This is a genomic window from Bradyrhizobium sp. 521_C7_N1_3, from assembly GCF_052075975.1.
GTDB lineage: Bacteria > Pseudomonadota > Alphaproteobacteria > Rhizobiales > Xanthobacteraceae > Bradyrhizobium > Bradyrhizobium japonicum.
This window is the reverse complement of the sequence record NZ_CP197232.1, coordinates 4460001-4685682: the sequence shown is the minus strand read 5'-3', so window position 1 is coordinate 4685682 and position 225682 is coordinate 4460001. Positions and strand designations below refer to the sequence as shown.

222 protein-coding genes and 11 pseudogenes (2 of these 233 only partly in view) are annotated in these 225682 nt (G+C 61.0%); 105 read left to right on the top strand and 128 right to left on the bottom strand.

Annotated elements, in window-relative coordinates; all coding sequences use genetic code 11:
• On the bottom strand, window positions 1-368 hold the start of the coding sequence (locus tag AB7008_RS21495) for a GMC family oxidoreductase (RefSeq protein ID WP_304493782.1). The gene continues 1255 nt to the left of window position 1, outside the view; only the first 368 of its 1623 coding nucleotides appear in the window; it begins with the start codon at window positions 366-368; its stop codon lies beyond the left edge, outside the window.
• Between the two features lie 392 nt (window positions 369-760).
• On the opposite strand from AB7008_RS21495, the gene AB7008_RS21490 reads away from it, so the two are divergent.
• A complete protein-coding gene (locus AB7008_RS21490) occupies window positions 761-1921 on the top strand; it encodes an acyl-CoA dehydrogenase family protein (RefSeq protein ID WP_441259495.1) in 1161 nt (386 codons plus the stop codon).
• Between the two features lie 63 nt (window positions 1922-1984).
• On the opposite strand, the gene AB7008_RS21485 is transcribed toward AB7008_RS21490, so the two are convergent.
• Together AB7008_RS21485 and AB7008_RS21480 are read right to left on the bottom strand one after the other, a co-directional pair.
• Window positions 1985-2371 carry a hypothetical protein gene (locus tag AB7008_RS21485; RefSeq protein ID WP_441259494.1) on the bottom strand — a complete coding sequence of 129 codons (387 nt, stop codon included), beginning with the start codon at window positions 2369-2371 and terminating at the stop codon, window positions 1985-1987.
• Between the two features lie 174 nt (window positions 2372-2545).
• The gene (locus tag AB7008_RS21480; protein WP_304493781.1) at window positions 2546-2896 is read right to left on the bottom strand and encodes a YunG family protein; all 351 of its coding nucleotides are present in this window, start codon (window positions 2894-2896) and stop codon (window positions 2546-2548) included.
• Window positions 2897-3117: 221 nt separating this feature from the next.
• On the opposite strand from AB7008_RS21480, the gene AB7008_RS21475 reads away from it, so the two are divergent.
• On the top strand, window positions 3118-3327 hold the full coding sequence (locus AB7008_RS21475; protein WP_152621261.1) for a hypothetical protein: 210 nt from the start codon (window positions 3118-3120) through the stop codon (window positions 3325-3327).
• Window positions 3328-3564: 237 nt separating this feature from the next.
• Here AB7008_RS21475 and AB7008_RS21470 read toward each other — a convergent pair whose 3' ends face one another.
• The 3 genes from AB7008_RS21470 to AB7008_RS21460 all read right to left on the bottom strand — a co-directional run bounded on the left by AB7008_RS21470 (window position 3565) and on the right by AB7008_RS21460 (window position 6532).
• Window positions 3565-4656: a TRAP transporter substrate-binding protein gene (locus AB7008_RS21470; RefSeq protein WP_014496209.1), complete on the bottom strand. Its 1092-nt coding sequence runs from the start codon at window positions 4654-4656 to the stop codon at window positions 3565-3567.
• A 193-nt stretch (window positions 4657-4849) separates the two neighbouring features.
• Window positions 4850-5986, bottom strand: a complete 1137-nt coding sequence (locus AB7008_RS21465; protein ID WP_441259493.1) for an Mrp/NBP35 family ATP-binding protein — start codon at window positions 5984-5986, stop codon at window positions 4850-4852.
• A gap of 108 nt (window positions 5987-6094) precedes the next feature.
• A complete protein-coding gene (locus tag AB7008_RS21460; RefSeq protein ID WP_028159844.1) occupies window positions 6095-6532 on the bottom strand; it encodes a VOC family protein in 438 nt (145 codons plus the stop codon).
• 189 nt (window positions 6533-6721) lie between these two features.
• On the opposite strand from AB7008_RS21460, the gene AB7008_RS21455 reads away from it, so the two are divergent.
• The 5 genes from AB7008_RS21455 (at window position 6722) to AB7008_RS21435 (ending at window position 11456) form a co-directional block, all read left to right on the top strand.
• Window positions 6722-7594, top strand: coding sequence for an NAD(P)-dependent oxidoreductase (locus AB7008_RS21455; RefSeq protein ID WP_028159845.1), 873 nt, complete (start codon window positions 6722-6724; stop codon window positions 7592-7594).
• Between the two features lie 22 nt (window positions 7595-7616).
• On the top strand, window positions 7617-8894 hold the full coding sequence (nhaD, locus tag AB7008_RS21450) for a sodium:proton antiporter NhaD (protein WP_248882615.1): 1278 nt from the start codon (window positions 7617-7619) through the stop codon (window positions 8892-8894).
• A gap of 150 nt (window positions 8895-9044) precedes the next feature.
• The gene (locus AB7008_RS21445) at window positions 9045-10640 is read left to right on the top strand and encodes a sensor histidine kinase (RefSeq protein WP_028159846.1); all 1596 of its coding nucleotides are present in this window, start codon (window positions 9045-9047) and stop codon (window positions 10638-10640) included.
• Window positions 10641-10684: 44 nt separating this feature from the next.
• Window positions 10685-10888 carry a DUF1289 domain-containing protein gene (locus AB7008_RS21440; protein ID WP_304493779.1) on the top strand — a complete coding sequence of 68 codons (204 nt, stop codon included), beginning with the start codon at window positions 10685-10687 and terminating at the stop codon, window positions 10886-10888.
• A 28-nt stretch (window positions 10889-10916) separates the two neighbouring features.
• Entirely contained in the window at window positions 10917-11456 is a 540-nt protein-coding gene (locus AB7008_RS21435; protein ID WP_014496216.1) for a TIGR02281 family clan AA aspartic protease, read from the top strand.
• A gap of 113 nt (window positions 11457-11569) precedes the next feature.
• Here the strand turns inward: AB7008_RS21435 and AB7008_RS21430 are convergent, their stop codons facing one another.
• Window positions 11570-11932 carry a hypothetical protein gene (locus AB7008_RS21430; RefSeq protein ID WP_014496217.1) on the bottom strand — a complete coding sequence of 121 codons (363 nt, stop codon included), beginning with the start codon at window positions 11930-11932 and terminating at the stop codon, window positions 11570-11572.
• A 44-nt stretch (window positions 11933-11976) separates the two neighbouring features.
• Window positions 11977-13440 (bottom strand): hypothetical protein, encoded by a 1464-nt coding sequence (locus AB7008_RS21425; RefSeq protein ID WP_304494634.1) that lies wholly within the window; start codon window positions 13438-13440, stop codon window positions 11977-11979.
• A 470-nt stretch (window positions 13441-13910) separates the two neighbouring features.
• Here AB7008_RS21425 and AB7008_RS21420 point away from each other — a divergent pair, with 470 nt between their 5' ends.
• Entirely contained in the window at window positions 13911-14579 is a 669-nt protein-coding gene (locus tag AB7008_RS21420) for an outer membrane protein (protein ID WP_441259492.1), read from the top strand.
• 52 nt (window positions 14580-14631) lie between these two features.
• Here AB7008_RS21420 and dusA read toward each other — a convergent pair whose 3' ends face one another.
• On the bottom strand, window positions 14632-15627 hold the full coding sequence (gene dusA, locus AB7008_RS21415) for a tRNA dihydrouridine(20/20a) synthase DusA (RefSeq protein ID WP_441259491.1): 996 nt from the start codon (window positions 15625-15627) through the stop codon (window positions 14632-14634).
• A gap of 133 nt (window positions 15628-15760) precedes the next feature.
• Here dusA and AB7008_RS21410 point away from each other — a divergent pair, with 133 nt between their 5' ends.
• Together AB7008_RS21410 and AB7008_RS21405 are read left to right on the top strand one after the other, a co-directional pair.
• Complete coding sequence (locus AB7008_RS21410; protein WP_441259490.1) at window positions 15761-16849, top strand: site-specific integrase; 1089 nt, start codon at window positions 15761-15763, stop codon at window positions 16847-16849.
• A 288-nt stretch (window positions 16850-17137) separates the two neighbouring features.
• On the top strand, window positions 17138-17341 hold the full coding sequence (locus tag AB7008_RS21405) for a hypothetical protein (RefSeq protein WP_441259489.1): 204 nt from the start codon (window positions 17138-17140) through the stop codon (window positions 17339-17341).
• Window positions 17342-17534: 193 nt separating this feature from the next.
• Here the strand turns inward: AB7008_RS21405 and AB7008_RS21400 are convergent, their stop codons facing one another.
• The gene (locus AB7008_RS21400) at window positions 17535-17870 is read right to left on the bottom strand and encodes a hypothetical protein (RefSeq protein ID WP_441259488.1); all 336 of its coding nucleotides are present in this window, start codon (window positions 17868-17870) and stop codon (window positions 17535-17537) included.
• A 44-nt stretch (window positions 17871-17914) separates the two neighbouring features.
• Here AB7008_RS21400 and AB7008_RS21395 point away from each other — a divergent pair, with 44 nt between their 5' ends.
• On the top strand, window positions 17915-18340 hold the full coding sequence (locus AB7008_RS21395) for an SMODS domain-containing nucleotidyltransferase (protein WP_441259487.1): 426 nt from the start codon (window positions 17915-17917) through the stop codon (window positions 18338-18340).
• Window positions 18341-18530: 190 nt separating this feature from the next.
• Window positions 18531-19025, top strand: coding sequence for a hypothetical protein (locus AB7008_RS21390; protein ID WP_441259486.1), 495 nt, complete (start codon window positions 18531-18533; stop codon window positions 19023-19025).
• A 22-nt stretch (window positions 19026-19047) separates the two neighbouring features.
• Here AB7008_RS21390 and AB7008_RS21385 read toward each other — a convergent pair whose 3' ends face one another.
• The 12 genes from AB7008_RS21385 to AB7008_RS21330 are packed head-to-tail and all read right to left on the bottom strand — an operon-like array spanning window position 19048 to window position 31016.
• Window positions 19048-19281 carry a DUF2274 domain-containing protein gene (locus AB7008_RS21385; protein WP_441259485.1) on the bottom strand — a complete coding sequence of 78 codons (234 nt, stop codon included), beginning with the start codon at window positions 19279-19281 and terminating at the stop codon, window positions 19048-19050.
• A gap of 3 nt (window positions 19282-19284) precedes the next feature.
• Window positions 19285-20562: a TrbI/VirB10 family protein gene (locus AB7008_RS21380; RefSeq protein ID WP_441259484.1), complete on the bottom strand. Its 1278-nt coding sequence runs from the start codon at window positions 20560-20562 to the stop codon at window positions 19285-19287.
• Complete coding sequence (trbG, locus tag AB7008_RS21375; protein ID WP_441259483.1) at window positions 20559-21584, bottom strand: P-type conjugative transfer protein TrbG; 1026 nt, start codon at window positions 21582-21584, stop codon at window positions 20559-20561. The genes AB7008_RS21380 and trbG overlap by 4 nt, the downstream gene beginning before the upstream one ends.
• Window positions 21581-22285, bottom strand: a complete 705-nt coding sequence (gene trbF, locus AB7008_RS21370; protein WP_441259482.1) for a conjugal transfer protein TrbF — start codon at window positions 22283-22285, stop codon at window positions 21581-21583. The genes trbG and trbF overlap by 4 nt, the downstream gene beginning before the upstream one ends.
• 3 nt (window positions 22286-22288) lie before the next feature.
• Entirely contained in the window at window positions 22289-23449 is a 1161-nt protein-coding gene (trbL, locus tag AB7008_RS21365) for a P-type conjugative transfer protein TrbL (protein WP_441259481.1), read from the bottom strand.
• 11 nt (window positions 23450-23460) lie between these two features.
• Complete coding sequence (gene trbJ, locus AB7008_RS21360; RefSeq protein WP_441259480.1) at window positions 23461-24213, bottom strand: P-type conjugative transfer protein TrbJ; 753 nt, start codon at window positions 24211-24213, stop codon at window positions 23461-23463.
• Between the two features lie 27 nt (window positions 24214-24240).
• Window positions 24241-26811, bottom strand: coding sequence for a conjugal transfer protein TrbE (gene trbE, locus AB7008_RS21355; protein ID WP_441259479.1), 2571 nt, complete (start codon window positions 26809-26811; stop codon window positions 24241-24243).
• A complete protein-coding gene (locus AB7008_RS21350) occupies window positions 26805-27062 on the bottom strand; it encodes a VirB3 family type IV secretion system protein (protein WP_171711385.1) in 258 nt (85 codons plus the stop codon). The genes trbE and AB7008_RS21350 overlap by 7 nt, the downstream gene beginning before the upstream one ends.
• The gene (locus AB7008_RS21345; RefSeq protein WP_441259478.1) at window positions 27062-27430 is read right to left on the bottom strand and encodes a TrbC/VirB2 family protein; all 369 of its coding nucleotides are present in this window, start codon (window positions 27428-27430) and stop codon (window positions 27062-27064) included. Before AB7008_RS21345 ends, AB7008_RS21350 begins: the two co-directional genes overlap by 1 nt.
• 18 nt (window positions 27431-27448) lie before the next feature.
• Window positions 27449-28432, bottom strand: a complete 984-nt coding sequence (gene trbB / locus AB7008_RS21340; RefSeq protein ID WP_441259477.1) for a P-type conjugative transfer ATPase TrbB — start codon at window positions 28430-28432, stop codon at window positions 27449-27451.
• Complete coding sequence (locus tag AB7008_RS21335; RefSeq protein WP_441259476.1) at window positions 28425-28976, bottom strand: CopG family transcriptional regulator; 552 nt, start codon at window positions 28974-28976, stop codon at window positions 28425-28427. The genes trbB and AB7008_RS21335 overlap by 8 nt, the downstream gene beginning before the upstream one ends.
• Window positions 28977-28988: 12 nt before the next feature.
• Window positions 28989-31016, bottom strand: a complete 2028-nt coding sequence (locus tag AB7008_RS21330) for a conjugal transfer protein TraG (protein WP_441259475.1) — start codon at window positions 31014-31016, stop codon at window positions 28989-28991.
• Window positions 31017-31640: 624 nt separating this feature from the next.
• Between AB7008_RS21330 and AB7008_RS21325 the strand changes: the two genes are divergently transcribed.
• Window positions 31641-32744, top strand: coding sequence for a Fic family protein (locus AB7008_RS21325; protein ID WP_441259474.1), 1104 nt, complete (start codon window positions 31641-31643; stop codon window positions 32742-32744).
• Between the two features lie 234 nt (window positions 32745-32978).
• Here the strand turns inward: AB7008_RS21325 and rlxS are convergent, their stop codons facing one another.
• From rlxS to AB7008_RS21290, 7 genes are all read right to left on the bottom strand, one after another.
• A complete protein-coding gene (rlxS, locus tag AB7008_RS21320; RefSeq protein ID WP_441259473.1) occupies window positions 32979-34949 on the bottom strand; it encodes a relaxase/mobilization nuclease RlxS in 1971 nt (656 codons plus the stop codon).
• 584 nt (window positions 34950-35533) lie between these two features.
• The gene (locus tag AB7008_RS21315; protein ID WP_441259472.1) at window positions 35534-36622 is read right to left on the bottom strand and encodes an IS110 family transposase; all 1089 of its coding nucleotides are present in this window, start codon (window positions 36620-36622) and stop codon (window positions 35534-35536) included.
• Between the two features lie 642 nt (window positions 36623-37264).
• Entirely contained in the window at window positions 37265-38212 is a 948-nt protein-coding gene (locus tag AB7008_RS21310) for a methyltransferase (RefSeq protein ID WP_441259471.1), read from the bottom strand.
• A 488-nt stretch (window positions 38213-38700) separates the two neighbouring features.
• Complete coding sequence (locus AB7008_RS21305) at window positions 38701-39240, bottom strand: S26 family signal peptidase (protein ID WP_441259470.1); 540 nt, start codon at window positions 39238-39240, stop codon at window positions 38701-38703.
• Window positions 39230-39451, bottom strand: coding sequence for a helix-turn-helix domain-containing protein (locus tag AB7008_RS21300; RefSeq protein ID WP_441259469.1), 222 nt, complete (start codon window positions 39449-39451; stop codon window positions 39230-39232). Before AB7008_RS21300 ends, AB7008_RS21305 begins: the two co-directional genes overlap by 11 nt.
• A gap of 150 nt (window positions 39452-39601) precedes the next feature.
• A complete protein-coding gene (locus AB7008_RS21295; protein WP_441259468.1) occupies window positions 39602-40417 on the bottom strand; it encodes a DUF2285 domain-containing protein in 816 nt (271 codons plus the stop codon).
• Between the two features lie 101 nt (window positions 40418-40518).
• On the bottom strand, window positions 40519-40842 hold the full coding sequence (locus AB7008_RS21290; protein ID WP_212495907.1) for a DUF736 domain-containing protein: 324 nt from the start codon (window positions 40840-40842) through the stop codon (window positions 40519-40521).
• An 820-nt stretch (window positions 40843-41662) separates the two neighbouring features.
• Between AB7008_RS21290 and AB7008_RS21285 the strand changes: the two genes are divergently transcribed.
• The 10 genes from AB7008_RS21285 (at window position 41663) to AB7008_RS21240 (ending at window position 51340) form a co-directional block, all read left to right on the top strand.
• A complete protein-coding gene (locus tag AB7008_RS21285) occupies window positions 41663-42304 on the top strand; it encodes a TetR/AcrR family transcriptional regulator (RefSeq protein ID WP_441259467.1) in 642 nt (213 codons plus the stop codon).
• Window positions 42305-42431: 127 nt separating this feature from the next.
• Window positions 42432-44150, top strand: coding sequence for an FAD-dependent monooxygenase (locus AB7008_RS21280; RefSeq protein WP_441259466.1), 1719 nt, complete (start codon window positions 42432-42434; stop codon window positions 44148-44150).
• Between the two features lie 48 nt (window positions 44151-44198).
• The gene (locus AB7008_RS21275) at window positions 44199-45224 is read left to right on the top strand and encodes an ABC transporter substrate-binding protein (protein WP_253570470.1); all 1026 of its coding nucleotides are present in this window, start codon (window positions 44199-44201) and stop codon (window positions 45222-45224) included.
• Window positions 45225-45243: 19 nt separating this feature from the next.
• On the top strand, window positions 45244-46026 hold the full coding sequence (locus AB7008_RS21270; protein ID WP_441259465.1) for an ABC transporter permease: 783 nt from the start codon (window positions 45244-45246) through the stop codon (window positions 46024-46026).
• On the top strand, window positions 46017-46817 hold the full coding sequence (locus tag AB7008_RS21265) for an ABC transporter ATP-binding protein (protein ID WP_441259464.1): 801 nt from the start codon (window positions 46017-46019) through the stop codon (window positions 46815-46817). The genes AB7008_RS21270 and AB7008_RS21265 overlap by 10 nt, the downstream gene beginning before the upstream one ends.
• The gene (locus AB7008_RS21260) at window positions 46817-47629 is read left to right on the top strand and encodes an ABC transporter permease (protein WP_441259463.1); all 813 of its coding nucleotides are present in this window, start codon (window positions 46817-46819) and stop codon (window positions 47627-47629) included. The genes AB7008_RS21265 and AB7008_RS21260 overlap by 1 nt, the downstream gene beginning before the upstream one ends.
• A 14-nt stretch (window positions 47630-47643) precedes the next feature.
• On the top strand, window positions 47644-48252 hold the full coding sequence (locus AB7008_RS21255; protein ID WP_212495914.1) for a glutathione S-transferase family protein: 609 nt from the start codon (window positions 47644-47646) through the stop codon (window positions 48250-48252).
• Between the two features lie 66 nt (window positions 48253-48318).
• The gene (locus AB7008_RS21250; protein ID WP_212495915.1) at window positions 48319-49287 is read left to right on the top strand and encodes a VOC family protein; all 969 of its coding nucleotides are present in this window, start codon (window positions 48319-48321) and stop codon (window positions 49285-49287) included.
• 99 nt (window positions 49288-49386) lie between these two features.
• Entirely contained in the window at window positions 49387-50247 is an 861-nt protein-coding gene (locus AB7008_RS21245; protein ID WP_212495916.1) for a fumarylacetoacetate hydrolase family protein, read from the top strand.
• A gap of 82 nt (window positions 50248-50329) precedes the next feature.
• Window positions 50330-51340: an NAD(P)H-quinone oxidoreductase gene (locus tag AB7008_RS21240; RefSeq protein ID WP_441259462.1), complete on the top strand. Its 1011-nt coding sequence runs from the start codon at window positions 50330-50332 to the stop codon at window positions 51338-51340.
• Between the two features lie 306 nt (window positions 51341-51646).
• On the opposite strand, the gene AB7008_RS21235 is transcribed toward AB7008_RS21240, so the two are convergent.
• From AB7008_RS21235 to AB7008_RS21205, 7 genes are all read right to left on the bottom strand, one after another.
• Window positions 51647-51799, bottom strand: coding sequence for a hypothetical protein (locus tag AB7008_RS21235; protein ID WP_212495918.1), 153 nt, complete (start codon window positions 51797-51799; stop codon window positions 51647-51649).
• Between the two features lie 173 nt (window positions 51800-51972).
• A complete protein-coding gene (locus tag AB7008_RS21230; RefSeq protein WP_212495919.1) occupies window positions 51973-53703 on the bottom strand; it encodes a ParB/RepB/Spo0J family partition protein in 1731 nt (576 codons plus the stop codon).
• Window positions 53704-53820: 117 nt separating this feature from the next.
• Entirely contained in the window at window positions 53821-54783 is a 963-nt protein-coding gene (locus AB7008_RS21225; protein WP_441259461.1) for an ArdC family protein, read from the bottom strand.
• Window positions 54784-55400: 617 nt separating this feature from the next.
• On the bottom strand, window positions 55401-55928 hold the full coding sequence (locus AB7008_RS21220; RefSeq protein WP_038954985.1) for a hypothetical protein: 528 nt from the start codon (window positions 55926-55928) through the stop codon (window positions 55401-55403).
• A 43-nt stretch (window positions 55929-55971) separates the two neighbouring features.
• Entirely contained in the window at window positions 55972-56610 is a 639-nt protein-coding gene (locus AB7008_RS21215; RefSeq protein WP_248882548.1) for an acyl-homoserine-lactone synthase, read from the bottom strand.
• Between the two features lie 400 nt (window positions 56611-57010).
• A complete protein-coding gene (locus AB7008_RS21210; RefSeq protein WP_248882547.1) occupies window positions 57011-57736 on the bottom strand; it encodes an autoinducer binding domain-containing protein in 726 nt (241 codons plus the stop codon).
• A gap of 210 nt (window positions 57737-57946) precedes the next feature.
• Entirely contained in the window at window positions 57947-58360 is a 414-nt protein-coding gene (locus tag AB7008_RS21205; RefSeq protein ID WP_212495922.1) for a hypothetical protein, read from the bottom strand.
• A 50-nt stretch (window positions 58361-58410) separates the two neighbouring features.
• Here AB7008_RS21205 and AB7008_RS21200 point away from each other — a divergent pair, with 50 nt between their 5' ends.
• The 8 genes and pseudogenes from AB7008_RS21200 to AB7008_RS21165 form a co-directional block, all read left to right on the top strand.
• Window positions 58411-58707 carry a hypothetical protein gene (locus AB7008_RS21200; RefSeq protein ID WP_212495923.1) on the top strand — a complete coding sequence of 99 codons (297 nt, stop codon included), beginning with the start codon at window positions 58411-58413 and terminating at the stop codon, window positions 58705-58707.
• Between the two features lie 79 nt (window positions 58708-58786).
• Entirely contained in the window at window positions 58787-59761 is a 975-nt protein-coding gene (locus AB7008_RS21195) for a tetratricopeptide repeat protein (protein ID WP_441259460.1), read from the top strand.
• Window positions 59758-62151, top strand: a complete 2394-nt coding sequence (locus tag AB7008_RS21190) for a TonB-dependent receptor (protein WP_441259459.1) — start codon at window positions 59758-59760, stop codon at window positions 62149-62151. The genes AB7008_RS21195 and AB7008_RS21190 overlap by 4 nt, the downstream gene beginning before the upstream one ends.
• A gap of 5 nt (window positions 62152-62156) precedes the next feature.
• Window positions 62157-62840: a Fe2+-dependent dioxygenase gene (locus AB7008_RS21185; RefSeq protein ID WP_441259458.1), complete on the top strand. Its 684-nt coding sequence runs from the start codon at window positions 62157-62159 to the stop codon at window positions 62838-62840.
• 65 nt (window positions 62841-62905) lie between these two features.
• Window positions 62906-63364, top strand: a complete 459-nt coding sequence (locus AB7008_RS21180; protein WP_212495926.1) for a hypothetical protein — start codon at window positions 62906-62908, stop codon at window positions 63362-63364.
• A gap of 60 nt (window positions 63365-63424) precedes the next feature.
• Window positions 63425-63844 (top strand): annotated as a pseudogene (locus AB7008_RS21175) (AraC family ligand binding domain-containing protein); the annotation flags it as partial.
• Between the two features lie 66 nt (window positions 63845-63910).
• Entirely contained in the window at window positions 63911-64306 is a 396-nt protein-coding gene (locus AB7008_RS21170; RefSeq protein ID WP_248883394.1) for a helix-turn-helix domain-containing protein, read from the top strand.
• 366 nt (window positions 64307-64672) lie between these two features.
• Window positions 64673-64844, top strand: a pseudogene (locus AB7008_RS21165) (SOS response-associated peptidase); the annotation flags it as partial.
• A 34-nt stretch (window positions 64845-64878) separates the two neighbouring features.
• Here AB7008_RS21165 and AB7008_RS21160 read toward each other — a convergent pair.
• The 3 genes from AB7008_RS21160 to AB7008_RS21150 form a co-directional block, all read right to left on the bottom strand.
• Window positions 64879-65292 (bottom strand): nuclear transport factor 2 family protein, encoded by a 414-nt coding sequence (locus tag AB7008_RS21160; protein ID WP_212094321.1) that lies wholly within the window; start codon window positions 65290-65292, stop codon window positions 64879-64881.
• A 179-nt stretch (window positions 65293-65471) separates the two neighbouring features.
• Complete coding sequence (locus AB7008_RS21155; protein WP_441259457.1) at window positions 65472-66110, bottom strand: class I SAM-dependent methyltransferase; 639 nt, start codon at window positions 66108-66110, stop codon at window positions 65472-65474.
• 285 nt (window positions 66111-66395) lie between these two features.
• Window positions 66396-67130, bottom strand: a complete 735-nt coding sequence (locus tag AB7008_RS21150; protein ID WP_441261226.1) for an SDR family NAD(P)-dependent oxidoreductase — start codon at window positions 67128-67130, stop codon at window positions 66396-66398.
• A gap of 280 nt (window positions 67131-67410) precedes the next feature.
• Here AB7008_RS21150 and AB7008_RS21145 point away from each other — a divergent pair, with 280 nt between their 5' ends.
• Together AB7008_RS21145 and AB7008_RS21140 are read left to right on the top strand one after the other, a co-directional pair.
• Complete coding sequence (locus AB7008_RS21145) at window positions 67411-68373, top strand: LysR family transcriptional regulator (protein ID WP_248882545.1); 963 nt, start codon at window positions 67411-67413, stop codon at window positions 68371-68373.
• A gap of 203 nt (window positions 68374-68576) precedes the next feature.
• The gene (locus AB7008_RS21140; RefSeq protein ID WP_441259456.1) at window positions 68577-68816 is read left to right on the top strand and encodes a DUF6894 family protein; all 240 of its coding nucleotides are present in this window, start codon (window positions 68577-68579) and stop codon (window positions 68814-68816) included.
• Between the two features lie 1522 nt (window positions 68817-70338).
• Here AB7008_RS21140 and AB7008_RS21135 read toward each other — a convergent pair.
• On the bottom strand, window positions 70339-70557 hold the full coding sequence (locus AB7008_RS21135; protein ID WP_212094318.1) for a hypothetical protein: 219 nt from the start codon (window positions 70555-70557) through the stop codon (window positions 70339-70341).
• 176 nt (window positions 70558-70733) lie between these two features.
• On the opposite strand from AB7008_RS21135, the gene AB7008_RS21130 reads away from it, so the two are divergent.
• The 5 genes from AB7008_RS21130 to AB7008_RS21110 all read left to right on the top strand — a co-directional run bounded on the left by AB7008_RS21130 (window position 70734) and on the right by AB7008_RS21110 (window position 73788).
• Complete coding sequence (locus tag AB7008_RS21130; protein WP_259224654.1) at window positions 70734-70934, top strand: hypothetical protein; 201 nt, start codon at window positions 70734-70736, stop codon at window positions 70932-70934.
• Window positions 70935-70949: 15 nt separating this feature from the next.
• Entirely contained in the window at window positions 70950-71354 is a 405-nt protein-coding gene (locus AB7008_RS21125; RefSeq protein WP_212094316.1) for a hypothetical protein, read from the top strand.
• Between the two features lie 594 nt (window positions 71355-71948).
• Window positions 71949-73088, top strand: coding sequence for a YihY/virulence factor BrkB family protein (locus AB7008_RS21120; RefSeq protein ID WP_259224653.1), 1140 nt, complete (start codon window positions 71949-71951; stop codon window positions 73086-73088).
• 56 nt (window positions 73089-73144) lie between these two features.
• Entirely contained in the window at window positions 73145-73447 is a 303-nt protein-coding gene (locus tag AB7008_RS21115; protein ID WP_441259455.1) for a SemiSWEET family sugar transporter, read from the top strand.
• A gap of 143 nt (window positions 73448-73590) precedes the next feature.
• Window positions 73591-73788: a hypothetical protein gene (locus AB7008_RS21110; protein ID WP_212094314.1), complete on the top strand. Its 198-nt coding sequence runs from the start codon at window positions 73591-73593 to the stop codon at window positions 73786-73788.
• 124 nt (window positions 73789-73912) lie between these two features.
• Here AB7008_RS21110 and AB7008_RS21105 read toward each other — a convergent pair whose 3' ends face one another.
• The gene (locus tag AB7008_RS21105; protein ID WP_212094313.1) at window positions 73913-74089 is read right to left on the bottom strand and encodes a DUF2934 domain-containing protein; all 177 of its coding nucleotides are present in this window, start codon (window positions 74087-74089) and stop codon (window positions 73913-73915) included.
• A 356-nt stretch (window positions 74090-74445) separates the two neighbouring features.
• On the opposite strand from AB7008_RS21105, the gene AB7008_RS21100 reads away from it, so the two are divergent.
• From AB7008_RS21100 to AB7008_RS21070, 7 genes and pseudogenes are all read left to right on the top strand, one after another.
• A complete protein-coding gene (locus AB7008_RS21100; protein WP_371740556.1) occupies window positions 74446-74670 on the top strand; it encodes a hypothetical protein in 225 nt (74 codons plus the stop codon).
• Between the two features lie 608 nt (window positions 74671-75278).
• Window positions 75279-75515, top strand: coding sequence for a hypothetical protein (locus tag AB7008_RS21095; protein WP_212094312.1), 237 nt, complete (start codon window positions 75279-75281; stop codon window positions 75513-75515).
• Between the two features lie 7 nt (window positions 75516-75522).
• Entirely contained in the window at window positions 75523-75909 is a 387-nt protein-coding gene (locus AB7008_RS21090) for a VOC family protein (protein ID WP_441259454.1), read from the top strand.
• Window positions 75910-76151: 242 nt separating this feature from the next.
• Window positions 76152-76391: a DUF2171 domain-containing protein gene (locus tag AB7008_RS21085; protein WP_148770249.1), complete on the top strand. Its 240-nt coding sequence runs from the start codon at window positions 76152-76154 to the stop codon at window positions 76389-76391.
• A gap of 94 nt (window positions 76392-76485) precedes the next feature.
• Window positions 76486-77112 carry a (2Fe-2S)-binding protein gene (locus AB7008_RS21080; RefSeq protein WP_212094310.1) on the top strand — a complete coding sequence of 209 codons (627 nt, stop codon included), beginning with the start codon at window positions 76486-76488 and terminating at the stop codon, window positions 77110-77112.
• 4 nt (window positions 77113-77116) lie between these two features.
• On the top strand, window positions 77117-78133 hold the full coding sequence (locus tag AB7008_RS21075; RefSeq protein WP_212094309.1) for an FAD binding domain-containing protein: 1017 nt from the start codon (window positions 77117-77119) through the stop codon (window positions 78131-78133).
• Between the two features lies 1 nt (window position 78134).
• Window positions 78135-80427: pseudogene (locus tag AB7008_RS21070) on the top strand (xanthine dehydrogenase family protein molybdopterin-binding subunit).
• A 1048-nt stretch (window positions 80428-81475) separates the two neighbouring features.
• Here AB7008_RS21070 and nhaA read toward each other — a convergent pair.
• Window positions 81476-82708: a Na+/H+ antiporter NhaA gene (nhaA, locus tag AB7008_RS21065; protein ID WP_441259453.1), complete on the bottom strand. Its 1233-nt coding sequence runs from the start codon at window positions 82706-82708 to the stop codon at window positions 81476-81478.
• 362 nt (window positions 82709-83070) lie between these two features.
• Between nhaA and AB7008_RS21060 the strand changes: the two genes are divergently transcribed.
• The gene (locus AB7008_RS21060) at window positions 83071-83421 is read left to right on the top strand and encodes a nuclear transport factor 2 family protein (protein WP_212094306.1); all 351 of its coding nucleotides are present in this window, start codon (window positions 83071-83073) and stop codon (window positions 83419-83421) included.
• A gap of 98 nt (window positions 83422-83519) precedes the next feature.
• On the opposite strand, the gene AB7008_RS21055 is transcribed toward AB7008_RS21060, so the two are convergent.
• The 16 genes and pseudogenes from AB7008_RS21055 to AB7008_RS20980 all read right to left on the bottom strand — a co-directional run bounded on the left by AB7008_RS21055 (window position 83520) and on the right by AB7008_RS20980 (window position 98690).
• On the bottom strand, window positions 83520-83882 hold the full coding sequence (locus tag AB7008_RS21055) for a response regulator (protein WP_038959855.1): 363 nt from the start codon (window positions 83880-83882) through the stop codon (window positions 83520-83522).
• Window positions 83879-84280 (bottom strand): response regulator, encoded by a 402-nt coding sequence (locus tag AB7008_RS21050; RefSeq protein WP_441261225.1) that lies wholly within the window; start codon window positions 84278-84280, stop codon window positions 83879-83881. Before AB7008_RS21050 ends, AB7008_RS21055 begins: the two co-directional genes overlap by 4 nt.
• A 109-nt stretch (window positions 84281-84389) precedes the next feature.
• Window positions 84390-84695, bottom strand: coding sequence for a hypothetical protein (locus tag AB7008_RS21045; RefSeq protein ID WP_212094305.1), 306 nt, complete (start codon window positions 84693-84695; stop codon window positions 84390-84392).
• A 37-nt stretch (window positions 84696-84732) separates the two neighbouring features.
• A complete protein-coding gene (locus tag AB7008_RS21040; protein WP_259224643.1) occupies window positions 84733-85101 on the bottom strand; it encodes a hypothetical protein in 369 nt (122 codons plus the stop codon).
• 84 nt (window positions 85102-85185) lie between these two features.
• Window positions 85186-86184: an SDR family oxidoreductase gene (locus AB7008_RS21035; RefSeq protein WP_283843905.1), complete on the bottom strand. Its 999-nt coding sequence runs from the start codon at window positions 86182-86184 to the stop codon at window positions 85186-85188.
• Between the two features lie 91 nt (window positions 86185-86275).
• Window positions 86276-86827: a DUF4142 domain-containing protein gene (locus AB7008_RS21030; RefSeq protein ID WP_038959852.1), complete on the bottom strand. Its 552-nt coding sequence runs from the start codon at window positions 86825-86827 to the stop codon at window positions 86276-86278.
• An 81-nt stretch (window positions 86828-86908) separates the two neighbouring features.
• Window positions 86909-87136 carry a hypothetical protein gene (locus AB7008_RS21025; protein ID WP_038959851.1) on the bottom strand — a complete coding sequence of 76 codons (228 nt, stop codon included), beginning with the start codon at window positions 87134-87136 and terminating at the stop codon, window positions 86909-86911.
• An 8-nt stretch (window positions 87137-87144) separates the two neighbouring features.
• Entirely contained in the window at window positions 87145-88932 is a 1788-nt protein-coding gene (locus tag AB7008_RS21020; protein ID WP_038959850.1) for a thiamine pyrophosphate-requiring protein, read from the bottom strand.
• A 912-nt stretch (window positions 88933-89844) separates the two neighbouring features.
• On the bottom strand, window positions 89845-90729 hold the full coding sequence (locus tag AB7008_RS21015) for a hypothetical protein (protein ID WP_038959849.1): 885 nt from the start codon (window positions 90727-90729) through the stop codon (window positions 89845-89847).
• 412 nt (window positions 90730-91141) lie between these two features.
• Window positions 91142-92101: a cation diffusion facilitator family transporter gene (locus AB7008_RS21010; protein ID WP_212094302.1), complete on the bottom strand. Its 960-nt coding sequence runs from the start codon at window positions 92099-92101 to the stop codon at window positions 91142-91144.
• Between the two features lie 68 nt (window positions 92102-92169).
• Complete coding sequence (locus AB7008_RS21005) at window positions 92170-93246, bottom strand: flavodoxin family protein (RefSeq protein ID WP_259224642.1); 1077 nt, start codon at window positions 93244-93246, stop codon at window positions 92170-92172.
• A 230-nt stretch (window positions 93247-93476) separates the two neighbouring features.
• Window positions 93477-94103: pseudogene (locus tag AB7008_RS21000) on the bottom strand (cysteine hydrolase family protein).
• A complete protein-coding gene (uvrA, locus tag AB7008_RS20995; RefSeq protein ID WP_441259452.1) occupies window positions 94100-96652 on the bottom strand; it encodes an excinuclease ABC subunit UvrA in 2553 nt (850 codons plus the stop codon). The pseudogene AB7008_RS21000 and the gene uvrA overlap by 4 nt, the downstream one beginning before the upstream one ends.
• Before the next feature lie 492 nt (window positions 96653-97144).
• Window positions 97145-97348 carry a hypothetical protein gene (locus AB7008_RS20990; protein WP_080584260.1) on the bottom strand — a complete coding sequence of 68 codons (204 nt, stop codon included), beginning with the start codon at window positions 97346-97348 and terminating at the stop codon, window positions 97145-97147.
• Window positions 97349-97362: 14 nt separating this feature from the next.
• Window positions 97363-97797 carry a PPC domain-containing DNA-binding protein gene (locus tag AB7008_RS20985; RefSeq protein ID WP_038959844.1) on the bottom strand — a complete coding sequence of 145 codons (435 nt, stop codon included), beginning with the start codon at window positions 97795-97797 and terminating at the stop codon, window positions 97363-97365.
• Between the two features lie 125 nt (window positions 97798-97922).
• On the bottom strand, window positions 97923-98690 hold the full coding sequence (locus tag AB7008_RS20980) for an SDR family NAD(P)-dependent oxidoreductase (RefSeq protein ID WP_038959843.1): 768 nt from the start codon (window positions 98688-98690) through the stop codon (window positions 97923-97925).
• A gap of 142 nt (window positions 98691-98832) precedes the next feature.
• On the opposite strand from AB7008_RS20980, the gene AB7008_RS20975 reads away from it, so the two are divergent.
• Both AB7008_RS20975 and AB7008_RS20970 read left to right on the top strand, forming a co-directional pair.
• Window positions 98833-99393 carry a type 1 glutamine amidotransferase domain-containing protein gene (locus AB7008_RS20975; RefSeq protein WP_038959842.1) on the top strand — a complete coding sequence of 187 codons (561 nt, stop codon included), beginning with the start codon at window positions 98833-98835 and terminating at the stop codon, window positions 99391-99393.
• A 5-nt stretch (window positions 99394-99398) separates the two neighbouring features.
• Complete coding sequence (locus AB7008_RS20970; protein ID WP_038959841.1) at window positions 99399-99851, top strand: PPC domain-containing DNA-binding protein; 453 nt, start codon at window positions 99399-99401, stop codon at window positions 99849-99851.
• A gap of 41 nt (window positions 99852-99892) precedes the next feature.
• On the opposite strand, the gene AB7008_RS20965 is transcribed toward AB7008_RS20970, so the two are convergent.
• The 4 genes from AB7008_RS20965 to AB7008_RS20950 all read right to left on the bottom strand — a co-directional run bounded on the left by AB7008_RS20965 (window position 99893) and on the right by AB7008_RS20950 (window position 100957).
• Window positions 99893-100042, bottom strand: coding sequence for a hypothetical protein (locus AB7008_RS20965; RefSeq protein WP_157789259.1), 150 nt, complete (start codon window positions 100040-100042; stop codon window positions 99893-99895).
• A gap of 20 nt (window positions 100043-100062) precedes the next feature.
• Window positions 100063-100365 (bottom strand): hypothetical protein, encoded by a 303-nt coding sequence (locus AB7008_RS20960; protein WP_038959840.1) that lies wholly within the window; start codon window positions 100363-100365, stop codon window positions 100063-100065.
• A 167-nt stretch (window positions 100366-100532) separates the two neighbouring features.
• A complete protein-coding gene (locus AB7008_RS20955; protein WP_244437059.1) occupies window positions 100533-100718 on the bottom strand; it encodes a hypothetical protein in 186 nt (61 codons plus the stop codon).
• Between the two features lie 20 nt (window positions 100719-100738).
• Window positions 100739-100957 carry a hypothetical protein gene (locus tag AB7008_RS20950; RefSeq protein ID WP_038959839.1) on the bottom strand — a complete coding sequence of 73 codons (219 nt, stop codon included), beginning with the start codon at window positions 100955-100957 and terminating at the stop codon, window positions 100739-100741.
• Between the two features lie 384 nt (window positions 100958-101341).
• Between AB7008_RS20950 and AB7008_RS20945 the strand changes: the two genes are divergently transcribed.
• From AB7008_RS20945 to AB7008_RS20925, 5 genes are all read left to right on the top strand, one after another.
• Window positions 101342-101806, top strand: a complete 465-nt coding sequence (locus tag AB7008_RS20945) for an Hsp20 family protein (protein ID WP_212094297.1) — start codon at window positions 101342-101344, stop codon at window positions 101804-101806.
• A gap of 82 nt (window positions 101807-101888) precedes the next feature.
• On the top strand, window positions 101889-102380 hold the full coding sequence (locus AB7008_RS20940; protein ID WP_248889506.1) for an Hsp20/alpha crystallin family protein: 492 nt from the start codon (window positions 101889-101891) through the stop codon (window positions 102378-102380).
• A 71-nt stretch (window positions 102381-102451) separates the two neighbouring features.
• Entirely contained in the window at window positions 102452-102835 is a 384-nt protein-coding gene (locus AB7008_RS20935) for a hypothetical protein (protein WP_049813025.1), read from the top strand.
• A 283-nt stretch (window positions 102836-103118) separates the two neighbouring features.
• On the top strand, window positions 103119-103475 hold the full coding sequence (locus AB7008_RS20930; protein ID WP_038958306.1) for a PRC-barrel domain-containing protein: 357 nt from the start codon (window positions 103119-103121) through the stop codon (window positions 103473-103475).
• Window positions 103476-103567: 92 nt separating this feature from the next.
• Window positions 103568-103930, top strand: a complete 363-nt coding sequence (locus AB7008_RS20925; RefSeq protein ID WP_080584090.1) for a response regulator — start codon at window positions 103568-103570, stop codon at window positions 103928-103930.
• 102 nt (window positions 103931-104032) lie between these two features.
• Here AB7008_RS20925 and AB7008_RS20920 read toward each other — a convergent pair whose 3' ends face one another.
• From AB7008_RS20920 to AB7008_RS20900, 5 genes are all read right to left on the bottom strand, one after another.
• Window positions 104033-105211, bottom strand: coding sequence for an extracellular catalytic domain type 1 short-chain-length polyhydroxyalkanoate depolymerase (locus AB7008_RS20920; protein ID WP_441259451.1), 1179 nt, complete (start codon window positions 105209-105211; stop codon window positions 104033-104035).
• 5 nt (window positions 105212-105216) lie between these two features.
• Entirely contained in the window at window positions 105217-105636 is a 420-nt protein-coding gene (locus AB7008_RS20915; RefSeq protein WP_441259450.1) for a CopG family transcriptional regulator, read from the bottom strand.
• A gap of 89 nt (window positions 105637-105725) precedes the next feature.
• Window positions 105726-106841: a glycosyltransferase family 4 protein gene (locus AB7008_RS20910; RefSeq protein WP_248889505.1), complete on the bottom strand. Its 1116-nt coding sequence runs from the start codon at window positions 106839-106841 to the stop codon at window positions 105726-105728.
• Between the two features lie 13 nt (window positions 106842-106854).
• Window positions 106855-106989, bottom strand: coding sequence for a hypothetical protein (locus AB7008_RS20905; RefSeq protein ID WP_277996310.1), 135 nt, complete (start codon window positions 106987-106989; stop codon window positions 106855-106857).
• Entirely contained in the window at window positions 106983-107192 is a 210-nt protein-coding gene (locus tag AB7008_RS20900) for a hypothetical protein (RefSeq protein WP_038958311.1), read from the bottom strand. Before AB7008_RS20900 ends, AB7008_RS20905 begins: the two co-directional genes overlap by 7 nt.
• A 101-nt stretch (window positions 107193-107293) precedes the next feature.
• Between AB7008_RS20900 and AB7008_RS20895 the strand changes: the two are divergent.
• Window positions 107294-107728 (top strand): annotated as a pseudogene (locus AB7008_RS20895) (DNA ligase); the annotation flags it as partial.
• Between the two features lie 646 nt (window positions 107729-108374).
• Here AB7008_RS20895 and AB7008_RS20890 read toward each other — a convergent pair.
• Together AB7008_RS20890 and AB7008_RS20885 are read right to left on the bottom strand one after the other, a co-directional pair.
• Entirely contained in the window at window positions 108375-108692 is a 318-nt protein-coding gene (locus AB7008_RS20890) for a hypothetical protein (RefSeq protein WP_038958313.1), read from the bottom strand.
• 24 nt (window positions 108693-108716) lie between these two features.
• The gene (locus tag AB7008_RS20885) at window positions 108717-109823 is read right to left on the bottom strand and encodes a DUF1236 domain-containing protein (RefSeq protein WP_038958314.1); all 1107 of its coding nucleotides are present in this window, start codon (window positions 109821-109823) and stop codon (window positions 108717-108719) included.
• Window positions 109824-110044: 221 nt separating this feature from the next.
• On the opposite strand from AB7008_RS20885, the gene AB7008_RS20880 reads away from it, so the two are divergent.
• A complete protein-coding gene (locus AB7008_RS20880; RefSeq protein ID WP_038958315.1) occupies window positions 110045-110272 on the top strand; it encodes a hypothetical protein in 228 nt (75 codons plus the stop codon).
• A 456-nt stretch (window positions 110273-110728) separates the two neighbouring features.
• Entirely contained in the window at window positions 110729-110929 is a 201-nt protein-coding gene (locus AB7008_RS20875; RefSeq protein ID WP_038958316.1) for a hypothetical protein, read from the top strand.
• Here the strand turns inward: AB7008_RS20875 and AB7008_RS20870 are convergent.
• Together AB7008_RS20870 and AB7008_RS20865 are read right to left on the bottom strand one after the other, a co-directional pair.
• Window positions 110926-112293 carry an NAD(P)/FAD-dependent oxidoreductase gene (locus AB7008_RS20870; protein ID WP_441259449.1) on the bottom strand — a complete coding sequence of 456 codons (1368 nt, stop codon included), beginning with the start codon at window positions 112291-112293 and terminating at the stop codon, window positions 110926-110928. The genes AB7008_RS20875 and AB7008_RS20870 overlap by 4 nt on opposite strands.
• Entirely contained in the window at window positions 112200-113705 is a 1506-nt protein-coding gene (locus tag AB7008_RS20865; RefSeq protein ID WP_212102052.1) for an FAD-dependent oxidoreductase, read from the bottom strand. The genes AB7008_RS20870 and AB7008_RS20865 overlap by 94 nt, the downstream gene beginning before the upstream one ends.
• 206 nt (window positions 113706-113911) lie before the next feature.
• Here AB7008_RS20865 and AB7008_RS20860 point away from each other — a divergent pair, with 206 nt between their 5' ends.
• Complete coding sequence (locus tag AB7008_RS20860) at window positions 113912-114427, top strand: YciE/YciF ferroxidase family protein (RefSeq protein WP_038958320.1); 516 nt, start codon at window positions 113912-113914, stop codon at window positions 114425-114427.
• A gap of 69 nt (window positions 114428-114496) precedes the next feature.
• Window positions 114497-115012 (top strand): inorganic diphosphatase, encoded by a 516-nt coding sequence (locus tag AB7008_RS20855; RefSeq protein ID WP_038958321.1) that lies wholly within the window; start codon window positions 114497-114499, stop codon window positions 115010-115012.
• 424 nt (window positions 115013-115436) lie between these two features.
• On the opposite strand, the pseudogene AB7008_RS20850 reads toward AB7008_RS20855, so the two are convergent.
• Window positions 115437-115968 (bottom strand): annotated as a pseudogene (locus AB7008_RS20850) (cysteine hydrolase).
• Between the two features lie 75 nt (window positions 115969-116043).
• The gene (locus tag AB7008_RS20845) at window positions 116044-116604 is read right to left on the bottom strand and encodes a phosphatase PAP2 family protein (protein ID WP_038958322.1); all 561 of its coding nucleotides are present in this window, start codon (window positions 116602-116604) and stop codon (window positions 116044-116046) included.
• A 463-nt stretch (window positions 116605-117067) separates the two neighbouring features.
• On the opposite strand from AB7008_RS20845, the gene AB7008_RS20840 reads away from it, so the two are divergent.
• Genes AB7008_RS20840 through AB7008_RS20830 form a run of 3 tightly spaced genes read left to right on the top strand, consistent with a single transcriptional unit; the run spans window position 117068 to window position 119167 of the window.
• Window positions 117068-118363 carry an NRAMP family divalent metal transporter gene (locus tag AB7008_RS20840; RefSeq protein ID WP_248882534.1) on the top strand — a complete coding sequence of 432 codons (1296 nt, stop codon included), beginning with the start codon at window positions 117068-117070 and terminating at the stop codon, window positions 118361-118363.
• A gap of 19 nt (window positions 118364-118382) precedes the next feature.
• On the top strand, window positions 118383-118724 hold the full coding sequence (locus tag AB7008_RS20835; RefSeq protein WP_038958324.1) for a DUF3147 family protein: 342 nt from the start codon (window positions 118383-118385) through the stop codon (window positions 118722-118724).
• Window positions 118725-118729: 5 nt separating this feature from the next.
• Complete coding sequence (locus AB7008_RS20830) at window positions 118730-119167, top strand: DUF3147 family protein (RefSeq protein WP_038958325.1); 438 nt, start codon at window positions 118730-118732, stop codon at window positions 119165-119167.
• Here the strand turns inward: AB7008_RS20830 and AB7008_RS20825 are convergent.
• On the bottom strand, window positions 119164-120615 hold the full coding sequence (locus AB7008_RS20825; RefSeq protein ID WP_441259448.1) for a carbohydrate porin: 1452 nt from the start codon (window positions 120613-120615) through the stop codon (window positions 119164-119166). The genes AB7008_RS20830 and AB7008_RS20825 overlap by 4 nt on opposite strands.
• A gap of 153 nt (window positions 120616-120768) precedes the next feature.
• Here AB7008_RS20825 and AB7008_RS20820 point away from each other — a divergent pair.
• From AB7008_RS20820 to AB7008_RS20805, 4 genes and pseudogenes are all read left to right on the top strand, one after another.
• Window positions 120769-121683: pseudogene (locus AB7008_RS20820) on the top strand (PAS domain S-box protein); the annotation flags it as partial.
• A gap of 48 nt (window positions 121684-121731) precedes the next feature.
• Window positions 121732-122542 (top strand): annotated as a pseudogene (locus AB7008_RS20815) (PAS domain-containing protein); the annotation flags it as partial.
• Between the two features lie 2 nt (window positions 122543-122544).
• On the top strand, window positions 122545-123087 hold the full coding sequence (locus AB7008_RS20810; RefSeq protein ID WP_370151719.1) for a sensor histidine kinase: 543 nt from the start codon (window positions 122545-122547) through the stop codon (window positions 123085-123087).
• Window positions 123084-123566: a response regulator gene (locus tag AB7008_RS20805; protein ID WP_441259447.1), complete on the top strand. Its 483-nt coding sequence runs from the start codon at window positions 123084-123086 to the stop codon at window positions 123564-123566. Before AB7008_RS20810 ends, AB7008_RS20805 begins: the two co-directional genes overlap by 4 nt.
• A gap of 377 nt (window positions 123567-123943) precedes the next feature.
• Here the strand turns inward: AB7008_RS20805 and AB7008_RS20800 are convergent, their stop codons facing one another.
• Together AB7008_RS20800 and AB7008_RS20795 are read right to left on the bottom strand one after the other, a co-directional pair.
• Window positions 123944-124177, bottom strand: a complete 234-nt coding sequence (locus AB7008_RS20800; RefSeq protein ID WP_157789171.1) for a hypothetical protein — start codon at window positions 124175-124177, stop codon at window positions 123944-123946.
• A gap of 145 nt (window positions 124178-124322) precedes the next feature.
• Window positions 124323-126059 (bottom strand): methyl-accepting chemotaxis protein, encoded by a 1737-nt coding sequence (locus AB7008_RS20795; protein ID WP_212495956.1) that lies wholly within the window; start codon window positions 126057-126059, stop codon window positions 124323-124325.
• A 565-nt stretch (window positions 126060-126624) separates the two neighbouring features.
• Between AB7008_RS20795 and AB7008_RS20790 the strand changes: the two genes are divergently transcribed.
• On the top strand, window positions 126625-128064 hold the full coding sequence (locus tag AB7008_RS20790) for an FAD-binding oxidoreductase (protein ID WP_038958330.1): 1440 nt from the start codon (window positions 126625-126627) through the stop codon (window positions 128062-128064).
• 169 nt (window positions 128065-128233) lie between these two features.
• On the opposite strand, the gene ald is transcribed toward AB7008_RS20790, so the two are convergent.
• From ald to AB7008_RS20765, 5 genes are all read right to left on the bottom strand, one after another.
• Entirely contained in the window at window positions 128234-129346 is a 1113-nt protein-coding gene (gene ald / locus AB7008_RS20785; protein WP_038958331.1) for an alanine dehydrogenase, read from the bottom strand.
• A gap of 583 nt (window positions 129347-129929) precedes the next feature.
• A complete protein-coding gene (locus AB7008_RS20780) occupies window positions 129930-131252 on the bottom strand; it encodes an NAD(P)/FAD-dependent oxidoreductase (protein ID WP_038958332.1) in 1323 nt (440 codons plus the stop codon).
• 199 nt (window positions 131253-131451) lie between these two features.
• Window positions 131452-132480, bottom strand: a complete 1029-nt coding sequence (locus AB7008_RS20775; protein ID WP_038958333.1) for a cupin domain-containing protein — start codon at window positions 132478-132480, stop codon at window positions 131452-131454.
• Entirely contained in the window at window positions 132480-133484 is a 1005-nt protein-coding gene (gene pdxA, locus AB7008_RS20770; RefSeq protein WP_038958334.1) for a 4-hydroxythreonine-4-phosphate dehydrogenase PdxA, read from the bottom strand. Before pdxA ends, AB7008_RS20775 begins: the two co-directional genes overlap by 1 nt.
• The gene (locus AB7008_RS20765) at window positions 133484-134548 is read right to left on the bottom strand and encodes a four-carbon acid sugar kinase family protein (RefSeq protein WP_038958336.1); all 1065 of its coding nucleotides are present in this window, start codon (window positions 134546-134548) and stop codon (window positions 133484-133486) included. The genes pdxA and AB7008_RS20765 overlap by 1 nt, the downstream gene beginning before the upstream one ends.
• A gap of 98 nt (window positions 134549-134646) precedes the next feature.
• Here AB7008_RS20765 and AB7008_RS20760 point away from each other — a divergent pair, with 98 nt between their 5' ends.
• Window positions 134647-135504: a LysR family transcriptional regulator gene (locus AB7008_RS20760; protein ID WP_248882529.1), complete on the top strand. Its 858-nt coding sequence runs from the start codon at window positions 134647-134649 to the stop codon at window positions 135502-135504.
• A gap of 42 nt (window positions 135505-135546) precedes the next feature.
• On the opposite strand, the gene AB7008_RS20755 is transcribed toward AB7008_RS20760, so the two are convergent.
• From AB7008_RS20755 to AB7008_RS20690, 14 genes are all read right to left on the bottom strand, one after another.
• The gene (locus tag AB7008_RS20755) at window positions 135547-136875 is read right to left on the bottom strand and encodes an aspartate aminotransferase family protein (RefSeq protein WP_038958338.1); all 1329 of its coding nucleotides are present in this window, start codon (window positions 136873-136875) and stop codon (window positions 135547-135549) included.
• A 79-nt stretch (window positions 136876-136954) separates the two neighbouring features.
• On the bottom strand, window positions 136955-138007 hold the full coding sequence (locus tag AB7008_RS20750) for a phosphotransferase enzyme family protein (RefSeq protein WP_244436886.1): 1053 nt from the start codon (window positions 138005-138007) through the stop codon (window positions 136955-136957).
• Window positions 138004-139467, bottom strand: a complete 1464-nt coding sequence (locus AB7008_RS20745; RefSeq protein WP_038958340.1) for an aldehyde dehydrogenase family protein — start codon at window positions 139465-139467, stop codon at window positions 138004-138006. Before AB7008_RS20745 ends, AB7008_RS20750 begins: the two co-directional genes overlap by 4 nt.
• 39 nt (window positions 139468-139506) lie before the next feature.
• Complete coding sequence (locus AB7008_RS20740; RefSeq protein WP_212102046.1) at window positions 139507-140700, bottom strand: alanine racemase; 1194 nt, start codon at window positions 140698-140700, stop codon at window positions 139507-139509.
• 12 nt (window positions 140701-140712) lie between these two features.
• Entirely contained in the window at window positions 140713-141585 is an 873-nt protein-coding gene (locus tag AB7008_RS20735; protein ID WP_038958342.1) for a GNAT family N-acetyltransferase, read from the bottom strand.
• Between the two features lie 215 nt (window positions 141586-141800).
• Window positions 141801-142829, bottom strand: coding sequence for an L-threonine 3-dehydrogenase (tdh, locus tag AB7008_RS20730; RefSeq protein WP_441259446.1), 1029 nt, complete (start codon window positions 142827-142829; stop codon window positions 141801-141803).
• A gap of 19 nt (window positions 142830-142848) precedes the next feature.
• On the bottom strand, window positions 142849-144051 hold the full coding sequence (locus AB7008_RS20725) for a glycine C-acetyltransferase (protein WP_038958344.1): 1203 nt from the start codon (window positions 144049-144051) through the stop codon (window positions 142849-142851).
• A 34-nt stretch (window positions 144052-144085) separates the two neighbouring features.
• Entirely contained in the window at window positions 144086-145036 is a 951-nt protein-coding gene (locus AB7008_RS20720; protein ID WP_441259445.1) for a homoserine kinase, read from the bottom strand.
• A 32-nt stretch (window positions 145037-145068) separates the two neighbouring features.
• Complete coding sequence (thrC, locus tag AB7008_RS20715; protein WP_038958347.1) at window positions 145069-146490, bottom strand: threonine synthase; 1422 nt, start codon at window positions 146488-146490, stop codon at window positions 145069-145071.
• A gap of 59 nt (window positions 146491-146549) precedes the next feature.
• On the bottom strand, window positions 146550-147860 hold the full coding sequence (locus AB7008_RS20710) for an NAD(P)/FAD-dependent oxidoreductase (RefSeq protein WP_038958348.1): 1311 nt from the start codon (window positions 147858-147860) through the stop codon (window positions 146550-146552).
• A gap of 54 nt (window positions 147861-147914) precedes the next feature.
• Complete coding sequence (locus AB7008_RS20705; protein ID WP_027544589.1) at window positions 147915-148793, bottom strand: ABC transporter permease; 879 nt, start codon at window positions 148791-148793, stop codon at window positions 147915-147917.
• A 38-nt stretch (window positions 148794-148831) separates the two neighbouring features.
• Complete coding sequence (locus AB7008_RS20700) at window positions 148832-149782, bottom strand: ABC transporter permease (RefSeq protein WP_027544590.1); 951 nt, start codon at window positions 149780-149782, stop codon at window positions 148832-148834.
• 74 nt (window positions 149783-149856) lie between these two features.
• Window positions 149857-151521, bottom strand: coding sequence for a peptide ABC transporter substrate-binding protein (locus tag AB7008_RS20695; RefSeq protein WP_038958349.1), 1665 nt, complete (start codon window positions 151519-151521; stop codon window positions 149857-149859).
• Between the two features lie 9 nt (window positions 151522-151530).
• Window positions 151531-153219, bottom strand: coding sequence for an ABC transporter ATP-binding protein (locus AB7008_RS20690; RefSeq protein WP_049813033.1), 1689 nt, complete (start codon window positions 153217-153219; stop codon window positions 151531-151533).
• Between the two features lie 682 nt (window positions 153220-153901).
• On the opposite strand from AB7008_RS20690, the gene AB7008_RS20685 reads away from it, so the two are divergent.
• Together AB7008_RS20685 and AB7008_RS20680 are read left to right on the top strand one after the other, a co-directional pair.
• A complete protein-coding gene (locus AB7008_RS20685) occupies window positions 153902-155227 on the top strand; it encodes an NAD(P)/FAD-dependent oxidoreductase (protein ID WP_027544592.1) in 1326 nt (441 codons plus the stop codon).
• Window positions 155228-155341: 114 nt separating this feature from the next.
• A complete protein-coding gene (locus AB7008_RS20680; protein ID WP_027544593.1) occupies window positions 155342-155818 on the top strand; it encodes an Lrp/AsnC family transcriptional regulator in 477 nt (158 codons plus the stop codon).
• A 16-nt stretch (window positions 155819-155834) separates the two neighbouring features.
• Here the strand turns inward: AB7008_RS20680 and AB7008_RS20675 are convergent, their stop codons facing one another.
• Window positions 155835-157211, bottom strand: coding sequence for an aspartate aminotransferase family protein (locus AB7008_RS20675; RefSeq protein WP_441259444.1), 1377 nt, complete (start codon window positions 157209-157211; stop codon window positions 155835-155837).
• A gap of 344 nt (window positions 157212-157555) precedes the next feature.
• Here AB7008_RS20675 and AB7008_RS20670 point away from each other — a divergent pair, with 344 nt between their 5' ends.
• Window positions 157556-158245, top strand: coding sequence for a haloacid dehalogenase type II (locus tag AB7008_RS20670; protein ID WP_027544595.1), 690 nt, complete (start codon window positions 157556-157558; stop codon window positions 158243-158245).
• A gap of 134 nt (window positions 158246-158379) precedes the next feature.
• Here AB7008_RS20670 and AB7008_RS20665 read toward each other — a convergent pair whose 3' ends face one another.
• The 3 genes from AB7008_RS20665 to AB7008_RS20655 all read right to left on the bottom strand — a co-directional run bounded on the left by AB7008_RS20665 (window position 158380) and on the right by AB7008_RS20655 (window position 161335).
• Entirely contained in the window at window positions 158380-159837 is a 1458-nt protein-coding gene (locus AB7008_RS20665) for an NAD-dependent succinate-semialdehyde dehydrogenase (RefSeq protein WP_038958351.1), read from the bottom strand.
• Between the two features lie 204 nt (window positions 159838-160041).
• A complete protein-coding gene (locus AB7008_RS20660; RefSeq protein WP_027544597.1) occupies window positions 160042-160398 on the bottom strand; it encodes a cupin domain-containing protein in 357 nt (118 codons plus the stop codon).
• A 13-nt stretch (window positions 160399-160411) separates the two neighbouring features.
• Window positions 160412-161335, bottom strand: a complete 924-nt coding sequence (locus AB7008_RS20655) for a 2-hydroxyacid dehydrogenase (protein ID WP_441259443.1) — start codon at window positions 161333-161335, stop codon at window positions 160412-160414.
• A 324-nt stretch (window positions 161336-161659) separates the two neighbouring features.
• On the opposite strand from AB7008_RS20655, the gene AB7008_RS20650 reads away from it, so the two are divergent.
• The 3 genes and pseudogenes from AB7008_RS20650 to AB7008_RS20640 all read left to right on the top strand — a co-directional run.
• The gene (locus AB7008_RS20650) at window positions 161660-162538 is read left to right on the top strand and encodes a GNAT family N-acetyltransferase (RefSeq protein WP_038958352.1); all 879 of its coding nucleotides are present in this window, start codon (window positions 161660-161662) and stop codon (window positions 162536-162538) included.
• A 1053-nt stretch (window positions 162539-163591) separates the two neighbouring features.
• Window positions 163592-163792: a hypothetical protein gene (locus AB7008_RS20645; protein ID WP_080584096.1), complete on the top strand. Its 201-nt coding sequence runs from the start codon at window positions 163592-163594 to the stop codon at window positions 163790-163792.
• Window positions 163793-163825: 33 nt separating this feature from the next.
• Window positions 163826-164179, top strand: a pseudogene (locus AB7008_RS20640) (DNA ligase); the annotation flags it as partial.
• 8 nt (window positions 164180-164187) lie between these two features.
• Here AB7008_RS20640 and AB7008_RS20635 read toward each other — a convergent pair.
• On the bottom strand, window positions 164188-164394 hold the full coding sequence (locus AB7008_RS20635) for a hypothetical protein (RefSeq protein ID WP_038958354.1): 207 nt from the start codon (window positions 164392-164394) through the stop codon (window positions 164188-164190).
• Window positions 164391-164615: a hypothetical protein gene (locus AB7008_RS20630; protein WP_038958355.1), complete on the bottom strand. Its 225-nt coding sequence runs from the start codon at window positions 164613-164615 to the stop codon at window positions 164391-164393. Before AB7008_RS20630 ends, AB7008_RS20635 begins: the two co-directional genes overlap by 4 nt.
• 356 nt (window positions 164616-164971) lie before the next feature.
• Here AB7008_RS20630 and AB7008_RS20625 point away from each other — a divergent pair, with 356 nt between their 5' ends.
• The 3 genes from AB7008_RS20625 (at window position 164972) to AB7008_RS20615 (ending at window position 166412) form a co-directional block, all read left to right on the top strand.
• Window positions 164972-165430: an Hsp20 family protein gene (locus tag AB7008_RS20625; RefSeq protein ID WP_038958356.1), complete on the top strand. Its 459-nt coding sequence runs from the start codon at window positions 164972-164974 to the stop codon at window positions 165428-165430.
• A gap of 83 nt (window positions 165431-165513) precedes the next feature.
• Window positions 165514-166005, top strand: a complete 492-nt coding sequence (locus AB7008_RS20620; RefSeq protein WP_038958357.1) for an Hsp20/alpha crystallin family protein — start codon at window positions 165514-165516, stop codon at window positions 166003-166005.
• An 80-nt stretch (window positions 166006-166085) separates the two neighbouring features.
• Window positions 166086-166412 carry a hypothetical protein gene (locus tag AB7008_RS20615; protein ID WP_027544601.1) on the top strand — a complete coding sequence of 109 codons (327 nt, stop codon included), beginning with the start codon at window positions 166086-166088 and terminating at the stop codon, window positions 166410-166412.
• A 375-nt stretch (window positions 166413-166787) separates the two neighbouring features.
• Here AB7008_RS20615 and AB7008_RS20610 read toward each other — a convergent pair whose 3' ends face one another.
• From AB7008_RS20610 to AB7008_RS20550, 13 genes are all read right to left on the bottom strand, one after another.
• Entirely contained in the window at window positions 166788-166994 is a 207-nt protein-coding gene (locus tag AB7008_RS20610; RefSeq protein WP_027544602.1) for a LysR family transcriptional regulator, read from the bottom strand.
• A 70-nt stretch (window positions 166995-167064) separates the two neighbouring features.
• Window positions 167065-168099, bottom strand: a complete 1035-nt coding sequence (locus tag AB7008_RS20605) for a Gfo/Idh/MocA family protein (RefSeq protein ID WP_038958358.1) — start codon at window positions 168097-168099, stop codon at window positions 167065-167067.
• Between the two features lie 6 nt (window positions 168100-168105).
• On the bottom strand, window positions 168106-168555 hold the full coding sequence (aroQ, locus tag AB7008_RS20600) for a type II 3-dehydroquinate dehydratase (RefSeq protein WP_038958359.1): 450 nt from the start codon (window positions 168553-168555) through the stop codon (window positions 168106-168108).
• Between the two features lie 13 nt (window positions 168556-168568).
• Window positions 168569-169315, bottom strand: coding sequence for an amino acid ABC transporter ATP-binding protein (locus AB7008_RS20595; protein WP_038958360.1), 747 nt, complete (start codon window positions 169313-169315; stop codon window positions 168569-168571).
• A 61-nt stretch (window positions 169316-169376) separates the two neighbouring features.
• Entirely contained in the window at window positions 169377-170204 is an 828-nt protein-coding gene (locus AB7008_RS20590; RefSeq protein ID WP_441259442.1) for a transporter substrate-binding domain-containing protein, read from the bottom strand.
• Between the two features lie 51 nt (window positions 170205-170255).
• Window positions 170256-170912 carry an amino acid ABC transporter permease gene (locus AB7008_RS20585; protein ID WP_011089129.1) on the bottom strand — a complete coding sequence of 219 codons (657 nt, stop codon included), beginning with the start codon at window positions 170910-170912 and terminating at the stop codon, window positions 170256-170258.
• Window positions 170913-170922: 10 nt separating this feature from the next.
• Window positions 170923-171591, bottom strand: a complete 669-nt coding sequence (locus tag AB7008_RS20580; protein WP_038958362.1) for an amino acid ABC transporter permease — start codon at window positions 171589-171591, stop codon at window positions 170923-170925.
• Between the two features lie 51 nt (window positions 171592-171642).
• Window positions 171643-172497 carry a shikimate dehydrogenase gene (locus AB7008_RS20575; RefSeq protein ID WP_441259441.1) on the bottom strand — a complete coding sequence of 285 codons (855 nt, stop codon included), beginning with the start codon at window positions 172495-172497 and terminating at the stop codon, window positions 171643-171645.
• Between the two features lie 15 nt (window positions 172498-172512).
• On the bottom strand, window positions 172513-173340 hold the full coding sequence (gene aroE, locus AB7008_RS20570) for a shikimate dehydrogenase (protein ID WP_038958364.1): 828 nt from the start codon (window positions 173338-173340) through the stop codon (window positions 172513-172515).
• 3 nt (window positions 173341-173343) lie between these two features.
• Window positions 173344-174585: a CaiB/BaiF CoA transferase family protein gene (locus tag AB7008_RS20565; RefSeq protein ID WP_038958365.1), complete on the bottom strand. Its 1242-nt coding sequence runs from the start codon at window positions 174583-174585 to the stop codon at window positions 173344-173346.
• Window positions 174582-175052, bottom strand: coding sequence for a MaoC family dehydratase (locus AB7008_RS20560; protein WP_038958366.1), 471 nt, complete (start codon window positions 175050-175052; stop codon window positions 174582-174584). Before AB7008_RS20560 ends, AB7008_RS20565 begins: the two co-directional genes overlap by 4 nt.
• A gap of 12 nt (window positions 175053-175064) precedes the next feature.
• Window positions 175065-175451 (bottom strand): VOC family protein, encoded by a 387-nt coding sequence (locus AB7008_RS20555; RefSeq protein ID WP_038958367.1) that lies wholly within the window; start codon window positions 175449-175451, stop codon window positions 175065-175067.
• 4 nt (window positions 175452-175455) lie between these two features.
• Window positions 175456-176400 (bottom strand): ketopantoate reductase family protein, encoded by a 945-nt coding sequence (locus tag AB7008_RS20550; RefSeq protein WP_038958368.1) that lies wholly within the window; start codon window positions 176398-176400, stop codon window positions 175456-175458.
• A gap of 102 nt (window positions 176401-176502) precedes the next feature.
• On the opposite strand from AB7008_RS20550, the gene AB7008_RS20545 reads away from it, so the two are divergent.
• On the top strand, window positions 176503-177483 hold the full coding sequence (locus AB7008_RS20545) for a LysR family transcriptional regulator (RefSeq protein WP_038958369.1): 981 nt from the start codon (window positions 176503-176505) through the stop codon (window positions 177481-177483).
• A gap of 93 nt (window positions 177484-177576) precedes the next feature.
• Here AB7008_RS20545 and AB7008_RS20540 read toward each other — a convergent pair.
• Window positions 177577-178889, bottom strand: a pseudogene (locus AB7008_RS20540) (cation:dicarboxylate symporter family transporter).
• Window positions 178890-178957: 68 nt separating this feature from the next.
• Complete coding sequence (locus AB7008_RS20535) at window positions 178958-180031, bottom strand: 4-oxalomesaconate tautomerase (RefSeq protein WP_038958371.1); 1074 nt, start codon at window positions 180029-180031, stop codon at window positions 178958-178960.
• 118 nt (window positions 180032-180149) lie between these two features.
• On the opposite strand from AB7008_RS20535, the gene AB7008_RS20530 reads away from it, so the two are divergent.
• On the top strand, window positions 180150-181082 hold the full coding sequence (locus AB7008_RS20530; RefSeq protein ID WP_049813027.1) for a LysR family transcriptional regulator: 933 nt from the start codon (window positions 180150-180152) through the stop codon (window positions 181080-181082).
• Here the strand turns inward: AB7008_RS20530 and AB7008_RS20525 are convergent.
• From AB7008_RS20525 to AB7008_RS20515, 3 genes are all read right to left on the bottom strand, one after another.
• Entirely contained in the window at window positions 181079-181297 is a 219-nt protein-coding gene (locus AB7008_RS20525) for a hypothetical protein (RefSeq protein WP_027544618.1), read from the bottom strand. The genes AB7008_RS20530 and AB7008_RS20525 overlap by 4 nt on opposite strands.
• 709 nt (window positions 181298-182006) lie before the next feature.
• Window positions 182007-182231 (bottom strand): hypothetical protein, encoded by a 225-nt coding sequence (locus tag AB7008_RS20520; protein WP_441259440.1) that lies wholly within the window; start codon window positions 182229-182231, stop codon window positions 182007-182009.
• Between the two features lie 102 nt (window positions 182232-182333).
• On the bottom strand, window positions 182334-182576 hold the full coding sequence (locus AB7008_RS20515) for a hypothetical protein (RefSeq protein WP_441259439.1): 243 nt from the start codon (window positions 182574-182576) through the stop codon (window positions 182334-182336).
• A gap of 533 nt (window positions 182577-183109) precedes the next feature.
• Between AB7008_RS20515 and AB7008_RS20510 the strand changes: the two genes are divergently transcribed.
• From AB7008_RS20510 to AB7008_RS20500, 3 genes are all read left to right on the top strand, one after another.
• Window positions 183110-183382, top strand: coding sequence for a hypothetical protein (locus tag AB7008_RS20510; RefSeq protein WP_441259438.1), 273 nt, complete (start codon window positions 183110-183112; stop codon window positions 183380-183382).
• A gap of 139 nt (window positions 183383-183521) precedes the next feature.
• Window positions 183522-183713 (top strand): hypothetical protein, encoded by a 192-nt coding sequence (locus AB7008_RS20505; RefSeq protein ID WP_441259437.1) that lies wholly within the window; start codon window positions 183522-183524, stop codon window positions 183711-183713.
• 137 nt (window positions 183714-183850) lie between these two features.
• Complete coding sequence (locus tag AB7008_RS20500; RefSeq protein ID WP_441259436.1) at window positions 183851-183979, top strand: hypothetical protein; 129 nt, start codon at window positions 183851-183853, stop codon at window positions 183977-183979.
• A gap of 1126 nt (window positions 183980-185105) precedes the next feature.
• On the opposite strand, the gene AB7008_RS20495 is transcribed toward AB7008_RS20500, so the two are convergent.
• Window positions 185106-185768 carry a hypothetical protein gene (locus AB7008_RS20495; protein WP_441259435.1) on the bottom strand — a complete coding sequence of 221 codons (663 nt, stop codon included), beginning with the start codon at window positions 185766-185768 and terminating at the stop codon, window positions 185106-185108.
• A 279-nt stretch (window positions 185769-186047) separates the two neighbouring features.
• On the opposite strand from AB7008_RS20495, the gene AB7008_RS20490 reads away from it, so the two are divergent.
• Window positions 186048-188243, top strand: a complete 2196-nt coding sequence (locus tag AB7008_RS20490; RefSeq protein ID WP_441259434.1) for a TonB-dependent receptor — start codon at window positions 186048-186050, stop codon at window positions 188241-188243.
• 160 nt (window positions 188244-188403) lie between these two features.
• Complete coding sequence (locus tag AB7008_RS20485; RefSeq protein WP_441259433.1) at window positions 188404-191037, top strand: spermidine synthase; 2634 nt, start codon at window positions 188404-188406, stop codon at window positions 191035-191037.
• Window positions 191038-191052: 15 nt separating this feature from the next.
• Here AB7008_RS20485 and AB7008_RS20480 read toward each other — a convergent pair.
• The 3 genes and pseudogenes from AB7008_RS20480 to AB7008_RS20470 all read right to left on the bottom strand — a co-directional run.
• Window positions 191053-191670, bottom strand: a pseudogene (locus AB7008_RS20480) (putative 2OG-Fe(II) oxygenase); the annotation flags it as partial.
• A 102-nt stretch (window positions 191671-191772) separates the two neighbouring features.
• Window positions 191773-192165, bottom strand: a complete 393-nt coding sequence (locus AB7008_RS20475; RefSeq protein WP_441259432.1) for a hypothetical protein — start codon at window positions 192163-192165, stop codon at window positions 191773-191775.
• A 36-nt stretch (window positions 192166-192201) separates the two neighbouring features.
• Window positions 192202-194211, bottom strand: a complete 2010-nt coding sequence (locus tag AB7008_RS20470; RefSeq protein WP_441259431.1) for a hypothetical protein — start codon at window positions 194209-194211, stop codon at window positions 192202-192204.
• 292 nt (window positions 194212-194503) lie between these two features.
• Between AB7008_RS20470 and AB7008_RS20465 the strand changes: the two genes are divergently transcribed.
• From AB7008_RS20465 to AB7008_RS20435, 7 genes are all read left to right on the top strand, one after another.
• A complete protein-coding gene (locus AB7008_RS20465; protein WP_441259430.1) occupies window positions 194504-195406 on the top strand; it encodes a peptidyl-prolyl cis-trans isomerase in 903 nt (300 codons plus the stop codon).
• Window positions 195403-196395 carry a HupE/UreJ family protein gene (locus tag AB7008_RS20460; protein WP_441259429.1) on the top strand — a complete coding sequence of 331 codons (993 nt, stop codon included), beginning with the start codon at window positions 195403-195405 and terminating at the stop codon, window positions 196393-196395. The genes AB7008_RS20465 and AB7008_RS20460 overlap by 4 nt, the downstream gene beginning before the upstream one ends.
• Window positions 196396-196411: 16 nt before the next feature.
• Window positions 196412-197017, top strand: coding sequence for a HupE/UreJ family protein (locus AB7008_RS20455; RefSeq protein ID WP_441259428.1), 606 nt, complete (start codon window positions 196412-196414; stop codon window positions 197015-197017).
• Entirely contained in the window at window positions 197014-197625 is a 612-nt protein-coding gene (locus AB7008_RS20450) for a HupE/UreJ family protein (protein ID WP_441259427.1), read from the top strand. Before AB7008_RS20455 ends, AB7008_RS20450 begins: the two co-directional genes overlap by 4 nt.
• A 21-nt stretch (window positions 197626-197646) precedes the next feature.
• Window positions 197647-198225 (top strand): hypothetical protein, encoded by a 579-nt coding sequence (locus tag AB7008_RS20445; RefSeq protein ID WP_441259426.1) that lies wholly within the window; start codon window positions 197647-197649, stop codon window positions 198223-198225.
• 94 nt (window positions 198226-198319) lie between these two features.
• Complete coding sequence (locus AB7008_RS20440) at window positions 198320-199663, top strand: O-antigen ligase family protein (protein ID WP_441259425.1); 1344 nt, start codon at window positions 198320-198322, stop codon at window positions 199661-199663.
• 178 nt (window positions 199664-199841) lie between these two features.
• Window positions 199842-201182, top strand: a complete 1341-nt coding sequence (locus AB7008_RS20435) for a cellulase family glycosylhydrolase (protein WP_441259424.1) — start codon at window positions 199842-199844, stop codon at window positions 201180-201182.
• An 80-nt stretch (window positions 201183-201262) separates the two neighbouring features.
• Here AB7008_RS20435 and AB7008_RS20430 read toward each other — a convergent pair whose 3' ends face one another.
• The 4 genes from AB7008_RS20430 to AB7008_RS20415 all read right to left on the bottom strand — a co-directional run bounded on the left by AB7008_RS20430 (window position 201263) and on the right by AB7008_RS20415 (window position 206977).
• On the bottom strand, window positions 201263-202816 hold the full coding sequence (locus tag AB7008_RS20430; RefSeq protein ID WP_441259423.1) for a hypothetical protein: 1554 nt from the start codon (window positions 202814-202816) through the stop codon (window positions 201263-201265).
• 523 nt (window positions 202817-203339) lie between these two features.
• Window positions 203340-204341, bottom strand: a complete 1002-nt coding sequence (locus AB7008_RS20425; RefSeq protein ID WP_441259422.1) for a glycosyltransferase family 2 protein — start codon at window positions 204339-204341, stop codon at window positions 203340-203342.
• Window positions 204342-204493: 152 nt separating this feature from the next.
• A complete protein-coding gene (locus AB7008_RS20420) occupies window positions 204494-205978 on the bottom strand; it encodes an undecaprenyl-phosphate glucose phosphotransferase (RefSeq protein ID WP_441259421.1) in 1485 nt (494 codons plus the stop codon).
• 333 nt (window positions 205979-206311) lie between these two features.
• Window positions 206312-206977 carry a transglutaminase-like cysteine peptidase gene (locus AB7008_RS20415; protein WP_441259420.1) on the bottom strand — a complete coding sequence of 222 codons (666 nt, stop codon included), beginning with the start codon at window positions 206975-206977 and terminating at the stop codon, window positions 206312-206314.
• A 440-nt stretch (window positions 206978-207417) separates the two neighbouring features.
• On the opposite strand from AB7008_RS20415, the gene gmd reads away from it, so the two are divergent.
• The 8 genes from gmd to AB7008_RS20375 all read left to right on the top strand — a co-directional run bounded on the left by gmd (window position 207418) and on the right by AB7008_RS20375 (window position 217102).
• The gene (gmd, locus tag AB7008_RS20410; protein ID WP_441259419.1) at window positions 207418-208515 is read left to right on the top strand and encodes a GDP-mannose 4,6-dehydratase; all 1098 of its coding nucleotides are present in this window, start codon (window positions 207418-207420) and stop codon (window positions 208513-208515) included.
• Entirely contained in the window at window positions 208496-209434 is a 939-nt protein-coding gene (locus tag AB7008_RS20405; protein ID WP_441259418.1) for a GDP-L-fucose synthase family protein, read from the top strand. The genes gmd and AB7008_RS20405 overlap by 20 nt, the downstream gene beginning before the upstream one ends.
• 93 nt (window positions 209435-209527) lie before the next feature.
• A complete protein-coding gene (locus AB7008_RS20400) occupies window positions 209528-210937 on the top strand; it encodes an O-antigen ligase family protein (protein ID WP_441259417.1) in 1410 nt (469 codons plus the stop codon).
• 159 nt (window positions 210938-211096) lie between these two features.
• Window positions 211097-211726 carry a hypothetical protein gene (locus AB7008_RS20395; RefSeq protein ID WP_441259416.1) on the top strand — a complete coding sequence of 210 codons (630 nt, stop codon included), beginning with the start codon at window positions 211097-211099 and terminating at the stop codon, window positions 211724-211726.
• A gap of 129 nt (window positions 211727-211855) precedes the next feature.
• A complete protein-coding gene (locus AB7008_RS20390) occupies window positions 211856-214147 on the top strand; it encodes an AAA family ATPase (protein ID WP_441259415.1) in 2292 nt (763 codons plus the stop codon).
• Window positions 214148-214155: 8 nt separating this feature from the next.
• The gene (locus AB7008_RS20385; protein ID WP_441259414.1) at window positions 214156-214917 is read left to right on the top strand and encodes a hypothetical protein; all 762 of its coding nucleotides are present in this window, start codon (window positions 214156-214158) and stop codon (window positions 214915-214917) included.
• 66 nt (window positions 214918-214983) lie between these two features.
• On the top strand, window positions 214984-216120 hold the full coding sequence (locus tag AB7008_RS20380; protein WP_441259413.1) for a glycosyltransferase family 4 protein: 1137 nt from the start codon (window positions 214984-214986) through the stop codon (window positions 216118-216120).
• 163 nt (window positions 216121-216283) lie between these two features.
• Window positions 216284-217102: a WecB/TagA/CpsF family glycosyltransferase gene (locus AB7008_RS20375; protein ID WP_441259412.1), complete on the top strand. Its 819-nt coding sequence runs from the start codon at window positions 216284-216286 to the stop codon at window positions 217100-217102.
• A 206-nt stretch (window positions 217103-217308) separates the two neighbouring features.
• On the opposite strand, the gene AB7008_RS20370 is transcribed toward AB7008_RS20375, so the two are convergent.
• Complete coding sequence (locus tag AB7008_RS20370) at window positions 217309-217686, bottom strand: H-NS histone family protein (RefSeq protein ID WP_441259411.1); 378 nt, start codon at window positions 217684-217686, stop codon at window positions 217309-217311.
• 1677 nt (window positions 217687-219363) lie between these two features.
• Here AB7008_RS20370 and AB7008_RS20365 point away from each other — a divergent pair.
• The 7 genes from AB7008_RS20365 to AB7008_RS20335 form a co-directional block, all read left to right on the top strand.
• A complete protein-coding gene (locus AB7008_RS20365) occupies window positions 219364-220002 on the top strand; it encodes a LysR family transcriptional regulator (RefSeq protein ID WP_441259410.1) in 639 nt (212 codons plus the stop codon).
• Window positions 219923-220282, top strand: a complete 360-nt coding sequence (locus tag AB7008_RS20360; protein WP_441261224.1) for a LysR substrate-binding domain-containing protein — start codon at window positions 219923-219925, stop codon at window positions 220280-220282. Before AB7008_RS20365 ends, AB7008_RS20360 begins: the two co-directional genes overlap by 80 nt.
• A gap of 111 nt (window positions 220283-220393) precedes the next feature.
• On the top strand, window positions 220394-221752 hold the full coding sequence (locus tag AB7008_RS20355; protein ID WP_441259409.1) for an extracellular solute-binding protein: 1359 nt from the start codon (window positions 220394-220396) through the stop codon (window positions 221750-221752).
• An 8-nt stretch (window positions 221753-221760) separates the two neighbouring features.
• Window positions 221761-222732, top strand: a complete 972-nt coding sequence (locus AB7008_RS20350) for a carbohydrate ABC transporter permease (RefSeq protein ID WP_441259408.1) — start codon at window positions 221761-221763, stop codon at window positions 222730-222732.
• Window positions 222729-223559: a carbohydrate ABC transporter permease gene (locus AB7008_RS20345; RefSeq protein WP_441259407.1), complete on the top strand. Its 831-nt coding sequence runs from the start codon at window positions 222729-222731 to the stop codon at window positions 223557-223559. The genes AB7008_RS20350 and AB7008_RS20345 overlap by 4 nt, the downstream gene beginning before the upstream one ends.
• Before the next feature lie 24 nt (window positions 223560-223583).
• The gene (locus AB7008_RS20340) at window positions 223584-225122 is read left to right on the top strand and encodes a sulfatase (RefSeq protein WP_441259406.1); all 1539 of its coding nucleotides are present in this window, start codon (window positions 223584-223586) and stop codon (window positions 225120-225122) included.
• A gap of 89 nt (window positions 225123-225211) precedes the next feature.
• Window positions 225212-225682, top strand: partial view of a DUF4432 family protein gene (locus AB7008_RS20335; RefSeq protein ID WP_441259405.1) — the 5' portion only. Its footprint extends 393 nt past the window's final position; 471 of the gene's 864 nt are visible here — the first part of the coding sequence; the start codon lies at window positions 225212-225214; the stop codon falls past the right edge of the window.

The following is a 225682-nucleotide window of genomic DNA, read 5'->3' as shown; positions in this document are numbered from 1 at the left end:
CAAGCCATTGCATTGATACTCGAACTGCCGCCGAGCACCTTGCCCATCGCCCAGGGCATGGATCGCCCGTTGAGATGCGGATTGGGCCGCGTGTGGAAATCCCAATCCTGCTCGCAATGGCGCAGTTCAAGCCATCGGGAGGCCTCCTGAATTTGCGGGATCGCATCGGAGCCGCCCGCTTCCAGGAGAAGCACCGATATTGCAGGGTCTTCGGCGAGACGTCTCGCGACGACTGACCCCGAGGACCCCGATCCGCAGACGATGAAGTCGTAGGACCGTTTGAGGTTCGCGGTCAGATTCTTCTGATTGGTCGCTACCTTGGCATCGAATTCCTGCGCCGACGCCGGATCATTGTCGTGTCTCTGCATAGTCTCGTCTCGCTCTGGATACGTTCAGCGAACCATCGCAAGGTTAGGGGCGGTCAACCAACGACTTTCGTGTGATGGCTGCGTGAGAAGACGTCCAGCGCATGGGCGTCGAAGCGTTCGTTACAGCCGTAACGCGGCTGGTTGACATTGCCTTGATAGCGAGAGCCGCTCGGCGCATGTCTGCCTTCGGGTCGGGAGCGGCCGCCGAGTCGACAGATCGCGCCTGTCATCATCAAACGGGGTTCCCGCAGCGTCAGCGCAGGTGTTGCTCAGATCCGGCCTGCCCGTCTATACAATCAGCGAAAGTCACCGTGATTGATCGCCGCAATCTCCCGCGAGCGCCGGTGATGAAAAGCCCGCGTTCCGCGAGGCGGGAATCGACCGGAGTGATTATGTTTCATCAAATTGAAAGCCTTGCCGCGAAGATCGAAGCGTTCATCCGCACCGAGGTCATTCCCTACGAGAAAGACCCGCGGACAGGCCCGCACGGCCCGAGCGACGACCTCGTGCAGGAGCTGCGCGCCAAGGCGCGCGCGGCCGGCGTCCTGACGCCGCATATTCTGCCTGACGGATCTCATCTCACCCAACGCGACACCGCAAAGGCCCTGATCAAGACCGGCCTGTCGCCGCTCGGGCCGCTGGCCTGCAACACCATGGCGCCGGACGAAGGCAACATGTATCTGCTCGGCAAGGTCGGCAGCCACGAACAGAAGACGCGCTTCCTCGAGCCGCTGGTGTCGGGCAAGGCACGCTCGGCCTTCTTCATGACCGAGCCTGCGGACACGGGCGGCGCCGGGTCCGACCCCTCGATGATGCAGACGACGTGCCGCCTGGACGGCAATCACTGGGTCATCAATGGGCGCAAGAAGTTCATCACCGGGGCCGAAGGCGCCAAGGTCGGCATCGTCATGGCGAAGTCGAACGACGGCGCCTGCATGTTCCTGGTCGATCTGCCGAACCCCGCCATCCGCACGCTGCGCGTGCTGGATACGATCGACAGCTCGATGCCCGGCGGCCATGCCGAGATCGACATCGTGGACCTGCGCGTACCCGCCGACCAGATGCTCGGCGCCTCCGGCGAAGGTTTCAAATACGCTCAAATCCGCCTCAGCCCCGCCCGCCTGTCGCACTGCATGCGCTGGCTCGGCCTCGCCATCCGCGCCAACGAAATCGCCACCGACTATGCCTGCCGCCGCCAGGCGTTCGGAAAGCCGCTGGTCGATCACGAAGGCGTCGGCTTCATGCTGGCGGAGAACCTGATCGATCTCCAGCAATCGGAGCTGATGATCGACTGGTGCGCGGGCGCGCTCGACTCCGGCTCGCTCGGCACCACCGAGAGCTCGATGGCGAAGGTCGCCGTGTCGGAAGCACTGATGCGCGTCGCCGACCGCTGCGTCCAGGTGATGGGCGGCACCGGCGTCTCGACGGAGACGATCGTCGAGCAGGCGTTTCGCGAGATCCGCGCATTCCGGATCTATGACGGCCCGACCGAAGTTCACAAATGGTCGCTGGCCAAGAAGATCAAGCGCGACTGGAAGGCGGGGCAACACTGACCGGCGGGCGGAGCACGCAGGATAGGTTTAGCTTCGCTCTCCCCAACCGGCAACGTTGCCCGGCTAGTCGGCCTCCAGCGCCGTGTTGTAGCAATCGACGCGCGCGGGATCCACTTTGACCAGCTTGCCTGAGGTGCGGTCCACCCGATAAGCCCAATCGACGGCCGGCAACCGGGTGCGCCTGGATTCTCTGACAACGGCAATCACCGCCTCGTCTTCGACGTTGTCGTATCGGCAACTCCCCCAATCCAGATGATGTGCCTTGCGCAACTTCGGATACGGAATCATGTCCGTGACAATGCTGAACGGTTTGCCCTTCTCGTCACGCCCGTCCAGGATGGATGCATAGACTGCGACCTCCTTGCCGGTAGCATCCATGAGGGTGCCGACGACTCGTGGGCACGGGTCACGGGTGCCGGCCGAGATGCACGTGCCTCCGCCCTGCTTCATGCCATCCGGAAAGGGCGGCACACGCTTTCCGACCAGGTCTTCGGCGTGCGCCGAGCACGTCATCGCAAGGAAGAGTGCAAATCTCCACACCTGGTCGGCTCCAGCTTCAGTGCGCCCTGGCTCCGCATTTGCGATGACGCAATGCCGAAATCAAGCGACGCGACGCCGTTGCCCCTAGCCTGACTGCGGCCGATGCCGCTGAAACGCGGCCCTGAGCTCTGCCAGTTGATCGCCCGTCGCGCCCTGCTCCGCATCGGCCCGGTCCGTCAGTATGTCCATGTAAGCGATCGGCTGATCGAACTGGCTCGCCGTGAAATCATACCTCGTGCCGCCGATCCGATTGTAGAAATGGTCGGCGGCCGGCAGCGGTGTCTTCAACAGATCGCCGCCGAAGAGCTCGTGGATCAGCAGCGAAGTGACATTGCATTGGCCTGCCGCCGGGTTGTCGGCAGTCCACTTGCTCGCCGTCGACAGCGACCAGGCCTTGCGCAGTGCGCGTTGAACGTTATCGGGATCGAAGCTCATCGCCATGCTTGCCAAATTGGCCCCGCACCTCAATTTCTGATTATCCGATAATGCCACTGTTTTGCCCGACGCGTCAATATCGCAATTCCGGTTGAGCGAAGATAATTCTACACGCTATACTGCCGGCGTCCACGCAACGATCTGGAGCTGCTCCCGTGAATATATTTTCCGCGACGTTCAGGACACTCAAGAACGTCATGGGTGGGTTTTCGATCAGGGAGATGAACACGCTCGCCAATTACGGCTACACGAAAATGTCGTTGCGCCTGAAGCAAAACGACGCCGGCGAGTACTTCGTGGTTCTCGCCGAGCTCAGTGCCGGAAACTCGCAATTTGTATCGCTCACCACCGAGGAGTTTGGTCAATTCGCGGACGCAGTATTCGCGATGCGGGACGCTCTGCGGGAGCGGACCGGAACAGCCACCGCTTGAGCCGTTCGCGCGCAAATCGCCGCGCCCGGCCGGTCCGCGTGACGATCGCCGCGTCCGACCGATTTTCCTCGACGCGTCAAACTGTTGGCGGCATTTCGAGCGGTATCGGCCCCTCACCCGTTTCTACTGTGCATGGGGTTGTTTTCGATATTTTTGTTTTGAACGCCGCATCCGCCAAAGAAAAAGCCCGGCCTCCTCAAGAGGCCGGGCTCTGTCGTCTTGCGACGTTTCGAAAGATCAGCCGCGGGTGCGCGAGCGGATCATGAAGCTGTCATAGGTGTATTCGGCGACCTGCCACCACAGATACTCGTCGGAGCGGTAGGCCTGCATGGCGTCGATCGACTTCTTGAAGTCGGGGTTCTTGGCCGAGATCTCGCCCCACAGCTCGTTGGTCGACTTGAGGCAGGCCTCGAGCACTTCGTTGGTGAAGGGACGAAGCTGGGTGCCGCCGGCGACCAGACGCTTCAGCGCCGCCGGGTTCTGCATGTCGTAGCGCGCGGCCATCCAGCTGTTGGCGTTCGCCATCGCGTTGGTGAGGATCGCCTGGTAGTTCTTCGGCAGCGAATTCCACTTGTCCAAATTGGTGAAGGCGTGGACGGTCGGACCGCCTTCCCAGAAGCCGGGATAGTAATAGTACTTGGCGACCTTGGCGAAGCCGAGCTTCTCGTCATCGTAGGGGCCGACCCACTCGGCGGCGTCGATGGTGCCCTTCTCCAGTGCCGGATAGATGTCGCCGCCGGCGAGCTGCTGCGGCACGACGCCGACCTTCTGGAGCACCTGCCCGGCGATGCCGCCGATGCGCATCTTGAGGCCGGAGAGGTCCGCAACGGTCTTGATCTCCTTGCGGAACCAGCCGCCCATCTGGGTGCCGGTGTTGCCGCAGGGCTGACCGATCACGTTCGACTTCTTGAAGAACTCGTTGCCGAGTTGCTCGCCGCCGCCCTGGTACCACCAGGAGTTCTGCTGGCGCGCGTTGAGGCCGAACGGCACCGAGGCGTAGATCGCCCAGGTCGGGTCCTTGCCGACATAGTAGTAGGAGACGGTGTGGCACATCTCGACCGTGCCGTTCGAGGTCGCGTCGAGCGCCTGGAGGCCGGGGACGATTTCGCCTGCGGCGAACACCTGGATCTGGAATTTGTTGTCGGTCATCTCGGCGACGTATTTCGCCAGCTGCTCGCCGCCGCCATAGATGGTATCGAGCGACTTCGGGAAGCTCGACGTCAGGCGCCACTTAATCTCGGGCATGGACTGCGCGATCGCCGGCGAGGCTACCGCGGCGGTCGCCGCCGCGCCTGCTGCCGACACTTTCAGGAAATCACGACGCTTCATCTTCAGGTCTCTCCTTGTTGGGGTGTTTCCCCTAAACTTCCTCGTTGTCGCCGCTCGTTCCGGCGACGCGTTCTAAGTCGCGTCGAACCGAAGGGGCTTGACTGCCGTGGCCTTTAACACGGAAGCCCCGCTTTCGGAACGCGACAATGGCATGACGGGGCTCTACGAAAGTCGCATGCCCCCAAAAGCCGGCTCAGGCCGCGGCGATAACGCCTTTGAGCTGGTCCCGGACCTGCCCCGCAATGGCGCGATAGATCGCCGCATGAGGACCGTCCGGCTCGCTGTCGACCACCGGATTGCCGGCATCCGAGGTAGCGCGAATCGCCATGTGCAGGGGGATCTCGCCCAGGAACGGTACCCCGAGCTTCTCGGCCTCGTGGCGCGCGCCGCCATGGCCGAAAATATCCGATTTCGTGCCGCAATGCGGGCACTGGAAGTAGCTCATGTTCTCGACGATGCCGAGCACGGGGACGTTGACCTTCCTGAACATCGCAAGCCCCCGCCGTGCATCGATCAGGGACAGGTCCTGCGGGGTCGAGACGATCACGGCGCCCTTGAGCGGTACATTCTGCGCCAGCGTCAGCTGGGCATCGCCGGTGCCCGGCGGCATGTCGACCACGAGCACGTCGAGGCTCCCCCATGCGACGTCGCGCAGCATCTGCGTCACCGCCGACATCACCATCGGACCTCGCCAGATCATCGCGGTCTCTTCCTCCACCAGGAAGCCGATCGACATGATGGCGAGGCCAAAACGCCTGAGCGGAATCATCTTGCGCTCGCCGTCCAGCTCCGGCTTCTCGTGCAGGCCCGTCAACCGCGGCACCGAGGGGCCGTAGATGTCGGCATCGAGCAGCCCGACCTTGAGGCCGAGGTCGCGCAGGCCCAGTGACAGGTTGAGCGCGGTGGTCGACTTGCCGACGCCGCCCTTGCCCGAGGCGACCGCGATCACGGCGGCGACGCCCGGAATCTCGGACTGCCGCGCCATCGGCGATTGGCCGCCCTGCGGCGGCTTGTGGGCATGGACCGGCTGCACGCCCGGCGTGCCGCGGCTCGGCGTTGGCGGCGGAGGTGGTGCGGCACCCGGCTTGCGCTCGGCGGTCAGCGCCAGCATCACGGTGGTGACGCCGGGAATGGCGCGCACCGCGGCCTCGGCCTCGGCCCGGACGGATTCCCAGGCCCGCGCCTCGGCGGCATCGACGTTGATCGAGAAGAACACCTTGCCGTCGGCCGCGCTGATCGCGCTCAGCACATTGGCATTGGTGAGCGCGACCCCGCGGGGCGACTTGATCCTGGCGAGGCTGTCGAGAACCTGTTGCTGCGTCACGCTCAAAGCGCATCTCCTGAACAGAGCATGATCCGGAAAAGTGTGGAGCGGCTTTCCGATCAGATCATGCTCAAGGCTTGAGGATGCCCCATTAGAGCGGAAACGGCCAAAAGGCTACTGCCTGCCGATATCGTCAGCCATCTCCGCCGGGGCAGCCCCCTGCTCCGCAGCGGCCTCGTAATTGAGCTCGATCATGACCCCGTTGGGGTCGTGGACGAAGATCTGCCAGAGGTCGCCGCCGGGCACCTGGCGGGAGTCGAATTTCATGCCCTTGGACGTCAACCGCTGCTTCATGCCGTCGAAACCGCGGCTGACGAAGGCGACGTGATGGACAACGCCGGAATCCGGCTTTTGTGGCTCCGAGGTCGGGGAAATATCGACGAGGTGCACCACCGCCTTGCCCTCGCTGTACATCCAGGCCCCCGGGAAGGCGAAATCGGGCCGGGCGCCCTTTTCCAGGCCCAGCACGTCCTCATAGAAGCGGACCGTCTCGGCCAGATTCCGGGTCCGGATGTTAAAATGATCGAGGACACCAACGCTCACGCCGCCCATGCTTTCGCTCCCTTTTTTTATGTAGGACCTTAAGTCCCGCCATCCTAGCACAGGCGGCTGCCAAACGAAGCCGTTGCCCTCTGGCCTCAAGGGTTTATGGTGCGCCCCTAATCCGCCCTCATAGCGGAACCAGGCGCCCCCTCGCCCGGCAAAAACCGTAAAACCCAAACTACGGACAAGGTACCACACATGGCTAAAGTCGCTTTCCTCGGTCTCGGCGTGATGGGCTTCCCCATGGCCGGACACCTCGTGAAAAAAGGGGGCCATGAGGTCACCGTCTACAACCGCACCGCGGCCAAGGCGAAGGAATGGGCGGACAAGTTCGGCGGCAAAACCGCGGCGACCCCGAAGGCCGCGGCCGAGGGCCAGGATTTCGTGATGTGCTGCGTCGGCAACGACAATGATCTGCGCGCGGTCACGATCGGCCCCGACGGCGCATTCGCCGGCATGAAGAAGGGCGCGACCTTCGTCGACCACACCACCGCCTCCGCCGAGGTCGCACGCGAGCTCGACGCGGCCGCCACCAAGGCCGGGTTCAAGTTCATCGATGCGCCCGTCTCGGGCGGCCAGGCCGGCGCCGAGAACGGCGTGCTGACGGTGATGTGCGGCGGCGCGCAGGACGCCTATTCCGGCGCCGAGCCGGTCATCACGGGCGCCTATGCGCGGATGTGCAAGCTGCTCGGGCCCGCCGGCTCCGGCCAGTTGACCAAGATGGTCAACCAGATCTGCATCGCGGGCCTGGTCCAGGGCCTCTCCGAGGGTATCCACTTCGCCAAGAAGAGTGGCCTCGACGTCGCCGCCGTGATCGAGACCATCTCCAAGGGCGCCGCGCAGTCCTGGCAGATGGAGAACCGCTACAAGACCATGAACGAGGACAAGTACGATTTCGGCTTCGCGGTCGAATGGATGCGCAAGGATCTCTCGATCTCGCTGGCCGAAGCCCGCCGCAACGGTGCCAACCTGCCGGTCACCGCGCTGGTCGACCAGTTCTACGCCGAGGTCGAGAAGATGGGCGGCAAACGCTGGGATACGTCGAGCCTGCTCGCGCGCCTTAACCGCTGACACCTGTCGAACTGATCCCGCCTTGCTGATCGCGATCGCCGTCATCTTCGTTCTCGCCTATGCGGCGATCGCGCTCGAACACCCGCTCCGGATCAACAAGAGTGCCACGGCGCTGATCGGCGCCGGGCTGCTCTGGGCGATCTACGCGGCCACGATCGGCGACCACGCCATGGTCGGCCGGCAGATCGACGAATCCGTCGCTTCCACCGCCCAGATCGTGTTCTTCCTGATCGGCGCGATGACCATCGTCGAGGTGATCGACGCTCACGACGGTTTCGAAGTCATCACCTCCCGCATCAGCACGACGAGCCAGGTCCGCCTGATGTGGCTGATCGGCTTCGTGACCTTCTTCCTCAGCGCGATCCTGGATAATCTGACCACCACCATCGTGATGGTCTCGCTGATCCAGCGGCTGATCGCCCGGCGCGACGACCGCCTGCTGTTCGCCTCCCTGATCGTCATCGCCGCCAATGCCGGCGGCGCCTGGACCGTGATCGGCGACGTCACCACGACCATGCTGTGGATCGGCGGGCAGATCACGCCGCTGAAGATCATGGGCTCGGTGTTCCTGCCCTCGCTGGTCAATCTGCTCGTGCCGCTCGCCTTCATCAGCCTTCTGGTGAAAGGCAAGTCCATCGCGCCGCCGTCCAAGGACGACGGAGTTCAGCTTGTCGGGTCGTACGAGCGCAATCTGATGTTCTATCTCGGGCTCGGCGTATTGATCGCCGTGCCCGCCTTCAAGGCGGTCACGCATCTGCCGCCCTTCATGGGCGTGCTGCTGGGGCTCGGCATCGTCTGGCTGGTCGGCGAGGTCGTTCACCGCGACAAGGACGAGCATGTTCGCCGTCCGCTGACGCTCGCGCATGCGCTGACGCGGATCGACATGGGCTCGATCGTGTTCTTCCTCGGCATTCTGCTGGCGGTCGCCTGCCTCGAACATGCGGGTCTCCTGTCGATGCTGGCGCGCTGGCTGGAGGCGACGATTGGCCGCCAGGACGTCATCGTCGTCGTGCTCGGCCTGCTCAGCGCCGTCATCGACAACGTGCCGCTGGTGGCGGCGACCATGGGCATGTACGACCTCGGCCACTACCCGCCCGACAGCTTCCTCTGGGAATTCATCGCCTATTGCGCCGGCACCGGCGGCTCGATCCTGATCATCGGCTCGGCCGCGGGCGTCGCCGCCATGGGGCTCGAGCGGATCGAGTTCCTCTGGTACGCCCGCCGCATCGCCATCCCCGCGCTCGCGGGCTATCTGGCGGGCGCCGTGGTCTACGTCGCCCAGCATGCGGCGCTGCACTGACCGGCACTACGCGCGTTCAACGCGCGCATTCAAAATTAACGCCGGGTTAACGTAATTCTTTAGCTCCTTAAGTCACCTCTTAAGGATTTCTTGCCAGAGATAGACAATGCAGAAGGCCCGCCTTTGCGTGGGCAGGAATGTTGTTGTTCGATGAGTAAACCCGCTGAAAAGCCAGAGGTCGTGCAGCTTCCGGCCGAGCCGGTGAGCGCGCCATCGGCGAGCAGCCGCCGGGCTGCGTCGCAGCGGGTACGCGAGGCGCGCGACAAGTTAACGTCGACCAGCGGAACCCGGCCGGCTTTCGACGCCGAGATGCTGCGCCAATATGCCCAGACGCGGCTGTCGGCCTCCTATGTCGTGATGCTGCTGGTGGTCGCCACCGGCGTGCTGTTCGGGCTGTGGATGCAGCCGATTCCGGCCGCGGCCTGGACCGCCGGCATGCTCTGCATCCATGCCGCGATGATCCGCAGCTGCCACCGTTTCCTGGCTGAGGCCTCCTCGCCCGCGGCGACGCGTGCCTGGCGGACGCACTTCGTCGTGCTCGACCTGCTCTATGGCCTGTGCTGGATGGCGATCCTGATCCATCCCGTGCTCGACATGGTCACGGAAACGCTGATGATGTTCCTGATGCTGCTGGTGATCGCAGTGTCGAGCATGCTGGCCGCCAATCTGCCGATCGCCGCCCTTGCCGCCACGGCGCCGGTCGCGGTCGCGATGGCGCTGAGCTTTGCAATCACCGGCGCGCTCGACAATTACATCCTGGCGGCGCTCGCGCTCGCGGCCGAAGGCTATTTCGTGCTGCTGGCGCATCGCCTGCACTCCTCGACCTTCGCCACGCTCGAGGCACGCGCCGAGAAGGACGCGCTGATCGGCGAGCTCGAACAGGCCAAGGCGATCTCGGACGAAGCGCGCCACCGCGCCGAATCCGCCAACGTCGCAAAATCGCGCTTCCTCGCGCAGATGAGTCACGAGCTGCGCACGCCGCTGAACGCGATCCTCGGCTTCTCCGAGGTGATGAAGAGCGAGATTTTTGGCGCACACGCGGTGCCGGTCTACAAAGAATATTCCGCCGACATCCATAATTCCGGCGTGCACCTGCTCAACCTCATCAACGAGATCCTCGATCTGTCGCGGATCGAGGCTGGCCGCTACGAGCTCAACGAGGAAGCGGTGTCGCTGGTCGGCATCGTCGCCGACTGCCATCATTTGATGAAGCTGCGCGCCTCGAGCCGCGGCATCACCATCCATGAGGTGTTCGAGCAGGCCATGCCGCGGCTCTGGGCCGACGAGCGGGCGATCCGCCAGGTCGTGCTCAACCTGCTCTCCAACTCGATCAAGTTCACCCCGCAAGGCGGCGAGATCTGGCTCAAGGCCGGCTGGACCGCTTCGGGCGGGCAATATCTCTCGGTGAAGGATTCCGGCTCCGGCATCCCCGAGGACGAGATCCCGATCGTGCTCGCCTCGTTCGGCCAGGGCTCCAACTCGATCAAGTCGGCCGAACAGGGCGCAGGGCTCGGCCTGCCCATCGCCAAGAACCTGATCGACCTGCATGGCGGCACATTCACGCTGAAATCGAAGCTGCGCATCGGTACCGAGGTGATCGTCACCTTCCCGCCGGAGCGCGTGATGAGTGCGCTGGCGCCGATGTCGGACGATTCTCCGCCGCTCCAGCCGGACAGTTCCGCGGTGCCCGACGAGAAGCGGCGGCCGCGCCACAAGCCGATCATGAGCGCAGGTACGGGCTCTTAACGAGATGCTTGCAGACATGCCCGACGATCCCCCACTATGGCCGCATGAGCAAAGAAACGCCGTGCGTCGCCGTCTGCATGATCGATCCCGAGACCAGGCTGTGCTTCGGCTGCGGCCGGACCTTGCCGGAGATCGCGCGCTGGCACGCCATGGAAAGCGCGGAACGGCTCGCGGTGATGGCGCTGTTGCCGGCACGCATGGCGGACGCGGGTCTGCAGCCGATCGCGGGATCGCCGAAACGCGCCTGACCGTCCTGCGTCGCCTCGGAGGCGCGCAATGATCCGCTTCCTGCTCGTTCTCGTCATGCTCGCCGGCACGGCCGGTGCCGTCGTCGCCTATGGCGATCCCGACCGGATCGCGCGCGCGAGCAACAAGGTCTCGCACATGTTTCGCGCGCAGATCGCCTCCCCGGCCCCCGCCGTGCAGATCCAGCGCGGCCAGGGCGGCGAATTCGCACTGCGTGCGAAGATCAACGGCGTCGCCGCACCGATGGTGATCGATACCGGCGCGACCTCCGTGGTGCTGACCTGGGAAACTGCGAAAGCGATCGGACTGCCGCTCGAGATGCTCGAATACGACGTCGATCTCGAAACCGCGGGCGGCCACACCAAGGCAGCCCGCCTTACGCTCGACCGTCTCTCCGTCGGCCACCTTGTCGAAAAATCGGTGCCGGCCCTCGTCGTGCAGCGCGGGCAGATGAAGACCAATCTGCTCGGCATGAGCTTTCTCGACCGCCTGGAGAGCTGGGGCGTGCGCGCCGACAAGCTGATGCTCACAGGCTACCCGGAATTGCCGGACCGCCGCGCGCTCCGATAATGCGCTTCGCTGCGCGCCCTATGCGCACGTTCAGGGCCCAATCGGCCGGGACTGCCTGAGCCGCACAACGCGATCGGCGCTTGTCAGATTGCCCTTGGCCGCTCTGGCGCCAGTCAAACTGACGGAGCCGCTCCATCCAGGCAGCCCCGCTTGATCCAGTCCGCGATCTCATCGATATCGGCATCGGCAAAGAAAGAATTCGCGTTGAGCGGCATCCGGCCGAACCGCGCATTCGGGTCGTTTGCATCGAAATCCGGCGTGTCGCCCCGTAGGGCGTGAATCATGATCGAGTTGTCGGGATCGCCAACGACGACGACACGCTGCCCCTTGACCTTGCCGTCGGTGACGAACGTGGTGTGGGTCATCTCGCGCCACCAGCGGCCGTGGCCGGACAGGTCCGGGTCTGCGCCCACCTTGGTGCAACAGGCGTCCATGAAGTTCTGGAAATCTGCATAGGTCGTGATTTTGCCTGCCATGTCCGATCTCCAACTGCTTCGTCACTTCAATTCGGAACCAAACATCACTGACGTTGAAGCACGCGGGCCAACGCCTGCACCATCGGGTCATTGTCGAGGGCGGTCCTCGCCGGCGACGCAGCCTGATTGGTTTTTCGTGATGCCGTCTTGGCGCTGGCCCCTGTCGATAAGGGCGCTGCAATCCGCCGGAAGGCCGCGGATGCCAGCATTTGCTGCGCTGGGTCGTGTGCATCGAGTGCCATGAACGCGACGAAGTCCCGGCCGAGCTGATTTGACACGGCCTGATGGCATTCCATGCAGCTGGAGCCGTTCCGCTGCTGGTAGGTTTCCATCGTCGTGTTCGCCAGGGTCGAACCAACTCCCAGCGGGAACGGTCCTCCTGCGTTGGTCGGACTTGGTGTCCCCGGCGCGCTTGGCCATTGCGTCATGATCAGCATGTAGTTGGCCCAGACCGTTCCCTTGATCTCGGGGAGATTCCAATACGCCCGGTTCATCTGCATCGTATCGGGCTGGATCGGTTGCAGTCGAACGACCTGCATCGGATCCGGGTTATCGCTTGGAGGATTGTCGTCGGAAATCATCTTGGGGGCCGGCGTCGGCGCGAGCCCCGGAGGCGGAGATCCGGAGTTGAACGAGTAAGGAACCTGCGCCGCCTTGGCGTCCGGCTCATCATTTTTGGGGGGAACGTTATCGATATGCTCGAACGAGCTCCAGATCCATTGCGGCCGGAGCTTCGTCTTGATCACGATATGGAGGCCGACGAGCGCGATGTCCCGCTCGTTGCAGACGATGCTTCCGCCGCGCGTCGTCGCGACCGGATCAAACACCATGGCTTTGGCGATGTAATAGCGGCTGCGGTCGATCCCATCGTTTGGCTTGAGCACCCGCCAAGCAGCTTTCAGTTCAATTGAACCATCCCGGAACGCCCCGGGTTTCGCTGAAGTGGGCAGGTTCTGCTTGATGTACCATTTGTTGTTGTCGTCGACGATTGAATCGAACTGCTCGCGGTTAAAGCGAACCTCGTAGCGGGTGTACATCCGGCTCTGGTCAATCAGCGGATTGGCAAGGCGGGCCAGCGTGAAGGCGGCCTGATTGAAATCCGCGAAATGACTGAATGCGCTGAGCGTCTTGGTCTGGTTGGTGACCGCGCCACCGCAGGGGTTCGTGCCGTCGTAGCTGGTCCATGATGCCGGTTTCGGCGCGCCCGGCGCAAAGACCTCGTAGCGCGCCTTGTAGGTCTCCCAGACGCGGGGGCCCGCGTCGCCCAGCTTCTTGGTCCGATCGGGCTGCCCGCGGTTTGAGGCGCCATCCAGAGCCGGCCAGTTCAACGCGACGAAGGCGCGCCAGCTGAAATTGTCAAACCGCGGAAACGGATTGCCAGGCGCGTCCGGGACATCATCAATGCGGTCTGGCAGCACCTGCGGCGTGACATCCTGCGCCGACGCATTGCGCGGACCAAAAAATATCGAGACGCTCACCAGGATCACTACGGCCATGAAGATTGGCATCGCTGGTCCCTCATCAAATCGACCCGCACGACGGGTCCGAGTCCAACGTCTCCGACGCGAAAACAACCGCGAACGTCACCGCATGAAATGCTGCGAGAGCCGAAGGATCGTCGAACGAGTAAATAACAGAGCAATAAACAATCTTAGATTGTGGCACGCATCTTGTCTAACACTTTATTGTCGCAACCCTCGCGATCCACCCATCATTGCGGCGTCGGGTATTGTCGCCTCGTCATCATGACGGACAGCGGCCGATCTGACGCCTCGTAAGGCCACCTTTGCGACAGCGCGCTACGCAACATCGGCGCGGCTGCCAGCCAACCGCCTAACCCCGGACCCCGCGAACAATCCATCGATGTGGCATTTCCTCTATTTACAAACCATCTAGTCGGTTTATAAAAATCCCATTCCCGGATCGGGGTTGGACAAGGCTGCTCCGTGAGGTGCGGCCAAGTGGGAGATTGAGAGCCATGACTGCCAGAGCCGCCTTACGCCGCACGATGCGCGCCCTGCCCTTTGCCGCGGTGTTCGCCGCGAGCGGCGCCTGCGCTGCCGACCTGTCGCCGCGCTATGCCGCGCCCTCCTCGGCCTACACGGCGCCGCAGCCGGTGTATTCGTGGACAGGTCTCTATGCGGGCTTCAACGCCGGCTACGCAGAGAGCGGCGACGACGCATTCAATAATCTCGTCGGCATCTCCGGCGGCAAGGTCAAGGGCGCCGTCGGCGGCGTGCAGATTGGCTACAGCTACCAGCTCTCGCCGATGTTCGTGGTCGGCATCGAGAATGACTTCGAAGGCGGCGACATCAAGAATCGCGACGCGCTCAACAGCGCCGCGGTGAGCATCCCCTGGTACATGACCGGCCGCGCCCGCGCCGGCATCGCGACGATGGATTCACGGCTGCTGTTCTTCGGGACCGCGGGTCTTGCCACCGGCGAGTTGAAGGACGGGCCGATCAACAAGATGAAGATGGGCTGGACCGCGGGCGGCGGCGTCGAATGGGCGTTCCTGCCGAAATGGTCGGCCAAGGCCGAATATCTCTACACCGAGTTCAAGCACGACGATCTGCCGGACTGGAACGCCGCCAAATTTCACACCTTTCGCGTCGGCGTGAACTATCATTTCGATCTGCTCCGCTGAGGCGGATCGACGAGGAGCCGGATTTTGCGATCCGGCTCTTCACCCGTTTGGGCTAGGCCGCGGCTTCCGCCGGAGCGCGCGCACCGACACGCGCGATCGCATCGCGCAGCACGTCGACGCCGGCGCCCGGCTTCACCCCCTGCTCGGCAAGATGGCGGCGGAAGGCGCGCGCGCCGGGCACGGCGTGGAACGCCCCGACGAAATGCCGCGTGATCGCATGCAGCCGCGTGCCCCGCGCAAGCTGCTGCTCGATATAGGGCATCATCGCTTCGAGCGCGTCCTGCATCGTCGCATGCGGCGCCGCTTCGCCGAAGATGTCTTGATCGACGGAGAGCAGCCGCCATGGCTCCTGATAGGCGGCGCGGCCGAGCATCACGCCGTCGACGTGCGCGAGATGCACTTTCGCCTCGTCGACACCGGGGATGCCGCCGTTGATGATGATGGGCACATCAGGCATCGCGCGCTTGAGGCGGTAGACGCGGTCATAGTCGAGCGGCGGGATGTCGCGGTTCTCCTTCGGCGACAGCCCGTTGAGCCAGGCCTTGCGGGCATGCACGATCAGCGCATCGCATCCTGAGGCGACCACTCCGCGCGCAAGCGTATCGAGCGCGATCTCCGGATCCTGATCGTCGATGCCGATGCGGCATTTGACGGTGACGGGAATGGAAACCGCGACCTTCATCGCGTCGACACATCGCGCCACAAGCTCCGGCTCCGCCATGAGGCAGGCGCCAAAGCGGCCATCCTTCACACGATCCGACGGGCAGCCGACATTGAGGTTGATCTCGTCATAGCCGAACTCCTCGCCGATCCGCGCGGCCTGTGCGAGTTCGCGCGGATCCGACCCGCCAAGCTGAAGCGCCACCTTGTGCTCGACCGCGTCGAACCCAAGCAGCCGCTCCCGGTCGCCATGAATGATGGCGCCGGTCGTCAGCATCTCCGTATAGAGCAGCGCCCGCCGCGTCAGATGGCGATGGAACACCCGGCAATGCCGATCGGTCCAATCCATCATGGGTGCCACGGAAAAGCGATAGTCTTGTGATTCCAACGATTTACCCTACACTCTCAATGGGATGAAAGAAGAACGTGTGCACTCCAAACTAGCCGAAATTGCACACGTTTGTACCCGTTTTGACCTCTCGGTGCACACATAGTGCACACGAAAGCCGGAGTGCACACGCGTGGCGACCTTCACTCAATTGGCATCTGGAAACTGGCGCGTCCAAGTCCGCCGCAAGACCCGTTATGTGGCCGAGACGTTCCGGCGACGCAAGGACGGAGAAGAATGGGCGCTCGAGATGGAGCGCAATATCGACCGCAACGGATCGTCCAAGCCACGCGTGGTCCGGAACATTCGCACTTTTGGCGACCTGATCGACCTGCACGACGAAGACATGCGCGAAGTTGGAAAGCCCCCTCGCCGATCAAAAGCTGCCGTGATGGCGGCGCTCAAGACTGAGCTCGGCAGTGTGAAGCTACCCGGCCTCAATCGAGAGCGGCTAATCGAGTTCGGAAGAAAGCGTGCCAAGCAGGGTGCTGGCCCCGCAACGTTGGCGATCGATTTGTCTTTCATCCGCACAATCATAACGCATGCCGCCGCCGTGCACGGCATCGAGGTTTCAGCCGAGGAAGCCCGCCTTGCGCGCGTCGCGTTAAGCCACCTCAATTTGATCGGAAAGAGCAAGGAGCGTGACCGACGGCCCACGCAAGACGAGCTCGACGAGCTAATTGAATACTTTGAGACGAACCCTCGGCAGTTCATCCCGATGGGGCGGATCGTCAGATTTGCCGTTGCAACGACGTTGCGCCAGGAAGAGATCTGCAAACCCGAGTGGCCGCTGGTTGATATGAAAAAGCGGCTGGTGATCATTCAGGACAGAAAGGACCCCAGGAATAAGGATGGGAATGACCAGAAAGTGCCTTTGCTCAACCTAACGGGCTACGATGCATGGGAGGTCGTGCTCCAGCAGCGAATTGTGACTCGAGGCTATGGGCGAGTCTTTCCTCATAACCATAGATCTGTAAGTGCGGCATTCACGCGGGCGTGCGATGAACTCAAGATCGAAGATCTGCATTTCCACGATCTACGTCACGAAGGAACGAGCCGTCTGTTCGAAGCGGGACTTTCAATCGAAAAGGTGGCACTGGTCACTGGCCACAAAGACTGGCGGCAGCTCCAGCGCTATACCAATCTTAAAGTTGAAGATCTTCTCAAGCTGCAGTACGCCCAGCAGCCATCAATGGAAGATTTTATCAAGATGTTGGCGTAGGCATCTCTCTAATCGATCTGATGGCATCCAAAGATACTCAGATTGGAAGTCTCCGAATTTCTGTCGCGCATTCAACAGGCATTCCGACAATTTACAGCCTTTTTGCTTGTTGAGATCGCTACAGAATTTGCGCTTGTCGGAATGAGGTTCGAGTTGGCTGTCGACTGGCAGTAAGATACTCGGACTGCCCCCTGGCTCGACAGCCATCTCAGCTTCGAGTTCAGAAGTGAGCACTCGACCTGGTCGACGCTCGATCGATTTGACGCCTCGCAGTGGAGCCCATCAAGGATGGGCATCGCGCTCAACGTGGGCGTTGCGAACATGAGCTTCCTGCAGGGCAAGGGTGACACCAAATCGCTGGACCAGGTTGTCAGCTTGGCCGACGACCGAGTTGAAGTGGCCAACGATTCCGCCTGCCGCTTGCGCGTTAGGCTGGTGCGGAATATGGGGAAGCTGCTGGGTCGGCGGGGTAGTCGTAGCAGGCGGATGTGACATCGAACGGCCCTTTGTCGTTTGTGGGACCGTCTCTGTTTCTTTGAGTACCCCGAGACAAGGCGACTTAAAGTAACGAGAGAACGGGCGCATCCAGCTCGGATGCTGTTCACAGACCCAGCTCGGGTCCGGTTTTTCCGTTCGTCGTTGCTTCAAGTCGCGTCCGGCGCTGGAAACCGCCGGAGGTTATCCATTACATCCGTCGATGGGCCGAAGTGCCGTCGATGCGCTTGCCGGAGGGGTATGTCGGCCCCTTCAGCTTCTCCTCGCCAATGAGCCGATCTCGCTGCTGGCAGAGGTCGTCCACCTTGGCCTGCATCCGGGATAGGAGCGCTTCGGCCGAAGCTGTCGATATCCCGGCCAGCTGGAGGGTCAGGATTTCCTTCTGCTGCCGGCTGATTTTCCGGCGCATATAGCTGATTTCGTTACGGATTCCGTCAAGTCCCATGGCCGTACCCTCTAACGTGCCATAGAACAAAAGTGAAACAAAGGAGTCAGGCCGGGTATAACTGCGGTGACTGTCTTCCATCGCCGGTTGTGCGGTGTATCCTTTGGCAATCTCCCGGATTTGCGATGCCCTACACAATTGCCGATGCATTCGCGCGTCTGCGCTCGAACCTCGAAATAACGGACCTACAAACGTCCGTGGTCTCCACGCGCCATCAGAACGTCCGACAGACAGTCGCCAACAGCCTTAAGGTTGTTGATGACTTCCTGACCGGCTCCTACGCCAGGTCCACGATGATCTCGCCGCTGAGCGAAGCTGACATTGACGTGTTCGTCTGCCTCGACCCTTCGTACTTTCACCGCTTCAACAACGCGAACGGAGGGCCGGCGGGGCTACTCAATCTCGCTCGGCAGACGATCAGGCAAATACCTCCGTGGGCCTGGAAAGAAGCGCAGATTCGAATTGCGAAGGGCGAAGCCACCTATGCGGTGGACAAAGCAAAACCCGCGGCTCCGGCACCGGCCCCAATTGGACCCCAGCCGCAGGCTTAGTCGAAAAGCTTTCGAGCAGCCGTTTGCGCTCCAGCGCGTTCCCTCCCGCCGCGAGCTTCACGTCAGCGGTGAAGTGGCGAAGCTCGTCACCATCCCTAGCCCCGCGCGACCACCACTTGGCTGCTTTCTGGACAGCCCACAGTGGATAGTCTCTGACCGCATCGGCCCAGACCTTGAGCGTTAGAGCCAAATGCTCCTCACTGCTCCGCATACGAAACGGAAGTTCAAGCATAGCAATCCTGACGGCCTCACCGGTCCGAAGATAATCTCCACCTTCGGGTTCTTCACCGTCGCCATCTCCGCCAGCAAGAGAATGCTGGAGAGCTGGGCTTCCCTAACCGACGGGCGGCTCCTCGGCATTGGTTATCGGGCTGACGGAGTGGATTCCATCTTGGCAAGCGTTGAACTTCCCGTTGAAGTACTCGAACAGGAAATCGCAGGCGGCCTGGAGCTGGTCACGACGATTCGTCCTTCCGGCGAAATAGTGTCTCAAATCTTCGGGTCATCAGGATTGGCTTTGGAGGGGCTTCGTTCGATTGTTTCAATCGAATGTCTGGTTTCACAGACGGTCGACAGTGAGAGCCTTCGTCTAGAGGAACTACCGACAAGCGAACTGAGTGGGCTTTTGAGATCGCTGGAGGCGTCCATCGAACAAGTAAGGACTGCACTCGCTCAGAGGATATAGCTCCCCATCAGTAGCAGCCCGGTCAATCACTATATGACGACTTTGTACCATTGACCTTCTTCCTTTCTTTCTTGAAGGCGACATCGCCATCGAGAAATGCCTCGAGCATAAACGGTATTAGCTCAGCTACTTCTTCCTTGTTGCCGTAGGTCTCTGCATAGAAAACAGCATACTCGCGCAACCGTTGCGCCAGGCCGGGCGTAAGCACGACATTCATCTTCACCGGTGTCCGATCAGGCAGCTTCGCAAGCTTCATCCTTTACGTACCCTTCGCCGTGGTCTGAACGTCCAGGTACGGCTTCAGCACCAGATCCTTCGAAACAATAACCCGCAATGGCCATCCCGGCCGCACCGTGATCGTCGGCTGCACGTCGAGCTCGCGTTCCACAAGGCGCTGCCCCGCACGATTGGTCGTTTGCTGCGTGCTTTCCCGCAGGGCCTTCACGAGATCACTCTCGTCGTTTCCGATCGATAGCTGTGTCCCCACCCCGATTAGGGTCGCTAGAGCGACGCCTTTGAGCAATTGCCAGGTGTGGAAGTCCACCTCGTCCTCGAGGCCGGCGTAACCCGCGACATCTGTGGCAGGAAGGTTCTCGATCACAATCGAGTTGCCGTTCGGCAAGATAAGTCTCGTCCAGACGACCAGCGCCCGCTTCTGGCCAAAAGCGACGACGCTGTCGTATTTTCCCATGATCCGCGTCCCTTGCGGGATCAAGAGATGCTCGCCCGTCACGGTGTCGTAGACGTTCTCGGTGACCTGGCCGATGGTGGTCCCTGGCAAGTCGGAATTCAGCCCCGTGACGAGGCTCGCCGGAATAATCGACCCCGCCATGACGGCGTAGGTGGATGGCGCAGGCTTGAGCGGATGGGGATTGGTGGTCTCCGTGTCAGCCTTCGCGCCCACGAAGGCCAGCTTTCGCGCCTGCGACGAGGGAATGATTTCGCTGGAGCGATCGACCATCGCCTGTGCCGTCTTTGCGAGTTCCGCAGCGGATGGTCCTGTATCAGGGGCTGATGGACGGAACGCGGACGGAGAGCTAGCGGGCACTTCGGTCGCGCTTGCCTGCTTGCGCTTGTCCCGCTTCTCCGACAGCCGGAAGAACAACCCCGACTCCTTTGCCTGCTGAGCGATCCGCGTCTGTCGGATCCGCTCGGCCCGCTCGGCGTCTTCCTCCGGGTTGGTCCGGAAGCCCGTGTCCGATGCCACGCCGGCCTTCTTCTCGTTTTCGGCAAAGGCGCGGCCAATGTCTCCAGGCGACGGCGGTCCAAGCCGCGGCGTTGATGGCGGCAGCTCCTCATAGGACTTTGGCAGCTTGCTCAGGCCCTCGGCGGTCTGCTTGCGATCGGTGTTGTAAAGTTCTGACCGCTCCGACTGCTTGAAGGAGTGCGGTCGGAGCGCAATGAGTATCGCCCCGCCAACAAACAGCGCCGCGGCGGCGCAGCCGATCATAAGGGCGCGCCTGTTGAGGCGCCGAACGGGCCGCGGCCGCGCCCGCAGTTCCAGCGGCTCCGGATCCTGATCCAATCCCGTCGTCATGAGGCACTCCCGGTGGTGAAGACCTGCGACACCGGTCGCGCGTCGATACGGATGATCCGGACAATGCGCTGAGGGCTTTCACCCAAGCGAAGCTCGGCGGCACCGAACATCCGATCGACAATGTAGTAGGAGCCACGGACCCGGTAGTTGACGAGGTTCGGCCGCCCATCGGCGCCGGCAACGAACAAAGGCGGCGCCTCTCCTTGCGATAGGCCAGACGGCATCTGGATGTAGACCTTGCGACCATCGTCGAAGGCCCGCAGCGGCCGCCACGGCGGATCGTCTCCTTCAATGCGATAACGGAAATTCAGACTGTCGAGCCGCACCCCGCGATCGGCGATCCGTTCCTCGCCCTCCTGGGCAGCGACGTTCTGCTTGTGGAGGGCAACGAGGGTGTCGGTCGGATAGGTCCATGAGATAGACGCCATATAGGTCTGCTTGGTCGAGACGAGCTCGAGGTGATAGGCCCGCCGGTCAGTAAGCACCACGAGGTTGGTCTGAATATCGGGCAACGTCGGCTTGACCAGGATGTGCACCCGCCGGGAGTTGCCCTGCCCGCTCGAGGTATCACCGACCACCCAGCGAACCGTATCGCCGGTGGAGACGTCGATCAGTTCCTCGCCCGGTTGGAGCGCGATGGTCGAGACCTTCTCCGGGCTTGCATAAAGTCGGTAAAGAGCGCCTTCCGTCCAGGGGTAGACCTGAATGGCGTTGATATATCCGGCGCGCGTCGGCTCCATCCGTGCCGCCTTGTTCGCCTTGGCGATCGCTTGTTCCGGCGGCAGCTTTTCTTCCTTGGCGGCCTTCGTTGGGAAGGGCTTTAGCTGGCCCGGCAAAGGCAGGACCTTGGGTGTTTCGACGATCTGCACTGGCGCTGGCGGATCGGCGTCTGGAAGCGCCTTCTCAAAGGTCGTCTCATCATAGGGCGCTTCGAGGTTGAGCTTGGTGGCGCATCCGGCAAGCGCAAAGGACAAGGCAAGGACGCTGGCCGACGCGAGCTTGGTGAGGACAGTAGAGTTCATTTGGCGTCTCCAATGAGGTCGCGCGACCAGTTGAGGGAATGGACGTAGAGGCCGAGAGGGTTCTTCCGCAGCGTTTCGGCATCTGCGGGCGGCTTGAGAACGGTGGTGACGAGACCAGTGAAGCGCTCGGTTTTTGCGATTGCGCCGTTCTCGTAGGTGTTCTCTTTCCAGCGGATCTCGAAGCTGTCGCCGGACGCGCGGACCACAGATGTGACTTCGGCGGTCACGGTCTTGGAGCCGATCTTTGTGAACGGATCGGCTTCGCGCGCGTAGTCGTTCAAGGCTTGCGCGCCGCGGTCGGTGACGAAGTCGTAGGCACGCAGCCAGTTCGCCCGGACGATGACCGGATCGATCGACAGCGAGCGGACATTCTCGATGAACCGCGCGAGAAAATGCGCGATCTGCGCGTCTGACGGCTGGTAGGCTTCGAGCGCCGGCCCAACTGCTCGGACTTCGCCGAGCCGATCGACCTCGACCACAAAGGGAACGACCCCCGAGCGAGCGATCTGGGTACAGATCGTCAATCCAAGGACGCTGGACAGGCCGATGGCCGCCAGCGCTGCCAGCCGCCAGTTGCTGGCCTGTACACGGGCGGACCCTAGCCGCTCGTCCCAGACCTGGGCTGCCTTCTGATAGGGTGTAACCGGCTCTGGCGTCTCGCCATAGCGAACGGACACGCGCTGAAAGGGGTGACCTGCCATATCTTACTCCTCCCCCAGCTTCGGGCCCGACGAATGCCCACCTTTGTCACCCTCTTTCAGGGTGTGAGCAGCGACCTGCGCCGCTTCCCTTGCGTGTCCCCGTCCTGACGCCGCCGAACGCCCCGCACCTGGAGCAGACGCTCCACTCGTTGCGCCGCCAGTGCTCGCGCTCGAGAGCTGATCCACGGTTGCGGCCCGAGCTGAAGTGCCCGCAGCCGAAGACGCCCCGGTGAGCGATGCTGCCGAGCGAACCGCAGCCATTGAACCGCCCGCCGCAACGCGTAAGCCCCCCGCGGCCGCCGCTCCGCCGCCGATCGCGATAGCCGCCGCGCCCGCTACCGTTCCCGCGGCCGCTCCGGCTCCTAGCTGGGGCGCACCCGAGACCAATCCTGCTGCAATCCCTGGTCCGAAGATGCCAAGGCCAAACAGCGAAAGAGCCGCCAGCAACAAGCTCATTGCCGACACGATATCGACCGGACTCGTCAACGTGCTCGCGAGCTGACCGAAGATGGTCGAACCGATGCCGATGATGATCGCGAGAACCATCACCTTCACTCCCGAGGCGACCACGTTGCCGAGCGTCTTTTCCGCAAGGAATGCAGTCTTTCCCCATAGGGCAAACGGCACGAGAATGAAGCTTGCAAGCGTCGTCAGCTTGAACTCGATCAGCGTGACGAAGAGCTGGATCGAGAGCACAAAGAACGCGAGCACGATCAGGATCCAGCAAAACAACAGGATCAGGATCGTCGGCAGGTTGGTCAGGACATCAAAGCCCGAGAATTGGCCGGTCTCCTCCAGAAGAGGATGAGCCGCCGTAAACCCGGCCGACGCTACAAAGCCTGGCCGCGCCAGGTCAGCGGCGCTTAAGCTCCCGCCAGACGCCTTCAGACCGATGCTGGAGAACGACGCGAAGACGATATCGGCGAGGCTTTTGAAGTTACCGATAATGAACGCGAAAGCGCCGACATAAAGCACCTTCTTGGCAAGCGTGACCATGATGTGGTCGTCCGCGCGGATGCTCCAGGCAAGTCCGGCGAGCGTCAGGTCGATGCCGATTAACGTCGAACTCAAGAATGAGACGTCGCCGGACAGAAGACCAAATCCAGAGTCGATGTAGCGCGAGAACGTCTCGGTAAAGCGGTCAATGACGGAGAGATCAGCCATGGCGCCCTCACCTACTTGCCTGCGGTGTAGGCATGGCCATCGCCGATGAAGCGGGTAAACCGCTCCTTCGCCGCGGCCGATGAGGCCTGCTGTTCGGCAGCACGCAACGTGTCCGCACGCGCTTGGGTCGCCAGAAGTACCTGGGTCTGCAGCGACTGCTTGATCTGGAGGCCGAGCAGTTCGTTGCCGGACTGTTGAGCCTGCAGCGAGCCGACCGCAGCCGACGAATTGGCCATCAGGGTTCGAAGCGTCTGGCCGTCCTGATCCAGGCTACTGACAATGGCAGATTGAATTGTGAGCGACTGCTTCAGCCCATCGTAGCTATTGTCCCAACGTGATGTCGCGTCCAGAACCATCCTGTCGGACGAAACGGCTGCTGCATATTGGCGGGGATACAGGCGTTCAAAATCCTGCTGGGTTTTCTGAACATCGAATGAGATGTTCTTCGCTTGACCAATCAGGCTGTTCATCTGAGTGATCGTCGATGTGAGCTGGCCAACCACGCTTGTGGGCAGGCTCGTTAGATGCTTGGCCTGATTGAGCAGTGATTGAGCCTGGTTTTCGAGGCTCCTGACCTGATTGTTGATCTGCTCAAGCGCACGCGCAGCGGTCAGAAGGTTCTGGCTGTAGTTCGTAGGATCGAAGACGATATCGAACGCCCCGAGCCGTCGGGACCCGTTCACGGCGATGACAAACGATAGTATTGTTGTTATGACAACTCTTGAGGTTGTACCCAAGAACGTGCGGCCGATACTTTCGATCATGGAGGACTCCAGCGATTGAGTTGGGGGTCAGGCTTTCTGGGCCTGTTCGAAGGTGCTGATCAGGTTCGCTGCCCAGTGCAGGTTTCGTTCGGCGAGATAACGCTTGGCAAAGTGATGGGGGCCGGAGCGAGACAGGACTGCATCGATGGTCCGTTGATCGTCAGGCGAGGACGCCGCGACGAGCGCGAGCGCAACTGGTCCGAGGCCAAGCTCAAACAGACGGTTTCCGGCGCGGGACTGCAGATAATAGTCGCGCTTGGGGAATGCTTCCGCGATCAGGCGAACTTGAGTGTCGTTCAAGCCGAACCGGCGATAGGTCTCGGTCTGGGTCGGCTCCAGCGCTCGGGGGTTCGGGAGGAAGATCCGGCTTGGACAGGATTCGATGATCGCAGGAGCAATCTGGCTGTCGGCGATATCTGCGAGTGACTGGGTCGCGAAAATGACAGCCACGTTCTTCTTGCGCAATGTCTTCAGCCATTCACGAATGCGGCTCGCGAACAGCGGATCGTCCAGAAACACCCAGGCCTCGTCCAGCACCAGCAAGGTGGGCCGGCCGTCGAAGCGCTCTTCGAGGGTGTGGAAGAGATAGGTCAGAACCGGCGCCACCAAGCCTGGCAACGCCATCAGTTCTTCCATCTCGAAGGTGAGCACGTCCGCACCGGAAAGACGGTCGGCGTCTGCGTCCAGGAAACGTCCGTATGGTCCTTCCAGTGTGTAGGGTTGCAACGCCTGCCGCAGCGCATCACGGGCAAGCAGCGCAACGAGCCCGGTCATCGTCCGCTGCGAGACCGGTGCAGAGCCGAGGCTTCTGAGCGCCGACCAGAGCGTCTCCTTGACCTCAGGCGTTACGGTCACGCGCTCATGGGCGAGCACGCCGCAGAGCCAGTCGAGCGCCCAGAGTCTCGCACCCTCCTCCGCGACATCCTTGAGCGGCTGAAAGGCGATGCCGCCCTTGGCGCCCAGCTCATACCAGGCCCCCGACAACGCTAGAGTGGTGGCCCTCGCCGATCGGCCCTTGTCAAACGTGATCAGCTGCGCGTTCGGATAGCGCCGGAATTGAAGAGCGAGCATCGAGAGCAGGACCGATTTGCCCGCTCCTGTCGGACCGACAATGATGGTGTGCCCGACGTCGCCGGCGTGGAGCGACAACCGGAACGGGGTCGCGCCCTTGGTCTTGGCGATCAGAAGCGGCGGGCCATCAAGGTGCTCGCACCGCTCCGGTCCAGCCCATACTGCCGACAATGGACACATGTGGGCGAGGTTCAGCGTATGAACGATTGGTTGGCGGACGTTGGCATAGGCTTGACCCGGCAGGCCGCCGAGCCAGGCTTCCACGGCATTGACGCTCTCGCGGATGGCCGTAAAGCCCCGGCTGTTGATCACCCGCTCGACCGCGCGGATCTTCTCGTCTGCTTGATGCGAGTCCTCGTCGCTTACGGTGACGGTCGTCGTGATGTAGCCGAAGGCAACGAGATCGTCGCCAAGCTCGGAGAGTGCCGCGTCGGCGTCGAGCGCCTTGTTGCTGGCGTCGGTGTCGAGCAGGGCCGCCTGCTCGTTGAACATGACCTCTTTGAGGATCGCCGCAAGCGACTTCCGCTTGGCAAACCACTGCCGCCGGTATCGCGACAGCGTCGCGTTTGCCTGGGCACGATCCAGCGGAATGAACCGGGTCGCCCAGCGGTAGGCGACGCCAAGCCGGTTCAGCTCGTCAAGCAGACCAGGAAAGGTAACGTGCGGAAACCCAAGCACGGTCAACGCACGCAGATGGCTTCGCCCGATTGCCGGCGACAGTCCACCGGTCAGCGGCTCATCGCTCAGGAAGCAATCGAGATAGGCCGGAATCTTGGGAACGCTGACCGGATGGCGCTTGGTCGAGACGCAGCTATGAAGATAGGTGAGCGTCTCCTCATCGTTGAGGGGCCAGATTTCGGGCAAGACCGACGAGAGCAGATCGATTGCGCGATCGGTTTCCTGGACGAATCTTTGAAGATGATCGCGATAGCCTTTCTCGTTGCTGTCAAATCTCTGCTGGTCGTCAATCTCGCCGTCATGGATGCCGCCTTGCGCAGGACTTTCGATCGATTGGTCGCGACGAAAGCGCTTCCCCTTTCCCCCAACGCTATGCCTCTCCTTGGGGCGCTCGAGAAATAGACCTTCGAGGCGCGAGACCCTTTCGGCAGGCGGCAGGTACATCAAGGTTAGATGCAGCACGCTCTCGAAATGCTGCCCACCGGGGCGAGACGGATCCTCCCATGCCACCCCAGCGGCGCCTGAGAACGCGGCCCGCCGCTCTTCATCCACCAGCCAGGACACTGGATCTGGAAATTCCGACCTCGGATACTCGGAGGCCGGGATACGCGTGGCATCGAAGAAGAGAGCCCAGCCTGAGCCAAAACGCTTCAGAACGTTATTGACGCGGGATACGACGCTCATCAGCTCAGCCTCGGTCGCACTGTCGAGGTCCGGTCCGCGGTAACGTATCGTCCGTTGGAAGCTGCCATCCTTGTTCAGGATGACGCCTGGAGCGACCAGGCATGCCCATGGCAACCAATCCGCCAGCCGATGGGCATCGCTGCGGAATTCTCTCAAGTTCAGCATGCGAGCCGGCCTTTGTGCTTGGTGTGACGGATGGCGACTTCGACGAAGGCCGGGTCGCGTTTGGCGAGCCAAACGGCCGCACTGTGGCCGATGACCCAGAGCACGAGGCCTGCGAGCCAAAGGCGCAGGCCGAGTGCCAGCACGGCCGAGAGGGTCCCGATCAGGATGGCAGCGGCACGCGGGGCGCCGCCGATCAGGATGGGTTCGGTCAACGAGCGGTGGAGCACGAGTTCAAAACCATCGGGGCGCATCAGATCAGTGCTCCGCCACCGAACGAGAAGAACGAAAGGAAGAAGGAGCTCGCGGCGAAGGCGATCGAGAGACCAAATACGACCTGGACCATCTTGCGGAATCCGCCGGAGGTGTCGCCGAAGGCCAGCGATATGCCAGTCACCGTGATGATGATGACGGCGACGATCTTGGCGACGGGCCCCTGCACGGATTCTAGGACTCGCTCGAGCGGTGCTTCCCATGGCATGCCTGAACCGGCGGCGTGTGCCGCCGTGACGCTGAGGAGGACGCAGGCCGAGGCCACCCCTAATTCGACCAGAGGCAATCCGCTGACCGAACAGAAGCCGCGAAGGCGCGAACGCACGTTGAGAGGCAGTCGAATGGACATATTGCAGTCTCCTTCAGGTCAGGGGCGATGGGAGGTGTTTGGAAGTCCGGGCGGGGTCTCAAGCAGGTAGTCACCTGACGGATCGAGGCCTTTGAGCTCGGCGACGGCCTCGATGCGCCGTGCGGGCCCCCGCCCCTTGATGAAGACGATCAGGTCGATCGCCTCGGCAATGAGCCGGCGCGGCACGGTTGCGACCGCTTCCTGAATGAGTTGTTCGATCCGGTAGAGCGCAGCTCGGGCCGAGTTGGCATGGACCGTGGCAATTCCGCCGAGGTGACCGGTATTCCAGGCCTTCAGCATGTCCAGGGCTTCGGCGCCTCGGACCTCACCGACGATGATGCGATCGGGCCGTAACCTCAGTGTGGAGCGGACGAGATCGGCAAGGCTCGCCACGCCCGGCTTGGTCCGCAGCGTCACGGCATCCTTTGCATCGCAGCGCAGCTCGCGGGTGTCCTCGATGATGACCACCCTCTCTTCGAGCCCGGCGATCTCCGCAAGAAGCGCATTGGCAAGCGTCGTCTTGCCCGAGCCGGTGCCGCCGGCGATCAGGATGCTGCGTGCGTCGGTGACTGCGGTGGTCAGCACTTTCGCCATCAATGGCGAGGCAATCTGCGCCTTGACGTAATCGGACAGGCGAAACGTGGTCGTTGCGGGTTTGCGGATCGCAAAGCAAGGCGCGAGCGAGACCGGCGGCAAGACGCCTTCAAAGCGTTCACCAGTTTCGGGGAGTTCTGCCGAGACGATTGGAGACGAACCGCTCGCTTCCGCCCGCACATGGCTGGCAACAAGCCGGATGATCCGCTCCGACTCCTGCGGCGTCAGAACAACACCGGTGTCGGCGCGACCCGTCCCGTGCCGATCGAGCCAAAGCCTGCCATCGGGATTGACCATGACCTCGACGACATCGGGCTCTTCCAGAGCCAGCGCGATTGCCGGTCCCATCGCGGTCCGCAGCATGCCCCGGCGTCGTTCGCGGGTTTCTGGCGAGAGGAGATCAGACATTGCCAATCTCCTCTCGCCCTGCCGGAGAATGCTCCGGCGGCTCACCCGTCGCGCTCTGCGCGCGGGATCCGGTATCGCTGGCCGGGACAGCGCCCAGCGGGGCGCCCTCCTCGATATTCCGCATGAAGAGATCCGGCTTCGAGGCGCTGACGCGATCCATGACGTCGGCGACAAGCCGGCCACCGGAGGCGACGCGTTTGCCGACTTGGGCAACAAACATTTCGAACCGCTCGCGGCCCAGCGCACGCGCTGCATCCTGATCTTGCGAAGGCAGTGGCGGGGTGATGGTCAGGTAATAGCGGATGAAAAGTGCGATGGTCTCCGCCAGGACGCTCACGTCGCGGTCGGCTCGTTCCAGTTGCCGGCTCATCCGGTCCAGCCTTCGGATCAGCGCCGCATCGCCGCTCGTGTCCCGCTCAGGATTGAGAAAGCGATCAAGCGCAGCGTCCACGATCGCTGACTTATTGGTTCCCGGCCGCTTGGCCGCGAGTTCGAGCCGTTGCGCCACGCTATCGCTGACGTAGGCCGACAGTTTTGGTTTCATCGGGGATGCTCTTCAGAATGAGGGAAGAAGATCGTCGTCGTCGCGGGTGACGGCATGGGCGCGGCGCACGCTGCTCGACGCGCTCGCCGCTTGCTGCATTTGACTGCGGTCGGCGGCGACGTCGGACTCATCGTCGAGCAATCGCTCCTCGAGGGCGCGAGGTTCGTTCACGGCCGGTGCGGCCTCGTCGAACAAAGCCAATTGCTGCTTGAGGCCGCCTTCCTCGTCGCCCGTCTGCATGAGCGCGCGATACGGCAAAGTCGCGAGGCGAAGGTCGGTGCTGCGCACCTCACCGCGCCAATCGTCAGCACGGGCCGCCGGCCGGTCAGCATACTCGTCGCCCGCTAAGGATGGCGGCTTGCGCAGACGACCGACGAAGTTTGCGTCCTCATAGTGCCGCAGCTTGATCGCTCGGACCGGCGCTAGGCCCGACACCAGCACGATGGCCTGGTCGGGCGGCAGTTGCATGACTTCGCCCGGCGTTAGCAAGGGGCGCGCGGTTTCCTGACGGCTGACCATGACATGGCCAAGCCAGGGAGCCAGCCGATGACCGGCATAGTTGCGCTGTGCACGTAGTTCCGTTGCGGTGCCGAGGGCGTCCGAGATCCGCTTGGCGGTGCGCTCGTCATTAGCGGCGAACGCGATGCGGACGTGGCAATTGTCCAGGATCGCGTTGTTCTCGCCATACGCCTTTGCGATCTGGTTGAGTGACTGCGCGATCAGATAGGCGCGGATTCCATAGCCGGCCATGAAGGCGAGCGCGCTTTCGAAGAAGTCGAGCCGTCCAAGCGCGGGAAACTCATCCAGCATCATCAGGAGCTGGCGGTGCTTGAGGTCGCCTGCCTTGATGTTCAATGTCTCGGTCAACCGGCGGCCGATCTGGTTGAGGATCAGTCTGATCAGCGGCTTGGTACGGCTGATGTCTGATGGCGGAACGACGAGATAGAGCGTGACCGGCTTGTCGGCGCTCACGAGGTCGGCGATGCGCCAATCACAGTGTTCGGTGTTTCGGCTGACGACGGGATCGCGGTAAAGCCCGAGAAAGCTCACGGCTGTCGAGAGAACGCCGGAGCGTTCGTTTTCGGACTTGTTGAGCAGTTCTCGCGCAGTCGCAGCGACGACGGGGTGCACCTTCGGTTCGGTCTGGGTGCCGAGATGATTGGTTGCCAGCATGATCCTGAGCGTCTTCTCAAAGGACTGGGCAGGATCGGCCAGGATCTCGGTGACCCGGGTGAGCGTCTTCCTCTCTTCCGCGTAAAGGACGTGGAGAATGACACCGACCAGAAGCGAATGACTGGTCTTTTCCCAATGGGTTCGGCGCTCGAGCGCCCCTTCGGGGTCGACCAGGATGTCGGCGATGTTCTGGACGTCGCGGACTTCGGCCGCCCCTTTGCGCACCTCGAGCAGCGGATTGTAGCGGGCGCTCTTCGAATCCGTGGGATTGAACAACAGGCAATGCGAGAACGTCGAACGCCAACCGGAGGTCAATTCCCAGTTTTCGCCCTTGATGTCATGCACCACCGCCGACGACGTCCACGAGAGCAACGTCGGCAACACCAGTCCCACGCCCTTCCCCGACCGGGTTGGCGCAAAGCACATGACGTGCTCCGGTCCATCGTGGCGCAGATAGTTATGCTCGAGACGGCCGAGAAACACGCCCTTGGCTGCGAAGAGGCCGGCCTGCTTGATCTCTTTGGGCGTCGCCCAGCGGGCTGAGCCATAAGTCGTCACGAGTTGGTTTTGCCGCGCCCGCCACACCGAGTTGAGGATTGCAAACAGCGCGCCGGCGACGCCGCCAGCGGCAGCAATGGCGCCGCCCTCTTCAAAGATTTCGGGGGCGTACGCCTCGTAGGCAAACCACCATTCGAATAATCGCCAGGGCAGATAGACCGGATGACCTGCAACCAGAAACCAGGGCGCGCCAAGCCGCTCCTGAAAACCAAGAGCAGCCGCGGTCCATTGCGTGGCTCCCCACATCGATGCGATGACGATGCCAAAGACCACAGTGATCTGGCCGATGTAGATTTTTGCTGGAAACATCTTCTGCCCCACTCACTCGCGTTAGCGAGCGCGGCGAGATGAAAAGCGGGAGAAGCTCAAGCATTCAACCGGAATAAAAATCGTGGTCAGCAACGAGATCCGTGTCGATCAAACTCATCAGTGAGAGATCGATGATGCGCCAGCTTCAGCGTGGTTGAGGAAGCGCCTCAATAGAAGGTGAACGGCCTGGCCAAATTGGATCAATCGTCTGGCTCAGCTGATTGCTCAGCTCACCGACGTTGTAAGCAAGGAAGCGAGCGAATCGAACGACCTCGTTTGGGCGTTCGAGCTTGAATCTTCGGCATCAGCTGAGAATCCGAAGACGGGCCCGGTTATACTCATTCCGCGAAACGAGTATAATTTGCGCGAGAGAGCGGCCCCTCGGGGTCGCCCCGCGACACCGTCCCATTCGGCTAGGGCCAAGTGATCGTCGCAACGACATTCGCGCGTCGGCGGATTTTCGGCCCGGGAAGCGTTGGGAGCGAGGTCGTTAGGGAAACCGCAACCATGCCCAGGGTCCCGCGCGATGCGGAGAATAGCCCCCCTATTCTCCGCATAAATTGCGGTGAATTCCCTTGCGGATGCGGAGAGTAGCCGCCATATTCTCCGCAAGGAGTGCGGAGAATGCCGGGATATATCCACCAACTACCTGATTGGCCTCACTTTTCCTGGGATGTCGATGCCTTGGCAAAGCTGCTCGCGGCTGTCCGGCTAAGGCAGGGCCAGCTCATAGGCCGGATGCAGACCCTCGGTTTCGCACAGCAGGAAGAAGCTGTCCTGACCACCCTGACGGAGGAAGTCCTCAAGTCCAGCGAAATCGAGGGAGAGAAACTCGACAAGGATGCGGTGCGCTCTTCACTTGCGCGTCGCCTCGGCATGGACGCGGGCGCCTTGCCGTCGGCAGACCGCAATGTCGAAGGCGTTGTCGAGATGATGCTCGACGCCACGCAGAAGTTCAAAGCCGAGCTTACCGCGGAGAGGCTGTTCGGCTGGCATGCGTCGCTCTTTCCGACGGGCCGCAGCAACCTGAAGAAGATCGCGGTGGGAGCCTGGCGGGATGCGGCGGCGGGACCGATGCAGGTTGTCTCAGGCGATTATGGTCGTGAGCGCGTCCATTACGAGGCACCCACCGCCGAAAAGCTTGATGCTGAGATGACCGCGTTTCTGGAATGGTACAACACCGAAGAGAAGATTGACCCGATCATCAAGGCTGCGATCGCGCATCTTTGGTTCGTGACCATCCACCCTTTCGAGGATGGCAATGGACGTATCGCCCGCGCCATCGCCGACATGTCCCTTGCCCGCTCTGAAGGAATTCCGCAGCGCTTCTACAGCATGTCCGCCCAGATACGCAGCGAGCGGAAGACCTACTACGACATGCTGGAGAGCACCCAGAAGGGCGACCTCAACATCACGCCCTGGCTTGAGTGGTTCCTGGGCTGCCTCGATCGCGCCTTCACTGGAGCTGAAACCATTCTCGCAGCGGTGCTTGCAAAAGCCGACTTCTGGAAACGGCATGCCACAGCCCGGATCAATGAGCGGCAGCGCGATATGTTGAACCGTCTGCTGGACGGATTCGAGGGCAAGCTGACATCGAGCAAATGGGCCAGAATCGAGAAGTGCTCGCCCGACACTGCCTTGCGCGACATTCAGGACCTCGTTGATCAGGGCATTCTCGCCAAGGACGAGGGCGGGGGCCGAAGTACAAGTTATTCCCTCGTCGCTTGAATGCCGTTGGTTGCGGCGAGCGCATTCCTCGGACCGCCCAGCTTTCCCGGAGATCATTGCCCACCCAGGCAGCCACCGGTCCGCGGGTGCAGAGGCCTCCACGGCGAGTTATACTATTTTCGCGAAGATAGTATAACCATCAAGCGTCTCAGCACGTTGCGCGCGATTGTGAGAGCTTTGCGCGAACCGCCTCGCCGAAGAAATGAGCTGGCTCCCGCCGGCAGCCCAGCGCCCTTAGCGCCCGATTCCGCGCATGATGCCGATCGACCAGGATATGCCCTCTCCGCCCACGCTGCCGGTGACCAACTGCCCGCGGGCCCTCTCCAGCACCGGCCGCCAGGGCACCAATGCGAAGTCATGGGACCGCTCAATCAGCGCATAGCGGCCACTATTCAGCGTCAGCATGCGCCGGTAGACGCCTGTGAGACTGTCACCGGCCTTGACGTCGAGATGCTCCAGTCCTGTTCGCGCCGCAATATCTGCGGCTGCCCGCCTGAGTTCACGCGCCTCTAGGGTCCGCAGCAAATCCCGCGCATAGCGCACCTGACCATCCTGCTCGCGCGCAAGCCCCTGCTCAATCAGCCATTGCCGTCTCGCCCGCATGGCCGCCTCGACCTCGGCACCCATTCCGCTCGGCCCCAGCGCCTCGCGCGTCCTGGCGACAAGCTGACGATCGAGCCAGGTCGCGCCCACCGCTTGCGGGAGATCCTCAAGCCTCTGCCATGACAGCACGGCAACCCGCACGGGATGGCGGGCGCGTTGGCGGCTCTCATACTGAAGCGCTCGATCAAGGTGATCTTCACCCACCGCCCAGCTCTCGTCACTGAGCCGGCTGACCATGCCCTCCTGCCGCATCGCTTCCAGACGCCGCACATGGGATACGACATACTCGCTTGAGGCCTGCGGGTCGAACTGGCGATGAAGGTGGTCGCTGTAACGGCCGTCATTGGCGGCGGCGATCTCCGCGATGGTTCGATCGATCTGGCGCGGCTCCGCGGCGCGAGAGCTGAGCTCGACAATCGTGTTCCGGACAGGCGGCTCATCCTGGCCACCGAGGCTGCCGATCTCCGCATAGTGCGTCCGCCCGTCGATGCCATCCACGACGACATAGCGGCGCTCCCTCAGTTCGTCCGCAAACCCCTCACCGACGACACGCCCGACCAGCCGTTGGCTGCTCTGTCCTGGCTCGAAGATCGTGTAGCCGCCAGGGGCCCGCGACAGTCCAGCCGCGGCAAGCTCGTTGTGCATGGTCTTGATGATATCGCCCCGCTCGCCCATGCGCCTGAGCTTTGCCTCAAGGGCAGCATCGATCCGCCACTTGCCCGGGCCGGTTTCTTCCGCAAGTCCCATCCGCTCGAGCGCTCGTAGCCGCCCCATCCGGGCGGCCTGCCAGGCTGGATCCCTCGCCGGCATTGCGCTGAGTTCAAGGGCGCCATTCGGCGCATTGCGCACGATGGCCCGGTCAAGGCGCGTGAACCGCTCGGCCGTCACCTCCTGCTGGAGCTTGCGTGCGACCTCGATTTCCGTCTCTGGACCGAGCTCCCGCGTGATGAGATCGGCGGCCCGCGCCCGCAGGCCGTGAGAGATATAATCGCGGGCGATCACGAGGTCCTGCCCTTCGTCATCCCTTCCGCGCAGCACGATATGACTATGGGGATGACCCGTGTTGAAATGATCAGCTGCGACCCAGTCGAGCCTGGTGCCGAGGTCACTCTCCATCTGTCGCATCAGGTCGCGGACGAACGGCTTCAGATCGGGGAGTTCCGCACTATCCTCCGGCGCCACGATGAACCGGAACTGGTGGCGATCTCCCTCGCTCCGTTCCGTGAAGGCCTTGCCGTCGGCGCGATCGCTTGCGGCATCGTAGAGCTCGCCCGGCTCACCGTCCCGCGTGACGCCGTCGCGTTGCACATAGCGCAGATGGGCCCGAACGGCGCCGGCATTGCCGGCCCTGATGCGCACGATGCGCGCCTTGATCACGACCCGGCGCTGGCCCTTGGCTCTCGCCGACCCGGCCAGCACCGTGCCTTGCGCGTGCCCCCGACCGATCCGGCCACCTGAGAAGTTCGACGCACGGCGCGAACTGACGCCGGCCTTGTCCGCCGCCTGACGTACGCGCCGCAGATAGCTGGTAGCTTTCCTGGCTCCGCGATTGCCGATCCGGCCGAGCCTGGCTTCGAATTCGTCGTCATCGACGCCGTGCATGATCCAGCCTCCCCGCTGCGAAGACCGCCGATATGTGAAGCCAATGAGCGACCGCCAAGTCGCAGACGCAATCAATGAACGATAGCATCGCTTTGGGACCCAATTGGCGACATCGCAGCCAGCGGTGTCGCCAACTCTTGGATGTGCAGACAACAACTTAGCCGGCGCATGGCGCCGGTGCTTTTATCTTGCCGGTTTAATCGGTCGTCTTGGTTGCTTGCTCTCACCCATTTTCGCTTCCTCTCTCTGCTGTGACAAGGTCTTTGCATCGACGCCACGCAGCGTCGCCGGCCGCGAGAGTCCCGGTGCGCCGTGCAGGTTTCCGCGCTTGTCGACGGGGATAAATTCGCTGCGACAAGGCAGCCGGTAACCGTCGCAGCGCATCTTTCCATCGGTCTGACGGAGCCACATCACAGGCACTACGGCGTGGTCCAGTCGCTCCTTCCGGAGCGTGGCCACACGCAAGATAACGTGCGTTCCGTCGTCGTGGATCTGCACCAGGTCTCATCCGCCAGCGGCGGATCTCCGTGTTCAAAACGTCGCGTTCATCAGCTCAACGATCTCCCAAATCGGGCCCTGCGACCTCACGCGAGGGGCGCGAGCAGCCTGCGTTCCTTGACGGCGGCGCGTGCGCTGACGTCCGCCCTGGCGGCGTCCGGATCACCACAGTAGAACGTGCCATCGACCCACATCGCGTGCATGATCACGGCGAGTTTGCGTGCCACCGCGACGGTTGCCTTGCGGTGCGAGCTGCGTTTGGCGAGCGCCAGACCCCAGCTTTTGACCTTGTCTTTCTTCTTGTAGCGGGTCAAAAGCGCACTCGCAGCCTCGTAGAGTGCGCGGCGCACATCGCCGTCACCGGCCTTGCTGATCCGGCCCTGGATGTCGATCGAGGAGCCGGACTGCCAGCGCCGCGAGGTCAGGCCAAAATAGGCGGCGACGTCGCGCGATCGCCTAAACCGGGAAGGGTCGTCAATCGCGGTCATGAAGCTCAACGCCGCGATCGGGCCGACACCCGGAATCTGCATGAACCGCCGACACAGCGCGTGGCCGGCGACCAGCTTCACCACCAGATTGTGCAGCCGGCAGTACTCTTTCCAGAGCGCCGCGCGCGCGTTCAGCATGGCGTCGATCAGCTCGCTGACCAGCGCATCCTGTGCTACCGCCTCGCGCACCGCTTGCGCAAAACCGCCCCGCCCGACCCGGTTCAGGCGGATGCCAAACGCCTTCAGCGAGTGCCGGACCGCGTTCTCGAGGTCCAAAAACTTGCGCTTCAGATTGCGCCGATGGGTCAGCAACAGCCGTAGCCGGTAGCACGCTTCGCTCTTGATATGCGCCTTGCGGAACCAGCCGGTCCGCATGATGTGGGCGATGCCGAGCGCGTCCGTCTTGTCGGTCTTGTTGCGCTGCGCGTTGAGCGCCGCGCGGACGTGCAGGGTCTCCAGACACACCGCCGGCAAGCCCAGTTTTAATAGCTCCGGATGCAGCCAGGGCGACAGCGCCCCGGCCTCATGACCGAGCCGCCGCAGCCGGGCGAGATACGGTTTGAGCGCCGCCTTGATCGCCTCCGGATCGGTCAAGACCGTGGTTTGCAGGGCCACCTCCCCCTTGTCGTCGACCACGCAAATCGCGCTCTCGTCCATGCCGACATCCAGTCCACAGAACCATTCCATCGCACGCCTCCCGCGTTGCTGAGGCGGCGCAGTGTGCGGCTTATTCGGCCGCTGAGCCACGTGAGCAGCGGCAATTCCCGGCGCAGACCGATTACGGGCGGCACTCCCACTTTTTGCTTTCCTCGCGAAAGAGCCGCCGCGACCTGGCAGTTGACTTGCGAAGCCCCACTGTTTGCGCGCGCTCGCGATAGCGATCGTTACCCGAAGGGCCGAGACACCCGTAGGGTGGCTCGGTGAGGAGCGAAGCGACGAGTAGAGCGCGGGCCGAAGGCATCGCCCGTATTGCCATCAGCACCGCGAATTCTTGCCCGCGTGAGCAAAATTCCGTTAGTAGCAAACTCGAAAGTCTCAGCGTCGTGATCGGGTTGCAGCGTTTCGAATGCACACCGAATGTCCATCACGGGGTGCCAGCGAACCTGGAAACTGAAGGCTGATATCACGAGCTACCCGATGTGCAGCCGCCGGACGCTTAAAGGCGAAAGGTGGTCCGCGTCTAAACGAAAATGGCGCTCGACAACGGGCCTTTGGGCTGTACCGACGAGCGCTGAACTTCATCAGCCGCTCGGAGGCCGACCGAGCGAACCAGGCTTGCAGCCTGGCTCGCTCAGGCAATTTGCGAGACGAAATTCGCCGCAAAGACCGTCAGCGCTTGGGCGCGTAGGGTCCAAGATCGTTGAACAAGTCCGCCTGGAGGCGGCGTTCGTCAAACCGAATTCCGCCACTGGCTTTGGCCTCGACCTCGCGAATTATCGCGTCCTGCCGCTCGACTGGAACGCCGTTCTTGCTCCAGAGAGCGCGCAGCTCGGCCTCAGGCTCGGCTGAAGATCGAACCTTGTTGCGAGGGATTTCCTCGAAGTTGGCGCAGACGATTTCGACATTGGGCGCGATGCCTTTCCACCCGTCACGATAGTACGAACAGTCTACGCCGCAGCCCGCTTCAAGATGAATTCCGGTCTGTTCAGTGAACTTGAGATAATCCGCGCTCTTGCGTTCTCGGTAGCACTGCACGCCGCTATATTGGAACGGCGCAGACGCCTGCGGGATGATGAACGCTCCATAGTCCGCAATATCGGAAGCGATGTCGATCACGTGAAACTCGAAAGACCGCCCCGTGTAGCGCGGTCCGCTTCCGATCCTGGGAGTGGCTCCGAACGGAGGATTTGCGATCGCGCAGCCGAAATGACCGAGGCTTGACAAGTCCAGATCGAACACGTCGGCGCAAATCCATTTGGCTTCCGGCAGCACCTTGCGCCCAACCTCGACATAGGCAGGATTACGCTCGATACAGACGATCTCTTTCTGTGGCTCGTCGTGGCCCCGCGCGTAGTGGGCCCTCCAATAGACGTGGAATGCGAGTGCGCCAATTCCGGCGCAAAGGTCGACGGTTCGGCCGCCGTAAGCATCGATCGCGAAGTCTCCGGCAAGGCCGCTAGGGGTAAAGAATGCCCCCGCCGATCCGTTGATGTGGCTTGCGCCCTCGTGCCAATTGTCGAGCACAAACACACGCTCGTCGTAAGTCAGGACGTCCTTCTTGAGCAGTTCGACGGCCTCGGCATGTGCCTTGGCCTCCGCCTTCGTCAATTTTGCCATCGTGATGTCTCGCTTGTCGGCCCTTGCTGGGCGTTTGATCGGCGCGGCGCGCATGGCCTTCGCCATGCCGCCTGCCCGTCGGCGAGACCGGGGTTTCGGGGGGCAAGAGCTTGTTTCGGCGCCGGCTTTGCCGGCGCGCATCCGATGGTGCGCAACGCGGTTGCACCGAGCAGCGTGAGCTGCGACGTGCGACCGACTTGCTGCACCGGAGGACGAAAGAAGGTCTTGCGGGGGTGACGGGGCAGCGCCCCTCAAGTCCCCCATTCAAGAGAAAAGCGGCTTACGCGTGCCAACCCGCGCGCGAGCTAGCGAAATCGAGGACGTGACTATCAGCGTCTCGATCCGGTCGCTCGTCGTGGAGGTTTGATAGGCCCTGTGCTGGGAGACCTTACCCAACAGGCCCGACGCGGGTGCTGCCGAATGGGCTCGAGCCGAGCAAGAAATGGCGCGCGCCATTGTTTCAGACGCGCGCCCGTAAAACCAACCGCTCACATATCCGGATTCCATGTCCAGAGCGGACGTGCGACGCCCAGGAGATCGCAGCGGAGCACTGGCCCGAAGTACCGCGAGTCAAAGGAATTCGGATGGGGCTGCAGCAGGAAAAATTCCCCCTCCACGAGCCGCATGCAGCCCTCCCAAACCGGCAGAGGTCGCCCCTGTCGGTCTTTTTTGAGCACCTCGGCAACGACTTGTCCGTTGATGGAGATCGTACCGACCGGATCCTTGGCACGGCAGATTTCGTCTCCGCCTGTCGCCTCGACCCGCTTCAGGAGCGGCACGGGCATGGGCAGGATCTCGTGCGCGATGATCAGGATCTCGATCCCGGGAGGTGGCTTGAAGACGGCGAGCTCGCCGCGCGCCGGCAGCCGCGGCTCCACATAGTAGAAGCCGAGCGGCGCGCTGCCGGTAGCGTTGTAGATCAGCACCGGCACCGCGGGGGCGGACGACATCAGAAGCGTGATGATGCCGGCGCACATGGCCGAGAGCGTGGAGGCCTGGCGCCAAAATTTCGTGCGATCAATCGGCATCGGAGGTCGACCTCCTCTTGTTCGCATGCGACCATTCGACGAGGTCTTCGATGTGATAGCGGACATAGCGTCCGTGCTTGCGGTAGGCCGGTCCCCTGCCCTGGACCCGCATCTTTTCCAGGGTGTTCTTGGTGAGCCTGAGCCAGGCGGCCGCCTCCACGGTGTTGAGGAACGGCTTGTCCGGCTCCTTGTCGTGAGCTTTCGTCGTCATCCAGCTTTCCTTCCCACACCCCGTACAACCGAGAGGTGCAAGAAGAAGCGTCGTCCGATCAGGGGCACTTTGTGGAGTGGCGAAAATGGCGGGCGAGCTTTCGCCATCCCGCGCGAGCAAACTTCGTCAAAAGAGAGCGATAAAATCAGATCAGCTCAAAAGGCCCCGGTAACCGCCCTTCATCAATTCGATGCCCTTGGCCACGAGCCGTCGCGTGCGATCGCGCAAAAATTGACTATGACTGTGCCATTCCTCAGTGACTTTCTTCTCTCCGAAGATCGCAATTGCGATCTGTCGGTAGGTCTTGCCTTTCAGGCTCTCGTCGAGCGCGATCAGAGCCTGGTGCAGGCGCTCGTCGGCAGCAAAGGGCGGTTTTTGAACCGCTCTAAAGTCCGCGTCGGTGAAGCGCTGCAGGCGCCTTAAAAGCTCGGCCTGGGCTGTGAGTTCGTCCAGATCGTGCAGCTCGTAGACGGGCGTGAACGCCGCTGTCAGTACCGAAAGGCCGTGGATTTCGAGGGGAACACGGACGCCATTGCGCTTGATGACGACCAGCGGGACCCCGTCCAAGCCGATCACCGCATGCCGCTCAGCGTTGAAATCAGCCAGCCGCCGGACGTTTGCTTCGCCCTCGTTCGGCTTCCTCGCATTGAGGCGCACCACCCGTTTCAAAGCATTGGAATGCCAGAATGCAGTTGCCTTGTGAGCGCAGAGTCTTGGGTCGGCGAAGGCATAAAGCCCCCATTTCTCTGCTTCCGGAAACCGCCGCCTGAGCCGCAACAGCTTCGTGCCATCGTTCAGCGTGATGCACGGCAAATGCTGAGGTACGCTGCTGCGCCAGTCGGCGACATAGTCGACGTTCCGCCGCAAGAACTCCCACGCCCAGTCGCCGCCATCATAGGACGTGCGCAAGCAGGAAGCCGCGTGATCTTTGTCTTCGCCTTGCTTGGAATCCACCGAACGGTTCAATAAGCGCCCCTCCAGAAGCACTCTTACAACTTTGAATAGTTCCGTCCAAATAGGGCAAGAGCACGGCCCCCGCGAGCAGCTCTCGCGGGGGCCGTGGGGGGTTAGTCGGCCGGATTCCAGATCAGCGCGAACACGCTGTCGTCGTCCTGGCCGGCGGCGCGGCCGAGATTGGCGTAGAGCTTGCGCGGGCCGAACTCGGGCGCTGCCAGCGACAGGCTCACATAGTCCTTGCGGCTGTTCTCTCCGCGACGGATCCAGCCTGCTCCGATCTCGACGCCTTGGGTGAAGACGCGGAAGTCGGGATGGGTTTCGGCGCTCTTGTCGCGGTTCGGGATGATATCGATGTCGGCCCGGATGGAGACGGTCTTGAGCTGGCCCCTGTAGCTGCCATTGTCGTTCTTGGTGACGTATCCGATCGCGGTCATGGTCTTGTCCTCTTCTGTTGTTCGCGCGAGGAGCCGATCCCCTCGCGATGGCGAGACCGTGATGGGAAGCGAAGCGCCTTCGAACCCGTCTTCGGGGCGAAGCGCATGCGGAGCACCTGAGCCGACAGCTTTTTTGGAGCGCAGCGGCCGCGAGGAGCCGGACTCTTTCGTCCGGCGGGGAAAAAAGCTGGCGGCGAGGGTTTTGGCAGGCGGAGCGCTTCCCATAGGTCTCTTCGCCACGCATGAGGGGTTGGACCCGCTGACAACAGCAGAGGACAAGCCACCCCGGACGGGCGGGACAAGACGATCTCGCAGTTGCAATGTGAAGGCCGGACAGGTGTTGCTACTAGCCGCATCTGCACCATCCGGCTTGCGGCAAGACCGCCGAGACCCATTCCGACTTCCTGATCATTCCCGCTGGACACCGACATCAGGCGGGCGCGATCTGCCCCAGAGAGAACGGCGACAAAGACCATGTGGGTCCGTCGCTGGCGGGGGCTTAGTTGGCGCTAAGCAGGCTCTCTTCCAGCCTTGGCGGTGCGTCAGTGCATCAGGCCAGGGCAAGGACGGCGTGGTTGCGCTGATCTTTCTAACGCGCATCGACGTACCAGAGCTGCTCGCGACCGCCGTGCGTTTATTGCTGCGGTCTAGGACGTTTACTCATTGAGCCGCTGGCTGCCCTGTCACATTCGAGCCTTCGGGCTAGCGGTAGCCATCTGCTGCGGCTCCGTGGCCCCGCGCGGCTGCCCTTGCGCTCCCCGCCCGCCGGCGCGCCTCGACGCGTATCGGTTGACTCGCCGTCAATCTGAATGGTTAGGTCATGCCGTCACAGTTCAATGGCAGAGTCGAACCGGTGGTCACTGCACGAAAGAAAAAACGCGCCGATACTCCGGCTCGCGACCGAATCCTTGAAGTCGCAACCAGACTGTTTACCCAACGCCCGTTCGACGAGATCTCAGCGGAAGATATTGCCCGCGAAGCGGGCGTGGCCCATGGACTGACGTTCCACTATTTCGGCTCGAAGGCCAAACTCTACGAGGAAATTTCGCAAGCTGCGGCCGACCGCCTGGATCGGATCCATCTGCAGGCGACACTCGCGGGGTCGGCTCCCGAAAAGCTCCGCAGCTTCTTGGTCGCGCATATGGAGGAGGTCTATCGACGCCGCGTCGATTACGTTTTCCATTCGCGCGGCGGTGGGACTGCGGCAATCCAAGACATTTGGGAACGTTCGCGTAGCCACGGCATTCGGCTGGTCCTGGGCTTTTATGGCGTGACTGCGCCCTCGCTTGAACTTGCTGTCGCGACGCGGGCCTGGCTTGGCTATTTCGATGAGCTGGTTCTGGCCTGGGTGCAGGGAAAGATAAAGAACAAGGCCGCTATCGTAGAGATGGCTTTCCGGCTTTTCCCACCTGCGATGTCCAACGCTGAGTTGCTTGGCGAAAAGAATATTCCCTCGATCTGACAGAGGGTTGATGGCGCGTTCCGCGCAACGTCATTGACTGTCAGTCAAAATCTTATTGACTGTCAGTCAAACTTGCGGTTGGTTCTCAATCGCGAAAAATAATTCACTGGCGATCGGGAGGGGTCTCATGGAGACCGAGGTGGCAATTATCGGCGGCGGCCCGGTGGGTCTGACGGCTGCCGCCTTGCTCGGCTCGTTGGGGGTGAACACGATCCTCGTCGAGCGGAATGCGTCAACATCCGTTCACCCGCGAGGGCATGTGGTCAACGCGCGCACGATGGAAATATTCCGATCGATTGGTTGCGAAGAGCGAGTAGCAAAAGCCGGATTGCCTCCAGAGCGCAACGCTGGAGTCTCTTTCCTGTCCCGGCTAACAGGGCCGGATATCGCGGTATTGGCGACACGGGGCATTCCCGACCGTGACCGGGCACATCAAGCCGCCAGTCCGAGCCGCAAGACGTCATGCCCTCAGGACGTGCTTGAGCCGATCTTGGCTGATGTTGCGGGAAGCTTTGCTCCCGTCAAAGTGCTGTTCTCGACCGAGCTCAAAGAACTCGTGTCCCGACCTGATGGTGTGCGGCTCGAATGTCAGCAGGGGGCCGGCGACCTTGCAATCGAAGCGCGCTACGTGATTGCTGCGGACGGTGCGCGCAGCTTCGTGAGGGAGCGCCTCGGCATCGGGATGACGGGACGAGGACGCATCGGCCGACAGATCGGCATCTACTTCGAGGCCGACTTATGGGCGTTCGTCGAAAAGCGGCCTTATCTGCTGTGGTGGATCTACAACGCCACGACATGCGGAGTGCTCATTGCTCTCGATGGCCGGCGACGTTGGACGTACAATTTCGCCTTCGATCCGGACCAGGAAAGCGTCGAGTCGTTCACGACCGAGCGCTGCGAAGCGATCGTGCGGGCAGCCATCGGCTCGGACGAGGTTCCGCTCGAGATCCATAGCATCCTGCCGTGGAGAATGCAGGCCCGCCTTGCGGACCAGTTCAGCAAAGGTCGGGTATTCATCGCGGGGGACGCCGCCCATCCGCTGCCGCCAACGGGCGGGCAAGGGATGAACACCGGCATTGGTGACGTGCACAATCTGGCGTGGAAATTGGCCTTCGTGCTGCGCGGCAACGCTCCGGCCTCGCTTCTCGAAAGCTACAACGAGGAGCGGCGTCCTGTCGCTCAGACCAATATCGAGCAGAGCGTTCACAACGCAATGAAGATGGCGGAGAGTGGTCTTTCCGGGATGGCAACGCACGACAGTCCGATCGCCAAGATGCTCGAGGGCCCGGATTCCGCGGCAGCGGAGCGTCACATCCGGGAAGTGATCCCGAGTCTTCGCGAGCACTTTGACTACATAGGCCAGACATTCGGTCATGCCTATTTCTCCCGATGGATATCGCCTGACGGGACGTCGGCTCCGCCGTTCCGCATTGAGCAGTACGAACCGGTTGCCTGTCCTGGGCACCGAGCACCCCATCTCTGGCTGCAAGGGCCAAACGGCAAATTGTCGACCATCGATCTTGCCGGTGCCGGGTCCTTCCTGATGCTGACGCCCCCGGATGGAGCCGATTGGCGACGTGCCTTTGCCAAGGTTTCCGCAGAGCTACATGTTCCAGGGCGCTCCTGCAGCATTGGCACGGGCGGCGACTACATCGATCAGGACGGATCATTCGTTCAATCATACGGCATCGGTCCGCGCGGGATGGTCCTGATCAGACCCGACGGCTACGTAGCCGCGCGCAGCTTTCACGCCGCGCCCGATCCAGGAAAATTCTTCGAACGCGCTCTCAGAACTGCATTGGCGGGACCGGACCTCAGAAACAACGAGGAGCCGTCCGCCGCTTGAGAGCAACGCGAACTTACGAACAAAACAAAATTGCCAGGGAGGGACTCTATGAACAAAGGAATGCAATACGCAGGGCGAGCATTGAGTCTTGCGATGATCGCTTTGGGCGTCCTGCACGGCTCTTCGCGAGCGCTCGCACAATCGCCGGTCCCGACGACGATAGCCTTGCCGGCTCAGTCCCTCCTGTTCGCGCCGCTCTACATCGCGCAGGAGCGTGGTTTCTTTCGCAAGCATGGGATCGAGCCGAAGGTCATCTATGTCGCCGGTCCCGGCGTCATCAACGCGATGCTCGGCAAGAGCGCAGACTTCTCGTTGATCTCGGGAGGCATCCAAATTGCGGCCGCGGCCCGAAATCAGAAGCTAGTCGCGATAGCCAATACACAGGATCGCTTCACGACGGATATCGTGATCCGCGACGCTGTAGCCAAAAAGCTGGAAATGGCGCCCAACGCCGACGCGATGGCAAAAATCCGCGCCTTGAAAGGGCTCACCATCGGGGTCGACGCAATCAACGGTCTTCCCCACAGTTTCCTGCGGTTCGTCGCGATCAAGGCGGGCATGAACCCGGAGACCGATTTCACGATCACCGCGCTACAGCCGCCCGCGATGGTCGCGGCGCTCAAGGCAGGTACGATCGACGCTATGGTTTTCTCGCCGCCGTTCTCTCTTCTGGCCGTCAAAGAAGGTGGTGTTCGATGGCTGTCGGGGCCCGAGGTATCTCTCCCCGAGTTGAAGCCTTTTCCATACAACGTCGTTTTGGTTCGGCCGGGCTACTGCGATGCCGAAACGGTGCGCTGTCAGGGCTTCGTGGCGGCTCTGAAGGATGCAATCGCGTTGATGAAGACGGACCGCTCCGCGAGTCTGGAGGCGCTCGGCAAATCGTTCGACAAGATGGAGCCCGACATCCTGAAGGCATCCTACGAAGTGTTTGCCCCGTTCGCTCAGCCGGACATGAAGCTGACGAGCGCGATGCTGGACAACGTCATCGCCTTCGATCGGGTCAGCGGAATCATTCCTCCGGACGCCAAACTGCCCCTCGAGGCAGAACTTTATCTAACGGCGTTCACCCCGTAGAGGGCGGCGGAATAGAACCATGAGTAGAGCAACCTTCGACAGAATCGCATTCGGAGCCATGCTGCTACTTGTTTGGCAAGCAGCAAGCGTCTGGACTGGGCCCGAGTTGATAAGTTCGCCGCTTCTGGTTGCGCAGCAGCTGTATCGCTGGTCGCTCAACGGCGTCTTGGGTTCGAATGCCGGCTATACGCTGCTGGCTGCCGTCCTGGGGTTTGTCATCGGCGGATTACCAGGGTTGGCACTTCCGTTCGTGCTGCGGAAACGGCCGTTCGTGACGGCGGTGCTCGATCCATTCATTTTGATCGGATACGGGCTGCCGAAGGTCGCATTCATCCCCCTCTTCATTATTTGGTTTGGAATCGGCATCTGGAGTAAGGTTGCGCTCGTCGCGAGCGTCAGCTTCTTCCTCGTGTTCTTCAGCACCATGGAGGGCGTTCGGGGGGTCGATCCTCGCCTGCTCCGAATGGCAAAGGTTGCGGGCGCGAGTGAAGCGCAGCTGTTGCGCACCATCGTCTGGCCTTCTGCCTTGCCCTTCATTTTCCAGGCGGTGCAGGTAACGTTGCCTCTTTCAATTGGCGGAGCGGCGATTGCCGAACTGATCTCCTCGAACCGAGGATTGGGTTATCTGGTCCAGTTTTCCGCGGGGAATTTCGCGGTGACGGGCGCACTCGCCGCGGTAACAGCTCTCGCGCTGGTCGTGGCCGTGACCAACGTCGGCATCGATCGCTTGCACGACCGCCTGTTGGCTTGGAAGCGTCCTTATTCCAAAGATACTAGTGCGGGAAGCCTCACATGCGAATGAACAGTAGTAAGCCGCTCCTGGATGTTTGCGGTCTAGGCAAACGCTTCCAAGGGCAGAGCAAAGACGGCAACCGCTGGGTCGTAGAGGGCATGTCGTTTGCGCTCTACGAAGGTGAATTCGTCACGCTGATCGGACCATCAGGCTCCGGCAAGTCAACTTTGCTCAATATGATCGCGCAGATCGATATTCCTTCGAAAGGGGAGATAAGGTTTCGCGGCGAGGTCATCAATGACTCAAGCCGCAGCAAGCCGTCTCCGGGATGCGGCGGTCGCATCGGATATGTGATGCAGGACGATAATCTTTTGCCCTGGCGGACTTTGCGGGAGAATGTCGAGTATCCGCTCGTCGTCCAGGGTCGACTCAACAGCGAGACCAGGACGCGCGTAGACGAATTGATCGAGACGGTGGGGCTCGGTGGCTTCGAAGGCTACTACCCTCACCAACTTTCAGGCGGCATGCGCAAGCGCGCGTCCATCATAAGGACCCTGGCCTACGATCCGCCGGTCATCCTGATGGACGAGCCATTCGGGGCGCTCGACGCCGAATCTCGGCTTCATATTCAGTCGGATCTCGTCAAATTGTGGCAACGAGGAGAGAAGACGATCCTGTTCGTCACCCACGACATCAATGAGGCGATCGCCCTTGGAGACCGGACGATAACGTTGACGAAGTCGCCCGCTTGCGTCAGAGGCGAACACGTCATCGATATCCCACGGCCCAGAGCCCTTGATAGCATCGTGACCGCGCCGCAATTCCCGGGCCTGTTTAGCCGGATCAGGGCGCAAGTTTGATGCCGAATTCGTCAATCATCTCGGCGGGAAAGCCACAGCCGGCGATCGTTCCGTCGCCGCTATTCATTGTGCGAACAGCAGTCGCCGTCGTGCTGGTTGGCATGTGGCTGGCGGCCGCGCGGGCATATCCGACGCTTGTCGCGACGCCGCAAGCCACGCTGCAAAGGGTCATGGAGCTAATATCGAACCGGGATCTCTTCCCGATGATGGCGACAACTGCAGGAGAGGCTGGCATAGGGCTCCTATTGGGTGCGGGTCTCGGTGTTCTGCTGCCGTTTCTCGTCCAACTGTCGGCGCGGCTTCAGGCGGTCATCGAGCCGTTCGCCCGAGCCGCCGTCGGAATTCCTAAGCTGGCGCTGAGTCCCATTCTAATACTCTGGTTCGGTATCGGCCTTGGATCGAAGATTGTGCTTGTTGCTTTGATGACCTTCTTCCTGGTCTTCGTCGCGACATCAGCCGGAATACGATCCATCGGCCCGAACCTCGTCCAGACAGTATCGATCTTCGGTGCAAGCAAGCTCGAAGTGGCGCGCGAGGTGATCTGGAATAGCGTCCAGCCGTTCGTGTGGACGGCGCTGCGGGCCGCGCTTCCATGGGCCATCAATGCCGCGCTTGTTGGCGAGTTTCTCGCGGCCGAGAACGGCGTAGGTCATTACATCGAGCAATCCTACAACTCCGTGGACATTGCGGGCGTCTATGCCGGCATAACCTTGATCGTGCTCATCGTCTTCGCGTCCGACGCAGTGCTTATGGCCTTGCAGCGGCGTTGTCTTGCGTGGCGTCCGGTCGATCGGGATGTTGTTTTGCATTAATCGGGAGACGAATGATGAAGCTCTACTTTGCGCCCGGCGCCTGCTCGATCGGCATTCACTATCTGCTGCAAGAAATTGGGTGCCGTTTCGAATTGCGGAAGGTCGATATTCGCAACGGAGAGAATTTTCAGGCCTGGTACACAGCGGTCAATCCGAAACGCAAAGTGCCCGCGCTCGAACGTGCAGACGGGTCGGTGCTCACCGAATTCCCCGTGATCGCGCGATATCTCGCCGAACAGACGCCATCGGCAGGCCTGATGCCGGCTGGCCCGGAGACGCTCCTGAGCGCAAGTGAGCTGACCGAGTTCATCGTTTCGACCATCCACATGCAGGGCTTCTCGCGCGCGTTTCGTCCGGGCAAATTTGCGATGGCCGAGGCGGATCATGAGGCGACCCAGGCGCGTGGCCGGGCGATCATCCAGGAAGGATTTCTCGTCGTCGATCGTCACCTGCGACAGAACACGGGGCCATCATTCGCCGATGGCGCGCTCTTCTACACTCTTTTCTGGGCTTGCGAGCGTCTCAAGCTCGACGTCCCGCCGGCGTGCGCCGCTCGGTGGAGCGAATTCAAATCTCGCCCTTCCGCGCGACGTGTGTTCGCAGCGGAAGGCATAGACTTTTAGGCCAGCGACGCTGGCGCGGACAAGCAAGGCGACGCATCGATCTGGAAAACGGCGGAGGAAACGGTCATGGCAATCAAATCATTGGGCTACGTGGGCGTCGAATCGTCCAAGCTTGAGGACTGGGAGGGCTTCGCGACGCGGCTGCTCGGGATGCAGAAGGTCGACGCAGCCGCCAAGGTTCGGGCGTTTCGCATGGACGATCGACAGCAGAGGCTTGTCGTGACCGGCGCTGAGAATGATGGTCTCGGCTTCCTCGGCTGGGAGGCCGAAAGCAAGGCTGATCTCGAGGAGTTGGCAGCTCGCCTGGATAACGCCGGCGTGGCTGTTTCCAAGGGGACGCGCGCTCTTGCGGACGAGCGCCGGGTCGCGGACCTCATCGCATTTCGCGATCCGGGCGGCCACCGGGTGGAAGTGTTTCATGGGCAGGAGATTTCGCCCGACCCGTTCAAGCCAGGCCGGCCAATCTCGGGCTTTAAGACCGGCCCTCTCGGAATGGGGCACGTCGTGATGAACGTCGCCACGGTGGACGATCTGTTGCCGTTCTACCGCGATTTATTGGGGTTCCGCATTACGGACTATGGTCTGTCGCCATACCCGCTCTACTTCCTGCATATCAACGGCCGTCACCATAGCTTTGCTATGGTCGGCTCCGGCAAACGCAGTTTCCACCACTTCATGGTCGAGATGCAGAGCTTCGACGATGTGGGGCAAGGCTATGATCTCGCCCAGCTCGAAGAGGGGCGGATAGCCTATACGCTCGGGCGGCACACGAACGATCACATGACATCATTCTATGCCCACTCGCCGTCTGACTTCTTCGTGGAGTACGGTTGGGGCGCGCAAGTGATCGACCCCGGGACATGGCAGCCTTTCGAGACCTTTGACGGGCCGAGTCTATGGGGGCATGAGCGACTGCACCTTCCGGAGGAGCAGCGGGTTCGCATGCGCAACATGCGACTAGATGCTGCAGCCCGAGGCGTGCGGGTCCCGGATCCGAACTGCGCCTGGCTCGCCTCCGTAGTGGGCCAAGAGTAAGCCTCGAGAGGGGCCCTACGACCAAATGAAGCGCTACGGTCATAGGTAGAACCGTCGCGCCGGCCCGATCCCGCAAACCTGATCTAGAGAGGAATTCTCGTGAAATTCATGTCTTTCTCGACTCGTGATGGTCGAGCCAGCTACGGCGTGATGCGTCATGATGGCGTGGTGGATCTCGGCGGACGACTTGCCGCCCAGGGAGCGCCGACGCTGCGGACGCTGCTCGCAAGGGGTATGCTCGATGCAGCGCGGAGGATTGCCGAGGAGACCAGGAGCGACCTGAAGGCCGAAGACGTCGTGTTCGCTCCGGTCATCCCAGATCCGGAAAAGATCATCTGCGTCGGGTTGAACTATCACGATCACGTCGCGGAGACCGGACGAACCGCGACGGAATTCCCCGTGCTGTTCGCCCGATATCCGGCAAGCCAGACGGGGCATCTTCAGCCCTTGGTCAGGCCTAAGGTCAGCAATTCGTTCGATTTCGAAGGTGAACTCGCCGTGATCATCGGTTTGGCTGGACGCCATATCACCGCGCAGCGGGCGCTGGAGCATGTCGCGGGATACTCCTGCTACAACGAAGGCAGCATCCGCGACTGGCAGCGTCACACGAGTCAGTTCTTTGCGGGGAAGACGTTCGACCAAAGCGGCAGCTTTGGTCCGTGGATGGTAACCACTGATGAAATTCCCGATCCCTCGCGGCTTACCCTCGAAACGAGGTTGAACGGCCAGGTGGTGCAACATACGACGACCGATCTGATGATCACGGGCATACCACGCTTGATCGAGTACATTTCGACGATCTTGCCACTGGTGCCGGGAGACGTCATCGTCACTGGAACCCCCGGGGGCGTAGGCGCCAAGCGGACACCCCCGCTGTGGATGAAGCCGGGCGACGTCGTCGAGGTGGAAGTCAGTGGTATAGGCGTGCTCAGAAACGGGGTAGTCGTCGAAGCAGCGTAGAGGCTGGAAGACGGGACCCATTTCGCTCGATCGCAACCGTGCGAGACTTCATTGCGACCCAGGCTGACGTGAATCTTGATCCATGGTTGAAGAAGGCTTTATCCCCAAACATCAAAGAGCGGTTGTCATTACAGCCGCCGGCGGGCCGGACGTATTGCATCTGGTCCCGGGTTGGCCAATTCCGACGCTTGGCGCCGACGACGTGCTGATCAAGGTCGTTGCGGCCGGTATCAATCGGCATGATGTCCATCAGCGGGCCGCGGGCCCGACGCGCGAACCAAATCCAGTCCCCGGTCTGGAGGCATCCGGCCGCATCGTCGCCTGCGGCAAGAACGTTCCGCAGAACCGCATCGGCGAATCCGTCATGGCCCTCACCGATGGTGGGGCATACGCCGAATTCGTATCGACCGATCAGGACCTGGCGCTCCCTTTGCCGGTCGGTTACGACCATATCGCCGGTGCCGCTTTGCCGGAGGCGCTATTCACGACCTGGTTCAATTTTTTCGAGCTAATGCGGATCAAGCGCGGTGAAACCGCGCTCATCCATGGTGGCGCCAGCGGCGTCGGAACCCTCGCTATTCAGGTTCTGCGAGCACTCGGCCACGACGTCTTCGCGACGGCCGGGACGGCGGAAAAGCGAGAGGTCGCACGCTCATTGGGATGTCGCGCCGTATTCGACTATGCAGCGCCTGACCTGTCCACCCAGATATTGGCCGCAACGGACGGGCGCGGCGTGGATACTGTGCTCGACACTTCGGCGGGCGCTCACCTCGCCGACGATCTCGAAGCTCTCGCACCAGGAGGACGAATTTCGCACTTGTCGGCCGGCGGCGGGAAGAGCTTGGCATTGCCGCTGCGTGCACTCATGTTGCGGCGGGCCTCCATTACGGGCGGCTTTCTTCGATCTACCCCACTGGAGCTCAAGCGTCGCTTAGCCAGTGCTCTGCGGGCAGAGCTCTGGCCACGGCTTAGTAGTGACATCCGCCCTGTGATCGATAGTACCTACGATTTGGACAGGGCGTCCGCGGCGCATGCTCATATGGAGACGTCCCGTCACATTGGGAAGATCGTTCTCAAAGTCTCCTCTTCTTGATTGACGGCGATGACGCCTCACGGCGTACAATGGACATGCACAGAACGCGACCAACGCAAGAGGGGCCGTGCGCCGGCGACTTCGAAGTCGCCGAGGGTCAACACACGCACTGCTCGATGGCGAGTTTGCCAAGGTTTCTAGGCGGGTTTGCCAGGCGCGATATGCGTGAACGGTCCGGCTTCATTTCTAAGGGCCTGCTCTGGTGGGCTTTGGCCTTCATGCCGCATACAGGCCTCCCGGCGGGGGGCAAGACCGACCGGGCCAGGCATTGGCCGGTCGGGCGCGATCACGGCCAAAGGCGCGCCGTCAGTTGAACCCGCTGATCATGGTCGACAGGACCTTCGACAACAGCGCGACGTTGGAGGCAAGCGCCGAGAGACAAACGACCGTTTGCGCGAGGCAGATGCGGCTAAGCCTCACCGTTTGCGGCTCAGGAAACAGCTTGTATGGGTTCGCCATCGTCGGCTCCATGAATGCAGTGCACTTAGCTCAACCGGACCGAGCTATAGGATGAGTCGCCGCGTTCTCGATTCCCGGAATTTGCAGTTGGCCGGATTGACTCCGATGCGACTCGGACGCGGCAAAATCCGGGCGCGGCAAGCCTGTCCGCGCCCGAATCGTCACGTCTAAACTCAGGTAAACAAAGCGTTAATAGCCTCTGCCGCACGGGCGATTTCGAGGGTCTTGCTCGGATCGTAATGGCCGATCGGGAACGTCATGTAGCGTGGCACGAAGCCCTCCGCGCGCTCCCTTCCCTCGCCGTTCAGGCAGTCGTGGATGATCTTTTTCTGCACCTTGCCGGGCTCCGACACGTTGGCGTCCGCGACAGCCTTGCCTGCGATCTCAGACAGCAATGCATTGATCGCAGTTCGATCCTTGAGGAGGTCGAGGAAGACGTCGTCCAGCTTCCACCACCGCGTCACGTCCGGCTTGATCGCGAGCCCTGCGGCCTCGTTAAGGATCGAGCCGGCCGCCAAGGTCTCGGCCATGACGAGGGCAAGGATCCGCAGCACGGTCTCCTCGGGCAGCGCCAGCAATCTGGCAAACAGGCTGACTGCCGTAAACCCATCGCCGTTGCCCCGCGTGACGGTCCCGTAATAACTCTTCTCGACCTGCAAGAGCTCAAGGACGGCATCCCGCTCGGAATTGAGGGCCGATTGGGCGGGGCTTGCTGCTACGCTTTGGCTGGTCGTCTCCTTGTCCGCTCGCTGCGGGTCAGGCTTAACGCTCCAGAGCGGTGAACTCCCGATCATGTGGGCGACCGCCAGGCGCAGGGCAATGTCGGGGTGAGCCAGCAGCTCCGCACGGACGACGGCATGCCGGTGCAGGGCAAGATAGTTCTCGGCGGCCTTGGTGAGTTCGGGTCGTGCAGCTTGCGGCGCGCCGTCGGTCTCCCCTGCCTTGGCCGCGCTGCAAGTCTCCCCGTACGGTCGATAGCCTTCGTGAACCTCCACCTCGCCGTTGTTGCGGACCTCGATGAAGGCTTCGCCGCCGTCCTCCAACGGGACCTCGTCATATTGCCATGACGGAAAGCGCGCGCCCTTGTCGAGCACATTAGCCTTCCAGCCTTTGGCCGCGAGGCCGTCTCTCAAGCTGGCAATGGCGACGTTCTGCAAGGCCCAGAAACCTGCGCAATCTGCAAAATAGCTGGCGTCGCCGAAAAGATCGGTGACGATCTCGCCCTTGTAGGCTTCGAGCGGAAACAGCGCAGCGCTGGTTGCGATCTGCTCGCTCCCGAACAGCCATTGCTTCAACTGGTGGCCCCTTGGCGCGCCGTCGGCATCGCCATCGCCACCATTCTCCACCTCAAACGCCGCGACCCAGTCCTTTTGCTGGCTGCGTGTGGCGCTGGCGAGCAGTTGCAGTTCCTCCGGCTCGATATCACCGCTCCGGTAGGCCTCCTTGATGGTGCTGTTCAGGCCTGCGAGGGCAAGGCGCTGTTTGATGTAGCGCTCGGTCTGGCCGAAGGTTTGGGCAATGTCCGCGACGGTTTTTCCCTGCTTCAACAGCTTGGCGAACGCTTCATATTCCTGCAGTTCGTCCATGGAGGCGCGTGCCACGTTCTCGATCAGGGAGGCTTCCAGAGCGTCCGCATCACTGCCGGCTTCCGTAACCGCGCATGGCAGCAGGACGTTGTCGGTCGGCACGCCCTGCTCTTCAGCGACCTTGCTTGCCGCAAAGTAGCGGCGCCGTCCCGCGACGATCTCGAAGGCGTCTCCTTGGGGTCGGACCAGCAGAGGCTGAAGCACGCCCCGCGCGCGGACCGACGGCAGGATGTCGGAGATATCGGGGGCTTTCCGGCCGTGCCTGACGTTGACGTTTGCGATCGTGAGATTGCTGAGGGCGATGTTGCGCAGTTCCATGTCTATAGTCCTTCTTACATGAGGGCTCATTGATTGCGGGCGGCCTCGTCGAAGAGCCCTGTGTCGAGAGGCCGTTACGCGGGCGAGCGATGGCAGGTGCCGTCGTTCGCCCTGTCGTCACGGGCCGATCGCGGGCTGTGTTGCGGAGGTCTCGCCGGTTTCGGCGAAGGCAAGCAGGAAGTCTGCGGCTTTCGAGGCCTTGCTGGCTGCGCGGAAGATCGCGCGGCTATCCTCCCGAAGGACCTTGAGCCATGAGCCGAGACAGTCGGCATGGCGAACGGTGGGCTTGATCGACAGCGCGGCGCAGACGAAGGCAGCGGTCAGTTCGGCGATCAGCTCTTCGTTGGCGTAGAGTTTTGAGCCAAATGCGCCTGACAGCTCGCGGTTCAGGCGCGACAGGTGGCCAGTCCAGTGCCCAAGCTCGTGGAACAGCGTTCGGTAGTAGTTGATCTGCTCGAAAAAGGCGGGTTGCGGCGGGACGTGGACGGTATCGTCTGATGGGGAGTAGAAAGCTTTCGGACCACCGATGCGTATATCGGCACGCGTTGCGACGGTGAGCGCTTCCGCCTGCGGCACGATCTCGCGCTCGGGCAGGAGCGGCGCTTCGACGAGGCAATGGTCCGGCAGGCCGTCGCATTGTTCGACGTTGAAGACGGTGTAGCGCCGCACGAATGGAACTGCCGCTCCTTCCGCTTCCTGCTGGTCTTGAGCGCTGCGGCCTGCATCGCCCTGCTCGCGCTTGGGAACGAAGCGATCGGCGTAGCAGACGGTGACGCCGTGCTCGCCCTTGCGTACTGACCCACCAAGACTTGAGGCTTGGCGGAAGGTGAGCCATTGCCCCGAGCCGAAGCCGCGCTCGAACAGCCGTCCCCACAGGATCAGGACGTTGATCCCCGAATAGACCTTGCCTGTGGCCGCATTTCTCGGCAGGGCGAAAGCCTGACTGCCGCCACCAGTGCCCCATGGCCTGGCCCACGGGAAGATGCCTGCCTCCAGATCCGCGACAATGTGGGCGGTGATTTCTTCGTAGAGAGTTGCTTTCGGTTTGGCCGCGCGATGGTGTGCTGAACTGTTGGACATGACGATCTCCGCTCGCTCCTCTTCCGCGCCCTGCCCCCGAAAGGCGGGGTGGGCGGCGAAGAGCGACCGGAAAGCCCCGAACGCGAGAGGCGGACCGCACCGGAACGGCCGGAGCGATAGCGGAGGACCGCGCCAAGGACACAGGCGACCACGAGCGCCTCTAACGAGGCGCGGTTGCGGACCGCCGGTTCGGGGCTATGCGGGAGCGCCGCCCACCCCGCCTTCCGGGGGCTCATTAAAAGCGCCGGCCGCCTGCGGCCGGCTCCTCAAAGCGTCGCCTCAAACGATCTCCGCGACGTCATCAGGACTGTCGCGCGCAATCGTTTGATAGACGGAACGTAGGCTCCCAGGTCGTGGACGTCGTGTTTTGCGCCAGGGATCGAAGCCGCAAGGCCGAGACCGCAAAGCGGGCTCGGTTTACGAGAGCCCGGGCCGCAAGCGGCAGCTTGCGGGAGGCGCCCTTTAGAGACGAAGAAATCCAAAACCTCCGTCTAACTGCCTGGTCGTCCAGAGACCCGCCCCACTTGAGGAGAGCTTGCGGATCGTCGTGGAGAAGATCGCCCAGCATGGAACGAGACCTCGGCAGCCAACGAGAAGACCGCGAGGGCCGCCGGGCCCTACTTCAGCAATTGCCTGATTTCCCCCATCACGCCGCTGTCGCCGAGACAAACGGCCCACTCCAGCAACGTCTGGCGAACGGTGGTTACGAGCATTCCGTGGAGCACCAGACGGTCGAACATCGGCTTGCGTTCGGATTCGCGCCTTACGGCCGACAGGTCTGACAGGAGGCGTATATCGTAGCCCCGCGCGGCGCCTTCCAAAGCTGTAATAAGCACATCTTCCTCGAGCCAGGCGCCCGCGAGATACAAGAAGCGAAGATCGTCTTGTGTCATCCGTTGGACGAACAGCTCGTCCCTCCAAGGAAGGTGCCCATCAAGCGGAAGCATTTGCAAAACTTGCGGCATGCCAGTCGCCGACGTATGCGGCCTGCAGTCGCCCAAGGCTAACGGGGTGACGCCCAATAGCCGACACCCCGCCTCCAGAAGCGGCAAATTCAGCGTATCAACATCTTGCTCCGGAGCATCGGCGGTTGCCCAGCTCGGATTCAAGATGACGACGACGCTGTGCCTTGGATCTGCCAGCATGCATCACCTTCCGGCCGTCTCCAGAGGGTCTGATCGCGTGACGTCACGCTGCGGCGGGTATATTCGTGACCGGAACCAAAACCTGCCCGGGGCTGCCCGCGGCATGGTGGAGTGCCTGAAGGGCTGCGTCAGAGGCGTGAAGATATCCTGCGAGAGCTGTGGTTTGTCCGACGCGGCATGGTGCGCCTAACCGCTCGAGGGGCCAGCCCGCCCGCCGCAGGATCCGCTCCATTCGAACGTCAGTCACCGTCACGATGCTATCGGCATTTGTGGCTTTAAGGTATTCGATCATGGCCGCAAACAACATGATGGTTGCGCGATTGATGCCGTTGCCGGCAAGCTGGGAGGCCCGCTGTGTATCTACACAGAACCTCGAGCTTTCGAGTACCTTGTCACTTCGGGGCACTGGACTATCGCCCAGCAAGAAAGGGAATGTGTCTGCTAGCATCGTTGGCCCGACCGTCGGCAACAGCCTGACGCTGCCCACCACAGCGCCATCATTAGACAGCACCAGAAGATAGGTTGGACTGAGAGCGTCGAAGAGATCGACTTCCATGTCCCCGGAAACCGCGACCGACCAATCAAGCCGGTCCTTGAAGATGTGCCTGCGTAGCCGATACATATCGGCGAGCAGATCGACATGTTGTCCGAATGCGTGATGGTTCAAAGCGGTTGCAAGCACGGTTACCTCCGGTTGAGTCGGCGACAATTCACCACAGCAGAAACCGCAGTTTGCAGCGCCTGTGTTTTTTAACAGGTGCCTCAGGCAGAACGGAACTTAGAAGAAGCTTGATCTACCGAGATCTTGGAGCTCGGCCAACGAATGCCAGCCGTGTTTGAGCGCCACCATACCGGACAGCAAAGGCGCCGACTCATTCGCGGCAACGGCCGGAACGGCTCGGCGGCTTTCATCGAACACGCCAAGGCTCCTGAGCAAGTTCTCGGAGGTGTCGCTGCCGACGGCGATACTGGTTAATGCGCCCGTCTCGGCGATCTATTTTACATCCCGGCCGTCAGCGTTGTTTCGCGATAAACTGCCAACCGTGCAAGCTGAGGCGGCAGGAACTCTGGATGAAAATCGCCTAAGTCAGCAGGCGACGACGGATGGCCTCGGCGACGCATTGCGCAATCGAGGTCGCATCCAGCTTGCGCTTGGCATTCTCCAGGTGAAAGGACACGGTCCGGGGCGAGATTCCCAACAGCAGCGCGCTTTCCGAGACCGTCTTGCCACGTGCCACCCAGGCGAGGCATTGCCGTTCGCGATGTCCGAGGACCGGATCGAGCAGCGGTACTTCGGCGACCAACTGGCGCGCAGCCAGATGCGTGTGGAAGTGCAATCCGATTAGACGCAATATCTGCGCCGAGGTCGCGACCAAGCGCTCGGGATGCAAACCACGATCATCGCTGGCCAGCGTAAACGCCGCCATCCGGCCGAAGCCGCCACGGATCGGTATCGTCACGCCGCAGCGAATGCCAAAGGAGACGGCCTCATCAAAGAACCTGCGCTGATCCTTCGTGCCACCCGGCCCTGCCGCGCCGCTCCTCCAGCAGAAAAGGTCATGGTCGAGCCGGGCTCTGCGAATCACCGGATCAAGCTGCTGATAGTGCAGATCGAAATAGCGGCTTGACCACGATTTGGGATAGCAGGAGATCAGCTTCGGTGCCCCCTCGACTATCCTCAGATAAGCAAACCAACGAAAGCCAAGACACACCGCTGTGCGCGCCGCCGTACGCTCGAACTCAACGTCGTTGCGCGCCAGCTCGATCGCATCCACGAAGTCCTGAAACACGCGATCTAATCTCTTCATCGTGGCTGATCCGATACGCAGCAACCGCCGCCGGGCTCGTGACGGCTGGTCCGGAAGGGCATTACGGAAGCGAGGCCTTCTGATGGCTCATAAGAGCGCCTCGCGGCGCTGAGCAACGTGGCTTTCGAGAGCAATCGCTGTCGAAGCGAGAGTTCAGAGGGGCTCGTCGTTCGAGGACAATAGGTCGTCTGAACAGATATTCAGCTTGCCTCACCCGTTCGCCCTGCTTGGAAACGGGGACTTCAGCAGTGCTTGCGCCATCTCCAGCGCCTCTGTCTCCGAAGCGGCGACCAGCATCGGGTATCCCCAAAACTTCTCTGACACGATCTGAAAGGCTCTCATGCCGAGCCGCTTCGTCCTTGAGGGCTCAACATAGATCAGGGCCTTCACAAATTCGCGCAATCGCGGTTTGTGCTTCTTCGACCAGAGCGCAAGCCTTCTCTGCTCACCCGGATCGTGCTCGTGGTCGTCGATATCGGCGTTTGCCCCTTGCCCTATGATGACGAAGGGCGCGGCACGATCGAGCAGAGCTTCGAAGGCAGCGAAGGCCTCGTCAGCCGTTTCGGCCGGGCCCTGATCGTAAGACAGCCTTACAATCGGAAAAGTCGCGGTATTCAACAGCATCGTCACCCCTATCAGTCAGGTTTGCGCAGCGTGGTTCAATTCACGTGCGCATGACCAGCGACGATAGTTTGGATGATGCCTTAACTCATTCACCCAAGGCGCCAAAGCGTTACCCAAATCAGACAATCACTGCGACCCGGCAACCAGATGCTGCGATGCCAGGTCTCGGTTGCCAAGTCTTGGCAGCATTTTGGACGAATTCTTGGCCGCTGGCCGAATTGAGCAATGGTCTGGCCGGATTGCACGATGCAGCGCCGCACCGGGCTGCTGTAGCCATTCCGTTAAACCCCGGCCTGCGCGAAGCGAAGCACGATGCCAATCCACCCACAGCCCAGAGCTGTTCCTGAGCGCCTGTCCAGGAGGCTTGCAAATCCCTACGCCTCAATGGCCCTGCCCCGACCACTCCTGCAAATTCGCGCGCAACGTTTGACCAAGGCGCAGCTGCGTGACTTGCTCGTCAGCAATCCCCACGATGCGACGCAGTGGATCAAGGCAGCAGCCGCGGCCGATATCATTCCCGCGCAGATCGTGTGGGGCCAGTTGCTGCTCGATGGGACGCAGGCCGCGCGTGATCCGGTGGCTGCCTTCGTCTGGTTCGAACGTGCCGCCCAATTCGGGGACCCGGACGGACAAAACATGGTTGGCCGCTGCTACGAACAAGGCTGGGGTGTCGAGCCAGATCCGAAGCTCGCGACGGAATTTTTCGAGCTGGCCGCGGCAGCCGGCCACGTCTGGGGCCAGGTCAGTCTGGCGCAGATGCTGATGCGCGGCGGAGATCCGGCGGATCGGCCGCGGAGCTTCGAGCTGTTTCGGGCCGCAGCGGAAGGCGGCACCTCCAAGGCCAACCTGAAGGCAATGAATTCGCTTGCGCGATTTCTTGAAGAAGGCTGGGTCGTGCCGGCCAATCCGAGAGGCGCCCTGTATTGGTACAGCCGCGCAGCGGCGCTTGGCGATCACTGGGCCCAGTACAATCTTGCCACGATCCTGCACGCTGGCGGTGACCCGGCCGGTGCCGATGTTTGGCTGGAACGGGCGGTGTCCGGTAGCGATGATGGCTTTCGCCGGCGCATTGCGCCGCTGTTGCTGGCGCACGGCGAACTTGCGCTACGCCGGCATGGCCTCGAGGCACTTAGGCGCATAGCAGCTTCCGGCAGTGCCGCCGATGTGCAGGCCTACGCCTCCGCGCTCAACGACGCTGCAGCAACACACTCTGACCTTGAAGACGCCAGGAGGCTGCCAGAGCGACCGCCAACCGATGGACATCCGGATTCGCGGAATTGTCGTCAGGCGTCGATCGGCCGAGGCCTCGTTGGCTATCTCGGTGGCCGTCTCGCGGCGATGTCGCTCCGCATCGCAAGACTATCCAACTCAACATCATCCTGCTCGAAGGGGGCTCTGTGACCATCATCGAAACCTTGCGGCCAGCACTTTCCGGAATTGGCGCAGCAGCGAGCCTTGCGAACGGCTTTCTATTCGTGACCGCCGCGAACGCGGAAGGCCAGAACAATCAACCGACGTCGGCGCCTGCGGACAAGGCTACAGCGCTTCCACCGGTCGAGGTGGACGCTCCTGTTGCCAAGCGGCGACGAGCGCCGAACGCCGGCGCGAAGCAGGCCTCGAGACCTGTCTCGGCCAGCCATCCGAGCAAACCGGCCGAACCGCGTCCGCAGGCTGCGTCCTCGGCTGTTTCGCCTGGGAATTCGCTGCAGCGAACCACTGGTCTCAGCCGTCTTTCCGATTCTCTACAAAGCACGCCGCAAACCGTCACTGTCATACCGCGCCTTGTAATCGAGCAGCAGCAAGCAGCCACCATCAATCAGGTGCTCCAATATGTGCCGGGAATCACCGTCGCCACCGGAGAAGGCGGCGGTGGCATCAACGGAGATCAGTTCCGCATCCGGGGTTTTGACGCTTCTGGCGATGTGTATGTCGACGGCTTACGCGATTTTGGTTCGTATGTGCGCGACAGCTTCGCGACCGAAAACGTATTGGTGCTGAAGGGACCGTCGTCGCAGAGCTTCGGCAACGGCACGACGGGAGGCGTCATCGAGATCGAGAGCAAGAAAGCCCATCTCGGCGACCAATCCACGTTCGAGGCCTCGGCTGGAACGGGCCCCTACGGACGCGGCGTTCTGGACATCAACAAGCAGATCAACGACACGACGGCGCTCAGATTCATCGCCATGGGGAACGGCCAGGATATTGTCGATCGCGACCATGTCTATTCCGACCGGGGCGGCTTCCTCGGCTCGCTAGGACTTGGCCTCGGCACCGAGCAGTCCCTGATCGTCAACTACATGCATCAGCAGAGCGTACAGCGCCCTGATTTCGGGGTCCCCGTCGTCAGTGCACCCGGCGTGATCGGAAAGCCGGTGACGGAGTACGGAGTTCCGCGTTCGAATTATTTCGGACGGGAAAGCGATCGCGACAGCGCAACAGCCGACGTTGCGACCGCTCTCTACAAGGGCGAATTCGGCGATTGGCTCACGTTAACGAACGACACGCGTGTCGGTTACTACACACGTGATCTGAAGTTTACTCCCGCGCTCTGCGCCTCTCCCGGCTTCCCTTTTCCAAGCAGCTGCGCAACGGACGTTCTCGCCGGCAATCTGGCGACGCCCTACACAATCTGGTCCGTCGGCGGGACGAAGCAGGTCAGTCACGGCGGGGAAAACGTAACGACTGCCACGATGCGTTTCGACACCGGACCGTTCAGGCACAAGCTCGTCGTTGGGTTTGACGCCTATTCTCAACATGCGACGACCAACTTTTACCTTCCTTCGGGCCCCGAGCCGGCAGGGACTCTTCTCGATCCCATCTTTGCAAACTCACCCGGGTTTGCACTGACGGTCTCGCCGGGCAATCAATTGTCAGCCACGAGCTGGGACGCTGGTCCTTTTATGAGCGACCGCATTTGGTTAACGCCCATGCTCTCCATCCTGGCAGGTGTTCGATGGGACCACTATCGGGTCGACGGCCAGGCAGGCGCGTCTCCACTTGCGACGACGACGGAGTTCGCCAGCCCAAAAGCATCCCTGATCTTCGAGCCCACCACGCACCAAAGTTACTACTTCAGCTATGCACGTTCATTCACGCCGCCGGGCAACAACATCACTTCGCTGAGTTCAACGCTCGGCCTGTCCCAGGCGCCAAGCGCTGCAAACCTTCAGCCGGAAGCTGATACGACCTTCGAGGTCGGTGCGAAGTGGGGCCTGTTCGAGGACCGGCTCGGCGTGACGGCAGCATTGTTCCGCGTCGAGAAGAACAACGCGTCCTATACCGACCAGGTATCGGGAATCCAGACGACCACCGACGACAAGGTGCAAGTCCAGGGAGTTGAGCTCGGATTGACTGGCAAGCTCACGGCGAGCTGGGACATTCAGGCCTCCTATTCCTACATGGACAGCAAGATCATCGCCTCGTCGATCAGCCCGTTCACGCCCGTCTCGGCCGCAGGCAACCGGGTCCCGTACGTGTCGGAACATGGCCTCGCTATCTGGACCACATATGACATCGCTCCCCTGCTGCCAAACGTGCCGGGTCACATGCTTGTCGGGGGCGGGCTCAATTGTCGTTCGGACTACTACCTCAACAACCTCAATTCGATGGTGATTCCGGCAGCCACCACCATCGATGGGATGCTCTCCTACGATCCCAACGACCGGCACCACCTTGCGCTCAAGGTTACGAACCTCACGAACAAGCTGACCTACAGTTCGGCTTTCGGAAACGGTTACGCAACTCCCGCCGCAGGCCGCAGCGTCACCCTCACCGCAGCGATCAAGTTCTGAAGAAAATGCTCATCGAGATCCCCCAACTGCTATCCGCCGAAGAGCTAACCTCCGTACGCAACCTCATCGAAGGGGCGGATTGGATCGACGGAAGGGCAACGGCAGGTGAGTTGGCATCGCGCGCAAAGCGCAATGCTCAGGTCCCTGAGGACTCGCCTCGGGCTCGCCAAGCCGGCGACATTATTCTGCGAGCTCTCGGCCGGAATGCACTGTTCAACAGTGCCGCCCTGCCCCTGCGTGTCCTGCCGCCGCTTTTCAATCGATACGACACCGGGATGTTCTTTGATGCACATGTCGATGGCGCAGTGCGATCCGCGCCCGGACTCGGCATTCGCATGCGCGCCGATCTGTCTTCAACTCTCTTCCTCACAGCACCCGATGATTACGACGGCGGCGAACTGATCATCGAAGACAGTTACGGCGTTCACGCCGTCAAATTGGCGGCCGGCAGCATGGTCCTCTATCCAGCGGGGAGCCTGCATAGTGTGAGCGAGATCACCCGAGGTGCGCGCTTGTCATCGTTCTTCTGGACCCAATCGATGATCAAGGACGAGGGGCTTCGCACAACGCTCTATGATCTCGACCGGGGCATTGTTGAATTGCGCAAATCCGTGTCGAGCGATGCACAAGGCATCCTCATGCTTACCGGCGTCTATCACAATCTTCTAAGACGATGGGCGGAGCTGTGATGGCGGCCGACCCTCCGCACGAACCCAGGATGCAAATCAAAATGTCGACTTCGAGGATTACGGCGATGACTGATCTGACGAATGAACTCGCTGCTCGATTTGCCCGTCAAAAGGTGGCGTTGCTGTGGTCGGTCTGTGGCCTCGGAAACACGATCTACGCGGTCATCCAGATCCTTACTTTCGTTAACCGCCAAATCGAAGGCTCCGGCGCGGCGTCCGCCGCATTCGATGCGGTGGCTCTTTGGTACTTCGGCGTCGCATGTTCGATATGGATCATTCCTGCCCTACTTCCTCTTGTCACGCAGCGGCGCGCCGCGATTCTTGGTTCGTTGCTGCTAGGTAGCTTTCTGATGGTCACCAGCATCGTGGGCGGCGTCTTCGACGGCGTGCGCGACGGGCTTCATGTAGCAGCGACCGCAATTGTCGCTGTCGCTCTGCCCGGAGTCTATGCAGCTCGCGCCTCCTGGCGGCTGCTGCGCATGACGCATGCGCCTGCAAATCTTGTCAGTGACTCCGACTTTTGAGCCAGCACCTAGAGCGCTCCAAGAGCCGGTTTAGATTAGCTCAAAAACGCCGCGTTTAGGATGGCCGCTCCCCTGTCGATTTGCGATGGTCGACTTCGAACATCTCGGCAGGCAAGTCGCCGACACAAGACTTCGAAAGGCGGCGAGATGCTCCATCGCTTTGTTGACACCGACGTCGACCGCGTACCCCGCCCCGTTGCACTGCGAAGCGGAATTCTGTCGAATGATTGGACTTATGATCGGCACCAGCATCGCAAAGCTCAATTGCTGTACTCCAAGCGGGGCATTCTTTGCTGCGAGGCGGGCAATAAGGTTTGGCTAGTACCGCCCGGATGCGCGTTATGGATCCCCGGTCAGCTGGCGCACTCGGCTCGTGGCGCTGGTCTCGTAGACTGCCACTGCCTGTATATTGAACCGAGCGCCGCCAAGAGCCTGCCCAAGGCGTGCGCCACGATCACGATATCACCCTTGGTCCGGGAGCTGATCCTCAGAGTGGCTGAACTTCCGGAGTGTTATCCGCTCGGAGGTCGCGAAGATCGACTGGTGATGACCTTGTTGGACGAGCTGTGCGATGCGCCGATCAGTGACCTGAACTTACCTATGCCAAGAGAGGCGCGTCTTCGGCGTCTCGCGGAGATGCTGATAGCCGATCCGAGCGCGAAAACCTCGTTCGCGAATTGGGCAAGTGCGCTTGGCACGAGCGAGCGCACCCTAAGCCGCTTGCTCATACAGGAAATCGGAATGAGCTTCGGACGCTGGAGGCACCAGCTTCATGTTATCCTGGCATTGCAAAGAATGGCGCGCGGTGACAGCGTCAAGACAGTCGCCATGGAGCTCGGATACGAGAATGCGAGCAGTTTCGTCAATATGTTCCGAAAGACCTTAGGCAAGCCTCCGGTTCGCTATCTGGCAGAACATCGTGCCACTGCTGTGAGTGGTTGAACTGTAGGTCGAAAAAATCCTAGTGCCGTTCGGGTCGATCCAGGAGATCTGTCCCACCGCGCCGACTGGAGTCCCTCTTCTTTTTATCCGTCGATTGCGGAGCAGCTCATTCATCTATGCCGTACTATCTCTGAAAGCATTCAATCGAAAAGGTTGATGGATAGTTCGGTAGGTTTAGGGCGCTTTCACGCCGATCAGGCACAGCGGGACATCGCGCAGCTGGCGGCCAACTTCGCTTGCAAGTGTCAATCGGCCTGCAAATTTTGCAGGCCGAATGACACTCTTGTCCGGCACGGCGAGAAGATATCGCTTACGGCCCTTTGCGGGTTGCGACGGGTACGATGGCTACAAGCAGCCGAACCCCGAGGTGCCACTCATCCGAGGGCCATGCCAGTGATCTTGACGACGCCCGATGAGGTCGAGACCTGGATGACCGCGCCCAGCCGATGGGGCGCTCACGCTGAAGCGGCCGCTGGCAGACGGGACCCTGCGGATCGTCGCCCGGGCCATGAAGGTAGATCCCGCGCCGGCGAAATAGCGTTCTACGCAGGTCTGTGGAACGATTGGACTAGCTAAGTGCTGAGACCCTCCATCTTGGAGGCCCGCGCCAGTGCTTGCGTATCGATGTATTCCCGGATGTGTGTGAGTTTTCGGTCTCGAACGGTTATTGCGAAGACCCAATGATCCTCGAAAGTGTTGTTCGTAGATTTAATCGTCCCCTCGGCGAATCCGACGACGAGAACCCGATCTCCCTGCGCTACGAACTCCGGAGGTGCCGGGTAGGAAATCTGAGTCGTTTCGGAAGCCTTCTGAAGCAGGCCCGTCAACCCTGCGTGCCCACGGTGTGTGCCGGCGAGCGCCCAGTCCTTGCCCGGAATGATCCACTCGATGTCTTCGGCGGACAAAGCAAGGAGTGCTTGCCGATCGCCGCACCCCAGTGCGGCAAAAAAATCCATCACGATTTGAGTATTCTCTTCGATGCTCATGGCTGGTCTCCTTTTTCGTGTTCGAATCGGCGAGTTCGAGACGAGAGCCGATTCAGCGCAGCCCGCCCTTCGGTCGACCCGCCCTTCGCGAAGCGGCATGCTTCCTCGAAACTCAAACGAGGATTTCGCGGTAACACGGAGGCCGAGTTGCCGACTGTGCATGGATCGACTGCGATCGCTTACCCCTTGGGCTTCACGAACCGATAGACAAAGCGATCGGTCTCGCCCTTGATCGAAGGGTCGAACACCTTGACAGAGTGGGAGTCGCACGTGTTCGCGAGCATGGTGCTTTCTGCGTCCAGCACAAAGCCAGACGCCTCCACCTCCCCTCGAACCGAGGAAGGGTCGATCCGATGCAGCGGTTGAGCGTCACTCGTGCCCGTTCCCGCGGTGGCGGCGTGATCGACGATCACGTAGGAGCCGCCGGGCTTGAGCCGCTCGTAGACGGACCTGTTGAAGTCGGCTGCCGTCCCGCCCCTGGCTCGCATCAGCTCGGTATGGAGATCGTGGTAGAAGAGGTGCAGCCACAAGACATCCGCCGGTCCGGTGACGCCGGGAAACGTCACAAGATCCGCGGAAACCGCCTCCACGTTCTCTCGTCCCGGCTTCTTCGCCAGTGTCTGCATCCGCCCGACCGGATCGTTCTTGAAGTGGGCGACTTCCGCCGGCACGAAGCTGTAGACCCGTCCTTCGGGGCCCACAATGTCGGAAAAGAGGCAGGTCCAATCGCCATCGCCCGGGTAGACGTCGATGACGGTGGAGCCCGCACCGACGCGCGAGAAGCGGATCAACTCGGATTGTTTCGATGAAGGGTACATGGTGACCTCCGATTTGGTGCGGTTTCTGGAATGCCATTGGGGGACTCAACCGAACGCGTTCGTCGCATCGACGATCGTCCTGCCTTCCCAAACTGGTAGAGTCTTCGCGACCTTGCGACGCTCCTAGGACGGGGTCGCGAAGATGATCGTGTCCGCCTCGGCCACATCCCGCAGAGATTTGGCGACGACCTGGGGACAATCGCCCTCGCCTGCTTGCCGAATTCTGCGATTGCATCACTGACGGTGGTTCTCTCTCCGATCTTGTTCCTGCTATCTGGCGCAAATTCAGATGGCCGAGAAGCCGCCGTCCACTGACAACTCCAGCCCGTTCACGAAACTCGAATCGTCCGAAGCCAGAAACAGCGCGGCCGACGCGATCTCCTCGGGACGACCCATCTTTCCGCGCGGAATCAGCGACTCGAACATTTGCTTCGCTTCTTCGGTGAGAACCTGGTCCTGCATCGGTGTGGCGATCGGCCCCGGATGCAACACGTTCACCCGGATATTCCTGGCCTTCAGTTCGTTGAGCCACCCGCGTGCGAAGGCGTGCAACGCCGCCTTGCTCGCCGCATACACGCTGTAGCCGGGGAAGCCTTTCAGCGAAGCGACCGATCCGGTCATGAAGATCGATGCGCCATCGCTCAACAGCGGCAGCGCCTTTTGCACGGTGAACAGAGTTCCGCGCGTGTTCAGCCCGAAGGTCGCATCGAAATGCTTCTCTGTGATCTCGCCCAGCGGGACGGCTTCGCCGATACCGGCGCTCGCATACAGGACGTCGATCTTTCCCCTTTCTCGTTTGACCGTTTCGAACAGGCGGTCGAGGTCATCGAGATTGGCTGCGTCGCCGCGCACACCGGTCACGTTCCGTCCGATCAGCTTGACGGCCTCGTCGAGCGCTTCCTGCCTCCGGCCCGTAATGAAGACGTAGGCGCCTTCTTCGACGAACCGCTTGGCGCTCGCCAGCGCCATGCCGCTCGATCCGCCCGTGATGACTGCAATCTTATTGTCCAACTTTCCCATGACATCTTCCTTCAGGCTTTGCTTTTGATGGTTCGGGGACGTCCCCGTGGTCTCGTCGAAGTAGACCTGGCTGCGCTTGGATTTGAGTGCGCAAACGCGCACATCGCTGGTGCGAAATCGAACCGGGCAGGAGGCTCTGGCCCCGGTCGGGACTCTCGGCGCCCGGCCATTCGGAATCGGCCGTATCCGCCGCAAAACCGATGAGAATAGCCTATTTTCCGTTGTTCGGCGTGCTACATAGAGGTTCCGGAATGGGCACAGACCGGTGCCGGATTGCACCATGATTGACTGGGACGACGTTCGCTATTTTCTCGCCGTCGCGCGCGGAGGTTCGGTAAGGGCAGCCGCCGAACGCGTCGGTGTGAATCATGCGACCGTGCTGCGGCGCGTCGCCCAGCTGGAAGAACGCCTTGGGGCGCGCATGTTCGAGAAGCTGCCTTCAGGCTACCGCCTGACGGCAGCGGGGGAGGAGGTCCTCGAACTCGCGGAGCAGATGGAAGCATCGTCGCACCAGTTGGAGACGCGCGTCTTCGGCCGCGACCAGAGCGTACGCGGGCTTCTGCGGGTGACGCTGGCTCCGCCCCTTTCGACGCACCTGCTCATGTCGGACTTCACCGAATTCGCGCGTCTGCATCCGGACATCGAAATGGAAATCCTGTCGTCTGGCGAGTTGGCCAATCTGACCAACCGGGAGGCCGATGTCGCTATCCGCGTCGTCTACGACCGCAAAACCCTACCGCTCAATCTTCACGGCCTGAAGGGGCCGGAAGTGTTCGGAGGGGTCTACATGTCGCGCGACCGACTCGCCGCAACGCGTGCGGACGCGCCGGATCCCGTCCGGTGGATCGTCATCAGCATGCATGGGATCCCGGACTGGGCCAGCGAAGGCAACGTTCGCACCACGCGAGTTCCATTCAGGGTGACGGACGCCGAAGGGCAGATCGCGGCAGTTCGGCAAGGGCTCGGAATCACGACGCTGCCGTGCTTCGTCGGAGATGCCGACCCTCTACTGGCGAGAGTGCCGGGCACCGACCTGCACATGTACGGCACGCTTTGGCTTCTCACGCAGGGGGAGACCCGCAAGACAAAACGTGTTCGGCTCTTCACCGAGTTCGTGTCCGGCAGGCTCACTACGCACGCTCCGCTTCTTACTGGGCAAAGGAAGTCGAGTCCGCGGACGATAGAAGCTTCTGTAACCGCTGCAGGACGAAGCCCTGCGGATCGTCGCCCTCGGCGCAAATGAAGATTCCGCCTCCGCAGCCGACGTAGAGTTCTGCGCAGACGGCTTGCTGGAGAAGTAGGGTCGTTACAGGCGTCGAGTATAGCCAAACGCCTCGCTAATGGCACCGGGCGCACCATCACGCTCCGGAACGCTAACGGGGAACCTTTGGGAACGCCCGAAACGAAGAATTAGGAACTGCCCTTTAGGTCCGTCGCTTCTCCCGTATGCCAAGATTTTATTTCGACTTCCACGGCGACGACGGGGTCACCATCGACGATGATGGTGGAGAGTTTTCCGGCGTCGAAGACGCCCGCAAAGAAGCGTTGACCGCTCTCGCCGACGCCAGCAGAGACTTCGCCCGCCACTATGCCGACGGGCGAATGGCAATCCTCATTCGAAGCAGCAAAGGGCCAGTGCTAGAAATTTCGGCCGACTTCAAAACGAGATGGATTGCGAGAGGTTGACACCCTGCCCGCGTTCGGTGCCGCGGACCTATGACCCAAAGAAACCCTCAGGTCCTCGAAGGTCCTGGCACCAGAAGCGCTTTGTCCTATCTGCTCAGGCTCTTCGATTGCTCCACCAGCACCGCGTAACATTCGCAGGACAAGCGTTCCAGAATCTGACGGTCGAGACGCCCCCAAGGCTTTGCTGCCCATTTCCCTGAACTTTTGAGACTTGAGGTCCATTGAGCGGCTTTACCCTCGTTAGGCGACATCGCCTTCAGCCGGCTCGCGGTCGCCTACGGGGCGCCCGAGGGTGGCACTGTCGCCTTCGGACATCGGATGCCGGTCGAGCGAACTTCAGAATCGATGCGTGGATTGCCGCAAACGATCCACACAAAAGCGCGCCACCGCGATTCGCCGTCTCATCAAAATCGGTTAAAGGCTTTCTCAGAGAAAACGCAGCGTTGAGCGATCGCCGTTCGACCGCAGGACGCCGTCTCGAGATAGCTCCTGCGGCCGACACCGCGACCCTCCGCCGATCGGCGCGGTGCGTTTGAGGCCTAGCACATCTCATGCCGGAGGAAACATCTCACCGGGCGGGAGACGTTTGCCGCTCTTTAGTGAGAATCTGTCAAATTAGCTTTAGACGGGACCACGGGGGGACATACACGTGCTCGAGGTTGAAGGCCCGTCAGCAGCCAGCGCGGCGGGCCATCCCCCGAGTCCGCGCACGATTGCCACACCGTCTAAGTTCCTAGAAAGGAACAGCATTTTCTTCGAACGACGAAATACTGCTGAAATAATGCAGTGTTCTGATCGCGCGTACCGGGGCTGGCTGCATACTTCACTTAGTTCTTTTCACCCGGAATTTTTGACAAGCGCGGGCCGCAGCAGCATCCCTGCTGGGGCCTTCGTGCCTTTTGCGCGAAGCAACCTTGACTCTGGGTCAGTGCTCCATTGATCTCCAAACAGAAAAAGCCACCGACCTTGGCGTAGGAACGATAGCGGCGGTTTCCGCTTTTGGGTCTCGCTAGCCCGCCGCCGGGCCGGCGGAGCGACCCCGACTCCTAGCCCAAAATCGCCCGACCCGAGGCCGTCTCATCCTTTCGGCGAGTACACCTACCCGGTCCGCATCGTCACCTTCAATGCGATCGAGGGCTAGTCGAGAGACGCAACCTCGGACATTGCCGACGCCGTCGCCCAACGCGCTGTTAGTACGAATGTCGAAGTCTCGGCGGCGCTCGAAGCCCTTCGTCGCCGAGAATTCAACGAAGGTTTTCGACCTTCAGCTGTCGCTGCCGCTGCGCGGTGCCTGAAAAGCTTGGCGCAATCTCAAGCCATCTTCGGCAGATAGCCCAAGGCGGCTTTTCGTAGCGGAAGAATGTGGCCCGGCACCTTAACAGGCTCAGTGATGAACGAAGTGATCGCGCACCGTCTGATCTGCCTTGCGGCACGCGATCTTGTCCCGACTGCTTCGGTGCCGGATCGCAAGGACGAGCCCGGCAATCAGGAGCAGCGCAGCTAAGAGAGCGGCCGTCGCCATCTAGAGTACTTGACGAAGTTTGCATCGATTGCGATAGGCGTCGATAGCGCGGTTAGCGAGCATCAACTTCCGGTGCTCGCCTTTGAGCACCATCTCATCGACCGTCTTCAGAAGAAACCTGCTCGCTTCGACAGAATCGATGATCTGGCCCGTCGACTCGAGGTAGTGCCAGGCAATCTGTATCGCATTCTCGATAAGCCAAGGAATAGGTTCGCTCATGAATATAGAACCTGCGTCGAATGCCTTCGTTCCTGCATCCTCGGTCGAGCGGCAGTGTTGGCGCTTGCTCGCGAGGCGAGAGCCTGGCATCGAAGGTCAGATTTGCTGACCTCATAAACGACTCGCATATCGGGAAAACTTGGCTAGTCTAATGCTTTCCCGTGCGGGGGCGTCTCATGTTCGACACAGCCACCACCGCGCTTTTGCGCGCAGTTCTCGACGAGGTTTGCGAGAGCGTTTCGGAGCGCGAAACCGGAGCGCGCACGCACGTTGCGTCAAAGATCCTGGAAGCCGCGACCCGTGGAGACGTCTCGCCCGAAGACCTTAGGCGGGTCGGCCGCGAAGCCCTTTCCGGGGCGCCGACCATGTGGCGCTGAACGCGAGACGCGGCGGTGAATTTTCAGGTCACAGTGTTGAAGGTCTTGGTGTCCTACCCGGACGGATTCGCTGTGATGGACGACATCAAGCGCGACATGGCAATCTTGGCGACTAGCGGCCGGGACTGGGCCGACCGGACCAAGCGACTGGCCGCGCGCGTACCGGATCTCGATATATTTTCGCAAGGACTGGTCTATCGCGAAAGCGGTGGGTGGAAGATCACGGAAAAAGGTCGGGCCGTGCTCGAATTCATGGAGGCGCGCACCGCACTCAATCAACCGGTCGAGACGGCTCAGTCCGAGACGGTCGATGCACCCGTACCCCGTCTGCCGCCGCTCGCGGAGCGGGCGAAGCGTCGCCGTGAGCGACGTGAGCGCCGCCGTGAAGGATGCGAGCGGGCTCGATCGAACGCATCCTAAAGGCGCAAGCGCGTCAGAAGCAACAGGACGCACCTCCAGGCTAAAGAGGAGTCGATGGACGAGGCGTATGCGGCCGAACCGCCCCCATGCGAAGCATTTCGGAATTGCAATCGCATGAAGCTGGCGTCGGTGCGCAGCGGCCGCACCGCCTCGCATCGCCACAGCCCTGACACTACGTTGCTGTCAACGCCTGGTCCAAGTCGGCGATGATGTCATCGATATGTTCGATGCCGAGCGCAAGCCTGACATAGCTTCTGTATCATTCGTCATCGACTGTTCATCAGCGCCAAGTTGCTTTGCGAGATCGATCCGTCGCTCTTCGGCTTCTTGATGATGCTCATGCTGTTGATTAGATATCCAAAAGTTATTGGAGAACACGTGGTCAGGCGCTGGCTGGGCATTCGTAGCCTTCTGCATCGTTGGGATGTTCGCCAGCTTGGTCTGTCCTAAACCGGACGCCAAAGTCTAAAATAAGGGCTGCGGACAATCGCCGCGGCTCATCGGCCGGCTCCGGGACATCGCTCGAACAACTCTGCTGGTCAGAGTTAGAAGGAACTCCTGCTCGCTGCCAGTCTTGGTTCTGCGGAGGAGCAAATGCCCAAGCTCGAGAATGTGCGCAGCGAAGAAGGACGTCTGGGCGGATGGAGCATTGCTGCGGCCCTCGGCATGTTGGCTATAGCATTGCTGCTCGATCGCGGCGCTCCGCCGAACGAAGATGCAGGTGACGCATCGCCGATGCCATCCAAAGAACAACGCGGCGCTTCCGCGTCCGCCCTGGCCACGGAAAGCAAAAACCGCGGGCGCCGCGCCAAATCGCCAGCCGAGATTCCGGTCCAGGGCTGGAAAGACATCCTACTGCGCGTCTACGGCAACGTCGGTGACCATCGGATCCTGGCTCTGGCCGCGGGCATGACTTACTACAGCATCCTCGCGATATTCCCTGCCCTCGCGGCACTCGTCGCGATCTACGGCTTCTTCTCCGATCCGGGCAGCATCTCCAAGCATCTCGACGTGATATCCGGCTTCGTCCCGGGGGGCGCCATCGAAATCGCGCGAGAGCAACTTACGCGCGTGGCCACGAAAGGCGACCGAACGCTCGGACTGACCTTCATGATCGGTCTCTTCATTTCGCTATGGAGCGCCAACGCGGCGATGAAGTCCCTATTCGACACGTTGAACATCGTCTACGGCCAGCAGGAAGAGCGAAGCTTCGTGAAGCTCAACGCTATTTCTCTGTCTTTCACGGTCGCCGGCATTGCCTTCGTCCTTATCGCGCTCGCCACCGTGGTGGTGGTGCCGGTCATCCTCGACTACGTGTGGCTTTCGAATATTGCCGAACTCGTCATCCGGTGGGCTAGATGGCCGGTTCTGTTTGTTGCCGTCGCGCTTGCCTTGGCATGCGTCTATCGCTTCGGACCAAGCCGCGAAGCGTCGCGCTGGAGATGGCTCACATGGGGAAGCATCGCGGCTACAATGATGTGGCTTGTCGCCTCGGCACTGTTCTCGTTCTATGCAGCTAACTTTGGGACTTTCAACGCGACCTATGGCTCGCTCGGCGCAGCGATAGGCTTCATGACGTGGCTTTGGATCTCGGCCATCGTGATCCTGCTCGGCGCGGAGCTGAACGCCGAGATGGAACACCAGACCGCGCGAGATACCACGACCGGTGCGCCTCAGCCGATGGGCGCCCGAGGCGCGAAGATGGCCGACACCGTCGGCGCGGCTCGCACCTGAAGGTCGCATTGGACGCCCTTTATGTCTCTTCTGGAACCAAATAGCTCAGGCCATCCATGCTCGATCCTTTGGCTCCCTGCATTGGCGGCATAGCGGCCTTCCTCGCCTCTCTTTCGTATGTGCCACAGATCCGCAAGGCGTGGCCTCGCGGCTCGGCGGACGATCTTTCTCGCTTCATGCTCGCGACGCTGCCTCTCGGTCTCGGGCTCTGGATCATCTACGGCTCAATCCGGGGCGATTGGATGATCGTGGCCGCGAACGGGGTAGGCGCCACGCTCGCGGCCATCTTCCCGGCTGTAAGGTCCGCGATCTTAAATCGCGCGGCCGCTGAAGCCTCATCCACCGCCGAGGAGTGCTAATCAGAGGGGTCGTCGCCCACCGAAACCATTTCAGCAATGCGATATGCTGGTCCAAGGCCGCGGCATCGAAGGCGACGCGCACGCCGGTGCCTGCGCTTTGAACCAGTCCCTCCTCACGGCGTTCTGTTCGAAGAGGAGCTCCTATGCCCTACGCGCTGTTTGAAGACGACCAGAAGCTCAGCAAGGAATTCCCTACCGAGGAAGAGGTTTGGACTCACGCCGAAGAGGCTGGCCTTGTTGATGTTGTCGCTGGGAAGACAGTTCTGGAGGATGGGTACACCATTCAGCCGTGTCAGCCAGATGATGAGACCGGCATCCCTGTCCCGCCACCTGCGCTGTAGAGGTATCTGACGCCGTCCGCTTTGCGGAACTTGAACCGGCATTCTTGTCGGACCGCAAACTGTTTCTATTTGCGGCCAAACCATAAGTCCGCTGCGTCCTCTAGGTGCAAAGCCGGGTCGTGGCTTAGACCGGCAGATTGTCGGTCATGCCGGGCGGTAGCTCGCCTTGCGTTGATCGCTCGGCAAGGAGCTGCTTCTCGGCTTCATACCAGAACGTATCCATCTTCCCGCACGGTTCGCCCGCACCTTTCCAAAGCTCATAGGCGCGTTTGCGGATCTCTTCTTCGCTTAAATCTGACATCTCAAACTCCCCTGTTGCATGAGTCCCAAGCCGCCAATGGAACGGGAGTTCCTCGTGGCGGTATCTGTCGTCCTTCGGGCCACACCGCGAACTGGCTTAGAAATCCTTTATAAAATTGGAAACGTCGTTTCCTCCGCACGTTAATCACAACAACAACCTACGGAGGAATTTTCATCATGCGGCTATTAGCACTCGCAGCACTCGTGGCGATCTCCAGTGTGACGGGACCAGCCATTGCCCAACAGACGACGCCATCGCAGACCCTCCAGAACGAGGCGGACAAGGGCATCAAGACACAAAACTCAGGCGCATCGGGATATGTCGGTGAACAGGACAAGCCCGGCTCGGCGTCCCGTATGCCAGGCGACGCAAATCGGGCGGACACATCCGGCACGGTTTCGACAGCTCCAAGCGCCCAGAATTCTGGGGCGGGGATTAGCGGAGCGCCTGGCGGAAAGAACGGTCCCTCGCAACAGGGCACGGTTGGCTCAGCGTCGCAGAACCTGTCCGTACAGGAACAGGATCCGGCAAACGTAAAGGGTTTGCCGGGAAACAAGAGCGGTCCGCCCGCAAAGCGCTAACTCGCAACGTACAGCGCTATCGCCCCACATTGGCAACGGTGTGGGGCTTTTTCCATCCCTCCGGAACGAACCGCAGGAGCGTGGCTTTGGTCGCTAAGCGAGCCGCACCATGAGGATTTCGAGCTTTGCACTTGTCGGAGGTGGCGGAGGCGGTAGAGGTGGTGGCGCCGGTAGAGCGGCCTCCTCCGCCGGCGCGGGAAGCTCAGCCGCAACTTCTCCATCCGGCGCCGGCGCAGCGCGCGCGGTTGGCACGTCGAACAATTGTTCCTGGCTAATGTCCGGCGGTTCACCCGCGGCGGTGAGGCCGGGCCGGCGAGTTTGGTCCATTCCCTGCTAAGGCGGAGCCATGCTTCCTTGTCAAGCGGGCTGACGGTTCGCTCCGCCTCCCGTTCACAATCCCCGGCTTCCTTACGGCAATGGTCTGCAAATCGCTCGTCGGTCATCACTGCTAACGCGCTGGCGAGCGCTTGGTTGTCAACGCGCAATTGCGATTGAGACGATTGGGTCTTGGTTTGCACGCTATGGAGCTTAGGAACATCTCCGTCCGACTCTTGTTGGGCCGATGATCGTCGCAGAGCGTCGCTTGTTGCGGCGAAGGGAGTACTGCGGTGGCCAGAACAGCGATCCTGAGGAACGATCTCGAACTTGTCGCGCTTCAGGAGATCCGCAGCTTTCCAGGTGGGGAGCATGTTGTGTCCGTCGAGATCGAGTGCAGCGCAGAAGAGGACAGCGACATGGGCTGGCGACTCCATGTGATCGCCAAGGATGAAGCCGAGCTCGGCCGCATCAACTATGCCGCGAAGACCACCACTGAGAGATTGAAACGCCGATATTGCCTCAAGTGATGACCAGATGATCCATCACGTTTCTCTCGGCAGCAATGACGTCAAGCGCGCAAGAGCCTTCTACGATCCGCTCCTGTCGCTCGTTGGACTCCGGCTCCTTAAGCACTCGGAGCGTTCGCTCCACTACGGCGCCTCCGACATTATTTTCAGCATTGAAACTCCCACAGACGGGCAGCCGGCAACCGTCGGGAATGGGGTTCACGTAGCTTTTCAGGCGCCCGATCGCGAGACGGTCAGACGTTTTCACTCGACCGCCCTGACGAACGGCGGCGTCGACGAAGGGGCTCCCGATATTCGGGAGAATTACAATGCCAACCACTATGGCGCATTTGTCCGCGACCTTGATGGCAACAAGATCGAGGCGGTGACGTACACCGCACGAGAGAGCTTCTAAAATCGAACAGACAAACGGCGCGTCGTCAGCGCCCAGCTCACTCTGATCTTCCCGGAGCAAGTGCGAACTGCGATCGATCTGCTGAACAGTTCCACAATGCGCCCAGCCTTGCGGGTATTCTGAAAGCCTGGCGCTCGTGACATCCGAGAAGCTCAGTGCCCATCGGCGGTTTGGAGCCCGTCGATATTGCAACCTTCGGGCCGGCACCGCGTTCGCTTCTGGAACATTTTCGGAGGTTTCGTATGCCCGATACATCGCAGGTCAAAGAGCACATGGACGTTATTTCGTCCGACCGGAAAACAGTGGGAAAGGTCGACCACCTCGATGGGCCCGACAAGATCAAACTCACCAAGCAAAGCTCACCGGACGGGGAGCACCATCATTTCATCCCGGTGTCTTGGATCGACCATGTCGACCAGCATGTGCATCTGAACAAAACGGGTGCCGACGTCACGGCGCATTGGCAGCACGGCCGCGGCTAGACGGACCAACGGCTCGGTCCGGGGAGACCTTGCCTCTTAACTTGATTGCGGACACAGCCGGTGGGCTCGTCCGGCAAAAACGGCGGAGGCCGTCATGACTGATCCTGAGGACAGAGCGCTCGCGTCGAGCTTTAACAGGCGCGCGTTCATCGGCGGAGCGGCCGGTGCCGTTGCATTGCCTCTTGTTGCCAAAGCCGCCGGCGATGCAAACACGACCGCCGTCGCGGCGGACCTGAGTTTACCGGTTGACTTAATACTCCAGATCAACGGTGCGACGAAATCCCTTAATATTGATTCCCGCACGACGCTGCTCGATGCGCTTCGAGAGCACGTCGGTCTCACCGGTTCCAAAAAGGGTTGTGATCACGGCCAATGCGGCGCCTGCACGGTCATGGTCAACGGGCGACGCGTGCTTTCGTGCCTGACATTGGCGCTGACCGTCCAGGACCAGCCCATCACGACAATCGAGGGGCTTTCTCAGGGTGACCAATTGCACCCGATGCAGCAAGCCTTCATCGACCAAGATGCCTTCCAGTGCGGGTACTGCACTCCTGGCCAGATCGTTTCGGCGATCGCGTGCGTGAAGGAGGGCCACGCGACCACCGATAGCGACATTCGCGAGTTCATGAGCGGCAATATCTGTCGTTGCGCGGCCTACCCCAACATCGTAGCGGCAGTCAAGCAAGCCGCGCCGGCATTGTCGGACGAGCAGAAAGGCTGAGCGCATGCGACCCTTCGCCTACAGCAGACCAGCAGACGTCAATTCTGCCGTGCAGGCCCTTTCGGCGGCCGCCTCCGCCAATTCGCCGGTCACGGATGCAGCCGTTCAGCCACTCGCCGGTGGCACCACATTACTCGATCTGATGAAACTCGACGTGATGCGGCCGAGCGCCCTCGTCGACATCAACCCGCTATCCGACGCGTGGTCGGCCGTGAACTTGGATGAGAGCAATCTAACGCTGGGTGCGCTGACACGGATGTCTGATGTCGCCGCGAATGCAGACATTCAGAAACATTATCCGGTCATCGCGGATGCGCTCAAGCTCGCGGCCAGCCCGCAGATCCGGAATATGGCTTCGCTTGGGGGAAACGTCCTGCAGCGCACCCGCTGTACCTACTTTCGCGATGTCAGCTACGAAAATTGCAACAAGCGAAATCCGGGATCGGGATGCGCTGCGATGGACGGCTTCAACCGGGCCCATGCGGTGCTTGGGACAAGCGACCAATGCATCGCGACCTATCCAGGCGACTTTGCGCAGGCGCTGATTGCGTTAAGCGCTACGGTCGAAATCGTTGGAACGTCTGGCGCGCGCACCGTCTCCTTCGCCGAGTTGCATAAGGCGCCCGGCCATTCACCGCAGATCGAAACAACGTTGATGCCGGGCGAGTTGATCTCGTCCTTCTCGATACAGGGGCGATGGCCTCGGTCGACCTACCTCAAGGTGCGCGACCGACAATCCTACGAATTCGCGCTCTCATCAGCCGCGATTGCGCTCGATGTTCAGGACGGCACGATCCGGGATGCCCGGATCGCGCTCGGTGGCGTAGCGACCGTGCCGTGGCGGGCCCGGGAGGCCGAGGGTCTACTCAAGGGTCAGAAGTTCGATGATGCCCTCGCCTCGCAGGTCGCTGAGGCGGCATTCAAGGATGCTGTAGGCCGCAAATACAACGCATTCAAGATTGCGCTCGGCAAGCGCGTCGTATCGCGCGCGCTACATCAAGCCGTTGCGATGGAGATTTGAAATGTCGACTGCAGCGCCCGAACCGAAGGCCAACATGGGCCAGCCCATTCCACGCTATGACGCCGTAGCGAAGGTGACCGGAAAGGCTCAGTACGGCGCCGACGTGGCGTTGGTAAATCCTGTTTACGCCTACCCTCGTCACCAGCTCAATCGCTAAGGGACGCATCGACAGCTTCGACCTGGTCGACGCCAAAAAAGTTCGTGGTATCGTCGATATCGTGACGCACGAAAACGCCGAGAAGCTAAAGGAAGCAAAACTGTTCAGCAACGGCGGCTATGCATCCAGCACGATCCAGCCACTGAAATCGGCCGACATCGCTCAGGACGGCGAAATAGTCGCAGTCGTGTTGGCGGAGACTTTCGAAGCCGCACGGCAAGCCGCCTACGCGGTGAAAGTCAACTACACGGCAGCGGTTCCGACCACGACATTCGGATCGCCAGGAACCACAACCGCGCCCGCCAAAGGACAGTTGGCGCAATTCAAGGAAGACCCGAAGATCGGCGACTTCGCAAAGGCCTTCGAGTCTGCAGAAGTTAAAATTGCGGCCGAATACGAAACGCCGGCACAGCATCACAATCCGATGGAGCTATTCGCCACCAGTTGCGCCTGGAACGGCGATAGCCTGATCATCTATGAGCCCACCCAGTATGTGCATGGTCTCAAGAACGGTGTTGCCGAGCAGCTCGGCATCGACGCCGACAATGTCAGGGTCATCAATTCCTATGTCGGGGGCGCGTTTGGCTCGAAAGGATCGATGACGCCGCGCACCGCGATCATTGCGTCGATTGCCAGGCGACTGGGAAGGCCGGTCAAGCTGGTCGCCACTCGCGACCAGGGCTTTACGATCGCCACGTTCCGGGCTGAGACGCGCCACCAAGTGAAGCTCGGCGCCACTCGAGATGGCAAATTGACTTCGCTTCGTCACGAAGGTTGGGAGATCTCGTCCCGTCCCGATCCCTATGCAGTCGGCGGAACCAAGACCACGACACGAATGTACGAGTGCCCGAACATTGACAGTCTCGTCTCGATCGTGCGCGCCGATCGCAATACCCCCGGCTTCATGCGCGCCCCGCCCGAGGTACCGTACATGTTCGCGCTGGAAAGCGCGATGGACGAGCTCGCGTACGAACTGAGGATGGATCCCATCGAGCTTCGGCGCGTCAACGACACCATGAAGGAACCGATCAAAGGTAACACTTTCACCTCGCGGTCGTTAATGGCGTGCTTCGATGAGGGCGCGAATACCTTCGGATGGTCGCGACGCAAGGCAGAACCGAAATCGATGACGGACGGCGATTGGCTAGTGGGCTACGGCTGCGCCACGAGTTGCTACCCGACGCAGATGGCGCCTGCCGCGGCGCGCGTCCGTCTCCAGCGCGACGGCCACGTGAGGGTACAAATCGCCGGACACGAGATCGGCAACGGCGCCTACACCGTCATCGGTCAGGCCGCCGCAGAGAGGCTCGGCGTACCCATCGAGAACGTGTCGGTCTTTATCGGAGACAGCGATCTTCCGCCGGCGCCCGTGGCTGGCGGTTCGAACTCAACCGCGAGCACCTGCTCGACAGTCATAATGGTCTGCGAGCAGATCCGACAAAAGCTGTTCAAGGCCACCATGCCCGACGAAAACCTCATCGATAAGGCCAAGGAAACGGTCGGCGTAGGACAGACCCCGGTCACCCGTGCAGCCAAAGGCGATCGCCAGATCGACTATGAGCGGGCGTTCGATGCGTTGGGCGTCAGCGTGATCGAGGAATACGGCGAGTGGAAGCCGGACGGCGCTCCCATGGACGCGTTTCGCGCCATGAACAAGGGGCAGATGAGAATGGTTGGCGGTCCAGAAATGAAGGACAAGATCGCCTACGCGTTCGGAGCCGAATTCGTCGAAGTGCGTATCAACCGATGGACCCACGAAATAAGGGTGCCGCGCCTGCTTGGCGCGTTCGCGGCCGGCCGCATTATGAACACTAGGACTGCTCGCAGCCAGCTCATGGGTGGGTTGATCTGGGGCATGTCTTCGGCACTGCATGAGGCCACAGAGCTCGATGAGCGCTATGCGCGCTACGTTAATGACAATCTGGCCGACTATCTCTTGCCAGTGAACGCCGACGTGCCGAGCGTTGATGTGATCATGCTCTCCGAGCAGGACGATCACATCAATCCGGCTGGCGTCAAGGGCATCGGCGAATTGGGTAACGTCGGTACCAATGCCGCTGTTTGCAACGCAATCTTTCATGCCACAGGCCAGCGGCTCCGGAAACTACCCGTCAGGCTCGAGCAACTGGATATCTGATCGATCCTAAAGTCACTCCAGCGACCCAAAGCATGTTCTCCCAAAGCCTGTAGGAAATCGGCGCGCAGCTGGCAGCCGGACGTTGCTCCCGTGACGATGATAACGACCTTGCCTTGGACCCGGTCGGCCACGCGAGACCCTCCTGCTTCTAACCTCATAGCTTTCGTCTCGGCGGTCGGAATCTAATTCTCGGCCGATCTGGCGGATGAGCTTGGAGGGATGCCCGAAATATAGGCGGAAACCAATTTCAGGGGCGTACGAAGCACTACTGAAACAAACTAGGCGCAGCCTTGTCGATGTTAGGCAGACGGGGATTGGGTCATGTGGACAATCATTGATATTCTTTATCGTGAGTTTTGCATCTCCTGCTTGCAGGATATTCGCCGCTGCGGCGTCCAACTTTGAGCGCAGGTCGATCCAAATACCCGATCTGGCCTACCGCTATAACGGTAATTGTGCTTGCGGTAGCAGTCTGGGCAACCATCGGGCCTCCGCCGGTGGGCGTTAAGTCAATTTTCAAATCGACTTTGTAGCCAAGCGATGAAGGACGAGAAGATTCAATTTTAGGACTTGGACGAAGTATTGCGCGATGCTCGACTTCGTCGTTCGGCGGACCTTGGCTTGTGGCTCAGGCGGTACCTACAGACGCGCCGCGAGTCCCTCTTAAAGAGGGACGTCACTTTGTCCTCCTCGCCCAAGGGCAAGCCGATCTATGGGCAGAAACTCCACGAACCGGCGGCTTCTAGATCGGCTGTTGGTTAAACGTTGCCGCTTCGAACCATGACGCGATTGGTCAGCTAGGGGCCCACAAGCCGACATCGACAAACTAGCGAGATTGCAGGAAACGATGGTTCCCCGCATTTGTTGACTGCTGTGTTCATGGCGTAGAGCATATTGAATGAAATATTTTTCAGATCGACTGCTACCTGCAGTTTGCCGATCCTCCTCTTTCTAGGCATGTACTCAATTCGCCATGTCCGCTTATCTCCCAGAAGCGGCGCAGAAGCGGACATTGCGTGAGGTCCGAGATGGGCCACAATCTGACCTCTCATCGTTCACCCTTTTGTCGGCGATGAGCGTACTCCGCACCCCATCCAAGGCCCACGGTAACGGAGATCAGCGAACCGAACAGCACGCCAAGTTTCGCCGCGTCCAGCAACTTCTTGTCCGCGAAGGCGAGCATGGCGATGAAGATCGACATGGTGAAACCGATGCCCGCCAAAAGCCCGATCAGGCAGACGCTGCCCCATGTCACATCAGGCGCCAGACGGCACCAGCCGGTGCGCACCGCGAGCCAGGTCGCGCCGATCACGCCGACCGGCTTCCCTGCACACAGCGCCAGCGCGACGCCGAGCGTCACGAACTGGGCACCGCCTGATAGCTCCATACCCTTGAAGCTGACGCCCGCGTTGGCCAGCGCGAAGAGCGGCATGATGGCGTAGGCGACCCACGGATGCAGCGCCGTCTCCACGCGGATGATTGGTGGCACGATCTCAGGGCTTGGCGACCGCACCGGCGTGATCAGGCCAAGCACGACGCCCGCGAGCGTCGGATGCACGCCCGCCATGAGAAAGCCCGCCCAGACAATGAACGCGGGCACGATGTAGGCATAGGCGGACCCGAAACCGATCCGTTGGAAACCGAACGCCATGACAACACCGAGCGCCGCGACCGCACACCCGCTGGGATCGAGCCCGCTGGTATAGAACAGCGCGATGATGAGAACCGCAATGATGTCGTCGATGATGGCAAGCGCTAGGAGAAAGACGCGCACATTGCCCGGAATGGATTTACCGAGCAGCGCCAGCACGCCGACGGCGAACGCGATGTCGGTGGCAGTCGGGATCGCCCAGCCATGGTCGCGCCCCGCCGCGGTATTGAAGCTCAGATAGATCAGCGCGGGAACGATGACACCGCCGAATGCCGCCAGCACCGGCAGGATCGCCTGATCGAACCTACTCAGCGCGCCCTCGTAGACTTCACGGCGAATTTCCGTGCCAACGACGAGGAAGAACACCGTCATCAGCCCGTCGTTGATCCAGAAGTGCAGTGGCCGTTTGAAAGTAAATCCATCGAATGGAAGCGGAACTGTCAGGCTCCAGACGTCATGATACGAGTGGGCAAAGGGCGAATTGGCCCACAGCAATGCGACCGCAGTAGCAACTAGCAGCACGATGCCGCTAATGGCCTCAACATGTAGGAAGTGTTGGAGCGTCGCGAGCGCGCGCTCGGCGAGAGATCGAGATTGGGAAAGTTTTCTACCGGGCTGCTGGTCGTTCATGGGCACGCGCGTCCTGCGTGGCGGCCCGACCATCGCTTGACCTGTCGCTGCCCCAATGCAGCGAGCACCCGTGGCCCTTCTACACGACAGGGCCGAGAACGCAACGTCGATGTCTGCAACGGGTCAATCGTGTCGGGTTGGCGCTCAGCGACAAGCTTCCGGTCCGCTCTCATCAGCGGACATATAGCGGCAACCGGTCAACGGAAGCGATAGGCCAGATCCCGACCTCAGCCGAAGCGTTCGACGCGCTTTTCGGGACGTCACTCGGGATAACGGAACTCCGTGAGGACCCTGTCCCACCTTCATTTCGTATTCATCAATGCCGTCCTAGACCTCTCCGGAAAAAGCTGGGAGGTAGGAATATGTCCTTCGACCCGATGGCCGCTGCGATTGATTGGCTTGACGCCTATCGCGCTGGCGATATCGATGCGATTTTGAGAATGTACGCCGATGATGCCGTGGTCCATTGTGGCTGCGGCGGCACGAAGACAATCACTGGGAAAGAAGGACTGCGCGCCTATTGGGTCGATCGCCTTCGGGAATATCCTGCGTTCGATCTCTACAATCTTCAGCCGACATATGTGGGGACACTGATCTCTTACGTCTCGCGTGTCGGCGTAGTTAGCGCGATCTTGACTTTCAACGCATCTGGAAAAATCGAGTCGCTTACTTGTGGCCTTTCGAAGGTTAGTTCTGAACGAGGCCTGGCATGATCTACATGCCAGACCTCGTGCCCTGGACAACTTGGGCGGCAAGCCGTCATTAGGCACTAAAAATTCTACGATAGTCCGCAACGCTTGTCTTGCGCGTTTTAAGTTTTTCCGATCGGTAGAACAGCATCGATTGTGTCCTTCAGCCTATCCAGCGTACATGGTTTGGCTAAGACGGTCGTTCCTTCAAATCCGTGCGGCACGCCGCTGCTTCCGTAACCACTCAAGAAAAAGAAAGGCAGCCCTCGGCTCCTTACTGCTTCGGCAACGGGCCTGACGCTCATGCCATCCAAATTGATGTCGAGGATCGCCAGATCGTATCCCTCAATCTGTGCAACAGATCGCCCATCATCTACGCTCCCCGCTTCAGCGATGACCGTATGTCCGAGTTCCTCTACCATCTGGACGAGCATCATTCGAATAAGGGCCTCATCTTCCACGAGGAGTATCGACGCCTGCGTCATGTGTCGCCTCCACCCCTGCCTAAATCGGCCGCCGAGCGCTCGTTAAGGCGAGAGACCGCCGTTGTTAGCTGCGCGGGGGCAAACGGCTTCTGAAGAATTATGCTATTGGGAACGCCTAGAGCAGGCCAGTCGTGGGCTGCTGCGCTCGATATGTAGACAACTGGAAAATGGAGATCGACCTCGCGCGCCGCCCGCGCGACATCCCAGCCGTTTAGGTTTCCTAACAGATTGATATCAGTCACAAGAGCGCAGTATACAGCGAGCCGACTCTTGAGCAGCGTCACCGCCTCCGCGCCCGACTTGGCGCTGGCGGGCTCAAAGCCCCCCTCCCTCAATGCATCCTCGACAATGCATTGGATCGCATCGTCATCTTCTACGAGCAGGACTATCGGTAGCATTTCGGTCAAAGTCTTCCCCCAGGCCAGACGTGCACAGGACGTTACAAAGTGCACACAAGCCAATAGTTCCCCAGAAGTCGGGAAAATTTGGCAATCTCCGAACGACGGTTCAGGCCCGATTAGAGGATTTCTTGGTCCTGGCTTTTTGACGGAGGAAGCTGACCTCTAGCTCTTGGCCGTTTACTCGAACGAGCTGGCAACGGCGATAGGCAAGTCCGATGGAGGAAAGCAGAAGAAAGAACTCATTGAGGGTCAATCCCTCAATCGAGGCCTCGACGTGAAGTTTCGCTCCGGCGTCCGAAACATCCTTAAGCGTGCAAGCGCGGCGCCAAGTGCCATCGATTGCCATCATGTGCGCGGGCAATGGATGCTCGAATGAGACCCGGCGGTCTTCTTGCTTTTTTTCTGTAGGCATTGGGCGAACCTATCCCGCCGTTGTACCCCACCAACAACTAAGAGCACGTAAGCAGGATCGGGAAAACTTGGCAATTTAACCCCGTCCAGTCTGATAAGATCGGGGGCAGGCCCACGGTTATGTTTGCATTCAAGTAAGTGTCGGGTGTTGTCGCTTCGTGGCGCAGCGCACAATGTCTCACTACTTTATTTGAATCACAGGGCTCCCAGAGCCTGTGGTGTCGCCTTTGGTCAATAATGGCCATCGCGGCGTAGAGCCAGCCCGCCGCCAGCGCCAGCAGCACGTGTTCGTTGGCGCCCCAGGTGAGTGCCTCCGCGGCATCCTCAACGTCATCATCGGTATGAGCTGCGATCACATCGGCGATTACGGTTTCGATCCAAGTGGGTTTGATGGTTGCGGGCGCCATCAGTCCACCGGTGAGGAAATGTTCTCCATGATAGTTTTGTAAAGCTCGGGAGCCGGTGATGGCTTCTGACTCAGCTATCGGCGACTACGGCTGTCCCGAACCGCCAGCCGCGCCATAGACCTGCCCCGTTGCGTAGCTCGCGTCGGCCGCGGCAAGCTGCACGTAGATCGAGGCGAGCTCGGCGGGCTGGCCCGGACGACCAAGCGGAGTCATGCCGCCGAATTTTTCAAGCTTTTCCATCGTGGCGCCACCTGAAACCTGGAGCGGCGTCCATATTGGCCCTGGCGCAACGCCGTTGACGCGAATGCCCTTGGAAGCGAGCTGCTTGGCCAGTGACTTTACGTAGTTCATCGTAGCCGCCTTGGTCTGCGCGTAGTCGTAGAGATCGGGCGAGGGATCGTAAGCCTGCTCGGATGTCGTGCCGATGATACAGGAGCCGGGCTTGAGATGCGGCAGCGCCGCCTTGATGACCCAGAACGGTGCGTAGATGTTGGTTTTCATGGTCGCATCGAAATCTTCCGACGAGACGTCGAGGATGGAAGCGCGCGTCTGTTGGCGAGCGGCGTTGTTGACGATGATGTCGAGCCCGCCGAGGCCCTGCACGGCCTGCTCGACCAGCTTCTTGCAGAAAGCTTCGTCCTTGAGGTCACCGGGGATCGCAAGACCGGCGCGGCCTTCCTTCTTGATCAGCGCGATCACCTCCTGCGCGTCGGGCTCCTCCGCCGGCAGATAGTTGATCGCGACGTCCGCGCCTTCGCGCGCATATGCGATCGCGGCCGCCCGGCCCATGCCGGAATCTCCGCCGGTGATCAGCGCCCTGCGGCCGGCGAGCCGCCCGGAACCCTTGTAGCTGGTCTCGCCATGGTCCGGTTGCGGCTCCATCTTGCCGGCGAGGCCGGGCCAGGCTTGCGATTGCTTCTTGAACGGCGGCTTCGGGTAGCGGGTGACGGGGTCGATCAGGTCCTGCTGGGCCATCGTTTTTCCTTTCGCTGTAGAGGATGCCAGCGAAGCAGCGGCGAACGCGGCGCTCGCAGCGTGGACGACGTGCCGGCGGGATACTGAAGTCTTGTCTTGATCAGCCATGAATGCCTCCGCGACTTTGCAGTCTCAACTAGCGGAGAGGAGCATTGTTGCTAACCGAGGACGCCGGCAGCGCCGACGCCCTCGGAAAGGCTTACTTCGACTGTCCGACGCTCGGCGCCTTGCCGAGCTCCTTGGCCATGTCGAGATGGTGGCGCAAGGCAGGCAATGTCTTGCCGGCCCAGTCCTTCAGCGCGGAATTATCGCCGCCCTTCGCGTAGCGATCGAACAGCGAAATGGCGTCCTCGTGCGCGCTGACCTGATAGGAGTCAAAGTCTGAATTGAAGTCCTTGCCCGCAGCACTTTTCAGCTTGTCCAGCTTGCTCTGATGCGAGCTGTCGAGCGCGGCGGGCAGTGTCGCTTGCACCTTGCCGTCGCTGACGAGAGCTTTGAGCTCACTGCTGGTCTTGGTGTGGTCCGTCACCATCTGCTGAGCGAAGCTCTTCTCCTGCGCGTTGCCCTTCTGCTCCGCGAGCTTGCTCGATTCGATCTCGAACATGTCGCTGACGGCGACTTCCTTGACAAAATCGGCAGTCGTCGGCGCGACACCGAGCGCCGAGTTCACGCCGGTCTTCTCGCCAAGCGACTGGGCGAGCGCTGGTCCTGCAAGAAGCACGCAGGCTGCGGCGATAATTGTACGTTTCATAGTTCGGGCCCTCTGATTGGACGCGCGGCTGCGAGCCGCGCGATCTTTGCGCCGATCAACACGGCGCCGGGAGCGATGTTCCTAATCCGTCGGATGGCGACCGGTGCGGGGATTGATCGGATCAGTCGGCTTCCGCCGCAATCGCTCCGGCAGAAATGGCTCGGACGGCGAGGCCGAAGGAACAGCGCGCACATCGGCATGATGCTGCGCCCGCTCGTGCGGCGTCTGGTTGGTATTGACCTGGCGCTTCACGTCGACGCCGTCGACGGGATCGTTGACGCCATGCTGAATGTCGCGGAAATCGCTCATGGTTCACCTCATTCGTTTCCGGGCATGATCTTTTCCAGCACCTGCCGTGCAGCGCCCATGATGACGCCGCTCTCATTGGGGTCGCCTTTCATCAGGGCGAGCGAGAAGTTTTTGGCCTGCTGCAACGTGATGTGCGGCGGGAGCGGCGGCACCTCGGGATCGGTCTTCACCTCCAGCACGACCGGCGTCTCGCTCGCCAGCGCCTGCTCCCAGGCGGAGCCCAGAACTTGCGGGCTGTCAACGAAAATGCCGGTGAGACCGATCATCTCGGCAAACCGCGAATAGGACACGTTCGGAATCTGCTGCGAGGCCTCAAACTTGGGGTCCCCATTGATGATGCGCTGTTCCCACGTCACCTGGTTGAGGTCTTCGTTATTGAAGACGCAGACGACAAAACGCGGATTGCGCCAGGACCGCCAGTATTTCGCCACGGTGATCAATTCGGCCATGTTGTTCATCTGCATGGCTCCGTCGCCGACCAGTGCGATCACTGGTCGCTCCGGATGGGCGTATTTCGCGGCGAGCGCGTAAGGCACCGCGGTGCCCATCGAGGCGAGGCCGCCGGAGAGCGAGGCGATCATGCCGCGCCGGATCTTGAGGTCGCGCGCAAACCAGTTGGCGCAGGAGCCGGAATCGCTGGTGATGATGGCGCGCTCGGGCAGGCGCGGTGACAGTTCCCAGGCGACCAGCTGCGGATTGATGGGAGCTGCGGGCTGATGGGCGCGGTCGTCCAGCGTCTTCCACCATTTGGCCACGTCGTCCTCGATGCCCTTGCGCCAGGCGCCGTCATTCTTGGGCGCGAGCCGCGGAAGCAAGCTCCGCAACGTCTCCGCGGCATCGCCGACGAGGCTGACTTCCATGGGGAAACGGATCGACGTCATGCCGGCATCGATGTCGATCTGTACGCCGCGCGCGGCACCTTCTTTCGGCAGAAATTCTGCATACGGGAACGCGGAGCCAACCATCAACAGTGTGTCGCAATCCATCATCATGTTGTAGCTGGGCTCGGTGCCGAGCAGGCCGATCGAGCCCGTCACCCACGCCAGATCGTCGGGCAGCGCCGCCTTGCCGAGCAGTGCCTTGGCGCAGCCGGCGGACAAGCGGTCGGCGACCGCGATCACTTCGTCGGTCGCGTGCAGCGCGCCGGCCCCAATGAGCATCGCGACCCTCTTGCCGGCGTTGAGCACCTCCGCGGCGCGATCCAGCTCGGGCTCCCGCGGTATCACGCGCGGGGCATCGTAGCCAACGCCGGAATGCAGGGTGCCGTGCGCACGGGGCGGCCCTTCATAAGGTTCTTCCTGCAGGTCGTTTGGCAGGATGATCGCGGTCGGGGCGCGGCGCGCAAGCGCGATGCGCACGGCGCGATCGATCAGGTGGCGTACTTGAGCTGGTGAGGCCGCCTGCTCGACATACGCGGCCGCGACGTCCTTGAACATCGAGACGAGATCGAGTTCCTGCTGATAGCTCCCACCAAGCGCGTTTCGCGCCTGCTGGCCCACGATCGCCAGCACCGGCTGGTGATCCAGGAGCGCATCGTAGAGACCAGTGATGAGATGTGAGGCGCCGGGCCCCGATGTGGCGATACAGACGCCAAGCTCGCCGGAAAACTTCGCATAGGCGCTGGCCATGAACGCGGCCATCTCCTCGTGCCGGGCCTGTACGAAATTGATCTTTGCTTCCGCCCGGTTCATCGCGCCGAAAACGCCGTTGATGCCATCGCCGGGATAGCCGAAGATATGGCGGACGCCCCACTGATGCAGACGCTGGACAATGAAGTCGGAGACGGTCTGGGACATTGTGGGGCAACTCCCGCTTTCCTGTTCGAACACGGAGAACGGCGCGTTTCGGATGATGTTCCTGCGCGCCTGGCGGATTGCTGAGCCGTTTAACGTCGGGCACGCGCCTGGTTCCTGCGTTCCCACCGACACTCCATTTTGGGAACCGGGTATAAAGCCCAACATCGGTTCGCACTCGAAGCGCCCGTGCCCCTCTCATGAGACCGTGGTTCGGCTTAGGATCAAGGATGCGGTCAGACAACGTCGCTGAAGGGCTGTAATGCGCGTCTTGATGTGTCGGTTCTGGCGAACTTGAAGACAATGAAAAGAAACAAGCTGCCGAGCTCGGCAGCCCATTTTTCGTTGTCAGGCCTTAAGCCGGAATGTTAGCGACCGGTTGGATCTTGGCTTCTGCCCGGACGAACATTTTGAGGGCCGCCTTGGCCGCTGTTGACCTCCGTTGGATCCGGCACCCGCAGTGCCAGCACCGCTGCCTGTGCCACTTGTGCCGCCGCTAGATCCGCTACCGGCCCCGGAGCCTGTTCCTGCACTTGCGCCGGCTCCAGCGCTAGCACCCGCGCCAGCGCCTGCTCCGCCGCCCGCCTGCGCGTGGGCCAAACCGATCGACGCACCGGCAAGCAACGTACATACAGCCATCGAGACAATTGCCTTTCGCATTTTTCAACTCCGTTTAACGTTGATGCTAATCAACCGAAGCTTTATCGAACGTTCCTAAGAACCGGCGTGCCGCGTCGATGATGCTGAACGTCACGGCGCCTGCCGCACAAGCCACTTTGCTGAGTTGCTTGCAATCGATTTACTCGCGTCGCATTTTTCGGTCGCTTACCCCCATCTCAATCTGAGATTTGGTCGTGGGCAGCGTTGTGTCGAGTGCGACTGAGTTGATTGTTGATAAGCAGGCCCCATTGCCTGCTACGGCAGAGGTCGGGGACCCCCGACACGGCTTTTATGCCAGCGATTAGAATGGGCCATCCATTCGGCAATCGGCTCGCCATCGCGATGCCGGCCTCCGGCCTCTGCGCCGGCCCAAGCCGCGACAGCCCCGAATAACAATGCTGCAGCCGTCGAGAAGGCAATGATAATGCTCGCCGCACGAGCCCTTGAGATCGCGCTCTTGGCATTGGCCAACGTTGTATCTACTCGCCTTTCGGCCTCCGGCGCTGCCAGCCCGGTCAACGCCGTGACCTGCTGAACAAGATAGGCGCGATCCTCGGGAAGGACCCCGCTGTGGCTCGAAGCGGTTGCCAGAACTCGCGCGGCTTCAGCGCGCTCACCGGTCAGATCAACGTTCGGCGGCCGCCGAGGGGCACGGAAAAGATGGTCGAGCTCGTAACTTAGGACAGATGGTTCGGTAGCCGACGGCGGCTGCGTAGTTGCGGAAGGACGGTTTGCGGCACCGACTATTAACGCGGTTAGAACGGCTCCGATCAAGACCGCCAGCGCCCAGGCAGCAACGCCGTGCAATCCGTCGCGCGTCTCGATGTCGTCGGTCGCCGAAGCGTAGGGTGGCCGGACGCGCCCGGCAAGATAGCCGCCGCAGCCAAAACTGATAAGGGATTGGAAGATCAGGTAGACACCCGACAACAGCCATAGCGCAACGGAGGCATCCCTCCAGGTCGGCGCAGCGGAGGCCATGCCTAGACCGAGCGCTGTTCCAAAGGAGATCAGGATCAGCGACAACGCCGTCGCGGCGAAGGCTCCGACAATGACGGACGTCCACTGCAACCCCCACGGCCCGGTCAGGCCGGTGGCTGGGAGAGCCTCGGTTTCGATCCCGGAGAGCGGTTCAATGGTCATGGCGTCTTACCGAAGACCGAGCAGCGACAGGATGAACATGACGACTACGATCAGGCCTACGAGATAGATGATCCCATTCATGTGAAGTCCTCCTCTTCGCGACTTCAATGCTAGGCACGCGATCAGGTTCCTTGCTGGACCACAATCTGCCGCCTGTAATCAAGGAAGGCCGCGTTTCCCGATGACCGAGTAATCATCGGAAGGACTGCAGGGTCGCTTCAGCTGTCGCTCCCGTCCGGACGGGGCGCCCCGGACAGAGGCGTCAGGTTTCATCGGGCCTGGAAAGACACCGCGAGCCGGTGCCGTTAATGCTACGCCGATGCGCCTTTTCGCACGATGATCGCTGGGACAGGCAACAGCCATCAACATAAGTCGACTCAGCATGGCGTGCTCGGTTCCTGACCAACGTGTTTCAGGCGCCCGTACCCCAGCGTTTGGCGCGAACGGCGTGATACCGCGCATTCGTCTGCGGCTTGATGAAGAGAGCCGCGACGCTCGGATGCTGTCTGCGTATCTCGGTCTCGATCGAGATGACGCACCGCTCGATATCATCGGCGCGCTTGTCGTCCGCGAACTCGACGCTCAGCGCCGCGACGACCTCGGCCGGCGACAGTTGCACCGTCAGCAGCCCGTTGGCCCGGAGCACGCCGGGTGACCGTCGCGCGATGTCGAGGATGGATCGTGATAGATCTGAATGAGCGGGTTCGCCGATGAGCAGGCTCTTGCTCTCCCTGGCGAGCCCGATGGAGGTGATGCCCAAGAGAATGCCGATCAAGATCGAGCCGACACCGTCCCAGATCGGCTGGGCGAACAACACCGCAGCTGCGGTCGCGACAACCGCAATAACGATGCCGACCAGCGCCGCGCTGTCCTCAAGCAGCACCATGAAGGCGGGCGGGTCCTTGCTGCGGACGAAGGCCTCGTACCACCCGAAACGCGAGGTCTCCGACCGGAAGCGCCGCCAGGCGAAAAGCCACGAGATACCCTCGAATACAAAGGACATGCCGAGCACGATGAAGCTGACGATGGGATCTTCGATCGGCTCCGGCGCGGTGACGTGGAGGACGCCTTGATAGAGTGAGACGCCCGCTCCGAACGCGAAAATCAACAGAGCGACAATGAAGCTCCAGAAGTACAGCTCGCGCCCGTGGCCAAGCGGATGGGATTCATCGGGCGGACGGCTCGCGCGATGGTAACCGTAAAGCAGCAGCACCTCATTGGTGGTATCGACGACCGAGTGCACGGCTTCGCTCATCATCGCCGAGCTTCCGGTCCAGACAGCAGCTCCGATCTTGGTGATGGCAACGAGGAGGTTGCCGACGAGCGCGGCATAGACGATAGTCTTCGACGATCCTTCCGCCGTCTTGCTCACCCGATGACATCCTCAATTGACGACCGCGATCAACCCGCGGCCATTGGCAGCGACAGGCATGTCGCTGCTCATTTCGGATCCGGATCCGAGAGTTCGGCCCCCGGGTCCTCAAACCGACCGCTGCGGGCGAGCTTGACAGCACGGCCCAGCGCCTTGGCTGTATTCAGCACTTCCTGCTGAAACGCGCGGTCTTCGTCCAGTTCTCGGTGAGAGGTCGCATATTGTTCCATATAGCCGATATAGCCGTCCGTCTCACCGAAGCGGCCGGCGGAATTCAGGTGCATATCGGTCAGCCAGTCGGACAACATTCGACGCACGCCCTCGGCTCCGACGCTGTCGCCGTGAACGATGAGGCCGAAATGGCGGCCGGCGAGATGACGCGGATAGGGCCAGCCCTTCAGTTCGAGCGCCTTGGCTTCGGCGGCTTTCTTGCCGTGCGTCGATGTCGGATCCGGGTTGCCCCCGTCGGCGCAGACCAGGCGATCCATCATCGCCTTGAGGCCGCCCGGCACGTGATACCAGTTCACCGGCGTCACGATCAGGATGCCGTGGGCGGCCACCCAGAGCGGATAGATTTCGTTCATCCAGTCGCTGGTCTGACCGAGCGAATAGTTGGGATAGCAGCTGCACGGCCAGTGGCAGAGCGGCATGGCGGTGGAGACGCACGACTTGCAGGGATGAATATTCTTGCCAAACTCCGAGGTCAGGCGGGAGAGATCCAAGATGTCGACGGCAAAGCCCATCTCGACGAAGACGGGCTCGGCGAGCTTCACCATTCGCCAGGTCTTGGACATCTCGCCCGGACAGGTGTGCTCGCTGCGCGCCGAGCCGTTGATGACGAGGATACGCGGCGGCGCGCCAGCGTCGTCGTGCCGGCGCTGTGCCTCGAGGATTGCGGTACGCGTCGCCAGCCAGTCAACGGCGAGATCGTAGTCAGGGTCGGCGAACCCCACACCCGCCTTCCGCGTCACTGGTGATTTGCGCGAAAAGCTATAGGCATCCCAGGCAGCCCCGACGATCGCATCGAGTTCCCGCTTAAGCGGGGCGAAGGCAGGATCGACGAACTGGCTCCTGTAACGGCTCTCGAATTCCTCACGCGACAGCTTGACGGGCGGCATCCCCTTGCGAACGTCGACTTCCGTCATGCTGGCCTCCTCGGGAGATCGGTGCGACTCGACCAACCCGAGGCGCTAAGCGCGGTTCCAAGCTTGCGTGGTGCAACCAAGACGCCCTGGCAACGTTGACGCAACGCACCGCCGGGTGACAACCGGACACAACGGGGACGATGAACGTGACGCATTTTTCCGGTTTCTGCCCGCGACATCAACGCATCGGTACGCGCTGACATCTGACCTGTTCCCGGCGCGTGCAGCCTTTACGCTGCAGGCCTTGCACCTTCCCGCCAGAACTCGGCCAGCTCTTCCGCCGTCACGAGATCGACCTGACCATGAAAGCGGGTGCGGTACATCGTCATGAGCGCATCGTGACCCACATCGGACGAGCTGCACAGCGCGTCCTCGACGATCACGACCCTGAAGCCGAGATCGACGGCGCTTAGCACCGTCGAGAGCACGCAGACATCGGTTTCCGCGCCCGATATTACCACTGTACTGATGCTCTTTTCGACCAGCAGGCCCGCAAGGTGCGGATTGCTGAATGCAGAATAAGCCGGCTTGTCGACGATGCGCGCCGGAGGAACGTAGTGCGTCAGCGCCGGCACGATGTCGAGAGCCGATGGTGGAAGATGGCTGCGGGTTGCCTGCCGCCAGTGCCGAAAATAGGTTTACCACTGTCCGGGGCGATCTTCCGGCTCCTGCGGCGTGATGAAGCGCGTGAAGATCGTCCTGTCCTGATGGCGCGAGACGATCTCCACAATCGTCGGCAGGACCCTCTCCATCCAGGGCGTTTGCCAGAGGCCGCCTGGCGCAAAGATATTCTGCATATCGATGCAGAGGTGCACGGCATCCTGGATCTTGACCACCTCGGACTTGCTGCTTCTCATCGACCCGACCGATATTCTTCCAGCGCCCGCGCCAGATAGGACGCCGTGCGGCTCGACTTGTGCCGCGCGACCTCCGCCGACGGTCCCGCTGCGACGACCTGCCCTCCCTCATCGCCGCCACCAGGCCCAATATCAATCACCCAATCGCTTGCAGCGACGACGCTCATGTCGTGCTCCACGACAATCACGGTGCTCCCCGCTTCCACCAGTCCGTCGAGCTGAACGATCAGCTTCTCGACGTCGAATGGATGCAGGCCCGTGGTCGGCTCATCGAGGATATAGATACTTCCGGACCGCTGGGCGCGCTGAAGTTCTGTGGCGAGCTTGACCCGTTGCGCCTCGCCGCCCGAAAGCTCCGTCGCCGGCTGCCCAAGACGGATGTAACCGAGGCCGACTTGCCGGATCACATCGAGCGATCTCGCAATCTTGGCATTCTCGACGAAGAATGCATGGGCCTCATCGACCGTCATTCCCAAAACGTCGGCAATCGACTTGCCTTTGAGCTTGATCTGGAGCGTCTCCCGATTGTAACGCGCACCCTGGCACTGTGGACAAGGCGCATAAACGCTCGGCAGGAAAAGCAGCTCGACGCAGACGAAACCCTCGCCTTGGCAGGTGGGGCAGCGCCCCTTCGGCAGGTTGAAGGAGAATCGCCCGGTATCAAACCGGCGTCGGCGTGCCTCGTTCGTCTGCGCGTACAGCTTTCGCACGTCATCGAAGAGACCGGTGTAAGTCGCCAGATTGGAGCGCGGGGTTCGACCGATCGGCTTCTGGTCCACGACGACCAGACGTTTCAGGCGATCGAGCCCTTCAGCGATGTTGCCGATCGAGGTCTCGACCGGGGCGCGTTCAAGGGCATCTTCGTCGTCATCGTCCGGCGCATGGGACTGGCCAAAATGCAGACTCAGCGCCTCGACGAGAAACTGGCTGACGAGGCTCGACTTGCCCGAGCCCGATACGCCGGTGACCGTCGTCAATACGCCCAACGGGAATGCGACGTCGATAGCTCTGAGATTGTTGCGCGTGACGCCGCTCAGCTTGAGCCATCCCTGCGGCGTACGCTCCTTTTGCTGGGGTGGAACAGCCTGACCAAACAGATATTTTGCTGTGCGCGATCTTTCTACGGATTTCAGTCCATCGATCGGGCCGCTGTAAAGGACCTCGCCGCCATGCCTGCCCGCATCGGGCCCGACGTCGACGATCCAGTCCGCGTGGCGCACGACGTCCAGTTCGTGCTCGACGACGAAGAGCGAATTTCCCGCCGTCTTCAGCCTATCGAGCGCACGGAGGAGTGCCTCGGTGTCAGAGGGATGGAGCCCTGCGGACGGCTCGTCGAGCACATAGACCACGCCAAACAGGTTGGAGCGTACCTGCGTCGCCAGACGCAGGCGCTGGAGTTCGCCCGGAGACAGGGTAGGCGTGCTCCGTTCTAGCGTGAGATAGCCGAGACCGAGGTCTAGCAACACGCCAAGCCGGGCGCTCAGATCTTGCGCAATTCGCTGCACGACGATCGCCTTCTCCGGATGAGCCTTTTGGTGGCCAGCCCTGCCGTCGCCATAAGGCTGCATCAGCGTCGCCAGCTGCTTCAGTGGCACGCGTGCCATATCGGCAATATCAATGCCGGCAAACTTGACGGACAGCGCCTCGGGCTTCAACCGCTTGCCATGGCAGACCGAACATTCGGTGCTTAGCATGAATTGCGCCACCCGCTTCTTCATCATCGCACTGCTCGTGTTGGCGAATGTCTCCATGACGTAGCGTCGGGCGCCGGTGAAGGTGCCCTGATAGCTTGGCTCTTCCTTCCGCCGCAAAGCCCGCTGGACCTCCTTCAAGTCATAGCCCGCATAGACCGGAACCGTGGGCTGCTCGTCCGTAAACAGGATCCAGTTTCGCGCCTTTTTGGGAAGCTCGCGCCACGGCTTATCAATGTCGTAGCCGAGTGTCGTCAGGATATCGCGCAGGTTCTGGCCGTGCCATGCCGTCGGCCATGCCGCCACAGCGCGCTCGCGGATGGTGAGGGTATCGTCCGGTACCATGGATCGTTCGGTCACATCATAGACGCGACCGAGACCATGACACTTCGGGCAGGCTCCCTCCGCCGAGTTGGGCGAGAAAGATTCGGCATAAAGGAGCGGCTGCGACTTCGGATAGTCGCCGGCACGCGAATAGAGCATCCGAATCAGGTTCGACAGCGTCGTGACGCTGCCGACGCTGGATCGCGTGGTGGGTGATCCCCGCTGCTGCTGCAGCGCGACAGCCGGCGGCAGACCCTCGACCTCGTCGACTTCAGGCACGGCCATCTGATGGAACAGGCGGCGGGCGTAGGGCGAGACAGATTCGAGATATCGTCGTTGCGCCTCCGCATACAGCGTCCCGAATGCCAGCGATGATTTTCCCGAGCCGGAGACGCCGGTGAATACCACCAAGGCGTCGCGCGGAATGTTCACGTCGACGTTCTTCAAATTGTGCTCGCGCGCACCGCGCACCCTGACAAACCCGCGAGCGGGTTGCCCCGCGCCCTGTTCCAGCTTGTAAACCTTGTCGTCCATCAATCGCCGCCAATACCGTTAAGGCAGATAACGGGCCCGAAATCCCAATGATCCACTCGCGCGGTCACTTGGAACCATTGCCAATCGCGCTGGTTCGTTCCAACGATCGCCGGATAGGCGCATTTTTCTGTTCCCATACTTGGTCGACAAGTCCATGAGCCATCTCCGTATGCAGCTCGCGCCACGATGTTATCGCGTGGACCACGATGACACTGCCTGCGCAAGCAGCCCTCTCCAGTACACAACTCGAGCAGGTCACCCTGGCGCCTCGCTAATGCACAATTGCCTCTGAAAAATCGGGCTGTACGACCTACGCGAGCGCGGCGCGCCGCTGGAGTATTGGCTTGGTAGCGTGCCGACTGGCGGACTACACTTGCAAAACACTCACTCTGCGGGCTGGCGATATCGATCGTGTCGAACGCGCTGGCCGATACCGCCAAATTCGGGTTGGCCACCCTCGCGGCCTGCGAACGCCTGATCACTCGCGCTCCATCAGGAGCGCCGTTTCACCCCGCGTGGATGCGCCCCTTCATCGACCTGTTTGACATGATAGTTGGCCGGAAGGAGCTGGCCGCCTTCCTCGTCCGCGACCGGAACATCTGTGACGAGCCCCTCGATCAAGGCCGCCTCCCAGACCTCCTTTTCCGTCGCGAACGGGTTACCGATTTGTCTTTCGCCTTCAAAAAGTGCGTACATGTTGCCTCCTACGACTAGATGCTGATCAGCGCGATAACGAGATCCGGCCGCTTCTTGCGGCGCGGATGAACCACGGTTTCCGTGATCGTCACCTCGAGCGTTGGCTGCACCGATCCAGACAGAGGGTCGGCTCCGCGCAGCGTGCCATCCTGCAGGCCGAGCACAGATTGAAGATGCAGGCCGGCCTTGCTGTCATCGCCTTGCGCGACGTCGCCGAGCAGGCTCAGCACCTCGCATTGCTCGTTGTCTTCGATCGGCTTGAACGTCTTGGCGGCAAACTCGAACCAGCCGACCTTCGCTTGTGAAAAAGCGCCGATCGCCGAGACCGAAGCGCCGGTAATATTCTCGCGATTGGCGAACTCCGTGATGGATTCGAAGGCCTCCTCGCCCTGATCCAGAATGAAGACAAAGACCCGCTCGACGCCGCCGTTAATCGCCTTCGATTTCATCCAAAAATCTCGCTGTTGTGATATCCGCTGTGCGATGCTCGGTCCGGTCAAGTGGCCGAGATCGGCATCTCTCACGCTTCAACGACACGGCGCACGCAAAGGAGACGACGACCGGCGCTGCGCGGCTATTCTTGAGGCGGTTGTCCATTGGAGGCGGATACGCCCCCGTCCACCGCGACGTTGGCACCAGTCATGAAGCTCGCGTCGTCGCTTGCCAGGAACGCGATTACGGCGGCGACTTCCTGCGGTTCGCAGACGCGGCCCAACGGAATCCGCTCGGCGAACTTCGTCAGCAGCTTCTTGTCGTCCATCATGTCTTCCGTCATGCCCGTACGGGTGAGACTCGGACAGACCCCGTTCACGCGGATGCCCTTCTTGCCGAGGTCCAGGGCGAGGGCACGCGTGAGATTGACGACGGCGCCCTTCGCCGCGTTGTAGGGGCTCATGCCCCAATCGCCGCCGGTTCCAGAGACCGACGCCGTGTTCACGATCGAACCTTTGGTCTTTTCGAGGTGGGGCAGCGCCGCGCGGCAGCCGTAGAACACGCCATCGATGTCGGTCGACATCACCTTCCGCCATTTCTCGTCGGTGATTGAAGCCGGATCTCCGCCTTCATGGACGCCGGCGTTGTTCACGATGACGTCCAACCGTCCGAAGCGGCCGATGACGGCCGCGACCATTCCATCGACGGCACGCGAATCCGACACGTCGGCCGTCTGAACCATGACCTGGTCGGCGGGCAGGCTGTTGGCCACCTTTTCAAGTGAGGCTTCATCGCGGTCGATCAGCGCCGCTTTCGCGCCTTCCGCGACGAAGCGGCGCGCCGTAGCTTCTCCGATACCGGAAGCCGCTCCCGTGACGATGACGACCTTGCCGTGGAACCTGTCGACCATGCGAAACTCTCCCGCTGCTTTCAATCCTCATAACCGTCGTCGCGACGATCGGGTCCTTAATTCCCGCCCGATCTACCTTTTCAGGAACGATGTTCGAGACGATCGATTGTTGGACAAAACCCCGAAACGAAGGATTGGACTCATGGATCTGACCGGCAAAAAGATCGCCATTCTCGCCACGAACGGCTTCGAGCAGGCCGAGCTGGAAGTGCCGCTGGAGCGCTTGAAGAAGGCTGGCGCGACGGTCGATGTCATCTCGCTCGCCGCAGGCGAGATCAAGGGCTGGGACAAGAAAGATTGGGGTCGGCCCGTGAAAGTCGACAAGACTCTCGACGAAGCATCGGCCGCCGACTACGACGCGATCGTATTGCCTGGCGGGCAGATCAATCCGGATCTTCTACGCGTCGAGCCGAAGGCGTTGAAGTTCATCAAGGATATATTCGATGCCAAGAAGGTCGTAGCGGCCGTCTGCCATGCCCCTTGGCTTCTCATCGAGACTGGAATCGCGAAAGGTCGCAAGATGACATCCTTCAAGTCGATCAAGACCGACGTCGCGAATGCCGGTGCGACGTGGGAGGATGCTGAGGTCGTCGTCGACCAGGGCGTCATCACCTCCCGCAACCCGGGCGATCTCGAGGCCTTCTGCGCCAAAATCGCGGAAGAGGTCAAGGAAGGTCGACACACCCAGCGCACCGCGGCCTGACGACGATGAAGAGCGCCAAGATATCGGGCGAGGCTGGCTCGGAGACCCGTGTCGCAATCCTGGAATCCGGCGAGGAAGCATTCACGACACTTACGAAATTCGCCAACGACGCCGGCATCACGGCGGCGTCGCTCACGGCCATCGGCGCCTTCGAAAGGGCGACCGTTGGCTGGTTCGACTTCGAGAAGAAGACCTATAAGAAGATCGAGGTTGCGGAGCAGTGCGAGGTGCTGAGCGCGATCGGCGATATCGCGGTTGGCGACGACGGAAAGGCGAGCCTCCACGTCCATGTGGTCCTGGGTCTAGCCGACGGCTCGACCCGCGGCGGTCACCTTCTCGAAGGAAAGGTTCGACCGACGCTCGAGGTCGTCATTACGGACACGCCAGCACACCTCAGACGCAAGAAGAAGCCAGATCTCGGCATAGCGCTGATCGATATCGCGAAAGGAAAGACGTGACGGATCGGTGTGGGCGACGTCGAACAGACCGACGCGTCGCACTAGGTTTCGTTCTTTCGATACCTCTCGCGCGTGACCTCTTCGGCCACGCGATCCAACGCCCGATCTCGATAGCGATAGCTGAGGACGCCGTAGATCAGCGCCGTGAGGAGCACAAGCGCCCCAAGGAAAAAGACGGCTTCGAGGCCCATCTTGCTCTCCTTTCGGTGACCTACGCCGCACGGCGCTTTCTGGTCTTGGCCGCTTTCTTGGCGGACCTCGAACGCTCCGACGCCGGCCGCTTGGCCGATGCTGCGCCGCCCAATCGGCCACCCTTCCTGGACGGCGAATGATCTTCCTTCGTGGCGCGACCCGAGCCGCTCTTCTTCCCGCCGTGGGTTTCCTTGTTGACGGTCGCCCAGGCGCGCCGCTCGGCTTCCTTCTCCGGAACCCCGCGGTGCTCATAACCCTCTTCGATGTGTTCGGCCTGCCGCTTCTGCTTGTCCGTGTAACTTGACTTGTCGCCACGAGGCATGTCGTTGCTCCCGTCTATTGGAATATTCGTTTTAAGACTGAGAAGGGCTGCCAGTTCCAATTTCGGGATGTCTCTCAACTCTGGTGCGATGCGAGGTCCAAGCATGCATGCGACGGCGCGGCCCCGCTGCTCGCCCGCTTATCGGTAGGAGAGCAACGGCGGCGCAGTTAGGCGGACTTCTTGATCGCCTCCGCGAGCGTTACGCGAGCCACCTCGGTCAATCCAGATAACGTCTTGTTTCCTTGGACGGCGCAATCGAGAAGCTTTTGTGCGATCTCCCGCCTGATTTCGTGGTCGCCTCCATGAGGAAGAGATCGACAAGCTTCTTCGAGGGCGACATCGAGATTGGCCATCGTCCGGTCGTCTAGCGCTTTCATGGATCGTCGTTGCTCCGGGTCGGCGGCTGCGGTCCGCGCGTGTGGGTCCATTCGTCCATGTGGGACGCGATGTCTGCTTGGCGGACTTTTTTGAGCATCTCTTCGCGATCGGTACCTGGCGGAAGATTCGATGCTTTCTTGAGGGCTTCCTCGGCGAAATTGGCGAGCCGGTCTTTGAGGGAAATTGATTGCTTGAAACGACGCCGTTTCGACATGGCGCAGCTTCCTCCTAGGGCGGGACCACAACGGTGCTCTCGTCGCCGATAGTTGCCTCGGGCCGTTCGGCGACGGGCTAAATTTAGGTCCCGGCGGGCGGAGCTGCCAACAACAAAAACGGCGGCGGTCGAACGCCCAAATTCTTGGCCGGCGTTTGCGGTGCCGCAATGGCCGACAGCTCTGCACCGCGACCGAGCGCGCTAAAATTTTTTTCAATCCGCACCTTGAAACGACTTCTCGCTTTTCTAATTGATTTTTCGCCGCGAGAGCGGTGTGCCGGGCGCCTTCACGGGTCCGGCGCGGGCGCCGGGCCGGGTACCAGACCCGCTCTGATTCCAGCCTTGCGCTCCTTGTATCCATCTTGCTCTTTGGAGGACTTGGTTATGAGGACCACCTTTGACTTCGCGCCCCTGTGGCGCTCCACCGTCGGCTTCGACCACCTGGCCGACCTCGTCGACAGCACGCTCCGCCAAGCGAGCGAAGACCACTATCCCCCGTACAACATCGAACGCACCAGCGAGGATCACTACCGGATCTCGGTCGCCGTCGCCGGCTTCGGAGCCGACGACATCGCCGTTACGGCCGAGCAGAATGCGCTCACGATCGAAGGCAGGAAGCCCGAGGAAGCGGCCGGCGAATACCTGTACCGGGGCATCGCCGCGCGTCCTTTCCGGCGCGTGTTCAACCTCGCCGACTACGTTCAGGTGAAGGAGGCCTCCTTCCGCGACGGACTGCTGATCATCGATCTCGTCCGCGAGGTGCCGGAAGCCATGAAGCCCCGCCGGATCCAGATCGGAAGAAGCGGCGCCTCTGCCGCCTCGCAGATCGAGCAGAAGAAGGCGGCCTGACGCCTGATCGAGGTTCCCAGCGGAACGCGGCGCGCGCAAGCGTAGCCGCGCTCCCTGACCCATGCAACGAAGGAGAAAAACCATGGCAGTTCGGGATCTCATTCCCTGGTCCAGAAACCAGGAGCTCGCGCCGGCGCGCGGCAGGCACGATCCGTTCATGACGCTGCAGCGCGAAATGAACCGGCTGTTCGACGATGTCTTCCGCGGCTTCGGCGGCACAAGCCTGTCGCCGCTGATGGAAGGGCAATTCGGCTGGCCCAAGATCGAGCTCAGCGAGACCGACAAGGCGCTGACGATTTCGGCCGAGCTTCCCGGCATGGCGGAGAACGACGTCCAGATCGAAATCGCCAACGGGGTGCTGACTATCCGCGGCGAGAAGAAGAGCGAGCGCAAGGACGAAGGCAAATACTTCACCGAGCGCTACTACGGCTCGTTCCAGCGGCAGATCGCGCTTGAGGACGTCGCGGAGGACAAGGCCGAGGCTTCGTTCAAGAACGGCGTTCTGACGATCTCGCTGCCGAAATCCGAGAACCCACGGGCCGGCGTCAAGCGCATCGCGATCAACTCGCAGTAAAGACCATCACGGGCGGCGGTCGTCGCCGCCCGAAACCCATCCCGACGAAAGGAGCGTAAGGGAGGCAATCGATGACCAACGCCAACACGAACACCGGCAATCTCAATCCATTCTTCCATCCGGCCGCGCACTATGCGTCTCCGGAGGACGTCCTGAACGACGACGAACTCTCCGGACCGGAGAAGCGGATCATCCTGTCGTCATGGGCGTCCGACATGTTCGCGGTCGAATCCTGTCCCGCGCTACGCGAAATTCCCGGCATGGGCCACACGATCCGGCTCGCGGACATCCTCGCCGCGCTAAGGCGGCTTGACGGCGACGACGATCCCCCGCCCCCCGGGGGCGTGCCGATGCGGCTGCGGCGGCCCTGGGCCGCCGCCTTGCGGAGTCCTGCTGGGGCATGCTTCGGCGACGTGGGGCGTCTCGTTCATTGCATTCATGAGCGAGTTGGGTGACCGGCCCCGTGCAGCGAACGTAGGCGACACTCTGACGCTAATCTCGCGCCCGGCGCAGGACGGCCGATCCGGATGCTGCAGCGAGCCGGCGTTCCGACGGCAGCCGCCGAGCTTCTGCTGTCGCGGATGAGAGCGAAGGTCGACGACCTCTGCGAGGAGCGCGAGGCGCTCCGCAAATCCGGCGCCTCACTTACGCGTCGGTCTTAGCGATCGAGAAAGCGGAGGAACGAGCCCCTACCGATCGCAGTTGTCCTACATCATCGTTTTTAGGAGGAGGATGACGATGGAAACGGAAAGGCGTGAAACAGGAACGTTGATCGGTAGCGACAAGGTCGAAGGCACTGCCGTCTATGGCACCGACGCCCAGAAGATCGGCTCGATCGAGCGCGTGATGATCGACAAGGTTAGCGGCCAAGTATCGTACGCGGTTCTCGGCTTCGGCGGCTTTCTGGGCATCGGAGACGATCACTACCCGCTGCCATGGCAGTCGTTGAAGTACGACACGGGCCTTGGCGGGTACCGAACCAATCTCACCGCAGACAGGCTCCAGGGTGCGCCGAAGTATGGCAACGACAACGCCTGGGATTGGAATGACCCCGGACGAGCAAGAGCAGTAAATGATTACTATTCCGGGTTCTGACACCTGCCGGCAAGCCCGCCGCTGAGAGCGGGCTTGCCGGCGGCGATCAAGGCGTCAGCCGTCGGCAGAAACGCTCTGTCAGGAATTTGAAGGTGTCGGCGGTGCGAATACTCCTCGTCGAGGACGACCCTCTCATCCGCGAGTTCGTGGTGGAGGCTCTGCGAGAGGAAGGGTACCACGTCGTCCATGCAGCTAATGGCGAGGAGGCGCTGGCGTGGTGCGGGCGGCGGGTCGTCGACCTTCTCATCACGGACGTCAAGCTGCCCGGAAGCGTCGACGGATGGCAGATCGCCGAACGCTGCCGTGAGCATGATCCCGGACTCCCGGTGATCTATGCGACAGGGTTCTCGCCCGTCGCGCCCCGTCCGGTGCCCGGAAGTCTGATGTTGCAGAAGCCCTATCGTCCGGAGGACATCGTCAGGGCCGTCAGGCGGGTAGCTCCGGATCAGGCGTAGGCGCCGCCAACGCCGCAGCTGGAATTGCGCGAAAGGCGAGTTCGGGGGCGCCAAGCTGATCCAGAAATCGGCGACGCGCCGGGCGAGCGTTGCGAAGTTCGACTAATCCGGGAGCGAATGCTCGAGGAAGAAGCGCAGCATCTCCCTCGTCGCATCCGGCCCGCGCGGATCGGTGTAGGACCCGGCGGGACTGCCGCCCGACCAGGCGTGGCCGGCGCCGTGAACGTTCCAATGCTCGGAGACGACGCGCCCGTCCGCGTCGGCAAGGTTCGTGCGGGTGTAGGCGTGCCCATGGGGCACTCGTCCGCCGCTCACCTTCACTTTCAAACCTGCCGCCTTGACGGACTGCTCGACAATCCTGTCGCCGTTGTTCGGGTGCACCGTGGCGTCGCGGTCGCCATGGAAAACGATGGTCGGCACCTGCGGTCCGCCATCGGCATTTTTAGACCCGCCTCCTTGCCGCATGGCGACGAACGCGGAGGGAAGATCGCTAGCCGCCCCGCAGGCGAGGCCCGAATGGATCCCGACGGCCGCGTACAGATCGGCGTAGGTCGCTGCCATGATGGCGGCGGCCGCCCCGCCGGCCGACAGACCTGCGACGTAGACCCGCTTCTGATCGATCGGATAGTCCCGCATGACCTGGCGAGTGATGCCTGCGATCAACGAAGGCTCCCCGCCGTCCCGCTGCTGGTCGCCCGTGCGAAACCAATTCCAGCATTTCGCCTGGTTGGCTCCGCTGGGCTGCTCCGGATAGACCACGAAGCAATTCCGCTCTTCCGCCAGGAAGTTCATCCGGGTGCCTGCCGCGAAGTCGTCTGGCGACTGGGTGCAGCCGTGAAGCATGACCACGAGGGGAAGCGGCTTTTCTTGGGAGCGGCTCGGGACGAACAGCTTGTAGTTCCGGCTTCCATTCGTGCTGCGGAAGGTGCCTGCGATGAACCTCGTGCCTTCGGGTGCGATATCCGTCGCGGCAGGCGGAGCGCGGGTCATCGGACCACGCAGGCTGAGTGCGGAGAAGTCTTTCAAGCGATCGAACTGGGCGATGCTCTTGCGCTGCAAAGGAGCGGGAGAAACCCGGGCGGTTCGTCGGCTTTCCTTCTCCTCGACGACGTTGGCCTTCACGTCGATGGTCGGCGGCTCGAGCCGATCTGGCGGCACAAGAGCGTGGGACGGGTCTGGCGACTCGCCGCGGAGCATGCGCTGCAGGAGCGCGGTGGCCTCGACCAGTTGGCCCGCACGCGTGAGGCGCGTAGCCTCGGAAATCATGTTCTGATTCAGCATCGCATTCACCTTGTTCTATCGGAGAGAGCGGCCTTGACGGCGGGAGTGGCGTGAAGGGCCCCGAGCACCGAGACCGACGCAATGGTGGCGCGTGCCAGCTCGGGGGTGACGTCCTGGGCGATGGTCGCGAGACCCAGCACCTTGATGTGCAGCATCTCGCCGGCGCGCCGCGCCGCTTCGAGATCCTCACGGCTGTAGGTCCGCAAACCCAAGTCCAAGCTCTTTCGGACCGTCGACTGCTTCACGACTTCCGCGTGGCGTTCGAGCTGGTTGCGGATGGCCGTCCGGATGAAGTCCGTGCGGTTAGAATAGAACCCTTCCTGCACCATCAGATCGATCTGACCCAGATCGACATAGCCGAGGTTGATCGTGATCTTCTCGGTATCGGGGATCCGGGTTCGCAGCTCGCGCACATTGTCGGCCATGAAGTCATCCACTTCAACCATCCAATAGGATGGCCTATGGATGTCATATGGATGTCCGGGGGCAGTATTCAAGGGCAGCGAAAGAACGGTTAGCTGGTCGCCGGCAGTTCGTCGGCCGGCCTCGTTTCGCGCCGATGTTCAGCATTTGGCGCTGCGAATGCCGCAGCCGAGTGCCCCACCGCGGCAGAGATCAATCCGCGGTACGCACTTTCATACTCTCGCGCCATTCGGTCCGCGGAGAAGCGTTCCTCGAAGCGGACGCGTATTTTTCGTCTGTCGAGCCGGGCCAGATCGCCCACGGCCCTGACAGCCTGCTCCTCGTTCTCGACGATGAAGCCGGTCACGCCGTCCTCGACGACCTCGGGCACGGAGCCGGAGCGATAGGCGATCACTGGCGTCCCACAGGCCATCGCCTCGATCATGACGAGGCCGAACGGCTCAGGCCAATCGATCGGAAACAGCAGGGCCACGGCATCTGCGAGGAACGGCTGCTTCTTCACCTCATCCACCTCGCCGACGAGCTGGACCGCCCGACCGTCGATGTGGGGCTCAAGTTGCTTCTTGAAGTAGGCCGTCTCGCCGCGCGGAATCTTGGCGGCGATACGCAAGGGCATTCCGGCGGCGCGCGCGATGCGGATGGCGTCCTGGGGGCCCTTTTCCGCGGTCAGGCGGCCGAGGAACGCCAAATAGGATCCTTGATCGAAAGACGGGCGAAAGTTGTTCGATGGCAGTCCGTGCTGGATCGTGGCGATCCAATTCGCCTCCGGCAACGGCAGACGCTGATGGTCCGATATCGACACGAAGCTCGCGCCGGGAAACTGCCGCAGCACCTCGGAAAGGCCCGGCAGGTCGAGGCGGCCATGCATGGTGGTCACGAAGGGCACGCCGAGCCGACTGAGCAGCGGAAGGGGCAGCCAGTCGATATGCGCGTGGATCACGTCGAAGTCTTTCGCGCGCTTTGCGATCGCCTCCAGCAGCACGGCGCAGGCGGCATTTGGATCGGCGCCCTTCCGTCCGAGACGTAGCGCGCGCGGCCACACGGGATGAAGCTCGCCTTTCGTTCGGGAGTCGCCGCTCGCGAACAGCGTGACGTCGTGGCCCAGCTCGACCAGCTCATCCACCAGCCATGCCACGACCCGTTCCGTGCCTCCGTACAGTTTCGGAGGGACGCTTTCGGCCAGTGGAGCGAGTTGAGCGATGCGCATCGACGCCGATCCTCTAGACCGAAAACATCGAGCGGAAGAACAGGACGATGGCCGCGGAGGCGAGTTCTGAGACGGCCAGCAATGTCCAATCCGGCCTGGCGCTGTCGACCGCAGCTCGCCTGACGAGCCACTCCAGCAGCCTCAACATTCGTCTTCGGGAAGGCGCTCAAGGTAAGCCAGGCCGAATCCCGTGAGTTCTTCGGCATCGCTCACACGCGCTTCCCATCTCCCTTGCAGATGACGCTCCAGCAGGCAGCGGCGGGTGTCGGAAGCATCGACATCGCGATGCTTCGCCAGGTAGAGAGACCAGACCGTATGTACCGCCGTGCGCAGCGGGACGTCATCGACCATGTTCGGCTCCGACGAGAAGAGATCTCGCTGGATGCCAACTCGTCTCGGAAGATGAAGTTTCTACTTTTTCCCGAAGAATCGTGTCCCGTCGAGTCGAGTCAATTGACGGGCAAGATGTTCGCGCAGCCTGTAAGCTCGGACTCGAGAGCGTGGTGTCGAAGGTCCGTGACCGCGCCTACGTGAGCGGCAGCGGCAACAATTGGGTGAAGAAGATCTGCGCGGGGCCGTAGACTCTGGTCATCGGCGGCTTCGCGCTCGCCGAGGGGAAAACGAGACGATATCTACCTCGGCCGACGCAAGGACGGCGAGCTGATGTACGCCGGCAAGGTCGACCATGGTTTCGACAAGGCCTCCGCCGCCGACCTGCAGAAGCTGCTGAAGCCGCTGATCGGGGAGACGCAGCCCTACGCGAAGCGCGTCGGCCACAAGGGAATCTGGGTCGAGCCGAAGTTATTAGCGGAGATCGAGTACCGGGCCATATCTGCGGAAGGCAAGGTCCGGCCCTCTTCTTCAACGGCTTGCGGGAGGATTCGTGATCGGTAGGCGCCTCGCCGCTCGACCTGGACACCACTGCATTAGTCCCCGCCCGCAAATGCCTCGACTTGCAGCAGCGACCCTGAACCTGAACGCCACATCGCGTTCAATGGGGCCGTAATCTTCATTTAGTCGCAAGCGTCCTTACCGGGACGGCAGCCATGAGGCCGCCGGACTTGGATTGACCGGCTCGGTACGGCTAGGCGGGGTCGGCTAGGCGGGTACCGCCCGCCCACCAAAGCTTCTTGACGACCCAGAGGAACGATAGCTCGGCTGCCAGGTTTTCCCAAAGCCCCTGCCCCAAGGGGCAACCCCGAACTGGCCCCAGCTCACCGCCCCCCAAGCCCCCGAGCTGGGGCTTTCGGTCGTCTGCGAGCCCGCAAGGGGGCTGGTGAGTTAAGGCCCCCTCAGTTCTTCGTCCGTCGGCTCTGCTCCGGGAGACTTTTCAGCCCCGAGAAGCTTCAGCGCGGTATCGATCTTGGCGAGAAGCGCCTGGATTTCGGCACGCTCGTTCGGGCCGGCTCCGGCTTCAAGCCGCGCCAGCAGTCAGTCGCTCTTTCTGTCCTAGCAATCTGGTAAGAGCGGACATCCGATCACCGCAACGTCTATCCGTATGAAAGGGCCGCTCGGGAGCGGCCCTTTCATCGGTCACCAACGGCCGGTGCCGAAGCTGAAACCGATGCTCGGGCCACCGCCGTAGTAGCCGTAGCCGCGATCGTAGTATCCTGGTCCGCCGTAGTAGCCGTAGCTCCGGCGCACGACGTAGCCGTCATCGTCGCCGTAATAGCGCTGGACATAGCGGGGACCGCCGGTCCGGAAGCAGCGGCCGTACTCGTTGCAAACGAGCCGGACCTGATCGATGCCCGACAATTCGGGTGAACCGAGCGCGGTCGGATTGAGCGGAGCGGCAGGGGCAGCCGACGTCAACAAGGCCGTCGCGAAAGCTCCAAGTGCAATTGTCTTCATGAGCGTTCTCCTTCGTTGGCGAGATCAGTCGATCTCTTCGATGACACGACGTTCCTGCGGTTCCACGATGTAGGTGCGGCTATCCCGGTGAATGTATCGGTACTCCCGCAGACTCGGCGCCTCGCGATAGACCTCGTCCGGGAAAGCATCGATCTCCACGCCGTCCGGCACTCGCTCGCCTCGGCGGATCTCGGTTCGCACCGTACTGCCGGTCGTTTGTCGTTCGCGCTCGACGGGACGCGCCTTGGCGTGCTTGCGGATCACCTCGCGGTCACGATCGCTGAAGGTGACATTGCGCTGTTCGGAGCGCGCCGGCGCTGCCGCCGTCGAGCGGCCCGAGTACGGCATCACGGCGACGATCTTGTAACTGGAGGGCTCGACGATGACGATCTCGTCTTTCACCAGAACGAAGTCGTAGCCTCGGTACTGGGGCACGATCTCGACCACCTCCGCCGGCAGCGGCTGCACGCGGACGTCGCGCGGCACGACCGTGCCGACCGAAAGCGAGAAGTTCACGTTGTTGAGGGGCTTCACGTTCAGATGCGAAATCGACGTGCTGATCCGCGTCCGCTGCTGATCGTTGATGTTCACCGACGCATTCATGTTGGTGTTCGACGAGCGATCGGCCGTGTTCTGCTGGTTGTTCGGCTGCTGGGCTGTGTTGGTCGAGTTGCTTCCGGTCGGAGACCGCGCCTGATTGCTGGTCGAGGCCGGCGGATTCGCGCTCTGGGTCTGGCTCGACGAGGGCGAATTCGTCTGCGCCTGGTTCGAGGGCGTAGTGGTCTGGTTGGAAGGCTGGCTGGTCTGGGCCTGATTGGTCGAGTTGCCCGAGGTTGGCGCCTGCGTGGTGTTGGACCCGGTCCCGGAATTGGACGACTGGTTCGCAGCGTTCTGACCGGTCGAAGAAGGCTGCTGCGTCTGGGCCGAGCTCGTCGACGGATTGCTGGCCTGCCCGGACGAGTTGGACGACGGTGTAGTGACCGTGGAGGACGGCGTCGTCGTGGAAGTGGAATCCTGCGGTCGTTGCGAGGTCGGCGAATTCGAGTTCGAAGTGTTGGGGGACGACTGCGCAAATGCCGAAGTCGCAATCGCAACTGCAGCCGTCGTAGCCAAAAATAAACGCTTATTCATGTGAGACCTCCTGTTCATTTGAAACCTCCTGAATGCGGTCGCTTAACACGCGATCGCGGGCCGAGTTCCAAATCGGGAAAACTCGGCAACCAAAATTGCATTTGTCTCAGCGATAGGAAGATTGCTGCGACACCGCTACGTCATCTTTCGGGAACAAGTGGAACTTGCAACTGAACCCGTCGTTGGCAGTGACTACTTTGAAGCCACTGGAGGAGACAGAAATGAAGAAGCTGATCGTTTGCGGCGCGCTCGCCGCGTTCGCTCTGGGTACCCAGGCGGCCAGCGCCGCCGAGTTCTACATCATCCGCGATGCCACCACGAAGAAGTGCACCGTGGTCGACACCAAGCCGACGACGACTACCACGACAGTCGTGGGCGACGGTGTCTACAAAACCAAGACGGAAGCGGAGTCCGCAGTCAAGACCAGCAAGGTCTGCACCGAGCAGTAAGAACTTCGGACGGACCGGCATCGGCCCAGGCAAATACAGTTGCCAGTATTCCTGTTGTGGGCCGTCGCCCCGGCGATCGTCATCGGCGGCGCCGGCTATTTGGTAAATTCACATGTATTGAGTAAATGGAAGTTCGCTCGAAGTGGCCCGTCCGACCCTCTCGGATGGGCCACTTCCCCGCTGGCTCTCAAGGCATTCGAATATTTTCGGAGACGTCGTACAAGGCGACCGCGGACTTGACGCCTCCAGCGATCGGAAAAGCAAAGTGAAGGCCGACATATTGCGCGTTGCCTGTCGCACTGCTTCAGATGCGGCTCTCACCCGTCTGGCTGGCGACCTCTCATCTCGCTCCTCAAGTCATGGAAGGCAACGATCCGCATCCGCGCGTCGTGGGTTGCAGGAACGGATAGCTGCCGAGACATTTGTTGTGCGGCAGGCCTGTAGGAGGAGGATCAAATGGACAGCGAAGACGCCATGGCGAAAGTGAAAGAAGTGTCGGAAGGCGTGCGGGAGACTGCCCGCACTGTGCGGCAGAGTCTCGAAGAGGATCAGGCCCCTGGCCAAGCGCTCGGCTTTCTCCGCGACGTGGTTCGTGAGGCTCCGCTTCCCTCATTGCTCGTCGCTTTCATGCTTGGCTGCCTTGTCGCCCGCCGCTAGCCGGAAACGTCACGGTCGAACGCAAAGTCATCGAGCAGGGGCGACGACCCTCCCGAAAGAAGCGAGCCGATGAGCTCCGCGGCGAGGAGGCTAAAGGTGATCCCGTTACCGCCATAGCCAAAGGCCGCAAAGATATTCTTGGAGCCGGGCACTGCGCCGATGAGAGGCAGCCCGTCACGGGTGGTGTCGAAGGCTCCTGACCAAGCGAATGCAACGTGGCTGGAGGTGCGGGGCCAGAGAGCTGTCAGGCGTTCCTTGAGCACCCTCACCTTTGTCGGGGTCGCCGCGTCACGAGCGTCAGGCTGAATAAGCCCATGATCATCCTCACCGCCGAAGATGATGCGGCCATCGAATGTCGTACGGGCATAATGGTAGTTCTGGGTCGCCTCCCAGATGAGCGCCTGCCCCGGCCATAGATTATCCGCCTGCGGCGCAGTTGCGATCGCCCAACTGGAGGCCGGTTGTTGAGCCGTGGGCCGCACGATGTCCGGCATGACATAGCCTGTCGCAAGCACCACATGGCGCGCTTCGATCGAAAACCCGTCTTCAAGGCCGACGGTCACGCTCGAGGCGGTGCCGTCATAAGCAACCGCGTTGGCCTTCAGAAGGCGGGCGCCGCGCTTGAGAGACAGATCGAGCAGGCCGCGCGTGAGCAGAACGGGATCGGCGTCGGCTGCGTCCCTCGACAGGATGGCGCCCGCGCGGGCGATCGCGAAGCGTTGGAGAAGTTCGGCATGTCCCAGTAAGAGGGACGGCAGATCAGCGCGGCTTCTGACGCTATATTCGTCCTGGATGAGGTTCGGACTGTCATCGGCAGCAAGGTAGAGCGAGAGACGCGGCCGCATGTGACACGCGACTCCGTACTGCGCAACCAACGCCCGTAGTCCCCGAGCGGCCTGGTGACTGGCGTGGTAGCAGCGGACTGCCTTCTCGAAGCCGTAAAGCTCGGTGAGTTGGAAGAGCGGACGGTCGATTTCCCAAAGTAGCATTGCGGTGCTGACGACCGTGCTGCCGAGGCTTGGAACCTCGCGATCGATGATGACGACCTGCCGACCCTGCCGGCTCAGACGCTCAGCCACCAGGGCGCCCGTGATACCGGCGCCTACGACCAGGACTTCGCAGCGAAAGCTGTCGGTGATCGGCCCTATGGATGGCGGCGGCAGAACCGCCCATGGTGTTCGGGCGCTGCGCAGGTCGTCCTGTTCGATATCTTCGTCTTTGAAGATGGAAAAGCTCCCAAAAACAGGTGAAGTGAGTTCTTCACGCAGGCTTATCTTTGAACTGGTCGCAAGGCCGAAACGGCCGGCGCATTGATCGGCTGGCCATTGGGCGCGAAGATCGAGCCGTGGCAGGGACAGTCCCAACAGGTCTCGAAGCTGTTCCAGTGCAGATGGCAGCCGATATGGGTGCAACTTGCCGAGTGCAAATGCAGCTCGCCCGCTTTGTCCCTGTAGGCAGCGATCTTCTCGAGACCGCGACGCAGGATGGCGCCCTCGCCTAGCTTGAGCTCCTCAAGCGAGGCGATTTCACCCGGCGTCACATACTCGGCGAGGTTTTGCAGGATCGTCATGTTCTCGCGCAGGAAATTCCTCGCCGCTGCGAGAGGTTTACGATCCGGCGCATAAACAGACTTCCAGAGGTGATCCTCGCCGAGAATGAGAGACGAGTTCAGCATTGCTCCCATCACGCCATGGGTCAGACCCTGACCGGAGTCGCCCATCGCGAGGTAGATGCGCTCGCTGCCGGGCTCGCGGCCAATGAAGCCGGCATAATCGATGGTGTCGAGTACCTGGCCCGACCAGCGGTGCGTGACGCTGCCAACAGCCGGGATCAATTCACGCGCCCAGCTCTCCAGCCGGGCAAAGCGCTCCTCGGCGTCATTCGCCTCGCCGCTTTTGTGATCTTCGCCGCCGACAAGAACGAACTCATGATCGTCTGGCCCCGTTTGCAGCCGCACATAGTGGTAAGGATCCTCGGTGTCCCAGTAGAGCGCGTCCGGAAGTTCACCCCGCGCGATCGCAAAAGCGAGTACATAAGTACGGTAGGGCGCGACCTTGGAATGCAACTGGAAGCGCTCGGCAATCGAGGCGTTGGTCGCAATCACGGCGTGACCGGCCGTGATCTGCCCTTGTGCTGTTCGCAGCGTGACGGCGCCGTCCCGCTCCGCAACCTCTTCGACAGGACTGTTGGCGAAGAAACGGACGCCGTTAGCCTCACAAACAGCGGCAACTCCAGCAAGGTACTTCAGCGGATGGAAGGTCGCCTGCCGGGGATAACGAAGCACGTGACGGCTTTCACATCCCTTGAGCGGAACGCCGACCAGTCGATGCACCGGCGCGCCGACTTCCTGCACCGCTTCCAATTCCTGGTCGATGATGTCGGCCGGCATGCCGTGGCCCTGAAAGAGGTACCCATCCAGCCGCCGGAAGTCGCAGGCGATCTTTTCGCTCGCCTGGATCTCCTCGATCCGGTCGACGCCGGCGGCCTGGCTTTCGTAGAAGAGTTTCGCGTTCTCAGCACCACGAAGCTTTCTGAACTCGCTCATCAGATCGTCGCAGAGCGGCGCCAAGTGCGCCGAAGTCCGCGCTGTCATGCCGCTCGCGATGCCCTGGCGGTCGATGACGATCACCGACTGGCCCCGCTTGGAGAGTTCGTAGGCGGACGACAGGCCAGCGATTCCGGAGCCGACCACTGCCACATCGCAATGCGCATCGCCTTTGAGCGCACCCGCCTCCGGCAATATCTCCGTCTCCATCCAAAGCGAGGTGCTGACCATGCAAAACTCCCTAGGAAGGCAAAACGCCGGCTTGATGCCACAGTTCCTCCCGCCCAGTCAGCAGGCTTCGCGAGCAGAGTCTCGCGGACGCGAATTCGCTAATTCGGAAGGTGAGCGGAAGACCTGCGCAGCCGGCTGCGGTAGGGCGGTGAGGAACAAAGCCTAGTCCGCGCCGTTCCATCGCTTTAAGATCGAGGAGCGACGCCATGGGACTATTCTCAAAAGACATCAAGACAATGGACGACCTGCTGCTACACGGCTTACAGGACATCTATTATGCCGAGCAGCAAATCCTCAAGGCATTGCCGAAAATGATCGACAAGGCCACCAACCGGGATCTGGTCACGGGCCTTAAGAACCATCTCGAAGAGACGAATAAGCAGGTCGAGCGTCTCGAGAAGGTCTTCGAGAAACTCGGCAAGTCGCCGAGCGGCACGCAATGTCCCGCTATCGACGGCATCATCAAGGAAGCGGACGAAACGGCCGGCGAGATCGAAGACAAGACGGTACTCGATGCGGCAATCGTCGCTAACGCGCAGGCGGTCGAACATTACGAGATATGTCGCTACGGCACGCTGATCGCCTGGGCAGAAGAGCTCGGCCATGACGATATCGTGCGTTTCCTGACCACGAACCTGAACGAAGAGAAGGCCGCGAATACCAAGCTCAACACCGTTGCGCTGCGTAAGGGCGTCAACAAGAAGGCCTCCACCGCCGCCTGATCGCCCGGGTCTGGCGGATGATTTCGCCAGACCCGTACCCACTCGTCGATGCCGAGATTGACTGTCGCCATGACCAATCTGACAAAACTGCCAAGCTGGGCCGACGACGACAACATTTTTGCCGTTGTCGAGACGCCACGCGGAAGCTCGTGCAAGCTCGATTTCGATCCCAAGCTCGGTGTTTTTGCCCTGGCAAAGCCGCTGATGGCGGGTCTGACCTATCCTTACGATTGGGGCTTCATTCCCTCGACCAAGGCCGAGGACGGCGATCCGCTGGATGTGCTGATCCTGCATGATGCGCAGACCTACCCGGGCGTCGTGTTGCGCTGTCGCCCGGCCGGCATTCTCGAGGTCGAACAAAGGAGCAAAGGCAAGAAGGAGCGAAACGATCGCGTGTTTGCAGTGCCTGACCGGTCACCGCTCGAAACGGATCTCAAGGATATCCGTAATCTCCCCGCCCATGCGCGCGACGATCTGGAACAGTTCTTTCGGGCGACGAACGCGCTGGAAAACAAGGAGTTAAAATTCCTCGGCTGGCATGGCCCGAACCGTGCGATCAAGACCATCAAGCGCCTCGCCCGCTAGTCGGCCCCGGGACGACGTCGGACTTGCTGAACACGGCTTGATGTTTCCCATCAGGGTTCGCCGTCATCCTTTGCCTGCTTCGCTTCTCTGGAAGCACTGAGCGCCGCCGCACGTCGCTCATAGTCGACAGCCAACCCCTCGATTTTCGAAGCGGCTTAACAGTCAGACGAGCAACTTGTTTCGAGGCTCGGAAGGAACGTTTCCCCGCAGTCAGCTTGCTGGTGAACAGTAGGTGTTTCGTGCGTACCAGTCATGTCCTCACCCACCGACCACAGCCGCGCATTACGTTATCGTCAGCCGGCCCTGGCCGAGCAAGATCGCGCCAAAGCAGCGATCCTCAATCGCATCGCGGAGGAAGCTGAACGCGGCGTGTTGTGTACCGCCGCACCCGCTCCGCGGCCAGCGACGCAGAATTGACCGGTCGTCAATCATCGATACTCCAGTTCGCAAGGATGCTGGCAACCGGCGCCACCTCGATCTGCAAGCTGACCTGCTCGGTGTAGAGATTGAGGAGCGCATCGTGACGTTCATCAGACGAGCTGCAGAGCACGTCCTCATCGAGGAAGACACGGTAGCCGATATCGACCGGGGCCAGCACCGTTGCGAGCACACAGACATCGCTTTCCCCCGGACGCGATCAGCGTGTTCACCTGATGCTCATCCAGAAAGGCTTGCAGCCGGCTATTGGTGAATGCGCAGTAAGTTTGGCGGTCGATGACTGTGGCAGGCGGCACAAAGCTTGTAAGGTCCGGCACCAACTCAAGCAACGCCGGATCAACCTTGTCGCGTGTCACGCATTCCCATTTCTCATAACAGGCTTTCCAGACGCCACGCGCCTCGGCCTTGTTGCGGACCCGAATCAAACGCGTGAAGCCGGCGCGTTGCGGCGCGTGCGCAACCAGCCTGACGGCCTCAGGTAGCGCACGCTCCAACCAGGGCGTTGCCCATGGGCCCACGGTGCGAACAACCTTTGCATCTCGATGCAGAGATGAACTGCATGCGGACCGGGAGGTGCAAGAAGCTGCCCATGATTAAGCCGATCCCCGACGACCAAACCCCGTCAGCAGCCTTATAATGCGCTCCAGCGCGGCTCCGATCGCCAGACCTGCAAGCACGTCACTTGCCCAGTGAGCCAGCAGAAACACGCGTGTTGACACCAGCACGGCGCCGAGGCCCCACGCGAGATTGCGCTTGGCGGGCGGCAGGACTGCGGCGGCGGATGCGAGGGCACCAATATGCACGGCGTGCCCCGACGGGAAGGCATCCAGCGCCCGGCCGGAAAGCGGGACACCATGCAGATGGCCGCGCACGGTGCGCCGGTCCGGGCGCACTTGGTCAAAATGTCTTTTGAGAATGTGTGGCAGCAGGACGGAGGCGAGCGTCGTGAGCAGCACATGATCGCTTGCAAGCCGCTGCGACGGCGGTTTGGCGCGACACCAGACCCACCATCCGACGGCAAGCGCGGTCAGAGTATGCTCATCCGCTCCCCAGGTAAGCGCGCCCGAAATCCGCTCCGGAAGCGGACGGCTGTGATGCGCGATCGCGCGCGCGAGTTCGATATCAGCGGACAAGGGATGCACGCGTATCGTCATCGACTGCCTTCCCTCCCTGCGCAGACTGTCCTTACGCCCTGCAGAAACCACCGTAAGAAATCGATTGGAAAGCAGAGCAAGTCGTCCTGGTCTTTCAATCAACCGCTTCGAAAACCGTTCCCGGCGAGGAACTGTGCGCCGGACGGACGCGTTGGAAGTAAGGGACAGATACTGGAGGAGAGAGCCATGGGCTTTGGACGAGGTGCGTTGTTGTGGTTGCTGGGCATACCGTTGCCGATCATTCTGCTGCTCGCGATCTTCTGGCACCATTAAACCGGCGACACTGGTCAGACGAGGCTGTCGGCGAAAGGGCTGTCGAAGTGCTCTGAGAAACCAGCTGACATGAATGTTCGCGCCGCACCTTGCGCGCGGGCATCACGCGTTGACCTTAGCCATGAAGCCCTCATTGCTTCTTGACGTTGCACACCGGACGCTCGGCGGCAGTCCCAATCCCGAGGAGCACATGGCAAAAGCCGACGCCAAAAAGCCGGGTCAAAAGACGGGCCTGCTGAAGCGGCTTGGACCCGGCCTGATCACGGGCGCATCGGATGACGATCCGTCGGGGATTGGCACTTACAGCCAGGCGGGCGCGCAACTTGGATTTGCCATCGGCTGGACGATGCTCCTCAGCTATCCCCTGATGGTGGCGATCCAGGAGATTTCGGGCCGGATCGGTCGGGTGACCGGACACGGGATCGCAGGCAATGTCTGCCGCAACTATCCCGGCTGGGTGATCTGGGCGCTAGTCAGTTTTCTTTTTATCGCCAACACAATCAATGTTGCAGCCGATCTCGGAGCCATGGCGGATGCAGCAAAGCTGGTGATTGGCGGATCGGCGGTCGTGTACGTCGTTGGCTTTGCGGTCATCTCGGTGCTGGCGCAGATCTTCATCGCTTACAAGCGCTATGTCGCGATCCTTAAATGGCTGACGCTGGTGCTTTTTGCCTATGTGGTCGCTCTGGCAGTCGTCAAAGTGCCCTGGGCTGACGCCCTTAAGGGACTATTCATCCCGAAGATCGAATGGAGCGGCGCCTTTCTGACGACGTTGGTCGCCATACTCGGGACAACGATTTCGCCCTACCTGTTCATCTGGCAATCCTCGCAGGAAGCCGAGGAGCAGCGCATCAATCCCAATAAGAAACCGCTCAAGGAAGACGTGCGTTCTCAAGAACGCGAGCTATGGCGCATTCGCCTCGATACGATTATCGGCATGGCCTTCTCGAACCTCATTGCGATCGCGATCATCATCACGACAGCAGCCACCTTGCATCAGCAGGGGGTGACTGACGTGCAGTCATCGGCGCAGGCCGCGGCGGCCTTGAAGCCGATTGCGGGGGGCCTTGCCGAACTCGTTTTTGCACTCGGCATCATTGGTACGGGTTTGCTCGCCGTTCCGGTGCTGGCTGGCTCGACAGCCTATGCCATTGGCGAAGGCCGCAGGTGGCCCGTTGGCCTCTCCCGCAAACCACGCCAGGCCGTGGCGTTTTATTCTGTGCTTGCCCTCTCGGTCGGCCTCGGTGTGGCGCTCAATTTCACGCCGATTGATCCGATCAAGGCGCTTTACTGGAGCGCGGTCATTAACGGGGTGCTGGCAGCACCGGTAATGGCTGTTTTGATGCTGCTCGTCAGACGGCCTAACGTGATGGGCAAGCTCGTGGTCGACGGTTGGCTGTACTGGCTTGGCTGGGCATCGACGGCGGCGATGGCTCTTTGCATCGTCGGCATGGCGGTCAGCATGCTGATGCCGGAATCGTCCTAGAAACGGCAAGCAAGGAGGGATGGTGGACTACGCGCTGCGCTTTCTAGTGGGCGGCTTGGTCGTCTCGCTGTTTGCAGTCCTAAGCGACGTACTGCGGCCCAAAAGTTTCGCGGGATTATTTGGCGCCGCGCCATCCGTTGCTCTGGCAACGCTCGGCCTCGCCTTTTCAAAACATGGCGGCGACTATGTTGTGATCGAAGGACGCTCAATGGTCCTCGGTTCGATTGCACTGGCGGCTTACAGCTGTGTCGTTTGTCAGTTATTGATGCGCGCCGAATGGTCTGCACTCAAGGCCACACTCGCCGCCCTCGCGGTCTGGCTTATGGCCGCGATAGGCCTTAAGCAACTTTTGATAGGCTGACCGCCATGGTTGTCAAGTTCAAGTTCTCCGCACTCAAGCAGGGACGACCTTACGAATATGTCGTGCGTTTTGCATTGGGCGGGTTGGCAACCGTGGTGGCTGGCCTTATCGCGGACGGGACAGGGCCGGAAGCCGGCGGGCTGATGCTGGCCTTTCCCGCGATCTTCTGTGCCAGTGCGACCTTGATCGAGAAGCATGAGCGTGAGCGCAAGGAGAAAAGCGGCCTGCGCGGGCAGCGACGCGGAAAGGCTGCCGCCGCACTTGATGCCGCCGGGGCCGGATGGGGAAGTCTGGGCCTTGCCTGCTTCGCGCTCTTCATCTGGTGGCAGGGACGCGCTTTACAGCCCGCGCTCTGCCTCGCAGCGGCTTCGCTCGTCTGGTTCGCGGTCGCCGTCCTCATGTGGCGCCTACGGCGCGAACTACGTTTCGGAAGTCCCTCCTAAAATTTAAGGGTCGTCCGCAAGCCGAACACGGAAGCATTCTTGAGTGGCGTTCCGGCTAGAGGTCCTGACGGGTTCGTTGCTCCTCCACCGGGGTGAATGATGTACTGAAAATTGGGCTGCAGCGTCCACCCGTCCCTGATCTGGTACTGATAGACGGCGGTTAGAAGGCCTTCGAAGTTTCGCATGGGCCAGTTGAGATTGACGAGAGCACGATAATCAGCGTCGAGCGCTTGCGCGCGCTTTGAGACATGCGCATAGCCGGCCGCGATGCCGAGCTTGTCGTTCGGCCGTGCATCGCTGAGGCCGATAAACTCGATACCGGTGTCCGCATAGAGATCGATCAGATTGCGATCAGCTGGTGCGCCGGCGACACGGGTAAAAAAGCCGATGCCACGATCGTCGCTCTTCGGTATGCGATAGAGCTTCTGCTCGAAGACCATCCAGCCGCCGATGTCACCGGACAGCAGCAGGGGCTCGCCGCTGCTGGCGGGCGATGCCAGAGAAACGCCGTTGGATGCGAAACGCTGGTCGGCAAAGCTCCCCAAATGACGCCAGGCGCCAAATTTGATTTGGCCGGCAGGGTTTTCATCGCCCTTTTTGTTATTCCAGGCGTACTGGATCTGTCCGAGCAGCAGGGGCGGATCGTTGATGCGGAAGTTCACGCCATAGCGGTTACGCTCCTGAGGATCGCCCGGCCCAGGCCCCGCCTGGTCGCCGTCGAATATGCCGCCGAGCACTGACAGTTGGTCGGTGACATTTACGAGCAACCTCATGCCCATGGCCGCCAACGGAGGCGACGGGCCGCCGCTGGGCAAATCAAGCGAAGTAATTGCCGGCCAACCCATCGAGGCATTGGTGAAGACATCAGTGTATTTTGTGTTGAAGAACTCGCTGTCGGCTGCCAACTGGCCGAACCTCAGCGAGACTTTCTTGTTGCCCCACTGCTTCTCGAAGTAAGCCTCGTACAACCGGGTCGAGGGCAGAGCTTCGATGCCGCTAACCACGAAGAAGTTCTGCAGATTGCTGCGCGATAGCCCATCGCCGTGAATCTGGAACATGTTGGCGTGGAAAGTGAGCTTGTCGATGCCGGCGAGCTTCTCAAGATCGACATCGACGGCAAGGTTCAACCGGCCTTCGTAGATCGCTCCTTGCTTCAGCCCGCCGGACGAATTGCCGAGGCCTTCCCCGATATAGGTCGCGGCAAACTTGACGCCGTATTTCTGAAGAGGGTTCGGCAATAAACCGAGAGTCTTTTCCTCGACGGTGCTCTCGCCCGTGTCTGGGTCCGCCGGCTTGTCGTCATCCGTCTTTTTGTCCTCTTGTGCGAAGACATTCCCGGCTGCAAGAAGGCACGCGGCAATCAGCGTCAGACTGCAGAGGTGACGGATTTGAAGCAATGCCGACACTTGGTAAGCCCAGCCAAGGAGACCCTTTTCGAGGATGGGCATGTTCGGAGGCTGGTTTCAAGTCGCCCGACGCTAATTCGCCAACGGTTGTTTTGTGCGTTGCGGTCCCCTCCAAAGGAACTCTTGTTCCAAAAGTGCGTTTCATAACGCTTTGCCCGGCCTCGGCAGACCGAGACGGCAAGGAAGTCAGGCGACATGCCGCGGCGCGGGAGGACGAGGCCAATGAACATCCAAAATCGAGCGCCGTCCGGCCGTGACGATCTGGAGCCATTGGCCCCCCTCGACGCACGTCTTGCCGCAACCTACGAGCATGTCGGCGCCGGCATCGTTGAAGTGGACGAGAATGGCCGCATGTTGCGGGTCAATCAACAGCTCTGCGAACTCACGGGCTATTCGGCTGTCCAACTGCTCGGCAGAACAATTTTCGGGGAGACGCATCCGGAAGATGTGTCGGAGGATCGCGATCAATTCCAGCGCCAGCTCGCGGGCGAGTTCGAGCGTTACAGCATCGAAAAGCGCATTGCCCGCAAGGATGGCGGCCATTTCTGGGCCCAGGTGACGTCGTCGAGCGTCCGCGACGCTGACGGGCGCTTTCTTTATGCGGTTCGCGTTCAGCACGACATCACCAATCGCAAGCGGGCTGAAGAGGCACTCGCACGTCGCATGGAAGAACAGGCAGCGCTATTTGCCTTTTCGGAGCGATTGCAGCATTGCACCTCGTCCACCGATTGTTACGAGGCCGCCCTTAATGCCATCACACGGGCCTTGGCTTGCGAGCGAGCATCAATCCTCCTGTTTGACGAGGCGCAGATCATGCGGTTTGCGGCCTGGCGCGGTCTTTCGCAAGGCTATCGACAGGCGGTCGAGGGGCATTCGCCTTGGACGCCGGACGCGCATGATCCGCAACCCATAGGCATCGAGGATGTCGCGAAAGCAGATCTGCCGGACGCGTTGAAGCGGACCATCCTTGAAGAAGGCATTCAGGCAGCCGCCTTCATTCCCATTCTGCAGGATGGCCGCCTCACCGGCAAATTCATGGCTTATCACAGGCTTCCTCATTCCTTCAGCGAGGCCGAGATCGATGTCGCACTGGTCCTTGCGCGATTGCTGGGCTTCAGCCTCGCTCGCCTCGCCGGCGAGGAAGCGCGACGGGTGGCTGAACGCGATGCGCGGCAACTCGCGGCGATTGTCGAGTCTTCTGACGATGCGATCGTCAGCAAAAATCTCGACGGAATTATACAGACCTGGAACGAAGGCGCTGAACGGCTGTTCGGGTATCGCAAGGAGGAGGTGATCGGGCGGTCGATCATGCTGCTGATACCCAAAGATCGCGAGGGAGAAGAGGCCGACATTCTCGCTCGGATCAGGCGTGGCGAACCCATTCACCACTATGAAACCGTGCGCCGTCGCAAAGATGGAGGCATGGTCGATATCTCGCTGACAATATCGCCGATACGGGATCGCAGCGGTCGCATTGTGGGGGCCTCGAAAATTGCACGCGATATCACCGGACGGAAACTCGCGGAAGAGCGCCTCCGGGAAAGCGAACGGCGATTGCAGGAGCTGCTCGCGGCGATACCGGCGGCAATCTATACAACAGACGCGGCCGGCAAGATCACTTACTTCAATCAGGCGGCGGTCGAGCTCGCAGGCCGCACGCCCGAGCTCGGCACCGATGAATGGTGTGTCACCTGGAAACTTTACTGGCCGGACGGAACACCGTTGCCTCACGACCAATGTCCGATGGCCATTGCCTTGAAGGAAGGCCGATCTGTACGGGGCGTCGAAGCGGTTGCCGAGAAACCGGACGGGACGCGCGTTCCCTTCATCCCGTTCCCGACTCCCTTGCGCGATGCCTTCGGAAACGTCACCGGAGCCATCAACATGCTGGTGGATTTGAGTGAGCGCAAGCAGGCCGAGACACAGCAGCGGCTGCTGCTGAATGAGCTCAATCACCGTACCAAGAACAACATGCAGGTGCTGCAAGGTCTACTGCAGGGTGCTTCGCGGAGCGCACGCAGTGAGGAAGCGCGTCAGGTTCTCGAGGAAGCCTCCCGCCGCATCGCCGCGATGGCCGCGGCTCAACGCGTACTTTATGGCACGACGGATGCCACCCGCTTCTCCGCCGAGCATTTTCTCGGAGCGGTGGTGGAAACGGTACAGCAGACATTGCCAAACAACGTGAGGATTGAGCGGTCTCCGGCGACGGGCGTGCTGTCCAACGATATCGCCATGCCGCTCGCTCTCATCCTCAACGAACTGCTGACGAACGCTGCCAAGCACGGCATCGAGGATCCGGACCGGAATGGCATCCGCGTGACGCTGAACGAACGGGATGGAGAGTACGAGCTGGAGGTGGAGGATGACGGCCCTGGTTTTGAGTTGAGCGCCGTTCAACAGAACTCCTCAGGCTTACGTCTTGTGCAGGGTTTAGCCCGCCAGTTGCGCGGGGAATTCGAGGTGACACGCGCGCCTTCGCGCGCTCGCCTGCGCTTCGCGACGACCAGCTCATGATGCCATCGGAATCTGAGAAACAGCGCAGCGCGTCCACGTCTGGCGGGGCCGGTGATCAGCCGCCTGCTTCGGAGACCGGGAACGTAGCCAAAGCGGCGCCGCAAAGGCCCGCGATCCTTATTGTCGAGGATGATTTCCTGATTGCGATGGAGGCGGAGAGCGCGTTGATCGCGGCCGGCTTTCAGATCAGCGGCATCGCCGCCACGGCTGAGGAAGCCATTTCACTCGCACGGGCGCATAGACCCGCGATCGCCATCATGGATATCCGCCTGGCCGGCCGCCGCGACGGCATTGATGCTGCCGGCGATCTCTATCGCGAAGTCGGCGTGCGCTGCGTGTTTACAACGGCCCATGATGATCAGCAGACGCGGGAGAGAGCCAGGCCATTTTCGCCTCTCGGCTGGCTGTCGAAGCCCTACACCATGATGTCGCTGATCAATCAGGTTCGCGAAGCCATCGCGAAATCGAGTTCAAGGTGATGTCTCTGCGGCGTCTGCCTCCGCGAGCTAAATAGTGCAGGTCGTCTCAAGCCGATGCAGTCTCCAATAATGTCGGGTCCGTCTAGCTAGAACGAACTAAAGGCCTCGCCCGATTTGTTCGCCGTAGCCCTCTAGCCTACGATCCGAATGAAAAAGACCTTTGCCTCGACAATTCCCGCGATATCATCGGGACGAAATCTAAAGAGGCAACCCCATAGATAATGAGGACCACGCGGGATACCTTCGATTCTTAACCAAGCCCCGGATGTTTCCAAACGCGCTCCAACATTTGGTGAAAGCAGATTTGTCTTTTGTAGCGAACTCAGTAGCTTAAGTGCTGGCTGGGGCGGGAGGGATCGAACCTCCGAATGGCGAAATCAAAATCCGTTTGATTGTTCTATGATTTCATGGCGCATTTGGAAAAAATGGTCAAAACACGCTTCAGCAATTTCAATAGCTTGGTTGCCATTTCCAAATGAAAACGTTCTGAAGCTTGAAGGCGACCAACTGAGCAACTCAGCTAAGCTGAGACTCGCTTGGCCGTGGGCTGGCGATATCACACATTCAACCGTCTTGGCGTAGGCACCTGAAATCCAGACCCGAGCAATCAAGAGACAATCCCGGATTAAGCAAAATCAATGAGTTGCAGGTCCCAACTCTGCATTTATCAGACCGAAAACGAGCATTCGCCGCACGATCGGCTGTTCGGACCATTTTCCGAACCTTGAACCTCTGATCAAGTCTGCCCGCGCGTCCTCAGGCCGCGCGCACTGTGTCGAGGAATTTGCCGACCTCGAGCTTGAGACGGTTGCTGTCGGACGCGAGCGATTGCGCCGCCGAAAGCATCTGTGAGGATGCCGATCCGGTCTCGCCCGCGCCGCGCTGCACATCGGTGATGTTGGCCGACACCTGATGGGTCCCCTGCGCAGCCTGCTGTACGTTGCGGGAGATTTCCTGCGTGGCCGCGCCCTGCTCTTCCACCGCAGCCGCGATTGTCGAGGATATCTCGGAGAGTTTCTCGATGGTGTCGCTGATGTCTTTGATAGCTCCGACCGATTCGTGCGTCGCTGTCTGGATACCAGAGATCTGCTGACCTATCTCGCCGGTCGCCTTCGCGGTCTGCTCGGCCAGCGCCTTGACCTCGGAGGCAACGACCGCAAAGCCGCGCCCGGCCTCACCCGCGCGGGCCGCCTCGATCGTGGCGTTGAGCGCCAACAGATTGGTCTGGCCGGCGATGGTGTTGATCAGTTCGACCACATCGCCGATCCGTGTCGCCGCCTTCGAGAGCTCGCTGACGCGCTCGGTAGTGCTGCGGGCCTGACCGACGGCCTCACTTGCAACCCGTGCCGACTCCTGAACCTGCCGGCTAATCTCGGTGATCGAGGACGACAGCTCCTCGGTCGCCGACGCCACAGATTGCACGTTGGTCGACGCTTCCTCGGACGCCGCAGCGACCATGGTGGTGAGCTCCTGGGCGCGCTCCGCGGTCGAGGTGAGCGCCGAGGCGGAGGCCTCCAGCTCGGTCGATGCCGAGGAGACGGTATCGACGATCTCGCCCACGGCGGATTCGAAGCTGTCGGCGAGCTTGCGCATCTCAGCCTTGCGCTGCTCGGTCGCGACCTTGTCCTGCCGGATCTTGGCCTCGGCTTCGTCGCGCGCCTTCTGCTCGGACACGACCTTGAACCTCTCGACCGCACCGGCAACGCCGCCGACCTCGTCCTTGCGGCCGAGCCCGGGCAGCACCACCGCGAAATTGCCGCCGGCGAGCTCATTCATCGCAACCGTCAGCGCGCTGATGGGCCGTGCGATGGTCACGAAGGACATGAACCATGAAGCGATGAGCACCAGCATGGCGCATGCACCGATGATGATGCCGAGCCGCTCGCTCGCGGCCATCTCCTGCGCCGCACCGGCGATCTCCTCCTCGCTTCGGTGCTTGGCAAAATCGGCGATCTGGTTGGTCAGCGTGTCCATCTTGGCTGCGTTCGGCAACGTGATCTCGCGGGTCACACGCGCGTTCTCTTCGGCGAACTTGGCCAGGCGCGCAGCAGCGTCGCCGCCGGTGACCGCGATGGCCTCGCTGCGGATCGATGCGAGCTGATGGACGCCCTCGAGATAGACCATCAGGAGACGCTTGAGCTCTTCCATTCGCGCGCGATTTTCCAGCGAGCGCGAGAGCTTCAGCATCGCCTCAACGGCGTCGCTGAAAGATCTGGACCGTTCGAGGAGGCTATCGTTTGCTTTTTGCAGGTCAGCCGGATTGCTGGCGAGGCGAATGTCGCGGGCGCTGAGCTGCATGCTGCGCAACGCGAGCGTGGCTTCGACCGCATCCCGCGCCAGCACCTGCTGCGCGAGCGCCGACTCATTGGAGTGGCGCACATTGCCATTGCCGACGATCTGGCCCGCGATCATGGCTGCGACGAGGAGGATGCCGAGCGCCGAGGCAACCGCGAGCTTGGTACCGATCCGCAAATTCTGAATAAGGCTCAACATGGCACATTTCCCCAAAAGCGCGCGGCCAAGTCATTGTCGGCCGCTTCGGACGTAGGTCGCCGTTGCCTAAACACTGAGCGCGTCGAATTCCTATTTGGTTAACGGCGGCCTCAGGAGAAATACCGGAATCGGCGTCAAGCACTTGAAAGTTCACACGGATTGCGAGCTTAACAAGTTAATTACAGCTTCCAGCAGGAGACGTAGTCGGACTGGAACTGCCTGCTCCTCGATTGCGAGACTGCGACCGGGACGCTGGGTTAGTGCGGCACAAAGGGGGCTGGTACCCGTCTCGTTCGCGTATCTGTATTCACCGCTGATACCCGCCACCGTTCAAACGCATTGATCGGATCGGTAGCTGTGAAGTTCAGTATGACGCCGCGCCCGCGACCGAAATTGTCGGTACGCTGTAGAGAGAAATTGGCTCCTTCGGCTTTCGCGACAATCCGGCCGAAACTGCCGACAACCCGTCCCATTTCGGCATCGATTTCTTCGAAAGCGCCACCGAACGGCAAGCAATGCCGCACGAACGCGCAAAGATGGTTCGGTGCCAATCGGGGGGTGGAACATGTCCTGCTCAGTACACGTTCGGGCCTTTCGCGACCTTCTAGACGGCGAGGGCATCGTTGAGGACGTCGAGCGGATCGTCGCCTACACAACGGATCAACGTCAGCTCTTCACGGGCTCCACACTTGCCGTGCTCAAGCCGGCGACGACGCAGCAGGTCGCGGACATCGTGCGGCTGGCGGCGCGCCACAGTATTGGAATCGTTCCGCAAGGCGGCAACACCAGCTATTGCGGCGGCGCGACGCCGGACGCCTCGGGACGACAGATGATCGTGAGCCTCGAGCGGATGGATAGGATTCGCGAAGTCGATCCCGTCTCCATGAGTATTTCTGTCGATGCCGGCGCCATCTTGAAAAACGTACAGGACGCCGCAGCAGCCGCCGGGCTTCTGTTGCCGCTCAGCCTCGGCGCGGAAGGCAGTTGCCGGATCGGCGGCAACATCGGCACGAACGCCGGCGGGCTGTCGGTCGTCAGGTACGGGATGACGCGCGATCTGCTGCTCGGGATCGAGGCGGTGCTGGCGGACGGCACGGTGGTCTCCGACATGCGCAAGCTGCGGAAGAACAACACCGGCTACGACGTCAAACAGTGCTTCGTCGGAAGCGAGGGGACTCTCGGCATCGTCACCGGCGCAGTGTTGCGTCTCGCGCCTTTGCCGACCCGCCGCGCGACTGCCTGGCTGAAACTCGCGAACGGCGCGCCGCTCGCCGAGCTTCTCGCCTTGGTCCGTCGCGAATCCTCAGACCTGCTGACCACGTTCGAATTTATGGCGGCCCGAGCCATCGCGCTCGCGACCGACGCAATGACCGACCCGCCCTCCCTTGGAGCGGGCTCAGCAGGTGCCGTCCTCGTCGAGTTCGCCTCTTCCTCACGCCATCTCGATCTCGACCAACTGATGGAAGCCGTTCTGGCCGAGGTGATCGAGGCCGGATGGATCGAGGACGCGTTGCTGGCGCAGAGCGGATCGCAGCGGGCGGCGATGTGGCGGCTCCGCGAGACCATCCCCGAGGGCGAGAAGCGCAGGAACGGATCGATCAAGCACGACATCTCGGTACCGCTTTCCTCCATTCAGCGCTTTCTGGATTTGGCCGGCTCGCAGATGCGATCGTATGACGCCGACCTTGAGCTGTCCGTCTACGGCCATGTCGGCGACGGCAATCTGCACTACAACGTGCTCGTTCCTCCCGATGTCGACCGGCTGGAATTCACCAAGCGGATCGAAAGCAGCCTTTCGTTGCAACTCTACGACACGGCCGCAGCGCTCGGCGGCACGTTCAGCGCGGAGCACGGCGTCGGTCGTTTCAAGAAGCACCTTCTGGAGCGGTACGGCGATGTCGGGCGTATCGCGGCGATGCGCCGTATCAAGGCTGCCTTTGATCCGGCGGATATCATGAACGCCGGCGCCGTCGTTCGTCCGTTAGGAGAGAAGTCTGTCTGTTGACCATCGGCCGGCGAGTTGGCGATGCTTTCGTTTAGGGGGCCAAGCAGTGCGTTTTCGGCGAGGCATCTCGATCACACCAATTCGTCTCGTCCATATAAAGAAAGAGCCACTCCGAAGGAGTGGCTCAAGTTGGGGAGGAAACACCCCTTAGGGACTGCTAAAACCGCGATCAGGCCGCGACCTGTTCGATCGGTGAGCACGGCAGGCCGAGGCTCTCGGCCACGGGCCTTGAAGTCAGCCGTCCGCGATGGACATTTAGTCCCGCACGCAAATGGGGATCTTCGAGCACGGCGGCGAATCCCTTGTTGGCCAGAGCCAGGCCAAATGGTAGCGTAGCGTTATTCAGCGCCTGGCTCGAAGTTAGCGGCACAGCACCCGGCATGTTGGCCACGCAATAGTGGATGACGCCATCCACTTCGTAAGTCGGATCGGCATGCGTGGTAGGACGCGATGTCTCGAAGCATCCGCCCTGGTCGATGGCTACGTCCACGATCACGGATCCTTTGCGCATCGTGCTCAGCATCTTGCGGCCGACGAGTTTCGGCGCGCTCGCACCCGGAATGAGCACTGCGCCAATAACGGCGTCTGCGGCAAATACCTCGTTCTCGAGGACGTCTATGGTCGAGAATCTCGTACGAACGCGTCCTTCGAACAACTCATCCAATTCACGAAGCCGCGGTATTGAGCGATCGAGAATGGTGACCTCGGCACCCAAGCCCACCGCCATACGGGCAGCGTGCGTGCCGACGACCCCGCCTCCGAGCACCACGACGCGCGCCGGTTGAACGCCCGGAACGCCGCCCATCAAGAGCCCTCGCCCACCGGCATATCGCCTGAGTGCCGCACCCGCAGCTTCGATCGCCAGCCGGCCCGCGACCTCGCTCATCGGCGCAAGCAACGGAAGTCCGCCATGCTCGTCAGTCACGGTTTCGTAGGCGACCGCCGTGCATCCGGATTTCAGCAGACCTTTGGCCTGTTCCGGATCGGGTGCAAGATGGAGATAGGTGAACAGAACCTGGTTCTCTCGGAGCAGCGTCCATTCTGACGGCTGCGGCTCCTTCACCTTGACGATCATGCCGCTCGATGCAAACACCTCGCGCGCGGAGCCGGCAATCGTTGCGCCCGCGCCGCGATAGTCATCATCCGTCACGCCAATGCCAGCGCCCGCATTGGTCTCCACCAAGACGTCATGGCCTGCCGCCACATATTCCCGAACGGCTCCAGGCGTGAGGCCTACGCGATATTCATGCGTCTTGATTTCCTTGGGCACACCGATCTTCACTCGGGATCTCCTCTGATAGACGATGTCTTCGCAGACGAACGGCGACATCAACCTAATGAACTGGACGCCACCGCAGCGTAGTTTGGATGTGACGGCATTGCGTAACTAGAATGGGGCAAAGTCCGGCATGGTATTGCATTGAAGATGCCGTGGTTGAGATGATGTGCCGTCGGCGCTGACGCGCGACGAAGCCGAATGGCGAAGCTCAACGCGGCGGCGAACGTTGTCGATGACCGGCGCCGGCGTCGGGCAACTCAGGACGGCGGATCACTGACCCGTCACTGAAGCGAGCAAGTCGATACGGGCTCCAATCGACACAGGGCGTTTCCCCCGTCGCCAGCTGGCTCGTGAGAAGGCCGCTACCGGGGCCAATTCCGACGCCATGTCCACTGAAGCCCGAGGCGATGACCAGACCCGACACCGCATCGACCGTCGATATGATTGGCACGAGAACGGGAGCGGTATCATGAGCGCGCCCCACGGCGCGGCCACCTCTATTCCCCGCAGGGCAGGAGTTTCCCTGACCAGATTGCTTCTGGGCAGGCTTTGCCGCGCGCGCCAGGCCTGACTTTCGGCTCGATCTTCAGATGGCGGCGATGTCCAGCTTCGAGCCGTCGACCAGACGTGACAGCCGGAAAGGTGTGGGATCGACGCAAGGCGTGTCGTTTACGACAAGCTCTGCGGCAAGATAGCCAAGCCCCGGGCCCAAACCGAAGCCGTGACCCGAGCAGCCCGCCGCGAGGACGAGGCCTTCCACGCCGTCCACCTGCGACACCACAGGCACTGCGTCAGGCGTGCAATCGACGAAGCCGCCCCAGGCGCTATCGATCTTTATCTCGCCGAGTTGGGGGAACGTTTTCCGGACACTCTCCACCACCTGGCTCACCAGCCATTTCAAGGGGGGAGGATCCAGCACGCGATTCTGTTCGAATATCCGATCGTCGTTGGTCAGCAGCGCCGGCATCGAATCCGGCCCCGAAACGAACGATCGCCCGACGCCGAGCCTGACGTTCTTCAGACGACGCAAGAACTGCGGCATGAATTCCCGGCTATACCGGATCGCCTGGGGCGTGATTTCGAGGTTCGCCTTGCCGCTGATCGCAAGCGTGTAGCTGCCGTCCAGTCGACGCGTGATCGTGCAGTAGGGTGTCGAGACCGCCTCGCCGATATTGATTGTGGGGGTGGAACGCAGCGCGGTCTGCCGGATGCTCGCTTGGGGGAAACTGATCCCGAGCGGCCGAAGGAAGCGCGAAGACCAGGCGCCGGCGGCGCACAGCACCGCGCTGGTTCTGATGTAGCCCTTCTCCGTGTGCACACCCGCGATCTTGCCATTGGCCAGATCGAGCGCACGCGCCGCGCATCCCTGGTGGATCGTGGCGCCCAGAGTTCTGGCCCCCTCGGCGATAGCCGGCGCGGCGAGCGCAGGTTCGGCCTTGCCGTCCCGTTCCGAATAGGTCCCGCCGACCCATTTGTCACGCGCTTCGGGGACGCGCTCGGCCACCTCCGCCCGGCTCAGCACGCGGGTGTCGACGTCGTACTCCCTGGCGATCCCGCGCCACTTTTCCCAGCCGGCGAGCACGGCCTCGTCGTGGGTCGCATAGACGAGACCGCAGCGTCGAAATCCGAGGTCCCGATTGATATCGCGCGTGAGCTCGTCCCATAGCCGCATGGAGATCACCGAGAGCGGCAGTTCGCGCCGGTCGCGGTTCTGCTGGCGGCACCAACCCCAGTTTCGGCTCGATTGTTCACAGGCGACGTGGCCCTTCTCGAGGAGCGCCACAGAGAGGGCACGCTTTGCGAGGTAGTAGGCGGCGGTGGAGCCGAGGATGCCGCCGCCGACGATGACAACGTCGGCCTCGGCCGGGAGGCGCTCATCGCTGTGAATGCGCTCGACGCGGGGCGACATGTTTCAACGAACCTCGGCTGCCAGGAATGCGGAAGCAAAGTTCCGATCAGCCCTTCATCGCATCGTGCGCGCGATACAATGTGCTGAAATCATCTAGAACTTCGCAAGATGTTCGGGTTTTTGAGCGCTTGAGCGATATGAGCTGCTCAAGCGCATGGTCGACGGCCATAAACGTTTGTTCCGATCGCAGCTAGACGGTCTAGCCGTCCTGAGCGGTGCCGGCATCCAGGGCTGTGCCGGGTTCGAGCAGCACGACCTCGCAGATGTCGTCCAGCGCGGCAGGGCAATGCTCGACCCCGCGCGGGACCACGATGAACTCGCCTTGCTCGATGATCTCGTCCCGATCGCGGAATTTCATCAGCAGGCGGCCCTTGTGCACCAGGAAGAGTTCGTCACTGCTCCTGTGAAAGCGCCAGGCGAACTCGCCCGCGAACTTGGCGAGCTTGATCTGCATATCGTTGATCTGACCGGCGATCTTCGGAGACCAGGTCTCCTTGAGCTGCCCGAACGAGTTGGCCAAGTTCTTCTTGTGGAGCGGCGAGAGATGTCGATTAAGCGCGGCCACGTCACGAATGATGGCCCCGAGCTGTCGAGCGACGTCCTTGTCGTCGGCCGGATACTTGCCGTCCAACGCGGCGGTGCCGACGGTGAAGCCGGCGGCCCCCGCGTCCTTCAGGGCGGCGATCCGCTCGGGCGTATCAATCGAGCCGGCCACATAGACGGGCTTGGATACCGCCGCGCATACCGCCTTGATGAGGGCCGGGACGTGTTCCTTGGAACGATAGGCGAGCAGGTCGAGGCCATGCACGCCCTCCCGCGAGGCAAGCGCCTTGGCGCTCTCGACGATCTCCTCGATGCTCCCTTCGAGCACGCTCGGGTGACCGGTGATGCGACCCGGGAAGGGGCAGTATTGAATGTCCGTGCCGGCAAGGATCGGCAGGACGTCGTCAACGCGTGTGCCGCCGAGCAGGACGTCGACGCCGATTTCGACGGCTGCCTTCGCCGAAACAATCTCACGCTGCTGATCGAGTGAGACGACTTCGAGATAGGAGGTCGCGCCGTCTGACTTGATGGCCTGGTTGAGAACTTTGAGACGGTCCATCGGTAGGCCGATGTCCTTGAAGCCAATGTGGCGAACGCCGAGGCTCAGGGCGGTCTTGAGTTGCTCCGAGGCTTCCTCGACGGTGCGATCGTTGCGCGTGAGCATGAAAATGAAGCGAAGGCCCATTAGACTACCCCTTCCTTGGTCTTGATTTGCGCGGCGACGAGCCTTCGCGCGTAGGCCAGCGCAGTCTCGAGACTGCCGGTGTCGGCGATGCCTCGCCCTGCAATGTCGAACGCCGTGCCGTGGTCAGGGCTTGTACGGACGAACGTCAGGCCGAGCGTGATGTTCACACCCTTTTCGAGGCCGAGATATTTCACCGGGATCAGGCCCTGATCGTGATACTGGGCCACGACGACATCGAAGCGGCCTTTGCGGGCCTGCATGTAGACGGTGTCGCCCGGCCAGGGACCGCTGGCGTCGATGCCCTCGGCGCGTGCCGCCTCAATTGCGGGGCCAATGATCCGGATTTCCTCGTCGCCGAAGAGACCGCCTTCGCCGGCATGAGGGTTGAGCCCTGCAACCGCAACGCGCGGTGCTGCGATGCCGAGGGCCTTCCCACCCTCGTTTGCAAGCCGGATCGCCGACATCTGCGCATCAAAATCGGCTTCGTCGATGGCTTTGCGCAGCGCCGTGTGGATGGTGACGAGAACCGTGCGGATATCGTCGTTGGCCAGCATCATCGCGACGCGCTTCGCGCCACCATACTCAGCGAGAATCTCGGTGTGCCCGGGATAGCGAATGCCCGCGCTTGCCATCGCTTCTTTGTTGATCGGCGCGGTAACGATGCCGCTGACCTTGCCGGTTTTGGCTGCCGCGATGGCGGCAACGACGGCGTCGAAGGAGGCTTGGCCGGATATGGCGCTGATGCTCCCGAGCGGAGGCGGCGCGATGATCTGCGTCGCCTCAATGACCTCGATGGACCGCGGCTCAGTGCGCGCCTCTTGAGGATCGGCGATGCGCTTGACCTTGAGGCCGAGATCCAGACGACGGACGACATCCTCCATCACGACCGAGCTGCCGAAGACGACGACGCTTTCAGCGCCTTTGGCCAATGTCTTCGCCACGATCTCCGGGCCGATGCCGGAGGGATCGCCCATGGTGATGGCGAGGGGAGCGGTTTGGGTCATCACAGAACTTGTCCTGATACGGAGGCGCCAAGGCGGAGCTGCTCGATCGCACGATGCAGCGTATTGTCGTCGCCAAAGCCGCCTGCCTTCATCGCGATGAGCAGCTCTCGTCCATTCTCGAGGAACGCGCGGCCAAGCGGAAAGCCTGGCTCGAGCTCCTGCAAGATCTCGAACGCAGAGATGTCAAGGCCATCGAGGATCGCTTCCATCGTATCCCCGCCGGTGGCTATCACCACGTCGAAACGCTCATCGACCAGCTTTCGAGCCGCAGTCTGCGCAATGTCGCGCAGGATTGAGTGGGGGTCGTCGATACGTTCCACTGGAGCTCGTAACAGGGCTACGCCGTGCTCCACTCCGATACGATCGGCCTGACGACGGCTGCGCGGGTTCGCGCTGCCGACAACAACGAGAATCTCGCTCCCCCCGGCTAGCGCCACGTCGGACGTAACCTGAGCCGGTGCAAACCACTTCGCCAAAGTCAGAGCCATGCCCGGAGAGCCAACCCACAGGATCGACTCCGGATCCGGCAATGCTGCAATCTTTGCGTCGAGTTCGCCCTGGGTCGCAGCATCAAGGATGACAACATTGCCGATGGAGGACGGGACGAGCTCAACCAGTCGCGAGTGTCGCGCCGGATGGACAGGATCGCGACCATAACCGCTCTCCGCGACCGGAATGCCATCGACAAGCTGAACGCCGCCGACGGTCGTACGCCCTGCGCCCGGAAACGCAGGTGCGAAGACCAGCGTCTTGCGGCCGCTTGCGATGAAGGCCGCTTCGATCTCGGCCCTCACATGCCCGCGAAGAGTCGAGTCCACGGTCTTGTAGAGAACATCTCGTGAAGCGAGTTGCGCGGCAAGTTCCGACGCTCGCTGTGCCGCTTGCGATGCCTGAAGCGATCGCGATCCGCAATCGACGGCGAGGACGGGAGCCTGCTGTAGAGGCAGCCGGCGTCGGCCGACGAGGGCTCGCAGGCCCCGCTGGACAAACGGCGCGGCCCCATCAGCGGCGCTGGTCAGGTCGTCGGCAAGGATCCCGATCGTGTATTGGCGATTGGTTCGCATACGGCAATTATGCCAACCAAATCCGACTTAAAAAGCGATCAATTTTGGGCCTGATTGGTGATAGCATATCACCAATGAAACGATCAGAAATACCTTCCTTGGACGACCTGCGTGCGTTCGAGACCACTGCGCGCCTCGGCTCGGTACGCTTTGCCGCCGACAGCCTTGCGTTGACCCACGGGGCCGTGAGCCGCCGTATCACCAAGCTATCGGAAGACCTGGGCTTCAAACTCTTCGAAAAGAGCGGACGTGGCTTGCGCCTCACGGCTGCTGGAGAGGTGCTCAACCTCACACTCGGCAGGTTCTTCACCGAGCTGGCGACAACCGTTGAGAGCTTGCGTGCTGCCAACGCTCGGCAGAATGCGCTTGTTCTCTCATGCGAGCCCTCGGTCGCCATGCGCTGGCTTATTCCGAGGCTTGCAAGCTTTCAGGCTGCCCATCCCGATATCGCTCTGCATTTGTCGGTTGGCGGCGGGCCCGTCGAATTTCGCCGCGATCGGATCGATCTCGCCATTCGCCGGCTCGACTTTGCGCTTCCGGACGCCTGGCATGTCCAGCGTCTTTTTCCTGAAAAGGTGGGACCGGTCGTGAGCCCACAACTCGCGCCGGCGTTTGCGTCGGGGGAGTACATCGCTTTGGGTTCAAAGACCCGGCCGGACGCTTGGTCGCGGTGGCTTTCCACCCATCCGTCAGTGCGGCGGCCCACAGAAATTCGCTTCTACGACCACCACTTCTTGATCGTTGAAGCCGCATCCGCCGGGCTAGGTGTTGCCCTCAGCCCGTGGGTCCTCGTAACCGACGATATTGATAGAGGGCGACTCACCGCACCTGCCGGCTTCGATCCCGACGAAAGCCACTACGGGCTCATCTGGACAGGAGAACCTGAACTGTCGGGGGCAGCACGCCATCTTGCTCAATGGCTGCAAGAACAGGTGCAAATTTCGTTTAAAGCGTGATGGCATCGGGTTTGATAGTCCAGCCCCGATGACGTCTGCGATCTAGCCTGCGATCTTGATGAGCGCCCGCTCCATGCTTGCTAGGAAGAGGTCAACGTGCTCGGCTTGGCAAATGAGCGGAGGGCGCACTTTGAGCGTATCTTCATTGGCCCCGGTCGTGCTGATAAGCACGCCGTCATCGCGCATTGCGTTGACCAGGTCCAAAGCCATCGCACGACGGTGTGCCGCCGGGCTGCCCTCAGATCCTATGTCGATGCCAAAGAAGAGACCGGCATTTCTGATCGCGCGAACCTCATGTCGTTGCTTTGCAAGCTTCTCCAGTCCGGCGCGGAGGCGCTGGCTCATCGCAAGCGCCTTTTGCGGGATTTGGTCGCGCTGCAGGATCGTTAGCACGGCGTTCGCTGTTGCTATCCCGACTGTGTTTCCAGCGAACGTGTTCGAGTAGCGAGACGTGGCACCAAATTGGTCCATCCATGCTCTGCGACCAACGACAGCGCCAATCGGAAATCCGTTGCCCATCGGCTTGCCGAGGGTAACAAGATCCGGAACGATCCCGTGGCGCTCGAAGCCCCACATACAGGCGCCAGTTCGTCCGAAGCCTGGTTGAACTTCGTCGGCAATGACGAGACCACCAGCCTCCTGCACCGACGCAACTCCGCTCGCGATGAATCCAGGAGGATCTGCCCATACGCCATCGCTGGAAAAAATACTGTCGATGAGCAGGGCCGCAACGCCCATGCCACGACGGCTCAAATCCATCATGGCTGAACGAATCTGTGTCTCGAAAAACTCCGCAGCCTGGGCTGCCGGTATGCCCGCCGGCCCGGGTAGGGACACCATCCGCACGAATGGGCTGAGTTCGACTGCGTCACCCAGGTTCGGCGAAACCGCGGCGGTCGCAGCACTCGTGCCGTGATAGGCATAGGTGGAAACGATCACGCCTTCATTGCCGCTCGCACATCGCGCAATGCGAAGCGCCAGATCGTTGGATTCACTCCCCGTGCAGGTAAACACCACGCGGTCGAGCTCGTGCGGGAAAGTCCCGACGAGCCGCTCGGCATAGTCGACAAGCTTTGGCTCGAGATAGCGCGTATTGGCGCTTATTCGGCCCGCCTGTTCAGCCATTGCAGCGTTTACTTCCGGGCGGCAATGGCCGAGGCACGGCACGTTATTGTAGAAGTCGAGATGGGGCCGTCCGTCCGGATCGTACAGCCACATACCTTCGCCGCGAACGAAGTGCACGGGCCGGCGGTACTGGAGCCGATAAGAAGCGCCCAGAACTTTGTCACGACGAGCAATGAGCTCGGATTCGCGGCTAGGAAGGTTTGATTCGCCTGGTCTGTAGCGGTTGGGCATGAGATCTGTCGACATGTGCTGCTGCCTGTTTGAAAGAGTACCGCGGTTACTTCGCAATTTTACGCCCCTGTCGCTCGAGCGAACTTAAGCGGCGTTACGGCAAGGACGACGATACTGCCGCCAGGACTGCCGCCTCGCCGAACGCGACATCAAGAGGCTCCAGGATAGAAAGGCCGTGCTCGGCACGCGCGACGTTCTTCTTGATGTAGTGGGCGTCGGCCGGAAAAAGGTGGGCGCGCCAGTAGTTGACCAGGATCAATGCACTTTGTCGCGCTCGCATCAGTCCGACGAGGAGTCTTGTTTCCAGCCTTGAAAGCGCAATGATGGAGGCATAGCCGGCAATGAGATGTTCGGCGCCACCCAGAGGAAGAGTCGGATCTGACACGACGTGACTTGCTGCAATCGCCAGATCCTGGATCCTGGGGCTCCAGCAGCCATCACCAAAATCGATGAAGCCCAGTCCCTGGCCAGTCACAATCATATTGAATGGACTGGGATCGTTATGAGTGACCTGCCAGACGACATTTGAGATTTGCGGCTCAACAAACTCCAGATACTCCGCCATGGCGGCGCGAACCCTATCGGCAACGCTCCCGCTTGGTAGGTACTGCTCCAGTTCCATCAGCCGCGACCAGCACCCGACATGCCAAAGAATGGGCCGATGGGCTGCAAGCACGTTGACTTGCGCAAGCGCTAAATCAAGCTGAGCGAGGGCGCGACCAGTCCGAAAAAGCAGCTCGGGAGTGGGCACCACCTGGTGCAGCGGAATGCCCTCCATCCGGGTCTGCAGGTACCCGCATGTCTGCTCTTCTCCAAACATCAGTTCGCCGCTACGCGTGCGCAGCACTGTGGGTGCGACGAAGCCCGCAGCCCCCTGCAAGCCTGCCAGGGCCGAGGTTTGGAAACGGAAGCTGTCGACCGCCTCCGGTCTGGTCGACGTCTTCAGGATGCAGCGCCCGCCGTCCGGGATGCCGACTTCAATGGTGCGCTCAACCTCGGAGGACAACGTGGCGATTGATCCGGTCACTCCGTAGTGACGCTTCAGCAGTGCCACCGACATGTCCGGTCCGGAGGAGTCGGACCGCATAGCCAGGGCTGCGGCAGCCGCGCGAAAGTAGGTTTCAGCAGACTTTGCGGCGGCCTTCATCGATAAAATCCTAGAACAGCCTTGGTCTCGAGATACTCCTCCATGCCCTCACGGCCGTATTCCCGGCCGTTGCCGGACCGCTTGTATCCGCCGAAAGGTGCGTTGGGGTCCCAGTCGGGGTGGTTGAGATGGACCTGACCCGACTGGATCTGATGGGCGACTGCGCGCACCGTCTCCAAATCAGTGCCTTGCACGTGGGCGCCGAGGCCGTAAACGGTTTCGTTGGCGATCGCGATCGCCTCGTCCACGGTGTCGTACGGAATGATCGACAGCACCGGGCCGAAAATCTCCTCCTGCGCGATCCTCATGTCGCGACGGACGTTCGAGAAGATCGTCGGCCGCGCATAGAGGCCAATCTGAAGGTCGCCGGGCCGCCCCGGCCCGCCGATGACGAGCTTCGCGCCTTCCTTCAGACCGACACTGATCATGGTCTGCACGCGCTCGAACTGCGGCCGGTTGGCAATAGGACCATGGGTCGTGCTTTCCGCAAGGGGATCGCCGACCACCAATTCAGAAGCGGCCGCCGCCGCCAGGATCTCGACCTCCTCCATTTGTGAGCGGGACACAAGCATGCGCGTCGGTGCGCTGCAGGATTGGCCGAGATTGCGGAAGGCGGCGCCGACGCCGAGCGGAACAGCGCGGCTCAGATCGGCATCCGGCAAAATAATGTTCGGCGACTTGCCGCCGAGCTCCTGGGCGACGCGCTTGACGGTGGGCGCCGCGGCCTGCGCGACCAAAACACCGGCCCGGGTCGAGCCGGTGATCGAGATCATGTCGACCAGCGGATGCGACGCCAGACCGGCGCCAACGATCGGACCTGTCCCATTGACGAGGTTGAAGACGCCGGGCGGACAACCGGCATCGTCCATTACCTCAGCGAATAGCAAGGCACTCAGCGGCGATAATTCGCTCGGCTTCAACACCACCGTGCAACCGGCCGCGAGCGCGGGGCCGACCTTGGCGGTGATCTGGTAGAGAGGCCAGTTCCAGGGGGTGATGAGACCGCAGACCCCAATCGCCTCTCGCATGATCGCGGTGCTGCCGCGTGGGGTGACGAACTGATAGTTCGCGAGATTGTCGCGTGCGACGCGGATATGTTCGGCGGCCAGCGGCACCTGGGCGCGACGCGCATAGGTGATGGCAGCTCCCATCTCGCACGTAAGCGCCTGCGCGAACAGTTCCAGCCGCTGCAGCAGCAAAGCGTGAATCCGGTCGAGCAGTGCCGCTCTCTCAGCAGGCGGCGTCGTGGACCAGCCGGCGAAGGCTCGTCTTGCGGCTGCGATGGCGCAGTCCACATCATCGTCATCGCCGAGCGCGACCTCAGCAATCGGTTGCTCCGTCGCCGGATTGACGACGGTTGCTGCTGCCGCGACTGATCCGATCGGCTTCCGCCATTCTCCGTCGATGTAGAATTTTCCGGGGAAGCCGGCTTCCGTCAGGTGTCGAAGGGGCGAGGTCATTGGAACCGATCCTTGATCCGGTAATAGGCGGCGAGCAGCCTACCAGCCGCGTATCCGTGGCCATCGTGCTTCGATCGCGTCGCTGCCGGCGGAGACGACGTTGTACAGTTCGTGTTGCGACGCCGTTGCACAGGCATGATTGGGAAGAATTCTGACCTTCGCGCCGATCGGAAGGTCGAGCAAAGCCTGCGCCGAGCCGGGCCTGATCGAGAGGATGCCGTGCTCCTGGCTCGCTTGCGAAACGATCAGGTCGGGATAGATCTTGCCGGCCACGTCGCAGACCAGACCGTATCCCTGGTCGACCCGCTGTGCCGCGGTGCCGCGGTCGCGCGACAGCGCCATCCAGCCTGCATCGACCAGGATCCAGCCCTTCTCTGGCTTCGTGCCGATCACGGTGGCGAGCAACGAGATCGCGATATCGTCAGTCGTGCAGACACCGACACCGTGCATCACCAGATCGAAGAACATGTAGACGCCGGCGCGCATTTCCGTGACGCCGGTCAGGTCCTCGGCAAAATGGGCGGTCGGCGTCGAACCGACGCTGACGACAGGGCATTCGTGGCCGGCCGCCCGCAACGTCGTTGCGGCGGCGACCGCCAAGGCGCGCTCGTTTTCCGCAGCCGCGACCAGGCCCGCGGGCGTGCTGAGGCCGTAGGATTCGCCGGCATGGGTGAGAATGCCGGCGAGCTTGACGCCGGCCTCGGCCAAGGCGGCCGCGACGGCGATGAGCTTGGGATCCCCGGCGGTCAGCCCGCCACGGTGGCCGTCGCAGTCGATCTCAATGAAAGCAGACGGCGCCACGCCGGCGGCACGAGCGGCCGCGCCGAGGATGATCGCCTGCTCCGGCGAATCGAGCAGCACCTTGATATCGATGCCTGCTTTCCGCAGGCGCATCGCTCTTTCAGCTGTGTGGGGAGCCAGACCCACGGCATAGGTGATGTCCCGAAATCCATGCTGCGCGAAGTAGTCCGCCTCCGCCAAGGTTGAGACCGTGATCGGTCCCACCCCCGATGGATAGACGCGTCGGGCAACGTCAATGGATTTCGCCGTCTTCATATGGGGACGCAGCACGACGCCTTGCCGAGCCATACGAGAGGAGAGGCGCGCGAGATTGCCATCCAGCCGGTCCTTGTCGAGCAGGAGCGCCGGTGTTGCCAGCGCATTAATCGTTGCGGCCGTCTCGCCCGGACCGGCATTTGGGATATCCGTCCTGTCCATCTCCACGCGCAACATCCCGGTGTCCTCTCAGCCGAACGACTGGTTGGCGAGCCCAAAAATGCGGGCCGGTCCAGTCGATGGAGCCGGCGTCCCCAGCACCATGGTGGTGGCATCACTGACCTGCTGCAGGCCGATGCTTTCGAGCCATTCCCCGAGCTGCGAGGAGGCCGCAGTATCGATCCGCACGAAGACAGGCCCGAGCCGCGCGATCGCGAATTCGATCAGCGCGCGCGCATCGGTCGAGTTCTCGGCCACCACGGGGCCGATGACATGCCCGCGGCCGAAGAGCCGAGAGATGGCGTAGCCGCAAAGTACGCCGTCACGCGGCAGGACATAACAGTCACCGCTATCGAACAGACGATTCAGCAACTGCCGCCGCTCCAACCCCGTAGCATTGCGGTCGAGCCGCGCGATCGCCCCGAACTCCGATGCGGCCATCGGCCTGACGAGACCCGATCGCGGGGTCTCGTGGCTCTGGCGCGGAATGCCCTGATGCTGATGGATGATCCCGGTCGGCACAAAGCCGCGGCGGCGATACAGCGTGATGCCTTCCGCCGTCGAATTCAGCGCGATGGCCCGCGGGCGCGCGGACGTCAGCAACGCATCCATGAGCCGGGCCCCATAGCCACGGCCCTGAGCGGCCTTCGCAACGATGATCATGCCGGCGGATGCATGAGTCTCGCCGTACGGCCACCAAGCCGCGGTCCCGATCACCGTCCCAGCGCGCTCAAGAACAAAGCCATGACCCAACTGAAGCGCGACGTCCCAATCCTCGATCCGATACGGCCAAGACATCTCCTGCGAGAGTTTCAGGGCGCCTTCCAGATGCGCTCTGGAGAACGGAAGCAGGGCCACGTCCTCATTGTCACGATGCCCGACTGGATAAGCTGCGGCTGTCATGATCGGTCAACGTCTCTTGCTCGGGTTGCCGGCCTAATCGCCAGCGTGTGGCAGCGTGAGGCCATCTCATGATCCCCGCGCAGTTCGCAGCGTAACTTGGGTCCGACAGCATTACGCGGCCGGACTGGTGCAAAGTTCGGCATAGAATTTCATTGATGGCGCGGCAGCAGGATCAATCTGCCGTCCCGCAGCAGGCGCACTCTCGAAGGGCGTATTCACGCCTTCCAATCCAGGACGATCTTGCCGCAGTTGCCAGTGCGCATGATCTCAAATCCGGCCTTGAACTCTATCACCGGCAGGCGATGCGTTATGATTTTCCGGATGTCGAGACCGCTCTCAAGCATCGCGAGCATTTTGTGCCAGGTCTCAAACATCTCCCGCCCGTAGATTCCCTTGACGGTGAGCATCTTGAAGACAAGCTTGGTCCAGTCGACCGTCGCAGGCCGAGCAGGGATACCAAGCATGGCGATCTTGCCGCCCATCACCAGATTTTCGACCATTTGGTCGAACGCGGCCGGCGCACCGCTCATCTCAAGCCCGACATCGAACCCTTCCTTCATGCCGAGGCGCTGCGCCACGGACCGCAGATCTTCCTTGCTCACGTCGACGGGAACGACGTCCGTGACATCAGATGCCAATGCCAAACGATGCGGATTGACGTCGGTAATCACGACGTGCCGCGCACCGACATGCCTGGCAACGGCCGCGCTCATGATGCCGATGGGGCCTGCTCCAGTGATGAGCACATCCTCTCCGACGAGGTCGAACGACAACGTTGTGTGGACGGCGTTGCCGAGCGGATCGAGGATGGCCCCGATCTCGTCATCGATCGCGTCCGGGAGCGGCACGACATTGAAGGCGGGCAAACGCAGATATTCGGCAAAAGCTCCGGGAATATTGACACCGATCCCCTTGGTTCCAGGATCCAGGTGAAACCGCCCTCCCCGCGCAGCGCGGCTGCTCATGCCGACAACATGGCCCTCACCCGAAACCCGCTGCCCAATCGCGAACTTCGTGACGTTCGCGCCCACCTCCGCGATCTCGCCTGCATACTCATGGCCGACGACCATCGGGACAGGGACGGTCCGCTGCGCCCACTCATCCCAAGCGTAGATATGGATATCCGTGCCGCAGATCCCGGTCTTTTTGATCTTGATGAGAACGTCGTCCGGTCCGATCTGCGGGATCCCCCGTTCGTCGAGCCAGAGCCCGGGTTCGGCGGTTGCTTTGACAAGAGCTTTCATGAGAGCACCTTTGTAATCATCAAATCACGCCAAGCGCTTTGCCGGCGTCGGCGAAAGCGTCGACGGCCAATTCAACGTCCTTTTCGCTCAGGGCGGCGGACATCTGTGTCCTGATCCGCGCCTTTCCTTTGGGGACGACGGGAAAGAAGAACGCGGCGACGTAGATGCCGCGCTCATCCAGCGCGGATGCTATATCCTGCGCCAGGCGCGCGTCGTGCAGCATGACTGGGATGATTGGCGTCTCTCCCGCGAGCAGCTCGAATCCCGCCTTTTCCAAGCCCGACCGAAAGCGCCGCATATGCGCAGCAAGAATCTGCCGTCGGTCGTCGGCTGTTTCCGCGATCTGGATCGCCTTGATGGATCCCGCCGCCACTGCCGGAGCAAGGCTGTTGGAGAAGAGATACGGACGCGCTCGCTGTCGAAGCAGATCAACAATTGGTTGGGACGCCGCAACAAAGCCGCCCATCGCGCCACCGAGGCTCTTGCCGAGCGTTCCCGTGACGATGTCGACCTGCCGGTTTGTGCCTGTTAGCGTCGGCGTGCCGCGGCCGGCTTCGCCGATATGACCGGTGGCATGGCAGTCGTCGACCATGACGGCGGCGCCGTACCTCTCGGCCAAGGCGCAAATGGCGGGGAGCCTGGCCACGTATCCGTCCATCGAGAACACGCCGTCCGTGGCGATCAATTTGAACCGGGCTCCGTCCCTGTCTGCCTCCTTGAGCCGATCCTCGAGCTCGTTCATGTCGCCGTTGGCAAAGCGGTAGCGCCTCGCCTTGCAAAGACGCACGCCGTCGATAATGGAAGCGTGATTGAGAGAATCAGAAATGACGGCGTCGTCGGTCTCTAGAAGCGGTTCGAAGACCCCGCCATTGGCGTCGAAGCAGGCCGCGAACAGGATAGCGTCATCCTTGCCCAGATAGCGAGCGATCGTGCGCTCGAGTTCGCGGTGCAGGGTTTGCGTACCGCAGATGAATCGCACGGATGCCATGCCAAACCCGAACTCATCCAGGCCCCGCTTGGCGGCTGCGATGACTTCAGGATGATCGGCGAGGCCCAGATAGTTGTTGGCGCAAAGGTTGACGAGCTCGCGCTCGGAGGACTTCGAAACGACGCGGATCCGGCCCGCCTGCGCGCCAGTGATCATCCGCTCATGCTTGTAGAGGCCCTCCGCCTGCATCTGCGACAGAAGCTCGCGAATTCGGCCTTCTAGGGTCGGCGCCATCGTACCGCCATCCTCGCTGCTGCAAATTGGACGATCATGATAATGCGAACTCTCCCCGGAGCATGAGTAAGATTCGCTCGAAGTGGCTGGGATCATGTGGCTTGAGGAGCGCAGCCTGCCGAGGCAGGTGCACATCCCACAGGCGCGACAGCCAAAACCGGAATGCCGCAGCGCGCTGCATCGCAGGAAGCAGCTTGTGTTCGGAGGAAGTCAGCGGCCGGACGCTCTCATAAGCACCCAGGAAAGCGGCGGCTCGCTCGACATTGGCGCGGTGGGTGAGGCCATCGACACACCAGTCGTTGAGGCACACCGCTATATCGAACAGAAACGTGTCGCATCCGGCGAAATAGAAATCAATGACGCCGGACAGGCGCCCCCTCTCGAACAACACGTTGTCGCGAAACAGATCGGCGTGGATCGGCCCCCTGGGGAGTTGCCTGTAGGTCGAGGACAAAGCGAGCTCGTTGTGAAAGGCCAATTCAGTCGAGAGCAGCGAGCGCGGTCCGGCAGATACGCGGCGGCCGAGCACCGACACGACCTCGTTCCACCATTGAAGACCGCGCGGATTGGCTTGGCGTCGTGGGTAATCACTCCCGGCCAAGTGCAGGCGCGCAAGGCACTCCCCGACGGAACTGCAATGGGCGGCGGTAGGTTCTGCCGCGCTTGCACCAGGAAGCCTGTTGACAACCACGGCGGGCCGCTCCCTCAGAGAGTGAAGGATAACGCCATGTGCATCATCAACCGGATCCGGGACGGGCATGCCTCGAACCGCGAGATGCTTCATCAAGTGCAGGTAAAAAGGCAATTGCTCGAATGTGAGACGCTCAAACAAGGTGAGCACATACCTTGCGCCATCCGTTTCGACGAAATAGTTCGTGTTCTCAATTCCACTGGTGACGCCGCGAACGGCAAGCGGCGCGCCAAGACCCAGCGCTCGAAATAACGCAGCAACCTCGTCGAACGACAACTCGGTAAAAACGGCCATCGTGCAGCAGCTCCCGGTCCGGACTCGTCTGTTCAGCTGCCCTGCACGACGTCGGCGATGTAGTTCTTGACCGCCTCTGCATTTGCCGGAAGGACTCTGACCCGTTTCGGCAAATCTTCGATGCCATCGAAACGTTGCGGGCGATCCGGATCGCGGCCTAACGCTTCCCTGATCGTCGCGGCGAATTTGATTGGCAGCGCAGTTTCGAGCACGATCATCGGCTCCTCGGGGGAGCCGTGCACACGCGCGACCGTCACACCATCTGCAGTGTGGGGGTCGATCATAGTGTCATAGCGCTCCCACGTGTCACGGATCGTCGCCAGCCGATCGGCATGGGTGCTCCTGCCGCTCCGAAAGCCGAAACGCGTTGCCGCGTCGGCGAAGCAGGGATCTCCGCTTAGATCGAACGCCCCGCGTTCCCTGAGTTGATCTTCAAACAGTAGTTTGGTCCGACTGGCGTCGCGACCGAGCAGGTCGAACACGAAACGCTCGAGATTGGAGGCCTTGGAAATATCCATCGAGGGGCTCGATGTTTCAAGCGTGTCGGCCCGGCTTCGAACGCGATACACGCCGGTGCGGAAAAACTCGTCAAGCACGTCGTTCTCGTTGGTCGCAAGGACGAGGCGGGATATTGGAAGGCCCATCATGCGCCCGACGTGACCGGCGCAGATGTTTCCGAAGTTTCCTGATGGCACGGCAAAGCTTGCACCCGCCGACTGCGGCTCGGTCGCCTGCAGATACCCATAAAAGTAATAGACGACCTGCGCCAGCAGCCTCGCCCAGTTGATCGAATTCACCGCGCCGATCTTGTATCGCTGCTTGAATTCCAGATCGCCGGACACGCGCTTGACGATGTCCTGGCAGTCATCGAACACACCATCGATGGCGATGTTGTGGATATTGTCATCCTGGAGGCTGAACATCTGAGCTTGCTGAAATGCGCTCATCCGCGCGCGGGGTGACAGCATGAAGACACGCACCCCCTTCTTGCCACGCATGGCGTATTCTGCAGCGCTGCCGGTGTCGCCGCTGGTCGCGCCCAGAATGTTCAACTCCTCATGCCGGCGCGCCAGTTCGTACTCGAGCAGATTGCCGAGCAACTGCATGGCCATGTCCTTGAACGCCAGCGTCGGACCGTTCGACAAGCCCTGGAGGTAAAGGCCGTTCTCCAGCTTTCGCAGCGGCGCGATCTTCGAGCTTCCAAAGACCTCCGGCGTATAGGTCCTCTCGCAAATGGCTTTCAGGTCAGCGGGCGGGATATCGCTGATGTAGAGCGACAGAACCTCGAAAGCCAGGCTCGGGTAGGACAAGGTACGCCACGCATCCAGCGTCGCGTCATCCACACGAGGGTAGGTCTGGGGTATGTACAGCCCGCCATCCTCGGCGAGGCCTTCAAGCAAGGTCTCAGAGAACTGCTTGCGGCCCGAATGGCCGCGTGTGGAGACGTAGTGCATCGATTCTTTTCTTTCGAGAGGCGGCGGCGCCCCTAATTTGGACGATATGCTGCTGGCCCTCAGCGGCTGGCACGCCACAGCGCAATGCGATCACGCATGCGATAGCTTTGGATGAAGGCAGGCATGAACCAGGGATTGCCTCGATAGAACGGGATGAAGGTCGGAGGGCGGAAGTCAAAGGCCGTGCGTGCCCGCTCCTCATGCCCCATCAGCTTGTGGGCCGCGTGCATACCGACCCATGGCGCCCAGACCACGCCAGAGCCGCAGAAGCCAGTAGCGTAGACGACATTGTCCTTCTCGAAGATGCGGGGAATCATGTCGCGGTTCATTGCGACATTGCCGAACCAGCTGTGCGAGAGGCGAACGCTCTCCAGTTCCGGAAACAGATTGACCAGGCCCTTGCGCAGAAGCAGCTTTGGAGCCACGGGATCGCCGACGCGGGAACTGTCGCGGCCACCGAGCAGAATGCGTTTGCCGTCCGGCGAAGGCCGGTAATAGAAGCCAACCTCCCGATTTTCGATAATCATCATCCGTTTCGGCATCAGCCGCGCCATGACCTCGGGCGCAAGCTCCTCGGTCGCAATGATCCGGCTGCGAACCGGCACCAGCCTGCGGCGCAGGAAAGGCACGGCAGCATCGGTATAACCGTTCGTGCAGACCAGCACCTGACGTGCCTGCACCGAGCCGGCCGAAGTGACGACGCGGAATCCGGCGCTATCTCTTTCGATCGAGATCACGGGCGTCCGCGCGTGGACTGTCAATCCGGAAGCGAGCGCGACCCGCAGGAGCTCGGCGTGGAATTTGGCCGGATGCAGTCCGCCGATGTCCATCCGAACCGTGCCGCCGCGATAGACATCCGTGCCGATGTACTTTCGCTGCTCGGCATAGGGCACTGTGTAAGCCTCGATCCCCAGCCTCTTCGCGAGCCTCTCCGCGGTCCGCGCCATGGATTCGTATTGTTCATAGCCGAATGCCCCCTTGAACTGTCCCACCGGCTGGAAGTCGCAGGCAAGTCCTTCCGTCTTGATGAAATCGTACAGGAATTCGCGCGCGCTCTTGCCTTCGGCCTCGATCGCCAGCGCCCGGTCCTCCCCGAACCGCCGCGTAAGCGTCGCGAAATCCGGCCGAATGGATCCGCTGGTGATGCCGCCGTTGCGCGTAGAAGCTCCCTCTCCCGGATCCACTGCATCGAACGCCGCGACGGAGCGTCCTTCGCGCGCCAGCACCAGACCAGCCGAGAGTCCGGCATAGCCCGCGCCCACGATCAGCACGTCGAGTTTCTTGGACAGTGGCTGTCGAGGCAGCGGTTTGAGCGGGGCGGCCTCCCACCAATAGGGCGTCGCCTTCTCGTCAACCCTCGGCGCATGCATGGCGTTTGCTTCTCTTATGACATCTATGTTCAGCCGCGGCTTGGTTCACATTGATCAAAAATTGTCGTTCCGCACGTCGAGGGCATCTCGCAAGCCATCGCCGATGAAGTTGAAGCTCGTCACGGCGATCGTGATCGCGGCACCGGGAATGATCGCAAGCCACGGAGCGCTCGCCAGATATTGCTGCGCGCCATTGAGCATGTTGCCCCAGCTCGGCAGCGGCGGCTGGATGCCGTAGCCCAGGAAGCTGATATAGGCTTCAAGAAGGATCGCGCGGGCGACCGCGAGGCTTGCGGCGACGATGATCGGGCCCATCGCATTGGGCAGGACCTCGCGGAACATGATATGCCCTCGGCTCAGTCCCACCATACGCGCCGCCTGGACAAACTCGCGCTCGCGCAGCGAGCGGACCTCGGCCTCGACGATGCGCGCAGTCTCCATCCAGCTCGTGACGGCAATGATCACGGTAATCATCACCGGACTCGGCCGCAGCGTCGCGGCCAGCGCCAGCACGAGGAAGATCGAGGGATAAGAGAGGAAGCCGTCCACCATGCGCATCAGCGCCGCCCCGACCCAGCCGCCGCGATAGCCGGCCGTCACGCCGACGAGTGTTCCGATGAGTGTTGACAGCAACATTGCCGAGAATCCCACCAGCAGCGAAACCCGCCCGGCCATCAACAGCCGCACAGCCAGATCACGCCCCAACGGATCCGTGCCGAGGTAATGCTGACCGGTGAGCGGCGGAGCAAAGCGGGCACGCAGGTCGATGTGGAGCGAGTCGTAGGGCAGAGCATAGGGCCCAATGGCGCACGCCAGCACGAGCAGGGTGATCATCGCGATCCCGATGAGCGCCAGATGATGTCGCATGAAGCGATAGACCGCGCGGCTGTGCCACCAGCGGGTCGGAGCTGCGTCGGCTACGATGGCGGTCATATCTGCTAGCTCCTCTAGTCTGTCGTGAGTCCGCAGGCTCAGGCCAGGCGAATGCGCGGATCGACGGTGGCGATCACGATGTCTGCGATCAGATTGCCCAGCACGACCAGGATGGCCGAGAAGATCAACAGCCCCATCACGACCGGATAGTCACTGTAACCGAGACTATCGAGAAACAGCCGGCCCATTCCGGGCCACGTAAAGATCGTCTCCGTAACCAATGCGCCGGTCAGAATGCTGGGCAGCTGCATTCCTGCCAGCGTGATCATCGGTAGCAATGCGTTGCCGACGACATGCTTCAGCAGGATGCGGCGCTCGCTGACGCCCTTGGCGCGCGCGGTCTTGACGAAATCCTGACTTAGCGCATCCAGCGTCGCCGTCCGCATGTAGCGGCTCCAGACCGCGACATGAACCAGCGACAGCACCAGGCTCGGCAAAATCAGGTGGTGCAGATAGTCCAGCACCGAGCCGTCGCCGATCGTGTACATGTTGCCTGCAGGAACCCACCCGAGCTTCAGGGTGAAGATATAGATGCCGATGAGACCGAACCAGAAAGTCGGGACCGACAAGGCGACCATGGCGCCGACGGTCGCGCAGTAGTCAAACAGGGAATAGCGGTGGGTGGCGCCTCGGATTCCGATCCAGGCACCGACCGCGATCGCAAATGCGGTGGATGTCCCCATGAGCAGCAGCGTCGCCAGCAGGTGCCGACCAATCACCGCCAGCACCGAGGAGCCGTCGCGGAACGAGTGTCCCCAATCGCCCTGGAGCAGCCGCCAGGCCCAATCGAGATACTGGATCCATAGCGGCCGGTTCAACCCGAGCTGCGCTGCGAGCCGCTCCACGTCCTTCTGCGTCATGCCCGGATCGAGCCCGAACTGCGCCAGAGGACCACCCGGCATGAGGTTGAGAACCGTAAAGCCGATGATCGAGACGATCACCAGCAGCACGATGCTCTGCGAGAAACGATTGAGCAGGAACCCGGACATTGGAGTCACCATGTTGGCTTTGCAGCATCACTCCAGCGCCGGCCTCGGCCTCCCGGGCCTAGGCCGGCAGCACATCAGCTCGCCCAATACCAGGCCAGCGCATTCCAGGATTCCGTGCGCGTATTGCCGTTCGGCACGAAACCGTTGATCCCCTTCTTGAGGCCTTCGACCGCATTGGTCTGATACAGCGGCAGGAAAGGCAGGTCGCGACGCACGAGTTCCTGTACCCGGAAGTAGATCGCGCGCCGCGCTTCCGGATCGAAGGTGCGTGCGCCCTTGTCGAGCAGGGCATCGACCTCCGGGTTTGTAAATTGTGCATTGTTCGAGCCGCGGCCGCCCTTCGCGGCGATCGACCGCGAGTGCAAGCGGTTGGTCACGTCGGGGTCTGCGCCGATCAAATAGGTGCTGCCGACGATGACGGAATCGAATTTCGATTGCCCCCAGAACTCGCCCCACATCACCGCGGCGGGCAGGTTCGATATCTTCATCTCGACCCCCAGCTGAGCAAACGTTTGCTGCAGATACTGCTGCACCTGTTCGCGGAGGGGATCGCCCGACGTGGTCGAATTGGTAAAGGACAGGCGAACGCCGTTCTTGGCACGAATGCCGTCCGCGCCTTTTGCCCAGCCGGCTTGATCGAGGATCTTGCCCGCGCGATTCACATCAAATTGGTGCAGGGGCAGATTGGGGTTGAAGAAGAAGGACTGCCTCGGCATGAACGTCTCGGTCGGACTAGGCACCCCGTAATACAGCCCCTGAATGATCGCCTCCTTGTCGATCGCCGCGTAGAGCGCCTCGCGAACGGCAAGCTCCTTGAACTGCGGGCGCTCGAGATTCAGATAGAAGGATTCGAACGCGGTCCTTGGAACGAGCGTCACCGTGCGGTTCGGCAACATCTTGGCTTCCCCGTAATGATCGGGCGTGATGTAAGGCTGACCTACGAGATCAATGTCGCCGCTCTTGAACTGGGTGTAGAGGACGGTGAGATCGGGAATGTATTTGAAGACCAGCTTTTCGATGTGCGGGCCTTCACCGAAATAGTCGGGGTTCGCCACGAGCTCGAGATGATCGCCGGCGACCCGCTGCCCCCACTTGAACGGACCGGTGCCGACCGGCGCCTGATTGAAGGCGGCGTTGTTCGGATTGGACTCCTTCCCGAGGATGTGCTTGGGGACGATGAAGGTTTCGGTCAGGAAGGACAAATACGGCGCAAAGGCCTCTTCCATCCGCCACGAGATCTCCGTCGGCGAGATCACGGTGATGTCGCGCACGAGAGCATGGCCGGCCGTGCGCCAGCTGCGGAAGTTGGGATTCATGATCAGCTCGAGCGTGAACTTCACGTCCTCGGAGCTGAACGGCGTGCCGTCGTGCCAGCGCGCATCATCACGCAAACGAATGCGCCAGTTGAGACCGTCCTGCGAAATGCCGCCGTTCTTCTGATCCGGCACCTCCAGGGCAAGGTTGGGGCGGATGACGCCCTGAGGATCGATACGGAACAGCGCGTCGAAGACCGAGAAATGCACGCCGTCATCGACTTCAATATGTGCCATCAGCGGATTGAAGACGGTCGGCTCTTGTCCAAGCCCGACGACCACGCGGCCGGTCGGTTTCGCCGTAGTAGTACGTGCGAAGGCAGGCTGGCCCAGCAAATTTGATCCCGCGAGGCCAGTTGCCCCCGCGATCATCAACTGGAGTGCGCTACGCCGCGAATAGATCGGTGCAGTCTTTGCTTCAGTCATGACCCCTCCTCATTTGTGGCTGTGTCCGGCCAATGTCGATTGGCTTCCGATGGCGCGGGCGCTGCTTTGCTGCTCGCCGGGGATGGCAGCGACCAGTTCCCGTGTGTAGGCGGATATCGGGCTCAGGAAGATCTGCGACGGCGGCCCATGCTCGACGATCTGCCCTCGATGCATGACCGCGATTTCATCGCAGATCTGGCTGGCCACGCGCAGATCGTGCGTGATGAAGATCATCGATACGCCGGTCTCCCGCTGGATCTGGTCCAACAGCTTCAAGATCTGCGCCTGGATCGATACGTCGAGCGCTGAAACGGCCTCGTCAGCGATCAGCAGCTTCGGCTTGAACATCAGCGCCCGAGCGATTCCGATGCGCTGACGTTGGCCACCCGAGAACTCGTGGGGATAACGATCGAAGGTTCCCGCATCCAGGCCGACATGGGCCAGAAGCTCTCGTGCCTGCTCACATGCGTCCTTGCGCGGCACTCCGTGCGCGATCGGACCAACCGTCAGTATTTGCCCGACCGTTGATCGCGGATTGAGCGAGGCAAATGGATCCTGGAAAATCATCTGGATCTTTGGCCGAAGCGGCCGAAACTGGGCTTCGGATAGCCGGGCAACGTCGCCTCCCTCGAACAGGATAGAGCCGCTGTCACTGTCGAGGAGCTTGATCAACAATCGCCCGAGCGAGGATTTGCCGGAGCCGCTTTCTCCAACCACGCCCAGGGTGCGTCCCGGCGAAAGGTCGAACGACACGCCGTTAACCGCGGGCACGATCCGCTGCTTGCCGAACAGCGCACTGCCGCTGCGATAGGTCTTGACCAGACATTCGACCTTCAGGATGGAAGACGAAGCCGCAGCTTCCGCCGGAACGCGGTCCTTACCCGTCAGATGCGGCACGGCCGCGATCAGACGGCGCGTGTAGAGATGGCTCGGGGACTTCAGCACCTGCTCGGCGCTCCCCTGCTCCACGCAGTGACCCTTCTCCATCACCACAACGGAATCGGCAATCTCAGCCACGACTCCGAAGTCATGGGTAATGAACATCACGCTCATTCCCTTGCGGCGTTGAATGTCGCGGATCAGTTGCAGGATTTGCGCCTGGGTCGTCACGTCGAGTGCGGTGGTCGGCTCGTCCGCGATCAGGATCGCGGGCTCGAGAGCCAGAGCCATGGCGATCATCACCCGCTGTCGCTGCCCGCCCGAGAGCCGGAACGGATATTGATGATACATCAGCGGCGGATCGGGCAGGCCTACCTCCGTCAGCAATTCTATGGCGCGGCTACGGCGGGATTTCGGCGTTCCGATCCGGTGCGCCGCCATCACTTCTTCGATCTGCGCGCCGACTGTCATCAGCGGATTGAGCGCGGATAGCGGGTCCTGGAAGATCATGGAGACGACACGGCCACGGAGGTCTCGCAGACTCTCTGGCGAGAGTCCTACGAGGTCCATGCCTTCCAGATGGATTGCTCCCGAAGACACGCGGATCGATTTGGGCAAGAGCCCCATGATCGCGTTGGCCGTGACAGACTTGCCAGAACCGGATTCCCCAATGATGCAGAGGATCTGCCCGCGCTTCAGCTCAAAGGAGACGTTCTCGACCGCGTGCGCCCGCTCCATGCCCGCCGGCAAGCTCACAGTCAGATCGCGGACCGCGAGTGCCACATCTTCCGAGGCTAAAGGCTGCGGGGCAGAGATCATCTGAACATTCTCCCCTTTCGAGCGCATCCCATGATCCCGTTGCGGATCGGCTCTTCGGCCTCTTTTGCCGCCACTACGCTCGGACAGGTCAACAACTCGTCGCTCATTCTGCCATTCTCCGCGCGGTGAATACGACATGATTCAGAGGTGGCTGCTCTATAGGCAAAGGCGTCGCAGAGTGCCGACGATCAGTCGAATGGACCGCTCGAACAATGAATCGAGGTCCGGGAGGCTGCCATTGGCGCCCAGCTCGATCGCTTCGGCGAAGGTCTCCTCCCAGACAAGGCACATCGCGCGTCACCTTTTGAATTTCTGCCCGTTGATCGACATTGATCCGGTACTCACAAGTCTGGCCGCTTCAATCATCCCGGAGTCGCCGAAACGCGAGGGGTAGGCAGCATGAAGTTCTAAAAACGAAGCCCGATTTGGCATTTCGGTCTGCGGCTGCCGGCGCGCATGTTCGGCTGAGGTTTGCCTCCAAGCCACGAAAAGGCGGATCCGAGTGCAGAGATTATCCTCAGTTTCGCGCCGACGGGATCGCGTACGATCGAGATATCTTCGCAATAACCGCCTGCACCACAAGCCGCAAACCGCAGGATATTCCGCGCAACCACGAAAGTCCGCAACGTGCGTGCCGCAACAGCTCGGATACGATACGGCGAGCATCGGAGTCTCCGCCCCCATGAACGCGCCACTCATGCACATCGAATCCAGCCCCTCGCTGCCTCGAGAGGCAGACGTGGTCGTCATCGGCGGCGGGGTCGTGGGCGTGTTCACGAGCTATTACCTCGCCCGCCGCGGCCTCAAGGTCGCCTTGCTCGAGAAGGGCCGCGTCGCCGCCGAGCAATCCAGCCGCAACTGGGGATGGTGCCGCCAGCAGAACCGCGACGCGCGCGAGTTGCCGATCGCAACCAAGAGCCTCGATCTGTGGGAGCAAGTCGCCCGAGAGACGGGCGAAGATACGGGCTTCCGCCGCTGCGGCCTGTTGTATTTGTCGAACGACGAAAGTGAGCTGGCCGGCTGGGCCAAGTGGCGAGATTTCGCCAGAACGGTGGGCGTTACGACGCACATGTTGAGTGCCGAAGAAGCCAACGAGCGAGGCAAGGTCACCGGCCGCAAGTGGAAAGGCGGCGTCTTCTCTCCCACCGACGGGACGGCAGATACCTCAAAGGCTGTGCCCATCGCCGCGCGTGCGATCATGGCGGCCGGTGGGACGGTGCACCAGCAATGCGCGGCGCGCGGCGTAGAGCTCAGTGGCGGCCGGGTCAGCGGAGTGGTGACCGAAGCCGGCACGATCCGGACAAAGACGGTGGTCATGGCAGGAGGCGCATGGGCCTCTTCGTTCTGTAACCAGTTGGGAATTCGCTTTCCACAAGCATCCGTGCGCTCTTCCATTCTCGCCCTGGCCCCCGGCGCAGCGGGGCTACCTGGTGCCCTGTACGCCGGACTGGTGTCGCTCACCCGGCGTGGCAATGGCGGATACACGCTGGCAATCAGCGGGCGTGCGCGGGTCGATCCGACGCCGCAGCAGTTCAGGTTCGGCCGCGAATTCCTGCCCATGTTCGCCCGCCGGTGGCGAAGTCTTAGCCCTGGGGCTTTCGAGGGCCTGCGGCAGGGCCATGAATCCCTGGCGAAATGGGGGCTCGATGAGGTGACGCCGATGGAGTTGAACCGGACGCTTGATCCTCGCCCTGACATGAGACAGATTCGGCTGACGCATCGACGAGCCTGTAAGCTGGTGCCGGAACTCCGGCACGTCGCAATCTCAAACGTCTGGGCCGGCTACATCGACAGCACGCCGGACGGCATCCCCGCAATCGGCGAAGTTCAGTCGATTCCAGGTTTCATCCTGGCCGCAGGGTTCAGCGGCCACGGTTTTGGCATTGGCCCGGGCGCAGGGCATATGATCGCCGACATCATCACCGGTCGTGCGCCGATCGTCGACCCGCGCCCCTACAGGCCGGAGCGCCTCAAAATGAGCGCCTGGGGCAAGGTCAGCGAGTTCTAGAGTCCGGTTTTCACCCCCGATGGGAAAAAATGCTGGTTGGTGTTATGACAATGCATATGACGCTGAAGCCTCGAACCCCTGACGCCGTTGTCGGCCCCATCTCATGGCATTGCGATGAAGCTCGATAAGATCGACATCAGGATTTTATGCGAACTGCAGAAGAACGGGCGGATTTCCAACGTCGAGCTCGCAGAGCTGATCAACCTTTCCCCGAGCCCGTGCCTGATGCGCGTCAAGAGGCTCCAGACCGAAGGTTTCATCACCGGCTATTCCGCCCAGATCGATGTTGCCAAGCTCGGACAAACTCTGACCGTCTTCGCCGAAATCACCCTGAAGAATCACCGGCAGATCGATTTCGCGCGCTTTCTCACGACCATCGAAAAGATCGATTCCGTCGTCGAGTGCCATCTCGTTTCGGGCGGGTACGACTATCTCGTCAAGTTCATCACGGCGGGGATCAGCGAATACCAGGCGGTGATGGAGCGCCTGGTCGAGATGGATATCGGTATCGACAAATACTTCAGTTTCGTCGTGCTGAAATCGCCAATCGTGAAGTCCCATTTGCCGCTCGAAAGCATATTCAACGGCTAGAGGACAGGCTGGGTCCTTATCCCTTCATGGCCGCGCGGACGTCCTCGTCTTCGAGCGTCTGGTCGAGCGTTGTCCTGGTCCGCTCGATGATACCGTCGATATCAGCATCCGTGCAGCACAGCGGTGGCGCATAGCCCAGCACGCCTTGCGGGAACGCGCGGATGAGGAGACCGTTGTCCCAAGCGCGGTCGAAAATGCGGCGCCCCGCGTCGGCTTCCACTGGCAGGGGCGTCTTGCGCTCTTTGTCGGTCACGAGCTCGATTGCAGCCAGCATACCGCGACCCCTGACATCGCCAACAAGCGGATGATCAGCAAGCGCGCGAAGACCCTCCATCAGACGATGCCCTGCCTTTCGGCCGTTTTCCAGCAGGCCGTTTTCGTAAAGGTCCAGGCACGCGAGCCCGACAGCTGCGCTGACGGGATGTGCGGAATAGGTGTAGCCGTGGCCGACGGCCGCCCTGCCGGCGCCGTCTGCAATGGTGTTGTAGACGCGGTCGGACATCAGAACGGCCCCCATCGGCACATAGCCCGAAGTCAGGCCTTTTGCCGTGGTCATAAGATCCGGCACGACGTCGTCGTCTTCACAGGCGAACAGCGGACCGACACGACCGAAACCGGTGATGACCTCATCGGCAACGAACAAAACATCGTGCTCCTTGCAAACAGCGTGCATCGCTTTCAGCCAAGACGGCGGCGGAACGAGGACGCCTCCGGACCCCTGTATCGGTTCGACGTAGAAGGCGGCGACGCGTTCGGCGCCGAGCTCGGCGATCTTGGCCCGCAGAGCTGCGACCGATGCCGCAATGATCGCCTGGGGATGCGAACCGACGGGATTGCGATAGGCGTAGTGCGACGGGATCTTGTGCTGCCAGCTGTAGGGCACTCCAAAGCCCGCATGAAAGGCCGGTAGCGCAGTCAGGCCGGACCCTGCCGTCGACGATCCATGGTAGCCAGACTCGACGGAAATGAACTGGTCCTTCTGCGGCCTACCCTTGGCGTGATAATAGTACCGGATGAACCGGATCGTGCTGTCGACGGCATCGGAGCCGCCCAAGGTGAAATAGACATGGTTCAGATCGCCCGGCGCCAATTCGGCCAGCCTGGCGGTAAGCCGAATGGCCGGGTCGGAGCCCAATCCGAAATAGCCCGTCGCATAAGGCAGTTCGCGGAGCTGCCTCAAAGCCGCTTCGACGATGCTGTCCTGTCCGTAGCCGGCATTGACACACCACAGACCCGCAAAACCGTCCAGCAATTGACGTCCCGAGACATCGGTCAGCGTCGCGCCCTTCCCTGACTTCAGCACACGGACGCCCGTCGCCTCGTGGCTGCGATAGGATGAGACCGGGTGAATCAGATGCGCGCGATCGAGTTCAATCAGCGAGTTGCTCAACATGCCGTCCTCCAGCTCAACCGCAATGCTTGTGCGGCCACCACGATGTCTTCGGAGCTCAACGTAAGACGCCCAGGACGGCAGTTGCTCCCGGGCTGAACATGAACGAAGAGCATTTTGACTATCATTGACGACCGGCGCCGCATGTTATGCGGGCATCGGGCTGCGCAAGGCATTGGCGCTCACGTCGGAGGGCGCCTTTTCGCACAACTCTCTGCCACAGCTCTGATCCGATACGACACAATCTGCTACGGGTCGCCGTGACAGCGGTGCTTTATCCGGTCGTCTGCCCGCTATGATCCCTGTCGTACCGGAACGCGGTGCGTGAGGACCAAAAGGATCGAGCCATGGCAACGTTTAGACCCAAGTACATCACCTTCGACTGTTACGGCACGCTGACCAATTTCGACATGGCCGGCGCAGCAAGGAGGGTCTATGGCTCTGAGCTCTCGGCGACGGCTATGGCAAAGCTGATCAAGGACTTTTCAGCCTATCGCCTGGACGAGGTTCTCGGCGCGTGGAAGCCGTACTTCGAGGTCGTGCACAATGCGCTGGAGCGCTCGTGCAAGCGCAACGGCATCGTATTTCGGCCGGAGCATGCCCAGCGCATCAATGACGAGATCCACACATGGGGTCCACATCCCGATGTCCCGGCAGGTCTCGCCAAAGTTGCCAGGGAGATTCCGCTGGTCATCCTGTCGAACTCCATGAAGAACCTCATCATGTCGAATGTGGAGAAGCTTGGCGCTCCCTTCCACATGGTCATCACCGCGGAGGAGACCGGCGCTTACAAGCCACACATGAAGGGCTTCGAGTATATGCTCGACAAGCTGGGTTGCGGCCCGGAGGATATCACCCACGTCTCCTCCTCCTTCCGCTACGACCTGATGACCGCCTACGACCTCGGCATCAAGAGCAAGGTCTGGGTGAACCGCGGTCACGAGCCCGCGAACCCCTTCTATGAATACACCGAGGTCGCCGGCATCGACGGGCTTGCGGCGGCCGTCGGCCTGGAGCCTCTGCGCAAGAGCGCGTGAGCGCAGTTCCCTCCGGCCCACTCGTTGCGCTTCAGTTCTTCAAAAGCTTCAATCGAGATCGGTGTGCTGTGAAGGAAAAAGGGGGCGGTTCAGCCGCCCCCCTTTTCTTGTTCAGATACTGATCCGATAAGCTTTCAGTCCAGCCCGCCGACATGCAGCGCCTTGATCTCGAGATATTCTTCTATCCCGAGCTGGGATCCCTCGCGTCCGAGGCCCGACTGCTTGACGCCACCGAACGGCGCCACCTCGGTCGAGATCAGGCCGGTGTTCAGGCCGACCATGCCGAATTCCAGCGCCTCGGCAACACGCCATGAACGCTTGAGGTTTTCCGTGTAGAAATAGGCGGCAAGGCCGAAAGGCGTGCCGTTGGCGATCGCAATTGCCTCGTCCTCGGTCTCAAAGCGGAAAAGCGGCGCGACCGGACCGAAGGTCTCTTCTGAAGCCAACAGCATCTCAGTGGTTGCGCCGCCGAGCACGACAGGGCGGGCATATTGCCGCCCTTCCGGCACCGCTTCACTCTCCGAGATGATCTTTGCGCCCTTGTTCAGTGCGTCCACGACGTGCCGCTTGATCTTCTCGATCGCTGCGCCGTTGATCATCGGCCCGATTGCGACCCCTTCTTCCGTACCGGGACCGACCTTCATTTTTGCGACCCGGCTGGCAAGCTTCTGGGCGAAGGCGTCGTATATGCCGGATTGAACGAGAATGCGGTTGCAGCAGACGCACGTTTGCCCGCCATTGCGGAATTTTGATGCAATCGCTCCCTCGACCGCCCGCTCGATATCGGCATCGTCAAAAACGATGAACGGCGCGTTGCCGCCGAGCTCGAGGCTGAGCCTCTTGATATTGTCGGCGGCACCCTTCATCAGCAACGCGCCGACGCGCGTCGATCCGGTGAACGAGATCTTACGGACGGTTTCGTTGGCCATCAACTCCGCGCCAATTTCCACCGGCATGCCCGTCACTATGTTGATCACGCCCGCCGGGATTCCGGCCCGCTCAGCCAGAACAGCGATGGCGAGAGCCGAAAAAGGCGTAAACTCAGATGGCTTGATGACGACTGTGCAGCCCGCGGCAAGCGCAGGCGCCACCTTGCGCGTGATCATCGCATTTGGGAAATTCCAGGGCGTGATGATCCCGCAGACCCCGACCGGTTCCTTCAGCACCAGAATGCGGCGATCGGCGCTGGGCGCCGGGATTGTCGATCCGTTGATGCGGCGGGCCTCTTCGGCAAACCATTTGACGAAGGATGCCCCATAACGGATCTCTCCGAGCGATTCAGCAAGCGGCTTGCCCTGTTCCAGCGTGAGCAGAAGAGCCAAATCCTGCTCATGGCGCCGCATGAGCTCATACCAGCGCTCCAGCAGCGCGGCACGCTCTGCATGAGCTTTGGCCTTCCAATGCTTGAACGCAGCGGCCGCTGCGTCGATTGCTGCCCTGGTCTCGTCTCGGCCCATATCGGGGATGGTGCCAAGCACTTTCTGGCTGGCAGGATCAATGACATCAACGCTGGCTTTCGTGCTCGCGTCCCGCCAAGTGCCGCCGATCAGCGCTTGCTGGCGAAACAGATGCTTATCCTTTAGTGCAATCATGGGTTTGCTCCTTGCCTTCGGGTCGGCCTCACCATCACTGCCTGATTTGGGAGTGGCGAGACGAAGCCGTCTCATGCGAGCAGTACAGGACTGCACGAAGCATTTTTCATTGAGAATGAAGTGTCTGGCCGCGTTGAATCTGCTCAGACGCTGTGCCGGAGGTCGAATATTCTGAGGGCCGCTCTAGTGCCCCTCAGCATCGTCTCAATCGTAATGGCAGACGTAGATCTTTCGCACGGTCTCGATCGTGCGCCAGACGCCGACAAAGCCGGGTTTCATCACAAAGCTGTCGCCGGCGCGGTACCTCCTGGTCTCGCCACCCTTTTCCTCGATTTCGATGAGGCCCGAGAGAATGTGGCAGAACTCGAAGGTGGTGCCCTTGATGGAATGGGTCTCGCCAGGCGTTGCTTCCCAGACGCCGGTCAGCACCTTCTCGCCTTTCGAGGCGTCCTGGGCCCAGGTCTTGAAGGACGGATTGCCGGAGATGAGCCGTTCCGGAGCAGGCAATGCGTTCTTCGGTGCGAAGTCCGGATTGGTGTCGATGGTGACCAGAAGTGACATGGCGCTTTTCCTGTTAGTAGCCGAGTGTTCGATCGACAAGGCCGATCGGATTTCGTCCAGCGCGGTGCCGCCGGATGTTCTCGATGACGGATCGTGCTGCCGTGTGCGGTTGCGTCACGGACGCGATATGCGGCGTGATGATCACCTTCGGATGGGACCAGAGTGGATGGCTTTCCGGCAGCGGCTCGGGATCGGTGACGTCAAGCATGGCGGCTGCCAGCTGCCCGCTGTCCAGCGCCTCGATGAGTGCGCCCTGGTCAAGCTGCGGGCCGCGGCCGACGTGCAGTAGCCTCGCTCCCGCTGGCAAAAGCGAGAAGAGCCTTTTGTTCAGGATGCCGCTCGTTTGCTCCGTCAGGGGGAGAAGACAGACGAGGATATCCGTTCCTCGCAGGAAGTCGCCAAGCTGGTCGTCGCCATGAAAGCAGGCGACGCCCTCGATCACCTTCTTGCTTCGGCTCCACGCTGCAAGGGGAAATCGAAACGGTTTCAAGCGGTCGATCGCGGCTTGCGCCAGCATGCCAACGCCGAGGAAGCCGACACGCCGATCAGGCGCCTGGGACGTTGCCAGCGCTTGCCAAACGCCCCTTCTCTGCTGCTCCCGATAGGCCAGCATCTCGCGATGCAGCGTCAGCACCCCGAGGACGACGTATTCCTGCATCATACGTATGATGCCATCTTCGACCATGCGCACGAGCTTTACATGGTCAGGTATGGTTTCCGGCCTGAACTGATCAACCCCGGCGCCGATGGAAAAGAGGACTTCCAGATTACGAAAGCGCGAGAGGTCGTCGGGCGCGCTCCACATCAGCAGGTACCGCACCTTTTCCGGGTCGAAACTCTCGCTGCAATGATGAAATTCCAGGTCGGGGAGCTCGCGCGCAAAGACCTGGCGGAAGATTGCCGCCCTCGCAGCATCTGACTTGAACAAAAATGCCATCGGTGCACGCCTCTGCCTAGGTTGGCGTGTCGACGACGCCGGGAAAAGCGACTAGCCTCGCAAGACCTTCTTGAGCATTCACGGCGCCTCACTCTACTGCGCAGTTTGCCCAACACCGAGAGGGTAGCTGCAAGCCGGAGCTTTCCCTGCCGAATTACGTTGCAAGACAGGCCGAAGATTTCGAAAAGAAGGCCCAAACAGGGGAAACCTGCTGGCTTTCCGTGCGATAGTGCGGCGAAATACGCCTGCTACCCTATTGTGGCGGAAGAGAAAAGGCGCGATGTGCGAGCGATTGGCATCCCGCGAAGGAACGGACGAGTCGAGATGGGACGAACGGTACGCGTGAAGTCCTTTGAGCTGGCCGCGAAGGACATCAACGACGTTGATGTGACGCTGCTCCACGCACTCTCGACCGGCGTTGGCTGGCCGCATCGACCCAAGGATTGGGATTTCTTGCGCCGCGCAGGTCATGGCATCGTAGCCGTCGATGGTATTGGACGCGTCTTTGGCAGCGCGATGTGGTTCCCATATAGCCGCGAGTTCGCGACGATTGGCCTGGTGATCACATCGCCCCGAACGCAGGCTCAGGGTACTGGCCGCTGGCTCATGGAGCAGGTGTTCGAGCGGTGTGGCGACCGGAATTTGGTCCTCAACTCGACCGATGCCGCGTATCATCTGTATCTTTCGCTAGGCTTCACAAAGGAAGCCACCGTGTATCTGTGGCAAGGAGAGGTCGTGTCACCGCCTCCGCCAGTGTCGGCTCTCGACGGCGAATTGAGCTCGCTGTCTACCGGGAATATCGAAGAGATCGCAGCACTGGATAAACGCGCGTTTGGAGCCAGCCGTCAGAAGCTGCTTGCATTGCTTTCTGAAGGTTCGTCAATCTGCGTCCTGCGCCGTGGCGGTGCGACCGTCGGTTATTCCATGAAGCGCGAATTCGGGCGCGGTCATGTGATCGGCCCCATCGTTGCCAGCAATGATTGTGACGCGATCCATCTTACGGCCGTGCATCTCAAGGATCTCGCCGGAAGGTTCGCCCGCGTGGATACGCGGGAGCAGACCGGTCTATTTGCGGACTTCCTTCAACAGAGCCGCCTCGGGATGAACGACACAGTCACAACCATGTCCAAGGGACGGCGATTCCTGAACCGAAAGGAAAACGAGCCGTGGGTCTACGGATTGGCCGGTCACGCCTTGAGCTGAAGCTGTGAAGCGCTTCGTCAATTGAAGATTGGCGCGCATCCTGCGACCAAGCAAACCTGTCCGGAGGCACATCACTCCATCAATTTCTTGCCGGCGCCGCATCGCGGACAATATCGTTCCAACCATTCGACGGCAACGTGAGCTCTACGCGGACGTCTCCTCCTTGACTTTGCTTCGTGCTCATCTGCCCCCTCACTCGAGTTGAGACGCTCGGCGCCGATCAACACGGCCGAGCCTTCCTGGACAAGCGCAGATCAATGACCAGTCTGTTCTGGTCTCACGAACACATACACATGATGACGCTGGGCTGATCCGTACGTCGATGGCGACCCCGACGCTCTCTCGCGGGGAGGCCAGATCACGAGTGAGCCTGGGCCGGTAGCGCGAATACAAAGCCGCGCGAAAGCGCGCACGATCGTAGAGGGTCGTAGGTTGGCGTACGAATCGCGCGAATGGCGGAGAGAGTGGGACTCTCTGCCACCCAACGGGAGATACCAGAATTCGCAGAAAAATCAGCTTGTTACAGACGCCCGATATTCGGGCCGTGTACCAGAAACGTGTACCTGGTACAAGCCCGTTCGCGAGCCGGACGCAGTGAACGAATCCTTGGAAGGCGATGCATCGGCGAATGAACCAAGAGACGTTTCAGGTGATGAGCGGACGACTGTGCCCCGTCTCGGCGGGGCAATTGCGCAGTCCGATGCCGCAGCAACGAAAGCGGCCGCATCAGATGGCTCACCTCGGCATCGGCGCATGAAGCACGCTGAGGCTAGCCGCTACGACGGTCCTGCCGCGGCCGGGCGCGAGCTCCTCGAGCTGGCCGCCGGGGTCGAGCCGGCCCAGGATGGAGGAGACGCGGCGGATCATTGAGGAGTACGCCGCCGACCTCGAGAGCTGCTTCGGAAGCTACGCCGCAAGATGAACTAAGGTCGTCTTTGGCTGATCTGCATTTCGCGCAGCCTAGACCGTCCGGGAACCGGAACGTCGGCTTCTGCATATTGGATTGGTGAAATTCAAACTCAACGGTTAGGACCCGTCAGACGAGGTTGTGTCATGCAGCGACGACGCCGTTTCACGCAAACCGTGTCCCTGGAAGAACGCCTTGCCGAAGAAGCAAAACGCCTCCGAGAAGCAGCCAGATCCCTCCCTCCCGGTCCGCTACGGGAGGACACCCTCCGCAAAGCCCGCCAGGCCGAGATCGGCTCGCACATGAGCCAGTGGCTGAGATCGCCCGGCCTACAGCCGCCGGACTGAGACGGCCATGGCAATGCCCTGGGTTTGGTAGTGAGCGGCCGCGGCAACGCGTGGGTCAAGAAGACCTGCGCGCAGCGGGAGACGCTCACCATCGCCGGTTTCGCGCTCGAGGAAGGCAAGTGGGACGGCATCCACCTTGGCCGGCGCAAGGGCGGCGACCTCGACTATGCCGGCAAGGTGGACCACGGCTTCGACAAATCCTCCGCCGCCGACCTGCAGAAACGGCTGAAGCCGCTGATCCGGAAGACGCAGCCTTACGCCAAGCGCATCGCGCACAAGGGCATCCGGGTCGAGCCGAAGCTGCTCGCGGAGATCGAGTACCGGGCCAAATCGGCCGAAGGAAAGGTCCGGCACCCGCTCTTCAAAGGACTGCGAGAGGACCTTTAAGAAGCCAGTTACGCAGCCTTTACGTGCCCGAAGTCATATGTAGCGGACTGATCGGGGAATCCGCCGTGCAAGTCGTCCAGTAGCCGCTGCTCGCGCTCGATCCGGCTTCGATAGAGCTGGCGCTCGGCCTCGGTTTTGGCGCTCGCCAGCAGGAGGCGATAGTGTCCGATCACCTTTTCGCTGCCCCGGATGAGGAGGTCGCGAAGGTCGCTCATAGCTCGCCCCTCGCTTCTACGGAGCCAACCGGGCCGTTCGGCACCGTAAACGCGACAGGGAAGGTTTTCGTGGCAAGGGATTCGAGCGAAGCCTTCTCCTCGGCGAGGCGACGTTCGATAAATTGACGTTCAAGCTCCGATAGCTTCGTGCGAAGCAGTCGCCGGTAGCGGTGGATGTTGTTGCGGTGCGCGCGGATGCGGGCCAGATCTTCATCGAGCATCGTCGTCACTCCTGACGGTCGTCACGGTCCTTTTGGTGTTGAGCAAACTGGGAAAGAGAATTCCCGGCGCAAAAAAATATTCGGACGCGAGCGGCTGTCAAGTCACCTCTCGCCGCATCTCCGAGTCCTTGGTAGTGCGCTGCAGCAGGTGGCGAGCGGGGCCGGGATCGCCGCAAAAAATTTTTGTGGCAGACCTCTTGAAACGGCTTCTCGTTTTTCTAGATCATTTTTCGCCGCGAGAGCGGTGTGCCGGGCGCCTTCACGGGTCCGGCGCGGGCGCCGGGCCGGGTATCAGACCCGCTCTGACTCCTGCCTTGCGCTCCTTGTATCCATCTTGCTCTTTGGAGGACTTGGTTATGAGGACCACGTTGGACTTCGCGCCCCTGTGGCGCTCCACCATCGGCTTCGACCACCTGGCCGACCTCGTCGACAGCACGCTGCGCCAGGCAAGCGAAGACCACTATCCCCCGTACAACATCGAACGTACCAGCGAGGACCACTACCGGATCTCGCTTGCCGTCGCCGGCTTCGGAGCCGACGACATCGCCGTGACGGCCGAGCAGAACGGGCTCATCATCGACGGCAGGAAGCCCGAGAAGGCGGCCGGCGAGTACCTGTACCAGGGCATAGCTGCGCGTCCGTTCCGGCGCGTGTTCAACCTGGCCGACTATGTCCAGGTAAAGGACGCTTGCTTCCGCGACGGACTGCTCATCATCGATCTCGTCCGCGAGGTGCCAGAAGCCATGAAGCCGCGCCGGATCCAGATCGGAAGCGGCGCCTCTCCGTCGCAGATCGAGCAGAAGAAGGCAGCCTGACGCTGGATCGAGGTTCGGCGGCGGAACGCGGCGCGCGCAAGCGTGGCCGCGCTCGCTGGCCCATGCAATAAAGGAGAAAAAACATGGCAGTTCGTGATCTCATTCCCTGGTCCAGAAACCAGGAGCTCGCGACGGGGCGCGGCACCCACGATCCCTTCATGACGCTTCATCGCGAAATGAACCGACTGTTCGACGATGTCTTCCGCGGCTTCGGCGGGACAGGCCTGTCGCCGCTCACGGAAGGGCAATTCGGCTGGCCCAAGATCGAGCTCAGCGAGACCAACAAGGCGCTGACGATCTCGGCCGAGCTTCCGGGCATGACGGAGAACGACGTCCAGATCGAAATCGCGAACGGCGTCTTGAGCATCCGGGGCGAAAAGAAGAGCGAGCGCAAGGACGAAGGCAGATACTTCAGCGAGCGCTACTACGGCTCGTTCCAGCGGCAGATGGCGCTCGAGGACGTCGATGAGGACAAGGCCGAAGCGTCGTTCAAGAACGGCGTCCTGACCATCTCACTGCCGAAATCCGAGAACCCGAGAGCGGGCGTCAAGCGCATCGCGATCAACACGCAGTAACGATCATCAAGGGCGGCGGTCGCCGCCGCCCGAACGCACCGAAACCGTCCCGAGGAAAGGAGTGTAAAGGGAGGCAATCGATGACCAACGCCAATACCAACCCAGGTAATCTCAATCCCCTCTTCCATCCGGCCGCGTACTATGCGTCTCCGGAGAATGTCCTGAACGACAACGAGCTCTCCGCGCCGGAGAAGCGGATCATCCTGTCGTCCTGGGCGTCCGACATGTTCGCCGTCGAATCCTGTCCCGCGCTACGCGAGATTCCCGGCATGGGCCACGCGATCCGGCTCGCCGATATCCTCGCCGCGCTGCGGCGGCTCGACGGCGACGACGACCCGCCGCCACGCGGGGGCGTGCCGATGCGGTTGCGGCGGCCTTGGGCCGCCGCGTTGTGGAGGTCGGCATGATGTTCACGCGGGCCGTCCTGACCTTGGTATTCCTAGGCAACGCCTCGGCGGCGTGGGCCGTCCCCTTTGTCGCCCTCATGGGCGGGACGGGAGCCGGGCAAGCGCGATGAGCGCCGAACGGTCTCGGCGCTCCGAGGCAATCCTGTGCACGACGCAGGCAACCTCGTTGTCCGTGTGCAGGTTTTCTCGGCGGGCAGCAAGCAGGGTCGGCACGGTATCCCGCAGCTTGAGGGACCTAACGACGCCCAGGGTCGTGGACCTCGTACGTCTTGAAAATGCGCCTGTTCGAGACGAGCCTTGTACGCCCCCACGTCCGCGAACATCTCGAACACGAAGACGTGGGCCGGATCGTCGTTGTCGGCGTAGGAGACAGCGTCAGGGGGCCGGAATCGCCCGAGCCATCGCAGCTTCCATGGTTCCGATGCCCTCGAGCACCGGTCGGGCGAGATGGAGCAACATTTGCCCATCATCCGTCAGGCTGAGCTTGCGGGTGGTCCTATGCAGCAGTCGAACTCCAAAACGCTCGTCCAGAAAGGTCTGCGTGACGCGCACCAGCACCTTCAAGGCGTTTACGATGTCCATGCTTGCGAATTTCGGACGCCCAACATTTCCAGACGCCGATACCTCGGCGTGGACGCCGTGCGTTCCGGTATCAAACCGATATGAAATCTCCGGTTTCCGCGGCGCGCTTGATCGCATCGATCACTCGAAGGGTTTTCAGCCCTTCGCGCCCGCTCACCACAGGCTCGGTGGTACCGCGGATAACCCGACAGAAATTTGCGATCTGCAGGCCAAGCGGGTCCTGCTTCTCGTAACGCAGCCGCTCGCGCTCGATCGGCGCCCACCAGCTGGCCTTGCTTGGGTGACGCCATAGATCCAGTTGCGGAATGGCCAGCGATGCCCTCGTGCCGCCGATCTGGTAACAGGCCTCCTGCGTATGACTGTAGGCCGGGTTCTCACCGGCCGTGAATTCCCAGCTCCAAGGCGACTGGATGGTGTCCGAGACATTGACCGTTCCCAGCGCTCCGGAGGCGAAGTGCAGAATGATCACCGCCGTCTCTTCAACCGCATGTCCACGCAGCCGATTGGACTGGGCAGCCTGCACGGACACGATATCCCCACAGAGGTACCGCAGCAGGTCGACATCGTGGATGAGATTCAGGAAAACAGGCCCCGCTCCTTTTTCGCGGCGCCAGGTCACGTCGAAATAGTCGTCCGGCTTGATCAGCCAGAACATGCCGTGCACCGACACGATCTGGCCGAGTCGGCCGCTATCGATCTCCGCCTTGGCGCGTTGGATCATCGGGTTATGCCGGCGATGATGGCCGGTGAGCAGCGGCACGCCCGCCCGCTCGAAGGCATCGACCAAGGCCTGTGCGGCGATGACGTCATCCGCCAGCGGCTTCTCGATGAGCGCTGGGATGCGAGCTGCGATGCAATCCATGCCGTTGGCCACATGCATCTGGTTGGGGGTGGCGACAACCACCCCTTCCGGCCGATTTCCGGAGAGCATGTCCTGAAAGGATGGAAACCAGTCCACCTTCAGCGAAACCGCCAACTCTCGTGCCGCAGGCGCCGGATCGACGATCGACGAAAGCATCGCCTCCGGCCGCGTGAGAATGTGTTCGATATGTCGCTTGCCGATGAGACCCGCTCCCATCACCGAGAGGCGGACGGGTGCGCTCATCCGATGCTACCCCTTCTTCTCATCGAGCAGCTTGGCCACACGACGCAAGCCGAGCAGATAACCTTGGGTGCCGAACCCTGCGATGACCCCATCAGCCCGTTTGGACACAAACGAGTGGTGGCGAAATTCCTCGCGCTTGTGCACGTTGGAAATATGTACCTCGATCACCGTCCCCTCGAAGGTGTTCAAGGCATCCAGGATGGCCACTGACGTATGGGTGAATGCCGCGGGATTCATCACGATCCCGGCAGCCGTCTCACGCGCCTCGTGGATCCAGTCGATCAGCTCGTATTCCCTGTTCGACTGGTGAAAGCGTAGCTCCAGTGCGAGTTCCGCGGCCAGCGCCCTGCAATCCCGCTCCACGTCCGCAAGCGTCTCGTGACCGTAGATGTGGGGTTGGCGCTTGCCAAGCAAATTGAGATTTGGCCCGTTGAGGACGCAGACAAGACGACTCATGAATAACCTCCGTTCAGTGATGGGCAAGGATCTCGCCAAGGAACTGTCTGGTGCGGGCATGCTGTGGATTGCGAAAGAAAGCGTCGGGCGCGCCTTCTTCGATGATCTGGCCCTCGGCCATGAAGATGACACGATCGGCAACCTGGCGGGCAAAGCCCATCTCGTGGGTGACGCAAATCATGGTCATTCCGTCGTTGGCGAGGCCGATCATCGTATCGAGCACCTCCTTGACCATCTCAGGATCGAGAGCAGAGGTCGGTTCGTCAAACAACATCACCTTGGGCTGCATGCAGAGCGCGCGCGCGATCGCGACGCGCTGTTGCTGGCCGCCCGAAAGCTGAGCCGGATACTTCTCGGCCTGGTCACCGATGCGCACGCGCTCGAGGTATTTTCGCGCAATCGCCTCCGCCTCACTCTTGCTAATTCGGCGCGCGCGAATGGGCGCGAGCATACAGTTCTGCAAGACCGTCATATGCGGAAAGAGATTGAAGCTTTGAAAGACCATCCCGACGTCCTGACGTACGACATCGATAGCCTTGATGCTGTCGTCAAGCCGATGACCGTTCACCACGATGCTGCCCTCCTGGATCGCCTCGAGGCGGTTGATACAGCGGATCAGCGTCGATTTGCCCGACCCGGACGGGCCGCAGAGCACGATCTTCTCGCCCTTGCGCACGGTGAGATCGACGTCGCGGAGAGCCTGGTACCCGCCGTACCACTTCTGCACGCCCTTCATTTCGATCAGGATATTGTCCTGCATGGATTCGGCTCCGCTATCGGACAGCGGCCGACGCGGATCGCGCGTCGGCCGCTCGCAATGGCTACTGAACAGTTAATGGAACGCCGGGGACCGTCTCCGGGAAGATCGGCACGGGCGCCTTCATCCACCTGGCGTAGAAGCTGGCCAACTTGCCGTTCGACTTGATCTGGTCGATAAACTTGTTGGCCGTCTCGTTCCACTCCTTGTCGCCGAGGCGGGTGCAGGCCCCGTTGTACAGCGCAGTGAAGTGAAGCTTGGGCTCGAACCCAAGTTCGGGCTTTGCGGCGTTCAGGCGCTGCGGATAGAAGCTGTTTGCGCCGACGGCCTGGACCTGCCCCGAGAGCAGCGCCTGGATCGTGGCCGCATCGTCATCAAATCTGCGGATTTCCGTGCCCGCGGGAGCGCTATTGGTGACCTGAGTGTCCTGCGTGGACGACCTCGGAACGCCGATAACGAACTTGCCCATATCGGCATTGCTGTTGATCGCCGTCGCCTGGGCTGCAACAAGCGTGATCTCGTTGGCGACATACGGCTTGGAATACTGCACCGCCTTTGCTCGCTCGGGAAGCATGGCCATGGTCGCGAACAGAATGTCGACGCGACCTGTGGTCAGCGCCGGAATGCGATTGGCCACCGCCAGCGGGACGAACTCGGCCTTCACGCCGAGGTATTCAGCGAAGGCGCGCCCCATATCGGCATCGATGCCGTCCTGCTTCCCCGAACTATCGACATAGCCCCAGGGAGGATTGTCACCCTGAATACCGATGAGGACGACGCCCTTCTTCTTCACGTCTTCCAACGTGCCGGCCTGCGATTTGCCTGCGACGGCGATAGCCGCCAATGCCAGCAGCGCGATGCCGAGCTGGCGACGGTTGGGTGAAAACAACATGAGTATCTCCTCCTGGTGATGGCTGTTTGTGATTGAGTAGGTGCGCCGTTCCTACCTTTGACTGGCCAGAGCGAGCCTGGCCTCCATCCGGCTGCCCCACCACGAGAGTGGCCAGCAGAGGATGAAATACATCGCGCCGACCACGCCGAAGACGAGCAACGGCTGGAAGGTCTGGTTCGAAACGATTTGACCAGCGCGGGCGAGTTCGATGAAACCGACGATGGCGGCGAGCGACGTGCCCTTGATGAGCTGCACGAGATAGCCGATGGTCGCGGGAAGCGAGATGCGGATTGCCTGTGGCAGCACGATGTCGCGCATGCGGGAGGAATAGTGCAGCCCAAGCGCCATCGCTGCCTCGGTCTGGCCGCGGGGCACGGCCTGGATCGCGCCGCGCCAGATCTCACCCAGGAAGGCGGAGGCATTCACGGTGAAGCCGATCGCCACCGCGACGAAGGCGTCGAGCTTCAGCCCGGTGAGCGCCAAGCCGTAATACACGACGAAAAGCTGCAGCAGCAGCGGAGTGCCCTGGAATATCCCGATGTAGATGCGGGTGATCCATTCCACGCTCCTGTGACCACAGGTGCGCAGCAATGCAACCGCCAGCCCAGCCGTGCAGCCACCGACAAACGCGACCAGCGTCAGCAGCACCGTCCATTGCAGCCCGCGCAGCAGGAAACCGAACTCGGGAAGGCCAAAATGCGGTGTCATGATCGCCCCCTCAGCGCGTCGGATATGAGAAGAAGCGGTGAGAGATGACCGCAAAACCGAGCATCAGCAGCCAGGAGATCGCGAGATAGAGGAAGGTGACGGAGAAATAGACCTCGAAGCTACGGAATGTGTCGCTTTCGATGCGCTGGGCAACCGACGTCAATTCGTAGGCGGAGACCGCCGAGCAGATCGAGGAGGTCAGCGTCAGCATGATGAACTGACCCGTGAGCGAGGGGTAGATGGCGCGAAGCGCGGGCTTGAGCACAATGAAGCGGAATACCTGTCCTTTGTGCAGTCCGAGCGCGTAGCCAGCTTCCACCTGTCCCTTGTGAATGGATTGCACCCCGCCGCGGATGATCTCGATGGCATAGGCGCCGCCATTGACACCGAGCGCGATAATGGCGGTGGCTGTCGGATTGAGCTTCAATCCGATCAACGGCAGGGCGAAGAACAGAAAGAAGATCTGCACCAGGAAAGGCGTATTGCGGACGATCTCCACGAATCCGATCACGAGAGCACGCAACCAGGCCGCCTTCGCATCGCGTGCCGCGACGCCGGCGACTCCGATCACCATTGCGAGTGTCATGCCGGCCAGCGCCAGGCCCAACGTACCCACGCACCCCCACAGCAGCGCGGGCATCGCATGCCAAACCACCGAGAAATCGAGCGTGTAGCCCATCTTGCGTTTCCTCTCGGGCGTTGTGCGTGCCGCTCGCCCATCGGCCTGACGTCACCCTCCCAGGGATGCAAAAGTGGCGAAGAAGACGTCCGGGTCAGGTGAGATGCCCGTGAACAGGCGAAATGCCTCGGTGCCCTGGAAGATCGCCATGCCGCCGCCATCGACGGTGCGGCAGCCCAGGGCACGCGCCGCGCGCAGCAGTGCGGTTTCCAGCGGGAAATAGACGATCTCGGCAACCCACAGATCGGGACGCAGCAAGGCCGTCGGCAGCGGCGTGCCTGGATATTTGTCCATGCCGATCGGCGTTGCGTTGACGATTCCGTCAGCGGCAGCGACGGCCGCCGCGACATCCTGGCCGACTTTTAAGCGCCCTTCTGCAAATCGGGGGGACAAGCCGTCGACCAGACTCTGCGCCTTGGCTACGTCGACATCGATGATGGTCAGTTCCTGCACGCCGAGCTTCATGAGCGCGAACGCGACTGCCGCGCCTGCGCCGCCTGCACCGAATTGGACGACTTGGCGGAGCGATGCACCCTGCATGTTGCGGCGAAAATTCTCGGCGAAGCCGAACCAGTCGGTGTTGTGGCCGGTCATTCGACCGTTCCTGATGACCACGGTGTTCACGGCGCCAAGCGCCTCCGCGTCGGGCGAAAGCTCGTCCAGGAGCGGAAGAATCGTCTGCTTGCAGGGATGGGTCACGTTCAGCCCGTCAAAGCCCATCCGCTTTGCCGCCGTCAGCAAGTCCGGCAGTGCTTCGGCACCAAGTTTCAACTCAGTCAGATCGATCTTCTTGTAGAGATAGCGGATGCCGGCGGCGTCGGCGGCCGCTTCATGCATGGGCGGAGTGCGTGACGCAGCGATGCCGCTGCCGATCAGACCGACGAGAAAGCTGGATTTGGGAAGCATGCCCGGCATCGCCCGTCAGCTCAAGGGGACGGTCAGTTCGGCGATGACCTGAGCCGTGCTCGGTCGAACGCCGCGCCACCAGGCAAAAGCTTCCGCCGCCTGCTCCACCAGCATGCCGACGCCATCCGCCAGCTTGGCTACGCCTTCGGCGCGGGCCGCTTGCAGAAAGGGAGTGAGCCCCTTGCCGTAGGCGAGCTCGTACGCCAGCTCCGCACCGCGGAAGACATTGCCTGGAAGCGGCGGCATCTCACCCCGCAGGCTGGCCGATGTCGCGTTGATCACGACGTCATAGCCCTCGGCAAGATCGGCGAGTTCAGCATAGCCGCTAACGATCAGGGGACCACAACCGGCAAACTCTTCGGCCAATGCCACAGCCTTCGATAAGGTACGATTGACGAGCACCAACTCGGATGGCTCCTGACGCAGGAACGGCAGCAGCGCGCCACGCGCTGCGCCCCCGGCACCGAGCATCAGGACGCGCCGGCCGGCCATCTTGACGCCGAGATTCACTGTGATGTCGCGCACAAGGCCGATCCCGTCGAAATTCTCGGCAATGATCCGATCGCCCTCGAACTTCAGGCAGTTCGCGGCGCCTGCTCGTTTGGCGCTCTCCGAAAGCTCGTTTGCATAGGCGAAGGCATCGAGCTTGAACGGGGCGGTGATGTTCAGCCCCCTGGCGCCCGCTGTCCGAAACTGATCAACCCGTTCGCTGAAGCCATGGACTGGCGCCTCGATCGCCTCATAGACAAGGTCCTGCCCCGTCATCTTGGCGAAAGTGCCATGGATGAGGGGCGATTTGCTGAAGCCGATCGGATTGCCAATCACCGCGTAACGATCGCTCATGGCTCACTCCTGCGCTGCGGCTTCGTTGTAGAGGACACCGTCGCGCACCATCGCCTCAACGAGCTCGGCCGACAGTCCCAGCGACTCTGCAATGCGGCGATTGTCCTGGCCGAGCAGCGGGGCCGGAGTCCGCACCGTGGTGTCGCAGTCGGAGAAGCGGAAGGGCAGGTTCGGCAACGTCACCTTGCCGAGGACAGGATGCTCCTGCTCGACCAGCATGCCACGCGCGTGAATCTGCGGATCCTTCACGACTTCCGCGATGGTCTGCACGGGGGCGGACGGCACACCCGCGTCTTCAAGAGCGGCGAGACAAGCGTCACGCGAAGGCTGTGACAGCGTCCAATCGCGCACGATAGCCATCGCTTCGGCATAATGGGCGTTGCGCGCAGCGGGCTTGGCGAAACGTTCGTCGGACGCCAACCTGTCGCCCCCGATCAGGCTCGCTAGTCGTCGCCACGTATCATCGACTTGCGCAGCGATGACAAGATTGCCGTCCTTGGCCGGAAAGACGCCGTAGACGGTCGAGTCCGGCTGACCGCTGCCGGTCTGCTTCGGCAGGTCGGTACCGCCGGAGAGGAAGTAGCGCTGCACCGCATAGTCGTGCATCGAGACCATGCAATCGTATAGCGCCAGATCGATGTGTTGACCGCGCCGGGATGACCCGCGGCCGACCAGCGCTGCATTGATGGCCGCGACGCCATGAATGCCGGTGTACATATCGGCCAAAGGCATCCGCAGCAGCGGCGGCGCTTCGCCGGGGGAGCCCAGCTGCGCCAGGGCGCCCGACATCGCCTCCGCGATCAGGCCGAAGCCTGGACGGTCGGCATAGGGACCGGTGTGGCCATAGGCGGAGACCGAACAGTAGATCAGTTTGGGATTCCGGGCGGACAGCGCCTTGTAGCCGAGCCCGAGACGCTCCAGCGCGCCGGGGCGGTAGTTCTCGATGAAGACGTCGGCCGTATCGATCAGCCTCATCATCATGTCGAGACCGCGCTTATCGCGCAGATCGATGCACAGGCCCTGCTTTCCCATGTTCTGCTGCAGGAAGTAGCCGGATTGTCCGTCCTTGAAATAGCCGTGGGCGCGGCCCGCATCGCCTTGCTTCGGACGCTCCACCTTGATGACTTCAGCGCCCATCGCGGCGAGGCAGCGGCCCATGAACGGGCCTGCCAGGAAATGGCTGTAGTCGATGACGCGGATACCTTTGAGCGGCAGATCCTGGAGCGGCCGATCTTGCGCGGTCATGCCTGCTCTCCTGCGGAGTTGGCCTTCGGGCGCATCGGAATCATCAGCCGATGCTCGCCGAGTTGCACCACTTCACCGCGCTGATTGATCAGCTCCGAGGGCAGCACCACGATGCCCCACCCTTCCCGCTTCGTGGCGCGCATGGAGCCGACACGGAACTTCACATGCACGGTGTCGCCGAGCTTGATCGGCAGCTTGAAATCCCATGTCCAGCCCAGCGACATTCCCGGAAGGAAGCGGTAGTCGGCACGGGTCTTCAAACCATCGGCCAGCGACAGACCAAACAGCCCGTGCGCGACGCGCGTACCGAATGGTGTGGTCTTGGCGTATTCCTCGTCGACATGAACAGGCGTGAAATCACCCGTCAGTTCGGCATAGGCATTCACCATTGCTTCGGTGACCGTCACCGAAGGGGTGACGCATTCGTCACCGACCTTGGCATCGTCCCAGTAGCGGTCGTCAGTCATGTCGCGCCTTCCTTAGGCCCGTGGATTGATCGCCAGCGCCGCTTCCACGGCACCCGCACTGGCTTGCAAGATTTCGACGTTGAGCCCGCCCGGCAGCTCGAGCCAGTTTGGCCCCGCAGGCAGCGCCTTCGCGCCCCAGGCGGCAGCACGGGCGAGCACACCTTTGTAATCATCGACCATGATGCCGAGATGGGAGAGACGCCCCTCCGGTCCGACAAAATGCGGATCCTCGATCAGTTGCACGCTTCCGAGCACCCATACCTGGCGCGGACGCGCGCCGTCGGCGGGTTGCTCGTCGCGAATAGTGAGACCAAGCACCTCGCGAAAGAAGTCGATGTGATGATCAACGTCCGGCACCCGGATCGCGACGTGCTCGACATAAGCGCGGGGCAACGACATCGTCTCAGGCCTTTCCCGGATAATCGCTATGGGCGTATTCGAGCCCTTTGACCAACGCGACAAGGGTCGCGTTGACGGGGGTTGGCACGTTGAGCTTGGCGCCCCAACGCACGACGGAGCCGTGGATGTAATCGACCTCGGTCAGATTGCCGGACTGCAAGCTCTGCAACATCGACGTCTTGAATTCGGGCGGCAGTCCAGCTGACGCCATCGTCCAGGCCCGGCGCGGATCGGCAATCGAGATCTTCACGCCGGCCGCTCGCGCCACCGCAATGCTCTCCGAGATTGCGGCCAGCGCGCAATCTTCCAGGATCGGCAGCGAATAGAGGCCGCCATAAGTCAGCCCGGTAACGGCGGTGATTCCGCCGCCGGCAACGTTGATGAATAGCTTGTCCCACATGCTGCCCAGGATGTTGTCGCTGAGCAGTGTGAGAACACCCGCACGATTGAACGTCTCGGAAATTCGCTGTGCGCGTTCGGTCAAGCGTCCATCGAGCTCGCCGATGATGGTTTCCTTGCCAACGACCCCGGAGCGAACATGACCGGGTCCGAGCAGCACGCCGCCAACATAGGTCTTGCCTGCCATGACCCTGTCACCACCGACTTCCTCCGAAAGGATGTCTTCGTGGCCAAGGCCGTTTTGCAGCGACATCACGACCGTCTGCGGTCCAATGACCGGCGCCGCCGCCCGGATCGCGTCTCGCGTGTGGTAGGATTTGACGAGGATGATGACCAGGTCCGCCGTGTTGCCGACCTGGTCCGCGGAGGTGCAGGCAGAGACCTTAACGACGGTCTCAGCGCCACTTTCGAGCATCCGTAGACCACCGGCATTGATCGCGTCGACATGGGCCTGAAACGGATCGATCAACCAAACCTCGGCACCGCCGCGCGCCAGCGTGCCGCCGATGGTCGAGCCCAAGGCTCCCGCTCCGACAAAGCAGATCCTCATCCGAACGCTTCTCCCTCGCCGATTTTGGCGTTGGAAGCGTGCTAGCAGGCTGCCTAGTATTTGGATATGCTATGATACTTATAACCATTATTGCAGATCGCAATGAAGCAACGGGACCCGTCCGAGACGAACCTTTTGGAGCCGCGCCTGCTCCGGCTGTTTGACGCGTTGTTCTCCACGGGCAGCGTCACCAAGGCCGCCGAGAAGCTAGGTCAAAGCCAGCCGACCATTTCCATTTGGCTGGCGCGCCTGCGAAAGGAATTGGACGACCCGCTCTTCATTCGGTCGGCCGAGGGAATGCTGCCGACGCCGCGCGCCGAGGCGCTCATCGGCACAGCGAGGCAGGCGTTGGAAATGCTGCGTCGTCTGGCCGAGCTTCGTTCTGAGTTTGATCCGGCGACCGCAAAGCGCCGCTTCGTTATCTGCATGACGGACGCGAGCCACATCACGCTCCTTCCCGCCATACTCGCCCACGTTCGCAGCGTTGCACCGGGCATCCGCATTGAAGCCGCGCAGATCGGCGGCGATACACCACGAATGCTGCAGTCCGGCGAGGCCGATCTGGCGCTCGGCTACATCTCGGATCTCGACACCGGGCACTTCCAGCAGGCACTGTTTCCGCAGGATTGGGTCTGCCTGGCGAACGCAAAACATGCCCGGATCCGCGACCGCATCACTGCAAGGGATTTCCGGCGGGAGGCGCACGTGCTCATTCGTTCCGGCACCGGACATCAGTTGCTCGCCGACGCGCTGAAGGAGCAGCAGATAGTCCTTGATGTCGCGCTTGAGCTACCGGGCTTCTTGGGGCTACCCGCAATCGTCGGGACGACGGACCTGATCGCTACCCTGCCAAGGCACATCGGCGAAACGTTGGCTCATTATTACGGACTGCGCGTGCTCGACTGCCCGCTGGCGATCGCCGGCTTTACAGTGAAGCAATATTGGCACGCCCGCTTCCATCACGACCCTGCAAACCAGTGGCTGCGTGACGTATGCGGTGAGCTTTTTCAACAGCAGAAAGTGCGGGGTCTACATCGTTCCGGTCGGCCAAGGAAACGACGGCCACGCGATTTGCCGTCGTAATGGAGCCCTTGCTGACCCGGTGCAGCGGCGCAAACTGCCGACAATTCCTTCGTTTCGGCATTCTTTTTCTTCGGAGGCCTGAGTATCCCTCTCTCAAGCGGCCGATTGCGTTGTCGGCATCCAGCTCTTGCTCTCCTGCGCCACTGCTGCCGCAGGAATCTTCAATCCGGCTGCAGGTGCGGGAGCGCTATTCTGTCCCAGTTCACGGGCCAATACCTCGCGGTCACAGGCGTTCTCCCACAGCGAAACGGTGATGGTCGCGACACAGTTGCTGATCATGCTGGTCAGTGCCCTCGCTTCCGACATGAAACGGTCAATACCGACGAGCAGCGCCACGCCGGTCACGGGCAAGTCCGGCATGACGGTGAGAGTTGCGACAAGCGCGACGAAGCCGCTGCCGGTGACGCCGGCCGCCCCTTTGGACGTCAGCAGCATCAGTCCGAGCATCGCCGCAATCTGTCCCCAAGACAGATGGATGTCGCAGGCCTGTGCGATGAAGATGGATGCAAGAGTGAGATAAATGGCGCTGCCGTCCAGATTGAAAGAGTAACCCATCGGCAGCACGAGTCCTGATACGCCTTTCCGGCATCCGAGCTGCTCCAGCTTGCGCAGCGCGCCAGGCAGCGCCGGCTCCGACGACGACGTGCCGAGCACGATCAGCAGCTCTTCCTTGAAGTAGCGGATGGTCTTCCACAGGCTGAAGCCGTTCAGCCGCGCCAGCGTCCCGAGCACGACGACCACGAAGACGGAGCAGCCATGGCGCCAAAGGCGCCGAGCGGGGCCAGCTTCATGACGAAACCGAAGGCCACAAACAGCACGTGAGAGAACGAGGTGACGGCCTTGGTCACCACCACACCGTCATCACCGGCGCGGCTCAGCCCAAAGGCGATGAGGATGGAGACCAGCAGGACCGGCAGCACTTCGCCATCGGCAAACGCGCCAAAGAACGAATGCGGGATGATATGCAGCAAGAAGTCGGCAAATCCTGTCGCAGCTGCCTGCTTTGTGTATTTCGCAGCCACCGACGGATCGAGCGTACTGACGGACACATGCATGCCGACGCCCGGCTGGATCAGCAATACGGCAACCAGCCCGGCCAGCAAAGCGAGCACGGTCAGCAGGTAGAACAGCGCCATGGATTTCACCAGCGTGCGGCCGACCTCGCGGGAATCGCTGATGCTGTTGATGCCGCTCACGATGGTGCAGAACACGATCGGCGCGATCATCATCTTGACCAGCTTGACGAAGCCGTCCCCAAAAGGCTTCAGCGCGGCGCCAAATTCAGGCCAGAGATGGCCGGTTAAGACACCCAGCAGGAGACCGATCAGCACCTGGACGTAGAGAATCCGGTAGAACGACTTTCGCACCTCGATGCTCGGAGACCCAGCCAGCGCTTGCGTGTGCATTCTCGTTTCTCCCATATATTTGATTTTTCGCCTTTGATTTTTGTCGATGGCCTTAAGGCAGACGGAGCTCAGGCTGCCAGGACTGAATGAGGCAAGTGCGATCGCCGGGCGAAGACGTGACCCTGGAAAATTCGGCGGGCGGTCCGCTGCACCCGAGCCACCGGGCCGGGCTCTAGCCGAACCACGAGTTGGCCGGAGGGATGGGCGAGCGTGATCGGCACCGGCGGCGCCAGCGGTCCCACCATCTCTGCCGCGATCGTGCCGGGCGTCACGCACGCCGTCGCGATCGCGACCGCGCCGGTCACCGCCAGCGCGCTATGGCAGTCGTGCGGCATGAAATACCGCGTGTTCAACGTCACTTCCGTCGCAGTTGAAATCAGGACCGGCTTCGGAATCACCATCGTCGCGGAGTTTGGAAAGCCCATCCGGCGGCCAGCCTCGATGCGCAGGTTTTCGAGCCGGGCGCGGAAGCGGCTGTCCGCGAACTCCGAAGGTGCCTCACGGCCGGTCCATCCCAGATCGGCCGCGCGGACCAGCATGACGGGCATGGCTGCGTCGATGCAGGTCACATCGATACCTTCGATGCGGTCGACCGGCCGTCCTGTCGGCAGCAGGCGACCGGTGCGTGCGCCGGCCGCGTTGGGGAACGACAGCTCGATGGGCGCAGCCGTTCCCGGCACCCCGTCGATCCGCGCCTCGCCTTCATAGGTCACCCTCCCGCCAGGGGTGGAAACCGTCGCATCGATCAGCTTGCCGGTGTTGACATTGTGAATGCGCACCTGGGTGCGATCTGCGGCAGCGGCGACCAGACCGGCTTCGATAGCGAACGGTCCCACCGCTGCCAGCATATTCCCGCAGTTAGGCGACGTATCGACGATCCCTTCATGCACCCTTACCTGGGCGAACAGGTAGTCGACATCTGCGCCGGGGACCGATGCCGGTCCGATGATCGCGACCTTGTTGATGACGGCATTGCCGCCGCCGATTCCATCGATGCCCAGATCGTGCCCGCCCCCCATCACCGACAACAGGACCGCATCGCGTGCCCTGGGATCGGCCGGGAGATCGCTGGCCAGGAAAAACGGCCCGCGCGAGGTTCCGCCGCGCATGACCACACAGGGAATGGCAATCTGATCGTTCATTGGAGCTGTTCCGTTCGGCGACATCTTCGTGCGAACAGAGCATGGGCTCTTGCAACTCTTCTGTAAAATGCAAATATCTGAAGTATTAATGCATCATACGGTATAATGGGAGCCAGCCATGAACGCAGAATTGCTCGACCTCAAGGCGTTCATTACCGTCGCAGAGACTGGAAGCTTTGTCCGCACCGCCAAGGCGCTAAACCTGTCGCAGCCGGCGCTCAGCCGACGCATTCAGAAGCTGGAAGAAAGCCTGGGTGCGCCGTTGCTCGAACGTTCGACGCGTCACGTCAATCTCACCATGACCGGCCGCGACTTCCTGCCGAAGGTGCGCCGTCTCATCGACGAGTTCGAGACCTCGGTGCTCGCCATCCATGATATTGGCGCGCGAAGTTCAGGCCTGGTCTCGGTGGCTGCGGTGCCGACAGCGGTGTTTTATTTCCTGCCGCGTGCGATCGGTCGTTTTGCCGAGGCGTATCCGCGCATTCGCGTCCGGATTCTGGACATCGGGGCCAACGAGGGATTGGAAGCGGTCGCGCGCGGAGAAGCCGACTTCGGCATCAATTTCATCGGTGCGTCGCATGCCGAAATCGAATTCGAGAAACTGGTCGAGGATCCTTTTGTCCTGGCCTGCCGCCACGACCATCCGTTGGCATCGCGCAAACAGGTAAGCTGGTCGGAGATCGCCCCGCACCGGGTCATCACCGTCGGTCGCAACAGCGGCAATCGCGCATTGATCGACAATGCGCTGGCGCGACACGGCCTGCAGCTCAACTGGTCCTACGAAGTCGCTCACCTCTCCGGTTCGCTTGGCTTGGTCGAAGCGGGGCTGGGCATCGCGGTCCTACCGAGGCTGGCGACCCCGGCCGCCGGCCATCCGATCATTCACACCGTCAGGTTGACCGAGCCGGAGGTGTCGCGAACGATCGGAATCGTGCGCAGGCACGGGTCGATGCTATCCCCTCATGCCAGCCAATTTCTCAAGATGCTCCTCGAGGCATGGCGCTCGCCTTCCCGGACGACTATTCGCGGTAGGCCGCGCCCCCGACCCTAGAGCCAAAGACGACCACCAACTTCGCATACGATCTCTGCGGCCGTTCGTCTTGGCCGCCTGTCAATGAGAACCGTTGAGCGTGAGACCATGTTGTACGCAGCAATGGTCGCCATGACTTCCACGATCCCACCGTCGTCGAACGTTTCCCTGAGCTTCCCAAAGAGTGCGTCCGACACGATGATGTCGCGCGTCATCGCATCGGTAAGCTCGAGCATCAGCGCTTCGCGGGAAGCGAACGCTGCCGCGATGCCATCCTGTTTGAGAGCCTCGATCTTCTCGTCGCTAAGACCAGCGCGCTTCGCGATCGGCGCGTGGGCGGAAATTCAGACCCCGCGCATGCGCCACAAGCCTGCTCACGTTGGCTGTGAAAAGATTTTTCTTGATCTCCCGGTGCACACGCCGTGCACACGCCGCCTTCTAACCGATTGAAAACCTTGAACTCTCGCTCCAATCCATTATCGGCGCCACAGAAAAGCGATAGTGTTGCGATTTCAATGATTTACCTTATGCTTCAACAGGATGAAACATGAACGTGTGCACTCCAAACTAGTCGAAATTGCACACGTTTGTACCCGCTTTGACCTCTTAGTGCACACGTAGCGCACACGATTTGGGGAGTGCACACGACCGTGGCCAGCTTCACTCAGTTGCCGTCCGGGAACTGGCGCGTCCAGGTACGCCGCAAGAACCGCTACGTGGCAGAGACGGCGCAAGGACGGTGAGGAATGGGCGCTCGATATGGAGTGCAATATTGATCGTAGCGGGTCGCCGCTATCCGCTTAGCTGAGAACAATAAGTCTGTCCTAGACTACGTGCTCCTACCCATAACCGGACGAGAGAGACGGCAATTTCGATTTTCTGAGAAGGCGCAAATCAAGCACGGAATGGAGCGGTTCGACACGGCGCTCGCATTGGCTCGATCGCTCAGCCGACGCCTAACCACGGAAAGCCGTGCTTCGCCGTCCAAGCCAGCGCGGCCGAACAAGCAAGGGAAAACAGGCCGCCCCAAAGCCAGGAACGCTCGCGCGCGGCGCTGATTGAGCGCAGATACAAAAAAGCTCCGAGCAAAGTTCCGTAGTTTTTCCGGAAGTCGCCGTTGAGCTTTGCAATCTTCGACAATTCGGAAGCCGCGTCGATCTTGTCGGCCATTTGGTTGCTGTTCCCTTGGGCAATTAGGACCAGCACCTTATGAACCACTGTTTTGCCCGACGGCACAAGCGAAATTTCGGTATATCGAAATTCTTCTCGAGCTCAATGCACGCAGACCGCATCGATGTACTGGTCGCCCCCCGGGGAGTTCGACTGATTCGTAACTCTGAAAGCGCCGCCGCATTCCTTCTTTAGCAGCTCAATGGCGTTCTGTTCGTTGATCGCATGGTTGATGCCGCCAACGTAGTAGGTGATCTCGATATTGTCGCCTGTGTGATAGACGACTGACGCCTGTTTGAAGACCGTTGCTTGGATAAGAGGATTGTTGCCGCTGCCATCGGACACGCATCCTGCGAGTTGGCACGCGAAGATACCGAAGAGCAAAAGGCCCCAGCCCTCATTTCATTCCTCCCCCGTTCGGGCGCGATTAAGCAACAACTTTTTGGACTTGCAAAGGGCTCCCATCTCCTTCCGGTTGTTCGCCTTGTCTGCACGGATTTGTCTGCATCCCCTACAGGCGGGGCCTCGGGGCTCGCTCCGTGCCTCAAGGGATTGATAATTTGACTCTGGCCTGCGCCGCGTTTCGATGGTGGCATGCCTCGCCCAATCCGCCGCCAGCCGTCTACGCACACCGACGGCCGACCCGTGAAGATCACCTTTGGCGAGATGCGCGAGATGGGTGCGCGCGGCGTCCTCATCTATTGCGCTGACTATCGTTGCAGCCACCACGTTGCCCTAAGCGCGGATCGATGGTCTGACGATGTGCGGCTATCGGATCTTGAGTCGAGGTTCGTCTATCAGGCTTGCGGCAGAAGAGGCGCCGATGTCTGACCACGCTTCGATTGGAATACGCCGACCGTGCCAGCTATGGGATACCGATGAAACTCGCCACCGAACGATTCTTCGCCAACCCGGAAGTCGCAGCCCGCAAGCTGGTCGAACTCGCGACGACTATTGAAGCTGTCCAGGACGGCCGCATCCACATCGAGAAGGTCAACGCGCCCTTCCTTTACACGCTAAAAGCGAGTGGTTCGGAGTTTGGGGCCGGCATCAAGTATGCAGTTGAATGCGGCTGGCTCGAGCTGCACGAGAGCGGGACCTATGTCCGGCTGATCGGCACCAGCGCAAAAGCGGCCCCAGCAAAAGACTAAATTGCCGGGGCCGTTTGGAGGCTACCTTGGCGGTAATGGGGTCGCCAGGTGGTCATGAGCATAGGAAAAACCGGCAATCAGTTCTGTCCACTTGTACCTAAAGCGGTATAGTTCCTCATCGGGAACGGAACCGATCGCAATGAAGGACATGCAGGCTCAGTTGGAAAAGCTCCGCACGGATGCTGCCGAGTGCGCCTTGATCCGCGATCTGGCAACTGAACCCAAGAAGCGAGACCTGTTCACCAAGCTGGCCGAGCATCTGACAATCCTGGCGGACGAGGTTGAACACGCCATTGCTGCCGCGGGACCTGATCTGAAGCGGAAGGAATGACCGAACGAGGCTGGGGTCGGCGTTTCGAGGATCCGATCAGGATCGGCGATCGCGTACTGGTGACACAGTTCGACGCCGGCGAGCACATCGCCGCGCTGCCGAAGTAAGAGCGCGCCGTACCGGAGTGGTAAGCGGCGATGGAAGCCTTGATCCTGGTGGCGGAAAGTGGCGGCCCGACGATGTTTGCCCGCATCGGGGTCATGCGGGCATTGAACCGCCTCCGCGTCCCGGAGTTTAACCCGAAAGGCAAGATAAGCGGCCGCTAACCGAGGCGACCTTACTCTCTCACAGGATGCAAGTCGGACGGCTGTACGGTGAGCCCGACAGGCAATCTCCCGGGAGCCTCGAAGACCTCTAGGACGCGCTCACAGATCAGGCACTTGTAGTGCCCGGCGTTGCCCTTGCGGGATTCAAGCTCGATCCGGCGATATCCCGCCAAACAATCTGGGCACCTCACGTCGCCTTCTTCATGTGACAGTTGTGAGGCAGGCTACCGCAGGGGTCAAAGGTTAGTGTTCGTGTGGCGGAACGCTCGCCGGGACCAGTACGCCCGAATGGGAAAAGCCGCAGCGTGGTTCCAGCCCCCACTGCGGCATTCCCGGAACAACAAAAAATCTTGGTGCTCAAATCTCGCCGGTGTTCATTTAGTAGAACACCCCGTTCCGAAAATGGATTCCGTAAGAATACCGGCGCGCGAAGTTCGAGCATTGCCGTGAGAGGGCGAACATGGCACGGGCATGCAATCCAGCCCCAATGCTCCCGGCTGCCGATCCAATTGCGGATTAGAGCGCCGGGAGTGCTAGGCCCGCCAGCCCTCGAAAGCTTCGCAGGAACTCAACTGAGGCCGCCAGCTGAGGTTGGCTACCTCTGCTCGTTCCTCGCGAGGGACGCCAGTCTATCGAGTTGGCCGGCCAAACCCACATAGCTTCGGGCAATGTTTTTCAGGACGGCGGCGCGATGCTTGGAAATGCCGCCCGCGCCAGAAAGTCTCTTGTAGTGGTCAGCATGTTCTTGGCACTCAGCACTGTTGAGCAAAGTCTCAGCCTTCCTGTTGCCCGCACGGGTCGTGAGAGCGCCCTTCCCCGCTGGCTTGCCTTCTACCATGTTAGGCCCCGTTAAAATTAGGTTCGGACACTCGGTCAAATACGGACAGCGGCGGCTTGAGTTTTGAAAAGGAACCACAACGACGGGCGAATATTTAAGTTGTCGCTAGCTCGCTACCAGAGCTGGCAGAGCGGCCCCGACCTACCCCTTGATCCCCCGCGGCGGGGGCGGTCTCTTCGCCTTTGTTGTAGCTTCATTTTTGGAAAACCGTTCTGGGGATCCGATTCTGACAGCTTGCGCTCACTGTGCATCCGATCCTCTACGCCAACATCAATCGGATCGGCTCACTTAATCATACTGAGGCGTGTGCGAGCTGCCTCGCCTCACCGCACTTTCCGCAAGCGCGGGCCCTGTTGCGAGCGCGCCCGGTTTCGGGAATGTCAACGTCTCGGTCAGTTCACCGCGCACCATCGTCACCTCCCGGCGATGCACCGAGCGAAGTCGCCAGCCCTGATAGTCTCCGTCGAGCTTCAGACGTAGCGTGGCCTTGCTCGTCTCGTCGAAAAAAATTCCGAAACTCTGATCGCTGCCGACGACAGTTCCGACCAGCACAAGCCGCAGCTCGGCCGGCGGTGCGCTCGGCGGCATCGGCGGCGCTTTCGGCGCCGATACTGAAATCACGGGTGGCGGCGGCCGCCGCCGCGAGGCCGAGAAGATCGGCCGTTCGTTCGTATTCGGCAGCGCTGCGAGCGGAACTGACCAGAGCGGATTGCCGCGCATCGCCTCGCGCTTGACGGGATGCGGCGATGGCGCCGCGGGATCGACCTCCGGTGCCGACGTTGCGGGAGACTCCCAGAGCGGGCGGCTGGACGCGGGCTCGGTGAAGCCTGGTACGTCGATATTCGAAAAATCCGTCGGCAGCGCCGAGGTCGAGGCGGACACACCGAACAAAGGCGCCAGCACCAGCGCATGCCGCACCGACATCCACCGCGTCGCCTGATGCCCTCTCATGTTCCCCGTCATCGACCAGTTGATAGCAACGCGCAAGATTCTCAAGTCAAGAAAGGCGGCGGCCCGCGTGGGCGCGCCGAGGGGAGCAAGCTTATCGGTTGCCGATGTGACAGCCGTGCGAAGCGACGGTCACCTCCTTGATGCTTCCACGGCCTGTTGCGATTCCGGCACTGTGCGGCTCGGCATGGCTGTCGGGTGCGAGTATGATATTGTTGCTACATCGTCATACTCGCCAGCTAAAGTGTGGCATTGCTGTGATTGTGATGCGGAGACGTTGTAGTGCGTGGGGCCTTGTTGCGGGTGTTTTCCGCCGCCGCATCGTCCGCCCTGTGCGCGCTTCCGACAGCGGCACACGAGCGCAACGCAGTCGCGCTCGCCGAACTCCCGCCGGTCACCGTTGCAGCGGCGGACAATCAACATCCCAAACAGCACGCCCGCAGAAAACCGCCGAAAGACCGCGGTCTGAGCAATCAGGCGCCCACTCGCACGGACAGCCCGACCGAGAGTAGCGGTGCACCCGGCGCGGCGTCCGCCGACTCGCCCGCCTTGCAACCCACCGCCGCCAGTGCGATACGCATCACTGGCACAGAGGTGAACGCGGTCCCCTTTTCGCGGCCGGGCGAGGCGCTGGAAGTAGTGCCGGGCCTGATCGTCACGCAGCACTCCGGCGAGGGCAAGGCCAACCAATATTTCCTGCGCGGTTTCAATCTCGATCACGGCACCGATCTCGCGATCAGTGTGGACGGTATGCCCGTCAACATGCCGACCCACGGGCATGGGCAGGGCTACGCCGACATCAACTTCCTGATCCCCGAGCTGATCCAGTCGGTCAATGTCCGCAAGGGACCGTACTTCGCCGACCAGGGCGACTTCGCATCCGCCGGCGCCGTGGCGATCGACTATGCCAACAAGCTGCCGCACAACATCGCGGAGCTGACCTTCGGCAGCTTCGGTTACCGTCGCGCATTGGCCACGGGATCGACCGCCGTGGGTGCCGGCACGCTCCTGGCGGCGATCGAAGCGAACAAGTATGACGGACCGTGGGACGTGCCGGACGACGTCCGCAAGCTGAACGGCGTCCTGCGCTACAGCCAGGGCACCGCAACCGATGGCCTGACGCTGACGGCGATGGCCTATTCCAACGGCTGGAATTCGACCGACCAGGTCCCGCAGCGCGCGATCGACCAGGGTCTGATCAACCGTCTCGGCTCGCTCGATCCGACCGATGGCGGCACCTCCAGCCGCTTCAGCCTATCGAGCAACTGGGCGCAATCGAGCGCTTACGGACAGACCAATGTCAGCGCATATGTGGTGCGCTCCGACCTGCGGCTGTTCAACAATTTCACCTACTTCCTCGACAACCCCGTCAATGGCGACCAGTTCAGCCAGCTCGACGCTCGCACGCTCGGCGGCTTCGACCTGCGGCATTCGTTCGACTGGCGCTTCGGCGGCCTCGTATCGCAGACCCGTGTCGGCGTGCAGACCCGCTACGACGATATCCATGTCGGGCTGTTCAAGACCGAGCAGCGCTCATGGCTCTCGACCGTGCGCGATGACCGCGTGCAGGAGGGCAATGTCGGCCTCTGGACCGATACGACCACGCACTGGAACGACTGGCTGCACACCACGGTCGGCATCCGCGAGGATTTTTTCGCCGGACACGTCTTCAGCGATACGCCGGAGAATTCGGGCAACGCCCAGGCGTCGATGGCGAGCCCGAAGGCCGGTCTCGTGCTCGGCCCCTGGTACAAGACCGAGTTCTATGGCAATGCAGGCTACGGCCTGCACAGCAATGACATCCGCGGTGCGACGATCACCGTCGATCCCAACGACAAGACGACTGCGCTCGACCGCGTGCCGCTGCTGGTGCGCTCGCGCGGCGCCGAGCTCGGCATCCGCACCAGGGCGATCGAGGGTCTCACCAGTTCGCTGGCAATATTCGTACTTGATTTAGACTCGGAGCTGTTGTTCGTCGGGGACGCTGGCACCACGGAGCCGAGCCGGCCCAGCCGCCGCGTCGGCGTGGAGTGGACGAACCAGTACAAGCCATTGCCGTGGATGACGGTCGATCTCGACGTGGCCCAGACCCACGCGCGCTTCACCGATTTCGATCCAGCCGGGGCCCGCATCCCCGGCGCACCAGCGTGGGTGGCAAGCGGCGCAATCACCCTTGGTCGCGAGACCGGCTGGTTCGGTGCGCTGAAGGCGCGCTATTTCGGTCCGCGTCCTCTCATTGAAGACGACAGCGTCCGTTCGCGGTCGTCGCTGATTTTCAATGCGCGAGCCGGCTACAGGTTCGACAATGGCCTCCGGGTGCAACTCGACGTGCTCAACCTCTTCAATGCGCAGACCAATCAGATCGAATATTACTATCTGTCGCGATTGCCGGGAGAGCCCATCGACGGCGTCGCCGATCGTCACGTCCATCCGGCCGAGCCCCTCGCGGTGCGGCTGACGGTGGCCGCAAGATTCTGATCGCGTCTGACTTGCGGCACTAATTCCGCCACGCCGACCGACGCCAAGGTAACCGGTACCGACTGGCCGTCACAAATCCTGAAAAAATCTGACATGAAGCGGATGCTTCTGTCTGCGGAGACACGAGCGGCCGGGCGCGTTCACGGCAGGAGTGAGGGGAATGCAATCTGAGCCGGACAGCACGGCGATCGCTTCGGCACATCGGTTCACGCGCGTGGTCCAGGACGAGGCGGGTTTCGAGCGCACACGGCAGGCTGTGAACCGCGCGTGGGCGCTGATCCCGATCGTGACGGCGTCGGGCTTTGCAGGCCTCGGCTACGAGATCGTGTGGACGCGCCAGTTGAGCCTTGCGTTGGGCACCGAAATGATGGCGGTCCTTGGTGTCATTGCCGGGTTTTTCGGCGGCTTGGCTCTGGGCGCGTTTGCACTTGATCGGCTGATCCGCCGTTCGAGATTGCCATGGCGCGTCTATGCGATCCTTGAAGCCGTCATCGCCGTTTGGGGCCTGATCAGCGTTTGGCTTCTGCCCGCGGCTGGTCGGGCCTTGTCACCTCTGCTCGGCACCGAACCGTCTCCAATCCTGCTTTGGGCCGGCAGCCTGGCGCTGCCAACGCTCGTGCTGCTCCCTGCAACGATCGCCATGGGCGGAACCCTGGCCGCCCTGGAACGGATGATGCGGCAAGCGCGCGGCGAGGCTCGCGTCACGGCAGGTGTGTATGGCGCGAATACGGCCGGGGCTCTGGCCGGCACGCTCGCCTCCACATTCCTCTTGATCCCGGCGCTGGGGTTTTCGGGAACGCTGGTTTGCCTCGCCGGTGTCAACACGTTCTGCGCCCTGGCCGCGGTCGCGCTCGGATCGGCGGCGGGCAAAGCCGTTTCCGAAGAACGGCAGCCGCAACGAATTCGGGACTTGCGGCTCACGATCACCTTGTTTGCCACCGGACTGTTCGGAATCGCATTCGAGGTCCTCGTGGTCCGGCTAGCCGCGCAGGTGATGGAAGATACTGTCTACACCTTCGCCGGCCTCCTGGCGGCCTATCTGCTTGGCACCGCCGCAGGCAGCCTGCTCTGGCAACGGAGCGGGCGAGATGCGAATGATGGGATTCTGCGCGGCTTGCTCGCCGCGACGGCGTTCGCCTGCATCACGGCCGCGGCGTTTGCGCCTTATGCTGACCGCCTGGTCGAGCTCGTCTCGACTGCGGACGTCTTCGGCGAACTTGCCGTAGCCATCGCACTGTTCCTGGTGCCTGCAACCGCGATGGGCGCACTGTTCGGCCTGCTGGCGCAACGGGTGAGCAATCAGCGCGGCTCGGTCGGATCGGCCATCGGCATCAACAGTCTTGGCGCCTGCATCGCGCCGTTGCTGGCAGCGCAAGTCCTGATCCCGGGCGTTGGCGCGTGGACGGCACTACTTGCCGTTGCACTCGGCTATTTGCTGTTGCTGCCGCCTGGCCGCTTGGCGTTGCTGTGGTCTGTGGTACCTGCGATGCTTGCGTTGGTCCTGTGGCTCAATCCCGCGCCATCGCTCACGCGCGTGCCATCGGGCGGAAAGCTGCTTGCGGTCCGCGAAGGGCCGATGGCGACGGCCAGCGTCGTCGACGATGCCGCTGGTGTCCGCTACCTTGAGGTCAACGGACATTTCCGGATGGGCGGGACCAGCTCAACACGCTCCGACTATCGGCAGGCGATGCTGCCGCTGCTGCTCCACGAAGCCCCGCAGCGCGCCTTGTTCCTCGGCATCGGCACCGGCGCCACAGTGGTTGGCGGAACGCAGATGCCCGGCGTGAGCGTGCGCGGCGTCGAGCTGTCGCGGGAAGTGGTGGACCTGCTGCCCTGGTTCATCGATCCGCCGCCGGCCTCGGCGCCGCGGCTGACCGTGGCGGATGCCCGCCGCTACGTCGCCGCCGATACGGGCCAGCACGACGTGATCGTCGCCGACCTGTTTCATCCCGCGCTCGATGGCAGCGGCGCGCTCTACACGGTGGAACATTTCGGCGCTGTGAAACGCCGCCTGGCATCAGGGGGGATCTTCTGCCAGTGGCTGCCACTGTACCAGCTCGACCTGCCGTCGCTGCGTGCCATCGTCCGCGGCTTTCTCGACATTTATCCCGACGGTTCGGCCTGGCTCAATCACTACAGCGTCCGCACACCGATGCTTGCGCTCATTGGAACGCAAGGCGGCCGCCATCTCAATACCGGGACACTGGCGGCGCGGCTTGGCAATCCCGCGATCGCATCAGCGGTTCGCCCGCTCGGATTCGAGGCACCGATCGACCTGCTCGGTCAGTATCTTGGCGGCGCGCGCGCTCTCTCCGCCCTCGCCGGCGAGGGCCCGCGCAACACGGACGACTATCCGTTCGTGACCTTCGATGCGCGGCGCAATGTCCGGGCACTCAATGCAGCGCCCTGGTCATTGCTGCTCGCCATCATCAAGGACATTCGGCCCGATCCGAATGAGCTGCTCGCTGACGGAGCCGAGCGGGACGCGCTCGGCGCACGCCTTTCCGCCTACTGGGCCGCGCGCAACCGCTTTCTCGAAGCTGGCGCGTCCCTGCCGGGCGATCCCCGCGGCGCCGCCTTGATCGAGGCGGCTTCGCCAGGCCTCATCGACGCACTTCGCCTGAGCCCCGAGTTCGATCCGGCCTACGGGCCGCTGATGGGGATGGTAAGGTCCCTGCTCGGCACGGACCGCGCGGCGGCCGCGCGTCTGCTGCGCAAGATCAATGAGGCCGCGCCATCGCGTCGCGAGGCCAGGAACCTGCTGCTCCGTGAATTTGGCCTCAGGGACGAGTGATCGGCCGGCTCGCGGCGTGAAGTTGATGCGATAGCCCCAGCAGTCGAGATGATCGGGGATCGCGTTGAAAGCGATCGTGATCCTCTGCCCACCCGGATTCCGCGGCACCTCGTGGTAGAGGTAGCTCGGAAACAGCACGAGATCTCCCGGCTCGGCTTCCGGCAGGACGTACTTGCCCGCATTGAAAGGCCCCATTGCAGCAGTTCGCGTATGGTGGCGGAAGGAGAAGTCGGAGCCGCCAGGCGGCCGCACGAACACTGTCTTGCAGGACGGGTGCGAGTCGGTCAGATAAAAAATGCCGGAGACGAAGCTGTTTGCATGAGAGTGCAGCGTCTGGTTTCCGCCAGTCTCCAGCATGTTGGTCCACATCTCCTTGACGGTCCAGCGCAGCTCTTCGCCGAACAGCAAGACGCCGAACTCGACCAGTTTTGGGGCAGCAAGCTCAGCGATCTGGTGGAACAGCTCGTTGTCGCGGGGATCGGCAACTTCCGTGTGGAAGAGCTGGCCTGAGCGCAGATTGCCTTCGACCTTGGTGCTCCGGATCGCGGCCACGGCCGCTTCGTTCAGCGATGACGGAAGCAGCCGGGGCGAGCGCAAGAGGGGGATCGGGAAGAGCCGCTCGATCTGATCCATATCGCAATAGTCCACTTTGTTCTTGAAACGCAGGCGAACAATGCGCGCGCAAAGATGACGCTGCGATGACAGCGAGCAGCATCTCGAGGGTTTCGAAAACTGCTACTCGTGAGGCCCGAGCACTTTCAGCTTTTCGCCCGGCCGCAGCTCGTGGCGCCGTTCGCGCACCTCGTCGGAGGCACGCGCCGCCATGTCGATGCACTCGTCGAACTCGCCATTGCCGGCCTCAACCAGCGCCTGATGCAAGTGCCGCTCGGCAAAGTAGCGGGAGATATGGTCGGCCGGCAAAGCCGCCGCCAGCGCCCGCGCTTCCGCGACCGCAGCGTGGCAATCCTCCCGAGTCGGTTCGTCGGAAACGGGCGCGGCAGCGTCGGGCGCGGCCATAGCACACCCAAGGCCGGCAACGATGCCCAGCGTACAGACGGTGATACGAAGCAGGTACATGTCGAGGTGCGGGCCGAAACCGGTCCTCCAGAAAAGTGCGGCGGGACGCAATGATTGTTGCGTCCCGCCGGATGGTCTCACGTCCCGTTAGTGGTGGTCGTGATGATGATCGTCGTCGTGATCGTGGTCGTTGTCGGCGCGCTGACCGAGCCGCCGCGCCAGTTCGGTGTTGGTCTCGACCAGGAGTTTCGGCGAGCTTTCCGGCCTGATGAAGATCGGATTGGCGTAGAACCAGACGTTCGAATAGGCCTGAACGTCGTGGGTGACTTTCTTGGCGCCGTTCACCACCTCGAGGTGCGCCGGGCACGCCGGATCGGTGCAGCTGACCTGGGCGTTGTTGGCGTCGAGCAGCGGATTTCCAGCGGTGTCGCTGACATTCGGAGTCCCGTTCGGAATGTTGGTTCCGCGTGCGCGGATATAGAACGGCTTGGGTCCGGCGACGAACGTCGTCGTGAACTTCAGCCGCACGCCGTCACGATCGCGATGCTCGCGCTGCATCTGCGATGAGGGGATCTGCCGGGCTATGGTCGCCGACGAATTGTACACGATCGCCGCGCCGGCCGTGCCCGCGGCATTCGCCACTGCGTAGTTCGGCGCGCCGGGCGCAACGACGCCGGTGATCTGGCCGGTGATCAGATCGACGTGGTCGAGCGAGGGCTTGTTCAGCGGCTGCTTCAGGCCCAGCGACACCAGCAACGGATTGCCGAACGTGTAGGGACTGTTGTTTTCCTTCGGGACGGTCATCTCCATCTCGACAGTGATCTTTTCGCCGGGCCTCACGACCAGCGTCTCGCCCATGGTCTTCCAGTCGTCGCCGCGCGTCTTGGCGCGGAACACCAGATCCGGACCGATCAGGTCAGCGTTGACCGAGTAAGAGTTGCCCGAACGCATGCCGTCGACGACGTGCTGTGACGAGAACCGTCCGGCATTGGGAACATAGAGCTTGGTGTACTCGCCGGGGATGAAATCGGCCGTCGTGAAGGAATCGCGGGCGCCGCCGGCACCGCGGCTGTGCCAGTCGGAGCTAACATAGATGAAGAAGTTACGGCCTTCGCCCAGCAGTCCGTCCCAGAGTCCGCCAACCTTCGCGGTGTAGATGCCGGCCATGCCGTACGTGCCGCCGCCGACCGCGCTGGCGGTGTACGACCCGGATCCGCCATCGGCGCCGCCTTCGGCGAAGTGACCGGGCGATTCGATGCCGAACGCAACCGTCGGGCCCGCGTTGTTGAAGTCGCGGAAGTGCTCGATGTTGTAGCCGCGGTTGGCGGTCGCACTGAACGGCCCCTGGCGTTCGGTATGGGTCGGGATGACGTAGGATTGCAGCGGATAGTTGGTCTGCAACCACTTGATGCCCGTGATCGCCTTCTGGTGGCCCGCGGTACCGGTGTTGTTGACGTTGTCCTTGCCGAGCCAGAGCTGATTGCCGCCGGCGTCGATGACTGGGCCGATCGCATCGGTGTCGGCGCGGTCGAAGCGGTATTCGAATTCCGCCATCTTGTCCGCGTTGCCGGGTCCCTTCTTCCGGTGCGTCGGGTGCTGGCCGGTAATGACGGCGACGTCGGCGTGTTCATGGCCGGGCGCAATCCACTCGAGTCCTTCGATCAGCACCTTCTCGTACTGCGACGAGCGATTGACGATGGTCGGATACTCGATCTCGCGGATCGACTGCCAGCGCCACATCTGCGCGCCGGTGCCGCTGCCGTTTGGGGTGCCCTTCAGGCTGGAGATCGTGATTCCGTCGATGGTCTGGCCGAGCGTCTGGCTCCAGGTCGTTGTGGTCTGCCCCGGAAGGTTGGCGCTGGTGTCGCTGAAGCGGCAGTCACGGTTGCCGGAACCGCCGTGGTTGCCGAGCGTGAACCAGTCGAGGTCGAAATTGTTTCCGCCGGCGGACGCGGTGCCGCGCCCGACCGCGCGATCGATCGTATAGCCGGCGGCAACCGAGCCGTCCGTGCAGGTGTTGTGGTTGTGCATGTCACCGGCAACGTAGGGATTGCCGCGACGGTCGTCGCGCCCAAATCCCTCGGCTGCGGCGCTCTGAGTCAGCGCCAGGGATGCCGACGCAGCGGTCAGCAGGATCGTCTTGCCAGATGGAAACATTATCGCCCTCATTCAAGTCAGTTATCGCGAAACGATGGAGAGTCCGGGGATTGAGGATCAATGGCCCCAACCACGCCTGCGGACTCCTCGCAACCTCAATGATGACCAAAGTTCCGATACAGCTTCGTGAAAGATTTGTGTTTGCGTGGCGCAACGCTGCATTTTCCATGAGCATCTTGCCTCTCGCGCCTGCCCGTTGCATTTCCGCGCCGCGTGAGCGATTGAAGATGACAGATGAAACGCGCTGCCGCATAAAGCGGCGCTGCGTGCAGCGAGAGTTTGTGACAACCGCATGTCAACGTCGGCGACACCAGTAGAAGCGCAATCTTTTCCACCATCACGCACCGGGTCTCTGGCCGCGGGCGGCGATGTCGTCAGCGGTGCAGAGAAACGTTCGCTCGCCTCGACGCTTGCACGGTTCTTGCGCGAGCCGCTGCTGCACTTCACCCTGCTGAGTGCGATCATCTTCGGCATCGACGCCGTATTGCATCCGCCCGCCAAGGACGAGAAGGTCATCATCGTCACCAAGACGATGCGCCAGTCCTTCATCGACAATTTCGACGAGGACAAGGAACGCACCCCATCCGAGGCGCAGCTCCAGAAGATGATCGACAGCTGGGTCGCGAGCGAGATCCTCTACCGTGAAGGCAAGGCGCTTGCCGTGGACCGCGGCGACGAGACGATCCGCGACCGGATCGCCTACAAGATGCAGTTGCTGATCTTCGACCAGATCCGCGTTGCGCGCCCCTCGGACGAGCAGTTGCGCGTGTGGTTCGCCGAAAACCACACCCGCTTCGACGAGCCGGAGCGCGTTTCGTTCTACATCACTCCGCCCACGGATCAGGCCACGGCGCAGCGTCAGCTCGACGATATCGTCGGGCAGCGCGAATCCGAGGAGCTCCAGCATCTCACGCGCGCGATCCTCGCTCGCCCGGTCGCAAGTCTCACCGCGTCCTTCGGCGAGGATTTCCGTGATCAACTGCTGGCGATGCCGGAGGGCGAATGGAAGCTGCTGCAATCCAAGGACGGCTGGCACGTCGCCCGGCTGGATTCGCGGCGTCCCGGAAATCTCGCTAGCCTCGACAAGGTCAGGGATGAGGCCGCCAGAATCTGGCACACGGACGAGACTCGCAAGTTGGCCTGGGAAGCGGTCACGCGGCTAAAGGCGTCCTATCAGGTGCGGTACGAGCCGTGACGGCAATCCGATATCTGCGGCCAGCGCTGCTGGTCTTGACTTTGGTGCTGGCCGCACTCGTCCGGCCTTCGGCGCTGAATGCGCACGAGGCGGCGATGGGCGTGCTCGAATTCCGCGAGGTGCGGCCCGGCGCATTCGTCGGCCGCTGGAGCATCGAGCCCTCGATCGGCGCATCCCGGGTCGATCTCAAGGTGCCGCCCCACTGTTTTCTCCGCCTGCCCGAAATGAACTGTGGCCAGAAGGGGCTGGTTGGCTCGATCACCATCTCCAATCTCGGCTCCAACATGTCGGTTGTCCTGATCAGGGTCATCCCGATCACCGGGGAGCCGCGCAGCTACACCATTTCGACCGCCAATCCCGTCGTCTCCATTCTTGGCACAGGCGCCCCGACGCTCGAGGCGTGGATCGAGCTGGCGAAGACCTATGTGAATTACGGGATCGATCACATCCTTCTCGGCGCCGATCACCTGCTGTTCGTGCTCGGCCTGATCTGGATCGTAGGCGGCGGCTGGCGCTTGGTGAAGACGATCACGGCCTTCACGATCGGGCACAGCGCCTCGCTTGCTGCGGCAGCCTTTGGCCTGATCGGCGTGCCGGAACGCCCGCTCAATGCCTGTATCGCATTGAGCATCGCGTTCGTCGGAGTGGAAATCGTCAAGCAGCAGCGCGGCGAGATCGGACTCGCGGCCCGCTATCCCTGGATCGTGGCATTCAGCTTCGGTCTGGTTCATGGCATCGGCTTCGCGAGCGCCCTGGCGGGACTTGGGCTCGAACGCCGCCTCCTTCCTGCAGCGTTGCTGTTCTTCAACCTCGGCGTGGAGATCGGACAGCTTGCCTTCGTACTGCTCGTGCTTGCATTGATCTGGGCGCACCGACGGCTTGATGCCGTCGTGCCGCGCTGGGGCGAGGCCCTCCCGGCCTACCTCATCGGATCGGTATCGATGTTCTGGTTCTTCGGCCGTCTGGCGCGCGTGTTCGCCGCGATCTAAGCGAGAGTCGCAAACAATGTCTTTACGCATCCCCCGAGCCCTCGCGACCGCGATCGTTTCGTTCGCACTGATGCAGCCGGCTCTCGCACACGAGCAGACTGGCGTGGCGGGCGGCGTCGTCAGCGGCCTGCTCCATCCGGTCACCGGCATCGACCATCTGATCGCAATGGTGGCCGTCGGGATCTGGGGCGCGCAGCTCGGCGCCCCCGCAATCTGGATCCTGCCGATCACCTTCCCGCTCGTCATGGCGGTCGGCGGGGTTTTGGGCGTGCTGCATGTTCCGCTTCCGATGCCGGAGGTGATGATTGCCATCTCGGCCGTGATCCTGGGCGTCGCCGTTGCGGCCCGGCTGCGTCTGCCCTTCTCAGCTGCTGCCGTCGTCGTTGCGATCTTTGCGATCTTTCACGGTCATGCGCACGGCGCCGAGCTTCCGCGCGCGGCGAATGCGCTGGCCTACGGCGTCGGCTTCGTCACCGCCACCGGCCTCTTGCACCTGCTCGGCATCGCGATTGGCGCGTTGACGCGCTGGCCCGCCGGCGAGCGCGTCATTCAGGGACTCGGGGCGGGTATCGCGGGAATTGGCTGCTATTTCCTCGCACAGGGCGTCGGAGCCCTTGCATGAAGCTGAATTGCGCTCGCCTATTAATGGCCGCAGCGATGCTGCTGGCCGGCGCAAATACCGCCGAGGCGCATATCGTCGCGGCGCGCCTCGGCGATTTCTACATGGGTGTCGTACATCCCCTCACCGATCTTCAGGATGTCGTTCTCTGGACTGCGACCGGCGTTCTGGCCGGTACGCTTGGAGCCGCCAAGGGGCGCTGGCTCATCGTGGTGTTTCCGCTTGGACTACTGGCCGGGTTGTCTTTTGGACAGGTTTTCAGCGCGACTTCCACACAGCTTTCGGACGCGGCAATGATGCTCGCAATCGGCCTGCTGATCGCGGCAGCGGCGCAGGTGCCCACACTCATGCTGTGCGCGATTGCCTTCGCAGTCGCCGTGATACGGGGCGCTGCGAACGGCGCCGACCTCGGGCCTGAAGCCGACCGGTTGCTGTTTGCGGCAGGATTGGCTTGCGTAGGTTACGGGGCCATCACGCTGGCAATGGCGATGACCGCCGTATTCACGAATTCGGACGGCGTAGCGTCTTGGCGAACCATCGCCGTCCGCGCACTTGGAGGCTGGATCGCGGCTATCGGTCTGATGATGGCGAGCCTTCTTCTCACGTCATGAGAGGCCGCCAAGAACCCTGCCATGGACGACGCGGTTCGCGGCGGGCCCGCGGCATGGCAGCACGTGATTGCCGCCCGTTCTCCAGGTGATGCATTTGCACGCACTCGCAGAACCGGCCGCCTTTGCGCTGATCCGCGAAGCCGCATGGAACAACGCAAGACGATCGAGGAGCTTTCGACGGAGATCGCGGCAAAGGGCGCAGCGCAAAATGCTGCCGGGCAAATTGACACCGCGGTGGACCGGCTATCGATTTGCAGCTGGGCAGAAAGCTCAGCCAGCCCCCGCAAGCCGCTGCGGACCGGAGCCCCACGCTTGCGGTGGCGAACCATCTCGCAGAGATTGCCACGAGTAGACCGGCTAAAACGGTTCGAGGCTGACGGCGGGACAAAAGACCAACCGCGGCAACTCGGCCATTTTAAGCTTGTTTCGCAAACACTTAAATATTTATTTCCCTGGTATTTAAAATGTGCTCTAGCAGTATTCGGGGAATCCTCGTCGTTTACGATTTGTCGCCCACTGAGACATTCGCGTCCTGACGACCTCTCAGCGTTCGTCGCGCAAGACCAGTTGGATCATGCAACGAAATTCGATTTTTCATAAGCGCAGCTTCTATCGGCCCAAGCTTCAGCGACCTACAGAAAAGTCGGGACCGCCCTCAGTTCCGTTGCCGGTCACGATCATTTCCGGGATTTGCATGATCGCGATGATCGGCGGATTTGCGCTGCAGATCGCCGGCATCGACACCGGCCGTCCGATGGACCTCGGTGCAGATGGCTCCCTTCGCAGCCAAATCGTGCTGAGCTTGTGCTATTTGGTTGCGATTCTTCTCCTGATCTCGTCCAATTTCTGGACAACCGTTCGTCATAGCTGGCCTGTATTTATCCTTCCTCTGCTGGGCTTCCTATCAATGTTGTGGTCGCCAGACCCGCTGTTGACCCTGCGAAAGAGCGTTGCCCTGTCCGGGACCGTACTTTTTGGAATTGCCATTTGCTCAAAGTTCGGAACGGTAGGCTCGCTGCGTTTGTTCCTCTGGACGCTGTCCTCTATTATCGTTGCAAGCTTTGTCTGGGTCTTTGTTTTTCCTTATCAGGGCGTCCATCAGGCCACAGATGTTTTCCCTTTTGAGGCGGTCCACGCGGGTTCCTGGCGCGGGGTGATTGGCCATCGGACCGCCTTGGGGCAGCTGGCCGCGCTGTCGTTCGTACTCGTGCTCTTTTATGGCCGCGTTGCCTTCACAAGTTATGCAGTTCGCGTTGCCATCATCACTATCAGTCTGGTGTGCCTGTACGGAGCCAACTCCGGTGCCGCCTACGCCGTAGCGGGATTCATGCCCGTCCTGCTGGCCACACTCATGCTCGTGGGTCGACGCTCATTTCAAATACGAATAGCCGCATTGCCGTTCCTGACGCTTGCGCTTCTGATGATCGCATTATTCGGCGGCGACCTTGCAACGCTCACACTTAATGCTCTTGGAAAGGAGCCCGATTTGACGGGCCGAGTTCCGCTGTGGGGCTACCTGATTGGGCTAGCCGACCAGCGCCCACTCCTTGGCTACGGTCTCGCGGCAGGTTTTACCAAGATAGTATCACCTCAGATCGAAGGCATAGGATACGGTCAATTCCTCAACGCGCATAATGGCTTTATGGAGATACTAATTTCGTTTGGGTATGTTGGTCTCGCATTATGCTTGGTCCTGCTCGCCTGGCAATTTTGGATTGCGGCGCGACTTCTGATATCTGGAGATGAAGAGAAGTCGCACATCAACGCGTTTCCGTTGGCGATTTTCATTTATATGATTGGGGCCAACGTTGTAGAGTCCGCGTTTCTAGCGCCAAATAGCTGGTATGCGGTCTTGCCGGCGATGGCGATGGTGACGGCGAGCTCCGAGCTTTCCGCATTGAGACGGTTGGGCGCGCGTTCTAGATCGCTCAACAGCCCCCCGGACTGCTCAAGCGCCAGTACAGGCGAGAGCCTAAACGACGATTGGGAATTAGCTCCAACCGTGCCTAGCCGGCCGCCCGCTCCAATCAACTCCTAACGCCGGAAGGTCCGCCGAGATTGTCCAGCGGCCGTTAGAAAACAAATTTGCCTACGCCGAAATGTTCTCCGCTGGCCGCAGATATCAAAGCGGAGGCAGGTCGGACATACGCGGAGTCGTCGATAACCTAAGATTGGGCATTCCATTGAACGCTTGTCACTTTCGAGAACTACGGACGATGACGATGGGTATAGCTCTTGCCATCTGCTGCTCGGGCCTTTCCTCTCACGCGTCAATGCAGAAACCGCAGCTGAGCGATGGCCCTGCCTTCTCCGATAATCACAAGACCCTGGTCTGCTTAAACACATTTCAGCCGTTCGGATACGGCCTGTCGATCGGCCCCCCAGGATCGGCTGTTTACGACGAGGATCCCTTTCGAAACGGCGGCTCCGACCAAGCAGTCATGCCGAAATCGCGGCTCGCTTTGATCAACTCGTCTGGCTTTGACTGCCTTCGAATGGTGGTAGACGTTGGCGCGCTGATGTCGGCTCGCTCCGAAACCTTACTTGATGCATTAGTTGCGCAGATAATGATCGGTATTTCCCGGAGGGTAGACAGTGGACTGAGGGTCATAGTGGATATTCATCCCTTCCCTCGAGGAGCTCACCCGGTCTCCGGCTTCGCGGATGTCGATCTGCTGGATGGCGAGACCGGGGAAAAGTTTCAGCGCTTGATCCACGTCGTCAGCAAGCTTGCCATTTCCATCGGGGCGCGCTTTCCACCAGCTCTGGTTGCTGTCGAGCTTTTCAACGAACCCCCGTCGCCCACTTCATTCAACGGTCAACGCCCCTGGAACGAGCAAATTGAATTCTACTGGAAACAGATCCGCCTGATCTTGCCAACTCACACATTAATCGTGGCCGGAACCGGCTTCGCGGAGCTCGACGGATCGGTCAGCGGGGACTCGTCAGCGGGCGTTGTCAATTTAAGACCCGACCGCTTTGACGCGAATACCGGCTATGCGATCCACCCTTACGAGTCCGCCACCTTCACGCATCAAGGGTATGCTGGATTCTTCTCTCATGTCGGCGGCCTTGAGTTTCCTGCTGCAATGGACAGAGATGGTAAGCTCGCCGCAGAAAATACCTTTCGAAGAAACGTGGCGGCAGATCCAAATCTGAACCGCTCGGCAAAATCGCAACTAATCTACGACTTTCTGTATCGAACGGTTCACAGCTACAGCTTCGAGAAGTACAGGACAACCTTTGGCAATGCCGAGTTGTTGTTGAAGCGAATGAATGTCGTAAACACCTGGGCCGACCTTCATCGCTTGTCACGCAAGCAAATCATGAATACGGAGTTTGGCGTAAATCGCGACCAAGCTGGTTGCGTCGGAAAGGCTCCCTCGAAAAGCGCCTTCAATTTCGTCCGGGCGATACGAGACAACTCATTTGCAAGCGGCATAGGACTGATCACCATCCATCAGATGCAAGGCGATTGTTTTGCGATCTCTTCTGCAGCTCCTCCGTTCGCATTTGAGGCGGATATGCTGGAGGCCCTGAGGCTGCCCGGAAGGTAGGTTCTCGAAGAGCACTTAAACCTTGAGCGACCGAAGCCATAACTCGATCGAACGGTCCCTGTGGGCGAGCCCACCGATCCCTATCGGGCCCAGCGCGTGATCGCGCGACTCAGGGACTGAAAGGACGACGGCATGGTCAGACTGAGACTCGCGACCTCATCCTTACGCAATGGCCGTACAACAAACACCGTCAAGAAGAAGAGACCTGTAGCCAGCACGGCCAAGGTTAAGTTTCCGAAGTCTGGTCGGGCGTAGCGAGCAAGCAAAGCAAACAGAACGCAGCCGCCCGCCGCTGTTCCGACCTGGAGCGAGCGAACGGGGTCTATTGCCCGCCATGTCTCGACGCGTCGATGGGCGAGCATGATGATTCCGATGCGGATTGCACTTTCTGTGAGCGGAATGAACAGGACTGCGAGAAGGCCCCAACGATCTGCAGTCAAGTAGAGAGCTGCGACCCCCAGCAGCGATACCGGCCAAAGCGCGAGGAAGACGGTGTGCTTAAGCTGAACGCTCGTAACAATCTCGCATATCCGGTAAACGGTCTGAAACAAGAGGATCAACATGACCAACGGGAGCAAGTAGTAGTACGGAGCATACTCCGGCCGTGATACAAGCGCGATGATCTCTCGTCCCGCGAGGCCGGTAAGAATTGAGAAAGCCAGAAAGCAGACCAACTCAAGCTTGAACACCAGCGAAAGCGAGGAAAACACTCGCGCAGGCGCCATCGTGAACCTGGCGAACAAGGGCTCCAGACTTGGGAGAATCATCAGACCGGGAAACGCCCTTTGAATCGAAACGCAAAGACCTTGCACAAACGAAAATGCGGAAAACGTAACAATATCGAGCCCGCCTTTGGCAAATATCCTGACAACCGAGGGACTGGTAATCAACCAACCAATGTTGGACGCATAGATTGATGCGGCGAAAAGCGGAGCATCCTTCGCGCTCAGGCGGGGCATTCGCTGCTCGCTGGTCGCGATCAGAAGACTTGAGATATGCGGCCTGAGCCGGATCAATTTTAAAAGTATGATGATCACCGCAACAAACGTCGTCACAGCCGATATTGCGATCACCGTAGCGCCGCTGATTTCATGACCGGAAACGGCAAGCAGGAGTACGCACGCGCTTCGCAAAAGGACATCGATCGTTCCCGACATCGCGGTCGTCGCGTGCACGATCCAGCTTTGCGCCAACATCTCCAAATCGGTCGTCACCGCATAGCCCGCATACCAGACAGCGAACGCGCAGATCGTAAGTATCCCTTCACCCATCAGCAACGTGTCTCGCGCGAACGTCGCGAGCAGACCAATTGCACTCAGCGCCACCAGGATAGACCCCCCCCTTACGAGAGCCACCCTCTTCAACAGGGCCGCGAGCCCTTGATAGTCACCATCCGCTGTAAGCGATGGAACATAACGCAGCAACGTACGATCAATGCCGAACGAAAGTACCCGCTCCATCGTTAAAAGGATGGCAAGGAAGATCGCATAGGTCGCGTAGCCGCTCGGCGGTAGCGTTTTCACCACAAGGATCTGAAAGAAGAATCCCAGGAACAGATTGATGAACTTGAACGCGTAGTGGATCTGGAACGCGCGATGAATATTGATATGCTTATGTGGTCCTTCGGTATTCACGGCCTGTCGGATCCGCACAGAGACTCCAGATCGAGGTTACAGGCATCGCGAGCGTTCACGTCGATCGCCACCTTCGACCTCTCACTCTCCGTCGTGAGCGACAGAGCGCGCACTCTGGCTCCATCAGGAATGCTTACCCCGCCGAAAACCACTGCATAGCAACCAAACTCGACGCCGTTTCCCACTGAAGGGACCGCACTTGAGCTCTCACCCTTGTTTCCCAACGTCACGCCGTGTCGCAAAACGCAATCGTCGCCAATCCGAACGTCAGGGTGAATGCATATGCAAAAAGGATGAAATATCCGCAAGCCCCAACCAATCCGTGTTCGCGCCAAGATATCAATCTTGAAGAAGAAGCATACCGTTTTGTAAATACAGTTGGACAGAGCGTAGAGGACACGTGTCTTGTCAAACTCAAAGAAAAAATTGGTTAGACGAAAGCCAGCAATAAACATCTTTACTCGGATCGATTTATTTCTCCGCAGCTCCCTTCGCAAATTAACAAAGAACATTTTTTCACTCATTAGCGCGACAACCGCAGCGTTTCGACCGTGAGCGGCTTGAGGGGGGAGATTCTAGACCTGAAGAGCCCGAAGAGCATGCCTATCGTGAAAACATGCCAGCCAATAACCATATAAATTCCATTCGAAAGGGATTTTTTCCAAACTGTTAGGGCCGCGATGATGGCGGCAACTCCAAGAAGAGCCAAGGCAGCAAACGCTGCTCCATAAGACGTAAACGAAGCAAGCAATGCGAAGGCAGACCAGTATCCAAGCACAGCGACCCAGAGCTTAAATTCGCGAAGCGATCGTATCACACGCGCGAAGTAGCCTGCGTTGATCGATGCACGCAGCATTTCGCCTGGTGCGAAAATGTATCCCATTTTCACACGGTGAAAGAGCAAGCGATATGTGCTACTAGTATGACCAAAGTGCTTGGCGGCCGGGACATTCAACCGCACAAGTTTCCAACCGCTAGACCGAAGTCGCGCTCCAAGGTCGAACTCCTCGTACCCGTGTAGATTTCGATCCGTTAAGTAGCCGAGTTCATCGATCGCGCTCCGTCGATAGAGCCCCCCGCCTGCAAGGCGATCAACCTCACCTAATGGATTCAAGTGAGAAAGATTTCGTGCGCGGTTCTTGAATTCGATATTCTCCATCGACATTTCGTCGATCCTGCCCCCTACCCCAGCCACGTCGGGATGGTCGTTGAGGAAGGCTAGAGCAGTCTTTATGAACTCCTTGTCCAGAATCATATCTCCATCCATGAGACAGAGAAAGTCGCCTTTGGCGTGTGTATAGCCGATCTGCGGACCTGCTCCACAACATCGCTCACTGGCGTTCGCCATCCTGAAAATCGAGATTGGATAAGGGAGGGCACACTCAAGCGTCTTGTCTACAGAAGCGCTATCCACAAGCACCACCTCGCCTTCCGGGCTCGGAAGCGCCGCCAAGGCGCTCTCGATTGCCGAAGCGATATGCACTTCCTCATTGTAGGCTTTAATAATAATACTGACGCGGGTCACGAGAAACTCACCTGATTCAGCGTATCGGAGAACTACGAAGCGTTCGCGGCTTTCAAAATGCAATAAGCCACAGACTGCGTCGAACGCGGTTGCGGTGTGCCGCCAATTTAACGTTTGATTACGAAATGGCGAGTCCTGGAGCGTCGGGATGCTTAATAGGCGTTTCGCGCGCTCGCAACCTCAATGCACGTCCTCAACAGGATCTTCAGATCCAACAACAGGCTCCAGTTGTTGATATACCAGAGATCGAGCTCCACCCGGCGCTGCATTTGTTCGACTTGACGTGTCTCGCCCCGGAATCCGTTCACTTGGGCCCAGCCAGTGATGCCCGGCTTGACGTGATGGCGAAATGCGTAGTCCGACATTATTTCTCCATACTGGATGTCATGCACCAATGCATGCGGTCGCGGACCAACCAGCGACATATCACCCTTCAGGACGTTAAAGAGTTGCGGAAGCTCATCGACGCTCAAGCGGCGCAAGTGACGACCTACTCGTGTTACTCTCCGATCGAAGCGCGTCGCCTGGACAACCTTGTCAGCGTCTTCGGTTACGGTCATGGTACGGAATTTTAGAATCCTGAACTGCTTGGCGTTGAAGCCGTTTCGTCGCTGACGGAACAGGACCGGTCCCGCGGAATCCAACTTGATTGCAATCGCGGCAATGAGAATCGGCGGCCACAATAGAAGGAGGAGTGCCAAGGCACCAACGACGTCAAACACACGTTTCAAAATATGCTCGACGCGGGAGAGCGGACCACGCTTGATTTCGATCGCAAAATTTGGCTGCCAAGCAAATGTGAGATTTCGCGTCAGCCCCCGAACAATCCGATCCGGGAGCAATTGAACAGGAAGCGGCGAAGCCCGCATGCGTTCGCGTATGAGTTCCAGCCTCCGCGACTCACTCCAGGAAACTGCCAATACGATCGCTTCGGCCCCTTCTTGCCTTGCGCTCTCCATAGCTAGATTGAGCACGCTCAGCTCGCTGCGGGTTAGCTGCATGGTCGAAAGGCTTGGGCTTGGAAGAGCTAAGCGGTCGATTTCGCTCAGGCCGAAATCCTTCAATAACTGCTCGCCGTCCAGCGCCGCCAACTCATCCCGCGATCCAACGAGGACGGCTCGGCGACCAGCCAGCAGTCCTTCGGACACGACACCTTTAATGGCGCGCGTGACGGCCCACCGCGCGACCGGCAATGCCGTGGCTGTCAGAGCGACAAAAGTGACAATCGAACCACGCGAAAAGATCGCGCCAACCTTGAGCAGGAAAGCCAACAGGGCCAGCAAGAGACCGACGACAAGCCAACGATTGATGATTTTCCGGTAAACGGCATGTGACGAAACAATGGAGCCGAATTGGTAGAATCCCGCCGCATGCGCCATCCACAAGTAAAGGATCGCGGCGACGCTTCCCGCCAGCGCAAAGGCATCAAAATTGCTAACAACCTGGCCTGAAAACGCTCGGTAGATAGTGCAGCCTAGAATGCTCGACACGATAATGACGAGAAAATCGACCCCGGCGCAAAAGTACCCAGCCATCGCGTGAGGAAATCGGAGCCGTGACTCCTTGCTTACCGAGCCGACGCTATCACGAGAGAGTATCGCCTCGCTCGACGCCAACTCGCCGCTACTGTTTGGCATGAAAAATCACTCAAAAATACGCGGTTCGAAAACTCGCTTGTTAAACAAGCTTGCTTTGACCATATTTTTGATTGACTGTTAAATTAATTTTAGATTAATGCAGATTTAATTTTAGCACGGCATGCCGCCTCGCGCCCTCTGAAACACGCTGACTCCTACCTCAAATGGATGTTGGCGACGCTTTTTCGTTAGGGTTGTGCTTGCAAAAATTGAGGCTTAGCGAGCGCGGCTTGCGGCATTCGATTGCGACTGCGGAATGGTGGACTTCCGCGTTCCAAGGAGCGGGCATCAATTCCGCGCTGAGACTTGCGGCCATGGCACCAGATGGAGATATTAATCGAGGCCGACCTTAATGGCCTCGAGACCTGCCGTCCGCTCACGTCTTGAGCCCCACGACACGATGGTAGCCCAAAGCCTAGCATTTCCTGGTGTCTGCATGCGGGCGAACCGATAGGGCGTCTTCGACCAAACTCGGATTTCGGCGGTTAGGTTATCGAGAACGAGGTCAGCCGACGCCGTCCGCACCACCAGAACAAGGTGATGCTCGCCTGAGGAAGTAATCACCTCGCTCAAAAGCAAGGCGCGCGCCGGCCAACCTCGCGCCAGTAGCTCATGCCGCTTAGTCACCGCATAGTCGTTACAGTCGCCAGTTTGGGGGCCAACAATCCAGGTTTCAGTTGCAAGGCCGCCGAGGTTGGCCGTTGGCATAATCGTGCCATTTACAGTGTTGTTGACTTGGACGACATCGGACCATCGCGACGAAGTCAGCTTAACGGGCCCGCCGCGAAAGATCCGTCTTCGAACTGTGCATTCTGCAGGGTAATCCATGCAGAACCTCACATGAGCCATCGGCGCCAACACCGGCACGCTGAGCTGAATTCGTTCCAATTGCGCCCGCAAGCCGCGCGACATATCGGAAATTCCCGCATTTGCTCCATCTGAGATTGCGGCGGATAGCAGCGCAATCGTCACCGCGGCAATTTTTGGAATCTCACGCATGTCGATTTGCTCCCCCGCATTACCGAAAGCATCATGCGCATGGGCAATTTGAGATTTGGCCCTACTTTGTCGAAGCTTTTTACTCAACTGTCGCGGACTTTATTAACCAACCGCCCCGCCCGCTACACCCGCGCTTGCAAAGGCTACCGCGAATGTCGCTCCGCATGCAGCGAGCCGACACCGAGCAGAGGAAGATGCCTTGTGCAGCGCGCGGCTTGCGAAAGGTGCTTGACCGCGGCTGAACACTTCAGGCTGCCGCAGTTTCCGGCGGCACCCTTCCTTAAATACCGACAGCATTTAATTTGAGGCGACGACGCCGCGACCGCATTGAAATTCGTCGTTGAGAATTAAGTATTTCGGTCGATTTGATGCAAAATGGAATTATACCCCGCTATGTTGATCTGCGGACATGAGGTTGCGAAAAAATTACGAGGAGATGAATGCTCGCGGGAACTACACCCAAGGCCTCGAAACAACGTGTTGCGTTGATTAGCGGCATTACTGGACAGGATGGAGCCTATCTGGCCGACTACCTTCTAGGCCTCGGCTACACCGTGCACGGCATCAAACGGCGGTCGTCCTCGTTCAATACCGCGCGGATCGATCACCTCTACAAGGATCCGCACCACGGCAACGTGCCGTTCTTGCTGCACTATGGTGACATGACGGATTCGACCAACCTGATCCGGCTCATGCAGCAGGTCAGGCCGACCGAGATCTACAACCTCGCGGCCCAGAGCCATGTCAGCGTCAGTTTCGAAAGTCCAGAATACACGGCAAATGCCGACGGGATCGGCGTTTTGCGTATGCTGGAAGCGATTCGGATTCTTGGCATGGAGAAGGAAACGAGATTCTATCAGGCATCGACCTCAGAGCTTTACGGCCTGGTACAGGAAGTGCCGCAAAGGGAAACGACGCCGTTCTATCCCCGATCGCCCTATGGTGTCGCGAAGCTGTATGGCTATTGGATCACGGTGAACTACCGAGAGGCGTACGGCATGTATGCTGCGAACGGCATCCTGTTCAACCACGAGAGCCCGATCCGCGGCGAGACCTTCGTAACGCGCAAGATCACGACCGGCGTGGCTCGTATCGAGGTCGGCCTCGAAGGCACGCTCTATCTCGGCAACCTTGAGGCCAAGCGCGACTGGGGCCATGCGCGTGATTACGTCGAAGGCATGCACCGGATACTGCAGGCAGACGCGCCTGACGACTTCGTGCTGGCGACCGGAGAGACCCGCTCGGTTCGCGAATTCGTCGAGCTAGCCTTTGCGGAGGTCGGCCGTGCAATCGAATGGCGCGGCAGAGGCGTCGAAGAAACTGGCGTAGACCGAACTTCGGGCAAGACCGTCGTGCGGATCGACCCCAGGTATTTTCGTCCGACAGAAGTCGACCTCTTGATCGGAGACGCAAGCAAGGCGCGCGAAAAACTGGGATGGCAACCAAAGATCCCGTTCACTCAGCTGGTGAAGGAGATGATGGCAAGCGATCTAACGATCGCCAAGCGGGAGGTCGCCAATGGCAGACATCCCGTTTGAGCTCCAGGGCCGGCGCGTCTTCGTCGCCGGCCACCGTGGGATGGTCGGATCTGCGCTAGTGCGCCGGTTGGCGCGCGAAAATGTGGAACTGCTGACCCTGCCCCGCAGCGAGGTCGATCTGCGCGATCAGACCGCGGTAAACGCCTGGTTCGCCCGCAAGCGCCCGCATGTAGTGTTTCTAGCGGCAGCGAAAGTCGGCGGTATCGCTGCCAACGACAAGCTGCGCGCGGAATTCCTTTACGACAATCTGACGATCGCAGCCAACGTGATACACGCGGCCTACGTCGGTGGGGCCGACAAGCTGATGTTCCTCGGCTCGTCGTGCATCTATCCCCGGCTGGCGCGGCAGCCGTTGCGCGAGGACTCGATACTGACCGGTCCGCTTGAGCACACCAACGAGCCTTATGCGATTGCCAAGATCGCTGGCATCAAGATGGTCGAGGCCTACCGTAGCCAGTATGGCGCCGATTTCATCAACGTGATGCCAACCAATCTCTATGGCGTCGGCGACAATTATCATCCCGAATACAGCCACGTGGTTGCCGCTCTAATCCGCCGCTTCCACGAGGCGAAGGTCTCTGGTGCAAAGAACGTCGTGGTCTGGGGGACGGGCACACCGCGCCGGGAATTCCTTTGTGTCGACGATCTTGCGGACGCCTGCATCTACCTCATGAAGACCTACTCCGGCGATGAGCCAGTCAATATCGGCACCGGCGAAGACATCACAATCTCTGACTTCGCCCGCCTGGTCGCCACCGTGGTCGGCTATACAGGCGGGATCAGCTTCGACCCATCAAAGCCCGACGGCACGCCACGCAAACTGCTCGATATTGAAAAGATCACCAAACTCGGCTGGCGCGCTGTCACTCCGCTTGCCGAGGGTATCGCACTCGCCTACCGGGCGCATCTCGATCGGTAACGAGACGAACGCATATATTCTCAAGTCGGCGAAAAGAGGTACGACCAATTTCGTCGTGCAATGAGCGAACAATGAGGTTAAAGCGGAATTCTATTGACGTCGCATCAGGGGGAGATCGGCACGTTTGCATTGATGTCGCAGGCTCGAGTTTCAGCGCAAATATTATTCCTTGTCGTAGCTCTAGCACCCCTGCCCTTCGGGTCGATGGATGCTTGGGTCGAGGCGCTTTGGTGTATCGTTCTCGGCGCCGCCGCAATTGCAGCCTCCCCCGACCGCCTCCGGCGCCATCATGTCCCCATCTTTTTCGTCCTCGGGATTGTCGTTGTTGCCTACGCGGTGGTTCTGCATGAACAATTTGCAATAACCCCCTGGTTTGGTGCTTCGCGTCCCTCGCCCTTGTGGACGCGAACCAGCGAGTTGCTGGGTGTTCCATTGGCTTCCACGGTGTCTATTGCACGCCATCAACCGATCTATGCACTTGGAGCTCCCTTTATCGTTATTCTCACCATCATCTGCGGCATCATCGTCGGGAGCGACCGAAGCTTGGCGATCCAACTACTCAAAGTTGTTGCCTGGTCCGGAGCTACGTACGCGATATTCGGCCTTGCGTCGTTCCTGATTGATCCGACAAAGGTGCTGTGGGTCGAGAAAGAGGCTCATCTCAGTTACTTGACTGCTACGTTCACCAACCGGAACACTGCAGCCGTGTATTTCGGCAGCTGCTCGATTGTATGGCTTCTATTTACGTCCGAAAGCATTCGTACTTTCGCTAAACACAACGGGCTCGCTTGGGGACAGGTCTTTTCTCGGATTCTCTCGGAGGCACCTCGCGACGTCCTGCTACCGTTCTTTATGTTGTCACTTTGCGTAACAGCGATGTTCATGACGGGCTCCAGGGCTGGGATCGTTCTCTCCCTCGCCGGCCTCGTCCTCGCGCTGCTCCTGTACTTCTATCGAGATCTACCGGGGCGGTCCGGAGCCCTCATTGCCTTCGCTATCAGCCTCGGTGTGGTGATCGCCCTCTTTCAGATCCTGGGGGCCAGCGTAAGCGGACGATTCAGCGCCGAAGGGCTTTCTGATGCGATGCGGCTCGATACCTACCGGTCAACCGTAGCGAGTATCGCGGATCATCCCTGGCTAGGTACCGGCATTGGAACCTTTTCTTCGATGTTTCCTGCTTATCGGTCCCCGCACGCATCGATGTGGGGAACGTGGGACCGCGCTCACAACACGCTGCTGGAGATTGCCTCTGAAGGAGGTCTCCCGCTTACGATGACGATCGTTGCAGCCTGGGGTTTGGCGCTCGCTGTCCTGATCAGAGGGGTAAAGGTGCGCAGGCGAGATCGTATCGCTCCCATTGCCGCATTGGCGATTTCAGCGGTCGCTTTGGCTCATTCCCTGGTGGATTTCTCGATCCAGGTACCCGGATTTGCAATCACGGTATTTGCGCTTCTCGGCGTGGGACTGAGCCAATCGTTCCCCAGCGGCAATCGGGTTCAATGAGCCCCGCGCTAGCGGCCCAGCACCTATCTGGCAGGATTTACGATATTTAAACTTCAACCGCCCGCCGAGCGATCGGGCGCGCGGACCAATTGTGTCAGCCTCCCCACCGTGATATTGATTTTTAATTAAACTTTTTCGTAAGTTAATGGGAGATTTAACTTGCCATTTGATCTTTGTCGCAAATGTGCATTTGCCGCCACTGGCTGGATCCTGTTACTAGCGGCCGTGGGGCTCTCCACGCATGGAGTTACGGCACAGCCGTCCCTAACCTCGGCCGATTTTCAGAGCAATCCCGGAAGCGTACTCGAGCGAAACAAGGATGGAGGCGCCATCCTGCTGACATTAATTCGAAATCTCGCGGTCGACGATCCGGCGACGCTAGCATCGATTTTAAATCTGCTGTCGACCGCCAACAAGGATCAAAAATTGGCGATCGGTGGCGGGCTCGCTCAAGCAGCCAAGATCGTTATCGTCTCTAATCCAACCTACGCCAACGAAATTCAACAGGCGATAATCCGGACAAAGGATCAGGACGTCGTTCTCGCTTTTGCAGCCACGTCGGGAGATCAGCCGACTGGCGAAACGGGTGCGGGTGGCGGCGCGGGCGACACAGGCGCCGGATCGGGTGGCGGATCTAGCGGGCAGACCGGCTCCACGAGCTCCAGGTTCGGGACGCCGTCTGCGCAATCGATCGGACAAGGTGGTGTGACGGTCGGAAACTTCTCACTCTCATCGGCTGCATCCAGAGCGTCAGCCCCCAGTTCGATATCGAACAGTGTAAGCCCCTAGACCCACACTGACTCCCGATGGCCAGCATTCCTCGATTAAGCGCTAAGCTTGTCGGTTATTCGGCGACGAGATTTCCCATTGGAACGACGGCGCGCCTTGACGCAACACGTCGATCATCCGAAAGTCCCCATGTTATATTCTGAAAAGTCACGGGTCGATTTTGAGTTGCCGCGACCACCCGAATCGGCGGCAGAAGGCCTCAATCGCTTTGTTGGATTCTTGCAACGCCAGTACTTGATCATATTGATCACAGCGCTCTCGGTCCTTGCTCTCGGCCTCGTATACGTGGTGACCGCGCCCCCTCGTTTCACAGCCCAAACCACCCTGATCATAGACACCCGCAAGGTTCAGCTCTTTCAACAGCAGTCTATTCTGGGAGACATCCCGATCGACTCGGCGTCAGTGGAGAGCCAAATAGAAATATTGAAGTCGGAAAAGGTAGCTCTCTCCGTAATTAAAACACTTCATTTGATCGAGGATCCGGAATTTTCCGGATCACAATCCGGACTTTTTTCCTCGGCTTTTGGTTTGGTGTCCGCCGTGCTCGGCTCAAGGGACACCGCCTCAAACTTTGAGCTTACGCGGTCGGCGATTCGGACCTTTCAGTCTCAACTCACCATTAAGCGGATTGGCCTGTCATATGTGATTGAGATCAGCTTCAAGTCGCTGAGTCGCGATCGCGCTGCGGAGATCGCCAACGCCGTAGCCGAAGCCTATATCGTCGACCAGTTGGAGGCGAAGGACCAAGCAACCCGACGGGCAAGTGCCTGGCTGCAGGACCGCATCGGTGAACTACGCAATCAGGCAACCTTGGCGGAGCGTGCGGTTGTCGACTTCAAGGCAAAGAACAACATCGTAAACACCGGTGGCTCCGGCGGGCGGCTCGTCACAGAGCAACAGGTATCCGAACTCAACAGTCAGGTCGTGGTCGCGCGGGCGCAAACCTCGGAAGCCAAGGCCCGGCTTGATCGGATCGAAGCGGTATTGCGAGCCGACTCTCCCAATTCAACTGTCAACTCAACGGTAGCAGACGCCCTCAAGAGCGAAGTGGTGACAAAGCTGCGTTCACAGTACCTGGACATCGCAAATCGCGAAGCGGATTGGGCACGCCGGTACGGAACGGGTCACGAGGCAGCCGTCAACCTTCGAAGTCAAATGGCGGAGATTCAGAACTCAATTCTCAACGAACTTCGGCGCCTCGCCGAAACCTACAAGAGTGACTTTGAAATCGCTAAGCAACGCGAGGCCGGCGTTCAACGTGAGTTGGAGAATGCGGTCAGCCAATCGAAGGCGACTAACCAGGCCCAGGTGTCATTGAAAGAGCTAGAGAGCGCCTCCCAAACCTACCGAACTCTCTATGACAACTTTCTGCAGCGCTACATGGAATCAATTCAGCAGCAATCCTTTCCAATCAGTGAAGCGCGCGTAATCTCTCAGGCAGCACCTCCGACGCAGAAAAGCGATCCAAAGCCAGCGCTAGCGCTCGGTCTTTCCGGAATCGGAGGACTGATTCTAGGACTTGGCCTGGCAATCTTGCGCGATCTTTCGGATCGGGTGTTCCGAACCGCCGAACAAGTCGAGGCGGAACTCAACGCCACATGTATTTCACTCGTTCCAAAGATCAGCGCCGGAAAGCCCCCTCGCGATCCTTTGGATAATCGGGTGGGAGCTAGCGATCGCGCCAACCGAACAATCACGAGAAATCGAGGCTTGATCTGGACCGCTTCGAACAATCCATTCTCGCAGTTCTCAGAAGCGGTTCGGGCAATTAAACTGGCTATCGATGTAAGTTGGGATGCGAAATCCTCCAGGGTTATCGGAATAACCTCGGCGATTCCTAACGAAGGCAAATCGACGTTGTCGGCGTCGCTCGCACAGCTCATCGCCCAAACCGGAGCAAAGGTCTTATTGGTTGACTGCGATTTGCGAAACAGTGCGCTCTCCAACCGCATCGCTCCGGCAGCCGAATTTGGGATCATCGATGGGATAATGGGCAGAAGGCCGCTTTCCGAGCTTCTGTGGCGGGATCCGAAGACGAATATGTCTTTTCTGCCGGGCGCTGTCAGCTGGGACAATGAAGTGCATCCCAATGAGCTTCTGAATTCGAGTGAAGCCCGGCAATTCTTCGACGTCCTCCGCAAGAACTACGACTACGTTGTGGTCGATCTTTCGCCGCTTGCGCCGATCGTCGATGTACGTGCGACCACCCAACTCATGGATGCCTATGTTCTCGCGATTAAGTGGGCGCATACGAAATTTGATGTCGTCGCCCAAGCGCTCAGGTCGGCGCCTACGATTCAAGATAACATCCTCGGAGTCGTGTTGACGCAGGCTGACGCTAAAGTGCTGCAACTCTATTCGGGATACGGGAATGTCTATTACGGCGAGAGGCCGGCCTCGTCAGTTTCCACTGCACGATAAAGATTTGAATGCTCGAACTGTCTAGAACACAGGTGTCATTGCTTGTGCGCGCCTTCGTTGGCGGCTTTGCCCTGATCGCGATACTTTGGGGATGTTGGACGCTCCCGCTGTTTTGGAATCAAGGCTTCGATGAATCGGTCGCGCGCGGAATAATTTCTGGTCGCGCGTTTCGGCCGGAAATCCTTTCGCAGCTCAAGTCGGACCTTGATGCGATCGAGCAGTCGCCGTTCTGCAGAGCTTCCGCCACGAGAAGTGCAGCAATCATTCGACTGAGGATTGCCGAGCAGACGCTCTCGGCAGGCAAGGCCGAGACCATCGATCAGGAGTTCGATGCGCTGCGGAGGGCCCTCGTCACCACACTGTCCTGCTCGCCGGCCGACCCATTCTCATGGCTCGCACTCTTTTGGCTGAGAAACAACCAGATTGGGTTCAAGTCCGAAAACCTCCAGTACCTGCGTCTGTCTTACGAGCTTGGTCCTAGCGAAGGATGGATTGCACTGAAGCGCAATCATATCGCATTTTCCGTTTTCGAGGCGCTGGATCCCGCGTTAGCGAAGACGGCGATCAGAGAGTTTGTTCAGATTTTGAATACCGGCCTCTACACGGAAGCCGTTGAGATATTCACCGGTCCAGCGTGGCGCGTTCGCGATCAGATATTGCCACGGCTAACCGAAGTTCCGATACGCAACCGTGAAATCTTCGCGGATGCACTTCGCAATCGGGGCTCCGAAGTCATTGTGCCCGGCGTATCCGACCGACGGCATCCTTGAACCTCACGCGGATCCATTTGACATGCGGAGACCAATTTGATTTCGCCCCCGACCCAAGATGATTCAATGCTCCGCAGCGGCGAAGAACGTAGTTTGCACCTGATTGAAGGACGACTTCGCGTCGCTGTTGCCACGCCGCTAGGTCTCGATGGGCGCGGTGGTATCGATCGCTTAAACGACAGCATATTTGAGACCATTGAGCAGCAACAACCGCACTTGAACGTTGAGGCAAGTCGCCTGGTCACGCGAGGTCAGCGCGGACTCATTGTGGCTCAATTTGTTTTCGCCATTGCTCTGTTGAAATTCGCGTGGCTGGTCCTCTTTCGACGAATTGACGTGCTGCACATACACCTATCAAACTGGGGAAGTAGCTATCGAAAGACGGTTATGGGGGCAGCAGCTCGCCTCTTGAGGGTTCCCTACGTGGTCCACTTGCACGGATCTGGATTTGACGAATTTCTGGCGGTTGCCCCGACCAGGTTGGCGAGAGCGGTTGACCTTCTCTTTCTGAAGAGTGTGCAGATCGTCGTACTGGGCGAGTATTGGGCTCACGCCGTTCTGATGCGTGTACCGCAGGTTCACGACAAGATCACAGTTCTGCCCAATGCCACGAAGCTAAGTTCGAAACCGCAACTTCAAGCCCCTGATTCCCGGATAAGAATCACGTGCTTGGGGCAACTCGGCGAGCGCAAAGGTACCCCGCAGCTGATAGCTGCATTGCAGATGTTGTCGCAGAGACAGGACTGGACGGCAACGATTGCAGGCGACGGCTCCGTTGAAGAAAGCCGCTTGGCTGTGGCGAAACACGGTCTCGTCGGCAGGGTGCTTATTCCGGGCTGGTTGAGCTCGGAGCAAGCCGACGATCTTCTTTGCAAAACCGATATCCTGGCGCTCCCCTCGTACGCCGAAAACCTCCCCATGGTGATATTGGAAGCATTCGCCCACGGCGTGCCCGTGATATCCACCCCCGTTGGTGCAATTCCGGAAGTCATTGCCCCTGAACGAAACGGCTTCCTGGTGCCGGCGGGTGATGTGTCAGCCTTGAGCAGTGCGATCGAACGATTGATCGAAGATCCCGAGCTACGGTTGCGATTGGGAAGCACCGCTCGCGAAGATCAAGCTCAACGATACGAAATCAACTCCTACGTCGAGAAATTAACCGCCGTCTGGCGGAAAGCGTCCTTCGTTCGCAAGTCCATGTGACCGCAACAACACCGAGAATCGTGGTCAACCGGCGCGCAGCACAATCTTAGATTGCTCAGCAAAGCCATCATTCCCTTTGGCGTTAAATCTAAGCAAATCAACCAAGCACCTTAAAATCCTATTTATCTTCGGCATTAAATATGCATTAAACGAGATATATAAATTGCAGATTTATATCTCGGGTGTTTTCGTGAATATTAATGTTGATGTATCAGCGGCGAATTGCGTACCACTATCTCAGGCATTGCTGGTAGGCACTCCCGTCTCGACAATCAGTCTAGACCAACTGCTCGCCGCTTTTGAGACATGGACCCTGGACTCGCAGGACCGATATGTCGTCTTTCGCGATGTGCACGGCATCATCGCGGCGCGCAACAATGCTCAGTTGGATCTTGCTCACCAAGCCGCCGATATTGTTGCACCTGATGGAATGCCGTTGGTTTGGGCCCTTCGAGCGGCGGGAGATGGTCCAGTGTATCGCGTCTGCGGCCCGGATGTGCTGCCCGCGGTCTGCCAGCACGGATTGTCGCGAGGCTGGCGTCACTATTTCTACGGTGGCGCCGAGGGCGTCGCAGATCTCCTTGCTGAAGCACTCGTCAAGAAATACCCCAACCTAAAGATTGCAGGAACGCAATGTCCACCTTTCCGGCCTCTCACCCCTGAGGAGGATGAGATCGCTTGCGCGAAAATCCGAGCTGCTGCGCCTGACTTCGTCTGGGTAGGACTTGGAACGCCAAAGCAGGAGATTTGGATGGGCCAAAACAAGGGGCGATGCGGTGGCGCAACTATGCTCGGGGTTGGTGCAGCGTTTGATTTCCACGCCAATCTGGTTCGGCGGGCGCCGTCGTGGATGCAACGGAGTGGGCTGGAGTGGGCCTATCGCCTTTTCACCGAGCCAAAGAGGCTTTGGAAAAGATACCTGGTAATGGCGCCCATATTCGTGGTGTTGGCGGCGAACGAGATAATCAGAAGGCGATGGTAGCCAGGAAAGATCAGGGACCACGATCGCGCCATGCACAGCAAGCGAATGCTTTTTCTAAGGATCGCTCGTAGCCGGCTGCGGTAGCACCTGGGTCAACTTACAGGCTACGGCAGCCCGACAGACGCACGCTCGCACTGACCATTGAAAGCCCATGGCCTATGTCGAAGCTCGCACAGCGCTCTACTGTCAACCGCAGATCCAAATCGTCAAGCGGATTTACGACGCCCAGTTGCATTGCGCTTGTTTGCGCTGATTAGAAAATCAACCAACTTCCGACCTGCCTTGAGATGAGGAACCAGCCACTTTGGTTGCTTACCGCGACCGGACCACGTCTCGGAAGGGTCGTTGGGATTTTGGTACTTGGGAAGCACCGGCGGATACTTCCGGCGATCGCTGGCCTTCAGCGGCCTGCCTGAGATCCTAGGCTTTTCGATTTGGGCGCTGCCACTGAGCTTCGCGAGACGCTCTTCTAACCCCTGCTTTTCAAGCAAAATCCGGTCAGACAAAATACTGCAAACTTCCTCGTGAAGTTTCCAGAGTTCGTCGATAGATAGTGACTTCAAATCGAACGTGCTTGGCCGCATTTTTCGCTCACTATTGATGAAACAAACCTCGTTCCACCAAATCCCGTAATAGTGGTTCGATCTATTCAGGCAACTCACCAGAAGTTGCAGCGTTCCTACTGCCCGTCCATCTTATGTAAACAGCAGCCGATTCGGGCAATATTGCGCATGTGCGAGTTGGAAATACTCTGTTGTTCGGAAATAAATTCGTAAAGTCTCTTCTTTGAATTGATGCGATCGCTTGGGCGAATGCTCCCGCTGCCTAAAATATCCCCGCGCCCTGATTAAACCTTGCGCAATCAGTTGGCACCCAATGAAGCGCAGGAATTCCGGCACAACCGCATTCGGATTTCCGGATTTTCGCTACAGCAATAATCTATTTAACGTATTCCGGCGACAGCAATTAAATAGATCGACACCGCTTCTTAGGAGTACCCCGTTCTCGCAGGTCCGCAACGGTTGGCGTTCCGCTGACTGAGACGACATAACTTCGGCAAATATCTGCGACGACCCAAAGAGTGGCGGCGTATCTTGCGGGCGCCAATTGAACGGTACCATGCTGCTCAGGCGAGAGATGGCTGTCGGCTCGGGGTAAGGTTGACTTATTAGCTTAACGTATGAATTTAATTGCGTTGCCGCTCGAATATATTATCGGTCGGTGGGAGACAATTGCCACCTCGACTTCAACATTGGCAAGGCACGCAACTGCATATTTGGCTCGGCTTCACAGCCAGCTATCAGAAGAAAAGAAAACGGTTTGGAAGCGCATGGAACACATTGATTTAGCTCAACAATTTCGAGAATTGGTCGATTTGCGAAGGAGGGTCGGTGAAGCGGAAGCGAATAAACTCAGGCAATCTTCTCAATTGAGGCGCAACGTTCTTCAGAAGCCAAATCGGGTCCCTTCAAGACGCGTAAAACGGCCAAGCAGCCGTGTATCACGCTAGCGTACCCGCAGATGATTACCGTAAAAACACGGGAATCAAAATCTTTGCAAGCGCTGCATTAAATTGAGAGCTCCCCGGGAGAACGCTGCGCCAGCAGGGGAGCCGAGGCTTAAGTCCGGCTACCCCAACCGCAGGGCATGCCTATACTCAATTTAATTGCATTCGCTCATTTGAGAAACTCAGAATCGTGTGGCTGTTTATTGGCTTGTCGCTCATCTTACTGGTCTTCGTTGCAGCCGCTTTCGTCGTATACATCGCGTTTAATCTTCCTGAAGATATCTATTTCGACGAGGATTAGAGAGGAGGCCAGCTACACGAAGCTGTTCACCTATCCAGCGCGCCACCTTCAGCAAACGCTGTCCTGGATTATTCGTCTCAGCTTTCCTGCGGTCGGCGGCACTTCCGTTGACGTTATGCAAATCACTCATCGCAAATTGACGAGGGTGCCCCTCGTTTGCCGATGCTCGTTGTTGGTTGCTAGCGTCCGGCGTCGGCTTAAGAGACGCTCGCCTGGGCCGGAGCCTGTCCAAGCCACGTGACCGGGGTCGAATTGGGCGCGAAGATCGAGGCTGATCAATCGGCGTCTGCTTTGCACTAAAAGCCACCAGTCTATGGGGTTCTACTGTTTATCGGCTATAACGCTTCGTGAAAAAACTAGATCGCCACTGGTTTGAGCAGCGAGAGCTAACTTAGCGAGCGCATGCCTCCGGATTGGTAGCTACTGCAAGATCTCCCCTCAGCGTGTGCAGCAATGGACCTCCGACAGCTCGAGTATTTCCTCCGAGTCGCGCAGCGCAGGAACATATCGGTTGCTGCTGCGGACCTGAACATCGCGCAACCGACGCTGACCAAGAGCATTAAGCTCTTGGAGGAGCAGCTTGGCGTCACATTGTTCGAGCGCCTACCGCGCGGGGTGGCGCTGACCTCGTTCGGGACCACGCTGCTGCGTCACGCCGAAGCCGTGCACGTCCAGATGAAGGATGCTGGCCAGGAGATTGCCGCGCAGCGCTCTGGCGCGATCGGCACCGTCGTGATTGGCGCGGGCCCGACATGGCTGCGGCGCTACCTGCCGGCGGCGCTCGCGCGTACGATCTCTGCACATCCGCTGATCCGCGTCCGCGTCGAGGCCGGCTTCGACGAGTCGCTGCTCCGCGCGCTGAGGCAAGGCGAACTCGACTTTGTCGTCGCCGAAATTCCCTCGCCCGAGGACCAACGCGAGTTTGAGACCCTGACACTGACCTCCGATCGGCTCGGCGTCTGTTGCCGCCGCGGCCATCCGCTGACCCAACGCCGGCGGGTCAGCATGAGCGATCTATTGCAATATCCCTGGCAAGCCACCGCATGCGACGCGGGCCCATCGGCGGCTCGACGCGCTGTTCGTCGCGAATGATCTGCCGCCACCGAAAAGCGTGCTCGAAAGCGGATCCGTCGCCCTTCAACTCAACGTCCTCCGGCAGTCCGATGCGCTCGCCACCACCGTGTCGAAAACGCTGCAAACATCTGAAGGCAATGGCCTCGTCATGCTCAATGTTCCCGAGCTCGCGCTGACGCGCGATGCCGGAATCATCATGCGCAAGGACGGCTGGGTGTCACCGGCGGCCACGGGGATCATCGATGCGCTCAAGGCCGTATGCGCCGCGGAGACAGCGGGCCGCAAAGGCGATTCATAGCTTTTATCTATACCTACGGCACAATTATCTCTTTGTAAGAATACCTAAATCCTGTTTTGCTTGGCCTCCGACAGAGCCGGAATCGGCCGAAAAGCGGGCGGGAGGATTGAGATGCCGGGACAGAGCGGGAAGCGCGGCCTGACGCGCCGTCAAGTCGTTGGTGCAGGTGGCGCGGCCGCGCTCGGGCTCGCTGGGCCGTGGCGACACGCGGCGGCGGCCAAGGTCGCGCCGATGACCATTGTGATCAACCAGTCGCCTTGGTTCGACAGCTTCCGCAAGACGGTCGAGCTCTACGAGAAGGAAACCGGCAACCAGGTCGAGCTCGACGTCAATCCCTTTGCGGGATCGCTGGAGAAGCAGCGCAACTCCGTTCGTGCCGCGAACGGCCAATACGACCTGCTGATCATGAACTCCGGATGGGTCGCCGAGATGTATTTCGGTGGCTTCGTGGAGCCGATCACGGCGATCGATCCATCCTTCAAGCTCGACCCTGACGTCTATGCGCTCGACAACACCGTCTATTTCGATCCCGACAAGAAGACGATGTCGGCAACCGGCAAGCTGATGTCGGTGCCGATCTCGCCGCTGATCCCGCTGCTCTTTTATCGCAGCGATCTCTACAAGGAAGCGGGCCTGAAGGCGCCGGAGACCTTTGCCGAGCTCGAGGCCAACGCGAAGAAGCTGCACAAGCCGCCGAGCCGCTACGGCATCGTCCAGCGCGGCGCCCGCGGCCCGGCCTCCGTCAGCTACGATTTCTATCCCTACCTCTACGGCTTTGGCGGCGGCATCTTCAAGAATCAGGCGGCTGGCGACTACACTGTCACGCTCAACAACGAGGCCGGTCGCACCGCGCTCGACTATTATCTGCGGATCGCCAAGGAGGCCGGCCATCCGCAGACCGCCTCGCTTGACCAGGCTGAGGTGATCCAGAACATGCTGACCGGCAAGGCTGCCCATATCATGGTGGTGGTCTCCGCGTGGTCGCAGATGGACGATCCGGACAAATCTGCCGTGATCGACAAGGTTGATTTCGCGGTTACGCCGCACGCCGACGGCTTTTCCACCGGGCCCGGTCTCGGCCACTGGCTTGGCGGCATCGCCCGCAATGTGCCCGATGATCGCAAGCGGAGCGCGCTAGAATTCCTGCGCTGGTTCCAGACCAAGGAAGCGCAGCTTGCCAATGCCAAGGTGGGCGGGATTCCCGTCAGCGCAGCGACCTATCGCGACCCGATCGCGCAGGAGCGTCGCTACCGTTGGATGAAGCCGCTCGGCGAAGCCTTGCCGCACGCGGTCAACATCTACCAGTTCCCGGAAGCGAGCGAGGTGATCTCGATCCTCGAACTCGGCCTCAACCAGGCCGTCGCCGGCAACTCAACCTCGGTCCAAGCCCTCAACAGCATGGCCGAGCAGATTTTCGGCGTGATGTCGAAGCGCAACTACAACACCGGCAAACTGCCCGCATTGCCGTGAGGCCGACGATGAAGCCGCCCGCGAGCGCCGCCGCGCACATTGCCGCGGTGGTGGTAAAGCCAACCGCCCCGGCGGGCCAGCCGGCCGCGGCCGACTTCCAGCGCGGCCTCGACGAGCGGCTGTGGCGCTGGCTGACACTGTCGCCGGCTTTACTGCTGCTGCTGGCGTTCAGCGTGCTGCCGCTGGTCAATCTGTTCGCGACGAGCTTCTTCACCGTGAGCTGGAGCGGCGGCCATTCGAGCTTCGCCGCTGCTGGGCTGAACAACTACCGCGCTCTTGCCGGCGACACGCTGTTCCGCGCCGGCATCCTCAACACCATCCTGTTCGCCTTGTCTGCCGTTGGCGGACAGATGCTGTGTGGCTTCGTGCTCGCACTTCTCTGCACCGGCGTTACGCGCGGCCGGCTGCTCTATCGCACCATCTTCATCCTGCCGATCCTGGTGCCCGGCATCGTCGTCGGTGCGATCTGGAAGCTCCTGCTCAATTTCGATTTCGGTCTCGTCAACCAGGCCATCGCGCTGGTCGGATTCGATCCCCTCAACTGGCTTGGATCGGCCAACACGGCGCTGGCTTCGGTGATCTTCGTCGACATCTGGCACTGGACGCCGTTCTGCTTCCTGCTGTTCCTGGCCGGCCTGCAATCGCTGCCACAGGACATCTATGAGGCTGCGAAAATCGATGGCGCCAGCGGCTGGCAGGAGCTGACATATGTAACGCTCCCGATGATGCTGCCGACCATTATGGTGACCTTCGCCTTCCGCCTCGTGCTCGCGTTCAAGGTCTTCGACGAAGTCTATCTGCTCACCGGAGGCGGGCCGGGGACATCGACCCAGGTCATGAGCTTCACGCTCTACCAGCGCTTCTTCCGCGAGGATAAGACCGGATATGGCTCGGCCATGTCGGTCGCGATCATCTTCATGACCTGCATTCTGTTGTCGGCCGCTTTCGCGGCGCGCGGGCGGATGGGAGCTGCGAAATGATGGCGTCTCCGCAAGCTCGGTCTCTGATCGCTCACGCCCTGCTGATCGCGGCGGCCGTGCTTGTGCTCGTCCCCGTCGTCTGGGTCGTGGCTGCGGGATTTCGCACCCAGATCTCGCTGCTCTCGGGCGCGTTCTGGTTCACGCCGGTTATGAAGAATTTCAACGAGGTGCTGTTCTCCAAGACCTCGGACTTCCTCGTCAACTATCGCAACTCGCTCGTCGTCGGCACGCTCAGCACGCTGATCTGTCTCATCACTGCCACGCTCGCCGCCTGGTCGCTCCACCGGATGTCGTGGCCGCGCTGGTTCGTGCACATCTTCCTCGGCTGGGCACTGGTGTTTCACATGTTCCCGCCGCTGGCGCTGGCGAGCGCCTGGTTCACCATCATGCGCACGGTCGGCCTCGACAATACGCTGACCGCCGTAGTTCTCGCGCACACCGTGCTCAATCTGCCGATGGCGCTGTGGCTGATGGGCGTGTTCGTGCGCGACGTGCCGGTCGAGCTTGAGGAAGCCGCCCGGCTCGACGGCGCTACGACGCCGGTCCTGTTGCGGCGGATCGTCCTGCCGATCATCACGCCGGGCCTCGCCGCGACCGCCATCCTGACCTTCGTGTTCAGCTGGAACGACTTTGGCGTCGCCCTGACGCTGACCATGAAGCAGACCGCGACGGTGCCAGTCGCGATCGCCAAATTCGCGCAGGACTACGAGATTCTCTACACGCAGATGGCGGCGGCTGCTGCGCTCTCGATCCTGCCCGCACTCGTTCTGCTCATCATCGGCCAGCGCTACATCGTGGCCGGTCTGACACAAGGCGCCGTGAAATAAGACGCGACCAACGAAGGAAATGCCATGAAGACGGTCTTCGTTCTCTTTGACTCCCTGAACCGCCATCTGCTCAGCGCCTATGGCGGCAGGCGGATTCCGACACCGAACTTCGATCGCCTCGCAGCGAAGTCGCTGACCTTCGACCGTCATTATGTTGGCAGCCTGCCCTGCATGCCGGCGCGACGCGATCTCCTCACCGGCCGGCTCAGCTTCCTGCACCGGAGCTGGGGCCCGCTGGAGCCGTTCGACAACGCGATGCCGGAGCTCCTGCATCACGCCGGCATCTACAGCCATCTCATCACCGATCATTTCCACTATTGGGAGGACGGCGGCGCGACCTATCACAACCGCTACGACAGCTATGAGTTCGTTCGCGGCCAGGAGGGCGACCCCTGGAAGGCGATGGTGCAACCACACTGGGAACGGCTGCGCGAGATGTATCACGCGCGCCAGTTCACCACCGACCGGCGCAAGTACCACTCGCAGAACATCATCAACCGCGAGTTCATCAAGGAGGAGAAGGACTTTCCGTCAGTGCAGTGCTTCGCGCATGCCTTCGACTTCCTCGATCGCAATTACGACGCCGACAACTGGTTGCTCCAGCTCGAGACCTTCGATCCGCATGAGCCATTCCACGCGCCGGCTCGGTTCAAGGCACCATTCGACGGTGGCTGGAATGGGCCGATCCGCGACTGGCCGCGCTATGGCCGGGTCGACGAGCTCCCGGCCGAGTGCGAGGAGTTGCGCGCAAATTATTATGCCGTGGTGTCGATGTGCGACTTCCTGCTCGGACAGTTACTCGACGATTTCGACCGCCGCGACATGTGGAAGGACACCGCACTCGTGGTCACCACCGATCACGGCTTCCTGCTCGGCGAGCACGATTTCTGGGCCAAGAATCGCATGAACCTCTATGAGGAAATCGTGCACATTCCGCTGTTCGTGCACGATCCGCGCCGGCCGCAACCCGGTGCGCGAAGCGGGGTCCTCACCCAGTCCATAGATCTCGCGCCGACATTCCTCGATCTGTTTGACGTGGCGCCGCCGCGCGAGATGGAGGGCCATTCGATCCTGAAGGCCGCGTGGTCCACCCAGCCCTTACGCGACGCAGCGCTGTTCGGCTATTTCGGTGGCGCGGTGAACATCACCGACGGTCATTACACCTATCATCGCTTCCCTGCGGATATGAAAACGCAGGAGATCTTCCAGTACACGGTGATGCCGACGCACATCCGCTCGCCGTTCCTGCCGGAGGAGCTTGCCGGCGCGTCGCTGTCGGACGGTTTCCCTTTCACCAAGGGCGCGAAACTGCTCAAGGTTCCCGTGATCGAGCGTTCGCCGATGTATCTCAACTACGGCCCCGGCGCGCTGCTCGAGAACGACACGCGGCTGTATGATCTTGCGAAGGATCCAGGCCAACAACAACCCGTGAAGAATGAGGCGGAGGAGGCGCGCCTCGTAGCACTGATGGCGCGGCTGATGGCTGCCAACGAGGCGCCGCCCGAAGCTTTCGGTAGGCTCGACCTGCGCGAACCGGCAGCCCAGCGAGAGATGTCCTCGTGACCGACAAGGATCTGCGCGCCAAAGTCGGCGATCTCAGGCAGTTCGCGAGCGTCCGGCGCATCGTGCTCGACGACGGAGTTGAGCGCGGCGTGGCCGCGCTTGCCTTCTCCAATGGAGGCGGCCTTGATTTCTGGGCGCTCGCGGACCGATCGCTCGACATCGGGCCGCTGTGGTGGAAAGGCATGCCGGTCGCCTGGCAGAGCATGGCCGGTTTTCGCAGCCCGCATCTGCACCATCCGGAGGAAGATGACGGGCGCGGCTACAGCCGCACCAACTCCGGATTCCTCGTTACTTGCGGCCTCGATCATTTTCGACAACCCGTGCTCGGTCATCCCATGCACGGTCGGCTGCCGTTCACGCCGGCGCGCGTTACCGCGCACGGCGAAGACTGGAACCGGAGTGAGCCCGTGCTGTTCTGCGAGGGCGAAGTCATGCAGTTCCGGTCTGGCGGTGAGGCGCTTCGCCTGAAGCGCCGGATCGAGGCGCCCATCGGCGGCAATCGCATGCGGATCCACGACGTGGTGACGAATCTTGCCAACGATCCGATCCCGCAGGCGAGC

What these genes read in the sequence shown, in the direction of transcription:
- AB7008_RS20685 (WP_027544592.1), top strand. Translation starts at nt 153,902, where the DNA reads ATGAACGCGCCACTCATGCACATCGAATCCAGCCCCTCGCTGCCTCGA.
- AB7008_RS21315 (WP_441259472.1), bottom strand. Translation starts at nt 36,622, where the DNA reads ATGGAATGGTTCTGTGGACTGGATGTCGGCATGGACGAGAGCGCGATT.
- AB7008_RS20465 (WP_441259430.1), top strand. Translation starts at nt 194,504, where the DNA reads ATGTCAACGTCGGCGACACCAGTAGAAGCGCAATCTTTTCCACCATCA.
- AB7008_RS21335 (WP_441259476.1), bottom strand. Translation starts at nt 28,976, where the DNA reads ATGAAACCAAAACTGTCGGCCTACGTCAGCGATAGCGTGGCGCAACGG.
- AB7008_RS21040 (WP_259224643.1), bottom strand. Translation starts at nt 85,101, where the DNA reads ATGGCGCCCGCAACCATCAAACCCACTTGGATCGAAACCGTAATCGCC.
- AB7008_RS21460 (WP_028159844.1), bottom strand. Translation starts at nt 6,532, where the DNA reads ATGGGCGGCGTGAGCGTTGGTGTCCTCGATCATTTTAACATCCGGACC.
- AB7008_RS21220 (WP_038954985.1), bottom strand. Translation starts at nt 55,928, where the DNA reads ATGCTGGCAGATCCAAGGCACAGCGTCGTCGTCATCTTGAATCCGAGC.
- AB7008_RS20910 (WP_248889505.1), bottom strand. Translation starts at nt 106,841, where the DNA reads ATGCGCATCGCTCAACTCGCTCCACTGGCCGAAAGCGTCCCTCCGAAA.
- AB7008_RS20775 (WP_038958333.1), bottom strand. Translation starts at nt 132,480, where the DNA reads ATGGGCCTTCGCTTCATTTTCATGCTCACGCGCAACGATCGCACCGTC.
- AB7008_RS20980 (WP_038959843.1), bottom strand. Translation starts at nt 98,690, where the DNA reads ATGGTCGACAGGTTCCACGGCAAGGTCGTCATCGTCACGGGAGCGGCT.
- AB7008_RS21160 (WP_212094321.1), bottom strand. Translation starts at nt 65,292, where the DNA reads ATGAGCATCGAAGAGAATACTCAAATCGTGATGGATTTTTTTGCCGCA.
- AB7008_RS20725 (WP_038958344.1), bottom strand. Translation starts at nt 144,051, where the DNA reads ATGGCGCCGACCCTAGAAGGCCGAATTCGCGAGCTTCTGTCGCAGATG.
- AB7008_RS21490 (WP_441259495.1), top strand. Translation starts at nt 761, where the DNA reads ATGTTTCATCAAATTGAAAGCCTTGCCGCGAAGATCGAAGCGTTCATC.
- AB7008_RS20975 (WP_038959842.1), top strand. Translation starts at nt 98,833, where the DNA reads ATGGATCTGACCGGCAAAAAGATCGCCATTCTCGCCACGAACGGCTTC.
- AB7008_RS20805 (WP_441259447.1), top strand. Translation starts at nt 123,084, where the DNA reads ATGATGCCATCGGAATCTGAGAAACAGCGCAGCGCGTCCACGTCTGGC.
- AB7008_RS21380 (WP_441259484.1), bottom strand. Translation starts at nt 20,562, where the DNA reads ATGACGACGGGATTGGATCAGGATCCGGAGCCGCTGGAACTGCGGGCG.
- AB7008_RS21110 (WP_212094314.1), top strand. Translation starts at nt 73,591, where the DNA reads ATGCCCTACGCGCTGTTTGAAGACGACCAGAAGCTCAGCAAGGAATTC.
- AB7008_RS20560 (WP_038958366.1), bottom strand. Translation starts at nt 175,052, where the DNA reads ATGACTGACGACCGCTACTGGGACGATGCCAAGGTCGGTGACGAATGC.
- AB7008_RS20955 (WP_244437059.1), bottom strand. Translation starts at nt 100,718, where the DNA reads ATGGCCAATCTCGATGTCGCCCTCGAAGAAGCTTGTCGATCTCTTCCT.
- AB7008_RS21240 (WP_441259462.1), top strand. Translation starts at nt 50,330, where the DNA reads ATGGTTGAAGAAGGCTTTATCCCCAAACATCAAAGAGCGGTTGTCATT.
- AB7008_RS20830 (WP_038958325.1), top strand. Translation starts at nt 118,730, where the DNA reads ATGGTTGTCAAGTTCAAGTTCTCCGCACTCAAGCAGGGACGACCTTAC.
- AB7008_RS21480 (WP_304493781.1), bottom strand. Translation starts at nt 2,896, where the DNA reads ATGAGCTTCGATCCCGATAACGTTCAACGCGCACTGCGCAAGGCCTGG.
- AB7008_RS21005 (WP_259224642.1), bottom strand. Translation starts at nt 93,246, where the DNA reads ATGACGGAAGTCGACGTTCGCAAGGGGATGCCGCCCGTCAAGCTGTCG.
- AB7008_RS20825 (WP_441259448.1), bottom strand. Translation starts at nt 120,615, where the DNA reads ATGCCCATCCTCGAAAAGGGTCTCCTTGGCTGGGCTTACCAAGTGTCG.
- AB7008_RS20745 (WP_038958340.1), bottom strand. Translation starts at nt 139,467, where the DNA reads ATGACCTCGCCCCTTCGACACCTGACGGAAGCCGGCTTCCCCGGAAAA.
- AB7008_RS21180 (WP_212495926.1), top strand. Translation starts at nt 62,906, where the DNA reads ATGACTGATCTGACGAATGAACTCGCTGCTCGATTTGCCCGTCAAAAG.
- AB7008_RS20415 (WP_441259420.1), bottom strand. Translation starts at nt 206,977, where the DNA reads ATGCGTGAGATTCCAAAAATTGCCGCGGTGACGATTGCGCTGCTATCC.
- AB7008_RS21310 (WP_441259471.1), bottom strand. Translation starts at nt 38,212, where the DNA reads ATGGCAAAATTGACGAAGGCGGAGGCCAAGGCACATGCCGAGGCCGTC.
- AB7008_RS20585 (WP_011089129.1), bottom strand. Translation starts at nt 170,912, where the DNA reads ATGACACCGCATTTTGGCCTTCCCGAGTTCGGTTTCCTGCTGCGCGGG.
- AB7008_RS20495 (WP_441259435.1), bottom strand. Translation starts at nt 185,768, where the DNA reads ATGAGAGGGCATCAGGCGACGCGGTGGATGTCGGTGCGGCATGCGCTG.
- AB7008_RS20550 (WP_038958368.1), bottom strand. Translation starts at nt 176,400, where the DNA reads ATGAGGATCTGCTTTGTCGGAGCGGGAGCCTTGGGCTCGACCATCGGC.
- AB7008_RS21440 (WP_304493779.1), top strand. Translation starts at nt 10,685, where the DNA reads ATGAGCAAAGAAACGCCGTGCGTCGCCGTCTGCATGATCGATCCCGAG.
- AB7008_RS20960 (WP_038959840.1), bottom strand. Translation starts at nt 100,365, where the DNA reads ATGCCTCGTGGCGACAAGTCAAGTTACACGGACAAGCAGAAGCGGCAG.
- AB7008_RS21105 (WP_212094313.1), bottom strand. Translation starts at nt 74,089, where the DNA reads ATGTCAGATTTAAGCGAAGAAGAGATCCGCAAACGCGCCTATGAGCTT.
- AB7008_RS20505 (WP_441259437.1), top strand. Translation starts at nt 183,522, where the DNA reads ATGAAGGACATGCAGGCTCAGTTGGAAAAGCTCCGCACGGATGCTGCC.
- AB7008_RS20510 (WP_441259438.1), top strand. Translation starts at nt 183,110, where the DNA reads ATGAAACTCGCCACCGAACGATTCTTCGCCAACCCGGAAGTCGCAGCC.
- AB7008_RS20660 (WP_027544597.1), bottom strand. Translation starts at nt 160,398, where the DNA reads ATGTCACTTCTGGTCACCATCGACACCAATCCGGACTTCGCACCGAAG.
- AB7008_RS21330 (WP_441259475.1), bottom strand. Translation starts at nt 31,016, where the DNA reads ATGTTTCCAGCAAAAATCTACATCGGCCAGATCACTGTGGTCTTTGGC.
- AB7008_RS21430 (WP_014496217.1), bottom strand. Translation starts at nt 11,932, where the DNA reads ATGGCAGGCAAAATCACGACCTATGCAGATTTCCAGAACTTCATGGAC.
- AB7008_RS21225 (WP_441259461.1), bottom strand. Translation starts at nt 54,783, where the DNA reads ATGTCCAACAGTTCAGCACACCATCGCGCGGCCAAACCGAAAGCAACT.
- AB7008_RS20675 (WP_441259444.1), bottom strand. Translation starts at nt 157,211, where the DNA reads ATGTTGAGCAACTCGCTGATTGAACTCGATCGCGCGCATCTGATTCAC.
- AB7008_RS20790 (WP_038958330.1), top strand. Translation starts at nt 126,625, where the DNA reads ATGTCCTGCTCAGTACACGTTCGGGCCTTTCGCGACCTTCTAGACGGC.
- AB7008_RS21485 (WP_441259494.1), bottom strand. Translation starts at nt 2,371, where the DNA reads ATGAAGCAGGGCGGAGGCACGTGCATCTCGGCCGGCACCCGTGACCCG.
- AB7008_RS20445 (WP_441259426.1), top strand. Translation starts at nt 197,647, where the DNA reads ATGGACGACGCGGTTCGCGGCGGGCCCGCGGCATGGCAGCACGTGATT.
- AB7008_RS20920 (WP_441259451.1), bottom strand. Translation starts at nt 105,211, where the DNA reads ATGCTGAATCAGAACATGATTTCCGAGGCTACGCGCCTCACGCGTGCG.
- AB7008_RS21300 (WP_441259469.1), bottom strand. Translation starts at nt 39,451, where the DNA reads ATGACGACGAAAGCTCACGACAAGGAGCCGGACAAGCCGTTCCTCAAC.
- trbJ (WP_441259480.1), bottom strand. Translation starts at nt 24,213, where the DNA reads ATGATCGAAAGTATCGGCCGCACGTTCTTGGGTACAACCTCAAGAGTT.
- AB7008_RS21090 (WP_441259454.1), top strand. Translation starts at nt 75,523, where the DNA reads ATGATCCATCACGTTTCTCTCGGCAGCAATGACGTCAAGCGCGCAAGA.
- AB7008_RS21200 (WP_212495923.1), top strand. Translation starts at nt 58,411, where the DNA reads ATGACCAGCGACGATAGTTTGGATGATGCCTTAACTCATTCACCCAAG.
- AB7008_RS21150 (WP_441261226.1), bottom strand. Translation starts at nt 67,130, where the DNA reads ATGGGAAAGTTGGACAATAAGATTGCAGTCATCACGGGCGGATCGAGC.
- AB7008_RS20435 (WP_441259424.1), top strand. Translation starts at nt 199,842, where the DNA reads ATGACGATGGGTATAGCTCTTGCCATCTGCTGCTCGGGCCTTTCCTCT.
- AB7008_RS20650 (WP_038958352.1), top strand. Translation starts at nt 161,660, where the DNA reads ATGGGACGAACGGTACGCGTGAAGTCCTTTGAGCTGGCCGCGAAGGAC.
- AB7008_RS21400 (WP_441259488.1), bottom strand. Translation starts at nt 17,870, where the DNA reads ATGGAAGACAGTCACCGCAGTTATACCCGGCCTGACTCCTTTGTTTCA.
- AB7008_RS20630 (WP_038958355.1), bottom strand. Translation starts at nt 164,615, where the DNA reads ATGCTCGATGAAGATCTGGCCCGCATCCGCGCGCACCGCAACAACATC.
- AB7008_RS21275 (WP_253570470.1), top strand. Translation starts at nt 44,199, where the DNA reads ATGAACAAAGGAATGCAATACGCAGGGCGAGCATTGAGTCTTGCGATG.
- AB7008_RS21120 (WP_259224653.1), top strand. Translation starts at nt 71,949, where the DNA reads ATGCCCAAGCTCGAGAATGTGCGCAGCGAAGAAGGACGTCTGGGCGGA.
- AB7008_RS21270 (WP_441259465.1), top strand. Translation starts at nt 45,244, where the DNA reads ATGAGTAGAGCAACCTTCGACAGAATCGCATTCGGAGCCATGCTGCTA.
- AB7008_RS20635 (WP_038958354.1), bottom strand. Translation starts at nt 164,394, where the DNA reads ATGAGCGACCTTCGCGACCTCCTCATCCGGGGCAGCGAAAAGGTGATC.
- AB7008_RS20520 (WP_441259440.1), bottom strand. Translation starts at nt 182,231, where the DNA reads ATGGCCGACAAGATCGACGCGGCTTCCGAATTGTCGAAGATTGCAAAG.
- AB7008_RS20840 (WP_248882534.1), top strand. Translation starts at nt 117,068, where the DNA reads ATGGCAAAAGCCGACGCCAAAAAGCCGGGTCAAAAGACGGGCCTGCTG.
- AB7008_RS21305 (WP_441259470.1), bottom strand. Translation starts at nt 39,240, where the DNA reads ATGCCGATTGATCGCACGAAATTTTGGCGCCAGGCCTCCACGCTCTCG.
- nhaA (WP_441259453.1), bottom strand. Translation starts at nt 82,708, where the DNA reads ATGAACGACCAGCAGCCCGGTAGAAAACTTTCCCAATCTCGATCTCTC.
- AB7008_RS20420 (WP_441259421.1), bottom strand. Translation starts at nt 205,978, where the DNA reads ATGCCAAACAGTAGCGGCGAGTTGGCGTCGAGCGAGGCGATACTCTCT.
- AB7008_RS20545 (WP_038958369.1), top strand. Translation starts at nt 176,503, where the DNA reads ATGAAGCAACGGGACCCGTCCGAGACGAACCTTTTGGAGCCGCGCCTG.
- AB7008_RS20765 (WP_038958336.1), bottom strand. Translation starts at nt 134,548, where the DNA reads ATGCGAACCAATCGCCAATACACGATCGGGATCCTTGCCGACGACCTG.
- AB7008_RS20810 (WP_370151719.1), top strand. Translation starts at nt 122,545, where the DNA reads ATGCAGGTGCTGCAAGGTCTACTGCAGGGTGCTTCGCGGAGCGCACGC.
- AB7008_RS20710 (WP_038958348.1), bottom strand. Translation starts at nt 147,860, where the DNA reads ATGCATGCGCCGAGGGTTGACGAGAAGGCGACGCCCTATTGGTGGGAG.
- AB7008_RS21100 (WP_371740556.1), top strand. Translation starts at nt 74,446, where the DNA reads ATGCCAGGCGACGCAAATCGGGCGGACACATCCGGCACGGTTTCGACA.
- AB7008_RS20500 (WP_441259436.1), top strand. Translation starts at nt 183,851, where the DNA reads ATGGAAGCCTTGATCCTGGTGGCGGAAAGTGGCGGCCCGACGATGTTT.
- AB7008_RS20860 (WP_038958320.1), top strand. Translation starts at nt 113,912, where the DNA reads ATGGGACTATTCTCAAAAGACATCAAGACAATGGACGACCTGCTGCTA.
- aroE (WP_038958364.1), bottom strand. Translation starts at nt 173,340, where the DNA reads ATGAGCGATCGTTACGCGGTGATTGGCAATCCGATCGGCTTCAGCAAA.
- AB7008_RS20965 (WP_157789259.1), bottom strand. Translation starts at nt 100,042, where the DNA reads ATGGGCCTCGAAGCCGTCTTTTTCCTTGGGGCGCTTGTGCTCCTCACG.
- AB7008_RS20615 (WP_027544601.1), top strand. Translation starts at nt 166,086, where the DNA reads ATGACCAACGCCAATACCAACCCAGGTAATCTCAATCCCCTCTTCCAT.
- AB7008_RS21130 (WP_259224654.1), top strand. Translation starts at nt 70,734, where the DNA reads ATGTTCGACACAGCCACCACCGCGCTTTTGCGCGCAGTTCTCGACGAG.
- AB7008_RS21080 (WP_212094310.1), top strand. Translation starts at nt 76,486, where the DNA reads ATGACTGATCCTGAGGACAGAGCGCTCGCGTCGAGCTTTAACAGGCGC.
- AB7008_RS20700 (WP_027544590.1), bottom strand. Translation starts at nt 149,782, where the DNA reads ATGTCCGGGTTCCTGCTCAATCGTTTCTCGCAGAGCATCGTGCTGCTG.
- AB7008_RS20595 (WP_038958360.1), bottom strand. Translation starts at nt 169,315, where the DNA reads ATGCAGGACAATATCCTGATCGAAATGAAGGGCGTGCAGAAGTGGTAC.
- AB7008_RS20985 (WP_038959844.1), bottom strand. Translation starts at nt 97,797, where the DNA reads ATGAAATCGAAGGCGATTAACGGCGGCGTCGAGCGGGTCTTTGTCTTC.
- AB7008_RS21020 (WP_038959850.1), bottom strand. Translation starts at nt 88,932, where the DNA reads ATGTCCCAGACCGTCTCCGACTTCATTGTCCAGCGTCTGCATCAGTGG.
- AB7008_RS20345 (WP_441259407.1), top strand. Translation starts at nt 222,729, where the DNA reads ATGATGGCGTCTCCGCAAGCTCGGTCTCTGATCGCTCACGCCCTGCTG.
- pdxA (WP_038958334.1), bottom strand. Translation starts at nt 133,484, where the DNA reads ATGACCCAAACCGCTCCCCTCGCCATCACCATGGGCGATCCCTCCGGC.
- uvrA (WP_441259452.1), bottom strand. Translation starts at nt 96,652, where the DNA reads ATGGACGACAAGGTTTACAAGCTGGAACAGGGCGCGGGGCAACCCGCT.
- AB7008_RS20690 (WP_049813033.1), bottom strand. Translation starts at nt 153,219, where the DNA reads ATGATCTCTGCCCCGCAGCCTTTAGCCTCGGAAGATGTGGCACTCGCG.
- AB7008_RS20880 (WP_038958315.1), top strand. Translation starts at nt 110,045, where the DNA reads ATGAAGAAGCTGATCGTTTGCGGCGCGCTCGCCGCGTTCGCTCTGGGT.
- thrC (WP_038958347.1), bottom strand. Translation starts at nt 146,490, where the DNA reads ATGCACTACGTCTCCACACGCGGCCATTCGGGCCGCAAGCAGTTCTCT.
- AB7008_RS20620 (WP_038958357.1), top strand. Translation starts at nt 165,514, where the DNA reads ATGGCAGTTCGTGATCTCATTCCCTGGTCCAGAAACCAGGAGCTCGCG.
- AB7008_RS20355 (WP_441259409.1), top strand. Translation starts at nt 220,394, where the DNA reads ATGCCGGGACAGAGCGGGAAGCGCGGCCTGACGCGCCGTCAAGTCGTT.
- AB7008_RS20990 (WP_080584260.1), bottom strand. Translation starts at nt 97,348, where the DNA reads ATGTACGCACTTTTTGAAGGCGAAAGACAAATCGGTAACCCGTTCGCG.
- AB7008_RS21170 (WP_248883394.1), top strand. Translation starts at nt 63,911, where the DNA reads ATGACCTTGTTGGACGAGCTGTGCGATGCGCCGATCAGTGACCTGAAC.
- AB7008_RS20350 (WP_441259408.1), top strand. Translation starts at nt 221,761, where the DNA reads ATGAAGCCGCCCGCGAGCGCCGCCGCGCACATTGCCGCGGTGGTGGTA.
- AB7008_RS21470 (WP_014496209.1), bottom strand. Translation starts at nt 4,656, where the DNA reads ATGAAGCGTCGTGATTTCCTGAAAGTGTCGGCAGCAGGCGCGGCGGCG.
- AB7008_RS20740 (WP_212102046.1), bottom strand. Translation starts at nt 140,700, where the DNA reads ATGTTGCGCGTGGAGATGGACAGGACGGATATCCCAAATGCCGGTCCG.
- AB7008_RS20450 (WP_441259427.1), top strand. Translation starts at nt 197,014, where the DNA reads ATGAAGCTGAATTGCGCTCGCCTATTAATGGCCGCAGCGATGCTGCTG.
- AB7008_RS21210 (WP_248882547.1), bottom strand. Translation starts at nt 57,736, where the DNA reads ATGAAGAGATTAGATCGCGTGTTTCAGGACTTCGTGGATGCGATCGAG.
- AB7008_RS21325 (WP_441259474.1), top strand. Translation starts at nt 31,641, where the DNA reads ATGCCGGGATATATCCACCAACTACCTGATTGGCCTCACTTTTCCTGG.
- AB7008_RS20440 (WP_441259425.1), top strand. Translation starts at nt 198,320, where the DNA reads ATGATCGCGATGATCGGCGGATTTGCGCTGCAGATCGCCGGCATCGAC.
- AB7008_RS20605 (WP_038958358.1), bottom strand. Translation starts at nt 168,099, where the DNA reads ATGAGCGCACCCGTCCGCCTCTCGGTGATGGGAGCGGGTCTCATCGGC.
- AB7008_RS20865 (WP_212102052.1), bottom strand. Translation starts at nt 113,705, where the DNA reads ATGGTCAGCACCTCGCTTTGGATGGAGACGGAGATATTGCCGGAGGCG.
- gmd (WP_441259419.1), top strand. Translation starts at nt 207,418, where the DNA reads ATGCTCGCGGGAACTACACCCAAGGCCTCGAAACAACGTGTTGCGTTG.
- AB7008_RS21060 (WP_212094306.1), top strand. Translation starts at nt 83,071, where the DNA reads ATGTCCTTCGACCCGATGGCCGCTGCGATTGATTGGCTTGACGCCTAT.
- AB7008_RS20565 (WP_038958365.1), bottom strand. Translation starts at nt 174,585, where the DNA reads ATGACCGCGCAAGATCGGCCGCTCCAGGATCTGCCGCTCAAAGGTATC.
- AB7008_RS20945 (WP_212094297.1), top strand. Translation starts at nt 101,342, where the DNA reads ATGAGGACCACCTTTGACTTCGCGCCCCTGTGGCGCTCCACCGTCGGC.
- AB7008_RS20930 (WP_038958306.1), top strand. Translation starts at nt 103,119, where the DNA reads ATGGAAACGGAAAGGCGTGAAACAGGAACGTTGATCGGTAGCGACAAG.
- AB7008_RS20625 (WP_038958356.1), top strand. Translation starts at nt 164,972, where the DNA reads ATGAGGACCACGTTGGACTTCGCGCCCCTGTGGCGCTCCACCATCGGC.
- AB7008_RS20705 (WP_027544589.1), bottom strand. Translation starts at nt 148,793, where the DNA reads ATGACCGCCATCGTAGCCGACGCAGCTCCGACCCGCTGGTGGCACAGC.
- AB7008_RS20610 (WP_027544602.1), bottom strand. Translation starts at nt 166,994, where the DNA reads ATGGACATCGTAAACGCCTTGAAGGTGCTGGTGCGCGTCACGCAGACC.
- AB7008_RS21285 (WP_441259467.1), top strand. Translation starts at nt 41,663, where the DNA reads ATGCCGTCACAGTTCAATGGCAGAGTCGAACCGGTGGTCACTGCACGA.
- AB7008_RS21155 (WP_441259457.1), bottom strand. Translation starts at nt 66,110, where the DNA reads ATGTACCCTTCATCGAAACAATCCGAGTTGATCCGCTTCTCGCGCGTC.
- AB7008_RS20890 (WP_038958313.1), bottom strand. Translation starts at nt 108,692, where the DNA reads ATGAAGACAATTGCACTTGGAGCTTTCGCGACGGCCTTGTTGACGTCG.
- AB7008_RS20935 (WP_049813025.1), top strand. Translation starts at nt 102,452, where the DNA reads ATGACCAACGCCAACACGAACACCGGCAATCTCAATCCATTCTTCCAT.
- AB7008_RS20940 (WP_248889506.1), top strand. Translation starts at nt 101,889, where the DNA reads ATGGCAGTTCGGGATCTCATTCCCTGGTCCAGAAACCAGGAGCTCGCG.
- AB7008_RS20525 (WP_027544618.1), bottom strand. Translation starts at nt 181,297, where the DNA reads ATGCTCGAGCTTACCGATGCGATGACGCGCGACATCATCGTGTCGGAC.
- AB7008_RS20855 (WP_038958321.1), top strand. Translation starts at nt 114,497, where the DNA reads ATGACCAATCTGACAAAACTGCCAAGCTGGGCCGACGACGACAACATT.
- AB7008_RS21255 (WP_212495914.1), top strand. Translation starts at nt 47,644, where the DNA reads ATGAAGCTCTACTTTGCGCCCGGCGCCTGCTCGATCGGCATTCACTAT.
- AB7008_RS20950 (WP_038959839.1), bottom strand. Translation starts at nt 100,957, where the DNA reads ATGTCGAAACGGCGTCGTTTCAAGCAATCAATTTCCCTCAAAGACCGG.
- AB7008_RS21135 (WP_212094318.1), bottom strand. Translation starts at nt 70,557, where the DNA reads ATGAGCGAACCTATTCCTTGGCTTATCGAGAATGCGATACAGATTGCC.
- AB7008_RS21475 (WP_152621261.1), top strand. Translation starts at nt 3,118, where the DNA reads ATGAACACGCTCGCCAATTACGGCTACACGAAAATGTCGTTGCGCCTG.
- AB7008_RS20915 (WP_441259450.1), bottom strand. Translation starts at nt 105,636, where the DNA reads ATGGCCGACAATGTGCGCGAGCTGCGAACCCGGATCCCCGATACCGAG.
- AB7008_RS20530 (WP_049813027.1), top strand. Translation starts at nt 180,150, where the DNA reads ATGAACGCAGAATTGCTCGACCTCAAGGCGTTCATTACCGTCGCAGAG.
- AB7008_RS20380 (WP_441259413.1), top strand. Translation starts at nt 214,984, where the DNA reads ATGCTCCGCAGCGGCGAAGAACGTAGTTTGCACCTGATTGAAGGACGA.
- AB7008_RS21260 (WP_441259463.1), top strand. Translation starts at nt 46,817, where the DNA reads ATGCCGAATTCGTCAATCATCTCGGCGGGAAAGCCACAGCCGGCGATC.
- AB7008_RS20720 (WP_441259445.1), bottom strand. Translation starts at nt 145,036, where the DNA reads ATGGCCGTTTTTACCGAGTTGTCGTTCGACGAGGTTGCTGCGTTATTT.
- AB7008_RS21455 (WP_028159845.1), top strand. Translation starts at nt 6,722, where the DNA reads ATGGCTAAAGTCGCTTTCCTCGGTCTCGGCGTGATGGGCTTCCCCATG.
- AB7008_RS21055 (WP_038959855.1), bottom strand. Translation starts at nt 83,882, where the DNA reads ATGACGCAGGCGTCGATACTCCTCGTGGAAGATGAGGCCCTTATTCGA.
- AB7008_RS21025 (WP_038959851.1), bottom strand. Translation starts at nt 87,136, where the DNA reads ATGAGCGATTTCCGCGACATTCAGCATGGCGTCAACGATCCCGTCGAC.
- AB7008_RS21265 (WP_441259464.1), top strand. Translation starts at nt 46,017, where the DNA reads ATGCGAATGAACAGTAGTAAGCCGCTCCTGGATGTTTGCGGTCTAGGC.
- AB7008_RS21205 (WP_212495922.1), bottom strand. Translation starts at nt 58,360, where the DNA reads ATGCTGTTGAATACCGCGACTTTTCCGATTGTAAGGCTGTCTTACGAT.
- AB7008_RS20835 (WP_038958324.1), top strand. Translation starts at nt 118,383, where the DNA reads ATGGTGGACTACGCGCTGCGCTTTCTAGTGGGCGGCTTGGTCGTCTCG.
- AB7008_RS20970 (WP_038959841.1), top strand. Translation starts at nt 99,399, where the DNA reads ATGAAGAGCGCCAAGATATCGGGCGAGGCTGGCTCGGAGACCCGTGTC.
- AB7008_RS21115 (WP_441259455.1), top strand. Translation starts at nt 73,145, where the DNA reads ATGCTCGATCCTTTGGCTCCCTGCATTGGCGGCATAGCGGCCTTCCTC.
- AB7008_RS20670 (WP_027544595.1), top strand. Translation starts at nt 157,556, where the DNA reads ATGGCAACGTTTAGACCCAAGTACATCACCTTCGACTGTTACGGCACG.
- AB7008_RS21435 (WP_014496216.1), top strand. Translation starts at nt 10,917, where the DNA reads ATGATCCGCTTCCTGCTCGTTCTCGTCATGCTCGCCGGCACGGCCGGT.
- trbB (WP_441259477.1), bottom strand. Translation starts at nt 28,432, where the DNA reads ATGTCTGATCTCCTCTCGCCAGAAACCCGCGAACGACGCCGGGGCATG.
- aroQ (WP_038958359.1), bottom strand. Translation starts at nt 168,555, where the DNA reads ATGAGTCGTCTTGTCTGCGTCCTCAACGGGCCAAATCTCAATTTGCTT.
- AB7008_RS21075 (WP_212094309.1), top strand. Translation starts at nt 77,117, where the DNA reads ATGCGACCCTTCGCCTACAGCAGACCAGCAGACGTCAATTCTGCCGTG.
- AB7008_RS21395 (WP_441259487.1), top strand. Translation starts at nt 17,915, where the DNA reads ATGCCCTACACAATTGCCGATGCATTCGCGCGTCTGCGCTCGAACCTC.
- trbG (WP_441259483.1), bottom strand. Translation starts at nt 21,584, where the DNA reads ATGAACTCTACTGTCCTCACCAAGCTCGCGTCGGCCAGCGTCCTTGCC.
- AB7008_RS20845 (WP_038958322.1), bottom strand. Translation starts at nt 116,604, where the DNA reads ATGACGATACGCGTGCATCCCTTGTCCGCTGATATCGAACTCGCGCGC.
- AB7008_RS20680 (WP_027544593.1), top strand. Translation starts at nt 155,342, where the DNA reads ATGAAGCTCGATAAGATCGACATCAGGATTTTATGCGAACTGCAGAAG.
- AB7008_RS20795 (WP_212495956.1), bottom strand. Translation starts at nt 126,059, where the DNA reads ATGTTGAGCCTTATTCAGAATTTGCGGATCGGTACCAAGCTCGCGGTT.
- AB7008_RS21085 (WP_148770249.1), top strand. Translation starts at nt 76,152, where the DNA reads ATGCCCGATACATCGCAGGTCAAAGAGCACATGGACGTTATTTCGTCC.
- rlxS (WP_441259473.1), bottom strand. Translation starts at nt 34,949, where the DNA reads ATGCACGGCGTCGATGACGACGAATTCGAAGCCAGGCTCGGCCGGATC.
- AB7008_RS20455 (WP_441259428.1), top strand. Translation starts at nt 196,412, where the DNA reads ATGTCTTTACGCATCCCCCGAGCCCTCGCGACCGCGATCGTTTCGTTC.
- AB7008_RS20555 (WP_038958367.1), bottom strand. Translation starts at nt 175,451, where the DNA reads ATGTCGTTGCCCCGCGCTTATGTCGAGCACGTCGCGATCCGGGTGCCG.
- AB7008_RS20485 (WP_441259433.1), top strand. Translation starts at nt 188,404, where the DNA reads ATGCAATCTGAGCCGGACAGCACGGCGATCGCTTCGGCACATCGGTTC.
- tdh (WP_441259446.1), bottom strand. Translation starts at nt 142,829, where the DNA reads ATGAAAGCTCTTGTCAAAGCAACCGCCGAACCCGGGCTCTGGCTCGAC.
- AB7008_RS20575 (WP_441259441.1), bottom strand. Translation starts at nt 172,497, where the DNA reads ATGCTTCCCAAATCCAGCTTTCTCGTCGGTCTGATCGGCAGCGGCATC.
- AB7008_RS21420 (WP_441259492.1), top strand. Translation starts at nt 13,911, where the DNA reads ATGACTGCCAGAGCCGCCTTACGCCGCACGATGCGCGCCCTGCCCTTT.
- AB7008_RS21390 (WP_441259486.1), top strand. Translation starts at nt 18,531, where the DNA reads ATGCTCCTCACTGCTCCGCATACGAAACGGAAGTTCAAGCATAGCAAT.
- AB7008_RS21230 (WP_212495919.1), bottom strand. Translation starts at nt 53,703, where the DNA reads ATGGAACTGCGCAACATCGCCCTCAGCAATCTCACGATCGCAAACGTC.
- AB7008_RS20885 (WP_038958314.1), bottom strand. Translation starts at nt 109,823, where the DNA reads ATGAATAAGCGTTTATTTTTGGCTACGACGGCTGCAGTTGCGATTGCG.
- AB7008_RS21030 (WP_038959852.1), bottom strand. Translation starts at nt 86,827, where the DNA reads ATGAAACGTACAATTATCGCCGCAGCCTGCGTGCTTCTTGCAGGACCA.
- AB7008_RS21290 (WP_212495907.1), bottom strand. Translation starts at nt 40,842, where the DNA reads ATGACCGCGATCGGATACGTCACCAAGAACGACAATGGCAGCTACAGG.
- AB7008_RS20750 (WP_244436886.1), bottom strand. Translation starts at nt 138,007, where the DNA reads ATGAAGGCCGCCGCAAAGTCTGCTGAAACCTACTTTCGCGCGGCTGCC.
- AB7008_RS20735 (WP_038958342.1), bottom strand. Translation starts at nt 141,585, where the DNA reads ATGACAGCCGCAGCTTATCCAGTCGGGCATCGTGACAATGAGGACGTG.
- AB7008_RS20535 (WP_038958371.1), bottom strand. Translation starts at nt 180,031, where the DNA reads ATGAACGATCAGATTGCCATTCCCTGTGTGGTCATGCGCGGCGGAACC.
- trbL (WP_441259481.1), bottom strand. Translation starts at nt 23,449, where the DNA reads ATGGCTGATCTCTCCGTCATTGACCGCTTTACCGAGACGTTCTCGCGC.
- AB7008_RS20905 (WP_277996310.1), bottom strand. Translation starts at nt 106,989, where the DNA reads ATGTTGAGGCTGCTGGAGTGGCTCGTCAGGCGAGCTGCGGTCGACAGC.
- AB7008_RS20370 (WP_441259411.1), bottom strand. Translation starts at nt 217,686, where the DNA reads ATGCGGCCAAGCACGTTCGATTTGAAGTCACTATCTATCGACGAACTC.
- trbF (WP_441259482.1), bottom strand. Translation starts at nt 22,285, where the DNA reads ATGGCAGGTCACCCCTTTCAGCGCGTGTCCGTTCGCTATGGCGAGACG.
- AB7008_RS20590 (WP_441259442.1), bottom strand. Translation starts at nt 170,204, where the DNA reads ATGTTGTTTTCACCCAACCGTCGCCAGCTCGGCATCGCGCTGCTGGCA.
- AB7008_RS20580 (WP_038958362.1), bottom strand. Translation starts at nt 171,591, where the DNA reads ATGGGCTACACGCTCGATTTCTCGGTGGTTTGGCATGCGATGCCCGCG.
- AB7008_RS20340 (WP_441259406.1), top strand. Translation starts at nt 223,584, where the DNA reads ATGAAGACGGTCTTCGTTCTCTTTGACTCCCTGAACCGCCATCTGCTC.
- AB7008_RS21035 (WP_283843905.1), bottom strand. Translation starts at nt 86,184, where the DNA reads ATGGCTGATCAAGACAAGACTTCAGTATCCCGCCGGCACGTCGTCCAC.
- AB7008_RS20365 (WP_441259410.1), top strand. Translation starts at nt 219,364, where the DNA reads ATGGACCTCCGACAGCTCGAGTATTTCCTCCGAGTCGCGCAGCGCAGG.
- AB7008_RS21235 (WP_212495918.1), bottom strand. Translation starts at nt 51,799, where the DNA reads ATGGCGAACCCATACAAGCTGTTTCCTGAGCCGCAAACGGTGAGGCTT.
- AB7008_RS20390 (WP_441259415.1), top strand. Translation starts at nt 211,856, where the DNA reads ATGTTATATTCTGAAAAGTCACGGGTCGATTTTGAGTTGCCGCGACCA.
- AB7008_RS20780 (WP_038958332.1), bottom strand. Translation starts at nt 131,252, where the DNA reads ATGTCGCCCCGCGTCGAGCGCATTCACAGCGATGAGCGCCTCCCGGCC.
- AB7008_RS20655 (WP_441259443.1), bottom strand. Translation starts at nt 161,335, where the DNA reads ATGGCATTTTTGTTCAAGTCAGATGCTGCGAGGGCGGCAATCTTCCGC.
- AB7008_RS20665 (WP_038958351.1), bottom strand. Translation starts at nt 159,837, where the DNA reads ATGATTGCACTAAAGGATAAGCATCTGTTTCGCCAGCAAGCGCTGATC.
- AB7008_RS21345 (WP_441259478.1), bottom strand. Translation starts at nt 27,430, where the DNA reads ATGTCCATTCGACTGCCTCTCAACGTGCGTTCGCGCCTTCGCGGCTTC.
- AB7008_RS20470 (WP_441259431.1), bottom strand. Translation starts at nt 194,211, where the DNA reads ATGTTTCCATCTGGCAAGACGATCCTGCTGACCGCTGCGTCGGCATCC.
- AB7008_RS20695 (WP_038958349.1), bottom strand. Translation starts at nt 151,521, where the DNA reads ATGACTGAAGCAAAGACTGCACCGATCTATTCGCGGCGTAGCGCACTC.
- AB7008_RS21280 (WP_441259466.1), top strand. Translation starts at nt 42,432, where the DNA reads ATGGAGACCGAGGTGGCAATTATCGGCGGCGGCCCGGTGGGTCTGACG.
- AB7008_RS21050 (WP_441261225.1), bottom strand. Translation starts at nt 84,280, where the DNA reads ATGCTACCGATAGTCCTGCTCGTAGAAGATGACGATGCGATCCAATGC.
- AB7008_RS21185 (WP_441259458.1), top strand. Translation starts at nt 62,157, where the DNA reads ATGCTCATCGAGATCCCCCAACTGCTATCCGCCGAAGAGCTAACCTCC.
- AB7008_RS20755 (WP_038958338.1), bottom strand. Translation starts at nt 136,875, where the DNA reads ATGTCGACAGATCTCATGCCCAACCGCTACAGACCAGGCGAATCAAAC.
- AB7008_RS20900 (WP_038958311.1), bottom strand. Translation starts at nt 107,192, where the DNA reads ATGGTCGATGACGTCCCGCTGCGCACGGCGGTACATACGGTCTGGTCT.
- AB7008_RS21405 (WP_441259489.1), top strand. Translation starts at nt 17,138, where the DNA reads ATGGGCATCGCGCTCAACGTGGGCGTTGCGAACATGAGCTTCCTGCAG.
- trbE (WP_441259479.1), bottom strand. Translation starts at nt 26,811, where the DNA reads ATGCTGAACTTGAGAGAATTCCGCAGCGATGCCCATCGGCTGGCGGAT.
- AB7008_RS21015 (WP_038959849.1), bottom strand. Translation starts at nt 90,729, where the DNA reads ATGACCATTGAACCGCTCTCCGGGATCGAAACCGAGGCTCTCCCAGCC.
- AB7008_RS21145 (WP_248882545.1), top strand. Translation starts at nt 67,411, where the DNA reads ATGATTGACTGGGACGACGTTCGCTATTTTCTCGCCGTCGCGCGCGGA.
- AB7008_RS21445 (WP_028159846.1), top strand. Translation starts at nt 9,045, where the DNA reads ATGAGTAAACCCGCTGAAAAGCCAGAGGTCGTGCAGCTTCCGGCCGAG.
- AB7008_RS21425 (WP_304494634.1), bottom strand. Translation starts at nt 13,440, where the DNA reads ATGCCAATCTTCATGGCCGTAGTGATCCTGGTGAGCGTCTCGATATTT.
- AB7008_RS21045 (WP_212094305.1), bottom strand. Translation starts at nt 84,695, where the DNA reads ATGCCTACAGAAAAAAAGCAAGAAGACCGCCGGGTCTCATTCGAGCAT.
- AB7008_RS20645 (WP_080584096.1), top strand. Translation starts at nt 163,592, where the DNA reads ATGCAGCGACGACGCCGTTTCACGCAAACCGTGTCCCTGGAAGAACGC.
- AB7008_RS21250 (WP_212495915.1), top strand. Translation starts at nt 48,319, where the DNA reads ATGGCAATCAAATCATTGGGCTACGTGGGCGTCGAATCGTCCAAGCTT.
- AB7008_RS20385 (WP_441259414.1), top strand. Translation starts at nt 214,156, where the DNA reads ATGCTCGAACTGTCTAGAACACAGGTGTCATTGCTTGTGCGCGCCTTC.
- AB7008_RS21350 (WP_171711385.1), bottom strand. Translation starts at nt 27,062, where the DNA reads ATGCGCCCCGATGGTTTTGAACTCGTGCTCCACCGCTCGTTGACCGAA.
- AB7008_RS20875 (WP_038958316.1), top strand. Translation starts at nt 110,729, where the DNA reads ATGGACAGCGAAGACGCCATGGCGAAAGTGAAAGAAGTGTCGGAAGGC.
- AB7008_RS20405 (WP_441259418.1), top strand. Translation starts at nt 208,496, where the DNA reads ATGGCAGACATCCCGTTTGAGCTCCAGGGCCGGCGCGTCTTCGTCGCC.
- AB7008_RS21140 (WP_441259456.1), top strand. Translation starts at nt 68,577, where the DNA reads ATGCCAAGATTTTATTTCGACTTCCACGGCGACGACGGGGTCACCATC.
- AB7008_RS21385 (WP_441259485.1), bottom strand. Translation starts at nt 19,281, where the DNA reads ATGAAGCTTGCGAAGCTGCCTGATCGGACACCGGTGAAGATGAATGTC.